Source organism: Bordetella parapertussis, from assembly GCF_020735925.1.
Classification (GTDB): Bacteria; Pseudomonadota; Gammaproteobacteria; order Burkholderiales; family Burkholderiaceae_B; genus Bordetella; species Bordetella pertussis.
In genome coordinates this window covers 1,929,630-2,160,315 of the sequence record NZ_CP085971.1, presented here as the reverse complement: position 1 = coordinate 2,160,315, position 230,686 = coordinate 1,929,630, and the positions used below count along the sequence as shown (strand labels likewise).

Here is a 230,686-nt window from a genome sequence, read left to right as displayed (position 1 = left end):
GCGAACCCAACGCATTCGCCACCGGCGCGTTCCGCAACGACTCGCTGGTGGCGGTCTCGACCGGCCTGCTCGACAGCATGACCGAAGAAGAAGTGGCCGCCGTGCTGGGCCACGAGGTGGCGCACGTGGCCAACGGCGACATGGTCACCCTCACCCTGATCCAGGGCGTGGTCAACACCTTCGTCGTGTTCCTGGCGCGGGTGGTCGGCTATTTCGTCGACCGCGCCATTCTCAAGAACGAACGCGGCGTGGGCCTGGGCTACTACGCCACCGTGATCGTCTGTGAGATCGTCTTCGGGATCCTGGCCTCCATCATCGTGGCCTGGTTCTCGCGCCAGCGCGAATACCGCGCCGACGCGGGCTCGGCCCACCTGATGGGCTCGCGCGAGCCCATGATCCGCGCCCTGGCGCGGCTGGGCGGCCTGGAGCCGGGCGAACTGCCCAAGTCGTTCGAAGCCTCGGGCATCTCGGGCAAGAACGGCATCTCGGCCATGTTCGCCTCGCACCCCCCGATCCAGGCCCGCATCGCGGCCCTGCAGCACGCCCGCCTGGGCTGACCGGCTGTTCCGGTCCGCCAGCGAAAACGCGCCCCGCAAGGGGCGCGTTTTGCATGGGCCAACCCGCGCGGCGGATCAGTCCAGGGTCAGGACGGTCGCGCCGGTGGTCTTGCGGCCGGCCAGCGCCGTCTGCGCGTCGCCGGCCTGGGCCAGGCTGTAGCGCTGGTCGATGCGTACCTTGATCTTCTTCTTCAGCACCAGGCCGAACAGTTCGTCGGCGGCGGCAGCCAGCTTCTCGTGGGTATTGACGTGCACGCCCAGCGACGGCCGCGTCACGTACAGGCTGCCCTTCTGGTTCAGGATGCCCAGGTTGACGCCGGCCACCGGCCCCGAGGCGTTGCCGAAGCTGACCATCAGGCCGCGCGGCTCGATGCAGTCCAGCGAGGTTTCCCAGGTGTCCTTGCCCACGCCGTCATAGACCACCGGCACCTTCTTGCCGCCGGTCAGCTCCAGCAGGCGCTCGACCACGTTCTCGCGCGAGTAGTCGATGGTGGCCCAGGCGCCATGGGCGCGGGCCAGCTCGGCCTTCTCGGGGCTGGAGACCGTGCCGATCAGCTTGACGCCCAGCGCCTTGGCCCATTGGCAGGCGATCAGCCCCACGCCGCCGGCGGCGGCATGGAACAGGATGGTCTCGTTGCCCTGCAGGCGATAGGTCTGGCGGAACAGGTATTGCACCGTCAGCCCCTTGAGCATCAGCGCGGCGGCCTCGTCGAAGCCGATGCCCTTGGGCAGCTTGACGACCTGCGCGGCCGGCACGTTGCGCGCCTGGGCGTACGCGCCCAGCGGGCTCTGGCCATAGGCGACGCGGTCGCCCTTCTTGAGGTGGCGCACGTCGGCACCCACGGCCTCGACCACCCCGGCGCCTTCGAAACCCAGGCCATGCGGCAGCGGATGCGGATACAGGCCGGTGCGGAAGTAGATGTCGATGAAGTTCAGGCCGGCGGCATGCTGGCGGATGGTGACTTCATTGGCCGCCGGCGGCGGCACCTCGACGTCGACGACTTGCAGGACTTCCGGGCCGCCGTGCTGTTCGATGCGGACTGCCTTGACGATGTTGCTGGCCATGCGGGCCTCCTTGAGAGCGAATCAGGTAATGAGGGATCATGCGAATCGGATCGCGGCCGGCGCTATGGCCTGGCCGGGCGGCGGCGCCCGGCCAGAACGAACACGCCCGCCAGCACCAGCGCGGTACCGGCCAGCTGCCACACCGTAATGGGCTCGTCGAGGAACCACGCCGCCAGGAACAGGACCGACACCGGCCCCACCATGCCCAGCAGCGACGCGGTGGGCGCGCCGACCAGGGCAACCGCCCACATCAGCATGAACACCGGCAGCACCGTGTTGACGGTGGCGTGGATCACCGAATAGCCATAGACGGCGGCGGGCTGGACCAGCACCGATGCCGGGTGGATCAGGAAGAACTGGATCAGGCTGGCCACGCACGAGACCAGCATGGCATAGGCCACCAGCCGGGTTGCCCCGACCCGCTCGACCAGCTCTCCCGAACAGATCAGGTACACAGAATAGCTGAGCGCGGAGCAAAAAACGAAGAAAGACCCTGTCAGCACGTCGGCGCCCGCGCCGCTCTGGCTCAGGTCGTGCGACAGGACCAGCGCCACGCCCACGTAGGACAGCAGCATGGCGCCCCACTGGCGGCGCGTCACCGGCCGCTTCAGCCACCACGCCGACAGCAGCACCACCAGCGACGGCGACAGGAACAGGATCAGGCGCTCCAGCCCGGCCGTGATGTGGCGCAGCCCGAGGAAATCCAGGAAGCTGGACAGGTAATATCCCAGCAGGCCCAGCGCGCACAGCTGGCCGCGCTCGCGCCAGCTCAGCACCGGCAATTCGCCGCGCGCCGCGCGGCGCGCCTGCCACCAGGCCACCGCGGCAAAGAACGGCATGGCGAACAGCATGCGAAACGCGATCAGCGTCACCGCGTCGATGCCGTAGCGGTAGGTGAACTTGACCACGATGGCCTTGCCGGAAAACAACACCGCCCCCAGCGTGGCCATAAAAAAGCCCGCTGCCATGCCGGAAAAGCGGGAGGGGTCGGAAAGCTGCCTGTTGCGATTCATGCGATCATTTTAGTTTCGTCGCGCGGCCACCGCGCACCCGCCCCTTTCCGCAGTCCGCATTCATGACACGCCAACGCGCCCTCGTCTATATCCATATCGCCGCCGTCCTGTTCGGCCTGACCGGGGTCTTCGGCGAACTGATCCAGGCCGGGGCGGCCGTGATCACCCTGGGACGGGCGCTGTTCGCCGTCGGCGCGCTGGCCGTGTTCGCGCGCATGCAGCGCCGCTCGCTGCTGGGGGTGCTGACGCCGGCCCAGCTGTTCGTGCTGGTCATCGCCGGCTGCCTGCTGGCCGCGCACTGGGTGACCTTCTTCATCTCGGTCAAGGTGGGCGGCATCGCCATCGCCACCCTGGGCTTTGCCAGCTTTCCCGCCTTCATCACCTTGTTCGAGGGCCTGGTGTTCCGCGAGCGGGTGCGCCTGGCCGAGTGGCTGCTGCTGGGCCTGGTTACCGCGGGGCTGGTGCTGGTGACGCCGTCGTTCGACCTGGCCGACCAGGGCACCGTGGGGCTGGTCTGGGGGCTGGTATCCGGCTTTTCCTTCGCCATGCTGGCGCTGACCAACCGGCGCGCCGCGGCGGGCATGGACCCCATGCAGGTCGCCTGCTGGCAAAACGCCGTGGTGGCGCTGGTCATGCTGCCCTTCGCGGTGGTCCACCTGCCTGCCCTGCACGCGCTGGACTGGCTCTGGGTGGCGCTGCTGGGCATCTTCTGCACCGGGCTGTCGCACTACCTGTTCGTCTCCAGCCTGACCCGCCTGAACGCGCGCAGCGCCGGCCTGGTCATCGCGCTGGAACCCGTCTACGCCATCGGTTTTGCCTGGATCCTGTTCACCCAGGTGCCGACCCTGCGCATGCTGGCCGGCGCGGCGCTGATCGTCGCCGCCATCGTCTGGTCGGGGCTGCGCAAGAGCACGCACTGACCACCCTGCCCGGCCATGAACTGCCTTGACAATAGTTGCCTAGGCAGTAAATTCCGGCATGAATCCGCCCCGCTCCGCCTCGTCCGAACCGTTTGCGCACTACCGCGCCGACAGCATCTGTACCCGCGACGACAACGCCGGCTTTCTCATCAAGCTGGTGTCCAATTCGCTCAACCGGATGCTGGATCTGGAAATGGCGCCGCTGGGCTTGACCGCCATGCAATGGCGCCCGCTGGCCATGATCGCCAGCGGACGGGCCGACACCCCGGCCGAGCTGGCCCGCCTGATCAACGTCGACACCGGCGCCATGACGCGCACGCTGGACCGCCTGGAGGCCAAGGGCCTGCTGCGCCGCGTGCGCAGCCAGGAAGACCGGCGCGTCATCAAGATCGAACTGACGCCCGAGGGCCAGACCAAGGCGCGCGAAATACCGGCCTATATCGCCAAGGTGCTCAACCACCACCTGCGTGGATTCTCCACCGAGGAAGTGGCGCAGCTGCAGCACATGCTGCGCCGGATGATCGCCAACGGCTCGGTCGGCGGCTAGCCGCCAGGCCCCCGAAAACCCGCTCCCAGTCAGTCATCTTGCCATGGCATATGTACGAAATTGCGTCATAATAGCTGCCTAGTCAGATACAGATTAATCAATGACTTTAAGCGAACAGTCAGGATGAAACGGTTCCGCCTCCTTTCCGCAGCCCTGGCGCTGGCCCTGGGCGGTTGCGCCCTGATGGATCCGGCGCCGCCGCCGGTGGCCGAACTGGACGCCGCCCGCCTGGGCCTGAGCGCCGCGGGCGTGCAATGGCCGGCCCGGCAATGGTGGCAACGCTATGCCGATCCGCAGCTCGACGCCCTGGTGTCCGAGGCGCTGGCCAGCCATCCGTCGCTGGCCGCCGCGCGGGCCCGGCTGGCGCAAGCCAACGCCGCCGTCGCCGGCGCGCGCGCGCCGCTGCTGCCGCGCGTAGACGCCAACTACACGCTCACCCGCGAATACCTGCCGAAGAACTACATCTATCCCCCGCCCACCGGCGGCTCGGTGGTCAGCGACAACCGGCTGGCGCTGGACTTCAGCTACGAGCTGGACTTCTGGGGCAAGAACCGCGCCCGCCTGCAGGCCGCCGTTTCGCAGCGCGACGCGGCCGACGCCGACGCGCAGGCCGCCCGCAACCTGCTGGCGCGCGCCATCGTGCGCAGCTACCTCAACCTGCAGAACGCCTTCGCGCAGCGCGAGGTGCTGCAGCGCGTGCTGAGCCAGCGCGCCGAAGTGGTGGACCTGACGCGCGGCCGCAAGGCCGCCGGGCTGGACACCGAGGTGGAGGTCAAGCAGGCCGAATCGTCGCTGGCGGCCGGCCGGGTCGAGCTGACCCAGAACGAAACCACCATCGCCCAGCTGCGCAACCAAGTGGCGGCCCTGGCCGGCGCCGGCCCCGTGCGCGGCCAGGCGCTGGCCCCGGTCGCGCTGACCGCCCCCGGCGGGGTGATTCCGGCCAACGTACCGCTCGAGTTGCTGGGCCATCGGCCCGACGTCACGGCGGCGCGCTGGCGGGCCATCGCCGCGCGCCACGGCATCGAGGCCGCCAAGGCCGAGTTCTATCCCAACATCAACCTGGTGGCCTTCGCCGGCTTCGAGGCGCTGGGCACCGGCCGGCTGCTCGACGCCGGCAGCCGCGCCGCCGGCATCGGCCCGGCCATCACGCTGCCCATCTTCCATGGCGGCGAACTCAACGCCAACCTGGCGGGCCGCCGCGCCGACGCCGACCTGGCGGTCTCGGACTACAACCAGACGGTGCTCGACGCCGTGCAGCAGACCGCCGACGCCATCGATGCGCTGCGCCTGCTCGGCCGCGAGCAGGCCGAACAGCGCCAGGCCCGCGAAGCCATCGACGCGGCCTATGACCTGGCGGTCAAGCGCTATCGGGCAGGGCTGGGCAACTATCTGTCGGTGCTGATCGCACAGACGGGCGTGCTGACCCAGGCGCGGCTGGATACCGATCTGCGCATCCGCGCCTACCAGCTCGACGCCGACCTGGCCTACGCCCTGGGCGGCGGCTATGCGCCCCCGGCCACCACGGCGGCCTCCCCCTCTCATTGAATGAACCGGATTCACACCTCATGAGCCCCTCCCCGACCACCCACCCCGCCCGCAAACGCCTGCTGTGGCTGGCAACCGGTGTGTTCGCCGTGCTGGCCATCGCCTATGCCATCTGGTGGGCGCTGTTCGGCTCGCACTTCGAGAGCACCGACGACGCCTATGTCCACGGCAACCTGGTGCAGATCACGCCGCAGGTGCCCGGCACCGTCGTCGCCATCGAGGCCGACGACACGGAGGCCGTGACGGCGGGCCAGGCGCTGGTGCGGCTGGATCCGGCCGACACCGACGTGGCGCTGCAGCAGGCCGAGGCGCGCCTGGCCCAGACGGTGCGCCAGGTCCGCACGCTCTACGTCCAGAACGACGCCCTGGCCGCCGACATCGACGTACGGCAGGCAGAGATCGCGCGCGCCCAGGCCGACCTGAAGCGCGCCCAGAGCGACCTGCAGCGGCGCCAGACGCTGGCCAAGTCGGGCGGCGTCAGCGGCGAGGAAATCCTGCACGCCGAGACCGCGCTCAAGTCCGCCCAGTCGGCCCTGGCGCAGGCGCGCGCCAACCTGGCCGCCGCCCAGGCCAAGCTGGCGACCAACCAGGCGCTGACCGAGGGCACGACGGTGGCCGAGCATCCGGACGTGCGCAATGCCGCCGCCCAGGTGCGCAATGCCTGGCTGAACCGTTCGCGCACCGTGCTGCCGGCGCCGGTCGACGGCATCGTGGCGTGACGCGCCGCGCCGCGCAGGTCGGCCAGCGCGTCGCCCCCGGCGCCATGCTGATGAACGTGGTGCCGCTGGACCAGATCTGGGTCGAGGCCAATTTCAAGGAAGGGCAGCTGCGCCACATGCGCATCGGCCAGCCCGCCAGGATCACGGCCGACCTGTACGGCGGCTCGGTGGTCTACGACGGCAAGGTCATCGGCCTGGACGCCGGCACCGGCAGCGCCTTCGCGCTGCTGCCGGCGCAGAACGCCTCGGGCAACTGGATCAAGGTGGTGCAGCGGGTGCCGGTGCGCATCGCGCTGGACCCGGAGCAGCTCAAGACCCATCCGCTGCGCGTGGGCCTGTCCATGGACGTCGAGGTCGATGTCGGCGCCGAGCAAGGCCAGCCCGTGACCGCCGCGCCGCGCGCCGAACCGGCCCTCTCGACCCAGGTGTTCGAGCCGGCGCACGATGAGGCCGACGCGCTGATCGCGCGCATCATCCAGGCCAATCTCGCATCATGAGCGACAAGCCCAAGTCGTCCGCCGGCGGCGCGCCCTATCCGCCGCTGGAGGGCGCGACCCGCATCATCGGCTCGATCGCGCTGTCGACCGCGGTGTTCATGAACGTGCTGGACACCTCGATCGCCAACGTGTCGATCCCGACCATCTCGGGCGACCTGGGCGTGAGCACCAGCCAGGGCACCTGGGTCATCACCTCGTTCGCGGTGGCCAATGCCATCACGGTGCCGCTGACCGGCTGGCTGACGCAGCGCTTCGGCCAGGTCCGGCTGTTCCTCACCTCCACCCTGCTGTTCGTGCTGGCCTCGTGGCTATGCGGCTTCTCGCCCACGCTGGAAGCCCTGATCGGCTTTCGCGTGCTGCAGGGCGCCGTGGCGGGCCCGATGATTCCGCTGTCGCAGGCGCTGATGCTGGCCAGCTTTCCCAAGCACAAGGCCGGCATGGCGCTGGCGGTCTGGTCGATGACCACGCTGGTCGCGCCGGTGGCCGGGCCGCTGCTGGGCGGCTGGATCTCGGACAACTACACCTGGCCGTGGATCTTCTACATCAACGTGCCGGTGGGCCTGCTGGCGGCCTGGATCAGCTGGCGCGTCTACCGCGACCGCGAATCGCAGACCCGCAAGCTGCCCATCGACAAGGTAGGCCTGCTGTTGCTGGTGGTGTGGGTGGGCGCGCTGCAGATCATGCTGGACAAGGGCAAGGAGCTGGACTGGTTCGCCAGCCCCGTGATCATCGCGCTGGCCGCCACCGCCTTCGTGGCCTTCGTGTTCTTCCTGATCTGGGAGCTCACCGACGCCCATCCCGTGGTCGACCTGCGCCTGTTCAAGGAGCGCAATTTCACGGTGGGCGCGCTGACGCTGGCCGTGGCCTACGGCGTCTTCTTCGGCAACGTGGTGCTGCTGCCACTGTGGCTGCAGAGCAATATGGGCTACACCGCGACCTACGCCGGCATGGTGACCGCGCCGGTCGGGCTGCTGGCCATCCTGCTCACCCCCATCGTGGGCAAGATGCTCGCCACCCGCGACCCGCGCCAGATCGTCACCGTGGCCTTCATGGTGTTCGCGCTGGTGTGCTTCATGCGCGCGGGCTTCAACACGCAGACCGACGTGCGCACGCTGATGGTCCCGACCATCATCCAGGGCGCCGCCATGGCGATGTTCTTCGTGCCGTTGACGTCGATCACGCTGTCCAGTCTCGACGCCTCGCGCATTCCGGCGGCCTCGGGCCTGTCGAACTTCGCGCGCCTGACCGCGGGCGCGTTCGGCACCTCCATCGCCACCACCATGTGAGACAACCGCGCCAACCTGCACCACGCCCAGCTGACCGAGATCGCCACGCCGGGCCAGCAGGCCTTCGACCACACGCTGGGCACGTTGCAGAACGGCGCCGGCATGTCGCACCAGCAGGCGCTGACCGTGATCAACGGCATGATCGACACGCAGGCCTACACGCTGTCGGCGCTGGACGTCTTTTATGCGTCGGCGGCGATCTTCCTGCTGCTGACCGGCCTGGTATGGCTGGCCCGGCCCAAGTCCGCCAAGAGCGCGGGCGGCGGCGCGGCCGAGGCGGCGGCCGGCGCGCACTGAGCGCCAGGCCGCGCGGCCTCAGCCGGCGGCCACCAGCGCGGCGATGGCCGAACCCACTTCGGCCGTGGTGGCCTTGCCCTGCATGTCCGGCGTGCGCGGCCCGTCGACCAGCACCTGCTCGATGGCCGCGACCACCGCCGCCGCGGCTTGCGGATAGCCGAGGAAATCCAGCATCAGCGCGCCGCTCCAGATCTGCCCGATCGGGTTGGCGATGCCCTTGCCGTAGATGTCGGGCGCCGAGCCGTGCACCGGCTCGAACAGCGAGGGAAACTTGCGTTCCGGGTTGAGGTTGGCCGACGGCGCAATGCCGATGGTGCCGGTGCAGGCCGGCCCCAGGTCGGAAAGAATGTCGCCGAACAGGTTGGACGCCACCACCACATCGAACCAGTCCGGGTGCTGCACGAAGTGCGCGCACAGGATGTCGATGTGGTATTTGTCCCAGCGCACGTCCGGATAGGACGCGGCCATCTCGGCCACCCGTTCGTCCCACCACGGCATGGAGATCGAAATACCGTTGGACTTGGTGGCGGCGGTCAGGTGCTTGCCGCGCTTGCGCGCCAGTTCGAACGCGAACTTCAGCACGCGGTCGGCGCCCACGCGCGTGAACACGCTTTCCTGGATCACGACTTCGCGCTCGGTGCCGGCGAACAGCCGCCCCCCGCTGTTGGAATACTCGCCCTCGGTATTCTCGCGCACGATGAAGAAATCGATGTCGCCCGGCTTGCGGTTGGCCAGCGGCGTGGGCACGCCCGGCATCAGCCTGACCGGACGCAGGTTGATGTACTGGTCGAAATCGCGGCGAAAGCGAAACAGCGACCCCCACAGCGCCTCGTGGTCGGGCACGGCGTCGGGCCAGCCGATAGCGCCGAAGAAGATCGCCTCGTGGCCGCCGATCTGCGCGGCCCAGTCATCGGGCATCATCTTGCCATGGCGCGCGTAGTAATCGCAGCTCCAGTCGAAATGGTCCCACTGGAAATCGATGCCGAAACGCGTGGCGGCCGCCTCCAGCACGCGCAGCCCCTCGGGCATGACTTCCTTGCCGATGCCGTCGCCGGCGATGACGGCGATCCTGTGTTTTGCTGCCACCTCAGTCTCCTTGTATGCGATCGTGCGCGCGCCGCGCCGGCGCGAAGCCGGCCCGCATTATCGATCCAAACGGCGCGCGCGGCCAAGCGCGGGCCTAGCCGGCGTCAGGCGCCGCTCCAGGCCTCGGCGTTCAGTTTGTCGCTGTAGACCGGCCGGCGCTGCTGGCGCTCGACGTGCTCCAGCGCCGGCGTAATGACCTGCACCAGGCGCTCGAAGGCCGGTTCGATCTCTTTCTCGGGCACGCAGGCATAGCCGAGCAGCAGCCCGGGACGGGCGTCCTGCTCGCTGGCGTAGTAGCGCGACAGCGGCCGCGCGTGCAGCCCCAGCGTGCGCGCGGCGATGGAAATGCCCAGGTCGTCGGTGCCGTCGGGCAGGTGCATCACCAGGTGCAGGCCCGCCTCGTGGGTGGAAATCGGCCAGTCGGCGCCGAAGGCCCGCGTGACCGCCTCGCGCAACAGCGCCTGGCGTGCCGCATAGCGTTGCTTGACGCGGCGGATATGGGTGGCGTAATGGCCGCCTTCGATGAAGTTGGCCAGCACGGCCTGGTCCATCAGGCGCCCTTCGCGATACAGCTCCGACAGCCCGGTCGCGACGTGGCCGGCCAGCGGCTTGGGCAGCACCATGTAGGCCAGGCGGATGCCGGGAAACAGCGTCTTGGAGAAGGTGCCCAGGTACAGCACCCGGTCGTGCTGGTCCAGCCCCTGCAGCGAAGCGATGGGGCGTCCGTCGAAGCGGAACTCGCTGTCGTAGTCGTCCTCGACGATCCAGGCGCCGCGCTTGTGCGCGTAATCCAGCAGCATGCGGCGCCGCGCCAGGCTCATCACCATGCCCAGCGGATACTGGTGCGACGGCGTCACGAAGATGAAGCGCGGCGGATCCTGCAATTGCTGCGCGCTGGGCGCCATGCCCTCGTCGTCCACCGCGACCGCCACCGGCGTGATGCCGCAGGCCATCAGCGTCGAACGCGCGCCCCAATAGCCGGGGTTCTCCATCCAGGCGGTGTTGCCGTTGTCGCCCAGCAGGCGCGCCAGCACGCTGACGGCCTGGTGGATGCCGCTGGCCACGACGATCTGGTCGGCATCGCACTTGACCGAGCGCGACAGGCGCAGATGCTCGGCCAGCGCGCGGCGCAGGGGCATATAGCCGGCCCCGTACGCATAGGTCAGCAGTTCGGGCGGGGCCTGGCGCCAGCGCCGGCTCTGCAGGCGCTGCCACACCGCGCGCGGAAACAGCGAAACGTCGGGCACGCCGGCCACGAAGGCGCCCCATTGCCGATCGGACGCCGAGGCTTCGCGCACCAGCTTGGTGCCGCGGCGCGACAGCGCGAAGTGCTGCGCCGCGGCCTCGACCTCGGGCGGCGCCGGCGGCTCCGGCGTGGCCGGCACGGTATCGGAGACGAAGGTACCACTTCCGAAGGCCGACACGAGGTACCCCTCGGCCAGCAACTGGTCGTAGGCGTGCAGCACGGTATTGCGGGATAACCCTGTGTCGACCGCCAGCGCCCGGGTCGCGGGCAGCTTGGTGCCGGCGGGCAGGTCGCCGGCCAGGATCAGATCGCGCAGCAAATCGTAGATCTGCCTGGACAGCGGCGTGGCGCCGCGGCGTTCCAGCCGCTGCAGCAGGCACTCCGACAGAATGAGCTCTTTCAAAGTGGCACCACAAACAAAAAACGATTTGGACCTATTGAGAGTACCAAATATTCGATACGCTGCCTTTCACGTACTCAAGCTGGTCCAACAGAATGCAAAGGGGAAAATCTTGCAATCGGACACTGACTGCGTTGTTCCCGCCATCACGGCACCCGCCACGGCCCGCGCCGTGACCGGCCGCGCGGCCCCCGGCCGCCGCTTCCCCCCATCCCCCCGATTCGACGCTGTCGTCGTCAAGGCTCCCGGCTGAGGCCGGCGCAGTACGCCGCGCCCCGGCGCGGCAAGCGGTGTTCGCACCGCGCAGCAGCACGTTTGTTTCATCACCTTGCGGTAACCCGAACGTACCAGGCGGCAGGCGATCGACTTTGGCACAGGAGCCGATCCCCGCCGCCGTTCTTGAACTAGCCCGGAGGCCAGCAGTGAAACTCACACAACTCTTCAAACTGTCCGCAGCCGCCTTTACCCTGGCGGCGGCCCTTCCGCTGACGAACGCGCATGCCCAGACCCGGGGCGGCACGCTCAACCTGATCGTGCAGCCCGAGCCGCCGATCCTGATCCCCGCGCTCAACCAGCAAGGGCCGACCCAGTTCATCACCGGCAAGATCTATGAAAGCCTGCTGACCTATTCGTTCGATCTCAAGCCGCAACCCGGCCTGGCCAAGTCCTGGGAAGCCGCGCCCGACGGCCTGAGCTACACCTTCCATCTGCAGGAAGGCGTCAAGTGGCACGATGGCAAGCCGTTCACGGCCGACGACGTCGTCTTCTCGCTGTCCGACCTGCTGCCCAAGACCCACGCCCGGGCGCGCGTGATCCTGGGCAAATTCCTCGACAAGGTCGAAAAGGTCGACGACCACACGGTCGTGGTGCGCCTGAAGTCGGCCTTTCCCGCCTTCATGCTGATGTTCGAACCGGGCTTCGCGCCCATGATGCCCAAGCACATCTACGCGGGCACCGACTACGCCACCAACCCGGCCAACCAGAAGCCCATCGGCACCGGCCCCTTCAAGTTCAAGGAATGGAAGCGCGGCGAATACGTCAAGCTGGAGCGCAATCCCGACTACTGGAAAGAAGGCAAGCCCTACCTGGACGAGCTGGTCTTCAACGTGATCCCGGATTCGGCCTCGCGCGCGGTGGCGTTCGAACGCGGCAGCATCGACGCCCTGCGCGGCGGCGACGTGGACAACGTCGACGTCAAGCGCCTGCGCGGGCTGCCCGACGTGCAATACACCACCCAGGGCTGGGAGATGTTCTCGCCGCAGGCCTACCTCATCTTCAACATGCGCAAGCCGCCCTTCGACAACATCAAGGTGCGGCAGGCGGTGATGCACGCGTTCAACCGCAAGCTGGTGGTCGACAACATCTTCTTCGGCCTGGGCAAGATCTCGACCAGCCCGTTCGTGCCCACCGAGATGTTCTTCGACAAGGACATCCCGGCCATCCCGTTCGACATGAAGAAGGCGCGCGCGCTGATCAAGGAGTCCGGAATCAACCCGGGCGACTACACCATCCGCCAACTCAGCTTCCCCTACGGCGCGACCTGGGACCGCCTGGGCGAATACACCAAGCAGGCGCTCGAACAGCTGGGCTTCAAGGTCAATGTCGAATCGACCGACGCCGGCGGCTGGGCCAGCCGCACCGGCAACTGGGACTTCGACCTGACCACCACCTACAGCTACCAGTACGGCGATCCGGCGCTGGGCGTGCAGCGTCTGTACGTGACGTCCAACATCGTCAAGGGCTCGCCCTTCGCCAACATGCAGGGCTACAGCAACCCCGAGTCCGACAAGCTGTGGGAACAGGCCGCGGCCGAGGTCGATCCGGCCAAGCGGCAGGAACTCTACAACAAGATCCAGGCCCTCCTGGTTGCCGAGGTGGCCAACGGCTTCCTGGTCGACATGGAGTTCCCGACGCTGTATCGCGGCAAGGTCAAGAATATGGTCAAGACCGCCATCGGCATGAACGAGACCTTCGACGACGTGTACATCGAGAAGTGACGCGGCATGCGGCGGGCCGAGGAACGGCCCGCCGCCCGGCCCGCGCGGCCGCCCGCCGCCACGGGCGGTGAACTAGCAGGAGCGGCGCGCACCGCGCCCTCCGGGGGATGCATCGCATGAAATTCCTGTCTTTCTTCGCCTCGCGCCTGGGCAAGGCCCTGGTGGTCGTGCTGGGCGTGGTGATCATCAACTTCTTCCTCATCCGCATAGCGCCGGGCGACCCCGCCGCCGTGCTGGCCGGCCAGGCCGGCGCCGGCGACGCGGCCTATGTCGAGCAACTGCGCACCCAGTTCGGCCTGGACAAGCCCGTGCTGACGCAGCTGGGCATATACCTGAAAGGCGTGCTGCAGTTCGACCTGGGGTTTTCCTACCGCAATCACGTGCCGGTGCTGGACCTGATCGTCGAGCGCCTGCCCGCCACCTTCCTGCTGATGTCCGCGGCGTTCCTGTTCTCGGTCATCCTGGGCGTGCTGCTGGGCGTGGTCGCCGCGCGCGCGCTACGCCAACAAGCGCCGCTGGATCGACAGCAGCGTCATGACCGGCGCGCTGCTGCTGTACGCCACGCCGCTGTTCTGACTGTCGCTGATGGGCATCCTGCTGTTTTCCGTGATGCTGGGCTGGCTGCCGGCCTTCGGCATGGAGACCGTGGGCAGCAACCTGACCGGCTGGGCCCGCGTGCAGGACATCGCCTTGCACCTGATCCTGCCCACCGTGACGCTGGGCTGCTTCTTCATGGCGGTCTACGTGCGCCTGACGCGCGCCTCGATGCTGGAAGTGATCGGCATGGACTTCGTCAAGACCGCGCGCGCCAAGGGCGTCAGCGCCAACCGCGTCATCCGCGCCCACGTGCTGCGCAACGCCCTGCTGCCGGTCATCACCTTCGCCGGCATCCAGCTCGGCCAGATGGCCGGCGGCGCAGTCCTGACCGAGACCGTGTTCGCCTGGCCCGGAATCGGCCGGCTCATGTTCGACGCGCTCCTGCAGCGCGACTACCAGCTGCTGCTGGGCATCTTCCTGGTGACCTCCATCATGGTCGTGGTTTTCAACCTGATCACCGACGTGATCTACCGCCTGATCGATCCGCGCATCGCCGCCGGCGGCACGCAAGGAGCCGCCGCATGAATGGATTCATGAAACGCTATATGCGCAACTACGGCGCGGTCGCCGGGCTGGTGATCGTGGCGCTGGTGGTGCTGGTGGCCCTGTGCGCGCCCCTGCTGTATGAAGAGTCGCCGTGGATGATGGTGGCCAGCCCGCTGATCCCGCCCTTCACCGACTCGGCCTACCCGTTCGGCACCGACATGCTCGGCCGCGACATCACCGCAGGCCTGGTATGGGGCGCGCGCGTCTCGCTCATGGTGGGACTGCTGTCGGCGGGCGTGGCGCTGCTGTTCGGCATCGCCATCGGCGCCATCGCCGGCTATTGCGGCGGGCGCATCGACGATGCCCTGATGCGCTTTACCGAGTTCTTCCAGACCATTCCGCAACTGGCCATGGCGGTCGTGCTGGTGGCCGTGGTGGGCCCGTCGGTGTATTCGATCATGGGCGCCATCGCCCTGGTGTCGTGGCCGCCGGCCGCGCGCCTGGTCCGCTCCGAGTTCATGACGCTCAAGCAGCGCGAGTTCGTGCAGGCCGCCATCGTGATCGGGCAGACGCCCGGGCGCATCGTCTGCACCCAGATCCTGCCCAACGCCATGTCGCCCATCATCGTGTCGGCCTCGTTCATGGTCGCCACCGCGATCCTGACCGAATCGTCGCTGTCGTTCCTGGGCCTGGGCGACCGCAACCTGATGAGCTGGGGCTTCATGATCGGCGCGGCGCGCACCATGATCCGCGAGGCCTGGTGGATGAGCGTGTGGCCCGGTGTGGCCATCCTGCTGACCGTGCTGGCCATCAACCTGATCGGCGAAGGCCTGAACGACGCCCTCAATCCTCAACTGCGCAAGCGCGGCGAATAGGGGAATGACCATGAACGACCATGAAACCCTGCTTTCGGTACGCGACCTGACCATTGCGCTGCCGCGCGGCGGCGACCGCGAATACGCCGTGCGCGATGTGTCCTACGACATCCGCGCCGGGGAGATCCTGTGCATCGTCGGCGAGTCCGGCTCGGGCAAGTCGATGAGCGCCAACGCCATCATGGGCCTGCTGCCCGACTACCTCCAGCCGCAGGGCGGCCAGATCCTGTTCCGCGGCAAGGACCTGCTGCGGCAGGACGAGGCCACCCTGCTGTCGATGCGCGGCAAGGACATGGCCATGATCTTCCAGGAGCCGCTGTCGGCCCTCAATCCGCTGATGACCGTGGGCGAGCAGATCGGCGAAGTCATGCGCGTACACGACGCCTACCCCGGTCCGCAACGCCAGCGCCGCGTGCTCGAGCTGCTGGCGTTCGTCGGCCTGCCCGACCCGGCCGTCCTGTGCGACGTGTACCCATTCCGCCTGTCCGGCGGCCAGCGCCAGCGCGTGATGATCGCCATGGCCCTGGCGCTCGAGCCGGCCCTGCTCATCGCCGATGAGCCCACCACCGCCCTGGATGTCACCACCCAGGCGCAGATCCTCGCCCTGATCGCCCGGATCCAGAAGGAAAAGGGCATGGGCGTGATGTTCGTCACGCATGACTTCGGCGTGGTGGCCGAGATCGCCCATCGGGTAGCGGTGATGGAACAAGGCATCCTGGTCGAGCAAGGTCCGGCCGAGGAAGTCCTCAACCGCCCGCAACACCCGTATACGCGCCGCCTGATCGCCGCCGTCCCGCACCGGCGCGCCGACGCTCGCCCCCCGGTGGCGCAGGACGCGCCGGTGCTGGCGGTCGACAAGCTGTGCAAGACCTATGTCACCGGCCATGGCTGGTTCGGCAAGAAGCGGGTGGTGCGCGCGGTCGACGAGGTCAGCTTCGAGGTGCGCCGCGGCGAAACGCTGGGCATCGTCGGCGAATCCGGTTCGGGCAAGTCCACCATCGGCAAATGCCTGCTCAAGCTGATCGGCATCGACGGCGGCAAGCTGGTGTTCAACGGGCGCGATATCGCCGGATTGTCCGAAAGCCAGTTCCGGCCGTTGCGCAAGGACATCCAGATGATTTTCCAGGATCCGTTCGCCTCGCTCAACCCGCGCCAGACCGTGGGCCGCATCATCAGCGACGGCCCGGTCGCCAACGGCAAGACGCGCGCCCAGGCCGAAGCCCGCGCGCGCGAACTGCTGACCCTGGTGGGACTCGACCCCTCGGCCTTCGACCGCTATCCCAACCAGTTCTCCGGCGGCCAGCGCCAGCGCATCGGCATCGCGCGCGCCCTGGCGCTGGAGCCGCAGGTGCTGGTGGCCGACGAGTCGGTTTCGGCGCTGGACGTGTCGGTGCAGGCGCAGGTGCTTCAGCTGCTGCACGAATTGCAGCAGCGCCTGCGCATCGCGCTGATCTTCATCACCCACGATCTGCGCGTGGCGGCGCAGATCTGCAATGCCGTGCTGGTCATGCACCGCGGCAAGGTGGTGGAGTACGGCACCCCCGCGCAGATTTTCGACCAGCCGCAGAACCCTTATACGCAGCAGTTGATCGCCGCCGTTCCCGGCCAGCACTGGGACCCGACCAAGGCGCAGACCGCCTAGGGCCGCAACGCCCTCGATCGCGCCGCACAGGAGAGCCGACATGGACAACGCAGAACTGACCCGCCGCAAGGAGGCCGCCACGCCGCGCGGCGTGGGCGTGATGTGCAACTTCTACGCGGACCGCGCCGAGAACGCCGAACTGTGGGATACCGAAGGCCGCCGCTACATCGACTTCGCCGGCGGCATCGCCGTGCTCAACACCGGCCATCGCCATCCGCAGCTGATGCAGGCGCTGCAGGCGCAGATGAGCCGCTTCACCCACACGGCCTACCAGATCGTCCCGTACGCCAGCTATATCCAGCTGGCCGAACGGATCAACCAGCTGGCGCCGGGCGATTTCGCCAAGAAGACCGCCCTCTTCACCACGGGAGCCGAGGCGGTCGAGAACGCCGTCAAGATCGCTCGCGCGGCCACCGGCCGGCCCGCCGTCGTCGCCTTCGGCGCGGCGTTCCACGGCCGCACGCTGCTGGGCATGGCCCTGACCGGCAAGGTCGTGCCGTACAAAGTGGGCTTCGGTCCGTTTCCGGCCGACATCTACCATGTGCCGTATCCGAACGCGCTGCACGGGGTATCCACCGATGACGCGCTGGCGGCCCTGGGGACCCTATTCAAGACCGACGTGGACCCGCGCCGCGTGGCGGCCATCATCATCGAACCGGTACAGGGCGAGGGCGGTTTCAATATCTGCCCGCCGGCCTTCATGCAGGCGCTGCGCGCCCTGTGCGACGACCACGGCATCCTGCTGATCGCCGACGAAGTCCAGACCGGCTTCGGCCGCACCGGCAAGCTGTTCGCGATGGAACACTACGGCGTGGCGGCCGACCTGACCGCCATGGCCAAGAGCCTGGCCGGCGGCATGCCGCTGTCGGCGGTGTGCGGCCGCGCCGAGGTCATGGACGCGCCGCCGCCGGGCGGCCTGGGCGGCACCTATGCCGGCAATCCGCTGGCGGTCGCCGCCGCGCTGGAGGTGATCCGCATCATCGAGGCCGAGGACCTGCTGGCGCGCGGCACGCGCCTGGGCCACCAGTTGCGCGACCACCTGGAGGCGCAGCGCCACGACGTCCCCGAGATCGCCGAGGTGCGGGCGCTGGGCGCCATGGTGGCGGTGGAATTCCGCCAGCCCGGCAGCGATGCGCCCAGCCCCGAATTCGCGCGCCAGGTCCAGGCCCGCGCGCTCGAACAGGGGTTGCTGCTCCTGACCTGCGGCAGCGACGGCAACGTCATCCGCTTTCTTTTCCCGCTGACGATCCCGGAGGCGGTCATGCGCGAAGCGCTGGACATCCTGGCCCGGACGTTGCGCGGCCAGAACGCTTGAATGCCCACACACGACCAAGGAGATTGACCATGAAACGCCCAGGCGCCATCCCCACGGTGCAGATCGACAACGAGCGGGTCAAGGTGACCGAGTGGCGCTTTCCGCCCGGCGGCGAAACCGGCTGGCATCGCCATGGCATGGACTATGTCGTCGTGCCCATGACCACCGGCCCGCTGCTGCTGGAAACCCCCGAAGGGTCGGTCACCAGCCAGCTCACCCGCGGCGTTTCCTATACCCGCCCGGAGGGCGTGGAGCACAACGTGATCAACCCCAGCGACACGGAATTCGTCTTCGTGGAAATCGAGATCAAAGCAGCGTAGCCCCCAATCAGCGAGGACAGCCATGAAGGCGTTTTTTTCCGAAGAACAGCTGTTGCATGTGCCCGAGCAATTCATGCGGCTGGGCCGCATCAGCGCGCCCACCGACGTGCCGACCCGCGCCGAGACGCTGCGCGCCATGCTGGCCTCGCGCGGCGTGACGGTGGACAGCCCGCCCGACTACGGCCGCGAGCCGCTCGAGGGCATACACAGCCACGAGTACCTCGACTATCTCGAACACGCGTACACCCGCTGGCAGGCGATGCGCGCCAACGGCGCCGACCCGGGCCCCGAAGTGCTGCCCAACCTGTCGCCCTACTACAACGGCCGGGTCGAGCATGCCGCCCGCGGCCCGTGCCCCTCCACTTCCATCGTGGCCGAAACCGGCTACTACCTGAGCGACCTGTCGTGCCCGGTCGGACCGCATACCTGGCGCTCGGCCCTGCGCTCGACCCATTGCGGCGTGGCCGCCGCCGACTGGGCGCTGCAGAACCAGGCCCTCGCCTACGCGCTGTGCCGGCCTTCCGGACACCATGCGCACCGCGACCGCGCCGGCGGCTTCTGCTACCTCAACAGCAGCGCGGCGGCCGCGCAGCGCCTGGCGCAACGCTGCGAGCGCGTCGTGGTGCTGGACGTCGACGCGCATCATGGCGATGGCACGCAGAACATCTTCTACCAGCGTTCGGACGTGATGACTATCTCGCTGCACGCCGACCCGTCCGGGTACTACCCGTTCTACACTGGCTATGCACACGAGCGCGGCTACGGCAGCGGCCACGGCTACAACCTGAACTTCCCCCTGCCGCACGGCGCGCGCAACGCCATTTTCCTGGAAACCCTGGACAGCGCCCTGACCGCGCTGCGCGACTACCGGCCGCGCGCGCTGGTGCTGGCGCTGGGCTTCGACACCTACAAGGACGACCCCATCAGCGTGCTCAAGCTGGACATGGACGCCTACCGCCAGATCGGCGAACGCATCAACGGCCTGGGCCTGCCCACCGTGGTCGTCCAGGAAGGCGGCTATATGGTGCCGGCCATCGGCCCGGCGCTGGAAGCCTTCCTGCAGGGCATGGCGCCCGCCACAGTCTGACCCGCAACGGAGCCTCATCATGACTACTGCCACCGCACTTTCGATCAACGGCCAACGCCTGTGGGACTCGCTCATGGAGCTGGCGAAAATCGGCGCCACGCCCAAGGGCGGCAATTGCCGCCTGGCGCTGACCGAACTGGACGGCCAGGGCCGCGACCTGCTGGTGCGCTGGATGCGCGAAGCGGGCCTGGAAATCACCGTCGACCAGGTCGGCAACATCTTCGGCCGCCGGCCCGGCGCGCGCCCGGAACTGCCCAGCGTGGCCACCGGCAGCCACATCGACACCCAGCCCACCGGCGGCAAGTTCGACGGATGCTTCGGCGTCCTGGCCGGACTGGAGGTCATGCGCACGCTGCAGGACCACGACGTGCGCACCGAGGCGCCGCTGGAACTGGCGATCTGGACCAACGAGGAAGGCACGCGCTTCGTGCCCGTCATGATGGGCTCCGGCGTCTTCTGCAACATCTTTCCGCTCGAGACGGCCCTGTCGGCCACCGACGTGGACGGCAAATCGGTGCGCGACGAGCTGGCGCGCATCGGCTACGCCGGCGACGCGCCGGTGGGCCAGCGCAAGCTGGGCAAGTACTTCGAGGCGCATATCGAGCAAGGCCCCATCCTGGAAGCCGAGGACAAGGTCATCGGCGTGGTCACCGGCTCGCTCGGCCTGCGCTGGTACGACGTCACCGTGACCGGCATGGAGGCGCACGCCGGCCCCACGCCCATGCCCATGCGCCGCGACGCCCTGTACGCCGCCACGCACCTGATGCAGGAAGTCGTGCGCATCGCGCTGGACTACGCCCCCCAGGGCCGCGGCACCGTGGGCGTGGCCAACGTCTATCCGTCCTCGCGTAACGTCATTCCCGGCAAGGTGTCGTTCACGGTCGACCTGCGCCACCCGGACGCCGTGCGCCTGGCCGAGATGGACGCCCGCCTGCGCCAGGCCTGCCAGGCGCTGGGCGCGGGCGACACCACCGGCTATCCGGTCGACGTCGATCTGCGCGACGTCCAGCACTTTCCCCTCACGCCCTTCGAGCCCGCCCTGATCGGCGCGGTGCGCCAGCAGGCCGAGGCGCGTGGCTACAGCCATATGGACATCGTCACCGGCGCCGGCCACGACGCCGTCTACGTGGCTACCGTCAGCCCGACGGCGATGATCTTCGTGCCCTGCAAGGACGGCATCAGCCACAACGAAGTGGAAGACGCCGACCCGGCCCACCTGGAGGCCGGCGCCAACGTCCTGCTGGGCGCCATGCTGCAGCACGCGGGCATGGTGGAGCGCTGAACATGGCCCCCGCCCCGGCGCCGGCCGCCGCCCGCCAGCGGCGCCTCGGCATCGCGCTGTTCTTCGGCGCGCTGGTGGCCTTTGCCACCTTCGACGCGGCCTGCAAGTACATGCTGCAGTTCTATCCGGCGCCGTTCCTGAATGTGATGCGCTACACGGCGGTGGCCACCATCGCCGCGTTCATGCTGCTGCGCCACGGCCTGCCGCGCCTGTCGGCCACGCCGCGCCGCGGCCTGCTGGTGGTGCGCGGCCTGATGCTGGGCACGGTGGGCACCTGCTTCATGACGGCGCTGATCTGGATGCCGCTGTCCGAGGCCACCGCCATCTACTTCACCTCGCCGATGATCATGGTGGCCTTGTCGCCCTGGCTGCTGGGCGAATCGGTCGGACGCGCCCAGTGGCTGGCGGTGGCGGTCGGGTTCGGCGGCATGCTGCTGATCGTGCGGCCGGGCGCCGACCTGCCCGCGCTGGGCACCGTGCTGATGGCGGTGGCCGCCGTGAGCTACGCCATTTTCCAGCTGCTCACGCGCAAGCTGGCCGGCCAGGTGCCGGGCCACGTGCAGTACGCCTACACCGCCTTCATCTGCCTGCTGATGACGGCGCTGCCGGCGCCGTTTTTCCTGCCGCAGCCCTGGCCGGGCCTGGCCGACAGCCTGGTGATCATCGCCCTGGGCCTGTGCAACGGCCTGGCGCAGATCCTGTTGATCGGCGCCTTCCAGCGCGTCGAAGCCTCGACGCTGGCGCCGCTGAACTACTGCCATCTGCTGATGGCCGTCGCCTTCAGCACCTTCTGGTTCGGCATGCCACCCGACGCGCCGGCCACAGCCGGCATGGCGCTGATCGTGGCCGCCGGCATTTTCCTCGTCACGCGGCGCGCCCCCGGCACGCCGCGCCTGCCCGTTCGCGACAAGGAGTCCGCCGCATGAGCACCCTGCCCCCGCTGTCCCATTGGGAATCCCTCGCCGCCGGCCTGACGCTGCGCAACCAGGCCTTCATCGACGGCCGCTGGCACGATGGCCGGGCCGGACCGCTGGCCGCCATCAACCCGGCCACCGGCCAGTTGCTCGCCGAAGTGACGGCCTGCTCGCAAGCCGATATCGACCAGGCCGTCGCGGCTGCGCGGCGCGCCTTCGAGTCCGGCGTGTGGTCGCGCATGCCGCGCCGCGAGCGCAAGCAGTGCATGCTGCGCCTGGCCGCGCTGATCCGCGAGCACGCCGAAGAACTGGCCCTGATCGAAACGCTGGACATGGGCAAGCCGATCGGCGACACCATGGCCTTCGACATCCCAGAAACCGCGCATACCTACGCGTGGTATGCCGAGACCATCGACAAGCAGTACGACGAAATCGCCCCCACCGACGCCGACGCGCTGGCCACCATCACGCGCGAACCGCTGGGCGTGGTGGCCGCCGTGGTGCCATGGAACTACCCGCTGCTGATGGCCTCGTGGAAGGTGGCGCCGGCGCTGGCCGCCGGCAACAGCGTGATCCTCAAGCCGGCCGAGCAGTCCTCGCTGTCGGCCCTGCGGCTGGCCGAACTGGCGCTCCAGGCCGGCATCCCCGCCGGCGTGCTCAACGTGGTGCCGGGCGCCGGCCCGGTGGCCGGGCGCGCGCTGGGACTGCACATGGACGTGGATTGCCTGGCGTTCACCGGCTCGACCGCCACCGGCAAGCGCTTCATGGAGTATTCCGGGCAATCCAACCTCAAGCAGATCTGGCTGGAATGCGGCGGCAAGTCGCCGCACATCATTTTCGACGACTGCCCCGACCTGGACCGCGCCGCCCTGGCGGCGGCCATCGGCATCTTCAACAACCAGGGCGAGGTCTGCATCGCCGGCTCGCGCCTGTACGTGCAAGCCGGCATCTACGACACCTTCGTCAGCAAGGTGGAGGCGTGCGCGCGCGCGATGCAGCCGGGCAATCCGCTCGACCCGGCCTCGCCGATGGGCGCCATGGTCGATGAAAGGCAGATGGCGCGCGTGCTGGAATATGTCGAAAGCGGCCGGCGCGAAGGCGCGCGGCTGCGCATGGGCGGCGAGCGCGTGCGCGCCGACAGCGGCGGCTACTACATAGAACCCACCATCTTCGAATGCGCGCGGCCCGACCTGACCATCGTGCGCGAGGAGATCTTCGGCCCCGTGCTGGCGGTCACCCGGTTCGACGGCGAAGACGAGGTGGTGGCGCAGGCCAATGCCTCCGCCTATGGCCTGGGGTCGGGCCTGTGGACGGCCGACCTGTCGCGCGCCCACCGCGTCTCGCGCAGGCTGCGCGCCGGCCTGGTATGGGTGAACTGCTACTTCGACGGCGACGTGACGGTGCCGTTCGGCGGCGTCAAGCAATCCGGCTTCGGGCGCGACAAGTCGCTGCACGCGCTGGACAAGTACACCTCGCTGAAGACGACCTGGATCCGCCTGTAGCCGGGGCCGCTCAGTAGCCGCGGCGGCGCGTGACCATGCCGGTGACCGGCTCGCCGCGCAGGAAGGCGCGGATCTTGGCCGCCAGCTGCGCCACCGTTTCACGGCGCAGGCTGATGGCCGCGATGTGCGGGGTGATCGCCACGCGCGGATGCGACCAGAACGGGTGGCCGGCCGGCAGGGGCTCTTCGCGAAACACGTCGAGCGCCGCGCCTGCCATATGCCCGCTGTCGAGCAGCGCCAGCAGGTCCTCTTCCACCAGGTGCTCGCCGCGCCCCATGTTGATCAGGTGGGCGCCCGGCAGCAATTGCGACAGGGTATCGCGGCGCAACAGGTCGCGCGTCTCGTCGGTCAGCGGCAGCGTGTTGACCAGCACCCGGGTGCGCGCCAGGAAGGCCGGCAGCGCATCGGCGCCGCCAAAGGCCTGCACGCCCTGCGGCGCATTGCCGCTGCGCGACCAGCCCGCCACCGGATAATCCATGCCGGCCAGGGTCTGCGCCACGCGCGTACCCATCACGCCCATGCCCAGCACGCCCACCGGCCATTGCGTGCGATCGAGCTCGGGCAGCGGATGCCATTGCCCGGCGCGCTGCTGCGCGTCATACGCGTCGAACTGGCGGCTGGCGCGCACCAGCGCATGCGCCGCGTACTCGGCCATCTGCACCGCCATGCCCGCGTCCTCCAGTCGCACCACGGGAAAATCCGGCGGCAGCGTCTCCAGCCTGAACAGCGCGTCCACGCCGGCGCCCAGGTTGAACGCCGCGCGCAGGCCAAGCTCGCGCTCGAACAATTCGGCCGGCGGGTTCCAGACCACCGCCAGTTCGGCATGCTGGACCGGCTGGCCCGCCTGCCATGCGACCACCTCGGCCTCGGGCAAGGCCGCCTGCAAGGGCTCCGTCCATTCGCGCGGATCGATGGCATTGCAGGAGGCGTAGATGATTTTCACGGCGGTTCCATGGCGGCAGGCAGGCGGTAGGGACCATAGCCGGCGCCACGCCTGCGCGGCGCCGTCTTGGCGGATAATGGCGATGATATAACAGCCTCGTCCAGGAATCCGGCATCACCGCAACGGAAACGCAACCATGACCACTCTCAGCTCCGCCCAGCAGCAGGACATCCAGTACCAGCTGCACTCCTACACCAACGCGGTCAAGCACCGCGACGTGGGCCCGCGCATCATCACCCACGGTGAAGGCGTATACGTGTTCGACGACCAGGGCAACCGCTACCTCGAAGGAATGGCCGGCCTGTGGAGCGTCGCGGTGGGTTTCGGCGAGCAGCGCCTGGTCGAGGCCGCGGCGCGCCAGTTCCAGGAACTGCCCTACTACCATACGTTCACGCACAAGTCGCACCCCAGCGTCATCGCGCTGGCCGAGCGCCTGATCGGCTACACCGACGGGCGCATGGCCCAGGCGTTCTTCACCAACTCCGGCTCCGAGGCCAACGACACGGTCGTCAAGCTGGTGTGGTACTACAACAATGCGCTGGGCCGCCGAGACAAGAAGAAGATCATCGCGCGCCAGCGCGGCTACCACGGCGTCACGGTCGCCTCGACCAGCCTCACCGGCCTGCCCGGCAACCACAAGGACTTCGACCTGCCGCTGCCGCAGATCCGCCACACCGCCTGCCCGCACTACTACCGCTACGGCCTGCCGGGCGAAACCGAGGAAGATTTCGCCACCCGCATGGCCGGCGAACTCGAGGCCATGATCCTGCGAGAAGGCCCAGACACGGTGGCCGCCTTCATCGGCGAACCTGTCATGGGCGCCGGCGGCGTCATCGTGCCCCCGCGCACCTACTGGCAGAAAATCCAGGCGGTGTGCCGCAAGTACGACATCCTGGTCATCGCCGACGAAGTCATCACCGGCTTCGGGCGCCTGGGCCAGCGCTTCGGCTCGCAGGTCTTCGACATCGAGCCGGACATCATGGTGCTGTCCAAGCAGATCACCTCCTCGTACCAGCCGCTGGGCGCGGTGCTGCTCAATGCCCGCGTGGCCGACGTGGTGGCCGAACACAGCGGCCGCCTGGGCACTTTCGGGCATGGCTATACGGCCAGCGGCCACCCGGTCGCCACCGCGGTGGCGCTGGAGAACCTGCGCCTGATCGACGAACGCGGCCTGATCGAGCACGCCGCCGAAATGGGCGCGCTGCTGCACCTGGAGCTGCAGGCCCTGTCCAGCCATCCGCTGGTGGGCGAGGTGCGCGGCGTCGGCCTGATCGCCGGCGTGGAGCTGGTGGCCGACAAGGCCACGCGCCAGCCCTTCGACCCGCTCGGCAAGGCCGGCGGCTACGCCTACGAGCGCGCGCACGACCATGGCCTGATCGTGCGCGGCATCCAGGACACCGTGGCCTTCTGCCCGCCCCTGATCATCACCGCCGAACAGGTGCGCGACATGGTCGCGCGCTTTGCCCGCACCCTGGACGACGTCGCCGCCCACGTCGCGCAGGGCTGATCGGCGGGCGCGCGCGCATGCCGGCGCCGCGGCCTCGGCCGCGGCAACAGCGCGCGCGCCAGCTGACCCTCAGCGCCGCCGCGATCCCAGCAGGGATCCCAGCACGCCCCGCACCAGTTCGCGCGCCATCTGGCGCGCCGTGCTCTTGGCCACGCTCTGGACCACGCCGTCGCGCTTGCCGCCGCGCGGGCCGGTCGAACCGAACAGCACCTCGTTGATGCCTTGCATCAGCCCGCCCTCCTCGGCGGGCGCGGCCGGCGCGCCATTCTTGCCCGCGGGCGCGCGGGCGCCGTCCGTGGCCGGCGCATCGGCCGCGGCGCGCGCGGTCAGCACCTCGTAGGCCGACTCGCGGTCGACGGTCTGCTCGTACTTGGGCGCCAGCGGCATGGCCTGCCTCAAGGCCTGGCGCTCGGCATCGGTGGCCGGGCCGATGCGGCTACCCGGCGGCAGGATCCAGGCGCGTTCGGTCGGGGTCGGCCGTCCCTTGGCATCCAGCAGCGAGACCAGGGCCTCGCCCACGCCGAGCTCCGTGATGGCGGCCTCGATATCCAGCCCCGGATTCGGGCGCATCGTCTGCGCCGCCGTCTTGACCGCCTTCTGGTCGCGCGGCGTGAAGGCGCGCAAGGCGTGCTGGATGCGGTTGCCCAGCTGGCCCAGCACGGTGTCCGGGATGTCCAGCGGATTCTGCGTCACGAAATACACCCCCACGCCCTTGGAGCGCACCAGCCGCACCACCTGCTCGATCTTGTCCAGCAGCGCCGATGGCGCATCATTGAACAGCAGGTGCGCCTCGTCGAAGAAGAACACCAGCCCGGGTTGCTCTGGGTCGCCGATCTCGGGCAGCTTCTCGTACAGGTCGGCCAGCAGCCAGAGCAGGAACACCCCGTACAGGCGCGGCGCCTGCATCAGCTTGTCGGCCGCCAGGATATTGACCATGCCGCGCCCCTGCGCATCGGTGCGCAGCAGATCGTGCACATCCAGCATGGGCTCGCCGAAGAATTGCTCGGCGCCCTGCGACTCCAGCCGCAGCAGGCCGCGCTGGATGGCGCTCACCGTGGCGGCCGACACATTGCCATAGCGCGTCTTCAGCTCGGCCGAGCGGTCCGCCACGTTCTGCAGCATGGCGCGCAAGTCCTTCAGGTCCAGCAGCAACTGCCCCTCGTCGTCGGCCACGCGGAACACCAGCGTCAGCACCCCTTCCTGGGTATCGTTGAGCTCCAGCATGCGCGACAGCAGCAAGGGCCCCATGTCCGACACCGTGGCGCGGATCGGCACGCCCTGTTCGCCGAACACATCCCACAGCGATACCGGGCTGGCGCCCCAGGCTGGCTCGGGCAGGCCCAGGTTCTTCAGACGCTCCTGCAACTTCGGCGATGGCGTACCCGCCTGCGATACCCCGGTCAGATCCCCCTTTACATCAGCCATGAAAACCGGCGTGCCAATACGGGAAAACGCCTCGGCGAGCACCTGAAGCGTCACCGTTTTGCCCGTGCCGGTGGCGCCGGTAATGCAGCCGTGCCGATTGGCCAGCGCGGGCAGCAGCGCCAGCTCGGTCTGGACATTCTTGGCGATAACAATGGGATCAGGCATAACCGCTGTCCGGAAGGGGGCAAAATCGGACGCCCAAGTGTAGAGCCTGGGCCGCCGCTTGTGGGCCGTGGCATGCACGACACACGCCTGCGGGGCGGCAGGGCCCCAGGCAGGCTAAAATAGGCATCTTTGCCGACAAATTCTTCGAGAAGCCATGGCCGGACACAGTAAATGGGCCAACATCCAGCACCGCAAGGGCCGCCAGGACGCCAAGCGGGGCAAGCTCTGGACCAAGATCATTCGTGAAATCACCGTCGCCGCGCGTGCCGGCGGCGCCGACCCGGACAGCAACCCGCGCCTGCGCATGGCCTGGGACAAGGCGACCGACGCCAACATGCCCAAGGACAACATCCAGCGGGCCATCCAGCGCGGCGCCGGCGGCGCCGACGGCGAAAGCTACGAGGAAGTCCGCTACGAAGGCTACGGCATCGGCGGCGCGGCGGTCATCGTCGACTGCATGACCGACAATCGCACCCGCACCGTCGCCGAAGTGCGCCACGCCTTCGCCAAGCATGGCGGCAACCTGGGCCAGGAAGGCTCGGTGGCCTTCATGTTCAAGCACTGCGGCCAGTTCGTGTTCGCGCCCGGCACCTCCGAGGAAGCCGTCATGGAAGCCGCCCTGGAGGCCGGCGCCGAGGACATCGCCACCGACGAGGAAGGCGTCATCGAAGTCGTCTGTGCGCCGGCCGATTTCACCGCCGTACGCCAGGCCTTCGAGGCCGCCGGCCTGAAGGCGGAAGTCGACGGCGTGGTCATGAAGGCGCTCAATGAAACCGAGCTCACCGGCGAAGACGCCGTCAAGATGCAGAAGCTGCTCGACGTCCTGGAAAGCCTGGACGACGTGCAGGAGGTCTACACCAACGTCGTGTTCGACGAAGCGCAATAACCGTCCGGGCGGCCGTGCCGCCCGTTTCCCGGCCTTGCCGTGCAAGCGCCGCGCCTTCTCCACGGGCATGAGTGGCAACCTTCAGAAACCCCGCAACATGAAACTCCTGGTAATCGGCTCGGGCGGCCGCGAACACGCCCTCGCATGGCGTCTGGCCCGCTCCCCGCGCGTCCACAAGGTCTACGTGGCGCCCGGCAACGGCGGCACCGCGCAGGGCGAGCAGCTCGAGAACGTACCGCTGAGCAGCGCCGAGGAACTGGCCGACTTCGTCCAGCGCGAGGGCGTATCGCTGACCGTGGTCGGCCCCGAGGCGCCCCTGGCCGCCGGCGTGGTCGACGTGTTCCGCGCCCGCGGCCTGAAGATCTTCGGTCCGACCAAGGCGGCCGCGCAGCTGGAAAGCTCGAAGGATTACGCCAAGGCCTTCATGGTCCGCCATGCCATCCCCACGGCGCGCTACGAAACCTTCACCGATCCGGCCCAGGCGCACGCCTATGTCGACCAGCACGGCGCGCCCATCGTGATCAAGGCCGACGGCCTGGCCGCCGGCAAGGGCGTGGTGGTCGCCATGACGCTGGACGAGGCGCATGGCGCGATCGACGCCATGCTGGGCGACGGCTCGCTGGGCGAGGCCGGCGCGCGCGTGGTGATCGAAGAATTCCTCACCGGCGAAGAAGCCAGCTTCATCGTCATGTGCGACGGCCGCCATGTGCTCGCCCTGGCCACCAGCCAGGACCACAAGCGCCTGAAGGACGGCGACGCCGGCCCCAACACCGGCGGCATGGGCGCCTATTCGCCCGCCCCGGTCGTCACACCCGAGCTGCACCACCGCATCATGCGCGAAATCATCCTGCCGACCGTGCAGGGCATGGCGCGCGACGGCATCCCCTACACCGGCTTCCTGTATGCCGGCCTGATGATCGCGGCCGGCGATGATCCCGACCGGCCCATCAAGACGCTGGAGTACAACTGCCGCATGGGCGACCCGGAAACCCAGCCCATCATGATGCGCGTCAAGAGCGACCTGCTCGATGCGTTCGAGCATGCCGTCGACGGCACGCTCGACCAGGCCGACATCGTCTGGGACCGCCGCACCGCCCTGGGCGTGGTGCTGGCCGCCCACAACTACCCTGCCACGCCGCGCACCGGGGACGTGATCGCCGGCCTGCCCGCCGCAACGGAAGACTGCGTGGTATTCCACGCGGCAACCGCCCTGGACGGCGATGCCACCAAGACCACCGGAGGGCGCGTGCTGTGCGTCACCGCCCTGGGCGACTCCGTGCGCATCGCGCGCGACCGCGCCTACGAGGCCGTGGACGCCATCCACTTCGACGGCCGCCAGTACCGCACCGACATCGGCTGGCGCGCGCTCAAGCCCTCGCAGCAGAAAGCCCCCAAACCCACCGCCTGATCGCCGTTTAGCGCCATGACCGCCGTAGCCATTCCCGCCGTACGCGACTACCTCACCGACCTGCAAGGCCGCATCGTCGCCGCGCTCGAGCAGGCCGGCGGCGAGGCGTTTCGCACCGATGCCTGGCAACGCGCCGAGGGCGGCGGCGGCGTGTCGCGCCTGCTCGAGGGCGGCCAACTGTTCGAACGCGCCGGCGTGCTGTTCAGCCATGTCAAGGGCACGCGCCTGCCGCCATCGGCCAGCGCCCACCGCCCCGAGCTGGCCGGCCGCGGCTGGGAAGCCATGGGCGTCTCCATGGTCCTGCACCCGCGCAACCCCTATGTGCCCACCACGCACATGAACGTGCGCATGTTCGTGGCCGCCGCGCGCCCCGGGCATGCCGAATCCGACGTCTTCTGGTTCGGCGGCGGGCTCGACCTCACCCCGTACTACCCGTTCGAGGACGACGCGCGCCATTTCCACCGCGCCTGCCGCGACGCGCTGGACCCGCACGGCGCCGATTACTACCCGCGCTACAAGCAGTGGTGCGACGAATACTTCTTCCTCAAGCACCGCAACGAAACCCGCGGCATCGGCGGCATCTTCTTCGACGACCTGAACGACCCCGGTTTCGACGCCTCGTTCGCGCTCACGCGCTCGGTCGGCGACAGCTTCCTGCCCGCCTACCTGCCCATCGTCCAGGCCCGCCGCGACATGCCCTACGGCGAACGCGAGCGCGACTTCCAGGCCTACCGGCGCGGCCGCTACGTCGAATTCAATCTGGTGTTCGACCGCGGCACCCTGTTCGGCCTGCAATCGGGCGGCCGCACCGAATCCATCCTGCTGTCCATGCCGCCGCTGGCGCAATGGCGCTACGACTGGCAGCCGCAGGCCGGCACGCCCGAAGCCGCCCTGGCCGAGTTCCTGCGGCCCCGGGAATGGGTGTGACACGCATCGGCCTGCTCGGCGGCAGCTTCGACCCGGTGCACGTCGCGCATATCGCGCTGGCCGACACCGCCAGGCAGTTCCTCGGGCTGGACCAGGTACAACTGATACCGGCCGCCAACCCCTGGCAACGCCAACCCCTGAAGGCCTCGGCGCCACACCGCCTGCGCATGCTGGAACTGGCCATCGCCGGCCACCCCGCCCTGGCCATCAACCCGGTCGAAATCGAGCGCGGCGGCGCCACCTACACCGCCGACACCGTGCGCGCCCTGCCCGGGGGCCCGCAGTACTTCTGGCTGCTGGGCACCGACCAGCTGCAGAATTTCTGCACCTGGCGCGACTGGCAGGACATCGCCGCCCGCATCGAGCTGGCCGTGGCCACCCGGCCCGGCGCCTCGATCGCCCCGCCGGCCGAGCTGGCCACGTGGCTGGCCGCGCACCGGCGCCAGCTGCACGAACTGCCCTTCGCACCCATGGCCGTATCGGCCTCCGACATCCGCCAGCGCCTGGCCGCCGACGCCGCCACCGACGGCCTGCTGCCCGAGCCGGTCGCGGCTTATATCGCCACGCATCACCTGTACCGCTGAACCCGTCCAAACGGGCCCAGTCCGCCACATCTACACCCGCGCCGCGGGTTATATTTATCGTTATGGATATACAAAAACTGCAACGCGCCATCATCGACGCCCTCGAGGATGTCAAGGCGCAAGACATCAAGGTGTTCAACACCAGCGAGCTGACCAGTCTGTTCGACCGCGTCATCATCGCCAGCGCCACCTCCAACCGCCAGACACGGGCGCTGACCTCCAGCGTGGCCGATCGCGGCCGTGCGCTCAAACTGACCGGCATCACCGTCGAAGGCGAGGACACCGGCGAATGGGTCGTGGTCGACCTGGGCTACATCGTCGTGCACGTCATGCAGCCCGCCATCCGCCAGTACTACAACCTCGAAGAGATCTGGGGCGGCAAGCCGGTACGCGTCAAACTGCTGCCCGAATCGACGCGCCCCGCCATGCCCGGCGCCGGCGCGCTGTAACCGGCGGGGCGATGAAACTCATCGTCGCCGCGGTCGGCACCCGCATGCCCGGCTGGGTCGAAACCGCCTGGGATGACTACGCCAAACGCCTGCCCGCCGACTGCGCGCTCGAACTGCGCGAGATCAAGCCCGAACCGCGCACCAGCGGCAAGACGCCGGCGCAAATGATGGCCGCCGAAGCGCGCCGCATCGAAACGGCGCAGCCGCCCGGCGTGCTGCGCATCGCGCTCGATGAGCGCGGCCGCGACCTCACCACCGTGGCGCTGTCGCAGCAGCTCGAAAAATGGCGCGCCGGCGGGCGCGACGTCGCCTTCCTGGTGGGTGGCCCCGACGGCCTGGACGCCGCCCTCAAGGCCTCCTGCGAAGGCCTGTTGCGCCTGTCCTCGCTGACGCTGCCGCACCCCATGGTGCGTGTGCTGCTGGCCGAACAGCTCTACCGTGCCTGGGCCATCATGACCAACCACCCCTATCACCGCGCCTGAACGGCCCGCCGATGTCCGACGCCACCCTTGCCGCCGATCCGCCCCGCCTCTACCTGGCCTCGGCCAGCCCGCGACGCCGCGAACTGCTGCTGCAGATCGGCCTGACACACACCGTACTGCGCGTCCCGGCGCCGCCCGGCGAAGACGAACCGCAACATCCCGGCGAAGCCGCGTGCGACTACGTCCGGCGCACTGCCCGCGACAAGGCCGAGCGCGGCCAGGCGTGGCTGCACAGCCAGCAACTACCCGACCTGCCGCTGCTGGCCGCCGACACCACCGTCATTGTCGACGGCATCGTGCTGGGCAAACCAGCCGACCGCGCCGACGCGCTGCGCATGCTCGCGGCCCTGTCCGGCCGCGAACACGAAGTCCACACCGCCGTCGCCCTCTGCCACCAAGGCAGGCTGCGCGAAGACGTCTCCATCACGCGCGTGCGCATGCGCGCGCTCGAACAAGCCGAACTGCAACGCTACTGCGACAGCGGCGAACCCTACGGCAAGGCCGGCGCCTACGGCATACAGGGGCTGGCCGGCGCCTTCGTCTCGCATATCGCGGGCAGCTACACCGGCGTCATGGGCCTGCCCCTCTACGAAACCGCCGCCCTGCTGCGCAGCGCCGGCATCGCCGTGCCCTGAGCGACGCCGGCGGCGCGGTCACCAGCTGTAGCGATACCCCAGCTGCAAGGTCCAGGGCGCCTCGAACCGCGCGCCCTTGGCGTACTCGTAGTCGGCGTACAAGGCATGCCGCTTGCCCAGCAAGGCGCCCACCCCCACGCGGGCCTCGGCGAATCCGCCGCGCGAACGCGTGACATGCCTGATGCCATTGGTGTAGACCGCGTTATCGGCCCCCAGCTCCTGGGCCCAGCCCAAGCGCGCATAGGGTTCAACGATATTGCCATTGGCCAGCCTCATCTGCCGGCCCGCCTCCGCCCCGGCGCGCAACACCCATGAATGCGCGCTGTCGGCGCGCACGCGCAGGCCATTGCTGGCCTCGTAGCGGCTGCCGTCGGCATGGAACCACGCCACCGAAGCCTGCGGCTCGACATACCAGCCGCCATCGATATCGATACGGCGCCCGCCGCGCAGCAACGCGCCCAGGCCGTGGCTGCGGTGCTTGGCATCGACCCGCTTCAGGTCGGTCGTGCGGACATCGAAACCATGCCGAAAACGGTTGTACTTGACCACGCCATCCACATAGGAGCCCGAATCATTCAGGTAGGAGACATACGCGCCGACGTGCGCGCTGTGCACATGCCCGGCGCGGTATGCGCCGCCATCGCGCCGGGTCTCGCTGTAGCCGGCCAGCATGCCGACGGACCACGCCGTCGTTGCGCCGCCGGCCACCCGCCTGTCGATGCCCAGCTCTATTCCGCTGACGGTCTGCTTCTGCCAGGGTCCGTAACCGGTATCGAGCCTCTGGCGCTGGCTCAGGCCGCGCGCCCAGAATCCGCCCGGCGACCCGCTCGAATGCAGGCCGCTCATATGGCGCAGCAACACGTCCATTTCGGCCTGCCAGATGCGCTGCGACGCCGCGATCGCCATCGCATTCACGGCGGCGGTCGCCGTGGTGGACAACTCGTTGGTCGGCGTCAGCTGCCAGGTGCGGGCCTTGTCGGCCTGCGCCTCGCTCGCCGTCAATTCGTACTGGCGCGCACCCGCGTCCACCCGTCCCCCCATGTTGCCCAGCGTAAACGCCGTATGGCCTTGTTCGTCTTCGATCAGCGGCACCTTGCTCGCGCCGCTCTCGGTGCCATCATCCGTGTTGTTGACCACCAGCACCTGCCGGTCGCCGAATCCCTGGGGCGCCAGCAGCACATCGGCCGTGCCGCTGGGCAAATGCGCATTCATGACTATCGTGCCCGTACCGGAAATGCCCTGCGTCGCGACCAGTGTCTTGAAAGCGCCCTTGGGCTGCGCCGGTGCCGCAAACGCCAGCGTGCCGCCCTCCAGCTTGACCTCGGCCACCCGGGAATCGCCCGTCACGGTCCAGACGCCACGATCGAGCAAGCGAACCGTATGGACCGCGCCGTCCGTGCGGCCCGCCCACGTCCCCCCGTCGGCGAGCGCCACACGAACCCTGGCCTGCTCGGGCGAACCGTCCGGCTGCTGCGGCTCTGCCGCAATGTCGCCCAATAGCTGCGCCCGGTCCTTGATGTCGAGGTTCAGGACCGACCGAGGGTCGATCAGCCTGATCGCCGCCGGCTGGTCCGACGACAGGCGTGCGCCGTTGAGCAGGGACACATTGCTCTCGCCGTCGACCTCCAACCCGGCCGCGCCGTGGCCATGGACTACGCTGCCGTCCACCGTAAGATGCCCGCTTTCCAGCAGCGCTGCGGCGCCGTCTCCGGTGCTCTCCACCAGTGAACCCGCCCGCACCATCGCGCTGCTTCGCGTCACCACCAGGCCATGAGCCCCTTGGCCGCCGGCCCGCACCTGCGCATGCGCCAGTTCGACCTCGCTGTGCGCCGCGACGTCCACGCCATGCGAGGCCTCGCCGACGGTACTCAATACCGTATCGCGGAACTGCGCGGAACCGCCGGCCAGCAGCCATGCAGCGGGCGAATTCGCGCCGGAGGTCGACAACGCGCCGCCGTTCATGCTGACGTGCGTACCCGCGTCCTCCACCTGCAAGGCGGGCGCGGTATCGCCCTGCGTCGTGACCCGCGTACCCGTCAACGTCCCCTGCATGCCTTCCTGCACATAGATCCCGGCGACTTCCTGGCCCCGGGCGGTAATATCCGAACCCGACAACGTGAAGCTGCCGGCATCCTGCGCATGTATCGCGGAAACGCCTGCCCCGTCGACCTGAACCACCAGCCCCTGTGCGTTCAACTGTGCGCCTTGCCACAGCACCACCGCGGGCGCCTGCTGGCCGGCCGTCTCCAGCGCCACGCCATGCAACGTGGCGCTGGCAGGCCCTGAAAGCTGCAGGGCGAAACTGTCATCGCCGCGCGTGCGCACCGTCGTCCCGGACATGGACAAGCGTGTACCGCCGCCTCCCTGCGGCTCATGGACAGAGACGCCCAGGGCCCCGGTCCCGGCAGTCTCGATGATCAGGTTCTGCAAAGAGACCGACGCGCCCAGCGCGGTGTTGTCCTGCGCATTTTCGGTGCCGACCCGCACGCCCTGGGCCTGGTTGCCGCTCGTCCGTATGGCGCCGCCCGTCACCCGAACCTCTGCCTGCCGGCCGGTCACGTTGATGCCGTGCTCGGACGCCTTGGTCGTCGCTATGGCGACATCGCCCAGAAACGCGGCGCCGCCATCGATTCGCTGCGCTGCCGTGACTGCGGCGGCGCCGGCGGCGTCCAGCAGGCCCAGCATCAACGCAGCGCCCGCTGAAATTTGGAAATGGATTGGATGGCGTCCGCCTGCGCCGTACCATCTCCTCGCTTGTCCTGCCATCTCAACACCTCTTGGCTAAAAAGGAATTGAGTAACCAGGCACAAGGAGATGATTGACAGAAAGCGCCTTGGCCGCCTCGATATCAATCGATGCAACACGGCGGCAATGGAGCACTCAAATCTGAAAAATCCCCAAGCGCGATTCCACAGTGTGTGTCTGGCCCCACACGGGGACTGACACGCGCTGCAGGCAGCACGGTCAGAAGCAGGGGATGTCTGCAGGTGCCAGTCCCCCTGCGGGGACAGGCACCCGGCGAGGTGCGGCGGATGCGGGCGCCTGGGCGCCTGCTTGTCACTACGATAGGCGGATGTGCTGCCGAGGCAGGATTCCACGGCGGGTGTCTGTCCCCGCACGGGGACTGACACACGCTGCAGGCAGCACGGTCAGAAGCTGGGATGTCTGCAGGTGCCCGTCCCCCTGCGGGGACAGGCACCCGGCGAGGTGCGGGCGCCTGGGCGTCCCCCCAAAAACAAAACCCCGCGAGCCATGAGGCTGCGGGGTTTTGAGCAATAAAAGCCTGACGATGACCTACTTTCACAGATGTACATCCACTATCATCGGCGCGAAGGCGTTTCACTGTCCTGTTCGGGATGGGAAGGAGTGGGACCACCTTGCTATGGTCGTCAGGCGTAACCGGCTAAGCGGTTGACGCATGGTCAACGGCTTGAATCTGGAAGAAGCACAGCGTGCGCCTGGCAGTCGGTTGGGACTGGCAGCGACGCGGGTTGCGTGTGTATGTTGTGTTGGTATGAACGGCGCTGGCGCTTACTGTCCAGCGGTAATAATTAAGACTTGAGAGTTATAGGATCAAGCCTCACGGGCAATTAGTATCGGTTAGCTTAACGCATTACTGCGCTTCCACACCCGACCTATCAACGTCCTGGTCTCGAACGACCCTTCAGGGGGATCTAGTCCCCGGGATACCTAATCTTCAGACGAGTTTCCCGCTTAGATGCCTTCAGCGGTTATCTCTTCCGTACTTAGCTACCCGGCAATGCCATTGGCATGACAACCGGTACACCAGAGGTACGTCCACTCCGGTCCTCTCGTACTAGGAGCAGGCTCCGTCAAGTATCCAACGCCCACGGCAGATAGGGACCAAACTGTCTCACGACGTTTTAAACCCAGCTCACGTACCTCTTTAAATGGCGAACAGCCATACCCTTGGGACCGGCTACAGCCCCAGGATGAGATGAGCCGACATCGAGGTGCCAAACACCGCCGTCGATATGAACTCTTGGGCGGTATCAGCCTGTTATCCCCAGAGTACCTTTTATCCGTTGAGCGATGGCCCTTCCATTCAGAACCACCGGATCACTATGTCCTGCTTTCGCACCTGTTCGACTTGTCAGTCTCACAGTCAAGCACGCTTATGCCATTGCACTATCAGCACGATTTCCGACCGTACCTAGCGTACCTTCGAACTCCTCCGTTACGCTTTGGGAGGAGACCGCCCCAGTCAAACTGCCTACCATGCACTGTCCCCGATCCGGATAACGGACCAAGGTTAGAACCGCAAACAAACCAGGGTGGTATTTCAAGGATGGCTCCCTCGAATCTGGCGACTCGAGTTCTGCGCCTCCCACCTATCCTACACAGGCCGGTTCACAGTCCAATGCAAAGCTACAGTAAAGGTTCATGGGGTCTTTCCGTCTAGCCGCGGGTAGATTGCATCATCACAAACACTTCAACTTCGCTGAGTCTCAGGAGGAGACAGTGTGGCCATCGTTACGCCATTCGTGCAGGTCGGAACTTACCCGACAAGGAATTTCGCTACCTTAGGACCGTTATAGTTACGGCCGCCGTTTACCGGGGCTTCGATCAAGAGCTTGCACCCCATCACTTAACCTTCCGGCACCGGGCAGGCGTCACACCCTATACGTCGACTTTCGTCTTTGCAGAGTGCTGTGTTTTTAATAAACAGTCGCAGCCACCGATTCTCTGCGACCCCTTCATGCTCAGCGCGCAGGCGCTTCACACTACCAGGGTATACCTTCTCCCGAAGTTACGGTATCAATTTGCCGAGTTCCTTCTCCTGAGTTCTCTCAAGCGCCTTGGAATATTCATCCCGTCCACCTGTGTCGGTTTGCGGTACGGTCTCGTACAGCTGAAGCTTAGAGGCTTTTCTTGGAACCACTTCCAATCACTTCGCGAGACTTGCTCGCTCGTGCCACACCCTTGATTCTCGCGCCCGGATTTGCCTAAGCGCCATCTTCAATGCAGCAACAGGGACGTCCAACACCCTGATGACCTTCCGCGATCCGTCCCCCCATCGCACTGTACGACGGTGCTGGAATATTAACCAGCTTCCCATCAGCTACGCATCTCTGCCTCGCCTTAGGGGCCGACTCACCCTGCGCCGATGAACGTTGCGCAGGAAACCTTGGACTTACGGCGAGGGGGCTTTTCACCCCCTTTATCGCTACTCATGTCAGCATTCGCACTTCTGATACCTCCAGCAGCCTTTACAAGCCACCTTCGCAGGCTTACAGAACGCTCTCCTACCGCGTGCACTAAAAGTGCACACCCGCAGCTTCGGTTTATCGCTTAGCCCCGTTACATCTTCCGCGCAGGACGACTCGATCAGTGAGCTATTACGCTTTCTTTAAAGGGTGGCTGCTTCTAAGCCAACCTCCTGACTGTCTATGCCTTCCCACTTCGTTTCCCACTTAGCGATAATTCGGGACCTTAGCTGGCGGTCTGGGTTGTTTCCCTCTTGAGTCCGGACGTTAGCACCCGGTGCTCTGTCTCCCAAGCTGTACTTGCAGGTATTCGGAGTTTGCCATGGTTTGGTAAGTCGCCATGACCCCCTAGCCATAACAGTGCTCTACCCCCTGCAGTAATACTTGAGGCACTACCTAAATAGTTTTCGGAGAGAACCAGCTATTTCCAGATTTGTTTAGCCTTTCACCCCTATCCACAGCTCATCCCCTAGTTTTTCAACACTAGTGGGTTCGGTCCTCCAGCACGTGTTACCGTGCCTTCAACCTGGCCATGGGTAGATCATCTGGTTTCGGGTCTACACCCAGCGACTGGACGCCCTATTCGGACTCGCTTTCGCTACGCCTTCCCTATTCGGTTAAGCTCGCCACTGAATGTAAGTCGCTGACCCATTATACAAAAGGTACGCCGTCACCCCATAAAGAGGCTCCGACTGTTTGTATGCATACGGTTTCAGGATCTATTTCACTCCCCTTCCGGGGTTCTTTTCGCCTTTCCCTCACGGTACTGGTTCACTATCGGTCGATCACGAGTATTTAGCCTTGGAGGATGGTCCCCCCATCTTCAGACAGGATTTCACGTGTCCCGCCCTACTTCTCTTACGCCTAGTTCCACACTCTGCATTTCGTCTACAGGGCTATCACCTGCTACGGCCGGACTTTCCATTCCGTTCGACTATGCAAAATGCTAAATCGTAAAGGCTCTTCCGATTTCGCTCGCCACTACTTTCGGAATCTCGGTTGATTTCTTTTCCTCGAGCTACTGAGATGTTTCAGTTCACCCGGTTCGCCTCCACTGGCCTATGTATTCAGCCAGGGATACCGCTTGCGCGGTGGGTTTCCCCATTCGGATATCTGCGGATCAATGCTTGTTTGCCAGCTCCCCGCAGCTTTTCGCAGGCTACTACGTCCTTCATCGCCTGTGATCGCCAAGGCATCCACCATATGCACTTAGTCGCTTGATCCTATAACACTAAAGTCTTATAGGTGCTGTTCATTCGCGCTTGTGCCGTTCATAAGTTCAAAGCACCTGACCAAACGCTTGCGCGCCCAGCCAGTTCTTGAGACTTGGAACAAAATCATGCAATCACAACCCGTATCCGTCTTCATCGACTCGCGTCGACTACTAAACGAACACTTTACGTTGTGCTTCTTCCAAATTGTTAAAGAACATATATAGCTGTCGGGCCAAAACCCAACGCTTAACACTGACTCGCAGCACTAAGCGTTGCTCTCTCGCCTTCCTGGTCTCGCCTGCCAACCCGCTCCCATCTTCAAGACGGGTTCTGGTGGAGGTGAACGGGATCGAACCGATGACATCCTGCTTGCAAAGCAGGCGCTCTCCCAGCTGAGCTACACCCCCATTTCCCTCTCAGGAAACCTTGGTGGGTCTGGTTGGATTCGAACCAACGACCCCCGCCTTATCAAGACGGTGCTCTAACCGACTGAGCTACAGACCCGCGAAACCTTTCTCTCTCGGATCAGCAGCCACCGATCCAGCAGCTATATAACAACAACCGATAAGCGTGGACACTTGACACGAGCACTCAAGCTCTTAAAGGAGGTGATCCAGCCGCACCTTCCGATACGGCTACCTTGTTACGACTTCACCCCAGTCATGAATCCTACCGTGGTAATCGCCCCCCTTGCGGTTAGGCTAACTACTTCTGGTAAAACCCACTCCCATGGTGTGACGGGCGGTGTGTACAAGACCCGGGAACGTATTCACCGCGACATGCTGATCCGCGATTACTAGCGATTCCGACTTCACGCAGTCGAGTTGCAGACTGCGATCCGGACTACGATCGGGTTTCTGGGATTGGCTCCCCCTCGCGGGTTGGCGACCCTCTGTCCCGACCATTGTATGACGTGTGAAGCCCTACCCATAAGGGCCATGAGGACTTGACGTCATCCCCACCTTCCTCCGGTTTGTCACCGGCAGTCTCATTAGAGTGCCCTTTCGTAGCAACTAATGACAAGGGTTGCGCTCGTTGCGGGACTTAACCCAACATCTCACGACACGAGCTGACGACAGCCATGCAGCACCTGTGTTCCGGTTCTCTTGCGAGCACTCCCAAATCTCTTCGGGATTCCAGACATGTCAAGGGTAGGTAAGGTTTTTCGCGTTGCATCGAATTAATCCACATCATCCACCGCTTGTGCGGGTCCCCGTCAATTCCTTTGAGTTTTAATCTTGCGACCGTACTCCCCAGGCGGTCAACTTCACGCGTTAGCTGCGCTACCAAGGCCCGAAGGCCCCAACAGCTAGTTGACATCGTTTAGGGCGTGGACTACCAGGGTATCTAATCCTGTTTGCTCCCCACGCTTTCGTGCATGAGCGTCAGTGTTATCCCAGGAGGCTGCCTTCGCCATCGGTGTTCCTCCGCATATCTACGCATTTCACTGCTACACGCGGAATTCCACCTCCCTCTGACACACTCTAGCCCGGTAGTTAAAAATGCAGTTCCAAGGTTAAGCCCTGGGATTTCACATCTTTCTTTCCGAACCGCCTGCGCACGCTTTACGCCCAGTAATTCCGATTAACGCTTGCACCCTACGTATTACCGCGGCTGCTGGCACGTAGTTAGCCGGTGCTTATTCTGCAGGTACCGTCAGTTGCACAGGATATTAGCCCGTGCCGTTTCTTTCCTGCCAAAAGTGCTTTACAACCCGAAGGCCTTCATCGCACACGCGGGATGGCTGGATCAGGGTTGCCCCCATTGTCCAAAATTCCCCACTGCTGCCTCCCGTAGGAGTCTGGGCCGTGTCTCAGTCCCAGTGTGGCTGGTCGTCCTCTCAAACCAGCTACGGATCGTCGCCTTGGTAGGCCGTTACCCCACCAACTAGCTAATCCGATATCGGCCGCTCCAATAGTGCGAGGCCCGAAGGTCCCCCGCTTTCCCCCGTAGGGCGTATGCGGTATTAGCCACGCTTTCGCGTAGTTATCCCCCGCTACTGGGCACGTTCCGATACATTACTCACCCGTTCGCCACTCGCCACCAGGCCGAAGCCCGTGCTGCCGTCCGACTTGCATGTGTAAAGCATCCCGCCAGCGTTCAATCTGAGCCAGGATCAAACTCTTCAGTTCAATCTCTGTGTGTGGACCCTGATCGAAACCAGGATCCGTATCGCTTGCTCAAAGGAAGTGAGGTTTAAAAAACCTTACTTCATTCAGTGAGCACTTGATAATGCTTTGCTTTCGATGACGACCGTAGCCGCCACCGTGCGCTCGCACCAAGTGCCCACACTTATCGGTTGTTAAATTGTTAAAGAGCGGCCCTGCCATCCGGCCTTCCGACCGGCGCTGCGTTTTCAGCAGCAGAGAGACGAGATTATGAAGAAGTTTTTTCAGCTTGTCAAGTCGGCCTCGCCTGCTCCGCACCTGACTCACCCCCTTCCTCAAGGCCTGCGCCTCTCACCTGGCACTTCTCGAAACCCCAGCACCCGCGCCGATCGGCATCAGGGTTAACCCTTGGATTTCGGCAACTGTCAAGCCCGAAACTATAACACGACTTTTGCAGAATTTGCAACCCGAAGGCAGCGATTCGTTAACCGTCGTGCAACAACACCTGCCAGAACCCCGGGAACCGCCACATCGGCATAATCCCGCTCGCCCTGCCCCGGTGCTGCCCGCGCCCCCTGCCCTGGCTTGCCGGCTCCCGCACCTGGGCGGAGAACCTGCAAACCGCATGATTCGCGGTTCCGGCTTCGCATCCGGGACAACCCGAACTGCGAAGGGGGCGAACTATAGCACGTTTGCACGGGCTGTCAAAACGCCGCAACAAAACCCTGGTTGGCGGCGGCTGCCCCGCCTTGCGCGGGGGGCCGCCGCGCGTGGACAGGGCCGCGCGCGCCTTGCGCACGGCCCCGGAGGACGCCCTTCTTTCTTATATATAGGCATGCGAACCACGGCTTGCATGGAGCCGGCCCGGCCCATGGCGGCGGGCTTGCGTCCCGGCGGCGGCCGGACCGTGGCCGCCATGTCCGCGCCTTACCAGGAACGCGACGGGCCGCATCGTTGGCGCGCCTGCCGCGCGGCGGCCTCGACCTTGACCCATGGCGGCGCGCCGATATCGCTGAGCATGTGTTCGTCCATTTTCATGACCTCGGCCAGAATGCGCGCCTGGCGGCGGCGTGCGATCCAGGCCCGCAGGCGAGCTCGCCACCCGGACGCGGGCTCGGCGCCGGCGCACAGCGTGCAGGGTGACAGGATGACGGGGGAGCAGGTGGTCTCAGCCATAGGAATCTCCGTGTACAGGTCTAGATGTTCAGGATATGCGTCCAAAGACCCATTGAAAATCGAATTGTTCCGCCCATGATGGTCAGTTATGCTTACCAGCATGAGCCGCCTGCCCCTGAATGTCCTGCCCGTGTTCCGCGTCGTCGCCGACCTGCAGAACCTGCGCGCGGCGGCGCTGCAGCTGCATTTGACGCACAGCGCCGTCAGCCAGCAGATCCGCACGCTGGAAACCCAGCTGGGCTTCGCCCTGTTCGATCGCCGTGCGCGCCGCCTGGTGCTCAATCCCGCCGGGCAGGCGCTGCTGCGCGCCACCGAGCCCGCCCTGGCGCTGCTGGACGAAGGCGTCCAGGCCGCCGCCGCAGCAGCGGCCGGCTCCGGACTGCGCCTGCGCATTTCGGTCCTGCCTTCGCTGGCACAGCTGTGGCTGCTGCCACGCATGGCGCGCTGGCATGCGCACCACCCGGACATCGCCCTGGAGATCGAAACCTCGCAGCAGGTCGTGGACCTGCACCGCGAGGGCTTTCACGCCGCCCTGCGCTTCGGGCGCGGGCCCTGGGCCGGCCAGCAGTCCGAGCCGCTGTTCGATACGCCCACGCGCATGATCCTGGTGGCGGCTCCGGCCACAGCGCGGCGCCTGGCGGGCGCGGACCCGCAGCGGCTGGCCCACGAGCCGCTGCTGGGAGAACAGGGGTTGTGGCAGGCGTGGTTCCAGGCGGCCGGCGTGCGCGCCACGATCAAGCCGGTCGCGCTGTTCAACGACGCCGGCATGCTGGCCCAGGCGGCCGAACAGAACCTGGGGCTGGCGCTGGTGCGCGAACTGCTGGCCGCCGATGCGCTGGCCGCGGGCCGCCTGGTGCGCCTGTCGCCGCTGGCCATCGCCGCCGAGCAGCGCCAAACCTTCCACCTGGTCTACCGGCCCGAACTGAGCGGCTGGCCGCCGCTGCAGGCCTTGCGCCAATGGCTGCACGACGAGCTGGCGCTGGCGCGCGCCACGCTGGCGCACGAGGCCGGCACGCCGCCACGGCGCCGGCGCGCCAGGCCAGCGGCGTAGAATCCTGCCCCTGACGGCCAGGCTGCCCGCGTACACGGCGGGCAGCCGCGCATGCGCCCACCCTCGCGCACGCGTACGCCCCCGGCCACCCGCCGACGCGCGTACGCCCGCCGCATTCGCCATGTTTTTCACCGGCCCGCCGCCCGCGCGGCAATGCCGCCGCGCACCCGCGCCGGCGGGCCATGCTTCAAGGAATCACCACGCCATGCAGGCCATCGCCCGCCTGAGCCGCTTCGTCGGCAATACCTTCGCCATCTGGGTGCTGCTGTTCGCAGCGCTTGCCTATTACTCGCCCGAGCACTTCAAGTGGCTGGGGCAATACATCGTTCCCCTGCTGGGCCTGATCATGTTCGGCATGGGCCTGACCCTGTCGAAAGACGACTTCCGCGAGGTGCTGCATCGCCCGCGCGACGTGCTGATCGGCGTGCTCGGCCAGTTCATCATCATGCCCTCGCTGGCCTGGCTGCTGACCGCCGTGCTGGATCTCCCGCCCGAAGTGGCGGTCGGCGTCATCCTGGTGGGCTGCTGCCCGGGCGGCACGGCTTCCAATGTCATGACGTTCCTGGCCCGCGGCGACGTCGCGTTGTCGGTGGCCATCACTTCGGTGACGACGCTGCTCGCGCCCATCGTCACGCCGGCCCTGATCTACCTGCTGGCCAGCCAATGGATCGAGGTCAGCGCCGCGGCCATGTTCTGGTCCATCGTGCAGGTGGTCATCCTGCCCATCGTGCTGGGAGTGCTGGCGCAGTACCTGCTGCGCGAGAAGGTCAAGGTGTGCGTGGACGCGCTGCCGCTGGTGTCGGTGGCCGCCATCGTGGCCATCGTGGCGGCGGTCGTGGCCGGCAACCAGGCCCGTATCGCCACCAGCGGATTGATGATTTTCGCCGTGGTCGTGCTGCACAACGGCCTGGGCCTGCTGATCGGCTATCTGCTGGGCAGGGCCTGCGGGCTGGGCGTGGCCAAGCGCAAGACGCTGTCGATCGAGGTGGGCATGCAGAACTCGGGACTGGGGGTGGCGCTGGCCACCGCGCACTTCTCGCCGCTGGCCGCCGTGCCCAGCGCGATCTTCAGCGTCTGGCACAACATTTCCGGCCCGCTGGCCGCGACGCTGCTGCGCCGCTTCAAGGACGACGAGGCGGACGCGCCGGCGCCGGCCACGTCGGCCGCGGCCGCGCGCTGACCCAGCCGGCTTGCCTGCGCGGGCCCCCTCATGGGGGCCCGCCGCACATTCAGGCCACGCGCCGGGCCGCCGGCGCCGCCAGCCGCATCGTGTCGGTTTCGTTGTAGCGCTGGTGCCAGGAGAAGGCCTCCTCCAGCAGATGGGGCGTTTGCCCGCCGCGCCTGCAGGCGCGCTCGAAGTAATCGCGCAGCGCATCGCGGTACGAGGGATGCACGCAATGGGCGATGATGGCGCGAGCGCGCTCGCGCGGCGCCAGGCCGCGCAGGTCCGCCAGCCCGCACTCGGTCACCAGGATATCGACGTCGTGCTCGTTGTGGTCCACATGCGAGACCATGGGCACCACGCTGGAAATATCGCCGTTCCTGGCCATGGACTTGGTCACGAATATGGACAGGTGCGCGTTGCGCGCAAAGTCCCCCGAACCGCCGATGCCGTTCATCATATGGGTGCCGCCCACATGGGTGGAGTTGACGTTGCCGTAGATGTCGAACTCCAGCGCCGTGTTGATGGCGATCACGCCCAGGCGGCGCACCAGCTCGGGCGCGTTGCTGATTTCCTGCGGGCGCAGCACGATGCGCTGGCGGTAGTGCTCGAGGTTGCCCAGGATGCGTTCGTACACCGGCAGCGAGACCGTGATGGACGAGGCCGAGGCGAAACTCAGCTTGCCCTGGTCCAGGAGTTCGATCGCGCTGTCCTGCAGCACTTCCGAGTACATGGTGAGCCCCTCGAATTCCGACTCGCCGAACCCGTGCAGCACGGCATTGGCGATCGTGCCGATGCCGGCCTGCAGGGGCAGCAGCGAGCGGCTCAGGCGCCCCTGGTTCACTTCCTGGCGCAGGAAGCCGACGATGTGGCCGGCGATGGCGCCGGTCTCCTCGTCGGGCGGCAAGGCGTTTGAGGGACTGTCCGGTTCGTTGGTGACGACGATGGTGGCGATCTTGTCGGGGTCCACCGCGATGCAGGGCGCGCCGATGCGCTGGTCGACCGACACCAGCGGCAGGGGCTGGCGGCCGGGCCGCGCGCCCGGGATCACGATGTCGTGCAGGCCTTCGATGGCCGCGGGCACGCCGAGATTGAGCTCGACGATGACCAGGCGGGCCTGCTCGACGAACGAGGCCGAGTTGCCGACCGACATGGTCGGCACGATGCCGCCGTCTTCGGTGATGGCAGCCGCCTCGACGATGGCGATGTCGATGGGGCCGATATGGCCGGCGCGCAACTGCTCGACGGTTTCGGACAAGTGCTGGTCGACAAAGGCGATCTCGCCCTGGTTGATCTTGCGCCGCAGCGTGGTGTCGACCTGGAACGGCATGCGGCGCGCCAGAACGCCGGCCTGCGCCAGCAGCTTGTCGGTGTCATGCCCCAGCGAGGCGCCGGTCAGCAGCGTGATGCGCAGCGGCTCGGCGGCGGCTCTTTCGGCCAGCGCCGCCGGCACCGATTTGCAGTCGCCCGCGCGCGTGAACCCGCTCATGCCGACGGTCATGCCGTCGTGGACCAGCCGGGCCGCTTCCTGGGGGGAAGCCAACCGGGCGCGCAGGCCGGGATGGCGAATACGTTCGAGATGCATGCTGTCTCCAGACATCAATGGTGGCCACGGCGCGCAGTCCGGGTGGGATTGCGTCGCGCCTCCTGTGCCCGGGCGCCGTCTGCCGCGGCGTTTTCCGTCAAAACGTCCACCGGATGGCCGGTGCGACCAAATTTTTCCGCAGTATAGGCAGCCCGCGGCAAATCTCGTAATGACTTAAAATCATCCAATCGATTCGTTTTTTTCATCGTTTGCGAGTTTCCGCCCATGGACGTGCGCGCCTTGCGCTACTTCGTCGAGACGGTGCGCACGGCCAGCTTCACGCAGGCAGCGCGCGCGCTGTTCGTGACCCAGTCGACAGTCAGCAAGATGATCTGCCAGCTGGAGGATGAAGTCGGCACGCCGCTGCTGATCCGCGACGGGCACACGGCCCGCCCCACCGATACCGGCCGCATCGTCTACGAACGCGGCCTGCACATCCTGGGCGCCATGCGCCAGCTGGACGCGGAGGTGCGCGAAGCGGTCGACCTGCAGCGCGGCGAGCTGGAGGTCGGCATCCCGCCGATGATCAACCTGCTGTTCACGCCGGTCGTCAAGCGCTTTCGCGAACGCCATCCGCATATTCGCCTGAGCCTGCGCGAGGACACCGGCCAGGCGGTCGAGCGGCTGGTGGCCGCCGGCGAACTGGAGGTAGGCGCCACCGTCCTGCCGATACAGGACCCCGGCCCGCTGCAGGCCACCCGGTTCGGCAGCTATGCGCTATGGGTGATCGGCCCGCCGGCGGCCGCCTGGGCAGGCAAGACCGCCCTGCCGCTGACGGCGCTGCGCGACCTGCCGCTGCTGCTGCCCACCGACGATTTCGCGCTGACCCGCCGCCTGCGCCAGGCCTGCGCACAGGCCGGCTTTGCGCCGCGCATCGCGGCGCAGAGCGCGCACTGGGACTTCCTGGCCGCGATGGCCTCGGCCGACCTGGGCGTGGCGCTGCTGCCCGAACCGCTGGTACAGCGCCTGAAGACGCGCGGGCTGAGCACGGCTCGCCTGGCCAAGGCCGGCCTGCAATGGGAAATCGGCCATATCCGCGTGCGCGACCGCTATCTGTCCCACACAGCGCGCGCCTGGCTGGAAGTGGCCACCGAGGTACTGGGAAACGGCCAGCCCGCCCGCAAGCCGTCCCGCTGATACGCCGCGCAACCAGCGCTTGCGAGCGGTCGCAGCCGCCGGCCGCCAAGCGCGTAAACTGCCCTTCTCCGGTGATCCTGGAAAACCCTCGTTTCACCTGCCGCCGGCGGGGACGATGCGTCCCCAACGACGGCAGTAACGGCCATGACCATGAATCCGTCATTTCCCTCGCGCCGCCTGGCGCCGCGCACCTTGCTGGCCATGCTGCTGCTGGCCCTGGCGACGCTGTTTGCCGCGATGCCGGCCGGCGCCCAACCCCCTAGCCCGGCCGACGCCGACGCCATCCTCACCCAGGCGCGCAAGCAGGTCGATGACATCCGCAAGCAGCTCGACGACAAGGCCGACGATCCCCAACTGGTCAAGAACCGCTCGGACGTGCTGGACATCCAGGCCAAGGCGGACGCGCTGGCCGAAACGCTGAGCCCGCAACTGGCCAGCGTTTCGGCCCGGCTGAGCGAGCTGGGGGCCGTGGCCGAAGGCGCCAAGGAAGCCCTCGACGTGGCCCAGCAACGGACCCAATTGGAAAAGTCGCACCGCAACCTGGACGCGCAGATCAAGCTGGCGCGCCTGCTGTCGGTCGAAGCCGGCCAGACGGCCGAGCAGATTTCGGCGCTGCGGCGCAATCAATTCCAGGTGCGGCTGGGCGAACGGCGCGACTCGGTCGTCTCGAGCGATTTCTGGACCGAATGGCGCGCCGAGATCCCGCGCGACCTGACGCGCCTGGCGGCGCTGCGCGACGAACTGGCCGAAGCGGCCGTGCAGACGCCGGCCTGGATCTGGGACGTACTGCTGGTCGGCATGGCCGCGGTGGTGGCGCTGCGCGCCTGGATCGGCCGGGTCATCCTGCAGCTGACCGCCACCAAGTTGCCGCCGGGCCGTCTGCGCCGCTCTTTCCTGGCCCTGACCATCGTCCTGATGTGGGTGGCCACGCCCGGGCTCATCGCGCAATTGCTGCGCATGGGCGTTTCATGGAACGCCAGCCTGTCGGACAGTACCGAGACCTTGCTGTCTAACCTGGTCGCCACCGTATGCTTCGGCGGCTACGTGGGCGGGCTGGGCCAGGCGCTGCTGTCGACGGTGCGCCCGACCTGGCGGCTGCCGCCGATTCCCGACCAGGTTGCGCGCGCCCTGGGCTGGGTGCCGCCGACGCTGGGCCTGCTGGTGGTGGCGATCTGGCTGGCCGAGCGCCTGCCGGTGCTGCTGAACTCCAGCCTGACCAGCACGATCACGCTGGGCGTGGTGATGGCCGCCGTGCTGGGACTGGTGCTGCTGGCGGCGCTAGCCCGCGCCGAGCGCGTGCGCCGCCAGCTTGCGCTGGAGAGCGAGGACAATCGCGCCCCGCCGCGGCCATTCTGGCTGGCGGTGCTCAACACCACGCTGTGGTCGGTGCTCTGTACCGGCCTGCTCACGCTGGTCATCGGCTATGCCGCATTCGGCACATTCCTCATCAAGCAGGCCATGTGGACGCTGGTCGTGCTGTGCTCGACCTATCTGCTGGTCGTGCTGATCGACGACGGTTTCAGCACCCTGCTGGGCTCGAACCGCGACAGCGATGCCGGCGCCCAGTTGCGCCTGCGCACGCAGGCGGCGGTGCTGCTGTCGGGGGCTTGCCGCGTGGCGGTCATGCTGGCCGCGGTGGTGCTGCTGCTGTCGCCCTTCGGCGAGGGCCCGATGGACCTGGTGCACCGTCTGGACCAGGTGCACAAGGGGCTGCAGATCGGCGAGGTGCAGATCCGGCCCGCCGCGCTGCTGCAGGCCCTGCTGGTCCTGGCGCTCAGCCTGCTGATCGTGCGGCTGCTCAAGCGCTGGCTGACCACCCGCTACCTGCCGACCACCGAACTCGATCCGGGCATGCAGATTTCCGCGGCCACGCTGTTCGGCTATGCCGGCGTGGTGACCGCCGCCGCGCTGGGCCTGTCCGCGCTCGGCCTGGGGCTGGAACGCGTGGCGTGGATCGCCAGCGCGCTGTCGGTGGGCATCGGTTTCGGCCTGCAGGCGGTGGTGCAGAATTTCGTTTCGGGCCTGATCCTGCTGGCGGAGCGGCCGGTGAAAGTGGGCGACTGGGTCTCGCTGGACGGCGTCGAGGGCGACATCCTGCGCATCAACGTACGCGCCACCGAAATCCAGATGGGAGACCGCTCCACGGTCATCGTGCCCAATTCGGAGTTCATCACCAAGACGGTGCGCAACGTCACGCATGCCAATCCGCTGGGGCTGGTTCAGATCAGGCTGCCGATGCCGCTGTCGGTCGACGCCGAACAGGTGCGCACCCTGATGCTGGAGATTTTCGAGGCGCACGGCGATATCCTCGACAATCCCGCCGCCGCGGTCTACCTGGACGGCATCGAGGCCGGCCACCTGATCTTCAACGCCAAGGGCTATGTGAGCTCGCCGCGCTCGGCCTATACCGTGCGCAGCGATCTGTGGTTCCGCGTCCTGAAGCAACTGGCCGAGGCCGGCCTGGACATGGCGCCGCCCAGCACGATGCTGTTGCGCGAGCCCCAGGCGCCGCTGGCGCCGGACGCGCCGGCCGCCATGGCCAGCGCGCCGCCGCAGCCGCGCTGAAACGGGCGGGCGATCAGCCCGGCGTATACAGATCGTCGATGCGGGCGCGCGCCGCGGCCGCGTTGACCGGCACCTGGCGGCGCACCGACGGCACGACGGCCACCGGCGTGAGATCCGAACACAGCCCCTGCGCCGACAGCGCGGCGCGGGTGGCATCGTCGGTCTGGCACAGCATGTCTATCGCGGCGGTCTCCAGCTTGCGCGCCTTCGAGTCATCCTTGGTCGAGGCGGCCGCTTGCATGGTGCGTTCGAAGTTGCGCCGCAGACTGCAATTCTGGTCTTCCACCGGCACCGCGAAATTCATGCCGAACCCCAGCACCGCGCCTCCGGCCCCGCCCGACACCATGCAACTGTCGGTCGAGAACGAACCGTAGAAGGCTGCCGCACCCACCGCGGGCACCGTCTTCAGGGAACTGGAGCCGCTGTTGTCCGAGTTGAATGTCACACCCTGGCTATTGCCCGCGGCGTTCACGCCCGCCGAAGCGCTGGTCGACGACGTGGCGTTGCTGGTGCTGGTCTGCGCGGCGGCGCCGAACGAGGCCAGCGACAGCGAAAGTACGACTAGCATGGTCTTCATGATGCCCCCTTGTACCGGACGGCCGGAACCGTCCGGCGTTCTGGGTTGACGTGTTTCAGCGATGCCCGTAGCCGCCGATCCGGCCGATCTGGAACATCTGGAACTTGCCCTTGGCGATCGCTTCGGTATTGCTCTCGGCGAAGGCGCCGGCGCCGTTGACGATGACGTCGCCGATCTGCGCGGGCGCATTGCCGCCGGTCATGCCAAAACCGTTGGTCTTCGAGTATTGCGACGTATCGGTCCATACCTCGACCCCGTCGCGATGGATGGCGCCGCCCATGCTGGCGTAGCCGCTGGTTTCGCCGCTGGCGAATTGCTTGGAAAAGCCGGTGCCCATGACCTGGCTGGCGGCCGCCGCGCTGCCGTTGGAGATCGATTCCACCGATCCCTTGACCGAGCCGCCATAGGCGCCGACGCCGCTGCTGCTGTGACTGCCGCCGGCCAGGGCCGGACCAACCAGCGCGGCGGATGCCGCCAACGCCGCCAAAGTTGCGATCTTCTTCATTTCAGGGTTCCTCCGATTCCGTAAAGCGACGGAACACGCTCGCCGATTTCCGACCGGCAGGCGGACCGCCGCCTGGCTCCCCTTTGTTTTGTGCAACAGAACTCAAGCGCCGGTGAGGCAATGATTGCCGCGCGCCCAGCCTGCCGGAATCCGGCAAAAGACCGATCGGGGCGTTTGCATGAGTTTTGGCGGAGCGGCCCTGCCCCGTGCGAACTAAGCCGCAAGCGGACACGACGGTGCCCCCGCGCCGTTTGCACGATCGCAGGCGCATGAGCACCGCCGTGCGGCTTCATGCTTATGGCGTGGAACGCTGCGCGGCTCCAGCCGTTTTGCGCTCATGCCTAAGCGCGATCATCCCAACGGCCCGACTTTCGCAGTGCTGCGATCAATGCCACATGGTCCACAGCGCGCCGCTGGCCGGCACCAGCAGGCCCAGCCCGGCGGCCACCAGCAACACGAAGACCAGGCGCTTGACCGTGTGGATGGAGCGCGCCGATGCGTAGCGGCGCACCAGCCAGGTGAGCGCGACCACGACCGGGAATGCCTCCAGGCTGAGCCAGAAGGTGATGGTGTGCAGACTGCCCTGCGCGCCGACCAGGGCCAGCCGCGTCATGGCATTGCACGAGAACAGGATCAGCAGGCTGTTGCGTATGGTGGCCAGCGGCAACGGCTGGCGGTACAGGTGATACACCATCGGAGGGCCGGCGCTGGAGAACAGCCCGCCCAGCACGCCCGACACCACGCCGAAGCCCACGAAGCTGCGCCGCGACGAGACGCGCGCCAGCGGCCGCGCGCGCGCCACCAGCTGGATCGCGCACGCCAGGATGGTCAGCCCCAGCAGCCACTGCAGCAGCACGGCGGCGCTGCCGGAGATCCAGTCGAGCATGAAGACGCCGAGCGCGACGCCGGCCAGGCTGCTGACCAGGGCCGGCCGCACCAGCGTCCAGTCGACCTGCGGCCGCGCGCGGCCGATGACCACCAGCGCGTTGACCAGGGTAAGAATGCTCACCGTATTGGCCATGTCCGGCAAGGGCGCGACGGCCAGCAGGCCGGTCAGCCCCAGCAGCACCAGCCCGAAGGCAAAGCCCGTCATGGTTTGCGCGTAAGTGGCCAGCGCGACGCAGGCCAGGAACAACACGTGCTGCAGGATGCTCATGATTCAGCGGCCGGCCCGCGCCATGCGCGCGGCGGCGTCCAGCCGCCCCGCATAAAGGTTGAGGGCCAGCCCGCCCAGCACCAGCGCGGCCGCGGACAGCTTCCAGCCGGGCAGGCTTTCATCCAGCAGCAGCGTCGAGGCCAGCATGCCGAACACCGGCACCAGCAGCGCCATGGGCGCGACGGTCGTGGCGGGATGGCGGGCAAGCAGCCAGTTCCAGGCGCCGAAGCCGAATACGGTATTGCCCACGGCCTGCCACAGCACCGCCGTCCAGGCCGCCGGCGAGGCATGGGTCACGGCCTGGGCGATGGCAGCAGGCCCCTCGGCCAAAAGGCTGATGAGCAGGATGGGGGGCACGGCGAACAGGCTGCTCCAGGCGATGAACCCCACCATGTTGACCCGCCCCGCCGTGCGCGCCACCATGTTGGCGCAGGCCCAGCTCAATCCGGCGAGCAGCACCAGGCCCACGCCCAGCAAGGTGATGGCCGCGCCGGGATCGGCAACGCTGTACCATGCCACCACCGCATAGCCGGCCACCGCCAGCGCCAGGGCCAGCGCCTGCCACAGGCGCATGCGCTCGCCCGTGAATGCCATGGACATCAGGATGGTGAAGAAGACCTGGGACTGGACCAGCAGGGAGGCCATCCCCGGCGTGATGTCGCGCTGCATCGCCCAGTACAGGACGCCGAACTGCCCCACGCCCAGCAGGACGCCGAAGGCAGCCAGCCGGCTCCAGGGCACCGCGGGGCGGCGAAACAGCAGGACCCAGGGCAGCACCGACAGCAGAAAGCGCAGGGCCGCGAACAGGAACGGCGGAAAATCCGCCAGCGCCCACTTGATGACGACGAAGTTCGTGCCCCAGATGAAAACCACCGATAACGCCAACAACAAATGGGACAGAGGCATGATGCGCGGTCAGGGGCGCGGCGCGCCCGCACTGGACTGGATGCAGGGAATAGGGAGGATGGGAAGAATCAGTCGGGCACCGGCTGGCTGGCCTGTTCGCCCACCACCGTGGTCCATGGACGCACGCGCCAATGGGTTACCAGTCCTTCGCGCACGTACGGGTCGGCGGCCGCGAACGCTTCGGCGGCGGCCGGCGTATCGCCGGTGAACAACAGCACGGCGCCGTCGATGGGGTCGGCCAGCGCGCCGGCCAGCACCAGTTCGCCACGTTGCGCCGCGGCGCGGGCCAGCGCCAGGTGCTCGGCCCGGTACTGCGCGCGGCGCGCCGGGTAGTCCGGGATCACATCGTAGAAAAGCAGGTAATGCATGACGCGCCTCCTTGGGCTCGCGGTCGAACCTGCATCATACGCCCAGCCTCCCGCGCGGGCGCCGGCGCAGGCACTTTTGCGTCATACTGCCGCGATGCCGCCAGGCCGGCGGCCCAACCAAGGGGAGACGCTTCAATGATTCAGGAAATTGCCAGCATCCTGGTGCAACCCGGCCGCGAGGCCGATTTCGAAGCAGGCGTGGCGCAGGCCAGGCCGCTGTTCATGCGCGCGCGTGGCTGCCACGGCGTGGCGCTGCACCGCTCGATCGAGGCGCCGCAGCGCTACACCCTGGTGGTGGACTGGGAGACGGTGGACAACCATATGGTGGATTTCCGCCAATCGGCCGATTCCCAGGAATGGCGCAAGCTGGTGGGCGAGTGCTTTGCCGAGCCGCCCCAGGTCCACCACGAGCAGAAGGTGCTGTAGGCCCGCTCAGCGCCCGCTTTCGTCGTTGTACTTGCGGGCGCTGCCGCGAAAGCGCTCGGCCGGATACTTGAGCGCGTTCTTGCGCATCTTGGCGGCCACGGCGGCGGGGATGTCCAGCCCAAGCTGATCGGCCAGCGCAACCAGGTACAGCTGCACGTCGGCGATTTCGTCGGCGGCCGCCTGGCGCTGCGACGGCGTCAGCTCGCGCGAGCCGGCCTCGGTCAGCCACTGGAAGACGGCGACCAGCTCGCCGGCCTCGCCGGCCAGCGCCATGGCCAGGTTCTTGGGCGAATGGAACGGCTCCCACTGGCGCTCGGCGGCAAAGCCGCGCACGGCGTCGCGAATGGCGTCGAACTCGCCCGCCGAAGCGCCCGGGGTATCGCTTGCCGCCATGGCGCCCGCCCCTCAGCCCTGCGCCGCCAGCCGCGCACGCGCAGCCAACGCCACGGCCACGGTGGTGCGCACGTCGGCCAGGGCCCGGTGGGTCGGCTCGGACGCGCCGAGATGGCGGGCCAGCACGTTCAGCTTGTGCGACGGCAGCTCGGGCCAGGCCTGGCGCGCCAGCATCAGCGTGCAATGGGTCTGCGCCTCGAACGGCAGGCCGGTGCGATCGGCCGCGGCCTGCAGGAAGCGGCGATCGAACGAAGCGTTATGGAAAAACAGCGGCCCGCCCTCGATGAAGTCGAGGAAGTCGCCGAACGCCTGCCGCACCGGCACGCCATCGCGCTCGACTTCGGCCTGGGTGATGCCGGTCAGGCGCGAAATGAACGGCGGCACCCTGCCGTCGGTGCGCACCACCTGGGTGAACTCGCGCTCGATCTGCCCGCATGCGCTGACGCGCACGGCGGCGAATTCGAGGATTTCGCACGTGGCAACGGACAGCCCGGTGGTTTCCAGGTCGGCCACCACGAACGGCCCATCCAGCGCCCGCAAGCCGTCGCGCGCGGCGCTGGCGCGGCCGGCCGCGGCGCCAGCGCGCAGGGTCTGCCCATAGGGATGGGGCGTGGTGTAGCGACGGAAATAGGCCATATTGATACCAAAACAACAATAAAAACAACGCCCTGCGGGTCCAACGGGCATTCTACGCCGGGATAGGCCCCGATGTGCTGCCAGGCAAGTCTTATATAAGATATAAGACATTTGCGGCATTGCCCCTATCCCTCTACAATCCCGGCTACAACCCTTGTTCCAACCCGACTATTACGCAGGCCATCCATGCTGGAAACGTACCGTCAACACGTCGCCGACCGTGCAGCCCTGGGCATTCCGCCGCTGCCGCTGTCCGCGCAACAAACCGCTGACCTGATCGAGCTGCTGAAAAACCCGCCGGATGGCGAGGCGCAGAATCTGCTGGAGCTGCTGACCTACCGCGTGCCCGCCGGCGTGGACGACGCCGCCAAGGTCAAGGCCTCGTACCTGGCCGCCGTGGCCTTCGGCACCGAATCGTGTGCCCTGATCGACCGCGCCAAGGCGACCGAACTGCTGGGCACGATGCTCGGCGGCTACAACATCGGCCCGCTGGTGCAACTGCTGGACGACGCCGAGGTCGGCACCATCGCCGCAGACGCGCTGAAGAAGACCCTGCTGATGTTCGACGCCTTCCACGACGTCAAGGAGAAGGCGGACAAGGGCAACGCCAACGCCAAGTCGGTGCTGCAGAGCTGGGCCGATGCCGAATGGTTCACCAGCCGTCCGGAAGTGCCGCAAAGCCTGACCGTCACGGTCTTCAAGGTACCCGGCGAAACCAACACGGACGACCTGTCGCCCGCCCCCGACGCCACCACGCGCCCCGATATCCCGATGCACGCCCTGGCGATGCTGAAGAACAAGCGCGACGGCGCGGCGTTCGAGCCCGAGGAAGACGGCAAGCGCGGTCCCGTGCAGTTCATCGAATCGCTGAAGGAAAAAGGCCACCTGGTCGCCTACGTCGGCGACGTGGTCGGCACCGGCTCATCGCGCAAATCGGCCACCAACTCGGTGCTCTGGTTCACCGGCGAAGATATCCCGTTCGTGCCCAACAAGCGCTTCGGCGGCGTCTGCCTGGGTAGCAAGATCGCGCCCATCTTCTACAACACGATGGAAGACGCCGGCGCCCTGCCGATCGAGCTGGACGTCTCGAAAATGGAAATGGGCGACGTGGTGGAACTGCGCCCGTACGACGGCAAGGCCATCAAGAATGGCGAGACCATCGCCGAGTTCACGGTCAAGTCGGACGTGCTGTTCGACGAAGTGCGCGCCGGTGGCCGCATTCCGCTGATCATCGGCCGCGGCCTGACCGCCAAGGCGCGGGAGGCCCTGGGCCTGCCGCCCTCCACCCTGTTCCGCCTGCCCAACAACCCGGCCGACACCGGCAAGGGCTACACGCTGGCCCAGAAGATGGTCGGCCGCGCCTGCGGCCTGCCGGAAGGCCAGGGCATCCGCCCGGGCACCTATTGCGAGCCGAAGATGACCTCGGTGGGCAGCCAGGACACCACCGGCCCGATGACCCGCGACGAGCTGAAGGACCTGGCCTGCCTGGGCTTCTCGGCCGACCTGGTGATGCAGTCGTTCTGCCATACCGCCGCCTATCCCAAGCCGGTGGACGTCAAGACGCACCACACCCTGCCGCAGTTCATCAGCACGCGCGGCGGCATTTCGCTGCGCCCCGGCGACGGCGTCATCCACTCGTGGCTGAACCGCATGCTGCTGCCCGACACGGTCGGCACCGGCGGCGACTCGCACACGCGCTTCCCGATCGGCATTTCGTTCCCCGCCGGCTCGGGCCTGGTGGCCTTCGCCGCGGCGACCGGCGTGATGCCGCTGGACATGCCGGAATCGGTGCTGGTGCGCTTCAAGGGCAAGATGCAACCCGGCGTCACGCTGCGCGACCTGGTCAATGCGATCCCGCTGTATGCCATCAAGCAAGGCCTGCTGACCGTGGCCAAGCAAGGCAAGAAGAACATCTTCTCGGGCCGCATCCTGGAAATCGAAGGCCTGCCCGACCTGAAGGTCGAGCAAGCCTTCGAGCTGTCCGACGCCTCGGCCGAACGCTCGGCCGCCGGCTGCTCGGTGCGCCTGCACAAAGAGCCGATCATCGAGTACATCAACAGCAACATCGTGATGCTGAAGTGGATGATCGCCAACGGCTATGAAGACGAACGCTCGCTGGGCCGCCGCATCAAGGCCATGGAAGCCTGGCTGGCCGATCCCAAGCTGCTGGAGCCGGACGCCGACGCCGACTACGCCGCCGTGATCGAGATCGACCTGGCCGACATCCACGAGCCCATCGTGGCCTGCCCGAACGACCCCGACGACGTCAAGACGCTGTCGGATGTCGCCGGCGCCAAGATCGACGAAGTGTTCATCGGCAGCTGCATGACCAACATCGGCCATTTCCGCGCGGCGTCCAAGCTGCTGGAAGGCAAGCGCGACATTCCGGTCAAGCTGTGGGTGGCGCCGCCGACCAAGATGGACGCGCAGCAGCTCACCGAGGAAGGCCACTACGGCGTCTTCGGCACGGCCGGCGCGCGCACCGAAATGCCGGGCTGCTCGCTGTGCATGGGCAACCAGGCGCAAGTGCGCGAGGGCGCGACGGTCATGTCCACCAGCACGCGCAACTTCCCCAACCGCCTGGGCAAGAACACCAACGTGTACCTGGGCTCGGCGGAACTGGCGGCGATCTGCTCGCGCCTGGGCCGTATCCCGACCCGCGAGGAGTACATGGCCGATATGGGCGTCATCAACAAGAGCGGCGACCAGATCTACCAGTACCTGAACTTCGACCGCATCCCCGACTACAAGGATGTGGCCGACGTGATCGAGGTCTGAGCCGGTCTTCGGCCATGACAAAGGGCCCGCCGCAAGGCGGGCCTTTCTTTTTGCTGTACGCGCTTGCAGCCCTGAAGACCCAGGCCCCCTTGGGGGCTGCATGCCCGCGTTTTCGTGCAGACCGCGCATGAAACATTTCAAAAAGATTGCAACCGACGCCCAATAAACAGAATCATATTCTTGCAGGCAAGACGGGTTTGGAGGGTTACACCATTGCCTTGGCAAATCCTCTTCCGGTTTCTCGACAGCAAAGGAATTTATTGTGGCTTCGACCAGCAAGACCACCATGGCCTGCGTTCTTGGATTCTGCATGGCATTGGCGAGCGCCGCTCAAGCCGAGCCCTCCACCCCTCTGGCCACTGGCCTGACCAACTCCGGCAGCGCCGAAGGACAAGTGATCAACGCCGTGCGCAGTGGCGAGATCCTGTCCATCAAGATCCGGTTCAAGCCCGTTGTCATGGGCAAGACGGAGACGATCTACTCGCAGATCAGCAAAAGCGACTACGAGAACAGCTTTTACGTGATCGCAGGCAATAAGAAACACCTGCTATTGAAAGATAGCAACGATGTACCGCTGACGAATCCCAAGGTACTGATACGGACGTCAAGCGATGCGCCCATCGCGGGCAGCTGGCAGGGCAAGTTTCCCGCCCCGCCCAAGGAAATCAAAGAGGTTTCGCTGACGATCCCGGGTGTCGAGACTTTCGACGCCATCCAGATCACCGACCGCTGAGATGGCGACCCATCCTGCCGGGCCAACGTTGCTGGCGGCGCTGGCGCTGCTTGCCGCCTCCAGCGGTTCCATGGCGCAAGAGCCGCCCTATAAGAGCACGATACTGGGCTTGCAGGCGACCATCCTGGACCTGAAGGGCTTGCCGTCCGACACCGACGGCGACATATCGGACCTGAGCGCCCAAGTGGGTGCGCTGGCCGCGCGCCATGAAGGCGTGTCGGTACGGCAGGGCAAGGATGCCGTCACCATCGCCATGATGGGCGACGTACTCTTCGATTTCGACAAGGCCGACATACTCGCCGCGGCCGAACCCACTCTGCAGGACATCGCGAAGCTGATCAAATCCCCCGCCACCGGCATCGTCGCCATTGAAGGTCACACGGACTCCAAGGGCTCGGACTCCTATAACAAGGGCCTGTCATTGCGACGGGCCCAGGCCGTTGCGCAGTGGCTGGGCGCTCACGGGGTAGACGCGGCGAAACTGTCGGTCAGGGGCCTGGGGGCTGCCAGGCCCGTACAGCCAAACCAGCTCGCCAACGGGGCGGACAATCCGCAAGGACGCGCCCAGAACCGCCGGGTGGAGTTTGTGCTGCCCCACCGCTGACACGATCAGGCGGCCTTGGCCAGCAACTGCGCCAACTCGGTCAGGCTGCCAGCCTGGTAGTCCCAATTTTCAGGCGCCCCCCGATAACCTGCCTTCGACGGATCCGCTGCGCGCTGGCGCTAGACATAGGCTGTTTTCAGCCCGCATGAGCGAGCCGCATCCAGATCGTAGCCATGCGCGGCGACCAGCATGGCGCGTTGCGGGGGCACGTCCAACAATGCACAGGCATGCAGATAGGCTTGGGGGGCAGGCTTATAGGATCGGGAAGCGTCCGCACCGAAAACCATGTCCCACGACAGGCCAGCGTGCCTGGCCATGTCGACCAGCAACCTGGTATGCCCATCGGACAAAGGCGCAACGATAAAGCGCTGCTTCAGCTGAGCGATACCTGCTACCGAATCGGGCCAAGGCCGCAGCTTGTGCCATGCATGGTTCAGGGTTTCCAGTTCGCTGCGAGCGAACCGCGATGGCGTCAGATCGAACTGCGCCAGGCAAGCCTGCAGATTCTCCATGTTGATGATATCGAGAGGGGCAAAGGCTCGCTGTCCGGCGCGGATCGGCTCGATGGCGGCATCATATTGCCCGACCCAGGCATCCGCGAATTGATGGGCATCGACATGAGGCAGCGCATGGCGCTTGAGGAATGCGGCGACCTCGTCCGCGATGCTGCCGCGCCAATCGACGACGGTTCCCAGCACGTCAAAGAACAAGACCTCGATATCCGTCGCACGAGCGGGTTCCATCGCATCCCTCCGCATTGAGTTTCAACCTATGCAGGACGTCAGCCTCGGTCCTGCGGCCAGGCAGGCAGCCGCATCGATGCTCCTGCCGGGTTCTCTGCGGAGGCTCCTGCATGGCGCCTAGCTTACGCCAGGCGTCATTCCGTTGCACGCCGCCCGCGGCGTCAGAACTCCATCGAAGCCGACAGCGTGAAGGTGCGCGGACCGCCCAGCACCAGGTAGCCATTGCCGGGGTAGCCGCCCACGGAGGACCAGTAGTCGCGGTTGGCGATGTTCTCGACGCGGGCGCGCCAGGTCACCAGATGGCCGCCGATATCGGTCATGTAGCGCAGGCCGGCGTCCAGGCGCGTCCAGCCCGGCACCTCCAGGGTGTTGGCCGCATCCGCATAGGACGAGCCCGTATAGACCACGCGTCCGTCCACGGTCAGGCCCTGCACGCCGGGGATGTCCCACTCCACGCCGAGGTTGGCCTGGAAGCGCGGCACGCCGATGACGCGCTTGCCGTCGGTGGCGGCGTTGCCGGTACTGAGCTGCTTGGCGTCCAGCCAGGTCAGCCCGCCCAGCACGCGCACGCTGCGCGTGAGCTCGCCGTAAGTCGTCAGTTCGACCCCGCGGTGGCGGTCCTTGCCCGAAGCGCGGAAGACCTGGTCATCGCCCACGAACCCGCGCGGCTTGTCGGTGGAAAAGAGCGCCAGGCCGCCGCCCAGGCCGTCGTGCTCGAACTTGACGCCCACTTCCTTCTGCTTGGACACATAGGGCGCCAGCGATTCGCCGTGGTTGACCACCGGCAGGCCGTTGGCGGTCTGCGGCGCGGTGTCGCCCGCCGACAGGGCCTCGATGTAGTTGGCGTACAGCGACACCTGGGGCGTCACGCGCACCACCAGGCCGGCGGCGGGCGAGTTGTGGCTTTGCTCGTAGGGCGTGCCGCCGATGCCCGTGTCGTAGCTGTAGTCGCGCTGGTAGAGGCGCTGGTGGCGGATGCCGGCGGTCAGCAGCACCTTGTCGTCGAAGAACGACATGGTGTCGCCCAGCGCATAGCTGGCCAGCCGGATGACGCCCTGCTTGGCGGGATCGTCCATGTCGTTGCCGCGAAACGCGGTGCTGCTGATGGCCGGCTTGGCGTAGCTGACGGGGTCGTAGATGCTGGTGTCGAACTGGTTGAAGAAGTCCATGACATAGGCGTTCTTCTTCTCGAGGTCGAAATAGGACGCCGAGGCGACCAGTTCGTGTCCCACCGGGCCGGTGCGCGCCTTGGCGCGCAGGCCGATCTCGCCCGTGTTGACGGTATCCTCGCGGGCGTTGTCGAAGCGGTAGAACTTGCCCTGCCCCGCGCCGTTGACGCCGTTCAGGTTGGCCAGCGAGTTCTCCTCCTTGCTCTGGCGCATGCCATAGGCGGCCCAGCCCGTTATGCGGTCGTTGAAGTCATATTCGCCGCGCAACGTGCCGAACACGTCGCGCTCGTTGGAGTACGACCAGGGCTGGGCATAGTTGGAGCCGGCGTCGGGCGCGCCCGGCACCTTGGCGGCATCGCCAGCCAGCGTGACATTGGGGCGCGCCCGCTTCAGGCGGTTGTCCTGGTAGCCGATATCGGCCGACAGGCGCGCGCGCTCGCCGCGCCAGTCCAGGCCCAGCGCGAACACCGTGGTGCGGGTGCGCTCGCCGTCGATGGCGGTCTCGCCGCCGCGCTGGGCGGCGTTGATGCGGATCCCGACGCTGTCGTCCGGGCCGAAGCGCCGGCCGATGTCGGCCGAGGCCTCGAGCATGCTGTCGCTGCCGTAGCCGGCCGAAAAGCGCGTCAGCGGCTCGTTGGGCGCGCGCTTGGGAACCAGGTTGATCACCCCGCCGATCCCGCCGCCGGACGGCGGCGCGCCGGTAAGAAACGCCGAGGCGCCGCGCAGCACCTCGACGCGCTCGAACAGCTGGGTCGAGATGTACTGGCGCGGCAACAGGCCGTAGAGGCCGTTGTACGCGATGTCGTCCGAGCTGAGGATGAAGCCGCGGATGAAATACGACTCCTGGAAGTTGCCGAACCCGCGCGCCACCCGCACGCCGGGGTCGTTCTGCAGGACGTCGCCCACCCCCTTGGCCTGGCGGTCCTGGATCAGTTCGTTGGTGTAGGCGGTGATGGAGAACGGGGTTTCCAGGTTGTCGCGCGTGCCGAGGATGCCGACCTTCGCGCCCGTGGCGACCTGGCCTCCCGCGAACGCCGGCGCCAGGCCGCCGGCGGAGGCGTCGGCGCTGGCCTCGACCCTGACGGCGTCCAGGGTGATCGAGGCATCGCCGCCGGCGGCGGGCGCGGCTTGCGCCTGGATGACGCCTGCGTACCAGGGCAGCAGCACGGCGAGATAAGCGAGCGGTAATGGCTTCATGGTGGTTGTCCGTAGGGGGATGTGCGGCCACGCAAGCGGCCTGCCGTGCGCGGGCCGGCCATGGCCACCGCCCACCGGCTTGCGTGCATGAGAGCCTGCCATCTTAACTAATAAATCAAATCGTTCTCATTCAAAATAAAAAATCCGTCGCGCGGCGGCAACGCCGGGACATGCAAAGACCTTTCGCACAAAAGACGGGAAATCGGCCCTGTTCTTGGACGGGACATGGCCCGGAGAACACTTAGAATGCCGCAGTGACTGGAGAGACGAGACGCAATGTTCGGACGCTGGATCCTGCTGCCCACCCTTCTTGCCCTGGCGGGCTGCGCCAGCACGCGCCCTCCGGCCGACCCCGAGAACATCTGCGCCATCTTCCGCGAGAAGCCCTCCTGGCACGATGCCGCCCTCGATGTGCAGAAGAAATGGGGCGCGCCGGTCAATGTGCCGATCGCGATGATGTACCAGGAATCCAGCTTTCGGCACGACGCCCTGCCGCCGCGCTACTACTTCCTCGGGTTCATTCCCTGGGGCCGGGTCAGCTCGGCCTATGGCTATGCGCAGGCCAAGGACGAAACCTGGGCCGACTACAAGCGCGAGGCCGGCGGCTGGCTGGCCAGCCGCGACAACTTTTCCGACGCGCTGGACTTCATGGGCTGGTACATGAGCAAGACCCAGCGCATCAACGGCGTCTCGAAATGGGACGCCTACGGCCAATACCTGAACTACCATGAGGGCTGGACCGGCTATCGCAACCGCAGCTACGACCGCAAGGCCTGGCTCAAGCGGGTGGCGCAGCAGGTGCAGGCGCGCGCCGAACGCTTCGGCGCCCAGTACAAGGGCTGCGAGCGCGAGCTGAACCGCGGCGGCTGGCTGTTCTGAGTCGGCGACCGGCCCGCTGCTTGCGCGCTGTCATGCCGCCGATAGCCGGATCTTGGTAAAACCATGGGAGCACGTCGGCCCGGCTCCCGCCTCGCGCGGGAACTTTTGACGCATCGATCAAGTCTTATATAAGACACAAGACATCAACCCAACCCCCGCTTTGTCCCGCATTGCATGACAAGCGCGTCAAAACGCCTGAAAATGGCGGCTTTACGCGGTCACATCACGGAGTCCATCATGCCGCACAATACGTTCGACACTCTCAAGACTTTCAAGATCGGCAAGAAAACCTGTCAGCTCTATTCGCTGCCGGCCCTGGGCAAGGCCCTGGGCGTGGATGTACAGCGCTTGCCGGTGTCCATCCGCATCGTGCTCGAATCGGTGCTGCGCAACTGTGACGGCGCCAAGGTCACGCAAGAGCACGTGCGCCAATTGGCCAACTGGCAGGCCAACGCCAAGCGCGAGGACGAGATCCCCTTCGTGGTGGCGCGGGTGGTGCTGCAGGACTTCACCGGCGTGCCGCTGCTGGCCGATATCGCCGCCATGCGTTCGGTGGCTGCCAAGATGGGCAAGGACCCCAAGCGCATCGAGCCGCTGGTGCCGGTGGACCTGGTGGTGGACCACTCGGTCATGATCGATTACTTCGGCACCAAGAACGCGCTCGACCTGAACATGAAGCTGGAGTTCCAGCGCAACCGCGAGCGCTACCAGTTCATGAAGTGGGGCATGCAGGCCTTCGACACCTTCGGCGTGGTGCCCCCGGGCTTCGGCATCGTGCACCAGGTCAACCTCGAGTACCTGGCGCGCGGCGTGCACCGTGACAAGAACAACGACGTCTACTACCCCGACTCGCTGGTGGGCACCGACAGCCACACCACCATGATCAACGGCATCGGCGTGGTCGGCTGGGGCGTGGGCGGCATCGAGGCCGAGGCCGGCATGCTGGGCCAGCCGGTCTATTTCCTGACGCCGGACGTGGTCGGCGTGGAGCTCAAGGGCAAGCTGCGCGGCGGCGTGACCGCCACCGACCTGGTGCTGACCATCACCGAGATGCTGCGCCGCGAGAAGGTGGTGGGCAAGTTCGTCGAATTCTGCGGCGAAGGCACCGCCAGCCTGTCGGTCACCGACCGGGCCACCATCGGCAACATGGCGCCCGAGTACGGCGCGACCATGGGCTTTTTCCCGGTCGACGAACGCACCATCGATTACTTCGAAGGCACCGGCCGCACGGCCGAGGAAATCGCCGCCCTCGAGGCCTATTTCAAGGCGCAGAAGATGTTCGGCGTGCCCAAGGCCAAGGACATCAACTACACCAAGCTGCTGACGCTGGACCTGGGCACCGTGGCGCCGTCGCTGGCCGGCCCCAAGCGCCCGCAGGACCGCATCGAGATCGGCAACGTCAAGAACACCTTCACCGAGCTGTTCTCCAAGCCCATCGCCGAAAACGGCTTCAACCAGCCGGCCGACAAGCTGCACCAGACCTACACGACCAGCGCCGGCACCAAGGTCAAGAACGGCGACATCCTGATCGCCGCCATCACGTCGTGCACCAACACGTCGAACCCCAGCGTGCTGCTGGCCGCCGGCCTGCTGGCCAAGAAGGCGGTCGAGGCCGGCCTGAAGGTGCCCAAGCACATCAAGACCTCGCTGGCGCCCGGATCGCGCGTGGTCACGGAATATCTGACCAAGACCGGCCTGCTGCCCTATCTCGAGAAGCTGGGCTTCGACGTGGCGGCCTACGGCTGCACCACCTGCATCGGCAACGCGGGCGACCTGACCGCCGACCTGAACGAAGCCATCCTGGGCAACGACCTGGTGTGCTCGGCCGTGCTGTCGGGCAACCGCAACTTCGAGGCCCGCATCCACCCGAACATCAAGGCCAACTTCCTGGCCTCGCCGCCGCTGGTGGTGGCGTACGCGCTGGCCGGCACGGTCACGCGCGACCTGATGACCGAACCGGTGGGCCGCGGCAAGAACGGCGACGTGTGGCTGGGCGACATCTGGCCGAGCAGCGAGGAGATCCAGGCGCTGCTCAAGTTCGCCATGAATCCGACCGCCTTCAAGGAAAACTATAGCCAGGTCAAGAGCAACCCCGGCAAGCTGTGGGAGAACATCAAGGGCGTGACGGGCGAGACCTATAACTGGCCCGAATCGACCTACATCGCCGAGCCGCCGTTCTTCGAAGGCTTTGGAATGACGCCCGCCGCAATGCCGGCGGTCAAGGGCGCGCGCGCGCTGGGCATCTTCGGCGACTCGGTGACCACCGACCACATCTCGCCGGCCGGCTCCATCAAGGAGACCTCGCCGGCCGGCAAGTGGCTCAAGGAGAACGGCGTGATGAAGGCCGACTTCAACAGCTACGGTTCGCGGCGCGGCAACCACGAGATCATGATGCGCGGCACGTTCGCCAACGTGCGCATCAAGAACCTCATGATCCCGGCCCGTCCGGACGGCAGCCGCTTCGAAGGCGGCGAGACGCTGTTCCAGCCCACCGGCGAGCAGATGTCGATCTACGACGCCGCCATGAAGTACGTGGCGCAAGGCACGTCCTCGGTCGTGTTCGGCGGCGAGGAGTACGGCACCGGGTCGTCGCGCGACTGGGCCGCCAAGGGAACGCAGCTGCTGGGCGTGAAGGCCGTGATCGCGCGCAGCTTCGAGCGCATCCACCGCAGCAACCTGGTGGGCATGGGCGTGCTGCCGCTGCAGTTCAAGGGCGGCGACAGCGCGCAGTCGCTGGGCATCGTGGGCAACGAGACGTTCGACGTCACGGGCCTGGAAGGCGGCATCAAGCCGATGCAGGACGTCACCCTGACGATCCACCGCGCCGATGGCTCGCGCCAGGACGTGACGGTGCTGCTGCGCATCGACACGCCCATCGAGGTCGATTACTACCAGCACGGCGGCATCCTGCCGTTCGTACTGCGTCAGTTGCTGGCCGCCTAACGGCGGCCCGCCTCAAGACCTGCGCGACCCGAACCCTCCGGCCTGCTGGCCGGAGGGTTTTTTCGTTGGACGGGATCACACGGCGCGGATCATGCGGCCGGTCGCGGCTCAGGCGCCGAACTGGTAGGCGTCCATGGCCAGCGCGCCGTATGCGACCTCGTCGTTGAGGCGGCGCGCGGGCATGCCGCCCGCCCCCAGCGCCACGTACAGCGGCATCAGGTGGTCGTCGTGCGGATGAGCGCGGGCAGCGCCCGGCGCGCGCGCCTGCCAGTCCAGCAGCGCCTCGACGTCGCCCGCGGCCAGATGCTCGGCATACCATTGCTGAAACGGCGCCACGTAATCCTCGGGCGGCGCTGCGTGCGGCATGCGCACGTCGCGCAGATTGTGCGTCAGCGAACCCGATCCGATCACCAGCACGCCGTCATCGCGCAGCGGCGCCAGCGCCTGGCCCAGCGCATACTGGCCGCGCGCGTCGCGCTCCATGTCCAGCGACAGCTGCACGACCGGCAGGTCGGCGTGCGGACACAGGTAGCGCAACGGCACCCAGGCGCCATGGTCGAGCGGACGCCGCGCATCGTTGCCGGCCTGGATGCCGGCGTGCGCGAGCACGTCCACCACCTGTTGCGCCAACCGGGGCGAGCCCTCGGCCGGGTACTGCAGCTGGTACAGGTCGGCGGGAAAGCCGCCGAAATCGTGCCAGGCGACCTGGCGGTCGCGGGTCGAGACCGCCAGGCCCTGCCCCATCCAGTGCGGCGAAACCACCAGCACCGCGCGCGGGCGCTCGGGCAGCCCGTCGCTCCAGGCAGCCAGCGCGGGGCCGGTGCGGCCTGGCTCGACCGCGAGCATGGGGGAACCATGGGAAACGAACAAGGTGGGCAGGCGCATGGCGACCTCCGGCAAATAGGGATGGCTTATTGTCGGAATTTTCAGCCCAGCAATAAATCCCATGACTATCCATAGACTATTGCCAATATAGCAACAACACAGCACGGCCCCGGCGGCCCGGACAGGTACACTATGAGGTTCGCCACTTTATTTCGTCTGATCTCACCTCATGGCCCGTACCCGCAGTCAATCCTCTCCCCGGCTGAACCGCGACGCTTCGCGCCTGGTGGCGCTGGCCCACGCGCTCGACCGCTCAGGCAGCAAGGTCGAAGACCTGTACTGGGAGGCACAGTTGGCGGAGGCCATCACCAAGCTGCTGCGCAGCGGCCATGACGCGCCGCTGGAAAGCGCGCTGGACAATCTCGCGCAAACCGATCCCGGCGCCTACGAAGTGCTGATCGAGCAGTCCGAGACACTGTCCGAATCGATGCAGATCGAAAAGAACGGCACCCGCCATGACGTAGTGCTGCTGGTGGCGCCCGTCGTGGCGTGGACGCGCTACACGATTCCCACCGGGCCGATTCCGGCGCCGGCCCAGCAGGCGCTGCTGGCGCAGCTGCATGGCCACATCCTGGCCGACGGCGTGCGCGTGGCCCTGATGCCGCACCTGGTCAGCATCGACCAGATGCCGCGCACCTTCGCCGAGACCTGGCAATGGCTGCACCGCCTGGGCACGCAGGCGCTGGGCGCGGAAACCGCCAAGCCCGCCTTGAACGACGACGTGGAAACCGCCAACATGCTGGCCGACACGCGCTACGTGGTGGCGGCCGTGGCCGTGCCCGAGCGCGCGCCGGTGTTCCGCTGGCAGGAGCGCTGGGACGACCCGCAGGCCAGCCGCGACGCCTGCCTGGCGCAATGGGTGGAACAGGCCCAGCCCACGCTGGCCGCGCTGCTGCCGGGCTGCGGCATCGAATGCCTGCTGCCCGACGCCTATTACGTGAGCAACCGCGAAGCCGACCGCCGGGTGCGGCCGCTGTCCCTGCGCGCCGCCATCGCCTGGCTGGAAAGCGCGGTCAGCCTCGAGCCCTCGCAGATGCGCGCGGTGGTGGCGGGCTGCGGCGAAGCCCGCATCGACGAATACCGTATCGGCTTTACCGCGCGCAACAGCAACGACGTCTATTACGGCTGTGTGTGGCCGCTGTACGGGCGCGAGGACGACATCCCGGCCGACGAGGGCCAGCCCGACGCGGTCGACGAGATCGCGGCCCTGCTCAAGGAATACGGCGTGAGCGACGTGCGCCGCATCCCGGGCGTACTGCCGCCCGAGTATTGCGAGGACTGCGGCGCGCCGCACTTTCCCAATCCGCTGGGCGAACTGGTGCACGCGGAACTGCCGGAAGACGCCGAAGCGGTGCCGGCCAAGTTCCACTGACCGGATCGCGCCGCCATGCGCGCCGATATTTTCTGCCGCCTCATCGACAACCTGGGCGATATCGGCGTGTGCTGGCGCCTGGCGCGCCGCCTGGCGCACGGGCGACGCTGGCAGGTGCGCCTGTGGGTGGATGACCTGGCGGCGTTCGCGCGCATCCAGCCCGGCATCGTGCCGGACCGCGACCAGCAGGTATGCGACACGATAGAAATCCTGCGCTGGGACGACCGTGCCGAATGGCCGCAAACGCCCGGCGACGTGGTGATCGAGGCCTTCGCCTGCGATCCGCCGCCCGCGTACGTCGCGGCCATGCGGCAGGTCCAGCCGGTGTGGATCAACCTGGAATATCTCAGCGCCGAAGCCTGGGTGGAAACCTGCCACGGCCTGCCCTCGCAGCGCGCCGACGGCCTGGTCAAGCATTTCTTCTTTCCCGGCTTCAGCGCCGCCACCGGCGGCCTGATCCGCGAGCCGGGGCTGAGCCGCGACCGCGACGCCCTGCAGACCTCGCGCGCGCAACAACGGACGCTGCTGCGCGCGCTGGGCCTGGACGAGGCGGCCCTGGCCCGCCGGGACGACGGCGCGCGGCTGGTGAACCTGTTCTGCTACCCGGACGCTCCCTACCAGGCGCTGGCGCACGCGCTGATGCAGGACGCGCGCCCCACGCTGCTGTTGGTGCCGCAAGGCGTGGCGCCCGGACTGCCCGAACCCGGGCAGCACGGCCAGCTGACGCTCGCGCGGGTGCCCTATGTCAGCCAGCCGGACTTCGACCGCCTGCTGTGGTGCGCCGACCTGAATTGCGTGCGCGGCGAGGACTCGTTCGTGCGCGCCGCCTGGGCCGCCCGCCCGCTGCTGTGGCAGATCTACGCGCAAGCCGAGAACGCCCACCTCGAGAAGCTGCAGGCGTGGCTGGCGCGCTACCCGGCGCCGGCGGCCGCCCATGCGCTGATGCGCGCCTGGAACCAGGCGCCCGGCGCGCCGGCGCCGCAACAGGCCCTGGCCGGCGCGCTGGCCGAACCCGCCTGGGGAGAGTGGAACCAGGCGGCGCGCGCCTGGGACGCCGCCCAGGCGGCGCGCCCCGATTTGGGGGACGCTCTCGCGGATTTCTGCGCGGAACTGGCCAAGACAAGCTAGAATAGAGAGTTATCTGAGTTGCTTTGCCCGGATCGGCCGGTGCTCAAGGCCTCACTTTGACAGCCTCCCGGGGCGCAGCGGTTGCCTGAAAGCACAGCGCGCAAGCACGGCGAGTGCGCAAATCACCCCGGAGTTTTAATCGATGAAAACCGCTCAGGAATTGCGAGTCGGCAACGTGATCATGGTCGGCAAGGACCCGCTCGTCGTCCAGAAGACCGAATACAACAAGTCCGGCCGCAATGCCGCCGTCGTCAAGCTGAAGTTCAAGAACCTGCTGACCGGCTCGGGCAGCGAGTCGGTCTACAAGGCCGACGAGAAGTTCGACGTCGTGGTGCTGGAACGCAAGGAATGCACGTACTCGTACTTCGGCGATCCGATGTACGTCTTCATGGACGAAGAGTACAACCAGTACGAAATCGAAGCCGACAGCATGGGCGACGCGCTGAACTACCTGGAAGAAGCCATGCCCGTCGAGGTGGTCTTCTACGACGGCCGCGCCATCTCGGTCGAGCTGCCCACCATCCTGGTGCGCGAGATCACCTACACCGAACCCGCCGTGCGCGGCGACACCTCGGGCAAGGTGCTCAAGCCCGCCAAGATCAACACCGGCTTCGAACTGAGCGTGCCGCTGTTCTGCGCGATCGGCGACAAGATCGAAATCGATACCCGCACCAACGAGTACCGCAGCCGCGTCAACTGATGCGCGCGCCGCTCGCAGGCGCAACCGAAACGGGCCGCATGCGCGGCCCGTTTTTTTTGCGCCGGGCGGGGTACCTGTCCCGCATGGGGATTGGCGCCTGCCCGTGCAGTGTGCCTGTCCCCGCCGGGACAGGCACACCACGCTCCCGGCGGGACAGGCACCGAATCTAATGCGGCGTGGCCACGCCCGCGCACGCCGGCGAGGCGGCGGCCGCGCGCAAGTAGGCGATGAGGTCGGCGCGCTCGCCCGCATCCGGCACGCCCGCGTAAGTCATGGCGGTGCCTGGCACCGTCTTCAAGGGATCGGCCAGGAAGCGGTCGAGCGTGGTGGCGTCCCAGGTCAGGCCGGAGTCTTCCATGGCTTGCGTATAGGCGAAGCCGGGCACGCTGCCGGCCTTGCGCCCGAGCAGGCCGCAGTGGCGCGGCCCCACCCGGTCGTAGGCCAGCGCGTGGCAGGCCAGGCAGCGCGCGTAGACCTGCTCGCCGCGCACCGGGTCGGGCGCTGCGGCCCGCGCGGCCGCCGACGCAGCCAGGGCCAGGCACAGCGCGCCGGCCCGCCAGGCCAGGCCCGCGTTCATGATACGAAGGCCGAAGGGACCGGGGGCTCGCCCAGCGCCTGGCGCAACACGGCCCAGTGTATCGCTTCGTCGCCCAGTATGCTGGCCGCGGCCTTGGACAGGTCGCGATTGGCGAACAGCGGCACGGCGCCCAGGTAGGCGCTGACGGCGCCCTGCTCCAGCTTCGCGGCGAAACGCAATACGTCGGCCTGCGACTTCAACTGGCTGGTCGGGAACGCATAGTTGCGCTTGGCCGCCACCGGCTGGCCGCCCAGTTTTTCCACGGTCTTGCCCAGCACGTCGGCATGCTCCTTGTGATGGCCCTGGAAGGTCAGCGCCAGCGCGAGCACGGGCTTGTCCAGCAGCTTGCTCTCGGCGCCCAGCTGGTAGGCGGCGATGGCCTCGAGCTCGGCCGCCAGCGCGGTATTGAGGATCTGTACATCCTGGCTGGAGCCCGACCCGGCTTGCGCGGCCCGCGCATCCTTGCCGGCCAGCAGCGCGACCGCGGCGGCCGAAAGAACCAGGCCACCATGGCCGAGGAAGCGGCGGCGCGCCGCACAGGGGCTGGATATCTGCAGGAACGACATGGCTGTCTCCGTGGCGATGGACGGCCGGGCTGGACGGAAATGCCGGCCCGCGGCCGCGGCGCCGGCGAACCGGCGCCGGACCATCCGCTTTGGCGAACAGTCCTGCCTGTTGGATGAGGCGGCCGCCCCTGCCGTTCCTGCGCCGGTCAGGCGCCGGCGCGCTCGCCCCGCCGCGCCAGCACGGCGGCCACGATACGGTCGCAGCGCTGCCCGTCGAACGAGAACGCGTCGCCGATCGCCATGTCGACGTCGCGCGACAGGCCTTCGCGCAGCAGGCCGCGGGCGCGGAAAAAGCGTGTGCGCACGGTCGCCTCGGGAATATCGAGCGCCTGCGCGACCTCTTCCACGCTCAGCTCCTCGACGGCGCGCAGCACGAACACGCTGCGGAACGCGTCGGGCAGGAGATCGATGCGCGCTTCCATCAGGCGGCGGATCTCGGCGCGCATGGCCTGGCGATCCGGCTGCTGATCGATGGCGTCGTGCAGCCACTCCTGGTTCTGCGGATCGGTCGATTCCATGGCGGCATCCAGGGGAATGACCTGCGCCTGCCCGCGCCGCAGCCGGCCCAGCGATTCGTTGATGACGATGCGCACCAGCCAGGTGGACAGCCGGGCGTCGGCGCGAAAGCTGCCCAGCGCGCGCCAGGCGCGCAGATAGGCCTCCTGCAGCGCGTCCTCGGCTTCGGCGTCGCTGTGCAGGATGCTGCGGGCGGTGCGAAACAGCAGGCGGTTGTGGCGCCGCATGATGGTTTCGAACGCGCTGTCCTCGCCAGCGGCCGCGCGCGCGGCCAGTTGGGCGTCCGCGGCCAGCTCGGGAGCCGGCGCCTGGGATTGCAGTGGTGACGGGTGCATGGTGGTGGCCTCCACGCATTGGATGGCGCGGGCCGCGCCCGCGTTCCCGGCCGGCGCTTATTGCATGCGCTCGTCGTCGAGAAAAGCCGGCAGGCTGACGACGTCGATGCCGTCGTCGGCCAGCTCGGCGCGCTCCTGGGGCGTGGCGGTGCCGCAGATCGGCCGCTCGTCGGCCTCGCCTTCGTGAATGCGGCGCGCCTCTTGGGCAAAGCGCGCGCCGACGTTCTCGGTGTTGCGCACCAGCTCGCGCACCTGGCGCAGCACCGCCGCCTGCAGGCGCGCCATGCGCGCGGCCTCGGACTGCGGGGCGGGCGCCGGCGCCGCAGCGGGCTGATGCAGGTGCGCCACGTTCAGGCGCGGCGCGGACAAGCGCTTGGTGATGCGGGACGACTCGCAGACCGGGCACGCGATCTGGCCGCGCGCCTGCTGGGCGTCGTAGTCTTCGTGCGAGCCGAACCAGCCTTCGAACACGTGGCCTTGCTCACACTGCAGATCGAATACTTTGAGTGCCATGGCGTCTATATGAGGGCGAACCGGCAATAATACAAGCGTAGCCGCCTATGCCCCGCCCCGCCATACGGCGCGGCGGGCTGCCGCGCCGTCCGGCCTGTCTTACTTGCCGCGCCTGGCCGGCGCCGCGACGCGTGCCTGCTCGGCCTGCAAGGCGTCGATCTGGCGCTGCATGGCGCGCAGCTGGCTGCGCACTTCTTGGCGCTGTTCGGACAGCGAATCCGCTTCCTGGCGCGACTGGGCCTGCCGCACCGCGACCTGCTGCTCCTGCTGCTGGCGCAGCGCCTGGTCGGCCTGCAGCGCCGTCAGTTCGGCGTTGCGCGCGCCGAGCTGCTTCTCCGCATGCGCGTACTCGGCCTGCAGGCGGATACGCTGGATATCGACCTCGGCCAGTTCCGCCGTCTTGCTGGCGAACGCGCGGTAGGTGGACTCGGCCTGGTTCACCGACTTGGTCTTGAGTACGCGCCAGAAATCCTTTTGTTGGAAAAGCGCGACATAATAGGTGAGCTCGTCCGGCTTGTAGAGCAGGCTGGCGCCATAACTGCCGTTGTAGGTCGTACGCAATTCCGACACCTGGCGCGCCTGGATCAGGCCTTGCAGCTCGCTGACCGTGGAGGCGGGACGCGCGGCGGGCGCGGGGGCCGGCGGCTCGACCGGCGCGGCGGCAGCCTGTTTTTCCTCGACCTGCTGCACCACCGGCCGGCTTTCCGATTGCGCGCTGGCGCAGGCGGCCAGGCTGGACAGGGCCAGGCCGGCGACGGTCAGTCGCGCGCCGGCGCCCAGATAGCGGATTTTCATTCCTTCCCCTCAGCAATAATCTTTCAACTATAGCAACTTATCGTGCGGTTTCGTAAGACCCGTGGCCCAACCCGGTCGGTTACGGATCGGCCACGCCATCGGCCGTTTCGGCCTGCGCTTCGCCCAGCCGCAGCTTGCGCATTTTCTCCCACAGCACTTTGCGGCTGATCCCCAGGTGGTGCGCGGTGTCCTGGCGGCGCCAGCCATTGGCCTCCAGGGCGGCCAGCACGCGCTCGCGCTCGGCGCGCTCGGCCGCGTTGAAGGCCGGCGCGTCGGCATCGCCGGGGGTGGCGGGCGCCAGCGGGGTGGCCTGGGCGTGGCGCTCGAACACCTGCTCGATGCGCGGCTGGTCCCAGGCGCGCAATTGGCGCCGCAGTATGGCGACGCGTTCGGCCAGGTTCGACAGCTCGCGCACGTTGCCCGGATAGCGCGCGGCGGCCACGCGCTGCAACAGCCAGGCCGGCGGCTCGTCCTCGATGCCCTGCTGCCTGAGCAAGGCGGCGAAGATCGCCGTTTTTTCGGCGCCGCCGCGCGCTTCGAGATTGGGAATGTGCAGCTCGATGACGGCCAGGCGATAGTACAGGTCGGCGCGGAACTCGCCCTGCGCCACCAGGGCGCGCAAGTCCTTGTTGGTCGCCGCGACCAGCCGGAACTCGACCGGGATCGCCACGGTGGAGCCGAGCCGCGTCACCGAGCTTTGCTCGAGCACGCGCAGCAGCTTGACCTGCTGGTACGAAGGCAGGTCGCCGATTTCGTCCAGGAACAGCGTGCCGCCGCTGGCCTGCTCGAAGTAGCCTTTGTGCGCGCCGACGGCGCCGGTGAACGCGCCCTTGGCGTGGCCGAAGAAATGGGCCTCGAACAGGCCTTCCGGAATGGCGCCGCAGTTCACCGCCACGAACGGTCCGCCGGCCCAGGACGACTGGTCGTGCAGCAGGCGCGCGATGCGCTCCTTGCCGACGCCGGTCTCGCCGTGGACCAGCACGTTGGCGCGCGCGTCGGCGAACATCTCGGCCTCGGCCAGCAGGCCGCGCATGGCGGGCGAAACCGCGATCATCGCAGGCGCCGGGCGCGGTTCGTCGACGGCCGCCGCGCGCGCCACGCCGGCCAGCCGGAACAGCAGGCGGCGCAGCTCGGCGCCGGTGAAGGCCAAGGGCAAGGTGTACGAGTACGCCGGCGCGTAGTAGCGCGGATCGTGGTTGCGTTCCTCGCCGGCCACCCAGATCACCGGGATGCCCTGGGTGGCCAGCCAGTCGAATCCAGCAAAGCGCGCATCGCCCATGACGCTGACCGACACCAGCCCCACGGCCGGACGCGCCGCGTCGCGCGACGGCGGCAGGGCGACCGAATTGTCGACGTGGATGACCGTCGCCTCATAACCGGCCAGGGCGCGCTCGGCGCGAAAGGCGATGTCCGAAGTGCCTTCCCAGACATACACATCGACAGCGTCGCAAGCCGGTGCCTGGTCGCTCATGTGTGCCTCCGGAAAGTCGAATCAATAAACAAGCTGTACTCCTTTGCCATCGCAATCGATCGACATCATGTGCACATCGGTCACGCCCAGGCGCAGGCCCAGCACGTTTTCGATGAGGGGCCGCAGCAGGTCGGCGCCGATCATGTTGAGGATGTCGGCCAGCGGCTTGAGCAGATAGCCCAGCAGCACGACGATCGCGTTGGGGGGATTGCCGCCGGAAGGCGGCGTGCTGTTGGCCAGGGCCTTGCCCAACTCGTTGACGCAGCCCGCCTCGCTGCCCTGGTAGCCGCCCAGCAGCGACCAGGTCGCGCACTGGTTGGTGGGAAACAGCACGCCCAGGATGCCGCCCAGGATGTCGCCCAGCAGATCGACCAGGTTGCCGACCAGGCCGACCACGTTGCCCAGCAATCCCACCACGTCCAGCGTCACCAGGTTGCCCAGCAGGCCCAGCGTGTTGGCGCTCAGCCCGCCCAGGAAACCGGTCAGGCCGTTCGAATAGTTCTCGATGTTCTCGATGCCGCGCGACCAGCGGGCGCGCCGGCAGTCGTAGCCGGCCTTGCCAGACGCCCCGGGCGTACAGGCGGCCACCTCGGCGGCGGTGTCGGCCCAGATCTTGCCGGCCAGGTCCTTGCGCAATTCGCCCTGGTCGCCGCCGCCCAGGCCCGCGCCGCCCTGCAGGGAGTTGCCGATCAGCGCGGCCAGCAAGGCATCGACCAAGTCCTTCACCGTATCGCCCAGCGCCAGTTCGTTGCCCAGCGAACGGCGCTGGCCCGCGTAGTAGTCGTCTTCGCTGGTGGTCTGCAGCGCCGGGACGACCAGCGGCGGGTCGGGGTTGAGCGAGGCGAGGTTGACGCGCTTGCCCAGCAGGTTCAGCTCCAGCCCCAGCAGGCGCTTGCGCGTCAGGTTCTCGTCGCAGCTGGCCGTGGTGGAGAATGGCCAGTTGGCCAGTTCAGGGCCCGTCAGCCCGGCCGGCGGGCCGCCCAGGCAGATCTTGAGCAGCGACGAGCGGGTGCTGACGACGGCCAGGTCGCGGCCGGCGGCGTCGCGCGCGTGGCACAGCGCCTCGATGGTGCCATGGCCATTGACCACGTCGACGGTAAGCGGAATGTCGAGGTCCAGCCGCACCAGCCCGCCCAGCAGCGAGCCGGTGTCCAGCCTGAGCGGCGCATGCACGCGGATCTGCGAGGTATAGGCGGTGGCGCCCACGCCGCCGATGGCGATGGACGGCGGCTCGACCACGCTGCAGCGCGCCGGCCCGCTCATCAGCAGGGGCACGGCCACGCCGCAGGCGATGGCATGGCCCGAGGTGCCCACGCCGATGGCGGTGGCCAGCACCTCCAGCGCGTCGAGTTCGACATTGAGCGCCGAGGCGGCGTCGGGAGCCTGGATGTTGGCGAACAGGCCGCTGGCGCGCTCGGCCGTCTCCGAGCCCAGCCGTACCGCCAGGTCCTTGACGCCCACCGCCGTCTCGATGGCCTGCACCAGACCTACGTTGGCGTCGAGCAGGCTGTCGCGGCTGGCGGCGCGCACCACGGCGTCGAGCACGCCGTCGAGCGCGCTGACATTGGCCGAGAGCAGTTGATTGAAGTCGGCCACCGAAATGTCGGCCGGCACCGTGATGCCCAATTCCTTGAGCAGGCCGGCCGGGGTGATCTTCACGCCCGCCAGGCCGCTGTCATAGCCCAGCACGGCGGTGCCGCCGATGTCCAGCCCGACCTGCTTGAGCAGCCGGGTCAGTTCGCCCGACCCCGTGGCCAGCAGGCCCGTGCCGACCGAGAAGGCCGCGATGGGATCGGCCGGGCGCGCGGCAATGGCCTCGACTTCCAGGGTGCGGCCGCCCAGGAACGGAAACAATGCCCGCACCGGCATGCCGAGCACCACCGCCACGGCGTTGTAGCGTTCGCTGGCGTCGGCCGGCTCGCGCACATAGCGCGGCGCCAGTTCGGCTTCGTCGCGGGCCCAGCGCCAGCAGGTGGGCTCGATGCTGAGCCCCTCGTCGGCGCGGCTGCCCAGATTGGCGCGCACGCTGGCCCGCACGGCCTGGCCGGCGGCGGCGCAGGCGGCCTCGTCGCCGGGGCTGAGCACCTGCACCCCGGTCAGCGCGGCCAGATCGGCGGTCTTCTGCAGCTCGCGCTTCATATAGAAGAAGTAGCCCAGCTGCGCCGCGCCCAGCAGCGCCACGCCGATCAGGATGGCCAGCGCCGCCGGGATCAGGATGGAGCCGCGCTGGCGGCGCCGCGCGCGCAGCGGGCGGGGGACGTTCATGGACACAGGCGCCTCAGCCCCCGCCGCCGCCCGAGCCACCGACGTTGTCCTCGATGCGCTCGCCGAACCACTGGGGAACGGGCTGGCTGAAACTCTCCAGGTAGCGCTGCCACGCGGCGCTGGCCACCGGCCCCTGCAGGGGCAGGCCCGGCCCGGCGCGCCGGCCGTCGGCCTGCGCGGCCAGCAGGCCGCGCGTGACCGCGCCGACCGCGCCGTCATCGGGCGCCGGGGCCGCGGCGGCGGGCGCGGCCGGCGCGGCGACCTGCCGCACCACCGGCCGCTCGGCGGCCGGCGCCGGGCTGGCCGAAGCCGGGGCCGGGGCCGCGGGCGCCGCGGTCAAGGGAGGATGGGTCTGCGCCGCGGCGCCGGCGGCCAGGCCGGCCAGCGCCGCGCACAGCAGGAAACGGGGAAGATCATGGGTGGTCATGCGAATCTCCTGTCGGGGTCATTGCAGCAGCGGCGGATTGCCGAAGCGGTCCATGACCGGGCGCTGCAGCACCGGCATCACCATGGCCTCGCGGCCGGCGGCCTGCGCCACCGGCACCGCGGCGGCCGCGGACACGCCGGCGTGGCGCGTCTGGCTGGCCAGTTCCTGCACGCGCTGGCGCGCCTGTGGACTCAACGCCGCGCGGTCCATGACCTGGCGCGCGCCGGCATAGTCGCCCTCGACCAGCAGCAGCAAGACCAGGTTGCCCAGCACCTTGGCGTTGGCGGGCGCCAGCTCGGCCGCCTGCCCCAGCGGCAGGCGCGCGCCGCGCGGATCGCCGGCCCGCAGCAGCGCATAGCCCAGATCGTTGAGCATGTTGGCGTCGGTGGGCCGCAGCCGCGTCGCGCGTGCCAGGTAGTCGGCCGCCTGGTCGAAGTCGCCGCGACCGCCCGCCAGCAGGCCCAGGCCATGCCAGGCGACGGCGGCGGCCTGGTCGGTGCCGGTCAGTGCGCGGTAGGCGCTTTCGCTTTGCGCGATCTGGCCCGTCATGCGCAAGGCGTCGGCGCGCATGACCGCCACCTGGGGCGAGTCGCCGAAATTCTGGCGGTAGGCATCGAGGTAGGCCAGCGAGGCGAAGTAGCGCCCTTCCCGCTGCGCCTCGCGGATCAGCGACAGCGCCAGCTCCGGTTTGGCGGCCAGGCGCTTGCGCTCGTCGGCGTCCTCGCGCTGCTGCGCCAGCGCCTGTTCCTGCTGCTGTTGCTGCATCAGCTGCATGGCCGTATCGACGTTGCTGGTCTGGCAGCCGCCCAGCAGCAGCGGCGCGGCCGCCGCCAGCGCGAGGCCGAGACGGTGTGATCGTTTCATTACCCTTCCCCCATGACTTGCGACATGCCGCGCAGCAAGGCGACAAAGCCCGAGCCGCCGGTGATGATCAGCAGCGCGGGCAGCAGCGTCACGACCATGACGCCGGTCATCTTGACCGTCAGCCGCGCCACCCGCGCCTTCAATTCGAGCCGGCGCCGCTCGCGCACGCGCTCGGCGAAGCGCGCCAGCGGATCCTGCACGGCGCCGCCGTGGCGATCCACCTGCACGATGAGCCGGCAGATGGCGCTCAGGTCGTCGTTGTCGAACCCCTGCGCCAGGCGGCTGAGCGACTGTTCGCGCGTACGCCCGCGGGCATACTGTTCTGCGGCGATCTTCAACTCGCCGCCGAGCACCGGCATGACGGAGCGGAAATCCTGGATCAGCACATGCATGCTCTGGTCCACCGACAGGCCCACGCCCTGCAGCAGGCGCAGCAGGTCGATGAACAGCGGCAGCTCCGCCTCGGCGCATTCGCGGCGCCTGGCGATGCGCCGCAGCAGCATCCATTTGGGCACCATCCAGCCCAGCCCGAAGCCCAGGAAGACGGCGCACGCGACATAGGCCAGCGGCATCTCGGCATGGCGCGCGCGCAAGACCAGCCACGCCGCCAGGGGCGCCAGGCCGGCCAGCAGCAGGCGCGCCAGCATGAACCAGGCGCGGGCGCGCGCCGGATTGCGGAACCCGCAGGCGTCGATCAGCTTGCGGTCGTCGATGGCCAGCAGCGAGTCGCCCAGCTTGCCGTGCTCCAGTTTCGCGCCGGCGTGCTCGGCCGCGCTGGCCACCGCGGCCATGCGGCCGGCCGGCGGCGGCTCGGCGACGTGGCCGTCGCGCGCAGCCAGGGCGCGATCGACGACCGCGCGGCTGCGTTGCTGGCGGCCGGCGCGCGCCACCAGGGCCACGCCCACCACCGCGCAGACCACCATCAGCACCGGCAGCGCGGCCACCAGCAGCATGCGGGTCTGGGAATCGGCGAGCAGTCTGTCCATGGCGGGTCCTACACCGAGCGGGCCATGCGATACAGCCAGTACGAACCCCCGGCCTGCAGCAGCATGGCGAACACCAGCAGTCGAAAGCCCATGGGGTCGTGCCACATGCCCATGAACAGCTGGTTGTTGAAGATGATGATGAACAGCGCCAGCCCGATGGGCAGCAAGGCCAGGATCCAGGCCGACAGGCGCACCTCGGCCGACAGGGCGGTCAATTCGTCGCGCGCTTGCTCCAGGTCGCGCATGAACGCGGCCATGCGCTCGAGCACCTGGTCGCTGCGGCCGCCGAAGCGCAAGGCCAGCGCGATGACGGCCGACACCAGGAACAACTCGCGCAGCTGGTACTGGCGCGACACCTGGTGCAAGGCGGCGTCCAGGTCCTTGCCCGAGCGCACCTGGCTGTCGGCGCGCTGCAGGACCTCCAGCAGCGGCTGCTCGACGCTGCCCAGCGCATTCTGGAACGCCGCATTGACGCTGTTGCCGATGGTGATCAGGCGCACCAGCGCGTCCAGGAATGTCGGCAACTGATGCACCATGCGCCGGCGGTCGGCCTTGAGCCAGAGGTGGAAGTACCACAGCAGCGCGACCAGCAACAAGGCGGCCGCCGCCGATATCCAGCCGCCGAACAGCCAGGCCAGCGCGGGCACGCCCACGTGCGCGCCGACCGAGGCGGCGAGAAAGCGCGGCGTGGGTTCGACGCCGGCGCGCAGCAGCAGCTGCCGCCAGGCCCCGTTCGAGATCGGCAGGCGGCGCCGCGCGGCGGGCGCCTGCGAGGCCTCGGGCTGGCCCGGCCGCAGTTCGAGCTGGCGCTCCAGGAAGGCCTCGCTGGCCTGGCGGCGCGCGCCGTCGCGCGCCTGCCGCAGCAGCAATGCCGCCGCCGCCAGCAGCGCCAGCGCCAGCGCGCCCAGGAGCCAGGCCATGAGGCTCATCGCCTGCGCCCCCAGAATCCGCCGCCGCCCTCGGGCTCGCTGTCGGGCGCCGCGCCGCGCAATTCGTTGCGCATGCGCGCCAGCTTGGGCGTGTGGGGCAGGATGCCCAGGCTCACCCAGTTGTCCTTCTCCTCGCCGTCGGGCGTCGCATAGGCTTCGTAGCGGTACAGCTCCTGCGTGGCGATCACCGCGTCGCCCATGCCGGTCACTTCGGTAATGGAAATGACGCGCCGCTTGCCGTTGGGCAGGCGCCCGATCTGCACGATGAAGTCCAGCGCGCTGGCGATCTGCCGGCGCAGGCTGTCCTCGCTGCCCTGGAAGCCGGCGAATCCCGCCAGCATTTCGATCCGGTAAAGGCATTCGCGCGGCGAGTTGGCGTGGATCGTGGCCATGGACCCTTCGTGCCCGGTGTTCATGGCCTGCAGCATGTCCATCACTTCGGCGCCACGCACCTCGCCCACCACCACGCGGTCGGGCCGCATGCGCAGGCTGTTGCGGATCAGGTCGCGGATGCTGACCGCGCCGGCGCCGTCGAAGCCGCCCTGGCGCGCCTCCAGGCGCACCACATGCGGGTGGTTCAACGACAGCTCGGCCGTGTCCTCCACCGTGACGACGCGTTCGGTTTCGGGAATGAAGAATGCCAGCGCGTTCAGCAGCGAGGTCTTGCCCGAGCTGGTGCCGCCCGACACCAGGATGTTGCAGCGGCCTTTCACCGCCGCATTGAGCAGGCGGAAGATGTCCTCGTTGAACGAGCCCAGGGTAAGCAGGTCATTGGGCTTGAGCGGGTCCTGGCGGAACTTGCGGATCGACACCATGGGCCCGTCGACGGACAGCGGCTCGATCACCACGTTCAGGCGTCCGCCGTCGGGCAGGCGCGCGTCGACCATGGGGCTGGATTCGTCCAGCCGGCGACCCAGCGGGGCCAGGATGCGGCGCACGATGCGCAACACATGCTGGTTGTCGGAGAAGCGCACGGTCTCGCGGGCCAGCACGCCGCGGCGCGACACGAACACGTTGTCGCTGCCGTTGATGAGGATGTCCTCGACGTCGTGGTCGCTCAGCAGGTCCTCCAGCGGCCCCAGGCCGGCCAGCTCCTTGGTCAGCGCCGCGGCCACCTGGCCCAGCTCGCCCTCATTGATGGCCACCCGGCGCAGTCGCACGAAGCTGGCCACCTCGATATCCACGAATTCCTGGATGGCGGCGCGGGTCCAGCGGCCGAACTCGGCGCCGAGTTCCTCGATGCGCGACAACAAGTGTTCGTAGGCCTGGTTCTTGACGTCCTGGAAGCGTTCGGACGCGATGAATTCGCCGCCGCCCGCGGCGCCGAATTCCATGGATGGCGGCATGATCATGATGTATGTCAGCTCTCAACGACATTGGTTAAGCGATGCACGCCAGGCAGCCAGTTGGCCAGCCAGCTGTTGTGCCGCGCGCGCGGCGCCTCGCTGCCGGCCAGCAGCCGGTCGACCAGCGTCTGCACGGCCCGCACGTAGATATCCCGTTCGGCCTGCTCGTGCAGCAAGCGCCCCTGGTTGGTGCAGACCATCAGCGGCAGCGTGCGGTCGGGCAGCGTGCCGGCCAGTTCCAGCCCGAAGCGTTCGGCGATCTGCGCCGCGCTCATGCCATAGCGTTCGTCGTAGCGGTTGACCACCAGCCGCAGGGCCGACTTCTCGACGTGGAACTGCTCGAGCTCCTGCACGGCGCCGGCCAGCGATACCAGGGCGCTGACGCTCTGGTCGGTAACCAGCCAGGTTTCGTGCGAGGCGCGCGCCAGCTTGGCGACGAATTCCGGATTGGCCAGGCCGCCGGCGTCGGTGACCAGCGTGCCGTAGTGCTGGCGCAGGCGCTCGAACAACAGCAGCGAGTCGTTGGGCGACAGCGCGCGCACCTGCTCGACCTCGCGCGGCAGCGCCAGCGCGCTGACGCCCGACGCGGTGTGCGCCATGGCCGAATTGAGCAGGGTGCCGTCCAGACGGCTCAGGTTGCGGGCGGCTTCGGCGAAATCGAAGTCGCTGCTGATGTTCAGGTAAAGCAGGCAATCGCCGATCGGCCAGCCCAGGTCCAGCACGCCGACGCGGTCGGACAGCGGCAATTGCGCGGCCATGACCTCGGCCGAGCGGGCCGGCTTGCCGGCCACCGCGCCCTGGCGCGCCAGGGCCGCCTGCGCCATGCGCTCCTGCGTCAGGCCCGCCATGTGCACGGCCAGCGTGCTCGCGCCCACGCCGGGGCGCGCGCCGAGGATCAGCACGCTGCGGTGTTCGCCGCCCGAACCGCCGCTAACGCGGCGGTTGGAGACCAGGCGCTGCACCACGCCGTGCACCTCGTCGGGCGAGACCGACGGATCGACGAAGTCGCTCACCCCGGCGCGCAGGGCGGCAATGGCGCCGTCCGGCTGGGCCAGATAACCGACCGCCACGCGCGGCACGGCCGGCGCCACCCGCGCCAGCACGCGCGCCAGGTCGGCGGCCAGCAGCAACTTGCCCGGATCGGCCTGTCCGCCGGTGAAGTCGAGGAACACCACCTGCGGGTCGATGTCCGCGAGACGGCGCGCCAGCTGTTCGGGCTCGGGCAGTTCCTGCATCAGCAGGCCCAGGTCGCCGATGGCATGGCCCAGCTGCTGCGCCACGTCGTTATCGCCGGAACAGAAGAGAAAGCAGGCGCTCTTGTCCAGAGCCGCCCATTCGCGAGCGTGTGTCTTCATGTTCGTCACTGTGAAAAGCCCGGCATCTGCTGGCCGCTCATCGGACCCAGCAGGTAATAGCCCCAGGCGTTGAAGCCAGCGTCGCTGACCTCCTGGCGCGCGCCCGGCAAGGGCAGCGTGACACCGCGCGCGATGGGGCGAACCAGGCGCGGCGTGACCACGATCACCAATTCGCGATCCTCCTGGGAATACTGCACGTTGCGGAAGAACGCCCCGATGATGGGCAGGTCGCCCAACAGCGGCACCTTGTTGACGCTGGCCTTGGTCTGGCGCGAAACCAGGCCGCTGATGACGAATGTCTCGCCATCGCCCAGCTCCACCATGGTGTCGGCCTTGCGGGTTCGCAACGCCGGGATCACCGTGATGCGATTGTTGCTGTCGATGCTGGAAATGCCGTTGGCGTAGTCCAGTTCGCTGGCTTCGGGCGCCACCTTCAGCGCGATGCGCTCGCGCGAGATGACCGTGGGCGTGACCGTCAGGCCGATGCCGAAGGGCTTGAACTGCACCGAGGTCGTGCCCAGGCCGGCCGATACCGGAATCGGAATCTCGCCGCCGGCCAGGAAGCTGGCGCTCTGGCCCGACATGGCCAGCAGCGTCGGCTCGGCCAGGACGCGTGCCATGCCGTTGTTTTGCAGCAGCGCCAGCGACGCGCTGAAATCGCGGCTGGTATAGGACAGCATGCCGAACATGCCGCCGCTGGCCAGGTCCGGCAGCAGCGACACGCCGCCCGACCACGGGCCGCTGTCGGCCCTGAAATTGATCCCGACATCCTTCATGACCGAGCGCGCCAGCTCGACCACTTTCACTTCCACCTGCACCACGCCGCTGGTGTTGATCTGCGACATGTCGACCACTTTGTCGTTGCCGCCCGCGGCGGCCGCGGCAGCCTCGGCCGCGCCGCGATGCGCCTCGGCCGAGGGCGCCATGCCGGTGACCACGCCGCTGTCGCCAGCCATGTCGACCTGCGCGCCGCCGCCGACGCCGCGCCGCGCCAGCGCGGCCTGCACTTGCGGCAGCACGCGCACGGTCCAGACCTGCGGGTCGCGCGAGCCGCGGCTCCAGACCCGCAGCTCGGTGGTGCCGGCCTGCCGGCCGATCAGCAGCACCTCGCCCGGGCGGCCCACGCCGGGCGCCAGCACCTTGACGTCGGCGACCTGCGGATCGGCGATCGCCACGCGCGACGGCGCGGCGTCCAGGCGCAACGGCTGCTGGCCCTTGACCTCCAGCAGCAGTTCGCGCGCCTGCGCGGCCCCGGCCGCCGCCGGCTGCGCCGCTAGCGGCGCGGCCGCGCCCAGGCACGCCAGCGCCATCGCCCATCCTGCCCAGTGCCTGCCGACCTTATGCTGTTTCATTCGCCCTGCTTCCTGTCTGCGTCATGCCGCGCCGGCCGGCGCGGCAAGCTGTTCGTCAATAGCGCACTGCCTGCACGTCGCCGCCGCGCACCACCTCGATACTGCGTCCGCCCCCGCCGCCCGCCGCGCGCGGCTTGGGCACGGGCGCGGCGGTAGGCCCGGCCAGTTGCGGCAGTATTTCTCCCGCATAGGCCTGGTTCATGCCATCCTTGCCATCGCGCTGCTGCTCCGCCGTCAGGCCCGCGCGCAGCGCCAGTACCGGCGCGCGCTCGGGAAACAGCGCCAGGTCCGGCACGTCGACATCCTCGGGCGAGCGCAGCACCAGCTGCAGGCGCCCTGCCTTGGCCGCCAGCAGCAATTCGTTCACGCGTTCGACCGGCACCGCCAGCATGGCGTTGCGCGGCGCCGCGGGCGGCTGGCCGCGTTGCGCGACAGACGGCTTTTCCTCGCCCTGCGGCGGCCCGTCGACCGAACGCTGGCCATAGGCCAGCACCTTGATGCGCGATTGCAGCAGGCGGGTCTGCGTGCCAGGCACCTCGATGCCGCGGTCCATGACCACGAACACATCGACCAGGTCGCCGGGCAGGATGCGGTTCTGGGCGCCGCTCAGTTCGTCCACCGCGATGGTGACGGCGCGCTCGCCGGGCGCGAGGTGGCGGGCCAGGCCGCGCGCCAGCATCGGCGCGGTCACGGGCTCGCCCGCGGGGATGTCCTGGCGCACCATTTGCCCCAGCAACGCCTCGGATTCGGCGTATCCATTGGCCGGCTGCACCGGCCAGCGCTCGATCTTCAACAGTTCGGCGGCCAGGCGGTCGCCCGCGGCGATGGGCTTGCCGGCCACCACCACCGGGTAGGTCGGCAGCGCCGCGCTGGCGCGCTGCGCCACCGGCTTGGGCGGCGGCGGCGCCGGACGGGTAGCCAGCATGAAGGCGGCATAACCCAGCCCCAGCGCCACCAGCGCCAGGACGGCGGCGGCAATTTTCGCGACGGTACTCATGTCGTAGGCTCCTGCGCGATCTGCACGATGGCTTGCGCACCCAATACATCGGGAAACCAGGCGCGCGCGCCGGGGACGGCGCCGGCCGCGCCCCGCAGCGTGGCCAACAGCGGCCAGCCTGCCAGTTCATAGCGGACCCGCACCTGCGCGCACGCCGCCGGCCCGCCGTCGCTGGCCGTCCAGGCGCAGTCCAGCGTCTCGCTGACGCACTCGATGGCCAGCCAGCCCGCCTCCTGGCGCGCCGCCTCGCAGCCGGCCACGCCGCTGGCGGCCGCGCCGCGCAGGTTGGCCTGCAGCAGCGCCTGCGCGCCCTCGCCGGCCGCCTTGCTCAGTTTCTGCTGGGCCCAGAACAGGGCGCCATAGCCCAGCACTCCCAGCATCAGCGCCAGCATCAGCAGGATCACCAGCGCAAACTCCACGGCTGCCGCACCGCGCTGGGCGCGCCGCCGGGACGGAAAGGAAATGGCGCGCATCTCAGGCCCCCTCGCCCGCCGCGGTCACCGGCCCGCCCACGCGCACCGAAGCGCGTGCGCTGAGCGTGCCGGGCACCGCCACGCCCATGCCGGGCAACAGCGGCACCAGCGGCGCCTGCGCGTAGGGATAGCGCACCAGCACTTCGATCTGGTCGGCCGCCAGCGCGATGCCGCTGCACGGGCCGCCCGCCAGCCCGCCGATCGGCCCGCCGCTGCCGCACACCGTAACGGTGGCCGGCGCGCCGCCCATGCGGCGCCCCCAGTCGGCGTACTGTCCGGCCAATTGGCCTGCGCGCGCCGCGCGCGGCTCGAGCGCGGTGCTGCCGGGCCACTGCAGCGCGGCGCGCGCGCCTTCCTCGGCCGCGTGGTTGAGCGACTGTTGCGCCGCGAAAATGAAGGCCCAGGTCAAACCGCCGTAAAGAACCACGAAGAACACCACGAACACCAGGGCGAACTCGACGGCATAAGCCCCAGACTGATGGCGGCCAGCGCCAGATAGGCGGCGTACGGGATGCCGCGCCGCGGCTTGCGCGGGTCGCGCACCACCTGGAAACCCTGCGCCAGCGCATGCGCAAGGCTGGGCAGCCCGGCCAGCACCAGCACCAGCACCAGCAGCCAGGGGCAGGCGCCAATCGCCAGCCCCAGCACCGCCAGATATTTGACGTCGCCCGCGCCCATCAGGCGCATGCGCCACACCAGTACGAAGGCCATACCCAGCACGAAACCCAGCCCGGCATCGGACCAGCCGCGCGCGCCGGCCGCCGGCGTGGCCTGCACGCCCCATGCGTGCCAGGCCAGCCAGGCGCACTGCGCCAGCGCCGCCGCGATCAGCAGCCGATTCGGCACCCGGCGCACGCGCAGATCGTAAAAGACGACCAGCAAGTTGAAGGCGACATAAACAGCCCACCACACGTGCTCCCTCAACAAATTTTCCACTCCTGCTTCCGTGCCGACGCCGTCGGCGCCCTCGGGCGGGCACCCGACCAGCGTCTGCCAGGCCCCCTACTACGGCGCTTCCGCGCTCAGTTCCGTCTGAATGGTGTCGAAGAAGCCCTTGAGCGTCTCGCCCAGCAGCGACACCGAGCCAATGATGACAACCGCGATCAGGCCCACGATGAGGCCATACTCGATGGCGGTGGCGCCTTCCTCGTCGTGCCAGAAGTTCTTCAATTGGGTAAGCATGCTGTGCCTCCAGATAAGGTTGTTACGACTTCACTCATCAACGGCGTCCAACCGCGACGCCACGCTTGCATCCCGCCGCCGCGGCGGCGGGATTCCTTCATCTGCCCGGATGGCCACTCGCGGGCCGCCCGGTTGTCGTCTCGCGCAGCAAGGCATCGATGCGGCGGGCCGTGCGGTCCTGGTGGCCGCGGTAGCTGCGATGCAGTTGCCAGCGCATGGCCAGCAAAACCGCCAGCGCGCCGGCGAACGCCACATAGGGCAAGGCCACGCCGCCCACCTGCACATCGGCGAATGTCTGCGCCGTCGTACAGACCACCACGCCGGCCGCGGCCCCCGTGTAATGCATGCCGCACACCGCCAGCCCCATCACCGCCGCGGCGGCCACGCGCTGCCATTCGCGCTGGACGTTGAACGCCAGCCACAGCGCCACGATCGCGCTGGCCATCGCCACCGCCACGGACAGCGCCACCAGCTCCACGTTCCACAGGAACACCGCCGGCATGCGCATGGCGCCAATGCCGATGTAGTGCATCGCCGCCACGCCCAGTCCGGCCAGCCTCCCGGCCACCACGCAACGCCCCAGGCCGAACGCCTGGCGCCCGACATACCAGAAGGCCATGCCCGAGAACGCCACCGCCACCGCGGCGCTGAGCAAGGTGAGCCACAGGGCATAACCGACTTCGAACGGCATCCGCTGCGCCTGCATGCCGATGAAGTGCATTCCCCATATGCCGATCCCGCCCATGGACACGGCGGCGATCAGCACGAAGCCGCGCACGTTCACGCCATCCTGGGCGCTGGTGCGGATCCGCGCCGCGGCCACCAATGCGACATACGAACCGAAAAACGCGATCAGGAACGACAACGCAACCACGCCGGGCTGCAGCGCAAGCGGCACGATGTCGCCCGGACTCATGACCGCCCCCTCGCCAGATTCAACGTTCGCGTCCCGCCAGTCGATTTCATGTGCCGCCTCGAATACCCGCGCTGATTTATGGACAACAACCTCAAAATCCGCAATCTTTTGTTTTGAAATGTTTATCTAGTCTTATCTATTAACTTTTCATTGCCATCAGGGTTTACCCCGACATTCGTATTATTGAGACATATTTTGTGCAACGGATATTCTTCGAATTGGCAGTAACTCGCTTTTTTAGGCGCTTAGATGGCAGAATTTCTCATTAATGGATCAAAAACAGGAAAAGTTTGATTCGCCATGAAATGATTGTCATGAGTTTTGCAGCATTCATGGCGCATTCCCTGGTATCACGAATAGAAAATAATGCAAATAATTGCAATATTCGGAGACGATATACATTGCTCCGCGTACTGACAGATTTCCGATTAATTCCAAGCTGCAGACACAAAATCAATGAAACGCACAATCGCCACGGATCTGTTTTGCTGTTCCCTTGTCGCCGGCCTGGCGGCGTTGCCGGCCGCCAGCCGCGCCGACGGCCCGTTGCGCGGCAATCCGGTCGACGCGCTGCCGCAGCTCGAACGACCGACCGCGCCCGCCGCGCCAGCGCCTGCCCTGCAGGCGCCCACGCCTGAACAGCGCGCCGTGCAGGCGCGCCTGGCGCAGCGCATCGTGCCGCGCAATTTCGACGTGGCCGGCGTGCATGCCTTGCCATTCGACCAGGTGGCGGCGTTCCTGACGCCGCTGGCCGGCAAGGAAATCACCGTGGCGCAACTGGTGCAGCAGGTGGACAGGATCACCGAGCTGTACCGTTCGAGCGGCTATCCGCTGTCGTTCGCGCTGGTGCAGAACCAGGACTTCGCCAACGGCCTGGTGGTGGTCACCGTGGTGGAAGGCCATATCGGCAATGTGCGCATCGATGGGGACATCGGCAACGCCAAGGGCAGGCTGGAAACCCTGGCCGGCCCGCTGCTGGCGGAAAAGCCGCTGACCCAGGCCACGCTGGAGCGCCAGCTCAACCTGATGCGCATCGTGCCGGGCGTGAAAATCACGCCGTCGCTGGATCTGCCGCGCCGGGCCGACGGCGCCACCGAACTGGTGATCGCGGCCACCCACGGCAAGTTCACCGCCAACGGCGGCGTGGCCGACCTGGGCACCGGCATGCAGCCGCTGGTCGACCTGGGCGCGCACAGCCTCACGCCGCTGGGCGAACAACTCAAACTGACCACCAGCATCCCGCTCAACAGCGACGACGTGAAATATGTTGCCGGCGAAGCGCGCCTGCCCATCGGCGCCGACGGCTTCTCGATCAAGGTCGACGGCTACCACTACCAGGCCAAACCGCAGGACGACGCCATCGAATACCTGGGCTTTGACCGCAAGGTCACCAATGACCGCATCGGCGTGGGCGTGAGCTATCCGTTCCTCTTGAACAATCAGCGCTCGCTGACCGGTACGCTGGGCATGTATGCCGTCAACGCCAAGGACCGCTACACCCACCGCGACAGCGACCGGTGGCTGCAACAGGACACCCGCGTGCGCGCAGCCACGGCCGAATTGCGCTACATCGACATCCTGCCGCAACGCTCCACCGACCTGACCGTGTCGGTGTCCAAGGGCTTCGACGCCATGGGCGCGAAAAAGTCGATCGATACCAACTACGGCTATTCGGCGATTCCCGACGTCGATCTCGACTTCACCCGCTTCAACCTGAACGTGCGCCAGGCCTTTACCCTGCCGGCGCAATTCGGCCTGGTCCTGTCCGGCGCCGGCCAATACAGCAGCGACATCCTGCCCAGTTCGGAACAGGTGTCGTTCGGCAGTTGGCGCTTCGCCATGGGCTACCCGCAGGGCGAGCAAAGCGGCGACAAGGGCGTGGGCGTGTCGGCCGAAATCAACCGCCGCTTCGGGCTGGGCTGGCGCTACCTGAGCGCGGTGCAGCCCTACGCCATGGCCGACTATGCGCGCACCTGGTACAACAACAAGGGCCTGCAGGAACTCAACGAACGCCACCTCTCGTCGCTCTCGCTGGGCGTGCGCTTTACCGACGACAAGTTCTACCTGTTCGACTTCAATGTCGCCAAGCCGGTCGGCTCCAGCACGGTCAACGGCGATCGCGACGTGCGCTTCAACGCCAACTACTCGCTGTTCTACGACGCGCTCTGAAACACGGGCAACACGGCGGAACGTTACGTAACGTCGCCGTAACGCAAGCCGTAACATCGGGCCGATATTCGCGAAAAAACAACATTCGCAGACGGCCTGATGTCCTGAGCATGCGGTTTCCAAGCGCTTGCGAATATGCAAGAAACGCTCGCAACTTACTGAAAACAATGAATTTATTTTTCCAGACCGCAAAGCCGCGGAGGGATTTTCCGGCGTTTTGAAAAAAGCTGGCACGGTTTGTGCTTGGTATGGGGCATCGGGCCAATGAGGGGGCCTGAACTTCCAACCCTGAGGAGCACGGATCATGTACGCCAAGACCAAGACCCACCACCGCCCGACCCGTTTCGCGGTTCCCCTGTTGACGGCCATCATGGTGGCCGCGCTGGCCGGTTGCGGCGGCGGCGGCAACAGCAGCAGCAAGCGCGCGTCCGCCCCCGTCATTCCCACCAACCCGGGCGGCCCGGGCAACCCCGGCGGCCCTGGCGGCCCCGGCACCCCCGGCAATCCGGATCCGACCACGCCGGTGGACCCGGTCCGCGCGGGCCTGCTGGAAACCACGCTGGGCAACACCGGCGGCGCGACCGACAGCCTGCTGCCGCTGGGCGCCGACAACGCGCTGGGCGCGGTGGGCAAGGCCCTGGATCCGACGCTCAAGCCGGTGGTCGACACGACCGTCGGCCTGACGCAGCAGATCGGCGCCACCACCGGACTGGGCGCGCCGGTCGACGGCGTGCTGACGCAAGTCGGCGGGACGGTCAGCGGCCTGGGCGACACGGTAGCCGGCACGGGCCTGCCCGGCGGGCTGAGCACCGGCCTGGGCGGCCTGGTCGATGGCCTGGGCAAGACCGTGGCCAGCACCGGCGGCCTGCTCCATGCCGACGCCAACAATCCCGAGCCGCTGACCGCCGTGCTGGGCAACGCCACCGGCGCCGTGGGCGCGCTGACCAGCGCGCTGGGCGGCCAGGGCGGCCTGCTCAATCCCGTCAACCAACTGGTGGGCGGCATTGCCGGCGGCGTCCTCGACGGCCCGACCCAACCCATCCTGCAGCCCGCGCTGACCAACACCGGCACCGCCGTGGACAACGTGGCGTCGCTGGGCCTGGGCGAGGCGCTGGGCGGCATCGGCGCCGGCCTCGATCCGGCCATCAGCCCGGTCGCGGGCGCCGTCACCAATCTCACGCAAACGGTGGGCGCCACCACCAACCTGGGCGCGCCGGTGGCCGGCCTGCTGACCAGCGTGGGCGGCACGCTCGCCGGCGCGGGCGGCCAGCTGCCCGGCGGCCTGCCGGTGGGTGGCCTGGACGGCGTGCTCGGCGGCCTGGGCGGCGCGGTAGCCAGCGCCGGCGGCCTGCTGCACGCCACGCCGGGCAACACCAACCCCCTGGGCAACACCCTGGCCCATGCCACCAGCGCGGTCTCCTCGCTGACCGGCGGCCTGGGACTGGGCGGCCAGGGCGGCCTGCTCAGCCCGATCACCGGCAGCCTGGGCGGCATCACCGGCGGCGGCGCCAACGGTGGCCTGCTGGCTCCCGTCACCGGCCTGCTGGCCGGCGTGACCGGTAACCTGGGCGGCGGCGCCGCCCCCAACGGCGGTCTGCTGGGTGGTCTGCTGGGTGGCGTTACCGGCGGCGGCTCGGGCGGCTCGGGCGGCTCGGGCGGCTCGGGCGGCTCGGGCGGCGCACCGGGCGCGGCCAACGGAGGCCTGCTGGGCGGCCTGCTGGGCGGCGTCACCGGCGCGGTCGGTAGCGGCGCCGCGGGCGGCGGCCTGCTGGGCGGCGTGACCGGCGCGGTCGGCGGCGGCTCGGCCGCTGGCGGCAATACCGGCGGCGCGGCCAATGGCGGCTTGCTAGGCGGCATCCTGAGCGGCGTGACCGGCACCGTGGCTGGCGTGACGGGCGGTGTGACCGGTGGCGCCACGGGTGGTGCCGGCGGCGCCGGCGGCGGCCTGCTGGGCGGCATCCTCGGCGGCGTGACCAGCGCCCTGAAGTAACCGACCTTGAGCCCGAACAAGCGGAGCGCCGCCATGCTGGATATAGACCGTATCTCACAGCAAGACCAACGAGTCTCCTCGGGCGACCCCCTAGGCCATGACCGCCGGCCGGACAGCGTGGAGGAAATCGCGCAAGTCCTGGCCCGGCAACTGACCGGTCTACATGGCGGCCAGCCAGGCCGCCATGGCCGAAAGGCTGGGGGTGTCGTTGACCGAACTGAAGGCCCTGGACCTGGTGCTGGAGTTCGATGCCCTGCCGACCGGACAACTGGGCCAGTTGCTCGGCATCAGTTGGGGGGGCGCCACCGCGCTGATCAATCGCCTGGAAGCCGCAGGCTATGTTCAGCGCGGCCGGCACCCGCTGGACCGGCGGGTCATCGTGATCCGGCCCGTCGCCGAGCGCTGCCGCGCGCTGGCCGAGGAGCGCCGCGCCGCGGCCGAGGAAGTCACTTTCCTCAGCCGCCAGTACGACGCCCACCAGCTGGCCACCGTGCATGCCTTCCTGACGCAGTACGCCCGCTCGCTGCGCCACGAAACGCTCATGTGGCTGCAGTCGCGCCACGGCCGGGACTTCGTCAACGATTGACGGTTGGCACGGTGCCTGTCCCCACGGGGACAGGCACCGCATCCCTCTCTACGCGTTCTCCGCCCCGAACCGCAGGCGCGGCACGGCGGCCAGCAGGCGCTGCGTCATCTCGTGGCGCGGCGCGTGCAGCACGGTGTCGGCGGGCCCCATCTCGACGATGCGTCCGCCGTGCATGACCGCGATGCGGTCGGCCAGGTATTCGACCACGCCGAAGTTGTGCATGATGAACAGGTAGGCGATGCCCAGCTCGGCCTGGAGGTCGCGCAGCAGATCGAGGATCTGCGCCTGCACCGACACGTCCAGCGCCGAAGTGGGTTCGTCGCAGATCAGCACCTTCGGTTCGACCGCCAGCGCCCGCGCGATGGCGATGCGCTGGCGCTGGCCGCCCGAGAATTCGTGCGGATAGCGCGTGGGCGTGTCGGCCGGCAGCCCCACCCGCTCCAGCAGGCCCACGGCCCGCGCCCTGCGCGCCGAAGCGGCCAGTTCGGGGCGCAGCGAGGCAATGCCCTCTTCGAGGATATCGCCGACCCGCATGCGCGGGTCGAGCGACGCGAAGGGATCCTGGAACACGATCTGGATGTCCTGCCGCAACCGCCGCAGCTCGCGCCGCGACGCGCCCAGCAGATCGTGCCCATCGAGCATGGCGCGCCCCTGCACGCGCGCACCTTCGACCAGACGCAGCAAGGCCTTGCCGGTGGTGGTCTTGCCGCAACCCGATTCGCCCAGCAGCGCCAGGGTCTCGCCGGCGCGCAGGGTGAAGGTGACGCCGTTGACGGCCTCGACCCACGAGGCCACGCGGCGCAGCACGCCCTTGCGCACCGGATAGTGCACCAGCAGGTCCTGCACATCCAGGACCACCGCGCCGGCCTCGGGCGCGGCCTTGCCCTGCCCCGCCGCGCGGCCCTGGGCCGAGAGCGGCCGGCCGCGCTTGGCGAAGGTGGGAATGGCCTCGAACAGTTCGCGCGCATAGGGATGGCGCGGCCGCTCGAAGAACGTGCGCGCGTCGGCGCTTTCGACGATCTCGCCGCCGCGCATCAGGGCCACGTGATGCGCCACGTTGCGCACCACCGCCAGGTCGTGCGTGATCAGCAGCACCGCCATGCCCATCTCGCGCTGGATGCCGGCCAGCAGCTCCAGCACCTGGGCCTGCACGGTGACGTCGAGCGCCGTGGTGGGCTCGTCGGCGATCAGCAGCTTGGGCTCGGCCGCCAGCGCGATGGCGATCATCAGGCGCTGCTTCTGGCCGCCCGAGAACTGGAACGGATAGTCATCGATGCGCCGCTCGGGCTCGGGGATGCCGACGCGCCGCAGCCAGTCGATGGCCCGCTCGCGCGCCGCCGCGCCGCGCAAGGGCGTATGGGCGGCCAGGGTCTCTACGATCTGGTCGCCCACCCGCATCACGGGATTCAGGCTGGTGGCGGGCTCCTGGAAGATGATGCCGATGCGTCCGCCGCGCACGCCGCGCATGGCGCGCTCGGACAGGTCGTTGAGGTCGGTGCCGCCCAGTTCGATCTGGCCGCCGACGATGCGCCCGGCATCGGGCAGCAGCCGCAGCAGGGCCAGCGCGGTCATGCTCTTGCCGCTGCCCGACTCGCCGACCAGGGCGAAGGTCTCGCCCTGCGCCACGGCCAGCTGCAGCCGCTTGACGGCATGCGTGACGCCGGACTCGCCGGCCACGTCGACATCCAGCCCTTCGATGCGCAGCAAAGGCGCGGACGCGGTCATGGCAGGGCTCCCGCCGCGGCCGCGCGCGCCGGCCTGAACCGCCGCGTGCGCGGATCGAAGGCGTCGCGCACGGCGTCGGCAAACAGGTTGGCAGCCAGCACCAGCGCCAGCATGAAGCCGAACGCGGCCAGCAGGTTCCACCAGATCATGGGGTCGCGCGACATTTCCAGGCGCGCGCTGTCGATCATCGAGCCGAAGGAGTTCATGCTGGGATCCACGCCTATGCCCAGGTACGACAGCACCGCCTCGTAGAGCACCAACCCGGAGAACTCCAGCACCACGGTGATCAGCACGATGTGCATGACGTTGGGCAGCAGGTGGCGCGTCATGATGCGCCAGTGCGACACGCCGAAGGCGCGCGCCGCCTGCACGTACTCGAGCTCGCGCAGCTTGAGGGTCTCGGCGCGCAGCAGCCGGCACAGGCCGGCCCAGCCCGTCAGGCCGAGAATCATGCACAGCAGGAACAGCCGCAGGTCGGCGCGCGCCGCCGAGGTGTCGAACAGCTGGGCATGGTTGTCGATGTAGACCTGCATCATCAGCGCGCAGGCGGCCACCAGCAGCACGCTGGGAATGGAGGTGAGCGTGGTGTACAGGTACTGGATGGCGTCGTCGGCCTTGCCCTTGAAATAGCCCGCCGCGATGCCGAACGCCAGCGCCGGCGGCAGCATGGCCAGCGTGGTCAGGCTGCCGATGATGAGCGCGGTGCGCACGCTCTTGAGCGCCTGCCACAGCACGTCGTTACCGGTGCGGTCGGTGCCCAGCACGTGGTAGCCGCCGGCCAGCATCGAGACGGTGAGCGCCAGCAGGCAGATGATGGCGTAGGTGATCCACATGGCGCGCCACGGCAGCTCGGTGCGGTTGGCCGCCAGGTCGGCCAGGGCCGCGCGCAGCGACGCCCGGCGCCGCGCCAGCGCCAGCGCCAGCGCCAGCAACAGGCCGCCGGCCAGCGCGGCGGCCGCCCCCAGCCCCAGGCCGGTCCAGAAGCGTTGCCGCAGGTCGGGCCAGCGCTGGGCGTCGGGGTCCTGCAGGTGCGCCCCGCCGCTGCGCAGCAGCGGGAAGTCGCGTTGCGGCTTGCCGTCGATCAGCAGGGTTTCCTTGGTGAACTGGCGCACCGCCAGCGGCTCGGAATAGGTCTTCTCGGGGCGGGCCAGCACCGTGGCGGCGAGCAGGCCGTCGAGCGCCGAGCGCACCACCGGGGCATAGGCCGGCGGCGCATCGGCCGCCACGCCGGGCGCGGGCGCCAGCCGCGCGCGGTAGTGGACGGAGTCGAGCAGGCCGACCACCACGAAGCACATCAGCACCACCGCCGAGCACATGGCCGGGGCGTCGCGCGCCACCCTGCCCCAGGTGGCCCGCAGCGTCGGGGAACGCCTCACGCGCCACGCGTACGCCAGCACGGCGGCCACCAGCAGGTAGAGGGCGATGTCGGTCCAGAGAAAGACGAAGAGCGGCATGGCGATTACTCGAAACGCACGCGGGGGTCGGCCAGCGTGTACGAAATATCGGCGAGGATCAGGCCCACGATATAGAGCGCGGATCCCAGGAACACCATGGCGCGGACGATGGAGAAGTCCTGCGCGTTGATGGCGTCGATGGTGTAGCTGCCCAGGCCGGGAATGCCGAAGAAGGACTCGGCGATCAGGCTGCCCATGAACAGCAGCGGAATGGCCGATACCGTGCCCGTGAGGATGGGCAGCATGGCGTTGCGCAGCACATGGCGAAACAGCACGACCGACTCGCTCAGGCCCTTGGCGCGGGCGGTGCGTACATAGTCCTTGCCGATTTCCTCGAGAAACAGCGTGCGGTAGAAGCGCGCCTCGGGCCCCAGCCGGGCGATGATCGCCACCACCACGGGCACCGCCAGGAACTTGACCATGTCCAGCCCGTCGGCGAAGCCGGAATACGGCGCCAGGCGCAGCAGCTTGGAGAACAGCCACTGGCCGGCGATGATGTAGAACAGGCTGGATATGGACAGCAGCACCACGCACAGCACCACGCCCCAGAAGTCCAGCCGCGTGGCGCGGAAATACACCAGGGTCAGCGAGAACACCACGCTGGCGAACAGGCCCAGCACGAAGGTGGGCAGGGCCAGCGCCAGGCTGGGGCCCATGCGCGTGCGGATTTCGCGGCCGATGTCGCGCCCGCCGTCCGAAGCGCCGAAGTCCATCGCCAGCAAGGGCACCGAGCGCTGGTAGAACACCGTGTCGGTATAGCGCGCCGCGCCCTCGGCCCGGGTGTTGAGAAACAGCGGCTTGTCGTAGCCGCGTTCGGTCTTCCATTTCTCGATGGCGTCCTGGCTGACCCGCTGCCCGCCGATGGCCAGGCGCGCCATGTCGTCGGGCGTGTTGACCGCGAAGAACAGCACGAAGGTGAACAGGTTGACGCCGATCAGGATCAGCACGCCGTACAGCAGGCGGCGAATGACATAGCCGGTCATGGTCGTTGCTCCGGGGTGGGGGCGGCTGCGCGCGCGCCGTAGACGGTCTGGCGCTCGCGGCGCTTGAGCGCCCGGTAGGACGGCCAGATCACCAGCGCCAGCAGCAGCACCAGCACTCCCAATGGCCACCACAGCGGCCGGTTCCATTCGTCGATGCGCGCCACCCGGGTGGCCGGGTCTATCTTCATGAATTGCAGCGTATTGCGCACCATCTGGGTGGGCTTGGCGTTGCCCACCCATTGCTGGTAGGCGCCGCCCGACATGGGAAAATAGCCGAACATCCAGGGCGCGTCGCGCTGCACGATGGCCGTCATGCGGGCGATCAAGGCCTCTTTCTCGGGGCCGTCGTCAAGCAGCTTCATCTGCTCGAACAGGTGGTCGAACTCGGCGTTCGCGTAATTGGCCGCGTTCTCGCCACCCGAGGAGGCCTTGGCATTGGGCCCGTAGAGCAGGAACAGGAAGTTCTCGGCGTCGGGATAGTCGGCGTTCCAGCCCCACAGGAACAGCTGCGCCGTGCCGCGCCGCATCTTGTCCTGGAAGCGGTTGTAGTCGGTGGAGCGCACGTCCATCTGGATGCCCAGCTTGGCCAACTGGCGGCGCATCCAGTCGAACATGGGACTGGCGCCCGCGCCCGTCATGGCGTCGTAATACAGCACCAGCGGCGCGCCGGTCTGCGCGTTGCGCCCGTCGGGGTAGCCGGCCTCGGCCAGCAGGCGGCGCGCGGTATCGAGCGGCTTGCGCACCGGCTTGCCGTCGGCCAGGTCGTAGACGACGGGGTTGTAGCCCTCGGGCGGGGGCTTGTAGCCCAGCACGCCCGGCGGCACCGGTCCGTAGGCGACCTGGGCCTGGCTGTTCTCGAACACCGCCACGTATTCTTCCCAGTCGAAGGCGATGCTGATGGCCTGGCGCAGCTTGCGGTTGCGCTCCTGCTGCGCCGGCGTGTCGCCCTGTCCGACCACCGGGTCGAGCCAGTTGAAACCCATGTACCAGTTGGAGGTTTCCACCGTGGTGGGCAGGCGTATGCCATGGTCGCGGTACAGGGCCGCCTTGTCGGGCGAGTCGCCGGCGGCCACCAGCATGGACACGCCGTACTCGCCGCGCTCGACCTGCGGCACGTCGTAGTAGCCCTGCATGAACTTGCCGGTCAGCGGCACCGCCTCTTTCTCGACGCTGAATACCACCCGGTCGATGAACGGCGTGGGCTTGCCGCAATCGGCCAGCAGGCCGTCGGCGCGGTCCTGCGGCTCGCCTTCGCACGGATAGGGTTCGCCGCGGAAGTTGGGGTTGCGCGCCAGCACATGGCGCCAGTTCTGGCGCGACTCGACCAGCATGTAGGGGCCGGTGCCCACCGGCCAGGTATTGAGCGACAGGTCGTGCTCGGCCATGCCGGGCTGGCTGTAGAAGCGGTCGGCCTCCCAGGGCACGGGCGCGGTGAAGGTCATGGCCAGCCAGTACTTGAACTGCGGGTACTTGCCGATCACGCGGATGCGCAGGGTATGGGCGTCGAGCGCCTGCACGCCGGCAAAGCCGTCGGCCTCGCGCAGGTCCAGCCAGGGCAGCGTGCGCGCGCCGCCGGGCAGGTCGCGGCGCAGCGCCTGGTCGCGCGCCCGCAGGCGGTCGCCGTAGTCCTTCATGCCGACGATATGGTCGGCCATCAGGGAGTAGATGGGCGACACCACGCGCGGGCTGGCCAGCCGGCGCAGCGCGTAGACGTAGTCGTCGGCGACCAGCTCGCGGCTGCCGGTGGCGGGAAAGTCGGGAATGTAGAACTTGTCGGCCAGCTCGCCCTCGGCCAGCGGGAAATACTGGTAGCCGCCATCGGCGCGACGGGCAAAGGCCGGATGGGGCTGGAACCGGATGCCGGGCCGCAGCCGGATGTCGTAGACGCTTTCGGCGATTTGCGCGCCCGGCGCGTCGGCCGGCAGCTCGCGGCCCTGCGCATCGAGGTAGCGCGGCGCATCGATGGCGGCCGCGGCGCGCGGCACCAGCTCGTACGGGCGCTTCAGGTAATGGTAGCCGTACAGCGGTTCGTAGATGTTGTAGGTGTACGGCGTCTCGTCGGTCGAGTAGGAGCTGGCCGGATCCAGGTATTTGGGCGAACGCTTGACGAACGCGGTGTAGAGCGCATTGTCGGCCATCGCGCCGGCGGGGTACGGGCTGTTGATGAGGCTTTCGCGGGAGCAGCCCGCCATCGCGCCCAGCAACAGGAGCGCCGCGATACGCAGCAGCCTGGACATGCCTGTCATGTAACCATCCTATCTCGAATGCTCGCGCAAGGATAGCAAAGGCCGGCGAGCCGCCATACCCCGGGATGCCCGTATCGGAAGACGGATCGCGCCGGCTCAGCAGCGCCGCTGGCGCCAGCAGTCATAGCGCCACTTCCAGGGCTCGATGGCGCCGGACTGCGCCCACAGGCCGCGGCCGGCCTCGCGGGCCTGGCGCTGCAGGCCGGGCATGGCCGGATCGCGCAGGTAGTCGCCGCGCCGCGCCGTATAGGCCCAGGCGTAGCCGGCCTCGACCTGGGCCCGGTTGGCCGACCGGCCGTCGGGCAGGATCAGGGCGCACACGTCGCGGTCGAACTGGTCGCGCTCGTAGCATTGCGCGGTCAGGGTCTTGCCGGCGACCAGGCCGGCCAGGTGCTGGCGCGAGGCCTGCGCGAACGGCTGGCCCGGCTGCTCGTTGCCGTGCCCTTCCTCGGGCGCGTCGATGCTGTCCATGCGGATGCGGCGCTGGCCGCCCGGCGCGCGCAGGGTCACGGTATCGCCATCGGCCACGTTGACGATGGGACCGGTCAGGGTATAGCTGCCGGCGGGCACGCCGCCCGCGCTGGCCGCGGGCGCCTGGCGTGCCGGCGGCGCCTGGGGATGATCCTGCGGCCAGAGCCAGTTGATCAGCGCGGCCAGGGCCGCCAGCAGCAGGGCCGAAAGCAGTCCGGCCAGGCCGCGGCGCCCGCCTCGCGGTTGGAGTTTGTTGCGCAGCATCGGTTCGTCGTCGTCGGAAGGTGACCGCAGTGTGCCACAGCGCGCGCGCGTGCGGGCCGGCGCTACAGCCAGCCCGACTTGCGAAAGCGCCAGTAGAGAATGGAACACACGGTGCCGATGGCCAGCAGCGTGACCGGGTAGCCCCAGGGCGCCTTCAGTTCGGGCATGTATTCGAAGTTCATGCCGTAAATGCCGGCCACGGCGGTGGGCACGGCCAGGATGGCGGCCCAGGACGCCAGCCGGCGCGTGGTGTCGTTCTGCTGGGCCTGCGCGATCATCTGGCTGGCCTCGAAGGCGAACGCCAGGGCCTCGCGCAGCGCATTGAGCAGCTCGTCGACCCGCAGCACGCGGTCGGCCACCTCGCCGAAATACGGCCGCGCATGCTCATCGATCTGCGACATCTCCACGCGCGCCAGGCGGCGGCAGATCTCGGCCAGGGGAGCGATGGCGGTATGGATGCGCAGCAGGTCGCGGCGCTGGCGGTACAGCTTGCGGATGTCGGCGTCCTTGGCGCCGCGGATCAGCAGCTTCTGCTCGGCGCTCTCGACCACGCTTTCGAGACGCGCCGCCGCCGCCACGTAGCGGTCGACCAGCAGGTCCAGCAATTCCGAGGTCACGTAGTCGCTGCCGCGCTTGAGCAGGTCGGGCGTGGCCTCCAGCCGTTCGCGCAGGGTGCTGTGGGTGGCCGTGGCGCCGCGCCGCACCGTCACCAGCACGCCGTCGCCGACCAGGAACTGGGTTTCGCCGAACACCGGCCGGTCGCCCTCGATCTCGACGGTGATGGCGACGATGAGCACCATATTGCCGTAGTCGATGATCTTGGCGCGCCGGTGCGGCTCGACCATTTCCTCCTGGTTCTTGTCGCAGGCGCCCAGGTCCTCGGTCACGCGCCGCAACAACCCGGGGTCGGGGTCGTGCAGGCCGATCCACAGCAGGCCGTGTTCGGGACGCTCGTAGCCGGCGATATCGTCGATGGGCACGTCGCGCGCGCGGCGGCCATTCAGGTAGGCGACCGAAGCCACCACGCCGCCATGCGGCGCGCCCGCGGCCTGAACGTTCTGGGTCATTGCACTGTCTCCCTGTGCGCATCCCGGGCCGGGATGCGCCTGGGCACCTATGATACCGTCGCGCGCCCGGCGCGGCCGCTACGAGAACAGCCCGCGCACCCGGCTGGCCACGTCGATGCGCGGCGCGGCCGGCTCGATGGCGCGGGCGCGGTCGAACGGCAGCTCGGGCGGCTTGGGCAGGTGCTCGAACAGCGGCAGCATGGCCTCGGAAATGAAGCGGGTGCGCGAGCCGTAGACGTGGCGGTCGCCCAGCCCGGTCTGCTGGTGCACGTAGAAGCGCTGCGGCACCACCACCTGCAGCCGCTCGCGCGCGCGTCATCGCCACGTACAGCAGGCGCCGCTCTTCCTCGATCTCCTCGGCCGTGCCGGTGGCCATGTCCGAGGGCATGCAGCCGTCGACCGCGTTCAGGATGTAGACCGACTTCCACTCCTGGCCCTTGGCCGAGTGAATGGTGGACAGGATCATATAGTCTTCGTCGCGCAGCGGCGGACCGGACTCGTCGCAGGTCGCGTCGGGCGGGTCCAGCGTCAGCTCGGTGAGGAAGCGTTCGCGCGTCGGATAGCCGCCGGCCAGCCGGGCCAGCTGCTCCAGGTCGGCGCGGCGCACGCGCGCGTCGTCGAAGATGCGCTCCAGTTGCGGCCCGTACCATTGCAGCGCGGCATCCACGTCGGCGGGCCAGGGCCGGCGCGCCTCGCGCAGCGTCGCGTAGGTGGCGACGAATTCGCTCCACTGCTGGCGCGCCGCCGCGCCCGGCTGGAACTCGCGCATGGCCGCCAGCGGATCGGCCGCCTGCGCCATGGCGTCCATCAGCTTGCCGGCGGTGGCCGGGCCGATGCCGGGCACCAGCTGCGCCACCCGGAAACCGGCCAGCCGCGAGCGCGGGTTCTCGGCCCAGCGCAGCACGGACAGCATGTCCTTGAGATGGGCGGCCTCGAGAAAGCGCAGGCCGCCGAATTTCACGAACGGGATGTTGCGCCGGGTCAGTTCGAGCTCCAGCGCGGCGCTGTGGCTGGAGGCGCGAAACAGCGCCGCCTGCGACTTGAGCGTGGCCCCGCCCTCGCGCTGCGCCAGCACCTGGTCGGCCACCCAGCGCGCCTGGCCGGCTTCGTCGCTGACGCTCACCAGCTCGGGGCGCTGCGACGAGGCGCGATCGGTCCACAGCGCTTTGGCGTAGCGTTCGGCGGCCAGCCCGATGACCGCGTTGGACGCATCCAGGATGGGCTGGGTGGAGCGGTAATTGCGCTCCAGCGTGACCACCTTGGCGCCGCCGGGAAACTGCTGCGGGAAATCGAGGATGTTGCGCACGCTCGCGGCGCGGAACGAATAGATCGACTGCGCGTCGTCGCCCACCACGGTCAGGCCGCCGCCGTCGGGCTTCATGGCCAGCAGGATGGCGGCCTGCAGGCGGTTGGTGTCCTGGTACTCGTCGACCAGGATATGGTCGAAGCGCGCGCCGACATCGGCGGCCAGCCCCGCGTCGCGCATCATCTCGGCCCAGTACAGCAGCAGGTCGTCGTAATCGAGCACGTTCTGCTCCTGCTTGGCCAGCACATAGGCCTGGAACAGGCGCTTGAGCTCGGCCTCCCAGGCTTCGCACCACGGGAACGCCTGGCGCAGCACCTCGGCCAGCGGCGCCTGGCTGTTGACCACGCGCGAATAAATGGCCAGGCAGGTGCCCTTGAGCGGGAAGCGGTTGTGGGTGGCCGACAGCCCCAGCTCGTGGCGCACGATGCCCATCAACTCCTCGGCGTCGCCGCGATCGTGCACGGTAAAGGCCTCCGACAGGCCGATGCGCGGCGCGCAATCGCGCAGCAACCGCGCGCCCACGCTGTGGAACGTGCCGGCCCACGGCAACGCAGGCGCCGCGTGCCCGGCGCGCAGGCCCATCACGCGCTGCAGCACGCCGCCCACGCGCCGTTCCATTTCCTGCGCGGCGCGAGAACGTCAACAGCAGCATGCGCTGCGGATCGGCGCCATGCAGGATCAGGTGCGCCACGCGGTGCGCCAGCGTATTGGTCTTGCCCGACCCGGCCCCGGCGATCACCAGCAGCGCCTGGCTGGCCGGCGCATCGACCCCGTACGCGGCGGCCTCGCGCTGCGCGGGGTTCAGTTCGGCCAGGGGATCATCGGCGGGCGCCGGGGCGCGGGAAGCAGGTTCGGACATGGAAACGGGCGAATTGGACGACACTGTATATTTATACAGAATTTCCGGCATTTCGTTCGAACGGCCGCTGCGCCCAGGCATGAACATCCTCATCGGCACCGCCTCCTGGACCGACCCCACCCTGCTGGCGTGCGGCCGGTTCTACCCCGCGGCCGCGCGCACGCCGCAAGCGCGCCTGCAGTACTACGCCACCCGATTCGGCATGGCCGAGATCGACGCCAGCTTCTACGCCCTTCCCGACCCGCACACGGCTTACCTGTGGGCGCAGCGCACGCCGCCGGGCTTTGTCTTCAATATCAAGGCGTTTCGCCTCTTCACGGGCCACCAGACGCCGCGCGCGGCGCTGCCGGCCGACCTGCGGCGCGAAGTGCCCGGCGCGGGCGATGCGGTGTTCGACGACCAGGTGCCGGGCGCGGTACGCGACGAACTGTGGCGCCGCTACGTGCTGGCGCTGGAGCCGCTGCGCCAGGCCGGCAAGCTGGGCGCGGTGCATTGCCAGTTTGCGCCCTGGGTGCGGCGCGAGGCGCGCGGCGTGGCCCGCGTGCGCGACTGCGCGGCCCGCCTGCGCGATGCCGGCGGACTCGTCATGGCCGCGGAAATGCGCCACGCCAGCTGGTTCGACAGCGCGGCCGCCAGCAACTGGACCCTGGCGCTGGAACGCGAGCTGGAGCTGGTGCACACGGTGGTCGACAGCCCGCAAGGCTTTGCCAACAGCGTGCCGCCGGTCTGGGCGCGCACCCACCCCGAGCTGGCGCTGGTGCGCCTGCACGGCCGCAACGCCGGCGCCTGGAACAGCCGCGCGGCGGCCTCGTCGAGCCGCTTCCAGTATGAATACTCGCCGCAGGAGCTCGCCGAGCTGGCCGAGCGCGTCAGGCGCCTGGCCGAGCGCGCGCGGCAGACGCACGCGGTGTTCAACACCAACTACGAGGACCAGGGCATGCGCAACGCGGCCGGGCTGGCGGCAGCGCTGGCGCCCTAGCTAGGCGCGGCTGCGCTGCGCCACTTCGGCCAGGCTGTCGAGCACCAGCTCGAACTTGCGCGCGATGTCGTTCTCCGGCACGCAGGCGTAGCCCAGCAGCAGGCCCTGGCGCGGCGTGGTGCCTTCGGCGTAGTAGCGCGACAGCGCGCGCGTGAGCACGCCGCGCGCATGGGCGGCCTGCATCACCTGCTTGTCGTCCAGCCCCGACGGGAAGTCCAGCACCAGGTGCAGGCCCGCGTCGCTCGAATCCGGATGCAGCCACTGGGCGCCCAGGCGCCGCTCGATCAGGTTGACCAGGATGGCGCGGCGCCGGCCGTACAGCATGCGCATGCGGCGGATATGAGCGGCGTAATGGCCCTCGGCGATGAAGCTGGCCAGCACCGCGTGCGTGACCAGGTGGCCTTCGCGGTACAGCTCGGCGTGCGCGGCCTGGAATGCGCCGGCCAGCGCCTTGGGCAGCACCAGGTAGCCCACCCGCAGGCCCGGGTACAGCGTCTTGCTGAACGTACCCAGGTAGATCACCGGCGCGTCCGGCTCCAGTCCTTGCAGCGAGGAAATCGGCCGGCCCGAGAAGCGGAACTCGCTGTCGTAGTCGTCCTCGATGATCCAGCTGCCCCAGCTGCGCGCCAGCGCCAGCAGTTGCCGGCGCCGCGCCAGCGACATCACCGAGCCCAGCGGGTACTGGTGCGACGGCGTCACGAAAATGAAACGCGGCGGCTGCGCCACCGGCTCGGCCGGCAGTTGCATGCCCTCTTCGTCGACCGGCAGCGGCTCGATGCGGATGCCATTGGCGATCAGCACGCTGCGCGCGCCCCAGTAGCCCGGGTTCTCGATCCAGGCCAGGTCGCCATGGCCGCCCAGGATGCGGGTGGCCAGGTCGATGGCCTGGTGCGAGCCCTCGGTGATGATGATCTGCTCGGGATCGCAGTCGATCGAGCGGGTCAGGGCCAGGTGCTGGGCCAGCGCCTCGCGCAGCGCCGGCAGGCCGCCGCCGTAGGCATAGGTCAGCATCTCCGGGTGGGGATTGCGCCACAGCGTGCTGAACAGGCGGCCGAACTTCTGGTGCGGGAACTCGGTAAGATCGGGCACGCCCGGCATGAAGGCGCCCCACTGGTACGGCGAGGCCGACACCTGGTCGACGATGCGCGCGCCGCGCTCGGACAGCGTGGGGCGAACCGCCGCGATGGCCGGGCGGCGCGCGTGGCGGCCGCTGGCCAGGTAGGCGTCAGGCAGCGATGCGGTGACGAAAGTGCCGTTGCCCTGGCGGCTGTGCGTGTAGCCCTCGGCCTGCAGCTGGCTGTAGACGTGCACCACGGTGTTGCGCGCGATGCCCAGCTCGGCCGCCAGGTCGCGCGTGGCGGGCAGGCGCGTGTCGGCCGCGATGGCGCCATCGAGGATGGCCTCGCGGATGGCGCGGTAGAGACGCTGGTTCATCGGGCCCTCGGCCACGTCCCCCAGGCGCAGGAGCAACAAATCGCCGACAATGGACCTCAATTGGTTCTACCTGTTTTGTAAAAGTGGTTCCCCTGAATGGGGCCATCTTAGCATTAAATAGAAGCTGGACGGCGTCCCATGGCGGCCGCCACATTGCGCCGTGCATACGGCATTCCATTTGCCTAACGAGCCTGAGATGAAAAACCGAGATCTGAATACGCGTCGTACGCTGGCCACCCCGCGCGGCGTCGGCGTGATGTGTGACTTTTACGCCGTGCGGGCGGAAAACTCGACCCTGTGGGATGCCGAGGGCAAGGAGTACATCGACTTCGCCGGCGGCATCGCGGTGCTGAACACCGGCCATCGCCATCCCAAGGTCAAGGCCGCCATCGCCGCCCAGCTGGACAACTTCACCCACACCGCCTACCAGATCGTGCCGTACGAAGGCTACGTATCGCTGGCCGAGCGCATCAACGCCGTGGCCCCGATCGAAGGCCTGAAGAAGACCGCCTTCTTCACCACCGGCGTCGAGGCGGTGGAAAACGCCGTCAAGATCGCCCGCGCCTACACCGGCCGCTCGGGCGTGGTGGCGTTCTCGGGCGCGTTCCATGGCCGCACCATGATGGGCATGGCCCTGACCGGCAAGGTCGCGCCCTACAAGCTGGCGTTCGGCCCGATGCCGGGCGACGTGTTCCACGTACCGTTCCCCAACGCCACGCAGGCCATCAGCGTGGCCGACTCGCTCAAGGCCCTGGACCTGCTGTTCAAGGTCGACATCGATCCCAAGCGCGTGGCCGCCATCATCATCGAGCCGGTGCAAGGCGAAGGCGGCTTCAACGTCACGCCGCCCGAACTGATGCAGGCGCTGCGCAAGGTGTGCGACGAGCACGGCATCCTGCTGATCGCCGACGAAGTGCAGACCGGCTTCGCGCGCACCGGCAAGCTGTTCGCCATGCAGCACCATTCGGTACAGGCCGACCTGATCACCATGGCCAAGAGCCTGGGCGGCGGCATGCCGATCTCGGGCGTGGTGGGCCGCGCCGAAGTCATGGACGGCCCGGCCGCCGGCGGCCTGGGCGGCACCTACGCCGGCAACCCGCTGGCCGTGGCCGCCGCGCACGCGGTGCTGGACGTGATCGCCGAGGAAAAACTGTGCGAGCGCGCCGCCGAACTGGGCAAGCGCCTGATGGACCGCCTGGAAGGCCTGCGCGCCAAGTGCCCGGCCATCGCCGACGTGCGCGGCCTGGGTTCGATGGTCGCGCTGGAGCTGAACGACCCGGCCACCGGCAAGCCCGACGCCGAGGCGGTCAAGCGCATCCAGCAGCAAGCCATCGAGCGCGGCCTGATTTTGCTAAGCTGCGGTGTGTACGGAAACGTTCTGCGTTTCCTGTATCCCCTGACCATCCCCGATGACCAGTTCGCTCGCGCGCTGGACATCCTGGCCGAAACCATCGCCGCCTGATTGTTTGGATCGTTCGACGCGGGATGGGGGCGCCCCCATGGGCGCCACCATCCCGCGTCTGTATTGAGGAGGATTTTTCATGACGCAGTTGACCCAACCCCTGAGCCGCGCCGAACTGCTGCGCGACGCCTGCTACATCGACGGCAAGTGGGTAGGCGCCGGCAACGGCCCGTCCATCCCGGTCGATAACCCGTCCACCGGCAAGACCATCATCTCGGTGCCCAAGCTGGGCCGCAAGGAAGCCGAGCAGGCCATCGACGCCGCCGAGGCCGCCCTGCCCGCCTGGAGCGCCAGGACCGGCAAGGAGCGCGCCGCGATCCTGCTGAAGTGGGCCCAGCTGACGATGGAAAACCAGCAGGACCTGGCCGTCATCATGACGTCCGAGCAAGGCAAGCCCGTAGCCGAGGCCGCCGGCGAGATCGCCTACGCCGCGTCCTTCCTGGAGTGGTTCGCCGAAGAAGCCAAGCGCATCGACGGCGACATCCTGCAAAGCCCCAAGGGCGGCCAGCGCCTGATGGTGCTCAAGCAGCCCATCGGCGTGACCGCCGCCATCACGCCGTGGAACTTCCCGGCCGCCATGATCACCCGCAAGGTCGGCCCGGCCCTGGCCGCCGGCTGCACCATGGTGGTCAAGCCGGCCCAGCAGACGCCGCTGACCGCGCTGGCGCTGGCCGTGCTGGCTGAGCAGGCCGGCGTGCCGGCCGGCGTGTTCCAGGTCGTGACCGGCAGCTCGCGTGAAATCGGCGCGGCCCTGTGCGAAAGCGAAGTGGTACGCAAGCTGAGCTTCACCGGCTCGACCGAAGTCGGCCGCACGCTCATGGAGCAATGCGCGCCCACCATCAAGAAACTGTCGCTGGAACTGGGCGGCAACGCGCCGTTCATCGTGTTCGACGACGCCGACCTGGATCGCGCCATCGACGGCATCCTGGCCTCCAAGTACCGCAACGCCGGCCAGACCTGCGTATGCGCCAACCGCATCTACGTGCAGGCCGGCGTCTACGAGGAAGTGGCCAAGCGCCTGGTCGAGAAGGTCAACGCCATGAAGGTGGGCGACGGCTTCGAACAGGGCGTCACCCAGGGCCCGCTGATCGACACCGCCGCCGTGGCCAAGGTGCAGGAACACATCGCCGACGCCACCGCGCACGGCGCCAAGGTCATCGCCGGCGGCCAGCCGCATGCGCTGGGCGGCAGCTTCTTCCAGCCCACGGTGGTGCGCGACGTCACGCAGTCGATGCGCTTTGCCGTCGAGGAAACCTTCGGCCCGGTCGCCCCGCTGTTCAAGTTCGAAAGCGAAGACGAAGTCATCGGCATGGCCAACAACACCATCTTCGGCCTGGCCGCCTACTTCTACACGCGCGACTACGCCCGGATCTGGCGCGTCTCCGAAGCGCTGGAATACGGCATCGTCGGCATCAACACCGGCATCATCTCCAATGAAGTCGGCCCGTTCGGCGGCGTCAAGCAATCCGGCCTGGGCCGCGAAGGCTCGAAGTACGGGATCGAGGACTACCTCGAGCTGAAATACCTCTGCGTGGACCTGGGCGCCTGAGTCCAGCCCGCGGGCAAGCAAGGCCGGCGCCTTCGGGCGCCGGCCTTTTTTCGCCTTGCCGCGCCCGCCCTCATCCAAACGCCGCACACCCAGGCGCCAAGCCCCGGCCATTTTTGTCATAGGCCGGCGCGCCGGCCCATGCTAGATTTGCGGGTCGTACATTGTTCCCCCATTCCATGAACCGGACATTCTCGCGCGACGAAACGCGCCGCATCGCCGCCCTGCTTGCCGAAGCCGCCCGTTCCGAGGTCCTGCCGCGCTTTCGCCACCTGACCGAGGACGCGGTGCGCGGCAAGAGTTCGCCGCGCGATCTGGTCACCATCGCCGACGAAGAGGCCGAGCGCCACATCGCCGCGCGCCTGGGCAAGCTGTATCCGGGCGCGGTGCTGATCGGCGAGGAAGCCTCGGCGCGCAACCCGGCGCTGCTCAACATGCTGGTCGATGCCGACCTGGCCTTTCTCATCGACCCCATCGACGGCACCCGCAACTACGTGGCCGGCCTGCCCTTGTTCGGCATGATGGTCGCCGTGTGCCATCGCGGCGACGTGCTGGCCGGCGTGATCTACGACCCCATCGGCCACGACGCGGCGCTGGCCGTGCGCGGCGAAGGCGCCTGGATCGACTACGAGGACGGCACGCAGCAGGCGCTGCACATGGCCGGCGCGGCCCCGGCCAATGAGATGGACGGCATGATCTCCACCTCCAACCTGCCCGACGGCCTGCGCGAGCAGGTCACCGCCAACCAGGCGCGCCTGGGCTCGACCGCGTCGCTGCGCTGCGCCGCGCACGAGTACCGCCTGGCCGCCTCGGGCCATTGCCATGTGCTGCTCTACAACAAGCTGACGCCCTGGGACCACGCCGCGGGCTGGCTGCTGCACCGCGAAGCCGGCGGCTACAGCGCGCACTTCGACGGCTCGCCGTACAAGCCCACCCACCGCTCCGGCGGCCTGCTGTACGCGCCCGACGGCGGCACCTGGCACACCGCCCACCAGGCGCTGCTGGGCGACGCGGTGCCGCTGGCGGTGTAACCCGCCGCCAAGGCGCCCGGGGGGAGCGACACCTGTGGCAAGGGTGCCTGTCCCCCTGCGGGGACAGGCACCCACTGACGGTGCACGCAGACTCCAGGTACCTGTCCCCGCAGGGACAGGCACCCTAGGACACGACCTCGGCCAGCACCTCGTCGCAGGGCCGGCTGACTTTCAGGGCGAGCATGTCATCGGCGCGGGTGCGGCCCAGGTTGATCGCGGCAATGGGCAGGCCGGCGCGGGCGGCGGCCTGCACGAAGCGATAGCCGGAATACAGCATCAGGGACGAGCCGACCACCAGCACGGCGTCGGCATGCTCCAGCGCGGCGTAGGCGCGCTGCACCCGCTCGCGCGGCACGGTCTCGCCGAAGAACACCACATCGGGCTTGACGATGCCGCCGCACCGCGGACAGGACGGCACGACGAACCGGGAAAAGTCCTACCCCTCCAGGTCGGCGTCGCCATCGGGCGCCGCGCCGGCCTGCAGCGCCGCCCATTGCGGGTTGGCCAGTTCCAGCGTGTGCTGCCATGGCCCGCGCGGCCCGCGCCAGTCGCACTGCATGCAACGCACTTCGTCCAGCCTGCCATGCAGGTCCAGCACTTCGCGGCCGCCGGCGGCCTGGTGCAGCCGGCCCACGTTCTGCGTGACCAGCAGGTCGACCTGGCCGCGCTGCGCCAGGCGCGCCAGCGCATGGTGCGCGGCATTGGGGCGGGCCTGGCCGAAATGGCGCCAGCCCACCATGCTGCGCGCCCAATAGCGCGCCCGCGCGGGCTGCCCGCCCATGAACGCCTGGAAGTCGATCGGCGGTTTGCGCTTCCACTGCCCCTGCCCGTCGCGGTAGTCGGGAATGCCGGAGGCAGTGCTGCAGCCGGCGCCGGTCAGGACGAACAGGCGTTCGCTGCCACCCAGGAACCCCCGCAGCGCCTGCAGGTCGGACATGCGGCTATCCACGCGCGCGCCCCGTCACGGCGCCGCGGCCGCGAGCCGGCGCGCCGGCTCGCGCACCGGCAGGTGCATGGCGGCCGAGAACAGGCCGATGGCGATGGACAGCAGCCACACCGCATCGTACGAGCCCGACAGGTCGAAGATCACGCCGCCCAGCCACACGCCCAGGAAACTGCCGACCTGGTGCCCGAGGAACACCACGCCGAACAGCGTGGAAAGCGCGCCCAGGCCGAACAGCTGCGCCACCAGGCCGGTCGTCACCGGCGCGGTGCCCAGAGCCACAGGAAACCCATCGCGCTGGCGAACAGCAAGGTGGAGAACTGGCTGACCGGCGCCAGGAAATACACCGTGATCACCGCGGTGCGCACCAGGTAGAGAAACGCCAGCACGTATTTCTTGGGATAGCGCTCGCCCATCAGGCCGAAGAAGAACGTACCGGCGATATTGAACAGGCCGACCAGCCCCAGCGCCAGCGCCGCCGTGCCGCCGCCTATGCCCTTGTCGGCCAGATAGGCGGGCAGATGGGTGGCGATGAATGCCAGGTGGAACCCGCAGGCCATGAAACCCAGCCACAGCAGCCAGAGGTCGCGGTTGCCCAGGGCGGCGCGCACGCCGCCGCCGGACTGGGTGGCCGGCGCGGCCGGCGCGGCCGAGGGCTGGCGCGGCGCCTCGCGCAACAGCCAGGCCAGCGGCGCCATGCAGGCCAGCACCGCCGCGCACAGCCCCAGCGCCCCTTGCCAGCCGAAGGCGCCGATCAGGTACATGCCCAGGGGCAGCATCACGAACTGCCCTAGCTGTGATGTCTCAATAGGTTGTTCATCCAGGCCGGACCTGGGATGCTGTGGTTACCACGCCATCGCAACTCAGGGCAGGACACTGGATGAACAACCATAAGCATGCGCGATTGACCCGCCTAGGTCGAGCCCTTCTTGTTAACAGGGTGATGCAACAGAACTGGACGATGAGGCAGGCCAGCCAGGCGGCAGGGGTGAGCCTGCGCACCGGTTACAAGTGGCTTGCCCGCTTCCGAAGCGAAGGTCTGGACGGCCTGCTTGACCGCAGTTCTCGCCCGCACCGCAGCCCGAAGGCCTGTGCGCCCGAGCAGGTTGAGCACTTCGCCCAGCAGCGCCGCCAGCGTCTGCCGCTGTGGCGCATCGCGCGTGAAGCCGGCCGCAGCCTGGCCACCGTGGCGCGGTATATGGAACGCATCGGCCTGAGTCGACTCGCCTCGCTGGAGCCGCCGGCGCCGGTGCGCCGCTATGAACGCGCCAGCCCAGGCGAGCTGCTGCACATCGACACCAAGCGGCTGGGCCGCATCCGGGGCGTGGGCCATCGCATCACCGGCGATCGGGCCCAGAACCGCAACCGCGGCATTGGCTGGGACGCTGTGCACCTGGCCATCGATGACTTCTCGCGCGTGTCCTTTGCTCGCATCCTCGACGATGAGGGCGGCGATCAGTGCGCTGAGTTCCTGCGCCAAGCCACCGCCTACTACGCCAGTCTGGGCGTGCGCATCGACCGCGTGATGACCGACAACGGCAGCGGCTACGTCTCCAGGACCTTTCGGGCGGTGTGCGTGGAGCTGGGAATCCGTCACATCCGCACCCGCCCCTACACCCCCAAGACCAACGGCAAGGCCGAGCGCCTCGTGCAGACCTGCTTACGGGAGTGGGCATACGCCAGGCCCTACACGAGCTCAGCCGAACGACAGGCTGCCTTGCAGCCCTTCATTGACCGCTACAACTGGTGTCGGCCACACTCCGCTCTCGGACATCAGCCACCCATCACGCGTATCCCAGATGTGAATAACCTATTGAGAATCGACACCTAGCGCGCCCATGGCCGAGACCGCGCCCAGCGCCGCCGAGCGGCGCGCGGCCGGCGCCCTGCGGCCCACCACGCCGTTGACCGTCCAGGCCGTGCCCGCCAGCCCCAGCCCGACCAGCACGCCGGCCGACAGGGTCAGGCTGAGCCGTCCGTCCGACACCGTGGTCAGCAGCAAGCCCGCCACGTACAGCAAGGCGCCGCCGGCCACCACGCGGGCCGTGCCGTAGCGGTCGGCCAGGTAGCCGGAGAACGGCTGCGCCAGGCCCCAGACGATGTTCTGGATGGCGATGGCGAACGAGAAGGTTTCGCGCGTCAGCCCGAACGACTGCACCAGCGGCAGCTGGTACAGGCCGACACTGTGCCGCTGGCCCAGCGGCAGCCCGAGCACGATGCCGGCGGCCAGGATGATGGGCCACAGCGGCGGCGCCGGATTGACGGCGGGAGAATCCGATTTCATTGCGCCTGCTCCGGAAAGCGCGCCCGGCCGCCGGGGCCGGGCAAGCGGGATGGTTGCGTCCTCAGCCGCCCAGGCCGCAATCGGGCATGTCGTTGATCGCGCCGGCCTGCGTCACGGTGCTGTTCGGCGGCACGCTGTGCGTGAGCCAGACATTGCCGCCGATGGTCGAACCCTGGCCGATGGTGATGCGGCCCAGGATGGTCGCGCCGGCGTAGATGACCACGTCGTCCTCGATGATGGGATGGCGCGGCAGGCCTTTCTTGAGTTCGCCGTTCTCGCCCGGCGGAAAGCGCTTGGCGCCCAGCGTGACCATCTGGTAGAGCCGCACGCGCTCGCCGATGATGGCCGTTTCGCCGATCACCACGCCCGTGCCGTGGTCGATGAAGAAGCTGCGCCCGATGGTCGCGCCCGGATGAATGTCGATGCCGGTGTCGGAATGGGCGATCTCGGCGACGATGCGCGCCAGCATGGGCGCGCCCAGCCGATACAGCACATTGGCCAGGCGGTGGTGGATCATGGCGGTCACGCCCGGATAGCACAGCAGCACCTCGTCGACGCTGCGCGCGGCCGGGTCGCCCTGGTAGGCGGCCGTGACGTCCAGGTCCAGCGCCTTGCGCACCGCCGGCAACTCGGCGCCGAAGCGGCGCACGATGTCGACCGCGCGCTCGAGCACCTGTCCGTAGGGTTGCGGATCGTCGCGTCCGAGGTGCTGCAGCTCCAGGCAGACCTGGTGCAGCAGCGCGTCCAGCGCGGCGCCGATGGTGTGGCCGACGTAGAAATCCTCGACCTCTTCGCGCAGGTCGATGGGGCCCAGGCGCATGGGAAACAGCGCGCCGACCAGTTGCCGCATGATGTCGCGCAGGCTTTCCTGGGAAGGAAACTCGCGCACGCCCGACTCGGACTCCTCGCGCAGGCGGCCGCGCGGGCCGCGCCACTCCTGGCGCGCGCCGCGCAAGCCGGAGACGATGCCGTCGAGGTTCCAGTTGGCGACGGGATAATGGGAAGAACCGCTCATGCGCGCGACTCCGGCGTGGCGGTGAGGACGGCCGCCGGGGCCGTCACACAGAACAGATGAAACATGGCGTAGCCTCGTTGATGATGCCGCGCGGCGCCGCCCGGCGCCGCCGTTGCATCAACTGTAACCGCTCGCCGTCGTTTGCGCGCGGCGGCCGATACGCCAACAGGGTTTAGGGCCGGCTATGCCGTGCGGCCGGCCGCCGCGCCCGCGCCGCCCTGCTCGCGATAGCGGTCGATCCAGAACGCCGTGGACGAATCATGGCCCCAGTCGACCGGCCCGGCCGCCGGCGGCACCGCCAATTGGCGCGCGATGTCCTGCGCCAGCCGCTGACAGGCCTGGGCCTGGTCGGCGCCGCCCAGGGCGGCGCCCCACAGCGCCGCCTGCACGAACGCCTTGTGCTCGTACAGCGCCAGCAAGGCCCCGACGGCGCGCGGGTCGACCTGCCTGAGCACGACCAGCGTCGAAGGCCGGCCGCCGCCGGCAGCCGGCTGGCCCGGCCCGGCGGGCAGGCCGCGCAGCAGCGCCTCGCGCTGCGCCAGGCAATTGGCCAGCAGGGCGCGGTGGGCCGGCGGGCTGGCCGGGTATTCGTCCAGGCCGGCGATGAAATCCACCGGAGCGCCGGCCGGCGCCCGATGCAGCCACTCGAAGAATGCGCCCGGTCCGGGCGCGCCGGCCGGGCTCCAGACCACGGAATAGGCGGGCAGGCTGGCCGGCGCGCGGCCCGCCAAGGTCATTTCCAGCTGCTGCACGCAAGCCGGCAGCGCCGCCAGGCGGGCGCTGTACACCGCCAGCGCGTGGGTCGGCCAGTGCATGGCGCTGGTATTGGCCACCGCGGCCAGCGCCATCTGCATCGGCGCGTTGACCGCCGGCGCGGCCTGCAGGAAATGCTGGTCCATGGCGGCGGCGCCGCTGCGCAGCGCCTTGAGCATGTCGACGCTGAGCGCCAGCGCCACCGGCAGCGCGCCCACCGACCAGAGCTCGTGGCGCGGCTGCAGCCAGGACGGCAGGCGGAAGACCCGCGCGGCCGCCACGCCCAGCGCGCGCGCCGCCGACTCGTTGCCGGTGACGGTCACCAGGTGCGCCGAGACATCGTCGATACCGGCGCGGCGCAGCCAGTCTATGGCGGCGCGCGCGTTGTCCAGCGTCTCGGACGGTTCGAAACCGCGGCTGGCCGCCACCACCAGGGTACGGCGCGGGCCCAGCCCCGCCAGCGCCTCGTGCAGCGCCGCTGCGTCGCCGCCGCTCACAAAGCGCAGCTGGCGGCGCTGCGCCGGCCCGCCGAAGGCCTGCAGCGCCAGCCGCAAGGCCCATTGCCCCGCCCCCCCGCCGAGATACAGCACCGCTGGGCAGGCGCCGCCGCGATCGAGTTCGCGCACGAACTCCAGCATGCGCGCGTATTCGATCTCGACCTCGATGTCGCACTGCTCTTCCGGATGGGCGCCGTAGCCCGCGCGCAGCACCGGATAGCGGCCATGCGCGGCATCCGGCGCGCCCGGCGCGAACAACGCGGCGCGCGCGCCCAGCACGTCGCGCGCCTGCAGCAGCGCCAGGCCGGCCTGGGCCAGCGCGCTGCTGTGGCGTTGCATGCTCAGGTCCACATAAATGCCCGCCGCCTCGATGACGCGCAGCGGGCGCGCCACCAGCGACGCGCCGGCCGCCGCCGCGGCGAACACGCGCCACTGCGGGCTTTGCGCCGAAAGCTGGAGGTCCGCGGCGGGGATGACCGCATGGGGCTGGGCGTTTTCCGGCATGCGAGCCTCTCAGAAGGTAATGGACAGATGCGGCGCGATGCGCGCCAGTTCGCGCCGGAACTCGGCCTGGATGCGCGCCAGCGCGGCGGCCGTGTCGCCTTCGAAGCGCAGCGCCAGGACCGCGGCGCCGCATGCCTGGCGGACCAGGCCGAAGCCGTCGTCGTAGTCCACGCGCACGCCGTCCAGGTACGTGATGCGCCGCGCGCCAGGGAAGCCGCCGCGCACCTGCATGGCCGCCAGGATGGCCTGCAGGTCCGCCTCGGGCAGCGCCACCCGCGTCTCGGGCGCCGTGAACGACGCCGGCGCCTGCGTCAGCAACGCCGTCGCATCGGCCACGCCCGAGAGCAGCTCCAGCACGCGCGCGGCCGCATAGATCGCATCGTCGAAACCGTACCAGCGGTCCTTGAAATACAGGCGCCCGCTCATTTCGCCGGCCAGCAGCGCGCCGGTCTCCTGCATGCGCGCCTTGATCTGCCCCGGCCCGGATTTCCAGATCAGCGGCTCGCCGCCCGCCTGCTCGATGCCACGCGGGGCCAGGCGGCCGCACTTGACGTCGTAGATCACCGATGCGCCCGGGCGCCGCGCCAGCACGTCGCGCGCCAGCAGCACCAGCAGCCGATCGGCCCAGATGATTTCGCCGCTCTTGGACACCACCGCCAGGCGGTCGCCGTCGCCGTCGAACGCCAGCCCCACTTCGCAGTCCGAATAGCGCAGGCAATAGATCAGGTCCTGCAGGTTGCGCGGGTCGCCCGGGTTGGCGGGATGGTCGGCCGGCCCCGGGTCGCCGTCGGCGAACAGCGCCGTCACCTCGCAGCCCAGCTCGCGCAGCAGGTCCGGCGCATACAGGCTGGTGACGCCGTGGCCGCAGTCCAGCGCCACCTTGAGCGGGCGGCGCAGCCGGATGTCGGACAACAACCGCGCCTGATAGCAGGGCAGCACGGCCAGCTGCCGGCGCGCGCCCGGCGACTCGGCCGCGTCGGCGGCGCCGTCGGCCTCGATCATGGCCTCGCGCAACTCGCCCAGCCCGGCGCCGTACAGCGCGGCGCCATGCATCATGATCTTGAAACTGCTGTGGGCCTGCCCGTCGCGCCGGCCTGTCACGGCCACGCCCGCGCCGGTCTCGGTCAGGCGGGTGGCGTAGTACATCATGGGCGTGGTGACCCGCCCGATGTCGATGACGTGCGTGCCGGCGGCGCGTATACCCGCCTGCAGCGCCGCCGCCAGCGCGACGCTGCTCAAGGTGGCGTCGCGCCCGACCACCACCGCGCCCGCATGCGTGGCCACGGCGCGCCGTCCGAGCGTCAGGCCGAGCGCGTGGGCGAATCCGGCATCGATCTCCTCGCCTGTGCGGCCGCGGATATCGTAGGGCCCGAAGACCCCGGCGCCGGTTCGCGAGCCGTCCCAGTCGAAAGATCCGTGCATGGTGGGCGTATCCATAAAGATTTCGCGCGAATAATGGCCGTCGCCGGTTCAGGCACGCCAGCGGCGGTAGCCGCATTGCACCGTGTTTTGCCGTCCTCGCCTCTCCGGCAGACGGACTACGCCGGCGGGTCCGCCGGGCCGGTATCCTTGTCCTCGCGCAGGCCTGGCACCAGCCCCAGGCTGACGGCGGCATAGGCGGCCGCGGCCTGGTTGCGCGCGTTCAGCTTCCAGTACAGCGTGCGCGCATGGCTCTTGACGGTGGCCACGGACGTGCCGACCTCGCGGCTGATCTCGCGCATGGTCTTGCCTTGCACCATCAGGCGCAGTATCTGTTCCTGCCGCTGGGTCAGCTGCATGGCGCCGCGCACCGGCGTCGCGCTGGCCTGCACCGGCAGCGGGTAGCATTGGCCGCCGGCCATCACCAGGCTGATCGCCGCGCCCAGCGCGTCGGGGCTGAGCGACTTGGCCACATAGCCCGCCACGCCGGCGCGCGCGGCCGCCGTGAGCACCGCCAGATCGAGCTCGGGATACAGCAGCAGCATGTTGCGCGGCGCCAGCGTCGCGATAACGCGCGTGAGCATCAGCTGGTCGTGCTCGCTCACGCCCGAACAGCCCAGGATCGCCAGTTCCGGCGGCCGGTCCACGCTGCTCGCCACGGCCTCCAGTTCGGCGGAAGCGAGCGCCCGTACCTGTCCGGCGCCGCGCCCATGCTCCAGCACGTGCTGGATGGCGATTCGCAACAACGCATAGTCTTCGATGAGAACGGTCGTCATGCGCACGGGCCTTTAGCGGCGAGTCCGGGTCGGACCCGCGCATGCCCATGCGCACCTGCGATACGACGTATGCATGGTCGAGGCCGACGGCCTGCGGGCGCTTGCGCGGGAATCTCCATCTGTCACCCGCGCCACGCGTGGCGCCCCGCTGCCGGGGCCACGCAGGCGTGTGTATGCAGATGAGATTCATGCTATCAGCGGCAACCATGCATGCCTCTCCTTCAGGAGAATGAATGAGCCCTATCTTTTGGCCGGGAGGATGGCTACCGGTCGACAGCCACTCGCGTGACGGCGGCCGGCAAGCCTGCCCTAGCGGCAGACATAGGTCGGTCGCTCGGCTTCGCGCGCGCCGGCCTCGGCCCACTCCAGCGTCGCCCCGCGCTGCAACGCCGTATAGACCGCCTCGCCCTTGTTCTTCACATGCAGGCGCTGATACAGCGTGCATGCATGGGTCTTGGCGGTCGCCACGGAAATATTGAGCATGCGGCTGACTGTCTTGATCGGGTAGCCTCGCGCCAGCAGCACCAGCACCTCGTACTGGCGCGGCGTGATCTGCAGCAACTGGGCGCCGGTCGAGATCGGCATGGTGGGTTTGACGCCGTCATTGGTGACGCGCATGGCCGAGGGATAGCCCGCCGCGATGGCAGGCTGCAGGGCCTGCTCGCCGGGGAAGCACTGGCCGCCCGCCATCACCAGGCGGATGGCCGCTTCAAGCACCTCCACCGGCGCGGTCTTGGGCAGGCAGCCGCAGACCGCATTGACCGGCAGCGCCTGCATTGGAATCGGCAAAGGCATGATGTCGCTCAGCAACAGGATCCGCTTGGGCGACAACACACTCTGGATTTCACTCAGCGCACCCACTGCCAGGTCCGGGTCGGTTGGCAGGCCGTATATCAGCAAGTCGGCCTCCGACTGCGTGGCGTCCGCCTTGGACAGATCCGCCACCCCCATTCCCTGTATTTCCCAAATGTCGTCGAGCTCGCTCAGGATTTGCCAGAGACCGAGTCGCAACAGTGGGTGCGCTTCAATGAGTACCATTTTGGCCATGGTTTCCTCACTCTTGTTCTTCCACATGAACGGAACCTTCGCTGCACTGAAGGCTGCCCTGCCATCTGCCGCCGACCCCGAATATTGCATCGCACCAATGATGCACACTCTCTACTTCAACCGGCTTACTTCCGCCAGCCATTCGGCAAATGGCATGAAATCATAATATTTGTCGGATTTGGTAAAAGCAAGCAGGCTTACGCCGAATTAATCCCAGAAAAACCATGTCGTCCGGAAGAACTAAACACTAGGGTCGACCCTGATCGCAGCCCTCATCCCACCTTTTCCACATCTCGAAGAAACCCTCCACACCGCCTGGAAAGCCGCATGGAGCAACGATTCTATTCTCTTTATGGGTCATGGACCCGCGCACGGCCCGTCTTGGCGGGAGAGAAACAGCGCAATCCGCAGAAATAATAAGAAATATATTTCCGTACTCGCCAAAAGATATCATGCGCTTATTCAAGCCAGATCAGGCAAATAACTTTGTTATAAAAAAACCGTAGCCCTCCAGGCAGTATTCCAGGCATTACGCCGGCCGGCCGGCACGGCCCGCCCCCTGCTGGCGAGGAAATCCCCTTGGTGAACTCGGCGCCCGCGGCCGCCGGCCGGCGTGGTCCGGACACACCTCGTGTGCCGAATTTACCGGCCGTTTCTCCTGTCGCCACGGCCTTCCGATTTACCGGAAATGCGCGCCATGATTATTGCTTCGGATATAAAAATGACTTCCCGGTTGCAGAAAATAAATCCGTTCTTTTTCGTCGCGCGGAGTACCGCCTTGGTACACAACCGGTGTCCTTCCTGGCCAGGCCGGCGCATCGGTCCCAGGCGCAGCCTGGCTTTCCGGGGTGGCGCGGCGCGCTGGACGAGATAATAAAAGGGTGTACGCCGGCCAGGTCGACGATTTGGGTTTCCGATCTTTGTATACAAAATAATTACAAAACAATTCCGCGCCACGAGAGACAGGGGTCTCATAAATAGAGGGTTGAAACAGTATTTGCCTCATACCGATGCTGCGTTGCAAAAATATTATTCCCGGCTACTGCCGCCGGCATCAGCCGCGCCCGCCCCTTCCCTCATCCATGGCCATTCCTAGGGTCTACCCTATCCGGGATAGCCTCTAGGCCTTTTGCCGCGTTCCGCTCCCTATAATTAATTCAAACGAACGTATGAATCAGGGCGCCATGAACGAACTGAAATCCACTTCGACGCGCGAGATCATTCTCGAAACCGCCGAGCAGCTGTTCGCGCAACAAGGCCACGACGGCACCTCGATGCGGCAGATCACCAGCGCGGCGGGCGTCAACCTGGCGGCGGTCAATTACCACTTCGGCTCCAAGGAGGCGCTGGTCCAGGCCTGCTCAAGCGCAGGCTGGAGGAGGTCAACCGCGAGCGCCTGCGCCTGCTCGATGAACTCGAGGCCGCCGCCGGCGGCACCCCGCTCAAGCCGTCGCAGATCGTCGATGCCTTCTTCGGCACCCTGCTGCGCCTGGCCGCCAGCCCCGACCACGCGGGCAAGTCCTTCCTGCCCCTGCTCGAACGCACCATGACCGACCCCAGCGGCTTCATCCGGACGCTGTTCGCCGAGGAGTACGCCGACGTCATGGAGCGCTACAAGAACGCGCTGTTCGCGGCGCTGCCGGGCGTGCCGCGCGCCGAAATCATGTGGCGCTTCCAGTTCATGCTGGGCACCACGTCGTACGCCATCATGGGCACCGACACCCTGCGTTTCGTGACCAGCTGGACATTCGACCAGGCCGAACCGCCCGACAACCCGCATTGGCTGCTGCCCCGCCTGCTCAGCTTCCTGCTGGGCGGGCTGCGGGCGCCCCTGCCCGAACTGCCTTAGGCCCATTTCTTGCGGAGGCTGGAGCATGAACGCTGTACTGGTCGTGTTGTCGGGCGCGGCGCTGCTGGGCATCGGGCCGCTGCGGCGCGCCCTGCTGAGCCGCCCCATCCTGGCGGCCTACCGCAAGGTGCTGCCTGCCATGTCCGACACGGAACGCGAGGCCCTGGAGGCCGGCACCGTGTGGTGGGAAGGCGAGTTGTTCGGCGGCCGCCCGGATTGGCGCAAGCTGCTGGACTATCCGCGTCCGGTCCTGAGCGCGGCCGAACAGCGCTTTCTCGACCACGAGACCGAACAGGCGTGCCGCCTGGTCGATGACTGGCACATTACCCACGAGCGTTTCGATCTGCCGCCGCAGGTATGGGCCTACATCAGGGAACAGGGTTTCCTGGGCATGATCATTCCGAAGGAATACGACGGCCTGGGCTTCTGCGCCCATGCGCATTCGGCGATCGTCACCAAGCTGTCGACGCGCTCGTCGGCGCTGGCGGTGTCGGTCATGGTGCCCAACTCGCTGGGGCCGGCCGAACTGTTGCTGCACTACGGCACCGAGGCGCAGAAGCGCCACTACCTGCCGCGCCTGGCCCGCGGCGAGGAAATACCGGCCTTCGCACTCACCAGCCCGTGGGCCGGCTCGGACGCGGCCGCCATTCCCGACCACGGCACGGTCTGCAAGGGCCAGTGGCAAGGCCAGGAAGTCCTGGGCATGCGCGTCACCTGGGACAAGCGCTACATCACGCTGGCGCCCGTCTGCACGCTGCTGGGGCTGGCGTTTCGCCTGTACGACCCGGACGGCCTGCTGGGCGGGCGCAAGGATCTCGGCATCACCTGCGCACTGGTGCCGCACGATCATCCCGGCGTCGACACCGGCCGGCGCCATTTTCCGCTCAACGCGATGTTCATGAACGGCCCCACCCGCGGCACGGACGTATTCATGCCGCTGGAGTTCATCATCGACGGGCCCGCCATGGCCGGCCAGGGCTGGCGCATGCTGATGGAATGCCTGGCGGCGGGCCGCTCGATCTCGCTGCCGTCGTCCAACGCAGACATGGCCCAGCTGACCGCGCGCGCCGTGGGCGCCTATGCGCGGGTGCGCAGCCAGTTCCGCATGCCGGTGGGCAAATTCGAAGGCGTGGAGGAGGCGCTGGCGCGCATCGGCGGCCACACCTACCTGATGGACGCGGCGCGCGTCATGACGGCCGGCGCCGTGGACCTGGGCGAAAAGCCCGCCGTGGCATCGGCCATCGTCAAATACCACGTCACCGAACGCGCCCGCCAGGTGGTCAACGACGGCATGGACATCAGCGGCGGCAAGGGCATCTGCCTGGGTCCGTCGAACTTCCTGGGCCGCGCCTACCAGCAACTGCCGATCGGCATCACGGTGGAAGGCGCCAACATTCTCACGCGCAGCCTGATCATCTTCGGCCAGGGCGCGATCCGCTGCCATCCCTACGTGCTGGCCGAAATGCGCGCGGCGCAGGACCCCGACGCCGCGCGCGGCCTGCGCGAGTTCGACCGCGCGCTGTGGGGCCATGCCCGCCACGTGGCCGGCAACGCGCTGCGGGCGCTGGGCGGCGCGCTGAGCGGCGCGCGGCTGGGCCGCGCCCCGCGCGCGGCGGCGCCTTCGATGCACGCCTACTATCGCGCGCTGTCGCGCTACAGCAGCGCCTTCGCGCTGCTGGCCGACGCCTGCATGCTGGCGCTGGGCGGCAGCCTGAAGCGGCGCGAGCGACTGTCGGCGCGGCTGGGCGACATCCTGGCGCAGATGTACCTGGCCAGCGCGGTGCTCAAGCGTTTCGAGGACGACGGCCGCCAGGCCGAGGACGAGCCCCTGGCGCATTGGGCCGTGCGCGACGCGCTGTACCGGCTGCAGCAGGCCTTCGAAGGCGTGCTGGACAATCTGCCCAACCGGTTGGTGGCCTGGACGATGCGATGTATCATCTTCCCATGGGGACATCCCCAGGCCGAGCCGGACGACAGGCTGGGCCAGGCGGTGGCGCAGTTGCTGATCGCCCCCGGCGCGGCGCGCGACCGCCTGACCGCCAGCTGCTTCATCCCCGCCAATGAGGACGAGCCGGTGGGCGCGCTGGAACAGGCCCTGGCGGCGGCGATCGCGGCCGAACCCCTCGAGGCGCGCATCCGCGCCGCCGAGAAATCCGGCGACCTCGAAGGCGATCCGCGCGCCAATGTGCGCGACATCGCCCAGGCCGCCCACGCCGCCGGCGTGCTCGACGAGGACGATTACCGCCTCGTCGAACGACGCAACCGCTTGCGCGACCGCGTCATCGGCGTGGACGATTTTCCCTTCGATTACGGCATTACCGGCGCACTCAGGCCGGCGGCGCGACGCCAGGCGGCATAAGGAGCGACAGGCATGCGTTTTCAACCGGTATACATCGTCGACGGCACGCGCAGCCCCTTCCTGAAGGCGCGCAACGGCCCCGGACCGTTCTCGGCCGCCGACCTGGCCGTGCAGGCCGGCCGCGCGCTGCTGCTGCGCCAGCCTTTCGCCCCCACCGACCTGGACGAAGTCATCGTCGGCTGCGCGGCGCCCTCGCCCGACGAAGTCAATATCGGCCGCGTCATCGCCCTGCGGCTGGGCTGCGGCAACCGCGTGCCCGGGTGGACGGTGATGCGCAATTGCGCCTCCGGCATGCAGGCCCTCGATTCGGCCATCGCCAATCTGCAGCTGGGCCGCAGCAGCCTGGTGCTGGCCGGCGGCACCGACGCGCTGTCGCGCGCGCCGCTGCTGTTCTCCGACGACATGGTCAAGTGGCTGGCGCGCTGGTATGGCACGCGCGGCCTGGGCGCCCGGCTGCGCGCGCTGGGCGCGCTGCGCCTGCGCTACCTGGCGCCGGTCATCGGCCTGCTCAAGGGCCTGACCGATCCGGTGGTGGGCCTGTCGATGGGACAGACGGCCGAGAACCTGGCCACCCGCTTCGGCATCGACCGCGCCGCCATGGACGCCTACGCGGCGCGCAGCCACCTGCGCGTGCTGGCCGCGCGCGAAGCCGGCCGGCTGGGCGAGATCGTGCCGATGGCCGATACGCGCGGCACCGTCTACCCCGACGACGATGGCGTGCGCGACGACTCCACCCCGCAACGCCTGGCGCGCCTGCGCCCGGCGTTCGACAAGCCGTGGGGCAACATCACGGCCGGCAACAGCTCGCAGGTCACCGACGGCGCGGCCATGCTGCTGCTGGCTTCGGAGGCCGCGGTCCGCAAATGGGGGCTGCGCCCGCTGGGGCGCATCCTCGACAGCCAGTGGGCCGGCCTGGATCCGGCCCAGATGGGCCTGGGGCCGGTGCACGCGGCCACGCCCATCATGCAGCGGCATGGACTGGGCCTGCACGACCTGGACCTGTGGGAAATCAACGAAGCCTTCGCCGCGCAGGTGCTGGCCTGCCTGGCGGCCTGGAACGACGAGGCCTATTGCCGCGAACACTTCGGCACCGGGGCCTGGGGCCGCCTGGACCAGGACCGCCTGAACGTGGACGGCGGCGCCATCGCGCTGGGCCATCCGGTGGGCGCCTCGGGCGCGCGCATCGTGCTGCACCTGCTGCAGGCCCTGAAGGCGCGCGGCATGCGCCACGGCATGGCCGCCATCTGCATCGGCGGCGGCCAGGGCGGGGCCATGCTGGTCGAAAACCTCGAGGAGCGCGCATGAACACGCCCGACCTGGCCTACACCCACTGGCGCCTGCACCGTGAAGCCGACGGCCTGGCATGGCTGGCGCTGGCGCGCGCCGACGCCGCCGCGAACTCGCTGTCGGCCGAGGTCATGGCCGAACTCGCCGCGGTGCTCGACGCCCTGCAGGCCCAGCCGCCCAAGGAACTGGTCATTCTGTCGGGCAAGGAGAACGGCTTCATCGTCGGCGCCGACATCAACGAATTCGGCGCGCTGCAGACGCCGCAGCAGGCGCGCGAACTGGTCGCGCGCGGCTGGCAGCTGTTCAACCGGCTGGCGGCGACGCCGTACCCCACGCTGGCGCTGATACGCGGCCACTGCCTGGGCGGCGGCCTGGAACTGGCGCTGGCCTGCCGCTACCGCATCGCCGCCGACGACGCCGACACCGCGCTGGGGCTGCCGGAAGCCATGCTGGGCATTTTCCCCGGCTGGGGCGGCATGCGGCGCCTGCCGGCGCTGATCGGCGCGCCGGCCGCGCTGGACATGATGCTGACCGGACGCCGGGTCGACGCGCGCCGCGCCGCGGCGCTGGGCCTGGTCGACGCGCGCGTGCCGCCGCGGCTGCTGCAGGCCGCCGCCCGCGCCACCGTGCTGTCGGGCCGAGCGCCGCGCCGCGCGCGCGGCCTGCCGGCCTGGCTGAACCGCTGGCCGCTCAAGGCGCTGGCGGCGCGCCGCGCGCGCCAGAGCGTGGCCGCCAAGGATCCGCAGGGCCACTACCCCGCCCCGCGCGCCATCATCGACATCTGGGCGCGCCACGGCGGCAACGCCCTGCATGCGCCCGACCTGATAGACGGCATCCTGGCTTCGGACACGGCGCGCCAGCTGCTGCGCGTGTTCCGCCTGCAGGAACGGCTCAAGGGCTACGGCAAGGCCGCCGTCGACGCGCCCGTGCGGCGCGTGCACGTGGTGGGCGCCGGCGTCATGGGCGGCGATATCGCCGCCTGGTGCGCCTACCGCGGGTTGACCGTCACGCTGCAGGACCAGGACATGGCGCGCATCGCGCCGGCGCTGGCGCGCGCCGGCGCCTTCTTCGCCCGCAAGCTGAAGGACCGGCGCGCCGCGCGCGCCGCCTTCGACCGCCTGGTTCCCGACCCCCAGGGCGATGGCGTGGCGCAAGCCGACCTGGTCATCGAGGCCATCAGCGAGAGCGCCCAGGCCAAGCAGGCCCTCTACCGCCAGCTCGAACCGCGCCTGAAACCGGGCGCCCTGCTGGCCACCAATACCTCCAGCCTGTCGCTGGCCGGGCTGGCCCAGGTCCTCGACCAGCCGCAGCGGCTGGTCGGCATCCATTTCTTCAACCCGGTGGCGCGCATGCCGCTGGTCGAAGTCGTGCTCGCCGCCGACAGCGATCCGCGCGCGCTGGCGCGGGCCTGCGCCTTCGTCGGCCGCATCGGCAAGCTGCCGCTGCCCGTGCGCGACGCGCCGGGTTTCCTGGTCAATGCGGTGCTGGCGCCCTACATGCTGGAAGCGATGCGCTGCGTCGACGAGGGCATGGCGCCGGCGGCCATCGACGCCGCCATGGCCGCCTTCGGCATGCCGATGGAGCCGCTCGAGCTGGCCGACACCGTCGGGCTGGACATCGCGGCGGCCGCCGGCGCCCAGCTCACCGGCGAGCACGCGCCGCCGCGCTGCCTGGCCGAACGCCTGGCGCGCAAGGAACTGGGCCGCAAGAGCGGCCGCGGCTTTTATGCCTGGCGCGACGGCAAGGCGGTCAAGCCGGCCGCGCGCGGCGTGCCGCCAGGGCTGGTCGACCGCCTGCTCCAGCCCCTGATCGACAGCGCCCGCGAGCGCGTGGCCGCCGGCGTGGTGGCCGATGCGGACCTGGCCGACGCGGGCGCGATTTTCGGCACGGGCTTTGCCCCCTACACGGGCGGCCCGCTGCAATACGCAAGTCAACGAGAAGCCGTCCAGCGGCCTTAGCACGGCGAACCAAGAGCGGAAAGCCGTCCCCAAGCAAGGCAGTCACGTCACAACGCGAGGAGACAGAACCCATGAATGGACGATCGGTGACCTTGAAAACACTGGTTGCGGCGCTGGCCGGCCTGGCGGCCGGCGCCGCGCACTCGGCCGGCTTCCAGTTGCTCGAACAGAACGCCAGCGGGCTGGGCAACGCCTACGCCGGCTCGGCGGCAAACCCGGAAAACGCCAGCATCATCTACTTCAATCCAGCCGGCATGACCTATCTGCCCGGCGTGAACGTGTCGGGCGGTGTCAACGCCATCTGGCCTTCGTTCAAATTCTCGGACAACGGCGACAGCCGCGACCCCACGCTGCTGGGCGGCGGCAGGCCCGCCGGCGGCAACGGCGGCGATGCCGGCAGCCTGGGCGTCGTGCCCAACGCCTACGTCTCATGGCAGGTGGCCGACCAGTGGTGGCTGGGCCTGGGCATGGGCGCGCCGTTCGGCCTGATGACCAAGTACGACAGCGGCTGGGCGGGCCAGTACCACTCCAACAAGTTCGACATCAAGACCATCAACATCAACCCGTCGATCGCGTACAAGGTCAACGACCGCTTCTCGATGGGCTTTGGCATCAACTGGCAGCGCATCGACGCCACCTACAAGAAGAAGACCGTGGTGCAGCCCGTGCCCGGGCTGCCCATGTTCACCAACGGCGACGCCACGCTGGACATGGACGGCGACGCCTGGGGCTGGAACGTGGGTTTCATGCTGCAGCCCACCGACGCCACCCGCGTCGGCCTGTCCTACCGTTCGCGCATCAAGCACACCGCCAGCGGCAACACGGACGTGGACAACATCGCCCTGCCGGGCGGGCGCAGCGCCTCGGCCTCGTACGACGCCAAGGCGTCGGTGGACCTGCCGGACTCGCTCATCCTGAGCGTGTCGCACCAGCTCAACGACCGCTGGGAGCTGCTGGGCGACATCTCCTGGACCGGCTGGAGCAGCATCCCCGAGCTGAAGATCAAGAACAAGAACGGCCCGACCGACGAGCTGCCGCTCAAGTTCCGCGACAGCTGGCGCGTGGCGCTGGGCGCCAACTACCAGTTCGCGGCACAATGGAAGTGGAAGTTCGGCGTCGCCTTCGACCAGTCGCCGGTGCACGACGAGGCCGACCGACCTCGCTGCCCGACACCGACCGCTGGTGGTTCTCGACCGGCGTGCAGTACGCGCCGACCGACAACGTGACGGTCGATCTGGGCTATACCTATCTGTACCTGCGCGACACCGACATCGACACGACCTCGGGCAACCCGCTGACCAAGGGCCGTGTCGCCGGCACGTACAACAGCAAGGGCAATATCGTGGGCCTGCAGGTTTCGGCCCGCTTCTAGCAAGGGCCCGGCCCGCAAGACCACACCCCGGGGGCTCGGGCGCCCGGGGCCGCAACGACTGGAGGTTTCCTTGAGCAAGTTCGTCGTCAAACAAGCCGCCGTCCTGGGCGCCGGCGTCATGGGCGCGCAGATCGCGGCCCATCTTGCCAATGCCGGCGTGCCGGTCATGCTGTACGACCTGACCGCGCCGCAGGGCGAGCGCAACGCCGTGGTCCACAAGGCGCTGGCCGGCCTGCGCAAACTCGAGCCGGCCCCGCTGGCGCGCCCGGACCGCCTGGCGCTGATCACGCCCGCCCACTACGACGATGACCTGGAGCGGCTGGGCGGCTGCGACCTGGTCATCGAGGCCATCGCCGAGCGGCTGGACTGGAAGACCGATCTCTACCACCGCATCGCCGCGCACGTGGCGCCGCACGCCATCGTCGCCTCCAATACCTCGGGCCTGTCGATCGAAACCCTGGCCGGCGCCCTGCCCGAGGCGCTGCGGCCGCGCTTTTGCGGCATCCACTTCTTCAACCCGCCGCGCTACATGCGGCTGGTGGAAATCATCGCCACCCGCCATACGCGGCCCGAGGTCGTCGACCAGCTGGAGGGCTGGCTGACCTCGCGCCTGGGCAAGGGCGTCATCCGCGCCCTGGATACGCCCAACTTCGTGGCCAACCGCATCGGCGTGTTCTCCATCCTCGCGGCCATGCGCCACACCCAGCGCCTGGGCCTGGGGTTCGACGAGGTCGACGCGCTGACCGGACCGAAGATCGGCCGTCCCAAGAGCGCCACCTACCGCACCGCAGACGTGGTGGGCCTCGACACGCTGGCGCACGTGGTCGCCACCATGCGCGACAACCTGCCCGACGATCCGTGGCATGCGTACTTCGAACTGCCCGCCTGGCTGCAGGCCCTGATCGACCAGGGCGCGCTGGGCCAGAAAAGCGGCGCGGGCGTCTACCGCAAGGCCGGCAAGGAGATCCAGGTGGTGGACCCGGCCAGCGGCCAGTACCGGCCCTCGGCCGGCGCGCTGGCCGACGAGACCGCCGCCATCCTCAAGGAGCGCGATCCGGCCAGGCGCCTGGCGCAACTGCGCGCCAGCACGCACCCGCAGGCGCAGTTCGTGTGGAGCCTGTTGCGCGACATTTTCCATTACAGCGCCTGCCAGCTCGCCGGCGTGGCCGACAACGCGCGCGACCTGGACCTGGCGATGCGCTGGGGGTTCGGCTGGGCCCAGGGCCCCTTCGAGACCTGGCAGGCGGCCGGCTGGCAGGACACCGCGCGCGCCATAGCCGAGGACATCGCCGCGGGCCGCGCCATGAGCGCCGCGCCCCTGCCGGACTGGGCCCTGGACAGCGGCCGCACCGGCGTGCACACGCCGCAGGGTTCGTACTCGGCGCGCGACGGCCAGCTGCGCCCGCGCTCGGCGCTGCCGGTGTACCGACGCCAGCTGTTTCCCGAGAAGCTGGTCGGCGAGTCGCCCGCACCGCGCGGCGAAACCGTCTGGGAAGCGCCCGGCGTGCGCCTGTGGCGCCTGCCCGAGCAGGACGGCGGCATCGCCATCCTGTCGGTCACCTCGAAGATGCACACGATCGGCGAGGAAGTGCTCGACGGCATCCAGCAGGCCATCGCCCGCGCGGAGCGCGAATTCGACGCCCTGGTGATGTGGCACGACGCGCCGTTCGCCGTGGGCGCCAACCTGGAACAGGTCTACCAGGTCTGCGCGGCGGGCGAGTTCGAGCGCCTGGAAGCCACGGTCGAACAGTTCCAGCGCACCTCGCTGGCGCTGGCCCGCGCGCAGATCCCCACGGTGGTCGCGGTACAGGGCATGGCGCTGGGCGGCGGCTGCGAGTTCATCATGCATGCCAGCCACCGCGTGCTCGCGCTGGAAAGCTACATCGGCCTGGTCGAGGCCGGCGTGGGCCTGATCCCCGCCGGCGGCGGCAGCAAGGCCCTGGCGGTGCGCGCCGCGCGCCTGGCCGCGGCCACCGCCACGCCGGCCGAGGTGTTTCCCTATCTGCAGCCCGTGTTCCAGAACATCGCCACCGCCCAGGTCGCCAAGAGCGCCCTGCAGGCCATGGACATGGGCTACGCGCACAACGGCGACACGGTGGTGTTCCATCCGGACGAGCTGCTGTGGGTGGCGCTGCGCCAGGCGCGCGCCGCGGCCGACAGCGGCCACGCGCCGGCGCCCGCGCCGCGCGACATCCCGGTGGCCGGCCGCACCGGCATCGCCAACTTCGAGATGGTGCTGGTCAACATGCGCGAAGGCGGCATGATCAGCGCCCATGATTACCGCGTGGCACGCAGCGCCGCCGTGGCCCTGTGCGGCGGCGAGGCCGAGGCCGGCACCCGCGTCGACGAGCAGTGGCTGCTGGCCGTGGAACGGCGCGAGTTCATGGCGCTGCTGCGCACGCCCGAAACGCAGGCGCGCATCCGCCACACCCTGGACACCGGCAAACCGCTGCGCAACTGAGGATTCATCATGAGCAAACAGATTCAGGACGCCTACATCGTCGCCGCGACCCGCCTGCCGGTGGGCAAGCGCAATGGCGCCTACGCCACCACGCGCCCCGACGACATGCTGGCCGCGGTGCTGCGGGCCGTGCTGGCGCAGGTGCCCGCGCTGCTGCCCGAGCGCATCAACGACGTGATCACCGGCTGCGCCATGCCGGAGGCCGAACAGGGCATGAACGTCTCGCGCATCGGCCTGCTGCTTGCCGGCCTGCCGCAAAGCGTGGCCGGCGTCACCGTCAACCGCTTCTGCGCCTCGGGCCTGCAGGCGGTGGCCGATGCCGCCAACCGCATCCGGCTGGGCATGGCCGACGTGATGATAGGCGCCGGCACCGAATCGATGAGCGCCATGCCGCAGATCATGGGCAACAAGGTGGCGATGAACCCCGCCGTCTTCGCGCACGAGGAAAACCTCGGCATGGCGTTCGGCATGGGGCTGACCGGCGAAAAAGTCGCCGAGCAATGGAAAGTCTCGCGCGAGGACCAGGATGCCTTTTCGCTGTCCTCGCACCAGAAGGCCTGCGCCGCCATCGCCGCCGGCCACTTCAAGGCCGAGATCACGCCCTACCAGGTGCGCACGCACCTGGCCGGCGGACGCGACGGCGCCGTGCGCGTGGCCGAACGCTGGATCGAACAGGACGAAGGCCCGCGCCCCGACAGCACCGCCGAGGCGCTGGCCAGGCTGCGGCCGGTATTCGCCGCGCGCGGCAGCGTCACCGCCGGCAACAGCTCGCAGATGTCCGATGGCGCGGCCGCCGTCGTGCTGGTCTCCGAGCGCGTCCTGCGCGAGTACGGCCTGCAGCCGCTGGCGCGCTTCGTCGATTTCGCGGTGGCCGGCGTGCCGCCGGAGATCATGGGCATCGGCCCCAGGATGGCCATTCCCAAGGTGCTGGCGCGCAGCGGCATCGCCCAGCAGGACCTGGACTGGATCGAACTGAACGAAGCCTTCGCCGCGCAGTCGCTGGCGGTCATGCGCGACCTCGAACTCGATCCGGCCAAGGTCAACCCGCTGGGCGGGGCGATCGCGCTGGGCCACCCGCTGGGCGCGACCGGCGCCATCCGCACCGCCACCATCGTGCACGGCCTGCGCCGCACCGGCGGCAAGTACGGCATGGTCACCATGTGCATCGGCACCGGCATGGGCGCGGCCGGCATCTTCGAGGCGCTGTGAAGCTGCAGTGGATCGAACGCGTGCCGCCGCGCTGGCGGGCGCGCCTGTTGCGCGTGGGGTTCAACCTGCACCCCGCCTTCCGCGCCACCGGCGGGCGGGTGGTGGAGATCGCGGCCGACTTCCTGCACATCCGCATCAGGCTGCCGCTGGGCCGGCGCACCCGCAACATCGTCGGCTCGATGTATGGCGGATCGCTGTTCTCGGTGACCGACGGCGCGCACCCCACCATGCTGATGATGGCGCTGGGGCCCGGCGTCATCGTCTGGGACAAGGCCGCCACCATCCGCTACCGCAAGCCGGCCTACGCCACGCTGTATGCGGATTTCCGCATCGGCCGCGATGAAATCGCCGCGATTCGCGCCGAGCTGGCGCGCGATCACGAAACCACGCGCACCTACAGCGTGGCGCTGAGCGACCGCCATGGCGAGGTCTACGCGGTGGTGGAGCGCACGGTCTATATCGCCGACAAGACCTTCTACAAGCGCAAGACGCAGGCCGGCGCGCCGGCGCGCACGCCGCTCGAGCCGGCCCCGCCCGGCAACTAGGACCGCCCATGGAAAAAATCTGGCTGGCCAGCTATCCGGCGGGCGTGGCGCCCGAGATCGACAGCGGCGCGCATGCCTCGCTGGCCGAGGTGATCGAAGACAGCTGCCGGACCTTTGCCGGCAAGACCGCCTATATCAGCCTGGGCCGCACGCTGAGCTACGCCGGACTGGACCGCCGCTCGCGCGCCTTCGCCGCCTGGCTGCAGGCGCGCGGCCTGGGCAGGGGCGAGCGGGTCGCGCTGATGATGCCCAACCTGCTGCAATACCCCATCTGCCTGTTCGGCGCCTGGCGCGCCGGCTGCACGGTGGTCAGCTGCAATCCGCTCTACACGCCGCGCGAACTGGCGCACCAGCTGGCCGACTCCGGCGCGCGCGCCATCGTGGTGGCCGACAACTTCGCCGCCACGCTGCAACAGGCGCTGCCGCAGACCGCCCTCGAACACGTGGTCGTGACCTCCATCGGCGAACAGCTGGGCTGGCCGCGCGGCCCCGTGGTCGACTTCGTGGTGCGCCGGGTCAAGCGCATGGTGCCGGCCTGGTCGCTGCCGGGCGCGCGGCGCCTGCGCGACGTGCTGGCCGAAGGCGAGCGCCTGCCCCACGCGGCGCCGGCGCTGGGCCACGCCGACCTCGCCTGCCTGCAATACACCGGCGGCACCACCGGCGTGGCCAAGGGCGCCATGCTCACCCACGGCAACCTGATCGCCAATCTGTGCCAGGCGTACGCCTGGGTCAGGCCGCTGGTCAAGGAAGGCCGGGAATGCGTGGTGACGGCCCTGCCGCTCTACCATATCTTCGCCCTGACGGCGAACTGCCTGACCTTCCTGAAGATCGGCGCGAGCAACCTGCTGATCGTCAATCCGCGCGATATCCCGGCCTTCGTGCGCGAGCTGCGCAAGACGCCATTTAGCTGCATCACCGGCGTCAACACCCTGTTCAACGCCCTGCTCGACCACCCCGGTTTCGCCCGGCTCGACTTCTCGCGCCTGCGGCTGACCCTGGGCGGCGGCATGGCGGTGCAGCGCTCGGTCGCCGAACGCTGGCGCGCCGTCACCGGCAAGCCGCTGGCGCAGGCCTATGGCCTGACCGAGACCTCGCCGGCGGTCACCATCAATCCGCTCGATGCCCCGGATTTCACCGGCTCCATCGGGCTGCCCGTGCCCTCGACCGAGCTGTCGATCCGCGACGAACACGGCGAGGAGCTGCCCCTGGGCGCGACGGGCGAAATCTGCGTGCGCGGTCCGCAGGTCACGCCGGGCTATTGGCGGCGGCCCGACGAAACCGCGCTCAGCTTCCATGCCGACGGTTTCCTGCGCACCGGCGACATGGGCTACGTCGACCCGCGGGGTTATGTCTTCCTGGTCGACCGCAAGAAGGACATGATCCTGGTCTCGGGGTTCAACGTCTATCCGAACGAAATCGAGGACGTGGTGGCGCTGCACCCCGGGGTGCGCGAGGTGGCCGCCGTGGGCGTGCCCGACGCGCGCTCGGGCGAGGCGGTCAAGCTGTTCGTGATCCGCAAGGACCCGGACCTGGACGCCGCCGCGCTGATCGCCTACTGCCGCGCCAACCTGACCGGCTACAAGGTGCCGCGTTCGGTGGAATTCCGCACCGAGCTGCCGCGCACCAACGTGGGCAAGATCCTGCGCCGCCAGTTGCGCGACGAGGCCGGACGGCCCGCCTAGCGGCGCCGTCCGGCGCCGGCCCTACCACTGGCCGAAGTGGATGCCCGCGCGCTTGTGCGCGTTGGTGCTGCGCTCGACGGCGGAATCGGCGATCGTGACGCGGGTCTTGCGCCCCAGCGACCATTCCAGCAGGCGCGCGCGCATCTCGGCGCGCACCGCCTCGTGAGCCGGGCAGCGGCCCAGGTCCTGCAGCTCGCCCGGATCGTTGGCCAGGTCGTACAGCTGCTCGGACTCGTCCTGCCAGTACACATAGCGCCAGCGGTCGGTGCGCGCCGACCAGGCGCGCGCCTGCTGCGGCGTCTTGCCGCGCAGCAGGCGCGCCTGGCGAAAGCTGTAGTCCAGCTCGGAGAACACGCAATCGCGCCATGGCGCCTGCGTCGCGCCGTGCAGCAGCGGCTGCAGCGCCCGCCCTTCGATGCGATGCGTGGGCAACGGCACCTCCAGCGCCTGCAGGATGGTCGGGACGATGTCCACCCCCTCGACCAGCTTTCCGCTGACCGTGCCGCGCACGGCGTCGCCGGTCGGGCTCGGGTCCATGACGATGAGCGGCACGCGCTGCACCGTGTCGTAGAACAGCTCTTTCTCGCCCAGCCAGTGATCGCCCAGGAAGTCGCCGTGGTCGGAGGTGAAAATGACCAGCGTGTTGCGCATCAGCCCCGCGCCTTCCATGTAGTCGAACAGCCGGCCGAGATGGTCGTCGAGCTGCTGGATCAGCCCCTGGTAGGCGGGCCGGACGATGCGCACGCAATCCTCGCGCGCGAAGCTGAGGCTTTCCTCGTGCTGGCGATAGGCCTGCACCACCGGATGGGCGTCCTCGCGCTCGGCCGCCGTGCGCAGCACCGGCAGGCATTGTTCGGGCCGGTACATGCTGTGGTAGGGCGCCGGCGCCATGTAGGGCCAGTGCGGCTTGACGTAGCTCAGGTGCAGCACCCAGGGCTGGCCGCCGCGCTGCCGCATGAAATCCAGCGCCTGGCCGGTCATGTAGGCCGTCTCGGAATGCGCCTCGCGCACCCGCGACGGCAGATAGGTATTGCGCATGTGCCAGCCGCTGACCACCTGCCCGCCGGCGTCGATGGCCGAGATGACGTAGTCGCTCCAGGGGTCGGGCGAGTCATAGCCGTGGCGGCGCAGGAAAGCGGGATAGCCGCTTTCGGCGCCGGGCTCATGGTGGCCGTCGTAGCGGCCCAGCTCGCGAAAGCCGCCCCGGCTCAGCAGCAGGCCCAGCTCCGAACCGCCATCCAGGGCCAGCCGCTGCATGCCCGCCGCGTCGGGCAGCACATGGGTCTTGCCGGCCAGCGCCAGGTCCAGGCCATGGCCGGCCAGGTATTCGCCCAGCGTCACCTCCCCCACCGACAAGGGCACGCGGTTCCAGGTGGCGCCGTGGCTGGAGGGATAGCGGCCGGTGTAGTAGCTCATGCGCGACGGTCCGCACACGCCCGAGTTGACGAAGGCCCGCTCGAACCGCACCCCGCGGCGCGCCAGCGCGTCCAGGCTGGCGGTGCGCAGGTAGGGGTGGCCGTAGCAGCCCAGGTGGTCGGCCCGCAGCTGGTCGGCCATGATGAACAGCACGTTCTGCACTTGTGTCATGACGGATTCCGGCCGCTTACTGGGTGGCGATGAAGCCGGACTGGCGCACCACCGGCTCCCATTGGTCGCGATAGGCCTGCAAGGAGGCGGCGGTCTGCGCCGCGTCCTGCGCGACCGGCTCCAGGTTGACCGCGCGCACGGCCTGCTGCATGGCGGGCTCGCTCATGACGGCGGCGATATCGCGGCCCAGCCGCTCGACCTTGTCCGCCGGCATGGCCGCCGGGGCGAAGAAGGCGTTCCAGCCGTCGGCGGCCAGGTCCACGCCCGCTTCGCGAAAGGTCGGCACGTCGGGCAGTTGCGCGTCGCGCGTCTGGCCCGAGGTGGCCAGGATGCGCAGCTTGCCCGCCTGGTGCTGCGGCAGCAGCGTATCGAGCGTGTCGATCCCCTGGCCGAGGATGCCGCCGATCAGCTCGGTGATCAGCGGGCCCGATCCGCGGTACCCCACCACCTCGACGTCTTCGCCCACTTCGCGGCCCAGCATGAGGGCAAAGAAGTGCGGCAGGCTGCCGGTGGCCGGCACCCCCACCGTCAATTGCTTCGGATGCGCGGCGATCCATTGGCGCAGGTCGGCCAGCGTGCGCAGCGGCGAACCGGCCGGCACCGCCAGCGCGAACTTGTAGCGGCTGGCCAGCGACAGCGGCTGGAAATCGCGCTGCGCGTCGTAGCCGGGCTGGGCGTAGACCAGCGGCGCCACCACCATGACCGCCGGGTTGGCCAGCATCAGCACATTCTGCTGCGCCGAGGCCTGCCGCAAGGCCTGCGCCGCGATGCGCCCGCCCGCGCCGGTCTTGTTCTCGACGATGACCGGCACGCCTACCCGGTCTTTCAGGCGCTCGGCCACCAGCCGGGCGATACGGTCGGAACTGCCGCCGGGCGCATAGCCCACCACAATGGTCAGCGGGCCGTCCAGCGGCGCGGCCGCCTGCGCCGCCGGCCCCGACATTCCCAGCGCCAGGACGGCCGCCAGCATCGACTTGAACATCGCTTGTCTCCTTTCATTGTTGTGCCGACAATCTAACAAGCCGATACTCGATGGATCTAATCCAATAAGCCCCGCAAGGTCTCCAACGCCGCCATGTCCCGCCCTGCCGCCTGTCTCCAGGATATGCTGATGTACCGGCTGTACCAGGCCTGGTCGCAGTCCAACCCGGTGTTCGTCCGCCTGTGCGAAGGCCGCTATGGCATCACCCGGCGCGAATGGCGCATCCTGGCCGCGGCGGTCGAGCACGGCCGCATGACGTCGGCGGCGCTGGCCGCCGCGGCCAGCCTGGACCTGGTGCGCACGTCGCGCACCGTCGGGGCGCTGTGCCGCAAGGGCTGGCTGCAGCGCGAACACGGCCTGTCGGACCGCCGCGTGGTGCACATCGAGGCCACCGAGGCCGGCCTGGCGCACTACCAGGCGGTGCTGCCCGCGGTGGCCCAGCTCAACGACCTGCTGGCCGAATCGCTGGATCCGGCCGAAATCGACCAGTTGCGCGACCTCCTGGCGCGCATCGAGGCGCGCGGCCGCGCCATGGCCGCCGGCAACCTGATCGCCGAGAAGGCCGACCGCCGCGCCGGCGGAACCCGGCGCCCGCGCGAGACCGGCCCCCACCCCCGCTGACGCGCCGCGCTGCAAGGCCGGCTGTGTTTCATCGCCGAAACAGTTTGCGCAAAATACTTAATGTGAATCATTCTGATTGACGATAGAATTTGCAGTCTTAAACATACAAAGGAAAGAGGACTCCCCTTGGACAACCGCACGCCACAGCGGCGCCGCCCGGCCGCGCCGCGCCTGCTGCATCTGTCGCTGGCCGCCTCGCTGGCGGCCGGCGCCGCCCAGGCGCAGACCGCCACCGAAGCCACCACCCTGCCCGCCGTGCAGGTCACCGGCAGGGGCAAGACCGCCACCGGCCCGGTCGACGGCTATGCCGCCACGCGCAGTGCCACCGCCACCAAGACCGATACCCCTCTGTCGGAAACCCCGCAGGCCGTCACGGTGATCCCGCGCGAGCAGATCATCGACCAGGGCGCGCAGAACGTGCAGGACACCATGAACTACGCCGCGGGGGTGCGCCCCAACGCCTATGGCGTGGACAACCGCGGCGACTACGTGCGGGTGCGCGGGGTGGAACCGGTCCAGTATCTCGACGGCCTGAAGCAGTTCTTCAACTACAACAATCCGCGCACCGAGGTCTACGGGCTCGAGCGCGTCGAAGTCCTGCGCGGCCCGGCCTCGATGCTGTACGGCCAGGGCAGCACCGGCGGCGTGGTCAACCTCGTCAGCAAGCAGCCGCAGCCCGAGGCCATGCGCGAGATCGGCGTGACCGTGGGCAACCACAACCGCAAGGAGATCCAGGCCGATCTCACCGGCCCGCTGACCGAGGACGGCACCTGGCTGTACCGGGTGGTGGCCCTCGGACGCGACAGCGACACGCAGGTCCAGTACACCAAGGACGACCGCATGATGGTCGCGCCGTCGCTGACCTGGCAGCCCAGCGCCGCCACCTCGCTGACGCTGCAGGCCTATTGGCAGAAGGACAAGTCGGGCACGACCCAGGCCTTCCTGCCCTGGAGCGGCACGGTCAGCGGCAACCCCAACGGCCGCATCCCCACCCGCCGCTTCACCAGCGAACCCGGCTTCGACCGCTACGACACCGAGCAATTCAGCGTGGGCTGGCAGTTCGAGCACAAGTTCAACGACAACTGGAAAGTGCGCCAGAACCTGCGCCACACTTCCAGCAAGGTCGACTACAGCACGCTGTATCCGGCGGTCTACGGCAACCCCGACAATCCCTTCATCGACGCCGACCAGCGCGTGGTCAATCGCTACCTGTACATCAAGAACCCGCGCATGCGTTCCTTGCTGGCCGACCAGAACCTCGAAGGCAAGGTGAACTGGGGCCGCGCCGAACATACCCTGCTGATGGGCGTGGACTACAGCCGCTATCGCGAGACCGGCGAGACCGGCAGCGGATTCGGCGCGCCGCTGGACCTGTACCAGCCGGTCTACGGCACCCTGCCCGACTATGCCATGTCGGACGTGCCCAAGAACAAGCAGCAGCAGATCGGCGTCTACCTGCAGGACCAGATCAAGTTCGACCGCAACTGGATCGTGGTGGCGGGCCTGCGCCACGACCGCGTCGCCAACAGCGTCGAGGGCGCCGACAAGGAAACCGACAACGCCACCACCAAGCGGCTGGGCCTGATGTACGCCGCCGACAACGGCTGGTCGCCCTACCTCAGCTACAGCGAGTCGTTCACCCCCATCGCCGGCACCGACAACAGCGGCAACCGCTGGGTACCGATGCGCGGCAAGCAATGGGAAGCAGGCCTGAAGTACATGCCGCAGGACACCGGCTATGAGGCCACCCTGGCGGCCTACGACCTGCGCGAGCGCAACCGCCAGACCAACGACCCGTCCGATCCCACCAACCAGGTGCAGACCGGCAAGACCAGGACGCGCGGCATCGAACTGGAATTCCGCGGCCGCGTCACGCCGCAGATGGATGTGATCGCCAACTACAACTACACCGACATCGACCCGCAGCTCGAAGGCCTGCCCAAGCACACGTTCTCGCTGTGGAGCAAATACCGGTTCAGCGTGGGCGATGTGCATGGCTTTGCCGCCGGCGCCGGCGTGCGCTACCTGAACGCGTTTCGCGACGGGTCCGCGCCCGAGACCGGCTCGGTGGCCCTGTTCGACGCCATGCTCAGCTACGACACCGGTTCGTGGCGCTATGCGCTGAACGTCGCCAACATCGCCGACAAGACCCACGAGGTGGTGTGCCTGCGGCGCGGCGATTGCTTCTACGGCCAGCGCCGCACGGTCACCCTGAGCGCCATGTACCGCTTCTAGCGGTACGCCGTCAGCGCATCTCGAACAGCTCCTGGTGAAAGCATGCCGGCGGCATGCCGCGGGCAGCCAGGCCTTCGCGCAGGGCCTGGCCGAACCCGGCCGGCCCGCAGAACCACACTTCCGATTGCACGGCCCGCGGCAGCATGTCGACCAGGCGCTCGGCGCTCAGCTTGCCGTCGCGCTGCGTCACCAGCACGTGCAGGCCGACCCGGGCGCGCTCGGCCAGGGCGCGCAGCTCGCCGATGAAATCCGGGTCCGGCGCGTTGGTGGAATACACCAGGTCCACCTCGTGCGCCGGCGCGCCATCGGAGCGCGCCGCGGCCATGTCCTGGAGCCGCGCCAGGAACGGCGTGATACCGATGCCGCCCGCCACCAGGATCTGCGGCCTGCCGTTCGCGCAGAAATCGAAGCGCCCATAGGGCCCCTCCACCGTCACGCCGTCGCCCACCCGCAAGCGCGCCGGCAGGCTGCGGGTGTAGTCGCCCAGACCCTTGATGCTGAAGCGCAGCAAGCCGTCGTCGCGCCAGGCCGACGAAATGGTGAACGGGTGCGCGCCCTCGGCGCGGTCGAAGGTCACGAACGCGAACTGGCCCGCCCTGTGCCCGGGCCAGCGCGTTTCCAGCTGCACGTCGACCTGCATCACCGCGTTGTCGGCGAATCGCTCCAGCCGCGCAATGCGGCCGGCGGCCTGGCGCGGACGGCCGATCAGGCCCAGCAGCGACAACAGCGCGCCCGCGCCGCCGGCGGCCATGACCACGGCCATCACCGGCCCGATGGGCCCGCGCCAGTAGGCCGGCGCCATCAGCACCACGGCATGGAACACGAACACCAGGTACAGCGCGGGCATCAGCCGGTGCGTGCGGAAGAAGTGCCGGTACGGAAAGCGCTTGTACAGGGCCAGCGCGGCCAGCAGCAGCAAGGCGTACAGCCCCCACTCGCCCAGGCTCTTGGCCACCCCGTGCCAGGCCTGGAACGGGTCGTACAGGGCCGCCTGCCCGGCCGGCGCGGGCACGCGCGGCGGCCGCACGGTCCAGCCCTGCCCGGCCATCCAGGGCGGCACGATCTTCAGCAGCCAGTGCGTCAGCGCCAGCGCCACGCCGCCCAGGCCCAGCCACTTGTGCAGCCGGTAGAACTTGTCCAGGCCTCCCAGGGCGCCTTCGAAGCGGGCCGGCCGCGCCGCCAGGATCACGCCCAGCGACATCATGCCCAGGGCCAGGATGCCGGTGTAGTAGATCAGGGGCTTGCGCATGACCCAGAAGCCCTCGCCCCATGCGCCGGGTGGGTTCTGGCTCAGCCACAGGACGGACAGGGCCGCAACCAGCGGAATGAATATTGTTCTCAGGCGTCGCATCGCATCTCCGGAACGAGCGCGATAGCGTTTGCGGAAAATCCCAGTCGCGCCAGGCCCATTATGCATCGGGCGCTCGCCGCCGGCCTTGATCTGGCGCAACGCGGCCGCGCCCGCAGTCAGCCCGCCAGCGCCGCGCGCACCCGCTCGGGCGTAAACGGCGGCTCGCGAAAGCGCCGGCCGGTGGCGTCGAACAGGGCGTTGGCCAGCGCGGCGGCGCCCGGCACCGAGGCCGATTCTCCCGCGCCCATGGGCGGCTGGTCCTGGCGCGGCATCAGCACGACCTCGATCGGCGGCACCTCGGTGAAACCGAGGATGGGGTAGGCGCCCCACTCCATGCTGCTGACGCCGGCCTGGTTGAACGACACCTGCTCCTTCAAGGCGCGGCTGAGCGACTGGATCACATTGCCGTGCAACTGGTGGCGCACGCCATCGGGGTTGACGGTCATGCCGGTATCCTGGCCCACCACCACCCGTTCGACCGTGATGGCGCCGCTGCGCGCGTCGACGGCCAGGTCCACCACCCAGGCCGCCCAGGCCGCGCCGAAACCCGGAAACTTGCTGTGCACGTAGCGCGCGTAGGCCAGGCCCCGGCCGCGCAGCCGATGCCGTGCGTCCGCCTGGCCGCGGCTGCCGCGCCGCCCTTCCCGCCAGCCGGCGCGGCTTGCCACTTCGCGCAGCAGGTCGATGGCGCGCGGATCGTCCAGGTGGCGCAGGCGAAACGCCAGCGGATCGGCCTGGGCGCGTTCGGCCAGTTCGTCGATGAAGCAGTCGTGCGCGAACGAATTGGGCAGGGCCGACACGCCGCGCAGCCAGGCCGCGCGCATGATGGCGGCGGTATCGTGGCACACCACGCGCAGCCTGTCGTAGCGATACGGCGGCACGGCCGTACGGTCGCCCATCTGCAGCGTACGCGGCCCGGCGGCGAGCGTCCCGGTCAGCAGCAGGGCCAGCAAGGGCGCGTCATTGGACGGATAGCGGGTGGCGAAGTCGTAGGCGGCCAGGCCGCCTTGCGCGTCGACCGCGCCACGGACTTCCATCAGCTGCGCCGCGCCCTTGGGCTCCCAGGCGTGCTCCTGCTCACGGCTGAGCTGCACCCGCACCGGCCGTCCCACCGCGCGCGACAGCAGCGCGGCGTCGGCGCAGACATCGTCGGCGCAATTGCGGCCATAGCAGCCGGCCGCCTCCATGCGGACGATCTCGATGCGCGACTCGCCCAGGCCGAGCAGGCGGTCCAGGTCGATGCGCAGCATATGGGGATTCTGCGTGCCCGACCAGACCGTCAGGCCATCGGGGCGGTAGTCGGCCAGCCCGCAGGACGGGCCGATCGATCCGTGCATCTGGTACGGCCATACGTAGGTGCAGCGCAGCGCGTCCGGGTGCGCCAGCGCCGCGTCCACATCGCCTTGCGGCACCAGTTCGCGCGGCGTGGCCGGCTGGTCGCGCAACGCGCGCGCCAGGTCGCTCAGGTCGGGCGCGGGCGGCGGCGCGGCCCAATGCACTTTCAACTGGCGCGCCGCCTTGATGGCCTGCTCCTCGCGCTCGGCCACCACGCCGACGAAATCGCCCAGCACCACCACATCGACGATGCCGGGCAGGTGCGCGATCGAGGCGCGGTCCACGTCGCGCAGGCTGTGGCCCACAAAGCCGCCGACATCCCGTCCCGGATAGGGCGGACGCACGACCCGGCCGTGCAGCATGCCCGGCAGCCGCATATCGTGCACATAGGTGAGCTGGCCGGTGGCCTTGGCCGGAATGTCCACGCGCGGCACCGCCCGGCCCACGACGCGATATTGCGCGCTGGGCTTGAGCGCCACCGCGTCGGCCAAGGCCAGCGTGGCGCCGCCGCCGGCCAGCAATGTCCAGTAATCGGTGGCGCGGCCGTTCCCGGCGCGCACGACGCCATCGTCCACGCGCAACATGTCGGCGGGCATCCCCAAGGCGTCGGCGGCGCGCGCCAGCAGCCAGGCGCGCGCCTGCGCGGCCGCCTTGCGCAGCGGCACGGCGGTGATCTGGATCGTGGCGCTGGCGATCGTCGGCCCCTGGTTCGGCGCGGCCTCGGTATGCCCCAGCACCATCTCCACCCGCTCGAACGCCACGTCGAGCTCCTCGGCCACGATCTGCGCCAGCGCCGTGCGCACGCCCGTGCCCAGGTCCACGTGCCCGTTGAACGCCTGCACCCGGCCGTCGGCGCGCACCGCGATGAACACGTCCGGCGTGGCCGGCACATAATCGGACGCCGCGCCCGGCTGCCCCGGCGCGGGCCGCGCCCCCGCCGTCGGCGCGCGCGTGACCAGCAAGGCGTCCGCGGCGCGCAGCAAGGCCTCTCGTTGCGATCTGGGTGTTTGCATGACCGTCCTCATACTCGGCGCGTCTGTGCCCGCAGGGAGCAAGATTCGGCAGGTGCCTGTCCCCACGGGAAGGACAGGCTCCCAGGATTCGGCAGGTGTCTGTCCCCACGGGAAGGGCAGGCACCCAGGATTCGGCAGGTGCCTGTCCCCCGTGCGGGGACAGGCACCTGGGTGTGTCACTTTGTCTTTGCCAGCGCCTCGTCATGCGTCATCACGGCGGCGTATTTCTGGCGCATGTCGAACAGGTTGGCCTCGTGCGGGCCCAGCGCGCGATCGCCCACGCAATCGGACAGCACCAGCGGCCGAAAACCCGCCGACATCGCGTCGACCACGCTGGCGCGCACGCACCCGCTGGTGGTCGCCCCGGCCACCAGCAGCGTCTGCACCCCGCGCTGCGCCAGCCACGCCGCCAGCATCGTCCCGTAGAACGCCGACGGCGTGCTCTTGCGCACCACGTACTCGCCGGCCTGCGGCGCGAGCTGCGGCACGATCGCGCTGGCCGGCGCGTGCTCCTTGAGCGTGAGCATCCCCGGCACCTTGATGCTGAAAATGTTGCCGTCGGCGTCGTCATCGGCATACACGATGCGGCTGTGCGCCACCGCCCAGCCCCGCTCGCGCGCGGCCGCCAGCACCGTGCGCGTGGTCTCGATCGCCGCCGCGATGTTGCCCCCGCCAAACTGCGCCGGGTCCGCGAACCCGTTGACGAAGTCCACGATCAGCAGCCCGTACGGCGCCTTCAACAGCAGCGCCGCCCCGAACCCCTGGCGCTCGTAGCTGCCCAGATCATTGCCCATGTCCCTGCCCCTTCCTCAGTCCAGTACCTTGCCCTCGCGCACCACTTCGCGCCCGTCCAGGCGCACCGTGCAGCGGCGCAGCGGAATGTCGATATGGCAGGCCGTCGTGCGGCTGCCCCCCGCCTCGTTGTTCGGCCCCAGCGAGAACAGGAAATTGCCCTCGTAGGCCCGCGCATCCATGCCGATGGTCGCCTCCCGGTCGTACAGCCCCAGCGTGGTCCAGCTCGCCCGCGGCTGCAGGCCCCAGCCGATGTGCGAGATCGCGTACGCCTGCGGGTCCTTGAACGTGGCCACGTACTCGCGCAGCAGCTCCGCATCCAGCCCCCCTTCGATGCGCGTCGCGTAGCCGTTTTCCACCGTCAGCACGATGGGCTCGCTCACGTACGACTTCTGCGGCAGCAAAATGTCGCCCCGGTCGATCACGATCGTGCCGTTGGCCGAGCCCTCGTCGGGCCAGGTCAGCGCAAACCCGCTGGGCCAGTGGTCCCACCGCCCCGGCTCGTCCACGTAGCCGTACTCGCTGATCGCCGGAAACTCCCCCAGCCCGCAGCGCAGCCGCGTGCCCGCCTCCGACTCCACCGTCATCTCGCGCGCCCCCGCGATCCGCTCCGCCGCCGCCTTGACCCGCTGCCGGTCCCCCTCGGTGGGCACCAGCCGCGCCAGCACCTCCGGCGGCTCGACCGCCAGCAAAATCTTCGTGCCCCCCTGCAGGATCTCGTGCTGCTCGGGCGAGAACAGCAGCGTCATCAGGTCCAGCACCAGGTCGCTGGCCTTGAGCATCGCGATCGCCGCCTTGTTGCCCGTCAGCGGCGTGGTCCCCAGGTACGCCAGCGCGTCGCGGCTGAGCGCCTTCTCCCCATTGACCGGCGGCAGGTCCAGCCGATTGACCACCGCCCCCAGCGACTGCGCCGCCACCAGCGCCGTGCCCAGCGTCTGCGGGTGCGTGGCCGCGCTGGTCAGCACCGTCACCGTCTGCCCCGCCTGCAGCCTGGACAGGCTCAGCACCTGCGTCCAGGCCCGGATCATCTCGTAATCGCTCACCGGCATCGCCACTCTCCTTGTGTCATCGCGGCCTCAGCCCGCCCGCAGGCGCGCGCCCAGAAAATCCCCGAACGCCGCGTAAAAACCTTCCTCGTTGTCCCACGGAATCATGTGCCCCGCGCCCGCCACCCGCACGTGCGCCGTGCCCGGCGCCAGCGCCTCGATCTCGGCCACGTCCGCATCGAGCACCACCTCGCCGCGCTCGGCCGTCATCAGCAGCCGCGCCGCCCGCACCCGCGGCAGGTCCGCGTGCACGTCGTCCTCGTGAAACCCCTCGAAGCTGGCGATCACCGCCCGCTCCTCGCACGTGTGCAGCCACTCGGCGCGCAGCTGCAGCTGCTCGGCCGTCCAGCTCGGGCAGTACGCCTTCATCTGCTCGCCCGTCATCCCCTGGCGCGCCTGCGCCATCGAGTCCACGTACCACGGCAGCTTCGACGGATACGCCCGCCGGCCCGGCCCCGACACCGGCGGATCCACCATCGCCAACCGCGCCAGCCCCGCCTCGCCCGTGCGCGCCGCACGGATCCCGATGCGCGCGCCCATCGAATGGCCCACCACGCTGTAGCGCGACAGCCCCAGCGCGCGCGCAAACGCCAGCAGGTCCTCGGCCTGCGCATCCAGGCCATAGTCCAGCTGCGGCCCCGACTGCGACAGCCCCCGCCCGCGCACATCCAGGATGTAGGTGTCGAACTGCTCGCCAAAACGCTCGCCCACGAACCCCCAGGTCACCGCCGGGCTGGTGATCCCCGGCACGATGATCACCGGATCGCGACCGGCCCGCTCGCCCCCATAGCGCAGGTAGTGCTGCCGGATCCCGTTGGCCTGCACGTTGCCGCCATACCGAAAATTGCTCATCGCTCGCTCCTCCCCCGGCTCAGTACGCGCCCGACAGCAGCGCGCCCGCACCGGGCACCACCGCCTCCAGACCCAGCGCCTTGAGCATCGCGTACGTCGTGGCCACCGCCGCCGTCACCACCGGCTTGCCCGTCTGCGCCTCCACCTTCGCAATCGCCCCCAGCGACGGCATCTGCACGCACGCCGACAGCACGATCACGTCCGCCTCGCGGTAATCCAGCCCCGCCACGATCTCCGGCAGCCGCCCCGCATCATGGCGTCCCACCTCCAGGTTGTCCGCAATCTCCAGCGCCCGGTAATCCACCACCTCGTAGCCCTCGTTCCCGATGTAGTCCACCACCAGCTCGGTCAGCGGCTTCATGTACGGCGCCACCACCGCGATCTTCTTCGCCCCCATCACCTTCAACCCATCGACCAGCGCCCCCGCGCTGGTGATCACCGGCGCCTCGCCCCCATTGGCCGCCGTGTGCGCCGTCAGCCGCGCCTGCGACTGGCGGTGATACCCCCGGCCCATCGCCATGATCGCCACCAGGCACGCATAGCCCAGCACGTCCACCCGCGCATCGCTCAGCTCCACCGCGCACCGATCCGACTCCGCGTCCATCGCCGCCAGCTCCTCCTTGACCACCTTCTTCATCCGCATCCGGCTCGAATGAAAGGTGAAACGCTCACCACGAATCTACTGGCGCGCCAGCAGCATCGCCGGAATCTCCGTCTCCATCGTCGTATTCGAACTCGGCACGATCTGGCCAATGCGGTAGGTCTTCTGCACGCCCTGCTCCCGGTAACCGGACGCCGAAAGACGCCCTTAATAAGATGTGTACGCTTTATTTTCACAGCTATGCCACGGCATGGCAATAGATCGGATCACACCTTTCCGGATCATCCGTCTAAGGGAAAACCCGCATAAAAGCTCCATATAGACAACAGCTTGCTGCAAACCATCGCCATACCGGACAGCCTCGAACGAACCGCCTGGCGATTCCCTGTTTACTTGCCATTTTTAAGTGTGTACACTTTATTTTCATGAGCACCGCAGGTCCGCTCCACGCCTCACTCCAGGAGAAACACCGTGCAAGGCAAACCCAGAATCGCTGTCATCGGCGCCGGTCTCGGCGGTACCGCGGGCGCGGCGCTCATGGCGCGCGCCGGCTTCAATGTACGCCTGTACGAGCAGGCGCCGGCCTTCTCCCGCCTGGGGGCAGGCATCCATCTCGGCCCCAACGTGATGAAGATCATACGGCGCATCGGCATCGAGGACGAGCTCAACCGCCAGGGCTCGCATCCGGACTACTGGTACAGCCGCGACTGGCAGAGCGGCGCGGAGCTGGCCCGCATTCCGCTGGGCGACTACGCGGTCTCGCATTACGGCGCCACGTACCTGACGGTGCACCGCGGCGACTTCCATGCCCTGATGACCGCCGCCCTGCCGGCGGGCCTGCTGCAGTTCAACAAGCGCCTGACGCGCGTGGACGAGGACGACGACGTGGTGCGCCTGCATTTCGCCGACGGCTCGGTCGAGGAAGCCGAGATCGTGATCGGCGCCGACGGCGTCAATTCCCGGCTGCGCGAACACCTGCTGGGCGCCGAGCTGCCCAAGTACACCGGCTACGTGGCGCACCGCGCGGTATTCCCCACGCCGCTGGACAGCGGCTCGCTGCCCTTCGACATGTGCGTCAAGTGGTGGTCGGACGATCGCCATATGATGGTTTACTTCGTCACCGGCAAGCGCGATGAGATCTATTACGTGACCGGCGTGCCCGAGCAGCAATGGGACATGGGCAAGAGCTGGGTGCCCAGCAGCAAGGCGGAAATGCGCGCAGCCTTCGCCGGCTGGCATCCGACCGTGCAGGCGCTCATCGAGGCCACGCCCGAGGTTTCCAAATGGCCCCTGCTCGAACGCGATCCGCTGCCGCTGTGGAGCCGCGGCCGCATCGTGCTGCTGGGCGACGCCTGCCACCCGATGAAGCCGCACATGGCGCAAGGCGCGGCCATGGCGATCGAGGACGCCGCCATGCTGACGCGCATCTTCGAGCAGACCGGGCTGCAGGACCATGCCGCCGCCTTCCGCCTGTACGAGGACAACCGCGCCGAACGCGCCAGCCGCGTGCAGCGGGTATCGCACGACAATACATGGCTGCGCACCAACGAAAACCCGGACTGGTGCTTCGGCTACGACGTGTACGCCGAGCCGCTGGTCGAAGGCCGGCGCGCGGCGGCCTGAGGCCGCCGGCCGCCGGCGCGCCACCAGGGGTTATCCCCCTGGCCGCGCGGCGCCCAGTCCGGATAACCTGCGCAGCTTGCCGCGCCGCATCGAGGTTTGCCGTATCGCCATGCTTGCAGCCACTCGCGACTTCACGCTCGAGGTCAACGCCAGCCGCCACACGGTGACGGCGGACCCCGACACCCCGCTGCTTTACATCCTGCGCAACGACCTGTGCCTGAACGGGCCCAAGTTCGGCTGCGGACTGGGCGAATGCGGCGCGTGCGCCGTCCTGATCGACGGCGTGGCCGCGCGCGCCTGCACGATACCCGTGCGCGGCGCGGCCGGGCACGCCATCACCACCCTCGAAGGGCTGGGCACGCCGCAGGCGCCCGGCCCGGTGCAGCAGGCCTTCATCGACGAGCAGGCCGCGCAATGCGGGTACTGCCTCAACGGCATGATCATCGCCACCCAGGCGCTGCTGCTGCGCAATGCCGCGCCGACCGACGAGGACATCCGCCGCGAGCTGCAGTACCACCTGTGCCGCTGCGGCACCCATATCGAAATCATGGCGGCGGTGCGCCGCGCGGCGCGCCTGTGGGCCGCGCGGCAGGCATGAGCCGCGCCGCCCCCCCCGGACACCGCCCCCATGGCCGCCATGCCGGCCGGCAGCGCCGACCTGGCGCCGCCGGCCGCCGGCGTGCTGGCCGGCCTGGTGCTGCGCCCCCCGCGCGCCAGCTGGAATGGCGAACGCTATACCGGCCCGCGCGCCGCCCACGTCGACGACAACGCCCTGCAAGGCTTGCCCGGCATCGTGCGCGTGCTCGTGGCGCGCGACTTCGTCGGCATCGTCGCCACCCGGCCGGAGCTGGCGCAGCAGGCCGCCGCGCGGCTGCCGGTACAGTGGCGCGCCGCCCCGCCGGGCGCCGACGCCCACCCGCTATGGCAACACGGCCCCGCCGACGCCGACGCGCCGATGGCGCTCGAACAGCGCTACCGCTGGCCGGCGGCGGACAGCCACGGCATGTCGACCTGGGCGCTGGCCTGGTGGCGCGAGGGCGCGCTGACCGTGTGGACGGCGGCCGCCGCGCCGGCGCTGCGGCGCGAACTGGCCGCCTTGCTGGACCTGCCGCCGGATGCGGTGCGCGTGCTGGCCTATGGCGTCCCGCCCGGGCAGGCCGCCGACCTCGCGGCCCTCGACACGGCCGCCGACGCGGCGCTGCTGTCGCGCGGTGGGCCAGCCGGTGCGCGTGGCCGGCAGTCCGATAGCATGGCCCGCGCCGGCCAGCGGCGCGATCCGGCTGGGTGCGGACTTCGACGCGCAAGGCGGCGTTGCCGCGCTGCGCATCCGCCACGACGGCGCCGGCCTGGCCCGCCCCAGCCTGGCCCGCCTGCTGGCCGGCGGCGCGGGCGCCGCGCCCGCCGATGCCCCGCCCTACCGCTTTGGCGCCGTCCGGCTGGCCGCCGACAGCCAGGGCACCTTGCCGCCCGGCGCGGCCCGCCTGCCCGGGCAGCGCGCGGCCCAGGTGTTCGCGCTGGAGTCGTTTCTCGACGAGGCCGCGATCCGCGCCGGCGTCGATCCGGTCGAGTACCGGCTGCGCCACCTGGACGATGCGCGCGGCGCGGCGCTGATCCGGCAAGTCGCGCAGCAGGCCGGCTGGCAGGCATCCGGGCGCGGCGGACGCGGCTTCGCCTATGCCAGCGTCATCGACGACAGCGTCGACCCGCCGCTGCGCAGCTGGTCGGCCTGGGTGGCCGACGTATCGGTCGACCCCGACAGCGGCAGCGTCGCGCTGACCCGCGTGGTGGTCGGCCACGACCTCGAAGCGGCGGCCGCGCCCGGCCAGGACGCGCCGCGCATCGAACAGCATCTGCGCGATACCGCGGGCCGCCTGCTCGGCCCGCCGGCCGCCTACGACGACTGGAGCATCCCCGCCGCGCCGATCGCCGGCCAGCTGCCGACACCGGAAGTCGTGCGTCCGGCCCGCGCGCTGGCCACGCCGGCCGCGCTGGCCTGGTCCGACACCGCATCGCTGCCTGCCGCGGCCGCGGTGGCCAATGCGATTTTCGACGCCACCGGCATCCGCCTGCGCGAGCCGCCCTTCAACGGCGCGCAGGCGCGCCGCGCCCTGTCCGCCGCCGCGCCGGCGCGCCGCGGCAATCGTGGCGCCTACGCCTGGCTGGGCGGCATTGCCGCCGCGGCGGCCGGGCTGGTGGTCGCCGCCTGGCCGTGGCGTCCGGCCATCGCGCCCATCGCCGGGCCCGAACCCGGCCTGTATTCGGCCGCGGCGATCGAACGCGGCCGGCTGGTGGCCGCCGCCGGCGACTGCGTGGTGTGCCACACCGCGCCGGGCGGCGCGCCCAATGCCGGCGGGCTGGCGCTGGACACCCCGTTCGGCGCCATCTACACCACCAACATCACGCCCGACGTCGCGACCGGCATCGGGCAATGGTCGTATGCGGCGTTCGAGCGCGCCATGCGCCAAGGCATCCACCGCGATGGCCGCCAGCTGTACCCCGCCTTCCCCTACACCTCGTTCGCCAAGCTGAGCGAGGCCGACATGCAGGCGCTGTACGCCTATCTGATGGCGCAGCCGCCGGTGGCGGCCACGCCGCCGCCGACGCGCCTGCCCTTCCCCTACAACCTGCGCCCGCTGATGGCCGGCTGGAATGCGCTGTTCCACGATGCGCGCCCCTACCAGCCCGACCCCGAACGCTCGACGCTGTGGAACCGCGGCGCCTATCTGGTGCAGGGCGCCGGGCACTGCGGCGCCTGCCACACCCCGCGCAACAGCCTGGGCGCCGAACGCGGCGGCGAACGGCACTTCCTGGGCGGCGGCGTGGCCGAAGGCTGGGACGCTCCCGCCCTGAACGCCTTGTCGCGCGCGCCGGTGCCGTGGACCGAACAAGATCTCTACGCCTATCTGCGCACCGGCTTCTCGGCGCGCCACGGCGTGGCCGCCGGCCCGATGGCGCCGGTCGTGCAAAGCATGGCCCAGCTGCCCGATGCGGACGTGCGCGCCATGGCGCACTACCTGTCGTCGCTGGGCCCGGCCGCCGACAGCGCCGGCGTCGAAGCCACGGTGCAGGCGCTGGAGCGCGCCAGCGAACCCGGCGCGCGCCTGCTGCCGCCAAACGGCGAGCGCCTGTTCCAGGGCGCGTGCGCCGTCTGCCACGAAACGCGCCATACCGCGCCGCAATTCGGCGTGCGGCCGTCGCTGGCGCTCAACACCAATCTGCACAGCGCGCGCCCCGACAACCTGATCCAGGTCATCCTGCACGGCATCGTCGAGCCCGCCAACGGCCAGCTGGGCTACATGCCCGCCTTCGGCGACAGCCTGGACGCCGGACAGATCGCCGAACTGGTGCAATACATGCGCGCCCGCTTCGCGCCGGGCGAGCCGGCCTGGCAGGACGTCGCGCAACGGGTGCGGAAGCTGTCGCGGCAGGAATGAACAGAGCCGCCCGCAACAGGTGCCTGTCCCAACCGGGACAGACACCGTCTTGGCGGTCAAGCGTCGATGGTGTACGGCAGTGTGCCTGTCCCGGCGGGGACAGGCACACCCTGTATGTCGGGACAGGCACCTGTTGCCGGCGCCAGGCAGCGCTCACACCGTCAGGTAGGCGCGGCGCACTTCCTCGTTGTCGGCCAGTTCGGCCATCGACCCGCTGTAGCGGATCTGGCCCTTCTCCAGCACATAGACGCGATCGGAAACCAGTTCGGCGAAATGCACGTTCTGCTCCGACAGCAGGATGCTGGCGCCCTGCGCCTTCAGCGCCAGGATCATGCCGGCCATCTGCTCGACGATGACGGGCGCCACCCCCTCGGAGGGCTCGTCCAGCAACACCAGGAAAGGGTTGCCCATCAGCGTGCGGGCCACCGTCAGCATCTGCTGCTCGCCGCCGCTCATCTGCCCGCCCGGACGGTCCTGCATGGCGCCCAGGTTGGGAAACAGCTCATACAGCGCGCCCGGCTGCCAGTTCGGCGCGGCGCTGCCGTCCGGCCAGCGCCGCGCCGGCTGGCGGCCCACCTCCAGGTTCTCGGTGACCGTGAGGTCGGTGAACACGCGCCGGTCCTCGGGCACGAAACCCAGGCCCAGCCGCGCGATCTCGAACGGCTGCAGGCCGGCGATATCGCGGCCCATGAACTCCACCGCGCCGCGCCGCTTGGCCAGCAGGCCCATGACGGCCTTGAACGTGGTGGACTTGCCCGCGCCGTTGCGCCCCATCAGCGCCACCACTTCGCCGCGCCGCACCTCCAGGTCCACGTCGAACAGGATATGGACGGCGCCATACCAGGCATTCAGCCCCGCCACGCGCAGCAGCGCGGGCGCCTGCGTGGCGGCGGCGGCGCGGGTAGGCTCGGCGACTGTGCTCATGCTGCGGCTCCGGCGGAATGTTTCTCGAAGGTCTTGCCGGTGCCGAAATACACTTCCTGCACCTTGGGATGGTTGCGGATCTCCTGCGCGCGCCCCTCGGCGATGAGGCGGCCGCGCGCCAGCACGATCATGCGGTCCGCGTACGCGAACACCACGTCCATGCTGTGCTCGGTGAACAGCACCGCCATGCCCCGATCGACCACCAGCCGCTTGGTCAGAGCCATCAGCGCATTGCGCTCCTGCGGCGCCATGCCGGCGGTGGGCTCGTCCATCAGCAGCAGCTTGGGATCATTGGCCAGCCCCATGGCCAGCTCGACCCGCTTGACGTCGCCATAGGCCAGCTCGCTGCAGGGCCGCTCGGCCTGGTCGCGCATGCCCACCTGTTCGAGCAGCGCCAGCGCCGGCTCGCGGTACTGGCGCGCCGCCAGCGAGCCGAACGAAAAGATGCGCCGATGGTGCGACAGCAGCGCCATCTGCACGTTCTCGACCACCGTCAGCGACGCGAAGGTCGCCGCGATCTGGAAGGTGCGGCCCACGCCCAGTCGCCAGATGTCGCGCGGCCGCATGCCCACCAGTTCGTGGCCGTCCAGCCTGACCGAGCCCGTGGTGGCCGGCAGCTGCCCGCCCACCATGTTGAAGGTGGTGGACTTGCCCGCGCCGTTGGGGCCGATCAATGCCAGCAGTTCGCCGGCCGCCAGATCGAAGCTGATGTCATCGACGGCCCGCACGCCGCCGAACGCCTTGCTGAGATTCCTGACCTGCAACAGACTCATGCCTGCTTCTCCCGCGGTCCGCCGATGAAGGCGCCGCCCTTGCGCGGCGGCCGGTCCTTGCCGGCGCGCGCGCTCCACCATTGCCCCGCCTGCCGGCAGAATCCCGCGATCCCTTGCGGGAACACCAGCACCAGCAGGAGGATGACGCCGCCGAACAGCGCGCGCCAGTACTCGGTGGCGCGCATGATGTAATCCTGCAGCACGTTGAACGCCGTCGCGCCCACCACCGGGCCGATCAGGGTCTGGATGCCGCCCAGCAGCACCATCACCAGGCCGTCGACCGACTTGCTCACCGCCATGGTGTCGGGCGAAATGCTGCCCTTGGAAAACGCATACAGCGCTCCGGCCAGCCCGCCGAACGCGCCGGCCACCACGAAAGCCGCCCACTGCACCCGCTTGACGTCGATGCCGATGGCGTCGGCGCGCAGGCTGGAATCGCGCCCGGCGCGCATTGCGTAGCCGAATGGCGAGAACAGCACGCGCCGCAGGCCCAGCACGGCGGCCGCGACCACCGCCAGCGCCAGATAGTAGTAGGCGGTGCCGGACAGCCACTCGGCCGGCCAGACGCCGATCATGCCGTTGGAGCCGCCGGTGAAGTCGTCCCACTGGAACACCACCGACCAGACGATCTGCGAGAACGCCAGGGTCAGCATGGCCAGATAGACGCCCGACAGGCGCACGCAGAACCAGCCGAAGATCAGCGCGCCCAGGGCGGCCACCAGCGGCGCGAAGGCCAGCGCGGCCTCCATGGGCAGCGAGGCGGCCTTCAGCAGCAAGGCCGCGCCGTACGCGCCCAGCCCGAAGTACGCCGCGTGGCCGAACGAATGCATGCCGCCCGGCCCCATCATGAAATGCAGGCTGACGGCGAACAGCGCGGCGATCAGGATGTCCTGCGTCAGCACCACCGCGTACGGCAGCCACTGCGCCAGCAGCGGCAGCGTCGCCAGGGCGGCCAGCAGGACGCCCCACAGGATGCGCAGGCGCGGCGCGGCCGGCCGCAGCGGCGCCTCGATGGGCGCCGAGTTGCGGCTGGCGCCCTGCGGGCGTCCGAACAGGCCCCAGGGGCGGAACACCAGCACCAGCGCCATGAAGGCGAACTCCACCACCAGCGTCAGCTTGGAGAACGACACGCTGAAGCCCAGCAGGGTCACGGTGCCCAGGCCGATGCACAGCGCCTTGATTTCGGCGATGATGAGCGCGGCCACATAGGCGCCCGGGATCGACCCCATGCCGCCCACCACCACGATGACGAACGCGTCGCCGATGGTGCGCAGGTCCAGGCTCAGGCTGGCTGGCTCGCGCGGCAATTGCAGCGCGCCGCCCAGCCCGGCCAGCATGGCGCCCAGCGCGAACACGCCGGTGAACAGCCAGGCCTGGTTCACGCCCAGCGCGCCGAGCATCTCGCGGTCCTGCGTGGCCGCGCGCACCAGGGTGCCCCAGCGCGTGCGCATCAGCAGCAGCCAGAGCAGCCCCAGCACCACCGGCCCGATCACGATCAGCACCAGGTTGTAGACCGGGTACTGGCGGCCCAGCAGGTCGACCGCGCCGGTCAGCCCCGGCGCGCGCCGCCCCAGCAGGTCTTCGGCGCCCCAGATCCACAGCGCGGCATCGTTGATGACCAGCACCAGGGCGAAGGTCGCCAGCAGCTGGAACAGCTCCGGCGCGCGATAGATGCGGCGCAACAGCACGACCTCGATAGCCGCGCCCACCACGCCGACGGCCAGCGACGCGGCCACCAGGCCGAACCAGAAGCCCAGCGCGGTGCCGCCCACGCGCTCGACGATCGAATACGCCACGTACACGCCCAGCATGTAGAGCGAGCCGTGCGCGAAATTGACGATGCGCGTCACTCCGAAAATCAGCGAAAGCCCCGCCGCCACCAGGAACAGCGACGATGCCTCGGCCAGCCCGTTGAGCAGCTGGGCCAGAAAACCTGTCAGATCCATAACCGCGATACCTCTAGGAAATCACGCATCGCCGCGGCGATGCATCCCGCCCGCGACGGCGCGTCCGCGACACGGACGCGCCGCGCGTGGATCAATCGGCCTTGCGCAGCTTGCGCACTTCCTCGTCCGAAGGCTGGGCGGCGGCGCCGTCGACATAACGGAAATCGACCATCACGCCCTTGCCGTCCCTGGACGCCAGCTTGCCCACGTAGGCCCCCATGGTGGACTGGTTGTCCAGCGTGCGGTATTCGATCGGACCGAACGGGATGGTCAGCTTCAGGCCCGCGAACGCCTTGATCATGGACTCGGTGTCGGTCTTGCCGCCGGCGCGCTTGATGCCCTCGGCCAGCGATTTGATGGCGCTGTAGCCCACCACCGAACCCAGGCGCGGATAGTCCTTGAACTTGGCCTGGTAGGCCTTCAGGAAGGCCTGGTGCTCGGGGGTTTCGATGAACTGCCACGGATAGCCGGTGACGATCCAGCCGGCCGGCGTCTCGTCGCGGAAGGTATCGAGATACTCCGGCTCGCCGGTCAGCACGCTGACCACCGGCCGCTCCTTGAACAGGCCGCGCGTGGTGCCCTCGCGCACGAACTTGGTCACGTCGGCGGCGAACAGCACGTTGAAGATCGCGTCGGGCTTGGAGTCGGCCAGCGCCTGCACCACGCTGCCGGCATCGACCTTGCCCAGCGGCGCGGCCTGTTCCGAGACGAATTCGATGTCGGGCTGGCCGGCCTTCATCAGGGTCTTGAAGGTCGCCACGGCCGATTGGCCGTATTCGTAGTTCGGATAGACGATGGCCCAGCGCTTTTTCTTCAGCTTCAGCGCCTCGGGCACCAGCATGGCCACCTGCATGTAGGTCGAGGTGCGCAGGCGGTAGGTATAGCGGTTGCCGTCCTGCCAGACGATCTTGTCGGTCAGCGGCTCGCTGGCCAGGAAGAACACCTTCTTCTGCTTGGCGAAGTCGGTCAACGCCAGGCCGATGTGCGACAGGAACGAGCCGGTCAGCATGTCCACGCGCTCGCGCGAGATCAGCTCCTCGGCGGCGCGCACCGCCTCGCCCGGGTTGGCGTTGTCATCGCGGATCACCAGCTCCAGCTTCTTGCCCGCGATGCCGCCCGCGTCGTTGACCTCGTCCAGCGCCAGTTGCATGCCCTTCTTGTAGGGTTCGAGAAACGCGGGCTGCGACTTGTAGCTGTTGATCTCGCCGATCTTGATGGTGTCCTGTGCCCAGGCCGATGCGCCCAGCAGCGTCAGGCAGGTTGCGCCCAGCAATCGGGCGTAGCGGTTGCGACCGTTCATGATTTTCCCCTTGAGTTGACGACGGTATCACTGCGTGTGGACGCGGCTAGCCTGCAAGCCTGGACGCGCGGGATATGATAAAGCGTACACACTTGAATTCTGCATGTAAACACCGGACCGGCACCCTATAACCACATCACGATAAAGGCTATTCGGATTTCTACGGGAATACCCGAATATTCACACAAAATCATTGAATTACAAATCAATAAATCCAGGGACAACGCCTTTTCCTGCTTGTGGCGACGCCTCGACAGATTGACGGCCAAGCCGAAAATTAGAGCGTTGACACTTTAATTTGCCTAGTATTTTCCCTAGGAATCGGACTGCCGTCCGACAAGATCGTCGGCGTCGCTCATCTTGCGCAACAGGTAGACGATGGCCACCCGCTCGGCGGGATTGAGCCCGCCGAAGGTGCTTTGCGTGATCTGCTCGGCAAACGGCACCATTTCCTCGACCAGCGCACGCCCGTCGGGCGTGAGCGTCACCAGCACCTTGCGGCGGTCGGCCGGGTCGTGCGAGACGGCCAGCAGCTTGCGCGCCTTCAGGCGCTCGATGACCCCGCGCACGGTGGCCTGGTCGATGGCCGTCGCCTTGACCACGTCGACCAGCGAGCACGCGCCCTGGTCGCGCAACGCGCACAGCACCACGAACTGCGCCGCGGTCAGCTTGGAATCGGGAATGGTCTGCTGGAAGATCGCCACGTGGCGCTGGTAGGCGCGCCGCAACAAATAGCCGACCTGTTCGGAAAAATGATAAGGACCGGGCGGCACATCGAGTTTGTCCTGGGATGCGGGCATAGGCTCCTGCGGCGCGCCGCCGCCCCGCGCCCCACTCGCCGGCAAGGCACGCCACGGCAGTCCGCCTTCACCTCGAAAAGTCAAAGTGGCTGCGAAAAGTACGGCAAGTGTAAGGGCATACGGCCGGCCCTCAAACCCGTGGCAGGGCAAGCGCCGCAAGCGCGCGCGCCGCCCAAAGCAAAAAGCCGCCATGCACAAGGCATGGCGGCTTTTCATATTGGCGCGCCCGGCAGGATTCGAACCCACGACCCCTTGGTTCGTAGCCAAGTACTCTATCCAACTGAGCTACGGGCGCTGTAAAGAGGCGAAATTATACCGCGTTTTTTCAAACTGTCCAGCCGGCTTTTCAAACCGCCCGGCGGCGGGTGCGGCGATACAGGACCAGGCTGTCGCCCCAGCCGATCAGGGCCATCAACCCGGCGGCCCAGTTCAGCAGGTAGGCATGCCCGGCCATGGCATGCAGCAACGGCGCGTCGGAGACCCGCGCCGCTTCCGGCACCACGCCGTGGCCCACCAGCAACACCAGCAGGGCCGCCAGCGTCCAGGTGGCCGCAGGGCCCCACCATTTGGCCGCGCTTCTCATAGATTTGCTCATTACACAATACGTCAGTGGATTTTTTTACAGCATACAAAAGATTGCCCTCATCCAAAAGTGCCATCTGAAGGATGGTGCAGGGGCGGTACGCCAAATGGCGCCCTATTCAAACCGTGGCGTCATTTCTAAGATGGCCTCCCCCCCATCAATCGGCCACGTCCCGCGCGGATCTGGCGTTTTCGTAGAACGCTGTCCTATGAACAACGATCAAACCAGGCGTACCCGGCCCGCATCCGTGCGTGGCCTGCGGCGGACTCGGCTGCTGGTGGCGGGGCTGGCGTTCGTGGGCGCGGCAGCGGCCGCCGCCCCGTCGGTGCGGGACCAGGTGCAGGAGGCCAGCCGCAGCGGCGCGGCCAATCTGGCGCTGGACCTGGCCACCGAACACCGGGCGCTGTTCACGCCGCTGGAATATGCGCAGTTGCAGCATGCCGCGATCGCCCAGCGCCTGCGCTGGTCGCGCGCCGAAACCTGGAACCTGACCGGACCCGAGCGTTTCGCGACGCTGGACGCGGCGCTGGCCGATGGCTGGCAACTGCTCGACAGCCTGCCGCTGGCGCCCGAGTATGGGTCGCTGCGCACGGCGGTGATCAGCGACATGATCTACGGCCTGGGCCTGCGCGGCCGCTACGCGGACGCCATCAAGCTGTACGAAGGGCTGCGCGCCACCAACACGCCGGTGCATCCCTACGTGCTGGTTTCGGCCGGCAACGCCTACGCGTACGAGGAACGCTACGACGAGGCGATCGCCTGCTACGAAGAGGCGCTGGCCAAGGCCGGCCCGGGCGACATCGACCGCGTCCCGACCCAGGAGTCGCTGTTCTTCGCCTACATGGACCGCGGCCGCTACGAGGATGCCGAGCAGCTCTTGCAGCGCATCGAGAAAACCTCGCCGCAATACGTGGAGAACGCGCCGGTCGCCGAACGGCCCAATGAAGACTACGCCACGGCGCAGCGCCTGCGCGCGCAGTACCTGATGTATTCCGGCGAGACCGAGGCCGGCACGCTGGCCATCGACGCCCTGCAGCACGATGCGCCGTTCAGCTCGGGCCTGCGCAACGCGGCGGCCAGCGCCCGGCTGGGCGACGCCCGCCCGCGCGAGGCCAAGGCGGCGTTCACCACCGCGCTGGCCGAGCGGCCGGATGATATCCAGGCCATGACCGGCCTGGCGCGCGCCTCGATGGCGCTGCGCGAATATCCCGAAGCCGAGGCCATCGTCACCACGCTGTCCGAGCGCTTTCCCGAAAGCAGCAGCGTGCGCAATCTCCAGCGCGACTACGAGATGTACCAGTCGCCGCTGCTGACCATGGATTTCGGCGGAGACATCGGCCACGGCGGCGACAACAGCAGCAACGACAACTCCACCATCGCCAACCGCGAGTGGTCGCTCAACACCATGCTGTACACCAGCCCGATCTCGCACAACTACCGCCTGTTCTTCCACCAGTTCACCGGCTATGCGGACCTGGGCGACGGCCACAAGTCGCGGGTGCGCAACGGCGCCGGCCTGGAGTACCGCCGCGGCAGCATCGAGGCCTCGACCGAGCTGCACCAGTCCACCGGCCCGTCGGGCCGGTTCGGCGCCTCGGCCAATGTGGCCTGGCTGCCGTCGGACGGCTGGCGCCTGGCCGCCAACTTCGACAGCGACAGCAACGACCTGCCCTGGAAAGCGTACCGCGCCGGCATCCATGGCTGGAGCAGCGGCGTATCGGCGCGCTACCAGCCGACCGAGCGCACCTATTACGACGTGGCCTACCAGCTGCAGCGCTACAGCGACTCGAACACCCGCCAGACCATCGGCGCCACCTGGTTCCAGAACCTGTGGACCGTGCCGCGCCACAGCGTCAGCACCTGGACCAGCGTGGCGTACTCGAACAACAGCAAGACCGACACCGAATACTTCAGCCCCGACCACGACCTGACCGCGCAGGTCACCGCCATGTACGAATGGCGCCCGTGGCGCGACGGCCAGTACGCGTTCCGCCAGCGCGTCTACGCCACCGGCGGGGTCTACAACCAGGCCGAACATGGCAACAGCGCCCTGTGGCAGCTGCGCCTGGAACAGGTCTGGGACCTGCCGCGCCAGACCAGCATCACCTATGGCGTGGGCTACGGCCGCCACAGCTATGACGGCGACCCGGAGAACCGCACCTTGTTCTATCTGACCCTGAACATTCCCTTCTGAGCACCATGACCGCCATGCATCGGACCCTGCTGAAATGGTTTGCCTGCTGCGCGCTGGGCCTGCTGATGCTGCCCGCGCGCGCTTACAAGGTGGACATGCTCCCGCCCCCCGATCCCGACGACGGCCTGACATTCCGGGTGCTGTGCATGCACGACGTGCGCGACAACCTGCGCGCCTCGTTTGCCGACATGCCCGATCAGTTCGCCATCGAGACGCGCACGCTGACCGATCTGTTCGAGTGGATACGCGTGAAGGGATTCAACCCCATCAGCATGCAACAGATCATCGATTCGCGCGCCGGCGTGCGCCCGCTGCCGCCGCGCCCCATCCTGCTGACCTTCGACGACGGCTACGCCAGCACCTACACCAAGGTGTTTCCCTTGCTGAAGAAATTCAACTATCCCGCGGTGGTCGCCGTCGTCACCAGCTGGACCGACGCGCCGGCCGGCACCAAGATCCGCCTCAGCCCCAAGATCGAAGTGCCGCACGACTTCTTCATGACCTGGGCGCAGTTGCGCGAAATGGCGCAGTCCGGCCTGGTCGAGCTGGCCTCCCACTCGCACAACCTGCACCGCGGCGTGCTGGCCAACCCGCAGGGCAACGAACAGCCCGCGGCGTCCTCGCGCCAGTACCTGCCGGCCAGCGGGCGCTACGAGAACGACGCCGAATACCGCGCCCGCGTGCGCCAGGACCTCAAGACCAGCGCCGACCTGATCCGCGAACACACCGGCGTGACCATCCGCTCCATCGTCTGGCCCTACGGCGCGCACAATCGCGACACCGACCAGGTGGCCGCCGAGGTGGGCCTGAACATCGGCCTGACGCTGCAGCCCGGCCCCAACACCCCCGACGTCGCGCTGACGCAGATCCGCCGCAGCCTGGTGGACTACGAGGTCAACGTCGCCACGGTCGCCCGCGCCATGCGCGAGCCGGTCAGCTACCACGGCCAGGTCCGCCCGATCGAGCGCATCGTGCAGGTCGACCTGGACTACATCTACGACCCCGACCCCGAACAGCAGAACCGCAACCTCGGCCAGCTGATCGACCGCATGAAGGACCTGGCGCCCAGCGCCGTCTACCTGCAGGCCTTCGCCGATCCCAAGGGCGACGGCGACATTACCGAGGTGTACTTCCCCAACCGCCACCTGCCGATGCGCGCCGATCTGTTCAACCGCGTGGCCTGGCAGCTGAAGACCCGCGCCGGCGTAATGGTGTACGCCTGGCTGCCCGTGCTGACCTTCTCGGTGCCGCCCGGCAACCCGGCCTATGGCAAGGTGGTGCAGTCGACGACCCGCAAGCCCGGCGAGCGCGGCCTGGGCAGTCCGACCCGGCTCAGCCCTTTCCATCCCGACGCCCACCGCGTCATCAGCGAGATCTACGAAGACCTGGCCAAGGCGGCCCACTTCGACGGCCTGCTGTTCCACGACGACGCCGTGCTCGACAACACCGAGGACAGCAGCCCCGAGGCGCTGGCCACCTACCAGGGCTGGGGCCTGCCGCCTGATATCGCGGCGATACGCGCCGACCCCAAGCTGGCCCAGCAATGGTCCAAGGGCAAGATCCGCTACCTGATCGACTTCACGATGCACCTGCGCCATATCGTGTCCGGCTACCAGAACGACCGCGACATGGTGGTGGCGCGCAATCTCTACGCCCAGCCGGTGCTCGATCCCGTGTCGGAGGCCTGGTACGGCCAGAGCCTGCCGGAATTCCTCAAGAGCTACGATTTCGTGGCGCTGATGGCCATGCCCAACATGGAGGGCGCCGCGCGGCCCGAGCAATGGATGCGCCAGCTGGTGGCCGCCGTGGCGCGCCAAAAGGGCCTGGACCGCACCATCTTCGAGCTGCAGGCGCGCGACTGGCGCGTGGGCAAGCCGATCGACACCGAGATACTGCGCAGGCAGATGGTGCAATTGCGCAGCCTGGGCGCCATCAACTATGGCTACTACCCGGACGATTTCATCGCCAACCACCCTGACGCCGAAGCGCTGCGCGACGTGATGTCGCTGAAGTCGACGCTGGAAAAGCGCCGCCTGACCAAGGCCCAGGAACTATCGCGCCAGACCACGCTGTACGGCAGTGCGTCGCAGGCCGAGCCGACGCAGAGGTAGCCCATGAACGACTCCGTCAAGAGCGTGCTGTCCAGTTTCGTTTTCTATTACCCGTTCTTCATGTCGTATTTCTGGATCGTGGGCGGGCTGCTGCATTTCTTCCTGTTCGAGCAGGGACGCAAGCACCGCGCCACGCTGCTGCCGCGGGTGCCGCGCGTGGCCATCGTGGTGCCCTGCTACAACGAGGGCGAGAATGTGGCTGAGGTGATCGCGCACCTGGACCGCATGCACTATCCGAACTATCGCATCATCGCCGTCAACGACGGCAGCCGCGACAATACCGGCGCGCTGCTCAACGAGCTGGCCGAGCAGTATCCGCGCCTGCTGGTGGTGCACCAGAGCCGAAACGAGGGCAAGGCCATCGGCCTGAACACGGCCGCGCAGCTCAGCGACGCCGAGTTCCTGCTGTGCATCGACGGGGACTCGCTGCCGCACCCCGACTCGATCACCTACATGCTGACGCATTTCCTGCACGCCGGGCACGTCGGCGCGGTCACCGGCAACCCGCGCATCCGCAACCGCTCGACGGTGCTGGGCCGCATGCAGGTGGGCGAATTCTCGTCCATCGTGGGGCTGATCAAGCGCACCCAGCAGCTCTACGGCAAGCTGATGACCGTCTCCGGCGTCATAACCATGTTCCGCAAGCAGGCGCTGCACCAGGTCGGCTACTGGAGCCCCGACATGCAGACCGAGGACATCGATATCAGCTGGAAGCTGCAGCTGGCCGGCTGGACCCTGCGCTACGAACCGCGCGCGCTGACCTGGATCCTGATGCCCGAGACGTTCCGCGGGCTGTTCAAGCAGCGCTACCGCTGGGCGCGCGGCGGCATCGAGACCGCGCTGAAATACGCCCCGCGCATGCTCAACCCGCGCCAGATCCTGATGTGGCCGATCTTCCTGGAGTTCAGCCTGAGCGTGCTATGGGCCTACGCCATGCTGTTCCTGATCTGCATGGCCGTGCTGGGCCAGTTCGTGGCGCTGCAGCCCGCCTGGCAGTTCGAGATATTCCCGCGCTGGCACGGCACGCTGCTGTTCCTGACCTGCCTGGCGCAGCTGTTCGCCGGCTGCATCGTCGACCGCGCCTACGATTACCGCATCTTCCGCTACTTCGCCGATGCCGTCTGGTATCCGATCGCGTTCTGGATCATCGGCATGATCACCACCGTCTTCGCGCTGCCGCGCGTCCTGTTTCGCCGAGCCCAAAGCCGGGCGCGGTGGGTAAGCCCCGACCGAGGAATCAAACATGAAAGCGTTGATCATTGATATAAGCGCGTCGCCGCTGCGCGAGTATGTGCACCAGCACGGGGTGGCCGATGGCTTGCTGTACGGCTGCTGGTACCGCATCGTGCGACCCTTGCTGGTCATCCTGACCTGGGTCGCGTTCAGCCTGTACATCCATCACTCGCTGGTCACGGTGGGCGGCACCGCCGCGCAGATCGCCGAGCTGCTGGTCTATATCACGGTGGTCGCGACCATGGCGGCGGCGCTCACGGCCTGGATGATCGTCTGCCGCTTCCATGGCTGGATCCGCGCGCGCGACAACGAAGAGGTCGGCGTGGGGCTGGACCCGGAATACGCGCTGCCGCCGCGCTGGCCGCTGCCGGAAGGCGCCAACCGGCTGCTGGTCGACCATGACGAAGCCGGCGCCATCGTGCAGGTCAGCGCCTGGTACGTGCCGGCGGCGATCGAGCCGGTCGTGGCCGCCGCCATGGCGCCCGTGGTGGCGCCCGCGGTCATGCCGGATGCGGCGCCGCTATCGGAGCCGGCGCCGCTCGCCGCCGCGCTGCCCGACGAAGCGGACGAACCGGCCGCCTGGAGCGGGCCGCCCATGCAGCGGCAACCCGACGGACGCATCGAGCCCTCGCTGCACGACGGCCGCGCCTTGACCCTGTGAGCGCTCAGGCCAGCGCGGGGTAGTCCGTATAGCCGCGCTCGCCGCCGCCATAGAACGTATCGCGGTCGCCCTCGTTCAGCGCAGCGCCCTGGCGCAAGCGCGCCACCAGGTCGGGGTTGGCGATGAACGGCTTGCCGAACGCCACCAGGTCGGCCTGCCCGCTGGACAGTTTCTGTTCGGCTAGGCTGGCGTCGTAGCCGTTGTTCACCATCCAGGCGCCGGCGCCGCCGGCGGCGCGGTAGGCCGCCTTGAGCGCCGCGTAGTCGAACGGGGCCGGCCCCTGCTGGTAGGCGCGGTCGCCGCCGGTCGCCCCCTCGATCACGTGCACGTACGCCAGGCCGCGCCGCGCCAGCTCGCGCAGCACGTATTCGAACAAGGGCTGCGGCTGGTCGTCGTGCGCATCGTTGGCCGGCGTGACCGGCGAGAGCCGGATGCCGACGCGATCGGCGCCGACCTCGGCGCAGACCGCATCGAGCGCCTGCAGCAGCAGCCGCGCCCGGTTCTCGATCGAGCCGCCGTACGCGTCGTCGCGATGGTTGCTGCCCGAGCGCAGGAACTGGTCCAGCAGGTAGCCATTGGCGGCATGCAGCTCTACCCCGTCGAAACCATGGTCGATCGCGGCCCGCGCGGCGCGCCGGTAATCCTCCACGATGCCCGGCAGCTCGTCCAGCGCCAGCGCGCGGGGCTCCGAGGTATCGGCGAACTGCCCCTTGCCCTGCGCATCGACCAGGTACGTGCGGGCCTGGGCGCGGATCGCCGAGGGCGCGACCGGCGCGCCCTGTCCCGGCTGCAGGGTGGTGTGCGAAATGCGCCCCACATGCCACAGCTGCACCACGATCGTGCCGCCGGCCGCGTGCACCGCGTCCGTCACGCGCCGCCAGCCGGCCAGCTGTTCGGGCGCGTACAGCCCCGGCACGTCCGCGTAGCCCTGGCCCTGGTGGGAAATGGCGGTGGCTTCGGTGATGATCAGGCCGGCGCTGGCGCGCTGCGCGTAGTAGGTGGCCGTCAGGGGCGGCGGCACGGCATTGGGCGAACGGTTGCGCGTCAACGGCGCCATCACGATGCGGTTGGCGAGCCGCAATTTGCCGGCGTTCAGCGGTTGGAACAACGTGGACATGGATTACCTCTCGGATAAGCGGACGAATGGGGCGGACGGCTTTACAGCTCGGCCTGCATGGTCTGGAGGAACTCGGCGATGCAGGCCTCATTGCGCTGGTAGAACACCCATTGGCCGACCCGGCGGCTCTGGATGAGACCGGCGCGCTGCAGGATGGCCAGATGCGTGGACACGGTGGATTGCGACAGGCCGCAGCGCTCGAACTGGCCGGCGCACACGCCCAGCTCCAGCGGGTGCTCCTGCTGCGGAAAATGCCGCTGCGGCTCCTTGAGCCAGGCCAGGATATTGCGCCGCGCCGGATGCGCCAGCGCCTTGAGAATGTCTTCGGTATTGATGGCCATGCGAGTGCCTCTTCATGAACCCGCATTATATATCGAAAAATCTAGATATACAGATATATCGATATAACAGCAGGGTTTTACGCCGGCGCGACGCAGCCGGGGCGGCCCGCGCCGCCCGCGTGCGCTTAGCGCACAGATTGCCGATGTACGGGCAGGATCGGCGCACCGCTCCTACGATGGCCACTCCCGCAACCGAACGAGACTGCCATGACCCGACCCAGCGACATCAAGCCCCGCGAAGGGGACACGCCAGGCACCCCCTATGCCGCCTTCGTCGAAGGCGCCGCGCTGGGCCCCGTGTCCTTCGACATCACCCCGGCCATCGTCCAGGAGTATTTCGAGGCGTCCCAGGCCGATCCCGCCCTGTACCGGGTGGACGGCCGCCAGGCCGCCGCGCCCAACGTCATCCTGCCTTACATGACCGTGCCGGTGTACCAGACCTACCCGCCGATCCAGGGCATCGTGATGGCCGAACTCGAAATGTCCTGGCACCGCCCGATCTGGGCCGACGAAACCACGCGCGTGACCGCCACCGGCACGATCCTGCGCAAGTTCGAGAAGCGCGGCCGCCGTTATGTGCAATGGGAAGGCCGTTTCCGCGGCGCGGACGGCCAGCCCATCGCCACCTTGCTCAACACCTTCCACGTCCCGGAGTAAGCCCGCATGCAACGCACACTCGACATCACCCAGGCCATGATCGACGGCTACGGCCGCATCAACGGCGACAACGACATCATCCACTACGACCACGACTACGCGGTGCAGCGCGGCTTTCGCGGCACCCTGCTGCACGGCCCGCACATGACCGCGCTGGCCGCCGACCTGGGCGCGCGCCGCTATGCGAGCGACTGGCTGTACCGCGGCAAGCTGCACACGAAATGGATCGGCCCGGTCTGCCCCGGCGACACCTTCGTCGCCACGCTGAACGAACAGGGCGAGATCGAGGCCGTGTCCGGCGGCAAGACCGTGATGGTCGGCAGCGCCTCGCTGGCCGACTGAAGGAGAGGCGCCCGTGCAACCGCCCTCTCATGCGCCCCGGCAGCTCGCGGCCGCCGACCTCGCCGTCGGCCAGGTCGTCGCGCAACGGGAAATCCGCCTGGACGCCCAGGCCTTTGCGCAATTCGCCGCGCTCACGGGCGACGCCCATCCGATTCACTACGATGCCGGCTACGTGCAACGCCAGGGGCTGCGCGCGCCGATCGCGCACGGCCTGCTGCTGGTGGCCATCAGCGCGCTCGGCGCCACGCCGCTGTCGGCGCAGTTGCACGACGCCATGGTCGCGATGGTGGGCGTCGAGGCCGTGTTCATGCGTCCGGTGTACGTGGACGAAACGGTGCAGTGCGTCTACCGGGTCGCGCAGATCGAGCACGTCGCCAAGGGCCGCTCGAAGACCACGATAGCAGTCTCCATCCACACGACGGACGCCCCTCCCGACGCGGCGCGCCAGGCGCACTGCGTGGTCCACCTGACGTTCCTGTTGAAAACCCACCTCCAGGGGTAACCCATGCATTCCAGTCTGCAGGCCGTGCTGCCGCCCGGCGCCAATCCGAACTCGACCTTCTCGCCCGCGGTCCGGGCGGGCGGATTCCTCTATATCTCGGGCATGACGGCGCTCAACGAACAGCGCGAGATCGTCGGCGTGGGCGATATCGCCGCGCAGGCACGCTACATCTACCAGAAGATCGCCGCCGTCCTCGCCCAGGCCGGCGGGAACCTGAGCCAGGTCGTCGAAACCGTCGACTACGTCACGACCTTCGACGGCTACGGCCAGACCGCCGACGTGCGCCGCGAAGTCTTCGGCGCGGGTCCGTTTCCGGCCGCCACCGGCGTGCTGGTCAGCGGCCTGGTGCGTCCGGCGGCGCTGATCGAGATCCGCGCCGTCGCCTATCTGGGCTGATGTCGCGCCGCAGGTCCCGCGGCATGTCCGCCTGTCATACCGAAGCAGTTCAACAAAGGAGAAACACCATGAAGTGGATAGCCTCCATGGCGCTGGCGTTGTGCGCCGGCGGCGCGTTTGCCGCCGATTACCCGACTCGCCCCATCACGCTGATCGTTCCGTATGGCCCGGGCGGCACCAACGATATCCTGGCGCGCGCCATCGCCAACAAGATATCGCCCACGCTGGGCCAGACGGTCGTGGTCAACGACCGTCCGGGCGCCGGCGGCAACATCGGCGCCCAGCAGGTCGCCACCGCCGAACCCGACGGCTATACCCTGCTGCTGGCCTCCTCCGGGGTCTTCGCGGTCAACAAGTGGCTCTACCGCAGCCTGCGCTACGACCCCGCCCAGGCCTTCGCGCCGGTCATCCTGGCCGGCAGCGTGCCCAATGTGCTGATCGTCGACACGGAAGTCCCCGCCAAGACCCTGCCGGAACTGGTCAAGTACGCCAAGTCCGCGCAGCCCAGCCTGAACTACGCGTCGATGGGCACGGGCACCAGCGGACACCTGTGCGCCGAGCTGTTCAAGGCGCAAGCCGACATCGAGGCCGAACATATCGCCTATCCGGGCAGCGCCGCCGCGCTGACCGCCCTGCTGGGGCACCAGGTGCAGCTGATGTGCGACAACCTGCCCACGGCCTTGCCGCAGATCAAGGCCGGCCGGGCCCGCGCCCTGGCCGTCAGCAGCGCCGAGCGGGCGCCCCTGCTGCCCGATACGCCGACCGTGGCCGAATCCGGCTTCCCCGGCTTCGACGCCACCGCCTGGTTCGGCATCGCCGCGCCGGCCGGCACGCCCGCGCCCATCGTCGAACGCCTGAACAAGGAAATCAACGCCGCCCTGCAGGCGCCGGATGTCGCGCGCATTCTCGGCGAGCAGGGCGTCAGCTTCCGCCCGAACACGCCGGCGCAGTTCAGCCAGTTCATCAGCGCCGAGTCCGCCAAATGGCGCGACGTGATCGAGCGCACGGGTTCGAGGGCCGACTGAATGAGCACACTCGCGGACAATGCCCCCCGCATGGCCGGCGCCGGCGACTGGATCGACGCCGCGCTGGCGCCGCGCTCGGTCGCCATCGTGGGCGCCTCCGACAACCCCGAGAAAATCGGCGGCCGGCCGATCAAGTACATGCTGCAGCACGGCTACCAGGGCCGCATCCTGCCGATCAACCCCGGCCGCGACCGGGTCCAGGGCATCGCCGCCTGGCACAGCCTGGACGCGGTGGACGTCCCGATCGACATGCTGCTCGTCTGCGTGGCCGGCGAAGCCGCGGTGCAGGCCGTGCGGGACGGCGCGCGGCTGGGCGTGCGCGTATGCGTCGTCATCTCGTCCGGGTTCGCGGAAACCGGCGAACCCGGACGGCAGGCGCAGGAGCACATGAAGGCGGCCGCCGCGGCGGCCGGCATGCGCCTGCTGGGGCCGAACACCCAGGGCCTGGCCAATTTCAGCAACGGCGCCCTGGCGACCTTCGCCACCCTGCTGGGCGAGGTTGCGCCCGCCGACGGGCCGGTGGCCGTCATCAGCCAGAGCGGCGCGATGAGCATGGTCCCGTACGCGCACCTGCGCGCCGAAGGCATCGGCGTGCGCTACTCGGTCGCCACCGGCAACGAATGCGACCTCAACGTCGCGGACTTCACCGAGGCGGTGCTGCGCGACCCCGAAGTCAAGCTGATCCTGCTTTACATGGAAAGCCTGCCCGCGCCCGCCACCCTGGCGCGCGCGGCCGCGCTGGCGCGTTCGCGCCAGGCGCCCGTGCTGGCCCTGAAGGCCGGCGTTTCGCCGCAAGGCCTGCAGGCCGCGCAATCGCACACCGGCGCCATCGCCACCGAGGACAAGGCGCTGGACGCGTGGTTCCGCCAGCATGGCATCCTGCGCGTGGCCGACGCGCGCAGCCTGGTCATGGGCGCGCAATTGCTGCTGCGCTGCGGCCATCTGCCCGGCAACCGCCTGGCCATCCTCAGCAACTCGGGCGCGGCCTGCGTCACCGGCGCCGATGCCGCCGAGCGGCATGGACTGCAGGTCCCGCCCCTGCCGGCCGAGACGCGCGCCCGGATCGACGCCGTGCTACCCGGCTTCGCCAGCAGCCTGAACCCCATCGACCTCACGGCGGCCCTGCTGAGCAACAACCACCTGTTCGGCCAGGTGCTGCCCATCCTGGCCTCGGCGCGCGCCTGCGACGCGCTGTTCATCACCCTGCCCATGTCCGGCAAGGGATACGACACGGATCAATTCGCCCGCGACGCGGCCGCCTTCACCGCCGAGACGGGCCTGCCGGTGGTGGTCAGCTGCCCGCTGGCCGCCAGCCGCCGGATTTTCGCGCAGGCCGGCCAGGCCACCTTCGAGCACGACGAAGACGCGCTGGCCGCCCTGGGCCAGCTGGCGCGCCTGTCCGGCCTGCGCGAAACCGCGCTGCGGCTGGCGCGGCCAGCGCCGCACGCGCCCGCCGCGCCGGTGCCGCGCACGGCGGGCCTGCTGTCCGAGGCCGACAGCCTGGAACAGATCGAAGCCATCGGCATCCGTACCGCGCCGTGGCGCCTGTGCCTGGACGCCGACAGCATGGGCTCGGCGCTCGGCAGCCTGCCCGGCCCCTGGGCGGTCAAGGCCTGCTCGGCGCAGATTCCGCACAAATCGGAATACGGGCTGGTACACCTGGGCATCGCCGACGAACAGCGCGCGCGGGCGCTGTTTCCCATGTTGCGGCAGGAAGTGCTGGGCATGGGCAAATCGTTCGACGGCGTGATCGTCGCGTCCATGGTCAAGCCCCGGCGCGAATTCATGATCGGGGCGCGCTGGGACAGCCAGTTTGGCTGTATCGTCATCGTTGGCGACGGCGGCAAGTATGTCGAGGCCATGCCCGATGTCGCCACGCTGGTGTATCCGTTCGACCAGGCCCATGCCGAGCAATGCCTGCGCAAGCTGCGCGTGGCCGCGCTCTTTGACGGCGTGCGCGGCGAGAATCCGCTGCCCGTGCAGGAGCTCGCCCATGCCGCCACCCGCCTGGGAGCCTGGCTGCATGCGCAACAGGGCGCCGTGGCCTCGGTAGACATCAACCCACTCATCGCCGGCCCGGATGGCAGGCTGTATGCCGCCGACGCGCTGGTCGAGATCTAGGCGACGCCATGGCTGAATCCAGGCAGGAAGACTATTTCATCAATGGCCTGGCCAAGGGGCTGGCCATTATCCAGGCGTTCAACAACGAGGCGCGCGCCCTGACCCTGGCCGAGGCGGCCTATCGCACCGGGCTGAGCCGGGCCGCCGCCCGGCGCGTGCTGCTGACCCTGGTCGAGCTGGGCTTCGCGGCGCGCTGCGGCGATCGCCACTTCGCGCTCACGCCACGCGTACTGTCGCTGGGCTATGCCTACCTGTCGTCCATGCCACTGTGGCGCTTCGCCGAACCCGTGCTGGAAGCGCTGGTGGAAGAACTGCGCCAGACCTGCAGCATCGCCGCGCTGGACGGCACCGAGCTGGTCTACGTCGCCCGCATCCCGCTGCACCGCACCCTCAACCAGGGCCTGTCGATCGGCTCGCGCATTCCCCTGTATTGCCATTCGGCCGGGCGGGTCCTGCTGTCCGGCTTCACCCCGGAACAATTGGAGAGCTATCTGCAGACCGCCGAACTGCGGCCGCTGACCGCCCGCACGGTGACCGAGCGCACCGCCCTGCGCGACATCATCCAGGAGGTCCGGCGGCGCGGCTATGCATGGAGCTGCGGCGAGGTCGAGGACCATACCACCGGACTGTCCGTGCCGATCTTCCAGCACGGCCGCCTGATCGCCGCGCTGAACGTCAGCCGCATGCACTCGGCCGACGACGAAAGCCTGTGGTGCGGCAGCTACCTGCAATCGCTGCGCCGCGCCGCGGGCCGCCTGACCGCGGCGCTGTCGGTGGACCACAACCCGCGCATCGTCCGCATGGAGCGCAGCCCGGACTGCCCCGCCACCCTTCCCGCCACCGGCGGGGAACCCTGTCTGCCCGCCAAGCCATGAACCTGCTCTCGCCCATCGACATCGCCGGCATCGCGCTGCGCAACCGCATCGCCGTCGCCCCCATGTCACGCACGCAAGCCGACGTGCATGGCCATCCCGCCGCCGAAACGGCCGCCTACTATGCCCGTTACGCGCGCCATGGCGCCGGACTGGTCATCACCGAAGCGCTGTACACCGCCGGCCCCGCCGCGCGTGCCTACTTCAACCAGCCCGGGCTGGCCAGCGAGGCGCAGGCCGAGCATTGGCGCGCCACGGTGCGCGCCGTCCACCAGGAAGGCGGCCGCGTCATCGCCCAGTTGCAGCATGCCGGCAAGCTGGCCGAGCCGGGCCTGCACGCCCGCCCGCTGGGCCCGGTCGACGGCGCGGCGCAGGGCCTGTCGTGGCAGACCCAACAGCCCAATGCGCCCGCCCACGCCGCCACCGCCGAAGAGATCGAGCGCATCATCGAGGGCTTCGCGCTGTCGGCGCGCCTGGCGCACTACGCCGGATTCGACGGCGTGGAAATCCACGGCGCCCGCGGCTACCTGGTCAACGATTTCCTCAGCGCCTACAACGTGCGCGACGACGAATGGGGCGCCGACCGCGCCCGCATCGCCGAGGCCGTGCTGCGCGCGGTGCGGCAATCCTGCCCGCTGCCCATCGGATTCAATTACTCCATCTACAAGATGGACGAATACCGCTACCAGCCGCCCGGCAGCGGCGCCGAGATCGCGGCGCTGCTGGCCCGCCTGTGCCAGGCTGGCGCCGACATCCTGCACATCAGCAGCCGCCGCGTCCTCAAGCCCGAACCGTGGGGCGGACTGCTGGCGCAGCTGGCGCGCGCGGCCGCTCCGAAAGCGCTGATGGTCAACGGCGGCCTGGCCACGCTGCAGGATTGCGAAACCGCGCTCGCGGCCACCCAGGCGGACCTGGTCTCGCTGGCCCGCCCGTTCCTGGCCAACCCCGACTGGCTGGCGCGCAGCCTGGCGGGCGAACCCCTGCGCGCCTACGAACCCGGCATGGAACAGCGCCCCTTGCTCGATTGAAGCGGGCGGCTGGCCCACCGCCAGGCGCGAGGTGCCTGTCCCCACACGGGAAGCGACACCTGCGGCAGGGGTGCCTGTCCCCGCCGGGACAGGCACCCGCCGCCAAAGCGGCCTCTGCCCCGCACGGGACAGGCGCAAAAAAGCGGCTTGAGAATGTCTTCTCAAGCCGCTTCGGTACTGCTTGCCGGCTGCAGGAGCGCAAAAAGCGAAACGGCAACCGTAAATGTGGCGCGCCCGGCAGGATTCGAACCCACGACCCCTTGGTTCGTAGCCAAGTACTCTATCCAACTGAGCTACGGGCGCTGTAAAGAGAAAAGATTATAGCAGGCTTTCTGCAAGGTTGTAAAACAGGCGCTGCCCGCCTGCAAGGGACGGATCAGTCGGCGGCCTCCAGCAGGCTGACCGCCGCCGCGTCCAGGCCCACCGATACGAGGTCGTCCTGCCGCAGGGCCGCGCCGGCGCCGGCCACGGCCTCGGCGAACAGCGCCGTGCCGCGCGGCGTGCGCAGCAGATAGTTCATCAGGTTGCCCGCATAGCTGATGGCTTCCACCTTGGCGGCCAGCCCCTGGCGCCCGGCGGCGTCCAGGCGCATCTGGTGCGGCCGCACCACCAGGCTGACGGCCTCGCCCGGCGCATACTGGCGCCGCGGCTTAGGCACCTCCAGCACGCCGCCCTCGTACTCGACCGCCACGCCGTCGGCGCCGGCCTGGCGCACCTTGCCGGCTAGCACATTGCTGCGTCCCAGGAAGCCGGCGACGAACAGATTGGCCGGCCGCTCGTAGAGCTCGGTGGGCGAGCCGATCTGGGCAATGCCGCCTTCGTTGAAGATGGCGATGCGGTCGGACATGGACAGCGCCTCTTCCTGGTCGTGCGTCACGTACAGGAACGAGGCGCCGGACTCCTTGTTCAGCTTGCGCAGTTCCCATTGCAGATCGGCGCGCAGCTTCTTGTCCAGCGCCGACAGCGGCTCGTCCAGCAACAGGATGCGCGGGTCGTAGACCAGCGCGCGGGCCAGCGCCACGCGCTGCTGCTGGCCGCCCGACAACTGGCGCGGATAGCGCGCGCCGTAGCTGCCCAGCTGCACCTGCTCGAGCGCCTGCTGGGCGCGCCGGCGCGCCTGCTCGCGGCCGACGCCGCGTATCGCCAGCGGAAAGCGCACGTTCTGCTCCACCGTCATGTGGGGAAACAGCGCATAGCCCTGGAACACCATGCCAAAGCCGCGCGCCTCGGGCGCCTGTCCGGTGATCGAGGCGCCCTGGTAGAGAATGTCGCCCGAGGTCGGCGCGACGAACCCGGCGATCGACATCAGGGTGGTCGTCTTGCCCGACCCGGACGGACCGAGCAGGGTCAGGAACTCGCCCGCGCCCAGCTCGAAATCGACGCCGCGCAGCGCCTGGAATGCGCCAAAGCGCTTGTTCAGCGCGCGCACGCGCAGCAAAGGCGTCGGCGTAGTGGCCGCAGCGTTCATGACAGCTCCTGTTTTTGTCGATGGTGGACCAGCAGCCGTTCGGCGCACAGGCAGATGAAGGTAATGACGATCATCAGCGTCGCCACCGCCGCGATCGTGGGGTCGACGTTCTCGTTGATGCCGTCCCACATGACGCGCGGCAGCAGATAGACGTTGCGGGTCGTCACGAACAGCAGCACCACCAGCTCGTCCCACGACACGATGAAGGCGAAGATGGCGCCGGAGACAAGTCCGCTGCGCACGCCCGGCAGGGTGATGCGCCACAGCACCTGCCAGGGCCGCGCGCCCATCGAGCGCGCGGCCTGCTCCAGGCGCGGATCGAAGTTGGCCAGCGCCGAACCGACCGAGACGAATACGAAAGGCATGGCGGCCACGACGTGGGCGATGACCACTCCGGTGAAGGTGTCGAGCAGGCCCAGGTCGATGTACAAGCGGTAATACGCCAACGCGCCCACGATGGTCGGCACGATCAGCGGCAGCAGCGCCAGCAGGCGCACCAGCGCCCCCAGGCGCGCGCCCAGCCGCCATGCGCCGATGGCCGCGGCCGCGCCCAGCAGGGTGGCCGCCAGCGTGGACACCGCCGACACCGCCACGCTTTGCAGCAGGCTGCCGCGCCACACCGGACTGTCCACCAGTTGGCGGTAGTGCTGCCACGACCATGACTCGGCCGGGAACGACAGATAGGAGCGGTCGGTGAACGACACCGGGATCACCACCAGCGCCGGCAGGAACAGAAAGGCCAGCACCAGCGCCGCCACCACCGCCGCCGCGGCGAACCACCAAGAGGGGCGCACGCTCATGGCGCACCGAACAGCGACGGCACGCGCACCACGCGCGACACCAGCACCAGGCTCATGATCACCGCCACCAGCAGCGTGGCCGCGAAGGCGGTCGAGATGCCCCAGTTCATGGTCTCGCTGATACCGAATTCTATGTATTGCGCCACCATCACGGTCTTGCCTCCTCCAAGCAGCGCGGGCGTAATGAAGAACCCGAGCGAAAAGATGAACACCAGCACGCCGGCGGCCAGCACGCCCGGCAGCGACAGCGGCAGGTAGACGCGCAGGAAGGTCGCGACCGGCCCCGCGCCCAGCGCCCGCGCAGCCGCCATCAGCGAGCGGTCGATACCCAGCATGTTGGTCAGCATCGGCAGCACGGCATAGGGAATCATGTAATGGACCATGCCAATCAGCACGCCGGTTTCGTTGCGCAGCAGCGCCAGCGGACTGTCGATCACGCCCAGCGCCATCAGCGTGGCGTTGACCGGTCCTTCCCTGGCCAGCAGCAGCACCCAGGCGAAGGCGCGCACCAGCACCGACAGCCAGAACGGCACCAGCAGGCCGATGATCATCCAGCTGCGCATGCGCGGCGACGAATTGGCCATCACATAGGCCAGCACATAGCCCAGGCCCAGGGCGATCAGCGTGGTCCAGGCGCAGATGCGCGCCGTGGTCGCCATGATCTTCAGGTACAGCGGCTCGGTGAACAGCGCCGCGTAATTGCCCAGGCCGGCATGCGGCTCGGTGAAGCTGATGGCCAGGATGCGCAGCACCGGCAGCAGGAACATCCCGCCTATCAGTACCGCGGCCGGCAACACCAGCAAGGCTGGCAGCGATCGTCGCATGGTTACTCCCGCATGGGCAGCTCGTCCGCCCAGGATGGCGCGCCCGCGGCGCGATAAGTGGCCTGGCCGCCCACCAGGGTGGCCAGCACCTGCGTGCGGCGGATCTCGTCCGGGTCGACGGCGCACGGATCGCGGTCCAGCACGATCAGGTCGGCCAGCTTGCCGGGACTGAGCGTGCCCTTGCGCGCGGCCTGCCCCTCGGCGCGCGCCGGATTGGCGGTATAGCAGCGCATCGCCTCCAGCGGCGTAATGGCCTGCCCGGCGCCCAGGCTGGCGCCCGACGCGGTCTTGCGCGTCACCATGGACCACATGCCCAGGAACGGATTGCGCTCGCACACCGGCGCGTCGGAGTGCGCGCAGACCAGCACCCCGCGGTCCAGCATGTCGCGGTGCGGCCACATCCAGGCCATTTCCGCGCTCGGGCGATTGCGCAGATAGGCATCGCCCAGGTTGTAGGCAAAGCCCGCCGCCGACGAGTCGATCACGCCCAGCGCCGCCATGCGCTGCTGGATGGCCGGCGGCGCGCAGCAGCAATGCTCGATGCGTGGCGGCACTGCGCCGGGGTGGGCGCGCAGGCCCTGCTCGAAGGCATCCAGCGCGAAGTCGATGCCGCGGTCGCCGTTGCCGGTGGCGGCCGCCTGCAGGCCCGCCGCCATCACGCGCCCGACCTTGGCGGCCAGGTCCTCGGCGGAGAAATTCACGTCGCCACGGTTGGCGGGCCGGCCATCGCCCCCTCCTCGCCCACGTAAGGCTGGTAATAGGCCGCCGTGCGGCCGCTGGTGCTGCCGTCCGAGCCATACTCCACGCCCAGCAGGTACAGCCGGTCATCGCCCGCGCCAAAGCGCAGCCCGGCCGCCAGCGTCTCGTCCACCAGCCGCTGGTCGCGGCCGTTGAGCATCATGCCCACGCGCACCGGCAGGCGGCCCGCGCCGTGCAGCGCGCGGTAGGCCTGCACCGCCAGCGCGCTGGTCAGGGCGTTGTGGACGCTGGTGATGCCCATGCGCCCCATTTCCGCGAACAGCGTCGGGAAGCCCTCCAGGTAATCGTCCAGGCTGTCGGCGGCGGCGATATGGGTCGTGAAGGCGAACACGCCGCGCCCGCGCGCCAGGCCGGTGGCGGCGTCCAGGCAATGCGGCGGCACCTGCGTCGCCAGGCCGCTGGCCAGCAACGCGGCCAGGGCCGGCGCGCTGGCCAGTCCGACCTGCGCATCGCGGCGCAACAGGAACACCGGCCGGCCAGGCGCCGCCTGTTCGAGCGCCTGGCGCGCGGGATAGCCGCCGCTGTGCGTATCGTCGAAGCGAAACCCCAGGTACCAGGCGCCGGCCGGCATGCGCCGGTGAAAATCGGCGATGCGCGCCAAGAGCGCCTGCTGCGTCGCCACCTGCGAGACGTCGTCCCAGCGCCCGGCCTTGACCGCCTGCCCGTCGGGGTGGCAATGGCTGTCGTTGATGCCCGGCATCACGCACGCGCCGCCCAGCCCGATGCGGCGCGTGCCCGGCCCGGCCAGCGCCAGGCAATGCGCATCCGAGCCCACCGCGATGATGCGGCCGGCGGCGATCGCCACCGCCTGGGCCTGCTCCAGCTTGTCGTCCAGCGTGGCGATGCTGCCGCCATGCAATACCAAATCCGCGTACATCGTCATGGTGCGTTGCTCAGCCCGTGATCACCTTGACGTACTCGTTGTAGATGCGGTCCTGGTTATCGCCATGCCAGGTGTAGTTGGCCACCACCTGCTGGCGGAAGTTCTCTTCGTCGGTCGGGTTGTCCTGGCGCAGCTCGGGCGGCACCAGGGCGTTGGCCGCCGGGTTGGCCGGGCCGTTGCCCATCAGGCGCAGCAGTTCGATCTGGCTTTCAGGCGATTGCGTCGACGCGATGAAATCGAACACCTTGCGGCCGGCCGGGTTGCCCTTGGGCACCAGCCACCCCGCCGGGATCAGGATGCCCTGGTTCCAGGTGAAATCGATGGTCGACCCCGGTTCGCAGCGCATCACGGTGGCGCGCGTATGCCAGACCAGGCCCATGGTGGCCTCGCCCTGGCGCAGCAGCTGCTGGCTCTCGGCGCCTGTCTTCCAGAAAATGGTCTTGTCCTTGATGGCGGCGATCTTGTCCAGCGCGCGCCGCTCGTCGATGGGGTACAGCTGGGACGCATCGGCCGGCACGCCGTCGGCCATCAGGGCCGCCTCCAGCGTGGCCAGCACCCGGTCGGGCAGGATGCGCGTGCCGGGGAAGTCCTTGGTGTTCCAGAAGTCGGCCCAGGTGCGCGGCGGCCGGTCGCCAAAGGCCTTCTTGTCGTAGGTCAGCACGAAGCTGTAAATGAAATGCGAGACGCCGAATTCGCTGCTGAAGCCCGGGCGCACCTTGTTGCGATCGACCACGCCGTAGTCGATGGGCTCCAGGTAGCCGCGCTTGCCCAGCGAGTGGCCCGCGGCCAGGTTGGCGTCGCACACGTCCCACGCCACGTTCCTGGACTCGACCATGGTGCGGATCTTGCCGAACGACGGCCCCGTGCCGTCGAATTCGACCTTGGTGCCGGTGGCCTTCTCGTATGGCTTGCCCCACACCAGCGGCTGGTTCTTGATGGCGTCGCCGCCCCAGTTGCACACGACGATGCGGTCGGCGGCGGCCGCGGCGGGCCGCATGGGCGCCAGCGACGCCAGGCCTGCCGCGCCCAGCATGCCCAGCAGCTGGCGTCGGCGCGCCGACGTCAGTCCGGGAGATTGCAGCGCCAGTTCGGCGGCGTCGGCCAGCCAGCCATCCTGCGGTACAGACATCTTCATGGTATGCGTCCTCGCATGGGAACTTGGGGAAAAACCATAGTGATCACCGGGCCGGGTTCATGCAATATATGAGTTTTGCACCTGTCCGTACTATCCCTAGGTCTTCCCCTGATGCCACCCTTACCCGTCGGCCTGGCCAAGCCCAAGGCGCTGCACGAGCCCAGCTTTGCGCAACTGGGCGTATTCCATGCGATCATGATCACCGGCTCGGTGTCGCGCGCGGCCCGGCTGATGGGCATGACGCAATCGGCCGCCAGCAAGATGCTGCGCCAGCTCGAGGACGACACCGGGCTGCGCCTGTTCGAGCGCCAGCACCAGCGGCTGGTGCCCACGCCGCACGCGCAAGGCCTGCAGGACAGCGTCGAGCAGCTCTACGGCGCCTACGGGGTGGTGCAGCGCCAGATCGACAGCCTGGCCGACCCGGACACGGGCCATGTCAACGTGGCCGCCATCCCGACGCAGGCCACGACCTTCCTGCCGCAGGCCATCAAGCGGCTGCGCGAGCGCTACCAGGGCATCACGGTCACGGTCGAGATCCTGGCCAACCAGCCCATCGTCGACCGCGTGCAGAGCGGCCAGGCCGATTTCGGCCTGGTGCACGACATCACCCCGTCGGTGTCCACGCTCAATGAAGACCTGGGCCTGCAGCATGTGGTGTGCGTGGCGCCGGCCGGCCACCGCTATGCCGGCCTGCCACACGTCGCCGCGCACGACCTGAGGAACGAGACCTTTCTTTCGTACGGGCCGCAGACCAACTTCGGCGCCATGCTGGAGACGGCCTTCGCCTCGGCCGGCGTGCGCATGCCGGTGGCGGTGGAAGTCACCTCGTCGGCGGCCCTGCTAGCCCTGATCCGCGCCGGCGTGGGCGTGGGGCTGGTCGAGCCGGCCGCCATCGCGCCCTTTGGCGCCACCGGCTTCGTCATCAAGCCCTTCCTGCCGGCGCTGCCGGTGCGCTCGCGCATCGTGCGCTCGCGCCTGCGCCCGCTCACGCGCCATGCCGAACTGCTGCTCGAAGCCTACCGCGCGGTCGTGCTGCAGGCGCGGCCCGACAGCTTCCAGGCCTAGGCGCTCAAGGCGCCGGCCTGTGCCCCGCCATCCCGTAGGCGTCGTGGATCAGCCGGTCGACGGCCTGGTACATCTGGCGCAAACGGTCGAAACGGCCCGCGTCGCGGGTGATCGGATCGGCGCTGTTGGCCATCTCGATGATGGGCAGGGCCACCATTTCCACCGGGGTATCGGGCCGCAACTCGCCCTTTTCGACCGCGCGGCGCACCCCCGCCACCACGCTGCGCTGCAGCTCGTGCGAATAGCGCGCCAGCGCCTCGCGCGCCGCCGGCGTGATCAGCGCGCTTTCCAGGCGCATGCGGGCGATCAGGCTCCAGGGATGGCTGGTGTCGCCCTGCGGGTTGCGCTTGAGATAGCGCATCTCGTTGAACTGCATGCTGAGCTGGATCTTCTGCGATAGCGTGGAGTCCGACAGCCAGATCTGGTCGAAATGGCCGATCGTACGCTGGCAATACTCGATCGTGACGTCTTCCACCAACTCGTGCTTGTGCCGGTAGTGATAGTGGATATTGCCGCGCGTGCAGTCGAGCGCCTGGGCGATCTGCTGAAACCGAAAGCCCGAGCTGCCGTGCGCGATCAGCATATCGGTGGCGACTTCCTTGATGCGCTCTTTCATGGGAACCTGAGCCGGGGTTGCCTTCACCGTGTCCTTGCCTCCTCCGATGTCATGCCGGGCGGCCCGCCGCGCCACGGCAAACAGTGCATTCTAGGGCCTGTTGCGCGCGCTCGGCTACGCCGCCGTCAGGCCGCCGTCGAGCACCAGCGTGCTGCCGGTGGCGAACGAGGCGTCGTCGCTGGCCAGGAAAACGATGGCGTGCGCCACTTCCTCGGGCTGGCCGAGGCGGTTCATGGGCTGGCGCGCCGCCAGGCTGGCGCGCAAGGCTTCGGGATCGTCACTGCGCGCGTAGATCTCGCGGAAGTACGGCGACTCGATCGTGCCCGGCGCCACGCAGTTGATGCGAATCCCCTCGGTGGCGTGGTCCAGCGCCATGGCGCGCGTCAGCGCCGCCACCGCGCCCTTGGAGGCGCAATACGCGGCGCGCTGGCGCAAGCCCACCAGCGCGCCCGCCGACGCCGTATTGACGATCACGCCGGCCCCCTGGCGCTGCATGATCGGGATGACGTACTTGCAGCCCAGGAACACGCCGTCGACGTTGACGCGCATCAGCGCCGACCAGTCGGCCTCGTCGGTATCGACCACGGTGGCGGCGATACCGTAGCCGGCATTGTTGACCAGCACGTCGATGCGCTCCCAGCGCGCCGCCACGGCGTCGACCAGGGCGCGCACCGATTGCGCCTCGCCCACGTCGGCCTGGCGCGCCTCGGCGCGTCCGCCCTCGGCCACGATGGCCTGCGCGACGCGCTCGGCCGCCTCGATGGCCTTGTCGGCCACCACCACGACCGCGCCCTCGCGCGCCATCAGGCGGGCCGTGGCCTCGCCGATTCCCGAGCCCGCGCCGGTCACGATGGCGATCCTGCCGGATAAGCGTTGCGTCATGTCCTGCTCCCGGCTCAGCCGATGGTAAAGCGCGCCAGATGGCGGCGGATCGTGGCCAGCACGCTTTGCGCCACCAGCCATGAAGTCTTGGGATTGGCCGGCGACGGCGCGTTGACCAGCTCGATCTGCATCTCGCCCAACGGGCTGCGCACCTGGATGCGGTGCTGGTTGCCGCGCGCCCGCGGATCGACCACCACCTCCACGCGCGTGCGCGTCATGCCGATGCCGGCCAGCGCCAGCGTGGCCGCCACGTTCAGATTCTTGGGAAAGCGCAGCGCCGCCTCGCGCGCCGGTCCGCTGAACAGCGTGCGGCTTTCGGCCAGCGTATCCGGGTCTATCCCCATGCCGGGCAGTTCGGCGCGCCAGGCCGCCACGGGTTTACGCGATTCGTACACCACTTCGGCGTCGTCGCGGCCCGCCACGGCCTGCAGGTAGTCCAGACCGGCGATCGCCCCGGCCGGCACGCGGATCCGGGCGCCGCCGGCCTCGGCCGCGGCGATGAGGCGTGCGCGCAAGGCGTCATCGGCCAGCGCGCCGGCCGAGCAGATGATCATGTCCAGGCCGGCCTTCAGGCAGCCCTCGGCGTGCTCGGCAATCGCCTGCTGGCCGGCCGCCTCGACCACCAGGTCGGGACGCCAGGCCAGCAGGCCGGGCAAGCCGTCGAGCAAGGCGACGCGCCCGGCCAGCGCGGGCGGCAGGTCCGCCGCGTTGCGCGTCAGCGCGGCCAGCTGGCACGGCTGCGCGGCGTCGGCCAGCAGGCCGGCGGCCACGTCCGAGGCGATGGCGCCCAGGCCGATGAATGCAATGCGATGCGTCATAAGGAATGATGTCCAAACCAATCGAGCAGCGCGGCGACGTAATCGGCGCCGCGCACAATGGGAAAGAAATGGCCGCCATGCTCCAGCGGGCGCAATTGCGCCCCCGGCAGCACGCGCGCCAGCTGCTGCTGCAGCGCGAACGGCACGATCTGGTCGTCGCGCGCGCCCAGCACCAGCGCGGGCGCGTCCAGCCCCGGCAGATCGTCCAGGCGATCGTACGCCAGCAAGGCGGCGATGCGCTCGCGCACCACGGCGACCCGCTGCGCCGGCCACGGCGCTGCCGCCGCCGGCACGGCTTCGGGATGCGCCAGCAACCAGGCGGCCGGATACGACAGATAGGCGCCCGCCTGCTCGTACAGCGCCGGCGACGCCGCCAGCAGCGCGGCCCGCATGGCGAACAGCGACTGCATATAGGCGTTGCGCCCGCCCCAGGTGCCGCCCAGCACCAGGCTGGCCGCCCGCGCGGGCGCCGACAGGGCCATCTCCTGCACGATGCAGCCGCCGGTCGAATGCCCCACCAGATGGGCGCGTTCGATGCCGCGCGCATCCAGCACGGCCCAGGCGTCGGCGGCCAGCCGGGCGATGTCCACCGCGGCATCGCCGCGCGTGGAGCCGGCCACGCCGCGCTGGTCGAACACCACGCAGCGCCGCCCTTGCAGGCCGGCCGCCACGGGCGTCCAGAAGGCGCCCGTGCCGCCCAGCCCGCTGACCAGCAGCACGGCCTCGCCCGCGCCCGTCTCGCGCGCCGCCAGGCGCGCGCCGTCGGGCAGGATCACGGTCAAATCCGTCATGCGCTGCCGGATCACTTGGCCGCGCGGGCCGCTTCGATCTCTACCAGGAACTGCTCGCCGCCCGGCGCCGCCTTGGCGATCTGATCCCACGCGCCACGGGCCGCCTCGCGCAGCGGCGCCTGGTCGGGATACTGCACCTGCACGCCGCGCTGCTTGAGCACGTCGAACGCCTCGGCCAGCTTCTGGTCCTGGAACTTCACCGCCACCTGCATGGATTCGCGGCCCGCTTCCTCGACAGCCTTACGCACGTCCTCGGGCAGGCGGTCGAACTTGGCCTTGGAGATGATGAACAGGCTGGGCAGCTGGTGGGCGGCGGTCACCGAGTAATACTTGATCACTTCGGCAAAGCCATCGGCCACGGTCTGGTCGGGGCTCAGCTCGGCGGCGTCGACCACGCCGTTCTGCAGGCTGAGGAACAGTTCGGCGTAGGCGGTCGGCGTGGGCTGCGAACCGAGGGCGCGATAGGCCTCGACGAAGCCCGGCGACTGGATGACCCGCACCTTCAGGCCCTTCATCGCCGCCAGGTCGGGAACCGGCTTCATCGACGCCAGGCTGCGCGCATACACCGCGCCCCAGCCCAGCCCGACCATGTTGTACTTGGGCAGCACGTCCAGCAGGCGATCGCCAACCGGGCCCTGCATGATGCGGTTGGCCTCTTCGTAGTCGGTGAACAGGTACGGCAGCGACAGGACGCGGTATTCGCGCACCGTGTTCTCCAGCGAGGCCTGGGCGATGATCATCGCATCGACCACGCCGGTGCGCGCGCCCTGCACCAGCTTGAGCTCGCCGCCCAGTCCGCCGGACGGATACAGGGTGACCTTGACCTTGTCGCCCACCTTCTGCTTCATCAGCTCGGCGAAATGCAGGCCGGCCACCTGGTACGAGCTGGTGTCGCCCAGCGCGTGGCCGATATTGATCTGGATGGGCTCGGCGCTGGCGCCGAACGAGGCGCCGGCCAGTGCGAGCGCGGCAAACAGGGATTTCACGACGTTCATGTTGCGCTTCCTTGGGAAGTGACAGGGTTCAGAAAAAGCGGGCGTACAGCACCGGCCCGTAGGTAATGATGATCAGGTCCAGCAGCAGCACGCCCAGGAATACCGACAGCGGGCGCATCAGGCGCTCCATCGACACGCGGGCGATGCCGCATACCAGGAACAGGTTCACCCCGACCGGCGGCGTGACCATGCCCACCGCCAGGTTGACGATCACGATCAGCCCGAAATGCACCGGGTCGATGCCCAGGCTGACGGCCACCGGCGCCAGCACCGGGGCCAGGATCAGGATCGCCGCGAAGGTCTCCATGAACAGGCCCACCACCAGCAGCGCGATGTTGACCAACAGCAGGAACACCAGCGGGTTGTCGGACACGCCCAGCAACAGCGCAGCCACCTGCTGCGGCGCCTGGTAGAGCGACAGCACATAGGCGAACACCGACGCGAAGCCCACGATCAACAGGACGATGCCGGAGGTCACCGCCGACGACCAGAAGATCTCGGGCAGGTCTTTCCACTTGATTTCGCGGTAAATGAACACGCTGACCACGAAGGTATAGGCCACCGCCACGACCGCGGCCTCGGTGGCGGTGAACAGCCCGCCGTAGATGCCGCCCAGGATGATCACCGGCATCAGCAGCGACAGGCTGGCCCGGCGCAGCGCGCGCCAGACGTTGAGCGCCCATTCGCCCACGCTTACGCGCTGCGAACCGCCGTAATCGCCCAGGCGCGACATGATGAGAATGGTGATGATCAGCGACAGGCCGATCAGCAGGCCGGGCAGGATGCCGGCCACGAACATCTGCGCCACCGACGTGCCGGTCAGCATGGCGTAGATGATTATCGGCACCGACGGCGGCAGGATCACGCCCAGCTCGCCGCTGGAGGCCACCACCGACGCGGCGAACGGACGCGGATAGCCGCGCCGCTCCATCTCGGGAATCATCACCGAGCCGATGGCCGCGGTGGTGGCCGAGGACGAGCCGCAGATGGTCGAGAAGAACATGGTGGTCAGCACCGCGGCGCCGCCCAGGCCGCCCTTGACCCAGCCGATCAGCGCCAGGCCCAGGTCCATCAGCCGCCCGGCGATGCCGCCGGTCTGCATCAGGCGCCCGGCCAGCACGAAGAACGGCACGGCCATCAGCGCGAACGAGTCCATCGACTCGAACATGGTCTGGGGCACGGCCAGCAACGGCACGTCCCGCGCCAGCAGCGCCGGCAGCGGCGCGATGCCCAGGCTCAGGGCCACGGGGATGCTGGCGGCGAACAGCAGCAACAGCAGAACAACGGCTGAAAGCATGATTACTCCTGGGCTTCTTGCTGGCTGGCGTGGCGGATGTCGATGCCTTGCAGCAGGCATTCGGCGATCAGCGTCGCGGTGTTGAGGAACATCAGTCCGAAACCCACCGGCATGGCCAGGTAGATCCAGGTCTTGGGCATGGACAGCACCGGACTGGTCTCGATCGCGCCGAACTCCATGAACTCCAGGCCCAGGTAGATCATCAGCGTGAAGAACACCAGGCAGCCCAACAGCGCGGCAAAGCGCAGCGCGCGCCCCAGCGGCGCGGGCAGCAGCGTCACCACCAGCTCCAGCGCGATCAGCTGCGCCTTGCGGCAGGCCACGCCGGCGCCGAGAAAGATGATCCAGATCATCAGGTAGCGCGATACCTCTTCGCTCCACGGCGCGGCCACGTTCCAGCCCAGCCCGGTAAGCAGGAAGCGCACCGACACCTGCCACAGCGTGCACAATGTCATGCCCAGCATCAGTCCGGCCATCAGCCAGCACGCCAGGCGATTCAGGCCATCGACGGCCCTGATCAATTTCATGGTTTTTCCCCTGTGTAATCGTGTAGCGCCACCCGTACGCCGGCGATGGCGCGATCGCGCCAGCCGCGCTTGGCCTCCAGGCGCTCCAGCGGCAGCGCGGCGCGCATCGCGCCATCCAGCGCGCTGATCAGCTCGGCATCGACCGGCGCGGGCAAGCCCTGGCCGGCCGCCATGTCATTGAAGATGTGGCCGTAGCGCTGCAGATAGTCGGCAATCCCGCCCGGCGCATTCAGGTCCACACCCTCCAGCGGCCCCAGCGTGGCCCAGCGCAGGCCCAGCCCCTGGCTGATCAGGGCATCGGCGTCCGCCGGCGAAATCACGTCGTCGGCGATCACGCGGAACATTTCCATCAGCAAGGCGCCTTGCAGCCGGTTGAGCACGAAGCCCGGAATCTCCTTCCTGATGCGCACTGGATGCTGCCCCAGCGAGCGCATGAACGCCTCGGCGCCGGCCAGGACCTGCGGGTCGGTCCAGGCCGACGCCGCCATCTCCACCACCGGCGACAGATGCGGCGGCGTCATGGGATGCGCGACCAGGCAGCGCGCGCGCCCGGCCAGCGCCTCGGTGAACTGGCTGGCGCCATAGGTCGAGGTGGAGCTGGCCAGCAGCGCATGGGCCGGCGCCAGCGCGTCCAGTTCGGCGAACAGCGTACGCTTGAGCGCCAGGTTCTCCGAAACCGCTTCCTGCACATAATCCGCGCGGCCCACCGCGGCCGCCAGCGCGTCGGTCGCGCCGATGCGCGCCGCCACGTCGCCGGGCTGCTCGCCCGCCCCCAGCAGGGACGCGCTGCGCTCGATCATGCCGGCCAGCCGCGCGGGCAGCCCCGCCAGGCACGCCGCGTCGCGCTCGACGATGGTCACTTCCAACCCGCGGCGCGCGAACACAACGGCCCAGGAGGCGCCGATGATGCCGCCCCCGATTACTGCTACGTGATTCATGATGGCTTGCTACTGGATGGGCGAGAACGAAACCGGCTTGAGAATGCGGGTCTGCTGCAGGTCGATCAGGTCGGTCACCCGCTCCAGGTACGCCTGCCACTGGGGATCGGCCAGCATGCGCGAGCGGGCCGCGTCGCGTTCATCCAGGCTGTCGTAGGCCCACCAGGCCACCACGTGGTTGAGTTCGCCGATCTCGGACATGAAATAGCCCAGGAAGCGGCCCAGGTACTTCTTCTGCAGCGCCAGGCCGTGCGCTTCGTAGGTGGCCACGAAAAGGCCGGCCTTGCCCGGCTTGATGCGGTAATCGCGTTCTTCGATAAACACTGGAACTTCCGTACGGGTAGAGGTGAAACGGGGCGAGCGGCTCAGGACTTGGCGGTCCAGCCGAATACCGTATTGGCTTCGATGCGGTCGATGTCGGCCGGGCGCGCGAACGGCTGCGGCGCCGGTTCGCCCGGCTGGCGCGCGCGGCCGATCTGGCGAAAGAAATCGTCCAGCCCGCCCGGCATGAGGATCCAGAAGAACGACAGGGGCTCGGGCCCGGCATTGAGAAAGCTGTGCTTGCGCGACTTGCCCAGGAACAGACAGGCGCCCGGGGCCAGCGGATGCTCGACGCCATCGATGAGCGCCGTGCCGGTCCCTTCGGTGATGAAGATCACTTCCTCGCGGTCGTCATGGAAGTGCTCGCGCACGTGGCAGCCCGGCGCGACCGTCTGGGTGCCGGCGCTGAAATCGACCGAGGCGCCGGTGTTCGCGCGGTTGAGCAAGGTGCGCACGAAGCCGTTGGCCGGCACCGGCTGCCAGAAGCTGTCGCCCTCGTCCGGCCCGACCACCACGGCGATGCCGGACTCATGCTGCTGTTTCATATTGCGCTCGTTTTACTGACATGACAGTCAGTATATGGACGAGCAAACGCGGACAGTACTAGGGAATTCCCGGAAAACTGACAATTATGTCAGGACAGGCCTGTTATTCGTAGCGTGCGCGCAACTCGAACTCCATGCGTCCGACGTGGCTCGGTTGCAGGTGCCTGTCCCCGCGGGGACAGGCACCGGGAACGGTGTGGCTCGATCGGGGGTGCCTGTCCCCGCAGGGGCGGGCACCGGGCGTGGCCGGCCGATGGGAGGCCGGGTGACGTGGCTCGGTTGCAGGTGCCTGTCCCCGCGGGGACAGGCACCGCCGCGCCGCAAAAGAAAAAGGCCCTTGATTGCTCAAGGGCCTTTTTGATCTTTGGCGGAGATGGTGGGATTCGAACCCACGATGCAGTTTTTAGCCACATACTCCCTTAGCAGGGGAGCCCCTTCAGCCTCTCGGGCACATCTCCAAAAGAGTCGAGGATTCTAGCACGATTTCCACTGCGTCTGCAGGCGCCCTGCCCCGAACAGCGAAAAATCGTGCCGATCTTTTCCTAGACCTGATCGCCCGGGACCTGGTCCAGGCCGAATGCCTTGTGCAGCGAACGCACGGCCAGTTCCATGTACTTGTCGTCGATGATCACCGAGGTCTTGATCTCGCTGGTGCTGATCATCTGGATGTTGATGCCTTCCTGCGACAGCGTCTGGAACATCAGGCTGGCCACGCCCACGTGCGAACGCATGCCGATGCCGACGATCGACACCTTGGCGACCTTCTCGTCGGTGACCAGTTCGCGCGCGCTCACCGCGGGGATGACCTCGCGCTTGAGCAGGTCCAGGGTGCGCTGGTATTCGTTGCGATTGACGGTGAACGAGAAGTCGGTCGTACCGGCCACCGACTGGTTCTGCACGATCATGTCGACATCGATATTGGCCGCAGCCACCGGGCCCAGGATCGAATAGGCGATGCCCGGCTTGTCCGGCACGGCCAGCAGGGTGATTTTGGCTTCGTCGCGGCTGAAGGCGATGCCGGAGACAACGGCGGCTTCCATTTTTTCGTCTTCCTCAAAAGTAATCAGCGTGCCCGAACGCATTTCTTCTTCGAGCGGGATAAGCGGGTCGGTCAGCGAGGACAGCACGCGGGTCGGAACATGGTACTTGCCGGCGAACTCGACCGAGCGGATCTGCAGCACCTTGGAGCCGAGCGAGGCCATTTCGAGCATTTCCTCGAACGACACCACCGCCATGCGGCGCGCTTCCGGCACCACGCGCGGATCGGTGGTGTACACGCCGTCGACGTCGGTGAAGATCAGGCATTCGTCGGCCTTGATGGCGGCCGCCACGGCCACCGCCGAGGTATCCGAACCGCCGCGGCCCAGCGTGGTGATGTGCCCGTCGTCGTCCACGCCCTGGAACCCCGTCACGATGACCACGCGGCCGGCGTCCAGATCGGCCAGCACGCGCTTGTCGTCGATCGACTTGATGCGGGCCTTGGTATAGGACGAGTCGGTGCGCACCGGCACCTGCCAGCCCGCGTAGCTGCGTGCGGGCACGCCCTCGGCCTGCAGGGCGATGGCGAGCATGCCGCTGCTGGCCTGCTCGCCGGTGGCGGCGATCATGTCGAGCTCGCGGCCGTCGGGCTGCGGGCTGATTTCGCGCGCCAGGCTCAGCAGGCGATTGGTCTCGCCCGCCATGGCCGACGGCACCACCACGACCTTGTGGCCGGCAGCATGCCACTTCGCGACGCGGCGCGCCACGTTCTTGATGCGCTCGACCGAGCCCATCGAAGTACCGCCATACTTTTGAACGATCAGGGACATCTCGTACTCTGGCTGACAAGCCCGCATAGGGTCTGGGCGGGCAAAGCTGAGTATTTTAACGCGACGGTAAAAATTTGCGCAGCGCCGGCGCGCCAGGCCCTAATCGTCGATCCAGACGCGGCCGCGCTCGCAGCGCACGACGCGCCCGGCGTGTTGCCAGCGCAAGTGGCGGTCGTGGCCCAGCGCGTGCAATTGGCGCAACTGGCGCTGCAGTTCCGCCAGCCGCGCCTCGGTCGGCATCGGCGCGTCCTGGCTGGCCAGCCAGTGCCGCAACGCCTGCGCCTGGCGCGCCGCCGACAGGCCGCGCCAGGCCGCCAGCGAAAAACTGCGGCCGGCATCGGCCGGCTCCAGCGTATCGAAATCGGCCCGCGCCACCTCGGCCACGATCTCGGCCGCCTCGGCCATTTGGCGCGCATGGCGCGCCACGATGGCCTGCCAGCCGGGCCAGCGCGCGTCCAGCGCCGGGGCGAGCTGCGTGCGCACGGCGGCGCGCGCATAGCGCGGGTCGGTATTGGTGGGATCCTGCACCGCCTGCCAGCCGCACTGCGCGCGCACCGCGCCGGCCAGCGCCAGGATGGCTGCGCGGTCGACGTCCAGCCAGGGCCGCAGGTAGGCCACGCCGTCGCGCTCGCTGAGCGGCGCCATGGCCGCCATGCCCTGCAGGCCGGTGCCGCGCAGCAGGCGCAGCAGGACGGTCTCCGCCTGGTCGTTGCGGTGATGCGCCAGCAGGATATGCCGCACGCCATGCTGGCGGGCCAGCCCGGCCAGGGCCTGGTAGCGCGCCAGGCGGGCGGCGGCCTCCATGCCCAGCCCCTGGCCCGGCGGCACGGTGACGCGCGCCTCGTCCACCGGCACGCCCAGCAGCGCGCCCAGGCCGCGCACCTGCGCAGCCCATTGGTCGGCCGCCGCCTGCAGCCCATGGTGGACATGGAACAGGCGCAGCGTGCAGCCGGGCGGCAAGACCGCGGCCGCCGCCACGGCCAGCATGGCCGAATCGGCGCCGCCGCTGACGGCCACCGCCAGCCGCGCCGGCGCGGGATCCAGGGCGCGCAGGGCGGCCGCCACCGGCCGGCGCAAGGCCGCGGGGCATAGATCGGAAAGAGAGGGAGCCGGCGCTGCGGTGGAGGTGGACATGGTGGCTGTCGGCGCCGGCGTGACGCGCTGGCGGGCTGGCGTGGCCAGCCCGCGCGGCCGCTAGGCGCGGACTTCCTGGAAGCGCCCGTACGACATCAGGCGCTGCAGGCGCTGGTCGACCAATTGCTCGGGCCCCAGGCCCTGCAGCTGGCGCAGGGCGTCGCCCAGGGCCCGGCGCAGCAGGCGCGCCATCACGCGCGGGTCGCGGTGGGCGCCGCCGACCGGCTCGTTGACCACGCGGTCGACCAGGCCCAGGTCCTTCAGGCGCGGCGCGGTGATGGCCAGCGCCTCGGCCGCCTCGGGCGCCTTGTCGGCGCTGCGCCACAGGATGGACGCGCAGCCTTCGGGCGAAATCACCGAATAGGTTGCGTACTGCAGCATCAGCACGGCGTTGCCGACCGCGATGGCCAGCGCGCCGCCCGAACCGCCCTCGCCGATCACGGTGCAGATGACCGGCACCTTCAGCTCGGCCATGGCGTACAGGTTGCGGCCAATCGCCTCGGACTGGCCGCGCTCTTCGGCGCCGATGCCGGGATAGGCGCCCGGCGTGTCGATGAAGGTGAAGATGGGCAGGCGGAACTTCTCGGCCAGGCGCATCAGGCGCAGCGCCTTGCGGTAGCCCTCGGGGCGCGGCATGCCGAAGTTGCGCGCGGCGCGCTCCTTGGTGTCGCGGCCCTTCTGGTGGCCGATGACCATGCAGGCCGAGCCGTTGAAGCGGGCCAGCCCGCCGACGATGGACTGGTCGTCGGCGTACATGCGGTCGCCGTGCAGCTCATGGAAGTCGGTGAAGATTTCGCGCACGTAGTCCAGCGTGTACGGGCGCTGCGGATGGCGCGCCACCAGCGCGGTCTGCCATGGCGTCAGCTTGCCGTAGATTTCCTTGGCCAGGTTCTGGCTCTTTTGCTGCAGGCGGCCGATTTCGTCGGAGATGTCCACCGCGGAGTCGGCCTGCACGTAGCGCAGCTGCTCGATCTTGTTCTCAAGCTCGGCGAGCGGTTGTTCGAATTCCAGGAAAGTATTGCGCATGTATGTGAGGTTCCGTTGATGGGCGGCCTGGCCGGTTCAGTACTGGACCGCTGCCGGTTCCAGACTGCGCCACAAATACCAGGTCGCCACGGTACGCCAGGGCTGCCATGCCAGCGAGACCTCACGGGCCTCGAAGCGCGAAACGGGCTCGCCGCTGAAATAGTGTAACGAGATTGCCTTCAGCAGCCCAAGATCATCCAGCGGCAGGACGTCGGGGCGCTGCAGATTGAAAATCAAAAACATCTCCGCCGTCCAGCGGCCGATGCCGCGGATCGCGACCAGCTCGGCGATGACGGCCTCGTCGTCCATGGCGGCCCATTTCTCCGGATGCACCAGGCGTTGCCCGAAATGGGTGGCCAGGTCCACCAGGTACTCGGCCTTGCGCTGCGACAGGCCGGCCGCGCGCAGCGCCGGCAGCCCGGCGCGCAGCACGGTGGCCGGCGTGGGGCGCTTGCCCACGGTCTCCAGGAAGCGCTGCCACAGCGCGTCGGCGGCCTTGACCGAGATCTGCTGGCCGATGATGGCGCGCGCCAGCGTCACGAACGGCGAGCCGCGCGAGGTCAGCCAGGTTTCACCGTGCTGGGGGATGATGCGTTTGAGAATGCGGTCGCGGCGCATCAGGTGCGCAACCGCGTCGTCCCAGTAATCGGGCTTGACGATGACGATATCGGCGCTGGACATGGAGCTGCGTTTCCCGGGGCTCAGGCGCGACGCCACTGCGTCAGGCCGCCGGGCTTGTCGTCGAGCTCGACGCCGGCCGCGCGCAGCTCGGCGCGGATCGCGTCGGCGCGGGCGAAGTCGCGCGCCGCCTTGGCGGCCGCGCGCTCGGCGATGCGCGCCTCGATGGCGGCGGCGTCCAGCGCCGCGGCGGGCGCGCCCTGCTCGCGGGCGGCGGCCGAATAGCGCGTGGGCGACTGGAAATAGGCCGGCGGGTCCTGCTGCAGCAGGCCCAGCACCGCCCCCAGCGCCTTGAGCTGGCCGGCGGCGCGCGCGCTGCCGGTGCGGTTGGCCTCGGAGGCCAGCTCGAACAGGGCGGCGACCGCCCCGGAGCTGTTGAAATCGTCGTCCATGGCGGCCTTGAAGGCCTGCGCCTGCGGCTCGCTCCAGTCCACGCCCTGGCCGTCGGCCGCGGTGTTCTGCAGCGCCTGATACAGCCGGTCGAGCGCGTTCTGCGCGTCGACCAGGTTGTCCGGCGCATAGTTCTGCGGGCTGCGATAGTGGTTGCGCACGATGAAAAAGCGCAGCATTTCGGCCTCGCGCGGATTGACCGCGTATTCGGCCTGCGTGTCCGACAGCGCGCCCTGCGCGATGGTCTGGCGGATGGTGCGGAAGTTGCCCAGCGACTTCGACATCTTGTCGGCGTCGACCATCAGCGGACCGCAATGCATCCAGACATTGGCCAGCGCGCCGCCGAACGCCCCCTCGGTCTGGGCGATCTCGTTCTCGTGGTGGGGAAACTTCAGGTCCGGACCGCCGCCGTGGATATCCAGCGGCAGGCCGAGCAGGGTCTTGCTCATGGCCGAGCATTCGATATGCCAGCCCGGGCGGCCCAGCCCATAGGGCGACTCCCATTTGGTGTCGTCCGGCTCCTGCGGCTTGGCCGACTTCCACAGCACGAAATCCAGCGGATCCCGCTTGGCCGAGCCCACCGCGACGCGCTCGCCGGCGCGCAGGTCGTCGAGCGACTTGCCCGACAGCTTGCCGTAGTCGGCGAACCCGCGCACCGCGTAATTGACATCGCCGTCCTCGGCCCGGTAGGCCAGGCCCTTGCTCTCCAGGCGGCCGATGATGTCCAGCATCTCGCCCACGTACTGCGTGGCGCGCGGCTCGCGGTCGGGCGGCTGCACGCCCAGGGCGCGTTCGTCCGCGTGCATGGCGGCGATGTAGTATTCGGTGACCTCGCCGATGCGCCGGCCGGTCTCGACCGCGCGGCGGATGATCTTGTCGTCGATGTCGGTGATGTTGCGCACGTAGTCGACCGCCAGCCCGCTGGCGCGCAGCCAGCGCTGCACCACGTCGAAGGCCACCAGCATGCGGGCGTGCCCGAGGTGGCAATAGTCGTAGACGGTCATGCCACACACGTACATGCGCACCTGGCCGGCATGGGCCGGCTTGAACGGTTCTTTGGTACGCGACAACGTGTTGTAGATGTGCAGCATGGCGCTCTGGAATTGTTGGAAAGGTTGCGCGGGCAAGGCAGCACCGCCGCCGCACCCAGGCTGCCCCGGGGCGCCGCGGCGGGCCCGCCGGCAGGCACATGGCGCCGGCCCGGACAGCCTGCACGGCCGCGCTCGAGCCTGAAACGCAACCAGGGCTAAAATGGCGATCGTCAAGTATAGCAAGCGGCCTGACTGCACGCGCAGCGCGCGGTTCCCCGGGCCTTACTACGGATGCCATCGTGACCACCAAGCCGCGCCTTTGCACTGTCCTCCTGACCCTGGCCATCGCCATATCGGCCAGCGCCCCCGTGCTGGCGCAGTCGATGGCCGGCGGCTCGGCCAAGAACCGCTACGCCAACCAGACCAAGCTGGACCCCTACCCGCCCGAAGGCGGCTGGCAGGGGCTGGCCAACCTGCTGGAGGCCGCCAAGCCCGGCGTAGACACGCGCCTGGACCCCACGCCCTCGCAGATCACCGACCGCATCGAGGAGCTGCTCAACCGCGGCGCCAACGAAGAGGCCCTCAGCCTGATCGAGCGGCGCGAGGCCGCCATCAAGGGCCAGCGCGGCGCCGACGTGCAGCTGATGTTCCAGCACGCCCGCGCGCTGGCCGCGCTGGGTCGCGCCGACGAGGCCATTGCGGTATACAGTGACATGACGAACCAATTCCCGGAGCTGCCCGAACCCTGGAACAACCTGGCCGCCATCTATGCGTCGCGCGGTGAACTCGAACGCGCCCAGGACAGTCTACAGATGGCCCTGCGCGCGAATCCCGACTACGCCGCCGCGCGCGCCAACCTCGGCGACATCCAGCTGATGATGGCCCTGCGCACCTACCGCCAGGAGGCGGCTCGCGGCGTGCCGGGCATGAAGGCCCGCGTCGAGGAAATCGAATCCCTGTTGAAGGATAAACAGCCCAAATGATGTTCCGCCATTTTCCGCTTAAGATGCTGCGCCTGACGGCGTGCACGATCGCGCTGGCAGCCCTGCTGCCCGCAGGCGCGGGCGCCCAGCCCGCCAACTCCACCCCTACTTCAAAAGGCACCTCATCCATGAGCACGAATCCCCGCGTCAAGCTGCACACCAACCAGGGCGACATCATCATCACCCTGAATGCCGAAAAGGCGCCCAAGAGCGTGGAAAACTTCGTCGCCTATACCAAGGACGGCTTCTATGACGGCACGGTGTTCCACCGCGTCATCGACGGCTTCATGATCCAGGGCGGCGGCTTCGAGCCCGGCATGAAGCAAAAGCCCACCAAGGCGCCCATCGAGAACGAGGCCAACAACGGCCTGAAGAACGACAAATACACGCTCGCCATGGCCCGCACCAGCGATCCGCACTCGGCCACCGCGCAGTTCTTCATCAACGTGTCCGACAACGACTTCCTCAACTTCACCGCGCCCACGCCCAACGGCTGGGGCTACGCCGTGTTCGGCGTGGTCACCGAGGGCACCGAGGTGGTCGACAAGATCAAGAACGTCAAGACCGGCAACCGTGGCTTCCACCAGAACGTGCCGGCCGAGGACGTGATCATCGAAAAAGCCGAAGTCCTTGAATAAGCTGGCGCTGCAGGGGCCGTTGTGGCTGGCTTCCGACCTGCACCTGGGGCCGGCCACGCCGGCCACCGCCGAAGCATTCCTGGGACTGCTGCAGGCCGCCGCCGACGAGGCGTCGGCCCTGCTTCTTCCGGGCGACATCTTTGACGCCTGGATCGGGGACGACGTCATCCGGGCCGCGCCGCCCTGGCTGGCGGCGGTGCTGCAAGGCATCCGCGCGGCCGCCGGGCGCATTCCGGTCTACCTGGGCCGCGGCAACCGCGACTTCCTGATCGGCCAGGAGCTGGCCGACGCGCTCGGCGCGCATCTGCTGCCCGAGCCGGTGCTGCTCGAAACCGACTACGGCCGCATCCTGCTCACGCACGGCGACGAGTACTGTACCGACGACAGCGCCTACCAGCAGTTCCGCGCCATGGTGCGCAACCCGCAATGGCAGGCGCAGTTCCTGGCCATGAGCATCCCCGAACGGCTGGCCATGGCCGAGCAGGCCCGCGGCGAAAGCCAGGCGGCCAACCAGGCCAAGTCGATGGAAATCATGGACGTCAATCCCGCGTCCGTCGAGGCCGCCCTGCGCGAGGCCGACGTCGATGTGCTGGTGCATGGCCACACCCACCGGCCGGCGCGCCATGTGCTGTCGGTCGACGGCCGCAAGCGCGAACGCTGGGTGCTGCCGGACTGGGACTGCGACCACGCCGACCCGCCGCGCGGCGGCTGGCTGGTCATCGACCGCGATGGCCTGCAGTGCTTCGACCTGGTCGAAGACGAAGATTGAAGACCCCGCCATGAGGCCCCTGTCCTCGCAGGAATCCTGGTGCCTGTCCCCGCGGGGACAGGCACCCCGTCATGCGCCATGAACGCTTGACGGCCGGGACGGTATCTATCCGCGCCGGGAAAAAGAGCCTGTCCCCGTCGGGACAGGCTCTTTTTCATTTGGCGTAGATCCAGGCGGCCACCACCAGGCCCAGGGCGATGCGGTACCACGCGAACACGCGGTAGGTATGGTTGGCCACGAAGCGCAGCACCGCGCGCACTACCACCAGCGCACTGAGAAAGGCCGCCACGAAACCCACGGCGATGGCCGACATGTCGTGCTGGCTGAGCAGGCCGATATTGCGGTACAGGTCGTAGACCGCCGCGCCCAGCATGGTCGGCATGGCCAGGAAGAACGAGAACTCGGTGGCGGTCTTGCGCTGGATGCCGGCGATCATGCCGCCGATGATGGTGGCGCCCGAGCGCGAAACACCCGGGATCATGGCCACGCACTGCGCCACGCCCACGCCCAGCGCCTGCTTGGCGCTGATCTGCTCCAGCGTATGGGCGGTGGCGCGCTCGTCCGAGGCGGTATCGTCGGCCGCGCCGGGCGCATCGCCCGGCGTGTGCGGCGCGCGCCGCTCGACCCACAGCATGATGAACCCGCCCACCACCAGCGTCACCGCCACCACCCCGGGGTGGTAGAAGACCTGCTTGATGGACTTGATGAAGATGGCGCCGATGACCGCCGCCGGCAGGAACGCCAGCAGCAGGTTGCGCGTGAAATTGACCTCCTGGCGCACCCCGGTCAGGGTGCCGCGGATCAATTGCCACAGGCGGGCCCGGAATATCCACATCACGGCCAGGATGGAGCCGAACTGGATGACCACCTCGAACACCTTGCCCGAACTGGACGCGAAGTTGATCCAGTCGCCGATGACGATCAGGTGCCCGGTGCTGGACACCGGGATGAACTCGGTCAGGCCTTCGACGATGCCGAGAAAGAATGCCTTGAGCAGGTGGAGCGTGCTATCAGTCACTAATCAGTATCCGGGTAAGAACGGTTAATCGGCGTCGGCCGCCTCGCTTTCGTCGACGGTGTCGTAGGGCAGGCGCTCGACCCGCACCAGCGCCACGCGCCGCCCATCCATCTGCAGCACTTCGAAGCGCACGCGCCGATGATGGGATCCTTCGAATTCGCAGGTATCGCCGGGCTTGGGCAGATGGCCGAAACGGGCCAGCAGATAGCCTGCCAGGGTGGAGTAGTCCTCGGACTCGTCGATCAGCCCCTCGATCTCCAGCACCTGCTCCAGGTGGTGCAGGTCGGCGGCGCCGTCTACCTTCCAGACATTTTCGCTTTCGGCGACGATGTCGGGCAGTTCATCCTCGTCGGGGAACTCGCCGGCGATGGCCTCGAATACGTCGATGGGCGTCACCAGCCCTTCGATGGCGCCGAACTCGTCGGCCACCAGCACCAGCTGGCCGCGCGAACGCTTGAGGGTGTCCATCAGGCGCAGGATGCCGATCGACTCGTGCACGATGATGGGGTCGCGCAGGCGATTGCGGCGCACCCGCCCTTCCGTGATCAGGTCGGCCACCAGGTCCTTGGCGCGGCCGATGCCCACCACTTCGTCCAGCGAGCCCCGGCACACCGGGAAGAAACTGTGCGGCGCGGCGGTCAGCTGCTGGCGGATGGTGGCGGCGTCATCATCGATATTGACCCACGACACATCGGTGCGCGGCGTCATGATGGAGCGGATGGAACGTTCGGCCAGCGTCAGCACGCCGCTGACCATGTTGCGCTCTTCCACGCCGAACGCCGGCACGGCGGGCATGGCGCTGGGCAGGTCGGACTCGTCGCTGGCGGGCGGGCGCTTGCCCAGCATGCGCAGCACCGCCGTGGCGGTGCGCTCGCGCATCGGACGGCGCGCGTCCAGCTTGAGCAGGTTGCGGCGCGCCACCTGGTTGAGCGCCTCGATGGCCACGGAAAAGCCGATGGCGGCATACAGGTAGCCCTTGGGCACCTTGAAGCCGAAGCTCTCGGCCAGCAGCGAAAAGCCGATCATCAGCAGAAAGCCCAGGCACAGCACCACCACCGTGGGGTGCGCGTTGACGAAGCGCGTCAACGGCTTGGACGCCAGCAGCATGATGCCGATGGCGATGATGACGGCGATCATCATGATCGCCAGGTGGTCCACCATGCCCACCGCGGTGATGACCGAATCCAGCGAGAACACCGCGTCCAGCACCACGATCTGGGTCACGATGACCCAGAAGCTGGCATAGACGCGCGGACCGCCCGTGTCCAGGCTCTGGCCGCCTTCGATGCGTTCGTGCAGCTCCATGGTGCCCTTGAAGAGCAGGAACAGGCCGCCCAGCATGAGAATCAGGTCCCGGCCGGAAAACGACATCGGTCCCACGGAGAACCACGGCGTGGTCAGCGTGACCAGCCAGGACATCACTGACAGCAGGCCCAGGCGCATGAGCAGCGCCAGGCTCAGCCCGACGATGCGCGCGCGGTCGCGCTGCGCGGGGGGCAGCTTGTCCGCCAGGATGGCTATGAAGATAAGGTTGTCGATCCCCAGTACGATTTCGAGGACGACCAAGGTAAGCAGGCCGACCCACGCGGCGGGGTCCTGCAGCCACTCCATCAGGAGCTCCGGAAGTTTTGGAACCGGTAATCGTACATGGAAATGCCATGACACGCCGGTGACGGCGCGCGGCCGCGCCTGCGCCGGCGCGGCCCGGCGACCGCGCATCCAGCGTGGGCGCGGCCTGCCGGCCGATCAGCCGGCGTATGGCGCATCAAGCCGTACGGGGCTGCAGCGCGGTGAGCATGTGGGTGAAGACCTTGGGCGTGCCCGCCAGCACGTTGCCGGTGTCCAGCCAGCCCTGCTCGCCGTCGAAGTCGGCAAGCAGGCCGCCGGCTTCCAGCACCAGCAGGCTGCCGGCGGCCACGTCCCAGGGCTTGAGGCCCACGCCGCAAAAGCCGTCGAGGCGGCCGCAGGCCACGTAGGCCAGGTCCAGCACGGTCGATCCCAGCCGGCGCACGCCGGCGCTGCCCTCGGCCATGGCGCGGAAACGGCCCGAGCCCTGGTCGGGGTCGGTCGAGTGCGGCCAGTGCGCGCCCAGCAGCGCGTCGTGGTAGCGGATGCGGCCCGACACGCGCACCCGGCGATCGTTCAGGAACGTGCCGCTGCCGCGGCTGGCCGTGAACAGCTCGTTGCGCGACGGATCGTAGACCACCGCCTGCGTCACCTGGCGGCGATGCAGCAAGGCGATCGAGACCGCGTAATTGGGCAGGCCATGGATATAGTTGGTGGTGCCGTCCAGCGGATCGATGATCCACTGGAACTCGGCCTGCTCGGGCCCCTGCAGGCCGAACTCCTCGCCCAGCACCGCATGGTCGGGATAGGCCGTGCGCAGGACTTCGACGATCGCCTCCTCGGAGGCGCGGTCGACTTCCGTGACATAATCGCGCGGCCCCTTGCGGGCCACGGTAAGGCGCTCCAGGTCGAGACTGGCGCGGTTGATGATGGTGCCGGCACGCCGGGCCGCCTTGATGGCGGTATTGAGCATCGGATGCATAGAATTCCGTACAAACGCAGTGAGGGCGGCCGCCTTGCAAGCCGGAAAAACACGCGGCCAATACAATCGGAAACCAGGAAGGCGCTAAGCCAAGCATGGCATTTTAAATGACTCAAGCATTTTCACGCGTTCGGTTCATCATGACCCAGTCCAGCCACCCTGGCAACGTGGGTTCGGCGGCCCGCGCGATCAAGACCACGGGCTTTGGCGAATTGGTCCTGGTCGCCCCCCGTTTTCCCGACATGACCGCCCAGCCGGAGGCCGTGACGCTGGCCAGCGGGGCGCTCGACGTGCTGGAGCGCGCCGCCGTCCACGACACGCTGGAAGAAGCGCTGGCCCCGGTCACCCTGGCCTTCGCCCTGACCGCGCGGGTGCGCGACCTGGGCCCGCCCCCCTGCGACATCCGCGAAGCGGCCGGCCTGGCCCGGCGCCACCTGGACGACACCGAGGCGGGCGTGGTGGCGATCGTTCTGGGCACCGAGCGCGCCGGGCTGACCAATGCCCAGATCGAGCTCTGTCACCGTATTTGCCATATCCCGGCCAACCCGCAATACAGCTCGCTGAACGTCGCCCAGGCCCTGCAACTGGCCGCCTGGGAGCTGCGCTATGCCCTGCTGGCCGGCACCGGCCAGTCGCTGCTGCCGGCCTCGTCGGCCCAGCAGGCCAACCCGGGCGCCGCCCCGGCCGACGGCGCGGCCGTCCAGGCCCTGCTGGCGCACTGGGAGCAGGCGCTGGTCGCCGTGGGCTTTCTCGACCCCGCGCATCCCAAGAAACTGATGCCGCGCATGAAGCACCTGCTCACGCGCAGCGCGCTCAGCCGCGACGAAGTGGACATGCTGCGCGGCGTGTGCACTGCCATGATCGCCCCGAACCGCCCGAAATAACCCCCTTCCCGGCGCGCCGGTGGGGTGCCTGTCCCCACACGGGGAGCGACTCCAGCGGCAAGGGTGCCTGTCCCCGCCGGGACAGGCATCCGCACGGCTCCAAAAGCAAAGACGCCCTCGCGGGCGTCTTCTTCACGCTCGAGACGGACCGGCCGTCAGTCCACCGTGGCGCCCGAGGCCTTGACCACCGGGGCCCAGCCTTCCACTTCGGACTTGATGAAGGCGCCGAACTCGGCCGGCGTGGTCTTCTGCGCCACCGCGCCCAGCTTCTCGTACGACTGCAGGACCTCCGGCTTGTCCAGCGCCTTGACCATGGCCGCGTTCAGCGTGTTCACGACTTCGGGCGGGGTGCCGGCCGGGGCGATCAGGCTGAACCACGACGACACGTCGAAGTTCTCGAAACCCGATTCCTTCATGGTCGGCAGGTCGGGCGCGCTGGCCGAGCGCTCGGTGGTGGTCACCGCCAGCGCGCGCAGCTTGCCGGCCTGCACGTGCGGCCACGACGACGGCATGTTGTCGAACATGAACTGCACCTGGCCGCCGATCAGATCGGTGACCGCCGGGGCGCTGCCCTTGTACGGCACGTGCAGCACGTCGATGCCGGCGCGCTGCTTGAACAGCTCGCCGGCCATGTGGATCGAGGTGCCGCTGCCCGACGAGGCGAAAGCCAGCTTGCCCGGGCTGGCCTTGGCATAGGCCACCAGCTCCTGCACCGACTTGACCGGCACCGAGGGGTTGAGCACCAGGATGTTGGGCACCTTGGCGCCCAGCGCGACCGGCGCGAAATCCTTGGTCAGGTCGAAGTTGACGTTCTTGTAGAGCGTCTGGTTGATGGCGCTGGTCACCGCCACGAACAGCAAGGTGTAGCCATCCGGCGTGGCGCGCGCCACATAGTCGGTGGCGATGTTGCTGCCGCCGCCCGGCTTGTTCTCCACCACGAACGACTGGCCCAGCGCCTCGGTCAGTTCCTTGGCCATGATGCGTGCGATCACGTCGGTGGTGCCGCCGGCGGAAAAGCCGACCACGATGCGCACCGGCTTGTCGGGATAGGCGGCATGGGCCGTCGCGCTGATGGCGGCGGCGCCCAGGATGCCGGCAAACAGGCGCACGGCAAAACGCCCGAGACGAGGCAGCTGACTTTTGGTCATCGGAAGGTCTCCTGAAAAATGTCCATGTAATGGACGTATAAGAATTGTTTAGCCGGTGATTTTGCTCTATACACAGGCGCCAGGGCAAGGTAGAGTCCACTGTGCGGACGATGGTTTTCCCTGGTTCCGCCCCTGCATACCCGATCCGATATCCAAGCACCATGCAAGAGACTGATTCCGGTGCCGGCCCGCGCACCCTGCGGCGCGGCCTGATGGTACTGGCCGCCCTGCGCGACCAGGGCCCGCGCGGCCTGAGCGTCACCGACATCGCGCGCCAGACCGGCATCCAGCGCCCCACCATCTACCGCCTGCTGGCCGCCTTGCTGGACGCCGGGCTGGTGGTCCCGCTGCAGGGCACCAAGAAATACCGCACCCAGCTGGCGGCCGACGCCGACCTGGCGGCGCCCGACCCGCGCGTGCGCCAGATGCTGCCGGTGCTGCGCCGGCTGGCCGACCGCACCGGCGACGCGGTGTTCCTGGTCGTAAGGGACGGCGACGACTCGGTCAGCCTGCACCGGGAAATCGGCAGCTACCCCGTGCAGATCCTGGCCACTTACGCCGGCAAGCGCCAGCCGCTGGGCGTGGGCTCGGGCGGCATGGCGCTGCTGGCCGCCCTGCCCGACGAGATAGCGCACGCCATCGTCCAGCGCAACTCGGGCCGGCTGGACGAATATGGCGGCATGACGCCGCAAGAGATGCACCGTCTGATCGAAAACACGCGCGCGCGCGGCTACTCGGTGGTGGGCAACCACGCGGTGCGCGGCGCGCTGGGCGTGGGGTGCGCGCTGCTCGACGCGCAGGGCGCGCCCGTGCTGGCCGTCAGCGTCACCGCCATCATCGACCGCATGCCGGCGCAACGCCAGCGCGAGATCGCCGGCTGGATCGGCGCCGAACTGGCCCGCCTGGCGCCCAAGGCGTAGCGGGCCTCAGGCGGCCGCGTCCTTGCCGCCGCCCTGGATCTCGCGCACCGGGATGGGCGCGCGGAACCCCGCCTCGCCCAGGGCGCGCCGGATCTGGTGGAACAGGTCCCAGCGCAGGTCCCAGTATTGCGCGGCCTGGGTCCAGACGCGCACATTGACCACCGTGCCGTTGTCGCGGTATTCGCTGGCCTTGACGATGGGCGCGGGATCCTGCAGCACCATCTCGTGGCCGCGCACCAGCGCCTCCAGCCTGGCGATGGCCTCGCCCAGGTCGTCGCCATAATGCACCGTCACCGGGATATCCAGGCGCCGGTTGGCGTTGCGGCTGTAATTGATGATGGTGGCGTTCCAGACCGTGCTGTTGGGCAGGGTGATGTGGATGCCATCGACCTGGACCAGGCGCGTCAGGAACAGCCCCACCTCCTCCACGGTGCCGTCCGAGCCCGAACTCAGGGCCACGTACTCGCCGGCGCGGATCGGGCGCAGGATCAGCAGCATGATGCCCGCCGCGATGTTCTGCAGCGTGCCCTGCAGGGCCAGGCCCACGGCCAGGCCGGCGGCGCCCAGCACCGCGATCAGGCTGGCGGTCTGCACGCCGAAACGGGCCAGCACCGCGATCAGCGTGAAAATGCGCATCGTCCAGATCACCGTGCTCTGGAACATCGGCACGATGGTGGGATCGATGCGCGGCGAGCGCTGCGCGGCGCGCCGCACCCAGCCGCCCAAGAGCGACGAGGCCCACCAGCCCAGGATGAGGATCAGCAATGCCACGCCCAGGTTGACTCCCAGGTCGACGAGCTGCGGCATCAGGGTGGAGATTTCGTTCAGGGTTTCTTTCATGCGGGCTCCTGTCAAGATTCGCGCGCGCGGCGGCGCGGCGCCAATAGCGCAGACTCTATCAGACGCGGCCCGGCGCGCCCATGACGCACGCGCCGGGCCGCAGGACTAGGCCGCGTAGCGGCGCAGATGATTGTCCCAGGAAACCTGGCCGCCGGCCTCCAGCATGGCCTGCGCGCCGCCATCCGGCCCGCCGTGCACCATTGCGCCCAGCCCGCTGGAAATCAGGAAGCCGCCCGTCTCCAGCGGCGCCACCCCGCAGCCGTCGGCCAGCGCCGTCACGCCCAGGCAGCGCCCCGTGGCGCTGTCCCAGTACGCCACCTGCCCGCCCACCGGGCTGGAAGTCGCGATGACCCGGCCGCCATCGCCCGCCGCCACCGAGCCGATGTAATTGCGAAAGCCGCGCAGCGTCTCGGCCGGTCCGGCGTACAGCTCGATGGCGCGGCCGCGCCGGTGGCGCCCCACCAGGGCCGGCCGCTCCGACTGCGGCCCCATGTGCTGGCAGCCGAACCAGACCGCGCCATCGGCGGCCACCGCCAGATGGCGGATCGACAGCCGATGCAGCGCCGGATCGAGTTCCACTTTCTCGAGCAATCGGCCGTCGCTCGCGTCCAGGTAGGCCAGCGACGCGCGCATGCTGTCCAGGTTCAGTTCCAGCTTGCCGTAGTCGGGGTGCGTCAGGATCCCCCCGTTGGCCACGCACACGGTCTTGCCGTCGGGCAGCAACAGCGCCTCGTGCGGGCCGATGCCGGCGGTGTCGAACTCGCCCAGGCGCCGGTAGCCTCCGCCCGCCGAGGCGTCGTAGACGCCCAGCACGCCGCGGCCGGCCTCGTAGTCGTTCTCGGTCGCCAGCATGCGCTGCCCATCGGGCAGGAACAGCCCATGGCCGAAGAAGTGGCGTTGCGGCGCGGCGGCCAGGGCCAGCGGCGGTCGGGCGCCATCCACGCTGAACGCCACCGCGAAGAACCCCGGCTGGCGGCCGAACACCACGGCGCGGCGGCGCGGCGCGTCCAGCGCGAAGCTATGCCCGCGCGCCGGCATCGGTACGGCGAGGCGGTCGCGGCCATCGGGGCCGAGCACGACCGCCTCGTACCGTTCGCCGCGCCGGCGCGCGGCAAGGTACAGCGGATCGGCCTGGGTGGTTGCCCACAGGGCGCGCGGTGCGGCGCCGCCGGCCAGCGCCAGCGCCAGGAAGGCGCGACGGTCAATCTCCATCGAGGGCATTGAATCCTATGGTCACGCCGACGGCGGGCGCCAGGTTCTGGTCCACCACGTCCTTGGCGTTCTTGATCACCAGGGCGGCCAGCGCCAGCGCATCGCGCGGCTCGCCGTCCTCGGCCAGCGCCTCGGCCGGCCCTTGGGCCCGCTCGGCGGCGCCGGCCGCCTGGTCCAGCTCGCTCTTCACCGTGGCGTCGATCCAGCCAGCGTCGCCCAGCGGATACCCGCCGGCCTCGTAGAACGCGCGCATGCCGCGCAATCCGGCCGCCAGCGTGGCGGCCGTCTGGCCGCTGCGCCAGAACGCCGCGCGCTTGGGCCGCGCCGCCGCCGCGCTCTGGCCCAGCACCGGCAGCAACTTGACGTCGCGCGCGAACTGCAGGCCGGTCGACAAGGCCTTGACGGCCTCGGCCGCCACTTCCTGCGGGCTGCGATACAGATCATTGGCCGGCGCCGGATGGGTGAACTGGCGGCCGAACTCGCCCTGCGCGCTCCACGCCTGCGCCAGCTCGCCGGCCAGCCCGGCCGCGTTGCGCGCCATCGCATGCGCCAATTGGCAGCCATAGGCAAAGCCGGGCGCATCGGGCTGCTGCAGCAGGCCGGCTTCGCCATACAGCACGAACTCCAACGCCGGCAGGCCCTGCAAGGCCACGCTGCGGCCGGCCAGCGCGCCGGGCTCCAGCAGCGCCGGATCCGCTGCGGCCAGCGCGGCCTGCACCTGGCGCGCCATCACGTTGCGGGTATCGGGCCAGAACGCCAGCCGCTCGTAGCGATTGCCCTGCACCAGCGGTCCGAAACGCAGGAATTCCACGCCGGCCCAGGCGCGCGCCACCTGCGCGAAACCCGTGCGGACCTGCGCGGCCCCGGCCGCGTCGGGCCGCGCGCACCATTTGCCCAGGTCCTCGTTCAGGGAGTGCGTAGCCTGGGCGAACCGGCCGAAAGCCGGCCGCGCATAGCCATCGGCCAGGCGCGTGCCCAGGTCGGCCGGCAAGCCGGCCTGCGCGCCGCCGGCGGCAGCGGCCAGCGCCAGCGCGGCGCCCGCTCGGCGCCAGCGATGCGGTATCAATCCATGCAGCATGGCCAAACACTCCAAACGTTGCGCCGCGCTCACAGCGACTCCAGAAAGCGGATCAGGTCGGCGCGCTCGCCGGGCGACATCGCCACCACGCGATCGCGCGCCGCCTGCGCCTCGCCGCCGTGCCACAGCACGGCCTCCAGCAGCGTGCGGGCGCGGCCATCGTGCAGCCAGGTCGCCGACGGGTTGACCAGCCGGGTCAGGCCGATCCCCCACAGCGGCGGCGTGCGCCATTCGCGCCCGTTGGCCTGCTCCTCGGACACGCCGTCGGCCAGCCCGTCGCCCATGTCGTGCAGCAGCATGTCGGTGTACGGCCAGATCAGCTGGAAGCGGTGCTCGGGCTGCGCCGCGTCGCGCCGCGTCACGTACTTGGGCACGTGGCAGGCCACGCAGTTGGCCTGGTAGAACAGCTTCTTGCCCGCCAGCACGCGCTCGTCGTCGGCGTCGCGCCGCTGCGGCACGGCAAGGTTGGTCGAATAGGTGGTCACGAAATCCATCAAATGCCCCGGCACCTCGTGCTCGCCCAGATGGGGCTGCGCGCCATGCGGCATCTTGAAGCACTCGGCCTGCGCCGGCGTGCAATCGCCGAAATGACTGGGAAACAGCGGCGTGGACAGGCCCATGTCATTGGAGAACGCGGCCGCGCTCTGCTGCTCGACGGTAGGCTGGCCGGCCTTCCAGTTGAAACGGCCCAGCACCTTCTGGCCGGTGCGCACGTCGCGCACCCAGTTCGGCTTGCCGCTGACGCCATCGCCATGATCGGCAGCCGCGTTGGCCAGGATATCGGCTTCGTAGATGGCCTCCAGCAGGCCCAGCCCTATCATGGGCGGCGCCAGGCGCGGCGACAAGTGCAGATCCGGGCGCAGCGGCCCGTAACCCGGATCCTCGATCCGGTAGGCGGGTTTCATCAGGGTGGCGGTCTCGCCGCCATTGAGCGCCACGCTCACCGGCTCGTATTCGATCTCCAGGCGGCCTTCGGCCGGCAGGCCCGCCACCGCGAAGTTCTGCAACTGCGACCCGTAGGTCGGATCGGGCAGGAACGGCACCTTGCCCTCGGCCAGCAGGCGCCGCTCGGCCTCGCTGGATGGCTCCACCGCAAGCCGCAGCAACAGCGCCACGGCGTCGCTGCGCTCGAGCGGATCGGGGTCGAAGCCCGGCACCGTGCCGCGCCCATCCTTCACATGGCAAGCCTGACAGGAGCGCGCGTTGAACAGCGGCCCCAGGCCGTCCGAGGCCTGCGTGGACGCCGGCGCCGACACCCACAGCTTGCGAAACAGCCCGTTACCGACCTGAAAGCGCTGGCGGCCCTCGAACGTCATGTTGGCCGAGGGGTGCGAAAAGATATCGGCGTTGAGCAGCTTCTTGACCGTCGCGGCGCCGGCCTGCATGGTCTCGAACGACTCCGCCGCCGAAAAATCGGCGGTGGGCGCCGTGATGGCCTGCACTCGCGCCAGGTCCTCGGCCGACAGATCGGTGCGGCCTGGCGCAGCGACGCCGGCGCCATGCGCCAGCGCCGCCAGTACAACGACTAGCGCGGATTTCACTTGAATACGGCGTCCGGTTTGTCCAGGCTGTCCGAGCCCTCGAGCTCGATGTCGCCCAGCTCCAGCGCCGCGATCACCCGCTCCAGGCTGCGGGTCTGGTCGACCAGGCGGTCGATGGCGGCCTGCACCACCGCGTTGCCCTCCTTATTGCCCTGGGCGATCATCTGGTCGTAGGTTTCCACCGTCTCGGCGCGCTGCTTCATCGCTTCCATGGCCTGGACCGTGGCATCCAGCTTGGCCCTTACCTCGGCATCCAGCTTGGCATCCTTGGCCTTGACCAGATCCGACAGGCTTGCCCCCGACACCGTCTTGCCATCGATGCGGGCATAGTTGCCCAGGTATACGTTGCGGATGCCGATCTGGTTGTAGTAGTGCGAATTGTGCGTGTTGTCGGAGAAGCAATCGTGCTCTTCCTCGGGATCGTGCAGCATCAGCCCCAGCTTCATGCGCTCGCCCGCCAGTTCGCCATACGACAGGCTGCCCAGCCCCGTCATCATGGCGATCAGGCCCGCCTTGGGATCCTCCTCGACCACCTTGCGCGCGGCGCCGCCGGCCTTCCAGTTATCGACCATTTCCTGCAGATCGTCGACCAGCAGATCGGTCACGGCCTTCAGGTATTGCACCCGGCGCTCGCAATTGCCGCCGGTGCACTGCCGGGGATCGAAATCGGTATGGGGCCGATCGCCGGCGTGGCGTTCCTGCGGCGTGCCGGTGCGGTCCTTGGGCGCCGGGCCCGTGCCGTTGAGGTCCTGGCCCCACAGCAGGAACTCGATGGCGTGATAGCCAGTGGCCACGTTGGCCTCGTTGCCGTCGGCCTCGTGCAGCACCTCGGACAGCAGCTGCGGCGTGATCTTGCTGGCGTCGATGGTCTTGCCGCCCACCGAGATCCTGGCGTTGGCGATCACGTTGACCGTATAGAACGCATTGGCGTCGCTCTCGGTGCCGTAGGCGGCATCGACATAGTCGATCAGGCCCTCGTCCAGCGGCCAGGCGTTGACGCGCCCTTCCCAGTCGTCGACCACCGGGTTGCCGAAGCGGAACGCTTCGGTCTGCTGGTACGGCACGCGGGCGGCCAGCCACGCCTGGCGCGCCGCCTGCAGCGTCTGGGCGCTGGGCGCGGCGATCAGCGCGTCGATGGCGGTGCGCAATGCCTGCGCCGAGGCCAGCGCATCCTGGTAGCCCGCCAGCGCAATATCCGAATAGGTCTGCACGACCGCCTTGGGCTGGGCGGCCGCCACGGCCAAGGGCGTCGTCATGCCAAGCGCCAACGCCAGCACGGTCTTCCGCAACAATTTACGCATCCACACTCTCCCTTATCAGCCGGCCGCCCCGCTGGCCGGCCGCACGGTTCCATTTGCGGATGCAAGTGTAAACAATTTTCGTTTGGGATTCAGAAAAACGTCAGTTTGCGCTCAATCGGCCGCGCCGACGGCGCGCGGATGCAGCCAGCCGCGCAGCACGCGGGTGACCAGCGGAATACAAAGGAACGACAGCACCGGCGTCATGCACAGGGTCGTGGCCAGCACGCGCCAGAACAGCGGCAGCGCGCTCAGTTGCGCGTCGAGCGCCGTACTGAACAGCAGCAGCATGGGGAAATACACCAGCCAGATGCTGACCGCCTGCTTCCAGCGCGGCGGCGCGCCGGCTGGCGCGCCGAACCAGCTGTCCATGCCGGTGACGCGGCGCGCATGGCTGGCGCGCACCAGCGCCGCGCCGCGCTCCAGCCACATGCGGCGCGGCAGCGATTGCTCCCAGCGGGCCAGGCTGGCCTCGCTGTCAAAGCGCAGCACGATCTGGTATTGGTCGCCGCCTTCGGGCGGCTGCAGCACGCCCGAGCCCAGGAACCCCGGAAACCCGGCCGCCAGGATTTCTCCCTGGCGCATCCACGCCAGGAAATCCCCGTAGCGGTCAGGCGAGATATGGCGGGTCACCAGCATCTTGACGGGAAGGGAAACGGGCACGGCGGACATCATGGCACTCCTGGCTGCGGCGGCCCGGCCCAACGCCTCGGCCGCCCTCCTCCCCCTCCTTGCAAACGGCGTGCCAGCTCTTCCTCCCACGGAGCGCGCCAACATCCCGGCAGGCGCCGGCCCCCATGCACCGCCTGGCCCCCCATCCTGGTGAAAACCCTCACCCCGGCCCCATCGTGGTGCAGCGCGCGAGCCCGCCCGGCCTGCCGTTGAGCGGTCACATCGACAGGTCTACACTGGCGATTCCCCACCCCTGGAGTCCGTGTGCCATGAGTACCTACAAAATTGCTGTCTTCGTCGGCAGCCTGCGTGCCGCATCGTTCAACCTGCGCCTGGCGCGCGCGCTGGAGAAACTGGCCCCCGCCAACTTCGAGTTCGAGCATGTCAGCCTGGGCGACGTCCCGCTCTACAACCAGGACCATGAAAACGACATGGCGGCCCCGGCGGCCAAGCTGAAGCAGCAGATCGCCGATGCCCACGGCATCCTGTTCGTCACGCCCGAGCACAACCGCTCCATTCCCGCCGCCCTCAAGAACGCCATCGACTGGGGCTCGCGCCCGTGGGGCCACAACAGCTGGATCGGCAAGACGGCCGGCATCGTCGGCACCTCGCCCAGCGCCGCCGGCACCGCCATGGCGCAGCAGCACCTGCGCAATATCCTGGCGGCCGAAGGCGTGAACGTGCTCACCACTCCGGAAGTGTTCCTGCAATTCAAGGAAGGGCTGATCGACGAGCAGTTCAACATCACCAACGAGGACACGCGCAAGTTCCTGCAGGGATGGCTCGATCGCTATGTGGCCTGGGTCACCCGGCTGGCGGGCTGAGGCCCCCGCGCGCGGCGAGTTACCCACACACCCGCCGCTTATCCCCGTCCAATGTGGAAAACACTGAGGACAGCCTTGGGGCAGCCTGGAAATCACCAATCGAATCATCGACATGCAAACGGTGATCAAAAATGGCCCAGCCTGCCCCGCGCCGCATCATAGTTGTCCCCGCCAACTGTGGATAAGCGTGAGGACAGCTTGCGGGCAGATCCGAAAACGCCTTGCCGATCAAGGCCTTGCCCATGCAGGGCAAGAATCGCGCAGGCATGCTGCGCCGCGCGGCCATCCGGCGGGGCTGCAAGGCGCCGCCGGGCACCGCCCGATGTTATCCCCGGCAAATGTGGACAAACCTCTTGACAGTGTTCTGACAAGAAGAAAAAAGCCTTACCCGCCATAGGGTTAGGCTGCGTGTGCAACAACTGCGCAACGCGCGCCGCGCGCCGCGCAGGCCGGCATCAGTCGTCGGCCTCGAGCCGCATGCCGATCTTCAGGCTCACCTGCCAGTGCGCGACCTTGCCGTCCTTGATGTGGCCGCGCGTCTCGGTCACCTCGAACCAATCCAGGTGCCGCAGCGTATCGGAAGCACGCGCGATGGCCTGGGCGATCGCATCATCGGACGACACGGTGGACGACCCCACCAACTCAATCTGCTTGTAGACGTGGCTCGACATGGCGTTGCTCCTTGTACGGTTGCTGGCCGCCGACCGGACGCGCCTCGTGCGCGCACTGCGCCGCCGGCTGATTCATTTGAGCACAGGGAAGAAACGGCGCACAGCACCGGATGTTGCGCAATGCGTCATCGCGCGACACCATGGTGGCCCGGCGCCTGCCGCATGGCGGACAGCGCGGGCGGCCCGATACAATCCTGCCTATGTCTTCCACACCAAAGCAAACGACCGGCGACGCCCTGGCCGGCCATACTCCTATGATGCAGCAATACCTGCGCCTCAAAGCCGAGGCCGGACCGCTGCTGTTGTTCTACCGCATGGGCGACTTCTACGAGATGTTCTATGAAGACGCCGAACGCGCCGCGCGCCTGCTCAACCTCACGCTGACCAAGCGCGGCAACTCGAACGGCACGCCGATCCCGATGGCGGGCATTCCCGTGCACGCCATGGAGCAATACCTGGCGCGCCTGGTCGCGCTGGGCGAATCGGTCGCCATCTGCGAACAGATCGGCGATCCCGCCGCCGCCAAGGGGCCGGTCGAGCGCCGCATCGTGCGCATCGTCACGCCCGGCACCCTGACCGACGAAGCCTTGCTGCCGGCCAAGGCCGACCGCGCGCTGGCGGCGGTCTGCGTCACGGGCAAGCGCGAACCGCGCGCCGGCCTGGCCTGGCTCAACCTGGCCAGCGGCGCCTTCCATGTCACCGAGTGCGCGCCCGGCCAGCTCGAGTCCGAACTGCATCGCATCGCACCGGCCGAACTGATCCAGGCCGAAAGCGCCGAGCTGCACATGGCCTTCGAAGGCGCGCGCACGCGCGTGCCCGATTGGCATTTCGAAGCCGACGGCGCGCGCGCCCAGTTGCTGGCGCACTTCAAGACCGACAGCCTGGGCGGCTTCGACGTCGAGGACATGCCGGCCGCCGTGTGCGCGGCAGGCGCCCTGCTGCGCTACGCCGCGCGCACCCAGTCGCAGGCGCTGGCGCACGTGCAGACCATCGCGGCCGAACGCCCGGGACAATATGTGCTGCTCGATCCGGTCACGCGCCGCAACCTCGAACTGACCCAGACCCTGAGCGGCGAGGAATCGCCCACGCTGTTCTCCCTGCTCGATGGCTGCCGCACGCCCATGGGCAGCCGGCTGCTGCGCCGCTGGCTGCACCACCCCCTGCGCGAGAACGAACCGGTGCTGGCCCGCCAACACGCCATCGCCACCATGCTGACCGTGCGCCAGGAAGGCGAACAGGCCTTTGCTGCGGCGGGCTTGCTCGAGACGCTGCGCGATGCGCTCAACGCCTTTCCCGACATCGAGCGCATCGCCGCCCGCGTGGCGCTGCGCTCGGTGCGCCCGCGCGAGCTGGCCAGCCTGCGCGACGCCCTGGTCGCCCTGCCTGCCCTGCACGCCAGCCTGGCGCCCCTGTCCGGCTCGCCGCGCGCCCGCGAGCTGGCCGCGCAGCTGGCCATGCCGCCGGACATCGGCGAGCTGCTGGCACGCGCGGTCGCCAGCGAGCCGGCGGTGGCCATCCGTGACGGCGGCGTCATCGCCGCCGGCTTCGACAGCGAACTGGACGAACTGCGCGCGCTGGCCACCGACGGCGGCGATTTCCTCGTGCAACTGGAAGCGCGGGAACGCGAACGCACCGGCATCGGCAACCTGCGCGTCGAATTCAACCGCGTGCACGGCTTCTACATCGAAGTCTCCAAGGGCCAGACCGACAAGGTGCCCGAGGACTACCGGCGCCGCCAGACCCTCAAGAACGCCGAGCGCTACATCACGCCTGAACTCAAGACCTGGGAAGACCGCGTCCTGTCGGCACAGGACCGTTCGCTGGCCCGCGAAAAATGGCTGTACGAGCAATTGCTCGACGCGCTGGCGCAGTATGTGCGCCCCCTGTCCCAGTGCGCGAGCGCCCTGGCCGAACTGGACACGCTGGCCGCGCTGGCCGAACATGCCCGGCGTCACGACTGGGTCGCCCCCGAGCTGATCGACGGCGCCGAGATCGACATCGAGGCAGGCCGCCATCCCGTGGTCGAGCGCGCCATCGAACGCTTCACGCCCAACGGCTGTCGCCTGGACCAGACCCGCCGCATGCTGTTGATCACCGGCCCCAACATGGGCGGTAAATCGACCTATATGCGCCAGGTGGCCCTGATCGCCCTGCTGGCGCGCACCGGCAGCTTCGTGCCGGCCACCCGCGCGCGCGTCGGCCGGCTCGACCGCATCTTCACCCGCATCGGCGCGGCCGACGACCTGGCCGGCGGGCGCTCCACCTTCATGATGGAGATGACCGAGGCGGCCGCCATCCTGGCGGCCAGCACGCCGGCCAGCCTGGTGCTGATGGACGAAATCGGCCGCGGCACGTCCACCTACGACGGCCTGGCGCTGGCCTGGGCCATCGCGTACCGCCTCCTGACGCACAACCGCGCGCTCACGCTGTTCGCCACCCACTACTTCGAGTTGACCCGCCTGCCCGCCGAACAGCCCACCGCGGCCAACGTGCACCTGGCCGCGGCCGAGTCGGCCGGCGGCATCGTGTTCCTGCACGAAGTGCGCGAAGGCCCGGCCAGCCGCAGCTACGGGATCCAGGTCGCCCAGCGCGCCGGCGTACCCGCCGCGGTCATCCGCCAGGCCTCGCGCGAACTCGAACGCCTTGAAGCCCAGGGCGCGCCCACCCCGCAGCTGGGCTTGTTCGCCGCGGCGCTCGACGCGGACGTGCAAAGCCAGGCCATGACCGAGCAGGCCGAGGATGCCGCCGCGCTGGCGCAACTGCGCGACCAGCTTGCGGCCATCGACCCCGACAGCCTGACCCCGCGCGAAGCCCTCGACGCGCTATACCGCCTCAAACAGCATCTGACATGAACCCTGCCACCGCGCTCGCCCTGCTGGGCGGGCTTGCCCCCGCCGACTTCATGCGCCGCTACTGGCAGCGCAAGCCCTTGCTGATCCGCCAGGCCATCCCCGGCTTCAAGCCGCCGGTCAGCATCGCCGCCCTGCGCCAGATGGCGCGCCGCGACGACGTCGAAGCGCGACTGATCTGGCGCGAACAAGGCCAATGGAACATGGAGAACGGCCCGTTCGCCCGCCTGCCCAAGGCGGGCGAACCGGACTGGACCTTGCTGGTGCAGAGCGTGGACCTGCATCACGACGCCGTCAGCGCCCTGCTGCAGCAGTTCCGCTTCATTCCGGACGCGCGCCTGGACGACATCATGATCAGCGTGGCCGGCGATGGCGGCGGCGTGGGGCCGCACTTCGACAGCTATGACGTCTTCCTGCTGCAGGCCAGCGGGCGCCGCCGCTGGCGCTACGGCCGGCAGAAAGACCTGTCGCTGCAGCCGGACCTGCCGCTGAAGATCCTCAGCCGGTTCGAGCCCGAGGAAGAACATGTGCTCGAACCGGGCGACATGCTTTACCTGCCGCCACAGGCCGCGCACGACGGCGTGGCCGAAGGCGGCGACTGCATGACGATCTCGATCGGGTTTCGCGCACCGTCGCAGGCCATGCTGGCACGCGGCCTGCTCGAAGCGGCGGCCGACCAGGTCATGGCGCGCGTCGGCCTGCTGGGCGGCCCGTATGGCGAGCCGCCCCTGCCGGGCGCGCGCCTGGACGGGCTGTACCGCGACCCGGGCCAGCCCGCCGTCGCGCATCCCGCGGCCGTACCGGACGGTCTGGTCGAGGCCACGCTGGCGACGCTGGACCGCCTGCGCTTCGACGAGGCGCTGGCGGCGCGCTTCCTGGGCTGCTGGCTGACCGAGCCCAGCCAGCTCAGTGTGTTCGACACAGGCGGCGATCAAGTCGACCTGGAAGACAGTTGGCCCGCGAGCGGCGCGCTCGTGCTGGATAGGCGCAGCCGCATGCTTTACCGCGGCCGCCAGTTGTTCATCAATGGCGAGGCCGCCAGCGTCGCGGCCGAACCCGCGCTGCGCCACCTGGCGGATGCCCGCGCGCTGGCCTGCGACGACCCGCGTTGCGCCAGGCTGAGCGACGAAGCGCGCAGCTGCCTGGCCGACTGGCTGGACGCCGGCTGGCTGCGCTATCAGCCCTGAACGCGGGCGCGAGTGTTGCGCAGGCGCGCCAGTCAGGGCGCCTCTCGGTACGATCCGGACACCTAAATGCGTCTATTCGATACATAACGCTCCCAACCCTGTAGCCGCGGAAACAACTTGATAGATCACACACACGCTCGCAAGGGTTGTTTCATTTGGGATGCGACCGCTTTAATTTCCAAACGCCAGCCGTTGAATGATTCCTGTAGCCTGACTACTGGTTTCCCCTAATGGGGCCACGAAATCGTCATCAACAGGAGTGTCGACCATGATGAGCAAAACCTTGATTCTGGCTTCGGTGATGGCAGTCGCCCTCACGGCCTGCAACAAGAACGAAGACGCGGCCGCCCCCGCTGGCGACGGCGCCCCGGCCACGACGGCCCCGGCTCCTTCGGCCCCCGCGCCCGCGCCTGCGCCGGCTCCCTCGCCCGCCGAACCGGCGCCGGGCAGCTCCGGCGGCGCCACGACGCCGTCGTCCTGATTCGCGGCCCCGCCGGCCAGCCCCCGTGCCGGCCGGCACGCCGTCGGGATGCTCGCCCGCGGGCAGGCATGCTCATGGCCTCCGGTAACGGAGGCCATTTTCATTGCGCGAAGCCGCCCGCCGATCTGGCGCGATTACCGGCAAATTCCCACACAACCATCAGCCCCCCCCTCCCGGACCTAATATTCTGATGCCGACGCCAAGCACATGACGGCACCCCTCAGTCTCAGAATCACCATGTCCAAGTTTTCATGCCCCGCCTTGCGCACCGCGCTTATCCTTGCCGCCTCGCCCGTGCTGCCGGCGCTGGCCAACGACGGCACCATCGTCATCACCGGCAGCATCTCCGACCAGACCTGCGTCATCGAAGAGCCCAGCGCCCCCAACCATATCAAGGTCGTGCAACTGCCCAAGATTTCCAAGAACGCGCTCAGGAACGACGGCGACACCGCCGGCGCCACGCCCTTCGACATCAGGCTGAAGGAATGCCCCCAGGCGCTGAGCGCGCTCAAGCTGTATTTCGAGCCCGGCATCACCACCAACTACGACACCGGCGATCTGATCGCCTACAAGCAGGCCTACAACGCATCCGGCAACGGCAACCTGAGCACCGTGTCGTCCGCCACCAAGGCCAAGGGCGTGGAATTCCGCCTGGCCAACCTCAACGGCCAGCACATCCGCATGGGCACCGACGAAACCACGCAAGCCGCGCAAACCTTCACGGGCACTGATGTCACCAACGGCGGCAACACCACCAAAAGCTATACCCTGCGCTATCTCGCCTCGTACGTGAAGAAACCCAACGAAAATGTCGACGCGGCGCAGATCACCAGCTACGTCGGCTTTTCCGTCGTCTATCCCTGAGTTCTCGCGCCAGCCAAAAAAAACCGGCAAGCCTTGCGGCTTGCCGGTTTTTTTGTGCCGCTACGCGGCGTCAGGAGACGAAGGGACTCAGACCATCTTGTCCTTCAGCACGCTCAGCATGCGCTGGGCGGTTGCGCTGCTGTCGCGCTGCCCGTTGGCGTCGAGCACCGTGACCTGCGTCTGCGTGCCGGAGCCCGTCAGGCGGATGCGGTACTGCGGCGCCTGGGCCTTCTTGTCGCTGGAGAACAGGCGGCTGAAGAAGCCCGGCTGCTCGTTCTGCGCGCCCGTGTCGGTATCCACGTAGCGCACGAAGTACTCGCCGGCGCTGCGGTCGCGATCGTCGACCGCGAAGCCGCCCGAATCCAGGGCCACGCCCACGCGCCGCCAGGCGCGATCGAACGACTCGTCGACTACCAGCATCGCGCCTTCGGCGCGCACGCTCTGCACCTTGGGCGCCTGCGGGGCCGCTTCGGCCTGCGCCACCAGCTTGCGCGCCGCATCCACGTCGGTGCCCAGGTACACCATCAGGCGCGCCAGCATGGCCGCGTTCAGGCCCGGGTCTTCCTTGCCGTGGGTCCATTGCACCTGGCCGCCATCCGAGCCGACACGCTTTTCCAGCATCTGGTTGTGCGTGATGTAGATCTCGGTGTGCCCATTGACGCGCTCGACCCGCGTGCGGAACTTCTCGCGCTCGCCGCTATCCCACGCGGTCTCCAGCACCGACCCCAGCACCTGGCGCAGCCAGCTTTCCGGAATCTTGGCGCGGTTCTCGGCCCAGTCGGTCTCGATGATGCCAGCCTGCGGATTGTTGACCGAGACCGTGAAGCCCGTGTCGGTCCAGAAATCGACCACCTTGGGAAACAGCTGCTCGGGCGGCCGCTCGATCACCAGCCAGCGCAGGTCGCCGTCGCGCTCGACACGCATGTCCGCGCGCTCCGGCAGCACGTTGGTATTCTGGCCGGCGCTGGCCTGCTGCTGCAGGCCCTGCTGCTGGAATTGCGAGTAGGTCGCGGTTCCGGAGGCAGGCGCCTTGTAGCGCGGATCGTTGTTGGCCTGGGTCAGGTCGGGTGGAATGCTGAGCGGGTCGCCGCGCCGCGTGCTTTTGTAATCCACCGACTCTTCATTGCCCAGCAACTGGTTGACATCGCTGCAGCCCGCCAGCAATGCCAGGGCCATCAATGCCGACGCTCCGGCATGACGTTTGTTCATACGCATCCTCACGATATTTAGAGCAGACCCACTTCCTGCAGGGCGGTACGTACCAGCGAGTGGTACTGCTCGCTCAGCTCGACCATCGGCAGACGATAACCAAGCGCTGTGTGGCCCATCTGGGCCAGCGCCCATTTGACAGGGATAGGGTTGGCCTCGATGAACAAGGCCTTGTTGAGACGGGCTAACCGTGCATTGAGTTCACGCGTGCGCGGCACGTCACCGCCGCGCGCCGCCGTACAGAGTTCATGCATCAGGCGCGGCGCCACGTTGGCCGTCACCGAAATATTACCGCGCGCGCCCAGCAGGATCAGGGCCGCGGCGGTCGGATCGTCGCCGCTGAACACCTGGAAGCCGGCGGGCGCCTCGCGCAGCAGCAAGGCGCCCCGGGCGATGTCGCCAGTGGCTTCCTTGATGCCGATGATGCCCGGCACTTCGGCCAGGCGCAGCACCGTGTCGTTGGACATGTCGGCCACCGTGCGGCCCGGCACGTTGTACAGCACCGTCGGCAGATCGACCGCCTCGGCCACCGCGCGGAAATGGCGGTAGATGCCTTCCTGGTTGGGTTTGTTGTAGTACGGCACGACCGACAGGCCGGCCTGCGCGCCGACCGCCTTGGCGTGGCGGGCCAGATGGATGGCTTCGTCGGTGGAGTTGGCGCCCACGCCGGCGATGACCGGAATGCGGCCGGCGGCGTGCTCGACCGCCACGCGGATGAGCTCGGCGTGCTCTTCCATCGAAACGGAAGGAGATTCTCCGGTGGTGCCGACCACCACCAGGCCATCGGTGCCTTCGGCCACGTGCCAGTCGATCAAGGACCGGTATGCGTCGTAGTCGAGGCTGCCATCGGGCTGCATCGGGGTGACCAGGGCCACCAAACTGCCTTGGAACTGCACGGTTGCGGCAGGTGCTGAGGATGCCATGTTTATCGGGCTCCGCGGCCCGGCGCCTGTCTGGCCGGACCTCAATCAATCAAACCAACGAGTTTACCGGATATTGGCCGGAATCTTATAAAAACCAGCTGACGATTTCGGCCCCCAGACCTAATACGGGACGCATCAGCACCCATAGCGCATCCGTCACCAGCAACAGCAGCACGATCACCAGTCCGTAAGGCTCGATCCGTGCGTACTGGAACGCCAGGCGCTGCGGCAGCAGGCTGAACACCACCCGTCCGCCGTCCAGCGGCAAAATGGGCAGCAGGTTCAGCGCCATCAGCACCAGATTGACGTTGACGCCCGCGCGGGCCATCTCGAACCAATAGCCCTCCTGGACGCCCGCCTCGAAATACAGGCGGATCGCCAGCGCCCACAGGATGGCCATCAGCAGGTTGGCCGCGGGGCCCGCCAGCGCCACCCACAGCATGTCCTTCTTGGGACGGCGCAGGCGCCCGAAATCCACCGGCACCGGCTTGGCCCAGCCGAACAGCAGGCCGGCGCCGCCCATCAGCTTGGAGGCAAGCAGGATGGCGGCGGGAACCAGCAGCGTGCCGACCGGATCGATGTGGCGCATGGGATTGAGGCTGATGCGGCCGGCCTGGTAGGCCGTCGGGTCGCCGAACATGCGCGCCACGTAGCCGTGCGCGGCCTCGTGCAGCGTGATCGCGAAGATCACGGGAATCGCGTAGATCGCGATGAGCTGGATGATTTCATTCATAGCGACGCATTGTAGTGCGCGCAACGCCAGGCCGGACGGCGGCCTGCCGTCCCGGGCTAGTCCAGCCCGAGCGCCGCCGGATCGCCGCCGCCGCGCCGCAGCACCGCCGGCTCGGCGCCGGTCAGGTCGACCACCGTGGTGGGCGTCTGCGGGCAGGCCCCGGCATCGATCACCGCCGCCAGTTCGTGCTGGTAGCGCTCCTGGATGGCCTCGGGATCATTGAGCGCGTCTTCCTCGTCCCTGGGAATCAGGGTGGTCGACAGCAGCGGCGCGCCCACCTGCTCCAGCAGCGCCAGCGCCACCGCGTGCGCCGGCACCCGGATGCCGATGGTCTTGCGCGACGGATGCGAGACGCGGCGCGGCACTTCGCGGGTGGCTTCCAGGATGAACGTCCACGGCCCCGGCGTGGCGGCCTTGAGCAGGCGGTACTGCTTGTTGTCGACCCGCGCGACCTGGCCGATCTCGGCCAGGTCGCGGCACAGCAGGGTCAGATGGTGGCGCTCGTCCAGGCCGCGCAGGCGCCGCAGCGCATCGGCGGCCGCCTTGTCGTCCAGCGGCGCCACCACGGCGTAGCTGGAGTCGGTCGGCACGGCCACCAGCCCGCCGTCGGACAGCCATTGCGCAGCCTGTTTGATCAAGCGTGGCTGCGGATTCGCGGGATGTAGTGTCAGAAGCAGGGCCATGGGTTTATCCTAACACTCTTGATCGAGTATGCGCGCACGTGCGCGCGGCAGGAGACACCCCATGCGCATGGACGACTCGCGCGAAAGCCAGAACATCGAAGATCGGCGCGCCGCGGGGCCCCGGCTGGGCGGCAAGGGCCGCATCGGCATCGGCACCATCGTGCTTGCGCTGGTGGCCATGTATTTCGGCATCGACCCTTCCGTGGTGCTGCAGATGGCCGAAGGCCCCGCCACCTACGAGCAGGCGCCCGCCGGCGCGCCGCCGGCCAACGACCCGCAGGCGCGCTTCGTGGCCAAGGTCCTGGGCGAAACCGAAGACACCTGGGGCGCCATCTTCACGCAAAGCCTCAACCGCAATTACGTGCCGCCCAAGCTGGTGCTGTTTCGCGGCGCCACGCCCACGGCCTGCGGCACCGGCCAGGCCGCCATGGGCCCGTTCTACTGTCCCGGCGACAGCAAGGTGTACATCGACCTCGGCTTCTTCGACGAAATGGAGCGCCGCCTGAACGCCCCGGGCGACTTCGCCCAGGCCTATGTCATCGCCCATGAGGTGGGGCACCACGTGCAGCACCTGTTGGGCGTGTCCGAACAGGTCGACCGCCTGCGCCAGCGCAATCCGGCCCAGGCCAACGCCCTGTCGGTGCGCATGGAACTGCAGGCCGACTGCTTCGCCGGCCTGTGGGCGCGACGCGCCGACCAGGCGCGCAACATCCTCGAATCGGGCGACATCGAGGAAGGCCTGAATGCCGCCAGCGCCATCGGCGACGACACCCTGCAAAAGAAGAGCCAGGGCTATGTCGTGCCCGACGCCTTCACGCACGGCTCGTCGGCCCAGCGCGTGCGCTGGTTCAAGCGCGGCCTGGAAAGCGGCGACCTGCGCCAGTGCGACACCTTCGGCGCGGCGCAACTCTAGCGCGCACGGCTTCGCCCCCAGGCGCGCGAATGGCTGTATGCCCATACAGCCATTCGATCTTACCCGCCTCTGTCTTGTAAGATTACGCCCCCTCGCAACCGCATATGCCGTTGCTTGCGCGCGCCATACATGGGCGCCGCCGCATTTTCGAATTCAATAGAGTGCCCATGGCCAACAACGTCGAACCCTTGATCACGCCGGACGAGGTGCAGGAAATCCTCGCGGAACCCAAGGAGACCACCAAGCCCATCAGCTGGGCCCACAAGCCGGCCGCCAGCAACTCGCAATGGCAGGAATTCAGCTGCGCGTGCCGGCTCAAGGGCGATGTGCGCGAAGACATCCTCTTTCGCATCACCTACCGCGGCGCGCGTACCGCCGTGTTCGGCCAGGCCACCATCTTCCTGCCCGAAGCCTTCGGAGCCAGCCTGTTCGTCGGCCCGCACCGCGTGTTCGGCGTCGATACCGATGACTCGTTCCACACCAGCATGGTGGGCGAGAACCTGCCGCAGTTCCGCAAGGCGCTGGCCGATCGCAGCCACCAGCACATCTGGGTCGAGGCCGGCGAAGGCTACGCGGAACCGGTCGTGCCCGCGCTGGAGAGCATCGGCGCGCTGGTCGACTATTTCCTGCCGCGCGCAAACCTGACGCTGACCGGCGGCTTCGCCCATCCGCTGAAGGGCCGCCAAATCGAACTGATCCTATGAGCAACTTCCTGGAAGCGTCGGGCTGGAGCGTCCAGCCCGCGGGCGAACACGCGATTCGCGCCATCTCTCCCATGACGCTGGGCCTGGATGGCCAGCATGCCGCATTTTTCATCGTCCATCCCGACGCCCACACGTTCTATCTCACCGATGCCTGTGAAACCGCCTTGCACGCGGCCACCTTCGGCATCGAACTGGTGGCCAAGCGGCTGGAAGTCCTGAACCAGACTCCCGGCGTCAGCCTGGCCCGCTTCGACAAGGCCGGCGCCATCGTGGCGCAAGGCCCCAACGAGCAGCTGCAGGACGCCTTGTGGGACGCCGTCAAGCTGGCCATGGCGCTGTCGTTCCAGTGCGCGAAATGGATGCCCAAATTCAGCCGGCTGCGCTTTCGCGCCCAGGTCGGACGCACCCTGGCCGAAGCCGTCGGCGCGAACCGCATGGTCAAGGGCGCCAAGGCGCAGGGAAGCAGCGGGCACACCGCCGACTTCGCCTTCGCGGTGCGCTCGGCAACCTCGACTTCCATGACCTACATCGAACCCATCGCGCTGAAGGCCGGCCGCAAAGTCGATTGGACGCAGGTCTACCAGACCCACGGCAAGATGTCGGATGTGAAGATGGCCGATGCGCGCAACGCCCGCCTGGTCATACTGGAGGACGGCGCCACGGCCGAGGAATTCAAGAAAGCGGTCGCCATCCTGGAGCAATCGGCGGCCGTGCGCACGCTGGCCAAGACCCGCGATTGGCAGGAAGTCTTCGCGACCTGAACGGCCGGCCGACGCGCGGACCGCACGGATGCGGCCATGACGACGCGGCAGGGATGGCCTCGGGGAGCGCTAGGCTGGCAGCCCGATCAGCGCGTCGACGATTTCGCGGCCATGGCTGATTGCCTGGTGCACCGCTTCGCGCGGGCTGTATACGAAACCGCCGTCGGCAAAATACGGTACGGGGTACTCGTCACCCGTATCCTGGATGGAATCGGCCTGAACCACCGAAACGGTTGCCTGGAATAAGGGGCCGCTCGGCGCGGCTTCGTTAACCTCGACAGTGTGTCTGGCTACTTTGGCGGTCAAGCGGTATCCCTTGTAGATCAAATTGTTCTGATACACGCGGATGCCCTCTCTTCATTGAGCATACCCCGCATCCGGGCGCAGTGGTCTTTATATTTTGTAACTATGGCAGAGAAAAGATACACATCTCCGCCGAACCCCCCGTAATTTCCCTGACAGCGGACAGCCTTCGCCTCAGGCGTGCCGGCTTGCGCCCGCATACCGGTCCCGGGCCAAAGCGCGCAGATCCCGGCCGTTACCCGGCAAAAGCATGCGCGCAGGCCGCGCCCCCCATACCGGCGCAAGCGGCTTGCCGAATCTAGAACATCATCCTGAACCCCGCGGTCGCGGTGAGGATGTAGCTGCCGGCGAAATCTGCATCGGCGTCCACCTGGCCGTAAATGGCATAGCGTTCTCCCCAACCGTAATCGGCCCCCACTCCCACGCTGCCCCAGGTGCGCGCCATGCGGCTGCTTACCGGCACCCCGGCAACGCGCACGCGCGTGCCATCCAGGAACTCATGCTTCACATTGACGATGCCGAAGACGCTCGACTCCCGGTTCGCGCCGCTCGCTTGCCAGCTGCTCTTGTAGTCCAGCGCGATGCCGAGACGGCCCTGCAAGCTGTCGCCCTTATCGTCTTCAACGCGGGCGCCGAATCTGTCGTTGAAGCTGTCGAAGCGGGTCGATGCGTACGACAATTGCGCCTGCGGGATCAGGGCCAGCCCTTCGCTCAGCGCAAAGGCCTTGCCTCCTTCAATGCCCAGCCCATAGCTGCGCGCTTTCCGGCCATCCTTGAGCTTGCCGGCCAATCGTGAATGCAGGTCGCTGTCGAACCAGGTCGCCTGGGCCTGTGCATCGACATAGACGCCGTTCCTGCCGTACCACGTCAGCGTCGGGGTCAGGCCATAGGCGGTGGTATCGATCGTGCCGTTGCCATACATCGACGCGACACGCGTGTCGGCCTTGCCGTAGTGCAGGGCCAGGCCTCCAACCAGGCGCGCGCCCTCCTGCTCGCCGGCCAGTACGCGATCGACGCCGAACTGCGCCTTCCAACTATCGATATCCTGGTGCTGGCCGGTGGTGGACACGGAAGGATCGAGGCGGCCCGTGGCGCCCTCCACCCGGCTCCATACGCCGTTGCGGCCGGTATCGGCCGGATCATAGAGCCGATTGCCGACCCGCTGGCGCAAGGTGGAAAGCCGGCTCAGTTGAAGCAGCGTGTTGGCGTAGGCTTCATATACCGGCACGCCGGGTTGATAAAGTATGGGCTGTCCCGCGGCCGGCGAACTGCCGCCCTGGGGCGTGCCGGGGTCGGCCAGCGACGATCGCAAATACCAGCTGCCGTCGCCGGAGTCCTGCTGCAGGACGTAGCCATAGGCGCCGGCCACCAGCGCCGGACGGCCATTGATGACGTAATCGCCATTGGCCAGGTTGAACCGGCCCGCCGACACGCCGTCCACCTGCACGACCCGTATGCCCTGTTGGGTCGCCGCGCCGGCGCCGCCCATATTCGTCACCGTGACCGGCGTCACGCCCGAACTGGTGCCCGTGATCACCAGCTTGTCGGTGGGAGAGTCATCGGCGCCCAGCTGCGTGCGGATCTCCAGGTTGCCGCCCTGGCCCGCATAGTCGCCGGCGACGGTCAGCGTGCCGAAGCCGCTGCGCGGGCCCGGCGCGATGGTGCCGTGGTTGGCCGTCGCACCGACGCGTCCCGTGCCGGTTAGCCGCGCTCCCGCAAGCACATTCACCGGCCCGCCCAGCGTACCGTCAACCTGCAGCGTACCTGCCCGGACTTCGGTGTCTCCTGTGAACGCGGCGCTGTCGCCCGACAGGGTCAGCGTGCCCGCGCCCAGCTTGTTGAAGCTGGACGTACCGGAGAATGCGGTAGGCAGGCCCACGTCATAAGTGTTCGTGTCGAACCACGCGCCGCCGGCCCCCACGGCCTGCGTGGAGAAGCCATTGAGAAAATCGTTCTTGTCGCGGATGGCGCGCAGAATGCCGCCATCCAGATTGAGGGTAACGTTGCCAGCACCCTTGATGACGGAGCCGGTTTCCAGCACGCCGCGGCCGCTGGCATCGCCGGTCAGGTTCAGCGTACCGGTGGAAGTGCCGGAAACGGCAATCCACGTATCGCTGGCGGCCGACGCCTTCCCCCCTTTTTCGGGTTCATCGCGCATTGCCGGGGAAGGCGGCACGGATTTTGAGGAAGAAGTATTCCTGGTCGCGGTAGCCGTAAGCGCGCCGCTTGATGACCTTGATAGTGTTGTTGATGCCCTCGACAATGCTGGTGTTCAGGGGATGTCGGCATCTGGCCAGGATGCCGTGCAGATAGCCTTTCAAGCGCTGAGCGAAGGTGTTCAAGGCGGCTATTCCGCTTTGCTCGGCCTGCTCGTACCAGTGGTTCCAGGCTTGTCTTGCCCAGGCAGGTCTTTGGTAGAACCAGAGCCGTTTGAGTTCGTCACGCAGGACATAGACCGTCAGCAGCGGCTGGTTGGCTTGCAGCAATTCGTCGAGCCGGACGGCCTGCTGCCGATCCAGGTTGTCACGGTTGCGCAGCAGCAGCCAGCGACTCGATTTGATGATCCTGCGTGCGGGACGATCCTGGCGTAGTTGATTGGCCTGATCCACGCGCACCCGATCAATGACCTCTCGTCCATACTTGGCCACGACATGGAACAAGTCATAGACGATCTCCGCCTGTGGGCTGTGGGCCTGGATCTCCAACTCGTAGGCGGTGGTCATGTCGATGGCAACGGCCTTGATGCGTTGGGCGGCCCCAGGCGGCAATTGTTCGAAGAACGCCCGGGCCGTCTCGCGTGAGCGTCCTGGGCCAATCCACAGCACCTGCCTGCTGATCGGATCGACCACCACTGTCGCGTAGCGATGCCCTTTGTGCAGGGCAAACTCGTCCATCGCCAAATACTCGATCTTGGACCAATCCGGTTCGCGCACCGACGCACGCAGCCGAGCCTTCTCCAGCGTCTTGACGGTATGCCAACCCAGCTCGAAGAACCTCGCCACCGCCTGCACGTTGCTCGATTGCAGCAATTGGCTGCAGGCCTGCGCCAGCCGATCCGTCACCCGTTGATATCGCCCCAGCCAGGCAAGCCGCTCCAGGCGCGGGCCGCCGCATTGCTCACACCACAAGCGTCGGCGCGGCACGTGCAGAACGACCCGATACTCGAATAACGGCAGATCTCGCACCCGTCGAACCGTGGTCTCATGCACCTGGCGACACCGCGCGCCGCACTGCTCGCACAGCATCACCTTGGCCGTTGGCTTCAAATAGATCGACAGCGTGCGCCCTGGGTCTTCGGGCCATTCCACGCGTTCGACGCCATAGCCCTGCCAGCCTCCCAGCGACTCCAGCAACTTGCGATCCAGCATCTCCCTGCACTCCTGATGGCAAATACCTGCCGTCAAGAATACGAAAACTTGCCAAACCCCTCCACGCTATTGCGCGATGAACCCTTTTTCGATGGTCAGGGTACCCGTGCCTGCCGAGCCGACTTCGATGCGGTCGGTCGTCGAGAGCGTCGAGATGTCGGCCGTTGCGCTCGATACGGTCACCGTGCCGACGCCGCCCGTGCCCATGCCGATGTAAACCGTCGCCGCGGCACCTGGCGCGGTCGATCCGACGGTGCTGACAATGGCGCCGTCCAGGACGCGCAAGTCGCCAAGCCCATCGAAACCGACGAAGATGTTGTTCAACGGATCCCAGACCGCCGACGGACCGGAGACCGTAACGCCCCCATCGCCGCCGGCGCCGCGGCCGATCATCCCCTGGCCGCTATGCACCGCGCCATTGTCGATGAGCAGCCTTCCCCTGCCGCCGCCGCCCACTTCAAACGCGTAGACCGTGGACAGGCTCCAGGTCGACTCGGCCCCGGAAACGGTAACGGTGCCGCTGCTGCCATTCTCCAAGCCGATGCTGGCCGATTCGCTTCGCGCCGCGCCGCCGTTCAGGATCTCCAGTATGCCGACACTGCCGGACTCCGCCCCGACGACCACCCGGCCAAGGCTGGTCCAAGAGGATGCGCTGCCGCCGCCGTCACGGCCCGACACCGACAGGGTACCCAAACCACCGTTGAAGCTCCCGATCTCGGCCCAATCGTTGACGACCGATCCGCCATCGGTGATGGTCAGTGTCCCGGCAAGGGTCTCACCGACAATCAGGCCATCACCCACAACCCAATGCGGCGTCGAAGCCGGCCCCGGCAACACCTCGCCGACAGCGGAGACCGATTGGGCACTCGCTGATGGAGTAAGGCTCGTCGCGCACAGGATGACCAGACTTGTCCATGCCGCTCCCCGTTTGCGCTCGCAATTCTTGCCGCCCATAGCCGCCCCATCTGCAAAATGCGTAACCATATGGGCGAAACGGCTCACCGTGAGATTTTTTTTATAGGTATTTACCCTTGAAAGGCTGGGCATTCGCCCGCGGGCGTTGCATCGAACTCGGGGGGACGAAAACCGCAGCCCAACGAGAAGCGCCGGCCGCGCTGCAAATCCGGCCATCGCCGGGCGCGCTCATGGCCGCCGCGTGGTGAAAATAAAAGGCGGCGCCCGATCCATGCCGCCAATTGGTGTGATCTTGCCACCGTTCGCCCAAGAAAAAAGGCACCTCGGCTTGCGCCTAAGTGCCTGTTTTCCAACGAATTCGAGTGGGGTGGCTGATGGGACTCGAACCCACGACAACCGGAATCACAATCCGGGACTCTACCAACTGAGCTACAGCCACCGCAGCAAAGAAACGAGATTCTAGCACAAAATAAATGACGCATCAGCCCCGGCGCTTCCGGCGGGCAAATCTTGTTGCTATCCTTGCGCATCCGTACCCACATACCGGACCCGCCGCTGGCGGCCCCGGCTGCCACGCAAGCCTTTCTCCCGGACGCCATGGACCCATTGGAACAATTGCTGCGCGACTATTGGCCGCATATCGTCTTTGCGATCAGCGTGGTCGCCGGCACCGGCGCCGCCGTGCATGCCGCCATGACCAAACAGGATGTGCGCGCCGCCATCGCCTGGGTCGGGGTCGCCCTGTTCTCGCCGCTCTTTGGCGCCCTGCTCTATTTCGTCGCCGGCATCAACCGCATCCGCCGCTCGCTGGTGTCGCAGCAGCACGACGACGCCATGCTGGCCTACACGGGCCATCCCGACGCCCAGGTCGAGGACGTGGTCCCCTGCAGCGGTCCGCAATTCGCCTCGCTGCGCGTGCTGGGCGACCAGGTCAGCCGCTTCCGCCTGCTGGGCGGCAACCAGGTGCGGCCGCTGGCCGGCGGCGACGAGGCCTATCCCGCCATGATGCAGGCGATACGCGAGGCGCGCGTCTCGATCGCCATGCAAAGCTATATCTTCGACTGCGATCCGATCGGCCGCGAAATGGCGCAGGCCCTGGTCGAGGCGCAGCAGCGCGGCGTGCAGGTGCGCGTGCTCATCGATGCCATCGGCAGCAAGTACTCCCGTCCGCCGATCATTCGTACGCTGGTGCGCGGCGGCGTGCGCACCGCGCGCTTCATGACCAACCCGCTGGGCGTCATGCGCATGCCCTACGCGAACCTGCGCAGCCACCGCAAGATCCTGGTGGTCGACGGACATGTCGGCTTCACCGGGGGCATGAACATCCGCGCCGCCTTCGTGACGGCCCTGGCCGGCAAGGCCGCCAACGGAGATACCCACTTCCGCCTGGAAGGCCCGGTGGTGGCGCAACTGATGGCGGTTTTCGCGCACGACTGGAATTTCACGACCCGCGAATCCCTGGAAGGCCCGACCTGGTTCCCGCCGGCTCCCGAACGCGCGCCGGGCTCGGTGCCGATGCGCTGCGTGGCCTCGGGGCCGGACAGCGCCCTGGGCAGCACGCACAAGATGCTGCTGGGCGCGCTGGCGGTGGCGCAGCGCCATGTGCGGATCCAATCCCCCTATTTCCTGCCTGACCAGACGCTGATCGGCGCACTGGGGACCGCCGCACGCCGCGGCATCAGGGTCGATATCGTGATTCCGGGCTCGAACAACCTGCGCCTGGTCAACTACGCCATGAGCGCACAACTGGACCAGGTCATCCGCACGGGGTGCCGCGTATGGCGCTCGGCCGGCGCCTTCGACCACTCGAAGCTGCTGACGGTGGACGATGCCTGGTCCTATGTGGGCTCGTCCAACATGGACCCGCGCAGCCTGCGCCTGAACTTCGAGTTGGACACCGAAATCTACGATCGTGAACTGGCCGGCTGGATCGGGCAGCGCATCGACGCGCAGATCCGCCACGCGCGGCAGGAAACACTGCAGGCCCTGAACGCGCAGCCGTTCATCAAGCGCCTGCGCAACAAGGTGATCTGGCTGGCCACGCCATATCTCTAGCGGGGCAAGGCCGTCTTGAAGGCGGCGGCAGCGGCCTCTCGCGAATTCGCCACCGGGAATATGGTAAGAAAACCGCTGATCTCGAATACTTCTCGCACGTGCGGCTTCAGTTCGCACAGCACCAGTTCGCCCTGGACCTGCCGCAGTTGCTTGGCCACCAGCAACACCACGCGCAGCCCTGCGCTGGAAATGTAGTCAAGCCGCCCCAGATCCAGCACCACACGGCACTCGCCCTTGTCGACCTGCGCCGCCAGCTCGGCTTCGATCTGTTCCGCGTTCGCGCTGTTCACCACGCCTTGCAGGCACGCAATCAACATGCCGTCCATCTTGTCCATCGTCAACTTCATGCGCTGACCTCGCTCGCTGACGCACCTTCGTCTGCGCGAATAATACGGGACAGCGTTAGTGCGCGAAATATCCGACGCTGTACGAATCCTCTGCGTTCTCATGACTCGGGCATACTTGCCGGCATTGCGTTGCGCGATACGTCATGTCAAGCAAAACCGATACGCTGGAGCTGTCCGTCACCGCCACTACGGCAACCGACGCGCTGTACTGGCTGGAACACATCGCCCTGCGCGACCGCTGGTCCGCCCGCCTGCGCTTCACACTGACGCTGTGCGCCGACGAGGCGCTGAACAACATCGTGTCCCATGCGTTCACGCCCGGCCACCCGGCCGCGATACACCTGACGCTACGTCAGACACGACGGGAAGTCAGCCTGCACATTGCCGACAACGGCGCCGCCTACGACCCCACGCAGGCCCTTCCCCCCCCCCCTGGCCCGCAGCCTGGACGACGCGCAGCCGGGCGGGCACGGCCTGCGGCTGATGCGCCACTTCATGCACGCGCTCAGCTACCAGCGCCGCGACGGATGGAACCATCTCACCCTGACATCACACTCAGCGCCTGAATCCTGATCGCCGCGCCATGCGCCGCCCGCTGCGCATGCCATGTCCGGCGTGACAGTCCTGCACCCATCGACATCGACGAGGCCACAGCCATGCCCCTCGCGTCCGATCCCTTCGACGCTCCGATTCCCGGCCTCCATGCCTGCATCGACCCGATTGCGGTGGCCCACAACCTGGAAGTCCTGCGCCAACGGCTGGGCGTGGGCGTCGATGGTCCGCGCATATGGGCCACCGTCAAGGCCGATGCCTATGGGCACGGACTGCACAATGTTCTGCCGGGCCTGCGCGCCGCCGACGGCATCGCCGTCCGGCATCTGCACGAAGCCCACCAGTGCCGCCGTGTCGGCTGGCGTGGTCCCATCATGGTCTATGCCGGGCTGACCCACGAACGCGAGGCCGCGCTCCTGACGCTGCAACAGCTGCACCTGGTCATCACCGACATGACGCAACTCGAATGGCTGCCAGGCAAGCCCTTGTATGCGTGCGCGCCCTGGGTATGGCTGCGCTACATCGGCGCCACGCGGCTGGGCGGGCTGGACGCCGGCGAGTATCGGCGCGCCTATGCGCGCTGCCGTGAGCTGCAGCAGCATGGCGCGCTGCGTGGCGTGGGCCATCTGAACCACTACGCGAACGCCGCCAGCGTCGGCGATCTCGAACGCGAGCACGCCGATTTCGAGGCCTGCATCCGGGGCCTGCCGGGGCCGGTTTCCACCTGCAATTCGGCCGCCTCCTGTGTCATGCCGACGATGGCGGCGCGAACCGACTGGGTCCGCCCCGGTCTGGCACTGTATGGCGTAAGCCCCATTCCGGGCCGCGTCGGGCGCGATCTGGGCCTGCGCCCCGCCATGACCTTGCGCAGCACATTGTGCGCGACGCAGAACCTGCCTGCCGGCGCCTCGGTCGGCTACGGTTGCGCGTTCGTGGCCGACCAGCCGATGGCGCTGGGGTTGGTGCGTTGCGGGTACGGCGACGGCTACCCGCACAATCCACGAGCCAGCTTCCCTGTCCAGGTAGACGGCGTGCTGACACGGACGGTGGGCAGGATTTCGATGGACCTGATGGCTGTCGATCTGCGGCCGATCCCCGCCGCGGCCCGGGGCGCGCCCGTCGTACTGTGGGGCTCGCCGCAGCTGCCGGTCGAACACATCGCGCACGCGGCGGGCACCATCGCCGCCGAGTTGCTCACCGGGCTGACGGCGCGCGTCCCCCTGATGCGAGCCGACCACGCGGCGCTGCTGCGCGGCCCCCTTGCCTAGCCGCCGCCCTGCCGCCAAGGGCGCGCCAGCACGAACCACAGCGTGGCGCCCAGGTACATCATCCCCAGCGCCGCCATGGCGGCGCCCATTCCGAGCGGACCCGACAGCGCCCCGATCAGCAAGGGCCCCAGCATCTGCCCCAGCTTGTCGGCCGCGCGCATCACGCTGGCCGCGCCCGCGGCGCCATGCTCGCGAACAGCGCGCAACTCCAGCATATAGGGCATTTGCGAGGCGCCCGCGAAACAGCCGGCCAAGGCAAGCAGCGAGAGCGCCACGCCAGCGGCGAGCAATCCGTCAGGCAGCAGCCGGAACACCAGCAAGCCGGCGGTCCCGAGCGCTCCCGCCAACACGATCCACGGCCAGCGCACGCCGGACCAGTCGACCCACCTGGCCACAAGCGGCCCCAGGTAGACCACGCAAACCCCATAGATCATGAATATGCGCCCGATGCTCGCCGGCGCCGCCCCTGCGGCTTCCAGGTACAGGGGCAAGGCGAACGACATCACGCCCACCTGGGCTATCGAAAATGGAATCACGCTCGTCAGCAGCAACATGCCGAAGCCGCGCCCGCGCAGCAGGGGCCCCAAGGGCGCGCGCCTGCCCTGCGGGGCGGAGGTCGAGGCGGCCATTGCGGGAGGGAGCGCGCAGGCCCGCAACAGCGAGGCAACGCCGGCCAAGGGCAGCAAGAGCAAGACCGCCCCGATCGCGAAGACGGCGCGGAAACCGAGCTGCTCCATCAGCATTGCGCCCACGGCGACGCCCGAGAGCTGCCCGGCGAACAGGCCCGCGACCACACCGGCCATGCTGCGGCCGCGATGCGTCGGCGGACTGCGGCTGACAACCAATGCCTGCAGGCCCATCCACGTCAAGCCGTATCCCAGGCCGACGACGCCACGCGCCGACACGAACCATGCCAGATTGGGCGCCAACGCACTGGCCACGAATCCGATACATGAAAGCAGCAAGCCCTGCAGCACGGCATGGCGCCAACCCTTGCGCTCGCTCAATCTGCCCGCCATCAAGGCCGCGAGCAACCCGCACCCCATCTCCAGGGAGATCGGCAAGGCTATC

Annotated in this window: 190 protein-coding genes, 6 tRNA genes, 3 rRNA genes and 12 pseudogenes (2 of these 211 only partly in view); 89 read left to right on the top strand and 122 right to left on the bottom strand. The window is 68.5% G+C overall.

Annotated elements, in window-relative coordinates; all coding sequences use genetic code 11:
- A protein-coding gene (gene htpX, locus LK409_RS10310; RefSeq protein ID WP_003813142.1) for a protease HtpX crosses the window boundary here: on the top strand, positions 1-557 show its 3' portion. Its footprint begins 325 nt before the window's first position; only the last 557 of its 882 coding nucleotides appear in the window; its start codon lies beyond the left edge, outside the window; the stop codon is at positions 555-557.
- Positions 558-632: 75 nt separating this feature from the next.
- Here the strand turns inward: htpX and LK409_RS10305 are convergent, their stop codons facing one another.
- Positions 633-1,622, bottom strand: coding sequence for a quinone oxidoreductase family protein (locus LK409_RS10305; RefSeq protein WP_003813144.1), 990 nt, complete (start codon positions 1,620-1,622; stop codon positions 633-635).
- A gap of 62 nt (positions 1,623-1,684) precedes the next feature.
- Positions 1,685-2,635, bottom strand: a complete 951-nt coding sequence (locus LK409_RS10300) for a DMT family transporter (protein WP_003813145.1) — start codon at positions 2,633-2,635, stop codon at positions 1,685-1,687.
- 62 nt (positions 2,636-2,697) lie between these two features.
- Here LK409_RS10300 and LK409_RS10295 point away from each other — a divergent pair, with 62 nt between their 5' ends.
- From LK409_RS10295 to LK409_RS10275, 6 genes and pseudogenes are all read left to right on the top strand, one after another.
- The gene (locus tag LK409_RS10295; RefSeq protein ID WP_003813147.1) at positions 2,698-3,555 is read left to right on the top strand and encodes a DMT family transporter; all 858 of its coding nucleotides are present in this window, start codon (positions 2,698-2,700) and stop codon (positions 3,553-3,555) included.
- A gap of 58 nt (positions 3,556-3,613) precedes the next feature.
- A complete protein-coding gene (locus tag LK409_RS10290) occupies positions 3,614-4,102 on the top strand; it encodes a MarR family winged helix-turn-helix transcriptional regulator (protein WP_003813149.1) in 489 nt (162 codons plus the stop codon).
- A gap of 123 nt (positions 4,103-4,225) precedes the next feature.
- Positions 4,226-5,647 carry an efflux transporter outer membrane subunit gene (locus LK409_RS10285; RefSeq protein ID WP_010928543.1) on the top strand — a complete coding sequence of 474 codons (1,422 nt, stop codon included), beginning with the start codon at positions 4,226-4,228 and terminating at the stop codon, positions 5,645-5,647.
- A gap of 20 nt (positions 5,648-5,667) precedes the next feature.
- A complete protein-coding gene (locus LK409_RS22885; RefSeq protein ID WP_440588488.1) occupies positions 5,668-6,366 on the top strand; it encodes a hypothetical protein in 699 nt (232 codons plus the stop codon).
- Positions 6,363-6,863, top strand: a complete 501-nt coding sequence (locus LK409_RS22880) for an HlyD family secretion protein (protein ID WP_440588489.1) — start codon at positions 6,363-6,365, stop codon at positions 6,861-6,863. The genes LK409_RS22885 and LK409_RS22880 overlap by 4 nt, the downstream gene beginning before the upstream one ends.
- A pseudogene (locus LK409_RS10275) lies at positions 6,860-8,446 on the top strand (DHA2 family efflux MFS transporter permease subunit). The gene LK409_RS22880 and the pseudogene LK409_RS10275 overlap by 4 nt, the downstream one beginning before the upstream one ends.
- A gap of 18 nt (positions 8,447-8,464) precedes the next feature.
- Here the strand turns inward: LK409_RS10275 and LK409_RS10270 are convergent.
- Both LK409_RS10270 and pdxR (LK409_RS10265) read right to left on the bottom strand, forming a co-directional pair.
- Positions 8,465-9,532, bottom strand: a complete 1,068-nt coding sequence (locus tag LK409_RS10270) for a tartrate dehydrogenase (protein WP_003813157.1) — start codon at positions 9,530-9,532, stop codon at positions 8,465-8,467.
- A 104-nt stretch (positions 9,533-9,636) separates the two neighbouring features.
- Positions 9,637-11,181, bottom strand: coding sequence for a MocR-like pyridoxine biosynthesis transcription factor PdxR (gene pdxR / locus LK409_RS10265; protein WP_010928542.1), 1,545 nt, complete (start codon positions 11,179-11,181; stop codon positions 9,637-9,639).
- A gap of 419 nt (positions 11,182-11,600) precedes the next feature.
- On the opposite strand from pdxR (LK409_RS10265), the gene LK409_RS10260 reads away from it, so the two are divergent.
- From LK409_RS10260 to LK409_RS10215, 10 genes and pseudogenes are all read left to right on the top strand, one after another.
- Positions 11,601-13,175, top strand: a complete 1,575-nt coding sequence (locus tag LK409_RS10260; protein WP_010928541.1) for an ABC transporter substrate-binding protein — start codon at positions 11,601-11,603, stop codon at positions 13,173-13,175.
- A 107-nt stretch (positions 13,176-13,282) separates the two neighbouring features.
- A pseudogene (locus tag LK409_RS10255) lies at positions 13,283-14,297 on the top strand (ABC transporter permease).
- Positions 14,294-15,133: an ABC transporter permease gene (locus LK409_RS10250; protein ID WP_003813165.1), complete on the top strand. Its 840-nt coding sequence runs from the start codon at positions 14,294-14,296 to the stop codon at positions 15,131-15,133. The pseudogene LK409_RS10255 and the gene LK409_RS10250 overlap by 4 nt, the downstream one beginning before the upstream one ends.
- A 4-nt stretch (positions 15,134-15,137) precedes the next feature.
- Positions 15,138-16,775: an ABC transporter ATP-binding protein gene (locus tag LK409_RS10245; protein ID WP_003813166.1), complete on the top strand. Its 1,638-nt coding sequence runs from the start codon at positions 15,138-15,140 to the stop codon at positions 16,773-16,775.
- Between the two features lie 40 nt (positions 16,776-16,815).
- Positions 16,816-18,090 carry a 4-aminobutyrate--2-oxoglutarate transaminase gene (gene gabT, locus LK409_RS10240; protein ID WP_003813168.1) on the top strand — a complete coding sequence of 425 codons (1,275 nt, stop codon included), beginning with the start codon at positions 16,816-16,818 and terminating at the stop codon, positions 18,088-18,090.
- A 29-nt stretch (positions 18,091-18,119) separates the two neighbouring features.
- Complete coding sequence (locus LK409_RS10235; RefSeq protein WP_033447274.1) at positions 18,120-18,410, top strand: cupin domain-containing protein; 291 nt, start codon at positions 18,120-18,122, stop codon at positions 18,408-18,410.
- A 22-nt stretch (positions 18,411-18,432) separates the two neighbouring features.
- Positions 18,433-19,497, top strand: coding sequence for a histone deacetylase family protein (locus LK409_RS10230; RefSeq protein WP_010928540.1), 1,065 nt, complete (start codon positions 18,433-18,435; stop codon positions 19,495-19,497).
- Positions 19,498-19,516: 19 nt separating this feature from the next.
- Positions 19,517-20,779 carry a Zn-dependent hydrolase gene (locus LK409_RS10225; RefSeq protein WP_010928539.1) on the top strand — a complete coding sequence of 421 codons (1,263 nt, stop codon included), beginning with the start codon at positions 19,517-19,519 and terminating at the stop codon, positions 20,777-20,779.
- A gap of 2 nt (positions 20,780-20,781) precedes the next feature.
- Positions 20,782-21,705, top strand: coding sequence for a DMT family transporter (locus tag LK409_RS10220; RefSeq protein WP_003820271.1), 924 nt, complete (start codon positions 20,782-20,784; stop codon positions 21,703-21,705).
- Positions 21,702-23,195: an aldehyde dehydrogenase gene (locus tag LK409_RS10215; RefSeq protein ID WP_003813176.1), complete on the top strand. Its 1,494-nt coding sequence runs from the start codon at positions 21,702-21,704 to the stop codon at positions 23,193-23,195. The genes LK409_RS10220 and LK409_RS10215 overlap by 4 nt, the downstream gene beginning before the upstream one ends.
- Before the next feature lie 10 nt (positions 23,196-23,205).
- On the opposite strand, the gene LK409_RS10210 is transcribed toward LK409_RS10215, so the two are convergent.
- Positions 23,206-24,138, bottom strand: a complete 933-nt coding sequence (locus LK409_RS10210) for a 2-hydroxyacid dehydrogenase (protein ID WP_003813179.1) — start codon at positions 24,136-24,138, stop codon at positions 23,206-23,208.
- A 136-nt stretch (positions 24,139-24,274) separates the two neighbouring features.
- Here LK409_RS10210 and LK409_RS10205 point away from each other — a divergent pair, with 136 nt between their 5' ends.
- On the top strand, positions 24,275-25,645 hold the full coding sequence (locus tag LK409_RS10205) for an aspartate aminotransferase family protein (RefSeq protein WP_010928538.1): 1,371 nt from the start codon (positions 24,275-24,277) through the stop codon (positions 25,643-25,645).
- A 69-nt stretch (positions 25,646-25,714) separates the two neighbouring features.
- On the opposite strand, the gene LK409_RS10200 is transcribed toward LK409_RS10205, so the two are convergent.
- On the bottom strand, positions 25,715-27,235 hold the full coding sequence (locus LK409_RS10200; protein ID WP_041937212.1) for a helicase HerA-like C-terminal domain-containing protein: 1,521 nt from the start codon (positions 27,233-27,235) through the stop codon (positions 25,715-25,717).
- 154 nt (positions 27,236-27,389) lie between these two features.
- On the opposite strand from LK409_RS10200, the gene LK409_RS10195 reads away from it, so the two are divergent.
- The 7 genes from LK409_RS10195 to LK409_RS10165 all read left to right on the top strand — a co-directional run bounded on the left by LK409_RS10195 (position 27,390) and on the right by LK409_RS10165 (position 32,606).
- Complete coding sequence (locus LK409_RS10195) at positions 27,390-28,121, top strand: YebC/PmpR family DNA-binding transcriptional regulator (protein ID WP_003813187.1); 732 nt, start codon at positions 27,390-27,392, stop codon at positions 28,119-28,121.
- A gap of 67 nt (positions 28,122-28,188) precedes the next feature.
- Positions 28,189-29,529 (top strand): phosphoribosylamine--glycine ligase, encoded by a 1,341-nt coding sequence (gene purD, locus LK409_RS10190; RefSeq protein WP_076879816.1) that lies wholly within the window; start codon positions 28,189-28,191, stop codon positions 29,527-29,529.
- Between the two features lie 15 nt (positions 29,530-29,544).
- The gene (gene hemF, locus LK409_RS10185) at positions 29,545-30,456 is read left to right on the top strand and encodes an oxygen-dependent coproporphyrinogen oxidase (protein WP_010926320.1); all 912 of its coding nucleotides are present in this window, start codon (positions 29,545-29,547) and stop codon (positions 30,454-30,456) included.
- Complete coding sequence (nadD, locus tag LK409_RS10180; protein WP_010928535.1) at positions 30,447-31,040, top strand: nicotinate (nicotinamide) nucleotide adenylyltransferase; 594 nt, start codon at positions 30,447-30,449, stop codon at positions 31,038-31,040. Before hemF ends, nadD begins: the two co-directional genes overlap by 10 nt.
- Positions 31,041-31,102: 62 nt before the next feature.
- Complete coding sequence (gene rsfS, locus LK409_RS10175; protein WP_010928534.1) at positions 31,103-31,489, top strand: ribosome silencing factor; 387 nt, start codon at positions 31,103-31,105, stop codon at positions 31,487-31,489.
- Positions 31,490-31,500: 11 nt separating this feature from the next.
- Positions 31,501-31,971, top strand: coding sequence for a 23S rRNA (pseudouridine(1915)-N(3))-methyltransferase RlmH (gene rlmH, locus LK409_RS10170; protein ID WP_010928533.1), 471 nt, complete (start codon positions 31,501-31,503; stop codon positions 31,969-31,971).
- A gap of 11 nt (positions 31,972-31,982) precedes the next feature.
- A complete protein-coding gene (locus tag LK409_RS10165; protein WP_003813200.1) occupies positions 31,983-32,606 on the top strand; it encodes a Maf family protein in 624 nt (207 codons plus the stop codon).
- Between the two features lie 18 nt (positions 32,607-32,624).
- Here LK409_RS10165 and vag8 read toward each other — a convergent pair whose 3' ends face one another.
- From vag8 to LK409_RS10130, 7 genes are all read right to left on the bottom strand, one after another.
- Entirely contained in the window at positions 32,625-35,372 is a 2,748-nt protein-coding gene (vag8, locus tag LK409_RS10160; protein WP_010926319.1) for an autotransporter Vag8, read from the bottom strand.
- 515 nt (positions 35,373-35,887) lie between these two features.
- Positions 35,888-36,000 (bottom strand): 5S ribosomal RNA (gene rrf / locus LK409_RS10155).
- Between the two features lie 175 nt (positions 36,001-36,175).
- Positions 36,176-39,057: ribosomal RNA gene (locus LK409_RS10150) — 23S ribosomal RNA — on the bottom strand.
- Positions 39,058-39,379: 322 nt separating this feature from the next.
- Positions 39,380-39,455: transfer RNA gene (locus LK409_RS10145), tRNA-Ala, on the bottom strand.
- Positions 39,456-39,475: 20 nt separating this feature from the next.
- A tRNA-Ile gene (locus LK409_RS10140) sits at positions 39,476-39,552 on the bottom strand.
- Positions 39,553-39,649: 97 nt separating this feature from the next.
- Positions 39,650-41,180 (bottom strand): 16S ribosomal RNA (locus LK409_RS10135).
- The 16S, 23S and 5S rRNA genes sit together here with 2 tRNA genes alongside, the layout of an rRNA operon.
- Positions 41,181-42,083: 903 nt before the next feature.
- Complete coding sequence (locus tag LK409_RS10130) at positions 42,084-42,332, bottom strand: DUF1127 domain-containing protein (protein ID WP_041937210.1); 249 nt, start codon at positions 42,330-42,332, stop codon at positions 42,084-42,086.
- An 88-nt stretch (positions 42,333-42,420) separates the two neighbouring features.
- Here LK409_RS10130 and LK409_RS10125 point away from each other — a divergent pair, with 88 nt between their 5' ends.
- Both LK409_RS10125 and LK409_RS10120 read left to right on the top strand, forming a co-directional pair.
- Positions 42,421-43,383, top strand: a complete 963-nt coding sequence (locus LK409_RS10125) for a LysR substrate-binding domain-containing protein (protein WP_010928532.1) — start codon at positions 42,421-42,423, stop codon at positions 43,381-43,383.
- A gap of 205 nt (positions 43,384-43,588) precedes the next feature.
- Entirely contained in the window at positions 43,589-44,563 is a 975-nt protein-coding gene (locus LK409_RS10120) for a bile acid:sodium symporter family protein (RefSeq protein WP_042144000.1), read from the top strand.
- A gap of 49 nt (positions 44,564-44,612) precedes the next feature.
- Here LK409_RS10120 and LK409_RS10115 read toward each other — a convergent pair whose 3' ends face one another.
- Positions 44,613-46,130, bottom strand: a complete 1,518-nt coding sequence (locus tag LK409_RS10115; RefSeq protein WP_010928531.1) for an acetyl-CoA hydrolase/transferase family protein — start codon at positions 46,128-46,130, stop codon at positions 44,613-44,615.
- 225 nt (positions 46,131-46,355) lie between these two features.
- Here LK409_RS10115 and LK409_RS10110 point away from each other — a divergent pair, with 225 nt between their 5' ends.
- Together LK409_RS10110 and LK409_RS10105 are read left to right on the top strand one after the other, a co-directional pair.
- Positions 46,356-47,267, top strand: a complete 912-nt coding sequence (locus LK409_RS10110; RefSeq protein WP_010928530.1) for a LysR family transcriptional regulator — start codon at positions 46,356-46,358, stop codon at positions 47,265-47,267.
- A gap of 144 nt (positions 47,268-47,411) precedes the next feature.
- Positions 47,412-49,832 (top strand): DUF3772 domain-containing protein, encoded by a 2,421-nt coding sequence (locus tag LK409_RS10105; RefSeq protein ID WP_010928529.1) that lies wholly within the window; start codon positions 47,412-47,414, stop codon positions 49,830-49,832.
- A 13-nt stretch (positions 49,833-49,845) separates the two neighbouring features.
- Here LK409_RS10105 and LK409_RS10100 read toward each other — a convergent pair whose 3' ends face one another.
- The 5 genes from LK409_RS10100 to LK409_RS10080 form a co-directional block, all read right to left on the bottom strand.
- Entirely contained in the window at positions 49,846-50,409 is a 564-nt protein-coding gene (locus LK409_RS10100; protein ID WP_003810214.1) for a hypothetical protein, read from the bottom strand.
- Between the two features lie 55 nt (positions 50,410-50,464).
- On the bottom strand, positions 50,465-50,914 hold the full coding sequence (locus LK409_RS10095) for a hypothetical protein (protein WP_003810211.1): 450 nt from the start codon (positions 50,912-50,914) through the stop codon (positions 50,465-50,467).
- A 385-nt stretch (positions 50,915-51,299) separates the two neighbouring features.
- Positions 51,300-52,070, bottom strand: coding sequence for a TSUP family transporter (locus LK409_RS10090; RefSeq protein WP_003810210.1), 771 nt, complete (start codon positions 52,068-52,070; stop codon positions 51,300-51,302).
- Positions 52,071-52,073: 3 nt separating this feature from the next.
- Positions 52,074-52,976 carry an EamA family transporter gene (locus LK409_RS10085; protein ID WP_003810209.1) on the bottom strand — a complete coding sequence of 301 codons (903 nt, stop codon included), beginning with the start codon at positions 52,974-52,976 and terminating at the stop codon, positions 52,074-52,076.
- Positions 52,977-53,044: 68 nt separating this feature from the next.
- Positions 53,045-53,344 carry a YciI-like protein gene (locus LK409_RS10080; RefSeq protein ID WP_003810208.1) on the bottom strand — a complete coding sequence of 100 codons (300 nt, stop codon included), beginning with the start codon at positions 53,342-53,344 and terminating at the stop codon, positions 53,045-53,047.
- 135 nt (positions 53,345-53,479) lie between these two features.
- On the opposite strand from LK409_RS10080, the gene LK409_RS10075 reads away from it, so the two are divergent.
- Positions 53,480-53,770 carry an antibiotic biosynthesis monooxygenase family protein gene (locus tag LK409_RS10075; protein WP_010928528.1) on the top strand — a complete coding sequence of 97 codons (291 nt, stop codon included), beginning with the start codon at positions 53,480-53,482 and terminating at the stop codon, positions 53,768-53,770.
- A 6-nt stretch (positions 53,771-53,776) separates the two neighbouring features.
- Here the strand turns inward: LK409_RS10075 and LK409_RS10070 are convergent, their stop codons facing one another.
- Both LK409_RS10070 and LK409_RS10065 read right to left on the bottom strand, forming a co-directional pair.
- Entirely contained in the window at positions 53,777-54,163 is a 387-nt protein-coding gene (locus tag LK409_RS10070) for a nucleotide pyrophosphohydrolase (RefSeq protein ID WP_003810206.1), read from the bottom strand.
- A gap of 12 nt (positions 54,164-54,175) precedes the next feature.
- Entirely contained in the window at positions 54,176-54,919 is a 744-nt protein-coding gene (locus LK409_RS10065; RefSeq protein ID WP_003810205.1) for a 3'-5' exonuclease, read from the bottom strand.
- 66 nt (positions 54,920-54,985) lie between these two features.
- Here LK409_RS10065 and acnB point away from each other — a divergent pair, with 66 nt between their 5' ends.
- The 3 genes from acnB to LK409_RS10050 all read left to right on the top strand — a co-directional run bounded on the left by acnB (position 54,986) and on the right by LK409_RS10050 (position 58,914).
- Positions 54,986-57,577 (top strand): bifunctional aconitate hydratase 2/2-methylisocitrate dehydratase, encoded by a 2,592-nt coding sequence (gene acnB, locus LK409_RS10060; protein ID WP_003810204.1) that lies wholly within the window; start codon positions 54,986-54,988, stop codon positions 57,575-57,577.
- Between the two features lie 394 nt (positions 57,578-57,971).
- Complete coding sequence (locus LK409_RS10055) at positions 57,972-58,310, top strand: hypothetical protein (RefSeq protein WP_010928527.1); 339 nt, start codon at positions 57,972-57,974, stop codon at positions 58,308-58,310.
- 1 nt (position 58,311) lies between these two features.
- A complete protein-coding gene (locus LK409_RS10050; protein ID WP_010928526.1) occupies positions 58,312-58,914 on the top strand; it encodes an OmpA family protein in 603 nt (200 codons plus the stop codon).
- Between the two features lie 5 nt (positions 58,915-58,919).
- On the opposite strand, the pseudogene LK409_RS10045 reads toward LK409_RS10050, so the two are convergent.
- Together LK409_RS10045 and LK409_RS10040 are read right to left on the bottom strand one after the other, a co-directional pair.
- Positions 58,920-59,657: pseudogene (locus LK409_RS10045) on the bottom strand (haloacid dehalogenase type II).
- Between the two features lie 161 nt (positions 59,658-59,818).
- On the bottom strand, positions 59,819-62,023 hold the full coding sequence (locus tag LK409_RS10040) for a TonB-dependent receptor (RefSeq protein WP_003810200.1): 2,205 nt from the start codon (positions 62,021-62,023) through the stop codon (positions 59,819-59,821).
- Positions 62,024-62,299: 276 nt separating this feature from the next.
- Here LK409_RS10040 and LK409_RS10035 point away from each other — a divergent pair, with 276 nt between their 5' ends.
- Positions 62,300-62,902, top strand: coding sequence for a lipoprotein (locus LK409_RS10035; RefSeq protein WP_003810199.1), 603 nt, complete (start codon positions 62,300-62,302; stop codon positions 62,900-62,902).
- Between the two features lie 237 nt (positions 62,903-63,139).
- Positions 63,140-65,845 carry an aconitate hydratase AcnA gene (acnA, locus tag LK409_RS10030; RefSeq protein WP_010928524.1) on the top strand — a complete coding sequence of 902 codons (2,706 nt, stop codon included), beginning with the start codon at positions 63,140-63,142 and terminating at the stop codon, positions 65,843-65,845.
- A 108-nt stretch (positions 65,846-65,953) separates the two neighbouring features.
- Here the strand turns inward: acnA and LK409_RS10025 are convergent, their stop codons facing one another.
- The gene (locus tag LK409_RS10025; RefSeq protein WP_165326866.1) at positions 65,954-66,730 is read right to left on the bottom strand and encodes a DODA-type extradiol aromatic ring-opening family dioxygenase; all 777 of its coding nucleotides are present in this window, start codon (positions 66,728-66,730) and stop codon (positions 65,954-65,956) included.
- Between the two features lie 169 nt (positions 66,731-66,899).
- Between LK409_RS10025 and LK409_RS10020 the strand changes: the two genes are divergently transcribed.
- The 3 genes from LK409_RS10020 (at position 66,900) to efp (ending at position 69,930) form a co-directional block, all read left to right on the top strand.
- Positions 66,900-68,102 (top strand): DUF2863 family protein, encoded by a 1,203-nt coding sequence (locus tag LK409_RS10020; RefSeq protein WP_003810196.1) that lies wholly within the window; start codon positions 66,900-66,902, stop codon positions 68,100-68,102.
- Positions 68,103-68,117: 15 nt separating this feature from the next.
- Complete coding sequence (gene earP / locus LK409_RS10015; RefSeq protein WP_010928522.1) at positions 68,118-69,230, top strand: elongation factor P maturation arginine rhamnosyltransferase EarP; 1,113 nt, start codon at positions 68,118-68,120, stop codon at positions 69,228-69,230.
- Positions 69,231-69,372: 142 nt separating this feature from the next.
- Positions 69,373-69,930, top strand: coding sequence for an elongation factor P (efp, locus tag LK409_RS10010; RefSeq protein WP_003810194.1), 558 nt, complete (start codon positions 69,373-69,375; stop codon positions 69,928-69,930).
- A gap of 166 nt (positions 69,931-70,096) precedes the next feature.
- On the opposite strand, the gene LK409_RS10005 is transcribed toward efp, so the two are convergent.
- From LK409_RS10005 to LK409_RS09910, 20 genes are all read right to left on the bottom strand, one after another.
- Complete coding sequence (locus tag LK409_RS10005) at positions 70,097-70,507, bottom strand: c-type cytochrome (RefSeq protein ID WP_010928521.1); 411 nt, start codon at positions 70,505-70,507, stop codon at positions 70,097-70,099.
- Positions 70,504-71,073: a ferritin-like domain-containing protein gene (locus LK409_RS10000; protein ID WP_010928520.1), complete on the bottom strand. Its 570-nt coding sequence runs from the start codon at positions 71,071-71,073 to the stop codon at positions 70,504-70,506. The genes LK409_RS10005 and LK409_RS10000 overlap by 4 nt, the downstream gene beginning before the upstream one ends.
- Before the next feature lie 146 nt (positions 71,074-71,219).
- On the bottom strand, positions 71,220-71,924 hold the full coding sequence (locus LK409_RS09995) for an RNA polymerase sigma factor (protein WP_003810191.1): 705 nt from the start codon (positions 71,922-71,924) through the stop codon (positions 71,220-71,222).
- A gap of 57 nt (positions 71,925-71,981) precedes the next feature.
- Positions 71,982-72,437 carry a DUF1178 family protein gene (locus LK409_RS09990; RefSeq protein WP_041937208.1) on the bottom strand — a complete coding sequence of 152 codons (456 nt, stop codon included), beginning with the start codon at positions 72,435-72,437 and terminating at the stop codon, positions 71,982-71,984.
- 99 nt (positions 72,438-72,536) lie between these two features.
- A complete protein-coding gene (locus LK409_RS09985; RefSeq protein WP_003810189.1) occupies positions 72,537-73,232 on the bottom strand; it encodes a DUF2968 domain-containing protein in 696 nt (231 codons plus the stop codon).
- A gap of 79 nt (positions 73,233-73,311) precedes the next feature.
- A complete protein-coding gene (locus LK409_RS09980) occupies positions 73,312-74,703 on the bottom strand; it encodes a sigma 54-interacting transcriptional regulator (RefSeq protein ID WP_003810188.1) in 1,392 nt (463 codons plus the stop codon).
- A gap of 21 nt (positions 74,704-74,724) precedes the next feature.
- Positions 74,725-76,968, bottom strand: a complete 2,244-nt coding sequence (locus LK409_RS09975; protein ID WP_041937207.1) for a TadG family pilus assembly protein — start codon at positions 76,966-76,968, stop codon at positions 74,725-74,727.
- 13 nt (positions 76,969-76,981) lie between these two features.
- Complete coding sequence (locus tag LK409_RS09970; RefSeq protein WP_010928517.1) at positions 76,982-77,395, bottom strand: DUF3613 domain-containing protein; 414 nt, start codon at positions 77,393-77,395, stop codon at positions 76,982-76,984.
- Positions 77,396-77,413: 18 nt separating this feature from the next.
- Entirely contained in the window at positions 77,414-78,259 is an 846-nt protein-coding gene (locus tag LK409_RS09965; RefSeq protein ID WP_010928516.1) for a tetratricopeptide repeat protein, read from the bottom strand.
- On the bottom strand, positions 78,259-79,245 hold the full coding sequence (locus tag LK409_RS09960) for a type II secretion system F family protein (RefSeq protein WP_010928515.1): 987 nt from the start codon (positions 79,243-79,245) through the stop codon (positions 78,259-78,261). The genes LK409_RS09965 and LK409_RS09960 overlap by 1 nt, the downstream gene beginning before the upstream one ends.
- 8 nt (positions 79,246-79,253) lie before the next feature.
- Positions 79,254-80,174, bottom strand: coding sequence for a type II secretion system F family protein (locus LK409_RS09955; protein ID WP_010928514.1), 921 nt, complete (start codon positions 80,172-80,174; stop codon positions 79,254-79,256).
- Complete coding sequence (locus LK409_RS09950) at positions 80,171-81,526, bottom strand: CpaF family protein (protein WP_003810179.1); 1,356 nt, start codon at positions 81,524-81,526, stop codon at positions 80,171-80,173. Before LK409_RS09950 ends, LK409_RS09955 begins: the two co-directional genes overlap by 4 nt.
- An 8-nt stretch (positions 81,527-81,534) precedes the next feature.
- Positions 81,535-82,884 carry a pilus assembly protein CpaE gene (locus LK409_RS09945; RefSeq protein WP_010928513.1) on the bottom strand — a complete coding sequence of 450 codons (1,350 nt, stop codon included), beginning with the start codon at positions 82,882-82,884 and terminating at the stop codon, positions 81,535-81,537.
- A complete protein-coding gene (locus tag LK409_RS09940) occupies positions 82,881-84,227 on the bottom strand; it encodes a type II and III secretion system protein family protein (RefSeq protein ID WP_003810175.1) in 1,347 nt (448 codons plus the stop codon). The genes LK409_RS09945 and LK409_RS09940 overlap by 4 nt, the downstream gene beginning before the upstream one ends.
- Positions 84,228-84,282: 55 nt before the next feature.
- Positions 84,283-85,224, bottom strand: coding sequence for a Flp pilus assembly protein CpaB (cpaB, locus tag LK409_RS09935; RefSeq protein ID WP_010928512.1), 942 nt, complete (start codon positions 85,222-85,224; stop codon positions 84,283-84,285).
- Positions 85,221-85,697: a TadE/TadG family type IV pilus assembly protein gene (locus tag LK409_RS09930; protein ID WP_010928511.1), complete on the bottom strand. Its 477-nt coding sequence runs from the start codon at positions 85,695-85,697 to the stop codon at positions 85,221-85,223. The genes cpaB and LK409_RS09930 overlap by 4 nt, the downstream gene beginning before the upstream one ends.
- A 1-nt stretch (position 85,698) precedes the next feature.
- Positions 85,699-86,142, bottom strand: a complete 444-nt coding sequence (locus LK409_RS09925; RefSeq protein WP_010928510.1) for a TadE/TadG family type IV pilus assembly protein — start codon at positions 86,140-86,142, stop codon at positions 85,699-85,701.
- Positions 86,103-86,633 (bottom strand): prepilin peptidase, encoded by a 531-nt coding sequence (locus tag LK409_RS09920; protein ID WP_010928509.1) that lies wholly within the window; start codon positions 86,631-86,633, stop codon positions 86,103-86,105. The genes LK409_RS09925 and LK409_RS09920 overlap by 40 nt, the downstream gene beginning before the upstream one ends.
- A gap of 69 nt (positions 86,634-86,702) precedes the next feature.
- A complete protein-coding gene (locus LK409_RS09915) occupies positions 86,703-86,879 on the bottom strand; it encodes a Flp family type IVb pilin (RefSeq protein ID WP_003810167.1) in 177 nt (58 codons plus the stop codon).
- Positions 86,880-86,976: 97 nt separating this feature from the next.
- Positions 86,977-87,795 carry an MHYT domain-containing protein gene (locus tag LK409_RS09910; RefSeq protein WP_010928508.1) on the bottom strand — a complete coding sequence of 273 codons (819 nt, stop codon included), beginning with the start codon at positions 87,793-87,795 and terminating at the stop codon, positions 86,977-86,979.
- A gap of 456 nt (positions 87,796-88,251) precedes the next feature.
- Between LK409_RS09910 and LK409_RS09905 the strand changes: the two genes are divergently transcribed.
- The 3 genes and pseudogenes from LK409_RS09905 (at position 88,252) to LK409_RS09895 (ending at position 92,540) form a co-directional block, all read left to right on the top strand.
- Entirely contained in the window at positions 88,252-89,964 is a 1,713-nt protein-coding gene (locus LK409_RS09905) for a ShlB/FhaC/HecB family hemolysin secretion/activation protein (RefSeq protein ID WP_010926307.1), read from the top strand.
- A 304-nt stretch (positions 89,965-90,268) separates the two neighbouring features.
- Positions 90,269-91,954 (top strand): collagen-like triple helix repeat-containing protein, encoded by a 1,686-nt coding sequence (locus LK409_RS09900; protein WP_010928507.1) that lies wholly within the window; start codon positions 90,269-90,271, stop codon positions 91,952-91,954.
- Positions 91,955-91,987: 33 nt separating this feature from the next.
- A pseudogene (locus tag LK409_RS09895) lies at positions 91,988-92,540 on the top strand (MarR family winged helix-turn-helix transcriptional regulator).
- A gap of 48 nt (positions 92,541-92,588) precedes the next feature.
- Here the strand turns inward: LK409_RS09895 and LK409_RS09890 are convergent.
- The 7 genes and pseudogenes from LK409_RS09890 to LK409_RS09860 all read right to left on the bottom strand — a co-directional run bounded on the left by LK409_RS09890 (position 92,589) and on the right by LK409_RS09860 (position 102,915).
- Positions 92,589-94,265 (bottom strand): ABC transporter ATP-binding protein, encoded by a 1,677-nt coding sequence (locus tag LK409_RS09890; protein WP_010928506.1) that lies wholly within the window; start codon positions 94,263-94,265, stop codon positions 92,589-92,591.
- Positions 94,262-95,719, bottom strand: coding sequence for an ABC transporter permease (locus LK409_RS09885; RefSeq protein ID WP_010928505.1), 1,458 nt, complete (start codon positions 95,717-95,719; stop codon positions 94,262-94,264). The genes LK409_RS09890 and LK409_RS09885 overlap by 4 nt, the downstream gene beginning before the upstream one ends.
- Positions 95,720-95,724: 5 nt before the next feature.
- Positions 95,725-96,702 (bottom strand): ABC transporter permease, encoded by a 978-nt coding sequence (locus tag LK409_RS09880; protein ID WP_003810153.1) that lies wholly within the window; start codon positions 96,700-96,702, stop codon positions 95,725-95,727.
- Positions 96,699-98,948: an ABC transporter substrate-binding protein gene (locus tag LK409_RS09875; RefSeq protein ID WP_010928504.1), complete on the bottom strand. Its 2,250-nt coding sequence runs from the start codon at positions 98,946-98,948 to the stop codon at positions 96,699-96,701. Before LK409_RS09875 ends, LK409_RS09880 begins: the two co-directional genes overlap by 4 nt.
- 96 nt (positions 98,949-99,044) lie before the next feature.
- Entirely contained in the window at positions 99,045-99,683 is a 639-nt protein-coding gene (locus LK409_RS09870) for a thermonuclease family protein (RefSeq protein ID WP_010926304.1), read from the bottom strand.
- 62 nt (positions 99,684-99,745) lie between these two features.
- The gene (locus LK409_RS09865) at positions 99,746-100,750 is read right to left on the bottom strand and encodes a magnesium and cobalt transport protein CorA (protein ID WP_003810145.1); all 1,005 of its coding nucleotides are present in this window, start codon (positions 100,748-100,750) and stop codon (positions 99,746-99,748) included.
- Positions 100,751-100,828: 78 nt separating this feature from the next.
- Positions 100,829-102,915 (bottom strand): annotated as a pseudogene (locus tag LK409_RS09860) (ATP-dependent helicase).
- Between LK409_RS09860 and LK409_RS09855 the strand changes: the two are divergent.
- Complete coding sequence (locus LK409_RS09855) at positions 102,914-103,894, top strand: DUF72 domain-containing protein (protein ID WP_010928503.1); 981 nt, start codon at positions 102,914-102,916, stop codon at positions 103,892-103,894. The pseudogene LK409_RS09860 and the gene LK409_RS09855 overlap by 2 nt on opposite strands.
- Here LK409_RS09855 and pdxR (LK409_RS09850) read toward each other — a convergent pair whose 3' ends face one another.
- Positions 103,895-105,388 (bottom strand): MocR-like pyridoxine biosynthesis transcription factor PdxR, encoded by a 1,494-nt coding sequence (pdxR, locus tag LK409_RS09850; RefSeq protein ID WP_010928502.1) that lies wholly within the window; start codon positions 105,386-105,388, stop codon positions 103,895-103,897. It abuts the gene before it with no gap.
- A gap of 136 nt (positions 105,389-105,524) precedes the next feature.
- Here pdxR (LK409_RS09850) and LK409_RS09845 point away from each other — a divergent pair, with 136 nt between their 5' ends.
- The 3 genes from LK409_RS09845 (at position 105,525) to LK409_RS09835 (ending at position 109,367) form a co-directional block, all read left to right on the top strand.
- Positions 105,525-106,790 (top strand): 4-aminobutyrate--2-oxoglutarate transaminase, encoded by a 1,266-nt coding sequence (locus tag LK409_RS09845; RefSeq protein WP_003810137.1) that lies wholly within the window; start codon positions 105,525-105,527, stop codon positions 106,788-106,790.
- Positions 106,791-106,869: 79 nt separating this feature from the next.
- Positions 106,870-108,339, top strand: a complete 1,470-nt coding sequence (locus tag LK409_RS09840) for an NAD-dependent succinate-semialdehyde dehydrogenase (protein WP_010928500.1) — start codon at positions 106,870-106,872, stop codon at positions 108,337-108,339.
- Positions 108,340-108,515: 176 nt separating this feature from the next.
- Entirely contained in the window at positions 108,516-109,367 is an 852-nt protein-coding gene (locus LK409_RS09835) for an inositol monophosphatase family protein (protein WP_041937206.1), read from the top strand.
- A gap of 124 nt (positions 109,368-109,491) precedes the next feature.
- Here LK409_RS09835 and LK409_RS09830 read toward each other — a convergent pair.
- The 3 genes and pseudogenes from LK409_RS09830 to LK409_RS09820 all read right to left on the bottom strand — a co-directional run bounded on the left by LK409_RS09830 (position 109,492) and on the right by LK409_RS09820 (position 111,089).
- A pseudogene (locus tag LK409_RS09830) lies at positions 109,492-110,316 on the bottom strand (NAD-dependent protein deacetylase).
- A 12-nt stretch (positions 110,317-110,328) separates the two neighbouring features.
- Positions 110,329-110,592: a hypothetical protein gene (locus LK409_RS09825; RefSeq protein WP_226376540.1), complete on the bottom strand. Its 264-nt coding sequence runs from the start codon at positions 110,590-110,592 to the stop codon at positions 110,329-110,331.
- Positions 110,568-111,089: an MFS transporter gene (locus LK409_RS09820; protein WP_229131174.1), complete on the bottom strand. Its 522-nt coding sequence runs from the start codon at positions 111,087-111,089 to the stop codon at positions 110,568-110,570. Before LK409_RS09820 ends, LK409_RS09825 begins: the two co-directional genes overlap by 25 nt.
- 101 nt (positions 111,090-111,190) lie before the next feature.
- Here LK409_RS09820 and LK409_RS09815 point away from each other — a divergent pair, with 101 nt between their 5' ends.
- The gene (locus LK409_RS09815; RefSeq protein ID WP_010927744.1) at positions 111,191-112,141 is read left to right on the top strand and encodes an IS481 family transposase; all 951 of its coding nucleotides are present in this window, start codon (positions 111,191-111,193) and stop codon (positions 112,139-112,141) included.
- Here LK409_RS09815 and LK409_RS09810 read toward each other — a convergent pair.
- From LK409_RS09810 to LK409_RS09785, 6 genes are all read right to left on the bottom strand, one after another.
- Positions 112,121-112,594: an MFS transporter gene (locus tag LK409_RS09810; protein WP_226376539.1), complete on the bottom strand. Its 474-nt coding sequence runs from the start codon at positions 112,592-112,594 to the stop codon at positions 112,121-112,123. The two genes, LK409_RS09815 and LK409_RS09810, sit on opposite strands and share 21 nt — an antisense overlap.
- 61 nt (positions 112,595-112,655) lie before the next feature.
- Positions 112,656-113,609 (bottom strand): serine O-acetyltransferase EpsC, encoded by a 954-nt coding sequence (gene epsC, locus LK409_RS09805; RefSeq protein ID WP_010928498.1) that lies wholly within the window; start codon positions 113,607-113,609, stop codon positions 112,656-112,658.
- A 182-nt stretch (positions 113,610-113,791) separates the two neighbouring features.
- Positions 113,792-115,363, bottom strand: a complete 1,572-nt coding sequence (locus LK409_RS09800) for a glucose-6-phosphate isomerase (RefSeq protein WP_010928497.1) — start codon at positions 115,361-115,363, stop codon at positions 113,792-113,794.
- Between the two features lie 9 nt (positions 115,364-115,372).
- Positions 115,373-116,800, bottom strand: coding sequence for a phosphomannomutase/phosphoglucomutase (locus tag LK409_RS09795; protein ID WP_003810121.1), 1,428 nt, complete (start codon positions 116,798-116,800; stop codon positions 115,373-115,375).
- Between the two features lie 101 nt (positions 116,801-116,901).
- Positions 116,902-117,558 (bottom strand): response regulator transcription factor, encoded by a 657-nt coding sequence (locus tag LK409_RS09790; protein WP_003810119.1) that lies wholly within the window; start codon positions 117,556-117,558, stop codon positions 116,902-116,904.
- A gap of 309 nt (positions 117,559-117,867) precedes the next feature.
- On the bottom strand, positions 117,868-118,632 hold the full coding sequence (locus LK409_RS09785; protein WP_003810118.1) for a response regulator transcription factor: 765 nt from the start codon (positions 118,630-118,632) through the stop codon (positions 117,868-117,870).
- A gap of 1,157 nt (positions 118,633-119,789) precedes the next feature.
- Here LK409_RS09785 and LK409_RS09780 point away from each other — a divergent pair.
- The 9 genes and pseudogenes from LK409_RS09780 to LK409_RS09740 all read left to right on the top strand — a co-directional run bounded on the left by LK409_RS09780 (position 119,790) and on the right by LK409_RS09740 (position 133,327).
- A pseudogene (locus tag LK409_RS09780) lies at positions 119,790-120,454 on the top strand (TetR/AcrR family transcriptional regulator).
- A gap of 25 nt (positions 120,455-120,479) precedes the next feature.
- Entirely contained in the window at positions 120,480-122,813 is a 2,334-nt protein-coding gene (locus LK409_RS09775; RefSeq protein ID WP_010928495.1) for an acyl-CoA dehydrogenase, read from the top strand.
- A gap of 12 nt (positions 122,814-122,825) precedes the next feature.
- On the top strand, positions 122,826-124,118 hold the full coding sequence (locus tag LK409_RS09770; protein ID WP_010928494.1) for an acetyl-CoA C-acetyltransferase: 1,293 nt from the start codon (positions 122,826-122,828) through the stop codon (positions 124,116-124,118).
- Entirely contained in the window at positions 124,115-126,058 is a 1,944-nt protein-coding gene (locus tag LK409_RS09765) for a 3-hydroxyacyl-CoA dehydrogenase NAD-binding domain-containing protein (protein WP_010928493.1), read from the top strand. Before LK409_RS09770 ends, LK409_RS09765 begins: the two co-directional genes overlap by 4 nt.
- A 71-nt stretch (positions 126,059-126,129) precedes the next feature.
- Positions 126,130-127,430 (top strand): annotated as a pseudogene (locus LK409_RS09760) (OmpP1/FadL family transporter).
- A gap of 70 nt (positions 127,431-127,500) precedes the next feature.
- A complete protein-coding gene (locus LK409_RS09755; protein ID WP_010928492.1) occupies positions 127,501-129,891 on the top strand; it encodes a 3-hydroxyacyl-CoA dehydrogenase/enoyl-CoA hydratase family protein in 2,391 nt (796 codons plus the stop codon).
- 9 nt (positions 129,892-129,900) lie between these two features.
- The gene (locus tag LK409_RS09750) at positions 129,901-131,100 is read left to right on the top strand and encodes an acetyl-CoA C-acyltransferase (protein WP_010928491.1); all 1,200 of its coding nucleotides are present in this window, start codon (positions 129,901-129,903) and stop codon (positions 131,098-131,100) included.
- Complete coding sequence (locus LK409_RS09745) at positions 131,097-131,645, top strand: PaaI family thioesterase (RefSeq protein WP_003810105.1); 549 nt, start codon at positions 131,097-131,099, stop codon at positions 131,643-131,645. The genes LK409_RS09750 and LK409_RS09745 overlap by 4 nt, the downstream gene beginning before the upstream one ends.
- Before the next feature lie 8 nt (positions 131,646-131,653).
- Positions 131,654-133,327: an AMP-binding protein gene (locus LK409_RS09740; RefSeq protein WP_010928490.1), complete on the top strand. Its 1,674-nt coding sequence runs from the start codon at positions 131,654-131,656 to the stop codon at positions 133,325-133,327.
- Positions 133,328-133,348: 21 nt separating this feature from the next.
- On the opposite strand, the gene LK409_RS09735 is transcribed toward LK409_RS09740, so the two are convergent.
- Both LK409_RS09735 and LK409_RS09730 read right to left on the bottom strand, forming a co-directional pair.
- Positions 133,349-134,914, bottom strand: coding sequence for a sulfatase-like hydrolase/transferase (locus LK409_RS09735; RefSeq protein WP_010928489.1), 1,566 nt, complete (start codon positions 134,912-134,914; stop codon positions 133,349-133,351).
- 16 nt (positions 134,915-134,930) lie between these two features.
- Positions 134,931-135,896 carry a Bug family tripartite tricarboxylate transporter substrate binding protein gene (locus LK409_RS09730; RefSeq protein WP_003810100.1) on the bottom strand — a complete coding sequence of 322 codons (966 nt, stop codon included), beginning with the start codon at positions 135,894-135,896 and terminating at the stop codon, positions 134,931-134,933.
- A gap of 93 nt (positions 135,897-135,989) precedes the next feature.
- Between LK409_RS09730 and LK409_RS09725 the strand changes: the two genes are divergently transcribed.
- Both LK409_RS09725 and LK409_RS09720 read left to right on the top strand, forming a co-directional pair.
- Complete coding sequence (locus tag LK409_RS09725) at positions 135,990-136,517, top strand: MarR family winged helix-turn-helix transcriptional regulator (protein ID WP_003810097.1); 528 nt, start codon at positions 135,990-135,992, stop codon at positions 136,515-136,517.
- 126 nt (positions 136,518-136,643) lie between these two features.
- The gene (locus LK409_RS09720; protein ID WP_010928488.1) at positions 136,644-138,752 is read left to right on the top strand and encodes a TonB-dependent siderophore receptor; all 2,109 of its coding nucleotides are present in this window, start codon (positions 136,644-136,646) and stop codon (positions 138,750-138,752) included.
- A gap of 10 nt (positions 138,753-138,762) precedes the next feature.
- Here the strand turns inward: LK409_RS09720 and LK409_RS09715 are convergent, their stop codons facing one another.
- From LK409_RS09715 to LK409_RS09690, 6 genes and pseudogenes are all read right to left on the bottom strand, one after another.
- On the bottom strand, positions 138,763-140,169 hold the full coding sequence (locus LK409_RS09715; protein ID WP_086935317.1) for a ferredoxin reductase family protein: 1,407 nt from the start codon (positions 140,167-140,169) through the stop codon (positions 138,763-138,765).
- Positions 140,170-140,219: 50 nt separating this feature from the next.
- Positions 140,220-142,451: a xanthine dehydrogenase family protein molybdopterin-binding subunit gene (locus LK409_RS09710; protein ID WP_226376538.1), complete on the bottom strand. Its 2,232-nt coding sequence runs from the start codon at positions 142,449-142,451 to the stop codon at positions 140,220-140,222.
- 176 nt (positions 142,452-142,627) lie between these two features.
- Positions 142,628-143,245 (bottom strand): isochorismatase family protein, encoded by a 618-nt coding sequence (locus LK409_RS09705; protein ID WP_010927379.1) that lies wholly within the window; start codon positions 143,243-143,245, stop codon positions 142,628-142,630.
- Positions 143,246-143,260: 15 nt separating this feature from the next.
- A complete protein-coding gene (locus LK409_RS09700) occupies positions 143,261-144,292 on the bottom strand; it encodes a M29 family metallopeptidase (protein ID WP_003810089.1) in 1,032 nt (343 codons plus the stop codon).
- A gap of 27 nt (positions 144,293-144,319) precedes the next feature.
- The gene (locus LK409_RS09695) at positions 144,320-145,141 is read right to left on the bottom strand and encodes an alpha/beta fold hydrolase (protein ID WP_003807374.1); all 822 of its coding nucleotides are present in this window, start codon (positions 145,139-145,141) and stop codon (positions 144,320-144,322) included.
- 19 nt (positions 145,142-145,160) lie between these two features.
- Positions 145,161-145,913, bottom strand: a pseudogene (locus LK409_RS09690) (maleate cis-trans isomerase family protein).
- Between the two features lie 300 nt (positions 145,914-146,213).
- Here LK409_RS09690 and LK409_RS09685 point away from each other — a divergent pair.
- From LK409_RS09685 to LK409_RS09675, 3 genes and pseudogenes are all read left to right on the top strand, one after another.
- Positions 146,214-147,365, top strand: a complete 1,152-nt coding sequence (locus tag LK409_RS09685) for an FAD-dependent monooxygenase (RefSeq protein WP_010928485.1) — start codon at positions 146,214-146,216, stop codon at positions 147,363-147,365.
- A 109-nt stretch (positions 147,366-147,474) separates the two neighbouring features.
- Positions 147,475-147,963 (top strand): (2Fe-2S)-binding protein, encoded by a 489-nt coding sequence (locus LK409_RS09680; protein ID WP_003810087.1) that lies wholly within the window; start codon positions 147,475-147,477, stop codon positions 147,961-147,963.
- A 30-nt stretch (positions 147,964-147,993) separates the two neighbouring features.
- Positions 147,994-150,799 (top strand): annotated as a pseudogene (locus LK409_RS09675) (c-type cytochrome).
- A gap of 153 nt (positions 150,800-150,952) precedes the next feature.
- Here the strand turns inward: LK409_RS09675 and LK409_RS09670 are convergent.
- The 7 genes from LK409_RS09670 to LK409_RS09640 form a co-directional block, all read right to left on the bottom strand.
- A complete protein-coding gene (locus LK409_RS09670; RefSeq protein ID WP_010928483.1) occupies positions 150,953-151,723 on the bottom strand; it encodes an ABC transporter ATP-binding protein in 771 nt (256 codons plus the stop codon).
- On the bottom strand, positions 151,720-152,496 hold the full coding sequence (locus LK409_RS09665) for an ABC transporter ATP-binding protein (protein ID WP_003810082.1): 777 nt from the start codon (positions 152,494-152,496) through the stop codon (positions 151,720-151,722). The genes LK409_RS09670 and LK409_RS09665 overlap by 4 nt, the downstream gene beginning before the upstream one ends.
- On the bottom strand, positions 152,493-154,442 hold the full coding sequence (locus LK409_RS09660) for an ABC transporter permease (protein ID WP_041937203.1): 1,950 nt from the start codon (positions 154,440-154,442) through the stop codon (positions 152,493-152,495). The genes LK409_RS09665 and LK409_RS09660 overlap by 4 nt, the downstream gene beginning before the upstream one ends.
- 91 nt (positions 154,443-154,533) lie before the next feature.
- Positions 154,534-155,742, bottom strand: coding sequence for an ABC transporter substrate-binding protein (locus LK409_RS09655; RefSeq protein WP_003810076.1), 1,209 nt, complete (start codon positions 155,740-155,742; stop codon positions 154,534-154,536).
- 314 nt (positions 155,743-156,056) lie between these two features.
- Complete coding sequence (gene bpsR / locus LK409_RS09650) at positions 156,057-156,542, bottom strand: MarR family transcriptional regulator BpsR (RefSeq protein WP_010928481.1); 486 nt, start codon at positions 156,540-156,542, stop codon at positions 156,057-156,059.
- A gap of 218 nt (positions 156,543-156,760) precedes the next feature.
- A tRNA-Arg gene (locus LK409_RS09645) sits at positions 156,761-156,837 on the bottom strand.
- A 51-nt stretch (positions 156,838-156,888) separates the two neighbouring features.
- Positions 156,889-157,125, bottom strand: a complete 237-nt coding sequence (locus LK409_RS09640) for a hypothetical protein (RefSeq protein WP_003810072.1) — start codon at positions 157,123-157,125, stop codon at positions 156,889-156,891.
- 208 nt (positions 157,126-157,333) lie between these two features.
- Here LK409_RS09640 and pgaA point away from each other — a divergent pair, with 208 nt between their 5' ends.
- From pgaA to LK409_RS09620, 4 genes are read left to right on the top strand one after another with little or no spacing between them, the layout of a single operon-like run.
- The gene (pgaA, locus tag LK409_RS09635; RefSeq protein ID WP_010928480.1) at positions 157,334-159,319 is read left to right on the top strand and encodes a poly-beta-1,6 N-acetyl-D-glucosamine export porin PgaA; all 1,986 of its coding nucleotides are present in this window, start codon (positions 157,334-157,336) and stop codon (positions 159,317-159,319) included.
- A gap of 5 nt (positions 159,320-159,324) precedes the next feature.
- A complete protein-coding gene (pgaB, locus tag LK409_RS09630; protein WP_010928479.1) occupies positions 159,325-161,430 on the top strand; it encodes a poly-beta-1,6-N-acetyl-D-glucosamine N-deacetylase PgaB in 2,106 nt (701 codons plus the stop codon).
- A gap of 3 nt (positions 161,431-161,433) precedes the next feature.
- On the top strand, positions 161,434-162,693 hold the full coding sequence (pgaC, locus tag LK409_RS09625; RefSeq protein WP_010928478.1) for a poly-beta-1,6-N-acetyl-D-glucosamine synthase: 1,260 nt from the start codon (positions 161,434-161,436) through the stop codon (positions 162,691-162,693).
- Complete coding sequence (locus tag LK409_RS09620) at positions 162,674-163,324, top strand: hypothetical protein (RefSeq protein WP_010928477.1); 651 nt, start codon at positions 162,674-162,676, stop codon at positions 163,322-163,324. The genes pgaC and LK409_RS09620 overlap by 20 nt, the downstream gene beginning before the upstream one ends.
- Positions 163,325-163,328: 4 nt before the next feature.
- Here the strand turns inward: LK409_RS09620 and LK409_RS09615 are convergent, their stop codons facing one another.
- On the bottom strand, positions 163,329-164,441 hold the full coding sequence (locus tag LK409_RS09615; RefSeq protein WP_003810063.1) for an alkene reductase: 1,113 nt from the start codon (positions 164,439-164,441) through the stop codon (positions 163,329-163,331).
- A gap of 41 nt (positions 164,442-164,482) precedes the next feature.
- On the bottom strand, positions 164,483-164,782 hold the full coding sequence (locus LK409_RS09610; protein WP_003810059.1) for an ArsR/SmtB family transcription factor: 300 nt from the start codon (positions 164,780-164,782) through the stop codon (positions 164,483-164,485).
- Between the two features lie 207 nt (positions 164,783-164,989).
- On the opposite strand from LK409_RS09610, the gene LK409_RS09605 reads away from it, so the two are divergent.
- The 8 genes from LK409_RS09605 (at position 164,990) to LK409_RS09570 (ending at position 171,725) form a co-directional block, all read left to right on the top strand.
- Positions 164,990-165,439: a PaaI family thioesterase gene (locus tag LK409_RS09605; RefSeq protein ID WP_003810057.1), complete on the top strand. Its 450-nt coding sequence runs from the start codon at positions 164,990-164,992 to the stop codon at positions 165,437-165,439.
- Between the two features lie 6 nt (positions 165,440-165,445).
- A complete protein-coding gene (locus tag LK409_RS09600; protein ID WP_003810055.1) occupies positions 165,446-165,781 on the top strand; it encodes a MaoC family dehydratase in 336 nt (111 codons plus the stop codon).
- A 13-nt stretch (positions 165,782-165,794) separates the two neighbouring features.
- Positions 165,795-166,283: a MaoC family dehydratase gene (locus LK409_RS09595; RefSeq protein WP_010928476.1), complete on the top strand. Its 489-nt coding sequence runs from the start codon at positions 165,795-165,797 to the stop codon at positions 166,281-166,283.
- 3 nt (positions 166,284-166,286) lie between these two features.
- The gene (locus tag LK409_RS09590) at positions 166,287-166,679 is read left to right on the top strand and encodes a RidA family protein (RefSeq protein ID WP_003810051.1); all 393 of its coding nucleotides are present in this window, start codon (positions 166,287-166,289) and stop codon (positions 166,677-166,679) included.
- A gap of 68 nt (positions 166,680-166,747) precedes the next feature.
- Positions 166,748-167,704, top strand: a complete 957-nt coding sequence (locus LK409_RS09585; protein ID WP_049788711.1) for a Bug family tripartite tricarboxylate transporter substrate binding protein — start codon at positions 166,748-166,750, stop codon at positions 167,702-167,704.
- Positions 167,705-169,825 (top strand): acetate--CoA ligase family protein, encoded by a 2,121-nt coding sequence (locus LK409_RS09580; protein WP_010928474.1) that lies wholly within the window; start codon positions 167,705-167,707, stop codon positions 169,823-169,825.
- Positions 169,826-169,833: 8 nt separating this feature from the next.
- Positions 169,834-170,700: an IclR family transcriptional regulator domain-containing protein gene (locus LK409_RS09575; protein ID WP_003810047.1), complete on the top strand. Its 867-nt coding sequence runs from the start codon at positions 169,834-169,836 to the stop codon at positions 170,698-170,700.
- Complete coding sequence (locus tag LK409_RS09570; RefSeq protein WP_010928473.1) at positions 170,697-171,725, top strand: NADH:flavin oxidoreductase; 1,029 nt, start codon at positions 170,697-170,699, stop codon at positions 171,723-171,725. The genes LK409_RS09575 and LK409_RS09570 overlap by 4 nt, the downstream gene beginning before the upstream one ends.
- 226 nt (positions 171,726-171,951) lie before the next feature.
- Here the strand turns inward: LK409_RS09570 and LK409_RS09565 are convergent.
- From LK409_RS09565 to LK409_RS09540, 6 genes and pseudogenes are all read right to left on the bottom strand, one after another.
- A tRNA-Arg gene (locus LK409_RS09565) sits at positions 171,952-172,028 on the bottom strand.
- A 73-nt stretch (positions 172,029-172,101) separates the two neighbouring features.
- On the bottom strand, positions 172,102-173,193 hold the full coding sequence (locus LK409_RS09560) for an ABC transporter ATP-binding protein (protein ID WP_003810042.1): 1,092 nt from the start codon (positions 173,191-173,193) through the stop codon (positions 172,102-172,104).
- Complete coding sequence (locus LK409_RS09555; protein WP_010928472.1) at positions 173,190-173,993, bottom strand: ABC transporter permease; 804 nt, start codon at positions 173,991-173,993, stop codon at positions 173,190-173,192. Before LK409_RS09555 ends, LK409_RS09560 begins: the two co-directional genes overlap by 4 nt.
- A complete protein-coding gene (locus tag LK409_RS09550; RefSeq protein WP_003810039.1) occupies positions 173,990-174,817 on the bottom strand; it encodes an ABC transporter permease in 828 nt (275 codons plus the stop codon). The genes LK409_RS09555 and LK409_RS09550 overlap by 4 nt, the downstream gene beginning before the upstream one ends.
- Positions 174,818-174,819: 2 nt before the next feature.
- A pseudogene (locus LK409_RS22865) lies at positions 174,820-176,459 on the bottom strand (amidohydrolase).
- A gap of 10 nt (positions 176,460-176,469) precedes the next feature.
- Positions 176,470-177,594, bottom strand: coding sequence for an ABC transporter substrate-binding protein (locus LK409_RS09540; protein WP_010928471.1), 1,125 nt, complete (start codon positions 177,592-177,594; stop codon positions 176,470-176,472).
- A 111-nt stretch (positions 177,595-177,705) separates the two neighbouring features.
- Here LK409_RS09540 and LK409_RS09535 point away from each other — a divergent pair, with 111 nt between their 5' ends.
- Positions 177,706-178,659 (top strand): LysR family transcriptional regulator, encoded by a 954-nt coding sequence (locus LK409_RS09535; protein ID WP_010928470.1) that lies wholly within the window; start codon positions 177,706-177,708, stop codon positions 178,657-178,659.
- Positions 178,660-178,663: 4 nt separating this feature from the next.
- On the opposite strand, the gene LK409_RS09530 is transcribed toward LK409_RS09535, so the two are convergent.
- From LK409_RS09530 to cysS, 16 genes are all read right to left on the bottom strand, one after another.
- The gene (locus LK409_RS09530; protein WP_003820136.1) at positions 178,664-179,302 is read right to left on the bottom strand and encodes a TetR/AcrR family transcriptional regulator; all 639 of its coding nucleotides are present in this window, start codon (positions 179,300-179,302) and stop codon (positions 178,664-178,666) included.
- A gap of 87 nt (positions 179,303-179,389) precedes the next feature.
- Positions 179,390-180,157, bottom strand: a complete 768-nt coding sequence (locus LK409_RS09525) for an SDR family oxidoreductase (RefSeq protein ID WP_010928469.1) — start codon at positions 180,155-180,157, stop codon at positions 179,390-179,392.
- Between the two features lie 14 nt (positions 180,158-180,171).
- On the bottom strand, positions 180,172-180,975 hold the full coding sequence (locus tag LK409_RS09520) for an aspartate dehydrogenase (protein WP_010928468.1): 804 nt from the start codon (positions 180,973-180,975) through the stop codon (positions 180,172-180,174).
- Entirely contained in the window at positions 180,972-181,781 is an 810-nt protein-coding gene (locus LK409_RS09515; RefSeq protein ID WP_010928467.1) for an alpha/beta fold hydrolase, read from the bottom strand. The genes LK409_RS09520 and LK409_RS09515 overlap by 4 nt, the downstream gene beginning before the upstream one ends.
- Positions 181,778-182,761 (bottom strand): TRAP transporter substrate-binding protein, encoded by a 984-nt coding sequence (locus LK409_RS09510; RefSeq protein WP_004568037.1) that lies wholly within the window; start codon positions 182,759-182,761, stop codon positions 181,778-181,780. Before LK409_RS09510 ends, LK409_RS09515 begins: the two co-directional genes overlap by 4 nt.
- Before the next feature lie 28 nt (positions 182,762-182,789).
- Positions 182,790-184,058 carry a TRAP transporter large permease gene (locus LK409_RS09505; RefSeq protein WP_010928466.1) on the bottom strand — a complete coding sequence of 423 codons (1,269 nt, stop codon included), beginning with the start codon at positions 184,056-184,058 and terminating at the stop codon, positions 182,790-182,792.
- Positions 184,059-184,060: 2 nt separating this feature from the next.
- Positions 184,061-184,585 (bottom strand): TRAP transporter small permease, encoded by a 525-nt coding sequence (locus LK409_RS09500; protein WP_003810020.1) that lies wholly within the window; start codon positions 184,583-184,585, stop codon positions 184,061-184,063.
- A complete protein-coding gene (locus LK409_RS09495) occupies positions 184,582-185,523 on the bottom strand; it encodes a 3-hydroxyacyl-CoA dehydrogenase (protein WP_010928465.1) in 942 nt (313 codons plus the stop codon). Before LK409_RS09495 ends, LK409_RS09500 begins: the two co-directional genes overlap by 4 nt.
- Before the next feature lie 9 nt (positions 185,524-185,532).
- On the bottom strand, positions 185,533-185,847 hold the full coding sequence (locus LK409_RS09490) for an NIPSNAP family protein (RefSeq protein ID WP_003810016.1): 315 nt from the start codon (positions 185,845-185,847) through the stop codon (positions 185,533-185,535).
- 41 nt (positions 185,848-185,888) lie between these two features.
- Positions 185,889-186,389 carry a cupin domain-containing protein gene (locus LK409_RS09485; RefSeq protein WP_010928464.1) on the bottom strand — a complete coding sequence of 167 codons (501 nt, stop codon included), beginning with the start codon at positions 186,387-186,389 and terminating at the stop codon, positions 185,889-185,891.
- Between the two features lie 365 nt (positions 186,390-186,754).
- Positions 186,755-186,847 (bottom strand) — tRNA-Ser (locus tag LK409_RS09480).
- An 84-nt stretch (positions 186,848-186,931) separates the two neighbouring features.
- Positions 186,932-188,197: an aspartate kinase gene (locus tag LK409_RS09475; protein ID WP_010930633.1), complete on the bottom strand. Its 1,266-nt coding sequence runs from the start codon at positions 188,195-188,197 to the stop codon at positions 186,932-186,934.
- 99 nt (positions 188,198-188,296) lie between these two features.
- Entirely contained in the window at positions 188,297-189,262 is a 966-nt protein-coding gene (gene tilS, locus LK409_RS09470; protein WP_169507386.1) for a tRNA lysidine(34) synthetase TilS, read from the bottom strand.
- Positions 189,263-189,391: 129 nt separating this feature from the next.
- Positions 189,392-190,357 carry an acetyl-CoA carboxylase carboxyltransferase subunit alpha gene (locus LK409_RS09465; protein ID WP_003810007.1) on the bottom strand — a complete coding sequence of 322 codons (966 nt, stop codon included), beginning with the start codon at positions 190,355-190,357 and terminating at the stop codon, positions 189,392-189,394.
- 36 nt (positions 190,358-190,393) lie between these two features.
- A complete protein-coding gene (locus LK409_RS09460; RefSeq protein WP_003810006.1) occupies positions 190,394-191,038 on the bottom strand; it encodes a DNA-3-methyladenine glycosylase family protein in 645 nt (214 codons plus the stop codon).
- A 20-nt stretch (positions 191,039-191,058) separates the two neighbouring features.
- Complete coding sequence (cysS, locus tag LK409_RS09455; protein ID WP_003810003.1) at positions 191,059-192,516, bottom strand: cysteine--tRNA ligase; 1,458 nt, start codon at positions 192,514-192,516, stop codon at positions 191,059-191,061.
- Between the two features lie 239 nt (positions 192,517-192,755).
- Between cysS and LK409_RS09450 the strand changes: the two genes are divergently transcribed.
- The 3 genes from LK409_RS09450 to LK409_RS09440 all read left to right on the top strand — a co-directional run bounded on the left by LK409_RS09450 (position 192,756) and on the right by LK409_RS09440 (position 194,846).
- Positions 192,756-193,439: a tetratricopeptide repeat protein gene (locus LK409_RS09450; RefSeq protein ID WP_010928461.1), complete on the top strand. Its 684-nt coding sequence runs from the start codon at positions 192,756-192,758 to the stop codon at positions 193,437-193,439.
- A 128-nt stretch (positions 193,440-193,567) separates the two neighbouring features.
- Positions 193,568-194,077: a peptidylprolyl isomerase gene (locus LK409_RS09445; protein WP_003809999.1), complete on the top strand. Its 510-nt coding sequence runs from the start codon at positions 193,568-193,570 to the stop codon at positions 194,075-194,077.
- Positions 194,070-194,846, top strand: coding sequence for a UDP-2,3-diacylglucosamine diphosphatase (locus LK409_RS09440; protein ID WP_010926282.1), 777 nt, complete (start codon positions 194,070-194,072; stop codon positions 194,844-194,846). Before LK409_RS09445 ends, LK409_RS09440 begins: the two co-directional genes overlap by 8 nt.
- A gap of 154 nt (positions 194,847-195,000) precedes the next feature.
- On the opposite strand, the gene LK409_RS09435 is transcribed toward LK409_RS09440, so the two are convergent.
- From LK409_RS09435 to LK409_RS09425, 3 genes are all read right to left on the bottom strand, one after another.
- Complete coding sequence (locus tag LK409_RS09435; protein ID WP_003809994.1) at positions 195,001-195,864, bottom strand: undecaprenyl-diphosphate phosphatase; 864 nt, start codon at positions 195,862-195,864, stop codon at positions 195,001-195,003.
- A 24-nt stretch (positions 195,865-195,888) separates the two neighbouring features.
- Positions 195,889-197,475 (bottom strand): TerC family protein, encoded by a 1,587-nt coding sequence (locus LK409_RS09430; protein WP_003809992.1) that lies wholly within the window; start codon positions 197,473-197,475, stop codon positions 195,889-195,891.
- 154 nt (positions 197,476-197,629) lie between these two features.
- Complete coding sequence (locus LK409_RS09425; protein WP_003809990.1) at positions 197,630-198,412, bottom strand: inositol monophosphatase family protein; 783 nt, start codon at positions 198,410-198,412, stop codon at positions 197,630-197,632.
- A gap of 107 nt (positions 198,413-198,519) precedes the next feature.
- On the opposite strand from LK409_RS09425, the gene LK409_RS09420 reads away from it, so the two are divergent.
- On the top strand, positions 198,520-199,296 hold the full coding sequence (locus LK409_RS09420) for an RNA methyltransferase (protein ID WP_102967409.1): 777 nt from the start codon (positions 198,520-198,522) through the stop codon (positions 199,294-199,296).
- Positions 199,297-199,451: 155 nt separating this feature from the next.
- Here LK409_RS09420 and LK409_RS09415 read toward each other — a convergent pair whose 3' ends face one another.
- Positions 199,452-200,444, bottom strand: coding sequence for a tripartite tricarboxylate transporter substrate binding protein (locus LK409_RS09415; RefSeq protein WP_010928458.1), 993 nt, complete (start codon positions 200,442-200,444; stop codon positions 199,452-199,454).
- A 161-nt stretch (positions 200,445-200,605) separates the two neighbouring features.
- On the opposite strand from LK409_RS09415, the gene LK409_RS09410 reads away from it, so the two are divergent.
- Complete coding sequence (locus LK409_RS09410) at positions 200,606-201,364, top strand: IclR family transcriptional regulator (RefSeq protein ID WP_033446608.1); 759 nt, start codon at positions 200,606-200,608, stop codon at positions 201,362-201,364.
- Between the two features lie 6 nt (positions 201,365-201,370).
- On the opposite strand, the gene LK409_RS09405 is transcribed toward LK409_RS09410, so the two are convergent.
- From LK409_RS09405 to LK409_RS09380, 6 genes are all read right to left on the bottom strand, one after another.
- Positions 201,371-202,204, bottom strand: a complete 834-nt coding sequence (locus LK409_RS09405) for a mechanosensitive ion channel family protein (protein ID WP_010928457.1) — start codon at positions 202,202-202,204, stop codon at positions 201,371-201,373.
- A 105-nt stretch (positions 202,205-202,309) separates the two neighbouring features.
- The gene (locus tag LK409_RS09400; protein WP_003809978.1) at positions 202,310-203,416 is read right to left on the bottom strand and encodes a DUF1513 domain-containing protein; all 1,107 of its coding nucleotides are present in this window, start codon (positions 203,414-203,416) and stop codon (positions 202,310-202,312) included.
- A complete protein-coding gene (locus LK409_RS09395) occupies positions 203,406-204,494 on the bottom strand; it encodes an imelysin family protein (RefSeq protein WP_041937398.1) in 1,089 nt (362 codons plus the stop codon). Before LK409_RS09395 ends, LK409_RS09400 begins: the two co-directional genes overlap by 11 nt.
- A 29-nt stretch (positions 204,495-204,523) precedes the next feature.
- Complete coding sequence (locus tag LK409_RS09390; RefSeq protein WP_010928455.1) at positions 204,524-206,035, bottom strand: di-heme oxidoreductase family protein; 1,512 nt, start codon at positions 206,033-206,035, stop codon at positions 204,524-204,526.
- Positions 206,032-207,336: an imelysin family protein gene (locus LK409_RS09385; protein WP_010928454.1), complete on the bottom strand. Its 1,305-nt coding sequence runs from the start codon at positions 207,334-207,336 to the stop codon at positions 206,032-206,034. The genes LK409_RS09390 and LK409_RS09385 overlap by 4 nt, the downstream gene beginning before the upstream one ends.
- A 111-nt stretch (positions 207,337-207,447) precedes the next feature.
- Positions 207,448-208,008 carry an antibiotic biosynthesis monooxygenase gene (locus tag LK409_RS09380; protein ID WP_102967410.1) on the bottom strand — a complete coding sequence of 187 codons (561 nt, stop codon included), beginning with the start codon at positions 208,006-208,008 and terminating at the stop codon, positions 207,448-207,450.
- Between the two features lie 266 nt (positions 208,009-208,274).
- Here LK409_RS09380 and LK409_RS09375 point away from each other — a divergent pair, with 266 nt between their 5' ends.
- Positions 208,275-208,829 (top strand): NADPH-dependent FMN reductase, encoded by a 555-nt coding sequence (locus LK409_RS09375; protein ID WP_003809968.1) that lies wholly within the window; start codon positions 208,275-208,277, stop codon positions 208,827-208,829.
- Positions 208,830-209,284: 455 nt separating this feature from the next.
- Here the strand turns inward: LK409_RS09375 and LK409_RS09370 are convergent, their stop codons facing one another.
- Positions 209,285-209,500: a dodecin gene (locus LK409_RS09370; RefSeq protein ID WP_003809966.1), complete on the bottom strand. Its 216-nt coding sequence runs from the start codon at positions 209,498-209,500 to the stop codon at positions 209,285-209,287.
- Between the two features lie 200 nt (positions 209,501-209,700).
- Between LK409_RS09370 and mutS the strand changes: the two genes are divergently transcribed.
- The 4 genes from mutS (at position 209,701) to LK409_RS09350 (ending at position 214,881) form a co-directional block, all read left to right on the top strand.
- Positions 209,701-212,352, top strand: coding sequence for a DNA mismatch repair protein MutS (mutS, locus tag LK409_RS09365; protein ID WP_407652259.1), 2,652 nt, complete (start codon positions 209,701-209,703; stop codon positions 212,350-212,352).
- Complete coding sequence (locus LK409_RS09360) at positions 212,349-213,536, top strand: ribosomal protein uL16 3-hydroxylase (protein ID WP_010926219.1); 1,188 nt, start codon at positions 212,349-212,351, stop codon at positions 213,534-213,536. The genes mutS and LK409_RS09360 overlap by 4 nt, the downstream gene beginning before the upstream one ends.
- A 268-nt stretch (positions 213,537-213,804) precedes the next feature.
- Positions 213,805-214,017: a hypothetical protein gene (locus LK409_RS09355; protein WP_049806325.1), complete on the top strand. Its 213-nt coding sequence runs from the start codon at positions 213,805-213,807 to the stop codon at positions 214,015-214,017.
- Between the two features lie 237 nt (positions 214,018-214,254).
- Positions 214,255-214,881 (top strand): fimbrial protein, encoded by a 627-nt coding sequence (locus tag LK409_RS09350; RefSeq protein ID WP_010928451.1) that lies wholly within the window; start codon positions 214,255-214,257, stop codon positions 214,879-214,881.
- Between the two features lie 87 nt (positions 214,882-214,968).
- On the opposite strand, the gene bamC is transcribed toward LK409_RS09350, so the two are convergent.
- The 4 genes from bamC to LK409_RS09330 form a co-directional block, all read right to left on the bottom strand.
- The gene (gene bamC / locus LK409_RS09345) at positions 214,969-216,096 is read right to left on the bottom strand and encodes an outer membrane protein assembly factor BamC (protein WP_003809956.1); all 1,128 of its coding nucleotides are present in this window, start codon (positions 216,094-216,096) and stop codon (positions 214,969-214,971) included.
- Positions 216,097-216,107: 11 nt separating this feature from the next.
- A complete protein-coding gene (gene dapA / locus LK409_RS09340) occupies positions 216,108-217,013 on the bottom strand; it encodes a 4-hydroxy-tetrahydrodipicolinate synthase (protein WP_003809954.1) in 906 nt (301 codons plus the stop codon).
- A gap of 85 nt (positions 217,014-217,098) precedes the next feature.
- Positions 217,099-217,746: a site-2 protease family protein gene (locus LK409_RS09335; RefSeq protein ID WP_033447056.1), complete on the bottom strand. Its 648-nt coding sequence runs from the start codon at positions 217,744-217,746 to the stop codon at positions 217,099-217,101.
- A 56-nt stretch (positions 217,747-217,802) separates the two neighbouring features.
- Entirely contained in the window at positions 217,803-218,429 is a 627-nt protein-coding gene (locus tag LK409_RS09330) for an L-threonylcarbamoyladenylate synthase (RefSeq protein WP_010928449.1), read from the bottom strand.
- Positions 218,430-218,490: 61 nt separating this feature from the next.
- On the opposite strand from LK409_RS09330, the gene ypfJ reads away from it, so the two are divergent.
- The 3 genes from ypfJ to LK409_RS09315 all read left to right on the top strand — a co-directional run bounded on the left by ypfJ (position 218,491) and on the right by LK409_RS09315 (position 220,807).
- Complete coding sequence (gene ypfJ / locus LK409_RS09325) at positions 218,491-219,342, top strand: KPN_02809 family neutral zinc metallopeptidase (protein ID WP_010928448.1); 852 nt, start codon at positions 218,491-218,493, stop codon at positions 219,340-219,342.
- A 104-nt stretch (positions 219,343-219,446) separates the two neighbouring features.
- Positions 219,447-220,046 (top strand): hypothetical protein, encoded by a 600-nt coding sequence (locus LK409_RS09320; protein WP_010928447.1) that lies wholly within the window; start codon positions 219,447-219,449, stop codon positions 220,044-220,046.
- Positions 220,043-220,807 carry a hypothetical protein gene (locus tag LK409_RS09315; RefSeq protein ID WP_003820091.1) on the top strand — a complete coding sequence of 255 codons (765 nt, stop codon included), beginning with the start codon at positions 220,043-220,045 and terminating at the stop codon, positions 220,805-220,807. The genes LK409_RS09320 and LK409_RS09315 overlap by 4 nt, the downstream gene beginning before the upstream one ends.
- Before the next feature lie 69 nt (positions 220,808-220,876).
- On the opposite strand, the gene LK409_RS09310 is transcribed toward LK409_RS09315, so the two are convergent.
- From LK409_RS09310 to LK409_RS09290, 5 genes are all read right to left on the bottom strand, one after another.
- Positions 220,877-221,149, bottom strand: a complete 273-nt coding sequence (locus tag LK409_RS09310) for a hypothetical protein (RefSeq protein ID WP_003809939.1) — start codon at positions 221,147-221,149, stop codon at positions 220,877-220,879.
- A gap of 259 nt (positions 221,150-221,408) precedes the next feature.
- The gene (locus LK409_RS09305) at positions 221,409-223,268 is read right to left on the bottom strand and encodes an autotransporter outer membrane beta-barrel domain-containing protein (protein WP_269447047.1); all 1,860 of its coding nucleotides are present in this window, start codon (positions 223,266-223,268) and stop codon (positions 221,409-221,411) included.
- Positions 223,258-224,478, bottom strand: a complete 1,221-nt coding sequence (locus LK409_RS09300) for an ISL3-like element IS1001 family transposase (protein ID WP_010928446.1) — start codon at positions 224,476-224,478, stop codon at positions 223,258-223,260. Before LK409_RS09300 ends, LK409_RS09305 begins: the two co-directional genes overlap by 11 nt.
- 66 nt (positions 224,479-224,544) lie before the next feature.
- Positions 224,545-225,525 (bottom strand): hypothetical protein, encoded by a 981-nt coding sequence (locus LK409_RS09295; RefSeq protein ID WP_226376537.1) that lies wholly within the window; start codon positions 225,523-225,525, stop codon positions 224,545-224,547.
- Positions 225,526-225,756: 231 nt separating this feature from the next.
- Positions 225,757-225,832, bottom strand: a tRNA-His gene (locus tag LK409_RS09290).
- Between the two features lie 158 nt (positions 225,833-225,990).
- On the opposite strand from LK409_RS09290, the gene LK409_RS09285 reads away from it, so the two are divergent.
- Positions 225,991-227,448, top strand: a complete 1,458-nt coding sequence (locus LK409_RS09285; RefSeq protein ID WP_033447682.1) for a phospholipase D-like domain-containing protein — start codon at positions 225,991-225,993, stop codon at positions 227,446-227,448.
- Here the strand turns inward: LK409_RS09285 and LK409_RS09280 are convergent.
- A complete protein-coding gene (locus tag LK409_RS09280; protein ID WP_010928445.1) occupies positions 227,445-227,795 on the bottom strand; it encodes an STAS domain-containing protein in 351 nt (116 codons plus the stop codon). The genes LK409_RS09285 and LK409_RS09280 overlap by 4 nt on opposite strands.
- Positions 227,796-227,938: 143 nt before the next feature.
- On the opposite strand from LK409_RS09280, the pseudogene LK409_RS09275 reads away from it, so the two are divergent.
- A pseudogene (locus LK409_RS09275) lies at positions 227,939-228,368 on the top strand (ATP-binding protein).
- 83 nt (positions 228,369-228,451) lie between these two features.
- Positions 228,452-229,615, top strand: coding sequence for an alanine racemase (gene alr, locus LK409_RS09270; protein ID WP_010928444.1), 1,164 nt, complete (start codon positions 228,452-228,454; stop codon positions 229,613-229,615).
- On the opposite strand, the gene LK409_RS09265 is transcribed toward alr, so the two are convergent.
- Positions 229,612-230,686, bottom strand: partial view of an MFS transporter gene (locus tag LK409_RS09265; protein WP_041937195.1) — the final stretch only. It continues 1,373 nt past the right edge of the window; only the last 1,075 of its 2,448 coding nucleotides appear in the window; the start codon falls outside the window, past its right edge — the gene reads right to left on this strand; it ends in the stop codon at positions 229,612-229,614. The genes alr and LK409_RS09265 overlap by 4 nt on opposite strands.

What these genes read in the sequence shown, in the direction of transcription:
- LK409_RS09775 (WP_010928495.1), top strand. Translation starts at nt 120,480, where the DNA reads ATGAACGCTGTACTGGTCGTGTTGTCGGGCGCGGCGCTGCTGGGCATC.
- LK409_RS09285 (WP_033447682.1), top strand. Translation starts at nt 225,991, where the DNA reads ATGGACCCATTGGAACAATTGCTGCGCGACTATTGGCCGCATATCGTC.
- LK409_RS09940 (WP_003810175.1), bottom strand. Translation starts at nt 84,227, where the DNA reads ATGAAACAGCATAAGGTCGGCAGGCACTGGGCAGGATGGGCGATGGCG.
- LK409_RS09855 (WP_010928503.1), top strand. Translation starts at nt 102,914, where the DNA reads ATGGAAACGGGCGAATTGGACGACACTGTATATTTATACAGAATTTCC.
- LK409_RS09615 (WP_003810063.1), bottom strand. Translation starts at nt 164,441, where the DNA reads ATGTCCACGTTGTTCCAACCGCTGAACGCCGGCAAATTGCGGCTCGCC.
- LK409_RS09505 (WP_010928466.1), bottom strand. Translation starts at nt 184,058, where the DNA reads ATGCTTTCAGCCGTTGTTCTGCTGTTGCTGCTGTTCGCCGCCAGCATC.
- LK409_RS09770 (WP_010928494.1), top strand. Translation starts at nt 122,826, where the DNA reads ATGCGTTTTCAACCGGTATACATCGTCGACGGCACGCGCAGCCCCTTC.
- LK409_RS10050 (WP_010928526.1), top strand. Translation starts at nt 58,312, where the DNA reads ATGGCGACCCATCCTGCCGGGCCAACGTTGCTGGCGGCGCTGGCGCTG.
- LK409_RS09605 (WP_003810057.1), top strand. Translation starts at nt 164,990, where the DNA reads ATGACCCGACCCAGCGACATCAAGCCCCGCGAAGGGGACACGCCAGGC.
- LK409_RS09305 (WP_269447047.1), bottom strand. Translation starts at nt 223,268, where the DNA reads ATGCGCGATGAACCCGAAAAAGGGGGGAAGGCGTCGGCCGCCAGCGAT.
- LK409_RS09375 (WP_003809968.1), top strand. Translation starts at nt 208,275, where the DNA reads ATGAGTACCTACAAAATTGCTGTCTTCGTCGGCAGCCTGCGTGCCGCA.
- acnA (WP_010928524.1), top strand. Translation starts at nt 63,140, where the DNA reads ATGCCGCACAATACGTTCGACACTCTCAAGACTTTCAAGATCGGCAAG.
- cpaB (WP_010928512.1), bottom strand. Translation starts at nt 85,224, where the DNA reads ATGAGTACCGTCGCGAAAATTGCCGCCGCCGTCCTGGCGCTGGTGGCG.
- LK409_RS09715 (WP_086935317.1), bottom strand. Translation starts at nt 140,169, where the DNA reads ATGCATAATGGGCCTGGCGCGACTGGGATTTTCCGCAAACGCTATCGC.
- LK409_RS10000 (WP_010928520.1), bottom strand. Translation starts at nt 71,073, where the DNA reads ATGTCGTTCCTGCAGATATCCAGCCCCTGTGCGGCGCGCCGCCGCTTC.
- LK409_RS09870 (WP_010926304.1), bottom strand. Translation starts at nt 99,683, where the DNA reads ATGCTGCGCAACAAACTCCAACCGCGAGGCGGGCGCCGCGGCCTGGCC.
- LK409_RS10205 (WP_010928538.1), top strand. Translation starts at nt 24,275, where the DNA reads ATGACCACTCTCAGCTCCGCCCAGCAGCAGGACATCCAGTACCAGCTG.
- vag8 (WP_010926319.1), bottom strand. Translation starts at nt 35,372, where the DNA reads ATGGCAGGACAAGCGAGGAGATGGTACGGCGCAGGCGGACGCCATCCA.
- LK409_RS09540 (WP_010928471.1), bottom strand. Translation starts at nt 177,594, where the DNA reads ATGAAGATGTCTGTACCGCAGGATGGCTGGCTGGCCGACGCCGCCGAA.
- LK409_RS09900 (WP_010928507.1), top strand. Translation starts at nt 90,269, where the DNA reads ATGTACGCCAAGACCAAGACCCACCACCGCCCGACCCGTTTCGCGGTT.
- LK409_RS09520 (WP_010928468.1), bottom strand. Translation starts at nt 180,975, where the DNA reads ATGACGCATCGCATTGCATTCATCGGCCTGGGCGCCATCGCCTCGGAC.
- LK409_RS09990 (WP_041937208.1), bottom strand. Translation starts at nt 72,437, where the DNA reads ATGGCACTCAAAGTATTCGATCTGCAGTGTGAGCAAGGCCACGTGTTC.
- LK409_RS09865 (WP_003810145.1), bottom strand. Translation starts at nt 100,750, where the DNA reads ATGACCCAGAACGTTCAGGCCGCGGGCGCGCCGCATGGCGGCGTGGTG.
- LK409_RS09395 (WP_041937398.1), bottom strand. Translation starts at nt 204,494, where the DNA reads ATGCTGCATGGATTGATACCGCATCGCTGGCGCCGAGCGGGCGCCGCG.
- LK409_RS09790 (WP_003810119.1), bottom strand. Translation starts at nt 117,558, where the DNA reads ATGACGACCGTTCTCATCGAAGACTATGCGTTGTTGCGAATCGCCATC.
- LK409_RS09800 (WP_010928497.1), bottom strand. Translation starts at nt 115,363, where the DNA reads ATGCCGGAAAACGCCCAGCCCCATGCGGTCATCCCCGCCGCGGACCTC.
- LK409_RS09560 (WP_003810042.1), bottom strand. Translation starts at nt 173,193, where the DNA reads ATGAACGCTGCGGCCACTACGCCGACGCCTTTGCTGCGCGTGCGCGCG.
- bamC (WP_003809956.1), bottom strand. Translation starts at nt 216,096, where the DNA reads ATGCGTATGAACAAACGTCATGCCGGAGCGTCGGCATTGATGGCCCTG.
- LK409_RS09430 (WP_003809992.1), bottom strand. Translation starts at nt 197,475, where the DNA reads ATGGAGTGGCTGCAGGACCCCGCCGCGTGGGTCGGCCTGCTTACCTTG.
- LK409_RS10100 (WP_003810214.1), bottom strand. Translation starts at nt 50,409, where the DNA reads ATGAAGACCATGCTAGTCGTACTTTCGCTGTCGCTGGCCTCGTTCGGC.
- LK409_RS09960 (WP_010928515.1), bottom strand. Translation starts at nt 79,245, where the DNA reads ATGGACAGACTGCTCGCCGATTCCCAGACCCGCATGCTGCTGGTGGCC.
- LK409_RS09700 (WP_003810089.1), bottom strand. Translation starts at nt 144,292, where the DNA reads ATGCCGGTGAGCGATTACGAGATGATCCGGGCCTGGACGCAGGTGCTG.
- LK409_RS10125 (WP_010928532.1), top strand. Translation starts at nt 42,421, where the DNA reads ATGCTTACCAGCATGAGCCGCCTGCCCCTGAATGTCCTGCCCGTGTTC.
- LK409_RS09570 (WP_010928473.1), top strand. Translation starts at nt 170,697, where the DNA reads ATGAACCTGCTCTCGCCCATCGACATCGCCGGCATCGCGCTGCGCAAC.
- LK409_RS10075 (WP_010928528.1), top strand. Translation starts at nt 53,480, where the DNA reads ATGATTCAGGAAATTGCCAGCATCCTGGTGCAACCCGGCCGCGAGGCC.
- LK409_RS09315 (WP_003820091.1), top strand. Translation starts at nt 220,043, where the DNA reads ATGAGCAACTTCCTGGAAGCGTCGGGCTGGAGCGTCCAGCCCGCGGGC.
- LK409_RS09730 (WP_003810100.1), bottom strand. Translation starts at nt 135,896, where the DNA reads ATGTTCAAGTCGATGCTGGCGGCCGTCCTGGCGCTGGGAATGTCGGGG.
- LK409_RS10235 (WP_033447274.1), top strand. Translation starts at nt 18,120, where the DNA reads ATGAAACGCCCAGGCGCCATCCCCACGGTGCAGATCGACAACGAGCGG.
- LK409_RS10195 (WP_003813187.1), top strand. Translation starts at nt 27,390, where the DNA reads ATGGCCGGACACAGTAAATGGGCCAACATCCAGCACCGCAAGGGCCGC.
- LK409_RS10165 (WP_003813200.1), top strand. Translation starts at nt 31,983, where the DNA reads ATGTCCGACGCCACCCTTGCCGCCGATCCGCCCCGCCTCTACCTGGCC.
- pgaC (WP_010928478.1), top strand. Translation starts at nt 161,434, where the DNA reads ATGAACGACTCCGTCAAGAGCGTGCTGTCCAGTTTCGTTTTCTATTAC.
- LK409_RS09410 (WP_033446608.1), top strand. Translation starts at nt 200,606, where the DNA reads ATGCAAGAGACTGATTCCGGTGCCGGCCCGCGCACCCTGCGGCGCGGC.
- LK409_RS09465 (WP_003810007.1), bottom strand. Translation starts at nt 190,357, where the DNA reads ATGCGCAATACTTTCCTGGAATTCGAACAACCGCTCGCCGAGCTTGAG.
- LK409_RS09355 (WP_049806325.1), top strand. Translation starts at nt 213,805, where the DNA reads ATGATGAGCAAAACCTTGATTCTGGCTTCGGTGATGGCAGTCGCCCTC.
- LK409_RS22885 (WP_440588488.1), top strand. Translation starts at nt 5,668, where the DNA reads ATGAGCCCCTCCCCGACCACCCACCCCGCCCGCAAACGCCTGCTGTGG.
- LK409_RS09680 (WP_003810087.1), top strand. Translation starts at nt 147,475, where the DNA reads ATGCTTGCAGCCACTCGCGACTTCACGCTCGAGGTCAACGCCAGCCGC.
- LK409_RS09495 (WP_010928465.1), bottom strand. Translation starts at nt 185,523, where the DNA reads ATGAATCACGTAGCAGTAATCGGGGGCGGCATCATCGGCGCCTCCTGG.
- LK409_RS09575 (WP_003810047.1), top strand. Translation starts at nt 169,834, where the DNA reads ATGGCTGAATCCAGGCAGGAAGACTATTTCATCAATGGCCTGGCCAAG.
- LK409_RS10095 (WP_003810211.1), bottom strand. Translation starts at nt 50,914, where the DNA reads ATGAAGAAGATCGCAACTTTGGCGGCGTTGGCGGCATCCGCCGCGCTG.
- efp (WP_003810194.1), top strand. Translation starts at nt 69,373, where the DNA reads ATGAAAACCGCTCAGGAATTGCGAGTCGGCAACGTGATCATGGTCGGC.
- LK409_RS10225 (WP_010928539.1), top strand. Translation starts at nt 19,517, where the DNA reads ATGACTACTGCCACCGCACTTTCGATCAACGGCCAACGCCTGTGGGAC.
- LK409_RS09300 (WP_010928446.1), bottom strand. Translation starts at nt 224,478, where the DNA reads ATGCTGGATCGCAAGTTGCTGGAGTCGCTGGGAGGCTGGCAGGGCTAT.
- LK409_RS09670 (WP_010928483.1), bottom strand. Translation starts at nt 151,723, where the DNA reads ATGAGCACAGTCGCCGAGCCTACCCGCGCCGCCGCCGCCACGCAGGCG.
- acnB (WP_003810204.1), top strand. Translation starts at nt 54,986, where the DNA reads ATGCTGGAAACGTACCGTCAACACGTCGCCGACCGTGCAGCCCTGGGC.
- LK409_RS09970 (WP_010928517.1), bottom strand. Translation starts at nt 77,395, where the DNA reads ATGACCACCCATGATCTTCCCCGTTTCCTGCTGTGCGCGGCGCTGGCC.
- LK409_RS09525 (WP_010928469.1), bottom strand. Translation starts at nt 180,157, where the DNA reads ATGACGCAACGCTTATCCGGCAGGATCGCCATCGTGACCGGCGCGGGC.
- LK409_RS10020 (WP_003810196.1), top strand. Translation starts at nt 66,900, where the DNA reads ATGGCCCGTACCCGCAGTCAATCCTCTCCCCGGCTGAACCGCGACGCT.
- LK409_RS09600 (WP_003810055.1), top strand. Translation starts at nt 165,446, where the DNA reads ATGCAACGCACACTCGACATCACCCAGGCCATGATCGACGGCTACGGC.
- LK409_RS09905 (WP_010926307.1), top strand. Translation starts at nt 88,252, where the DNA reads ATGAAACGCACAATCGCCACGGATCTGTTTTGCTGTTCCCTTGTCGCC.
- LK409_RS09910 (WP_010928508.1), bottom strand. Translation starts at nt 87,795, where the DNA reads ATGAGTCCGGGCGACATCGTGCCGCTTGCGCTGCAGCCCGGCGTGGTT.
- LK409_RS09640 (WP_003810072.1), bottom strand. Translation starts at nt 157,125, where the DNA reads ATGAGAAGCGCGGCCAAATGGTGGGGCCCTGCGGCCACCTGGACGCTG.
- LK409_RS09975 (WP_041937207.1), bottom strand. Translation starts at nt 76,968, where the DNA reads ATGAACGTCCCCCGCCCGCTGCGCGCGCGGCGCCGCCAGCGCGGCTCC.
- LK409_RS09795 (WP_003810121.1), bottom strand. Translation starts at nt 116,800, where the DNA reads ATGGATACGCCCACCATGCACGGATCTTTCGACTGGGACGGCTCGCGA.
- purD (WP_076879816.1), top strand. Translation starts at nt 28,189, where the DNA reads ATGAGTGGCAACCTTCAGAAACCCCGCAACATGAAACTCCTGGTAATC.
- LK409_RS10070 (WP_003810206.1), bottom strand. Translation starts at nt 54,163, where the DNA reads ATGGCGGCAAGCGATACCCCGGGCGCTTCGGCGGGCGAGTTCGACGCC.
- LK409_RS09585 (WP_049788711.1), top strand. Translation starts at nt 166,748, where the DNA reads ATGAAGTGGATAGCCTCCATGGCGCTGGCGTTGTGCGCCGGCGGCGCG.
- LK409_RS09620 (WP_010928477.1), top strand. Translation starts at nt 162,674, where the DNA reads ATGAAAGCGTTGATCATTGATATAAGCGCGTCGCCGCTGCGCGAGTAT.
- LK409_RS10090 (WP_003810210.1), bottom strand. Translation starts at nt 52,070, where the DNA reads ATGAGCATCCTGCAGCACGTGTTGTTCCTGGCCTGCGTCGCGCTGGCC.
- dapA (WP_003809954.1), bottom strand. Translation starts at nt 217,013, where the DNA reads ATGGCATCCTCAGCACCTGCCGCAACCGTGCAGTTCCAAGGCAGTTTG.
- LK409_RS09735 (WP_010928489.1), bottom strand. Translation starts at nt 134,914, where the DNA reads ATGACACAAGTGCAGAACGTGCTGTTCATCATGGCCGACCAGCTGCGG.
- LK409_RS10105 (WP_010928529.1), top strand. Translation starts at nt 47,412, where the DNA reads ATGACCATGAATCCGTCATTTCCCTCGCGCCGCCTGGCGCCGCGCACC.
- LK409_RS10290 (WP_003813149.1), top strand. Translation starts at nt 3,614, where the DNA reads ATGAATCCGCCCCGCTCCGCCTCGTCCGAACCGTTTGCGCACTACCGC.
- LK409_RS09665 (WP_003810082.1), bottom strand. Translation starts at nt 152,496, where the DNA reads ATGAGTCTGTTGCAGGTCAGGAATCTCAGCAAGGCGTTCGGCGGCGTG.
- LK409_RS10220 (WP_003820271.1), top strand. Translation starts at nt 20,782, where the DNA reads ATGGCCCCCGCCCCGGCGCCGGCCGCCGCCCGCCAGCGGCGCCTCGGC.
- LK409_RS09555 (WP_010928472.1), bottom strand. Translation starts at nt 173,993, where the DNA reads ATGAGCGTGCGCCCCTCTTGGTGGTTCGCCGCGGCGGCGGTGGTGGCG.
- LK409_RS09295 (WP_226376537.1), bottom strand. Translation starts at nt 225,525, where the DNA reads ATGCCCAGCCTTTCAAGGGTAAATACCTATAAAAAAAATCTCACGGTG.
- LK409_RS10065 (WP_003810205.1), bottom strand. Translation starts at nt 54,919, where the DNA reads ATGCCGCAAATGTCTTATATCTTATATAAGACTTGCCTGGCAGCACAT.
- hemF (WP_010926320.1), top strand. Translation starts at nt 29,545, where the DNA reads ATGACCGCCGTAGCCATTCCCGCCGTACGCGACTACCTCACCGACCTG.
- LK409_RS10110 (WP_010928530.1), top strand. Translation starts at nt 46,356, where the DNA reads ATGGACGTGCGCGCCTTGCGCTACTTCGTCGAGACGGTGCGCACGGCC.
- rsfS (WP_010928534.1), top strand. Translation starts at nt 31,103, where the DNA reads ATGGATATACAAAAACTGCAACGCGCCATCATCGACGCCCTCGAGGAT.
- LK409_RS09725 (WP_003810097.1), top strand. Translation starts at nt 135,990, where the DNA reads ATGTCCCGCCCTGCCGCCTGTCTCCAGGATATGCTGATGTACCGGCTG.
- mutS (WP_407652259.1), top strand. Translation starts at nt 209,701, where the DNA reads ATGTCTTCCACACCAAAGCAAACGACCGGCGACGCCCTGGCCGGCCAT.
- LK409_RS09835 (WP_041937206.1), top strand. Translation starts at nt 108,516, where the DNA reads ATGAACCGGACATTCTCGCGCGACGAAACGCGCCGCATCGCCGCCCTG.
- LK409_RS10115 (WP_010928531.1), bottom strand. Translation starts at nt 46,130, where the DNA reads ATGCATCTCGAACGTATTCGCCATCCCGGCCTGCGCGCCCGGTTGGCT.
- LK409_RS09955 (WP_010928514.1), bottom strand. Translation starts at nt 80,174, where the DNA reads ATGAGCCTCATGGCCTGGCTCCTGGGCGCGCTGGCGCTGGCGCTGCTG.
- LK409_RS10305 (WP_003813144.1), bottom strand. Translation starts at nt 1,622, where the DNA reads ATGGCCAGCAACATCGTCAAGGCAGTCCGCATCGAACAGCACGGCGGC.
- LK409_RS09590 (WP_003810051.1), top strand. Translation starts at nt 166,287, where the DNA reads ATGCATTCCAGTCTGCAGGCCGTGCTGCCGCCCGGCGCCAATCCGAAC.
- LK409_RS09550 (WP_003810039.1), bottom strand. Translation starts at nt 174,817, where the DNA reads ATGCGACGATCGCTGCCAGCCTTGCTGGTGTTGCCGGCCGCGGTACTG.
- LK409_RS09610 (WP_003810059.1), bottom strand. Translation starts at nt 164,782, where the DNA reads ATGGCCATCAATACCGAAGACATTCTCAAGGCGCTGGCGCATCCGGCG.
- epsC (WP_010928498.1), bottom strand. Translation starts at nt 113,609, where the DNA reads ATGAGCGGTTCTTCCCATTATCCCGTCGCCAACTGGAACCTCGACGGC.
- LK409_RS09885 (WP_010928505.1), bottom strand. Translation starts at nt 95,719, where the DNA reads ATGCCGCTCTTCGTCTTTCTCTGGACCGACATCGCCCTCTACCTGCTG.
- LK409_RS09820 (WP_229131174.1), bottom strand. Translation starts at nt 111,089, where the DNA reads ATGCTGCCCCTGGGCATGTACCTGATCGGCGCCTTCGGCTGGCAAGGG.
- LK409_RS09840 (WP_010928500.1), top strand. Translation starts at nt 106,870, where the DNA reads ATGACGCAGTTGACCCAACCCCTGAGCCGCGCCGAACTGCTGCGCGAC.
- LK409_RS09965 (WP_010928516.1), bottom strand. Translation starts at nt 78,259, where the DNA reads ATGAAACGATCACACCGTCTCGGCCTCGCGCTGGCGGCGGCCGCGCCG.
- LK409_RS09380 (WP_102967410.1), bottom strand. Translation starts at nt 208,008, where the DNA reads ATGATGTCCGCCGTGCCCGTTTCCCTTCCCGTCAAGATGCTGGTGACC.
- LK409_RS09980 (WP_003810188.1), bottom strand. Translation starts at nt 74,703, where the DNA reads ATGAGCGACCAGGCACCGGCTTGCGACGCTGTCGATGTGTATGTCTGG.
- LK409_RS09875 (WP_010928504.1), bottom strand. Translation starts at nt 98,948, where the DNA reads ATGACAGGCATGTCCAGGCTGCTGCGTATCGCGGCGCTCCTGTTGCTG.
- LK409_RS09815 (WP_010927744.1), top strand. Translation starts at nt 111,191, where the DNA reads ATGAACAACCATAAGCATGCGCGATTGACCCGCCTAGGTCGAGCCCTT.
- LK409_RS09475 (WP_010930633.1), bottom strand. Translation starts at nt 188,197, where the DNA reads ATGTCCCTGATCGTTCAAAAGTATGGCGGTACTTCGATGGGCTCGGTC.
- LK409_RS09705 (WP_010927379.1), bottom strand. Translation starts at nt 143,245, where the DNA reads ATGGGCAATGATCTGGGCAGCTACGAGCGCCAGGGGTTCGGGGCGGCG.
- LK409_RS09750 (WP_010928491.1), top strand. Translation starts at nt 129,901, where the DNA reads ATGAGCAAACAGATTCAGGACGCCTACATCGTCGCCGCGACCCGCCTG.
- LK409_RS09845 (WP_003810137.1), top strand. Translation starts at nt 105,525, where the DNA reads ATGAAAAACCGAGATCTGAATACGCGTCGTACGCTGGCCACCCCGCGC.
- LK409_RS09415 (WP_010928458.1), bottom strand. Translation starts at nt 200,444, where the DNA reads ATGACCAAAAGTCAGCTGCCTCGTCTCGGGCGTTTTGCCGTGCGCCTG.
- LK409_RS09890 (WP_010928506.1), bottom strand. Translation starts at nt 94,265, where the DNA reads ATGACCGCGTCCGCGCCTTTGCTGCGCATCGAAGGGCTGGATGTCGAC.
- LK409_RS10200 (WP_041937212.1), bottom strand. Translation starts at nt 27,235, where the DNA reads ATGCCTGATCCCATTGTTATCGCCAAGAATGTCCAGACCGAGCTGGCG.
- LK409_RS09425 (WP_003809990.1), bottom strand. Translation starts at nt 198,412, where the DNA reads ATGCATCCGATGCTCAATACCGCCATCAAGGCGGCCCGGCGTGCCGGC.
- LK409_RS10035 (WP_003810199.1), top strand. Translation starts at nt 62,300, where the DNA reads ATGTTCGGACGCTGGATCCTGCTGCCCACCCTTCTTGCCCTGGCGGGC.
- LK409_RS10005 (WP_010928521.1), bottom strand. Translation starts at nt 70,507, where the DNA reads ATGAACGCGGGCCTGGCCTGGCGGGCCGGCGCGCTGTGCCTGGCCCTG.
- LK409_RS10025 (WP_165326866.1), bottom strand. Translation starts at nt 66,730, where the DNA reads ATGCGCCTGCCCACCTTGTTCGTTTCCCATGGTTCCCCCATGCTCGCG.
- LK409_RS09460 (WP_003810006.1), bottom strand. Translation starts at nt 191,038, where the DNA reads ATGTCCAGCGCCGATATCGTCATCGTCAAGCCCGATTACTGGGACGAC.
- LK409_RS09985 (WP_003810189.1), bottom strand. Translation starts at nt 73,232, where the DNA reads ATGAAAATCCGCTATCTGGGCGCCGGCGCGCGACTGACCGTCGCCGGC.
- LK409_RS09330 (WP_010928449.1), bottom strand. Translation starts at nt 218,429, where the DNA reads ATGGCCCTGCTTCTGACACTACATCCCGCGAATCCGCAGCCACGCTTG.
- LK409_RS10250 (WP_003813165.1), top strand. Translation starts at nt 14,294, where the DNA reads ATGAATGGATTCATGAAACGCTATATGCGCAACTACGGCGCGGTCGCC.
- LK409_RS10295 (WP_003813147.1), top strand. Translation starts at nt 2,698, where the DNA reads ATGACACGCCAACGCGCCCTCGTCTATATCCATATCGCCGCCGTCCTG.
- LK409_RS10080 (WP_003810208.1), bottom strand. Translation starts at nt 53,344, where the DNA reads ATGCATTACCTGCTTTTCTACGATGTGATCCCGGACTACCCGGCGCGC.
- pgaA (WP_010928480.1), top strand. Translation starts at nt 157,334, where the DNA reads ATGAACAACGATCAAACCAGGCGTACCCGGCCCGCATCCGTGCGTGGC.
- LK409_RS10300 (WP_003813145.1), bottom strand. Translation starts at nt 2,635, where the DNA reads ATGAATCGCAACAGGCAGCTTTCCGACCCCTCCCGCTTTTCCGGCATG.
- LK409_RS09320 (WP_010928447.1), top strand. Translation starts at nt 219,447, where the DNA reads ATGCCGTTGCTTGCGCGCGCCATACATGGGCGCCGCCGCATTTTCGAA.
- alr (WP_010928444.1), top strand. Translation starts at nt 228,452, where the DNA reads ATGCCCCTCGCGTCCGATCCCTTCGACGCTCCGATTCCCGGCCTCCAT.
- LK409_RS09995 (WP_003810191.1), bottom strand. Translation starts at nt 71,924, where the DNA reads ATGCACCCGTCACCACTGCAATCCCAGGCGCCGGCTCCCGAGCTGGCC.
- LK409_RS09385 (WP_010928454.1), bottom strand. Translation starts at nt 207,336, where the DNA reads ATGCGTAAATTGTTGCGGAAGACCGTGCTGGCGTTGGCGCTTGGCATG.
- LK409_RS09655 (WP_003810076.1), bottom strand. Translation starts at nt 155,742, where the DNA reads ATGAACGGTCGCAACCGCTACGCCCGATTGCTGGGCGCAACCTGCCTG.
- LK409_RS09915 (WP_003810167.1), bottom strand. Translation starts at nt 86,879, where the DNA reads ATGCTTACCCAATTGAAGAACTTCTGGCACGACGAGGAAGGCGCCACC.
- pgaB (WP_010928479.1), top strand. Translation starts at nt 159,325, where the DNA reads ATGACCGCCATGCATCGGACCCTGCTGAAATGGTTTGCCTGCTGCGCG.
- LK409_RS09880 (WP_003810153.1), bottom strand. Translation starts at nt 96,702, where the DNA reads ATGACCGGCTATGTCATTCGCCGCCTGCTGTACGGCGTGCTGATCCTG.
- LK409_RS09400 (WP_003809978.1), bottom strand. Translation starts at nt 203,416, where the DNA reads ATGGAGATTGACCGTCGCGCCTTCCTGGCGCTGGCGCTGGCCGGCGGC.
- cysS (WP_003810003.1), bottom strand. Translation starts at nt 192,516, where the DNA reads ATGCTGCACATCTACAACACGTTGTCGCGTACCAAAGAACCGTTCAAG.
- LK409_RS09405 (WP_010928457.1), bottom strand. Translation starts at nt 202,204, where the DNA reads ATGAAAGAAACCCTGAACGAAATCTCCACCCTGATGCCGCAGCTCGTC.
- LK409_RS09280 (WP_010928445.1), bottom strand. Translation starts at nt 227,795, where the DNA reads ATGAAGTTGACGATGGACAAGATGGACGGCATGTTGATTGCGTGCCTG.
- LK409_RS10085 (WP_003810209.1), bottom strand. Translation starts at nt 52,976, where the DNA reads ATGCCTCTGTCCCATTTGTTGTTGGCGTTATCGGTGGTTTTCATCTGG.
- bpsR (WP_010928481.1), bottom strand. Translation starts at nt 156,542, where the DNA reads ATGCCCGCATCCCAGGACAAACTCGATGTGCCGCCCGGTCCTTATCAT.
- LK409_RS09420 (WP_102967409.1), top strand. Translation starts at nt 198,520, where the DNA reads ATGACTCAAGCATTTTCACGCGTTCGGTTCATCATGACCCAGTCCAGC.
- LK409_RS09695 (WP_003807374.1), bottom strand. Translation starts at nt 145,141, where the DNA reads ATGAGCAATTTTCGGTATGGCGGCAACGTGCAGGCCAACGGGATCCGG.
- LK409_RS09580 (WP_010928474.1), top strand. Translation starts at nt 167,705, where the DNA reads ATGAGCACACTCGCGGACAATGCCCCCCGCATGGCCGGCGCCGGCGAC.
- LK409_RS09510 (WP_004568037.1), bottom strand. Translation starts at nt 182,761, where the DNA reads ATGAACGTCGTGAAATCCCTGTTTGCCGCGCTCGCACTGGCCGGCGCC.
- LK409_RS09350 (WP_010928451.1), top strand. Translation starts at nt 214,255, where the DNA reads ATGTCCAAGTTTTCATGCCCCGCCTTGCGCACCGCGCTTATCCTTGCC.
- LK409_RS10230 (WP_010928540.1), top strand. Translation starts at nt 18,433, where the DNA reads ATGAAGGCGTTTTTTTCCGAAGAACAGCTGTTGCATGTGCCCGAGCAA.
- LK409_RS10285 (WP_010928543.1), top strand. Translation starts at nt 4,226, where the DNA reads ATGAAACGGTTCCGCCTCCTTTCCGCAGCCCTGGCGCTGGCCCTGGGC.
- LK409_RS09370 (WP_003809966.1), bottom strand. Translation starts at nt 209,500, where the DNA reads ATGTCGAGCCACGTCTACAAGCAGATTGAGTTGGTGGGGTCGTCCACC.
- rlmH (WP_010928533.1), top strand. Translation starts at nt 31,501, where the DNA reads ATGAAACTCATCGTCGCCGCGGTCGGCACCCGCATGCCCGGCTGGGTC.
- LK409_RS09950 (WP_003810179.1), bottom strand. Translation starts at nt 81,526, where the DNA reads ATGATCATGCCGCCATCCATGGAATTCGGCGCCGCGGGCGGCGGCGAA.
- nadD (WP_010928535.1), top strand. Translation starts at nt 30,447, where the DNA reads ATGGGTGTGACACGCATCGGCCTGCTCGGCGGCAGCTTCGACCCGGTG.
- LK409_RS09485 (WP_010928464.1), bottom strand. Translation starts at nt 186,389, where the DNA reads ATGAAACAGCAGCATGAGTCCGGCATCGCCGTGGTGGTCGGGCCGGAC.
- LK409_RS09765 (WP_010928493.1), top strand. Translation starts at nt 124,115, where the DNA reads ATGAACACGCCCGACCTGGCCTACACCCACTGGCGCCTGCACCGTGAA.
- LK409_RS09335 (WP_033447056.1), bottom strand. Translation starts at nt 217,746, where the DNA reads ATGAATGAAATCATCCAGCTCATCGCGATCTACGCGATTCCCGTGATC.
- LK409_RS09360 (WP_010926219.1), top strand. Translation starts at nt 212,349, where the DNA reads ATGAACCCTGCCACCGCGCTCGCCCTGCTGGGCGGGCTTGCCCCCGCC.
- ypfJ (WP_010928448.1), top strand. Translation starts at nt 218,491, where the DNA reads ATGCGCATGGACGACTCGCGCGAAAGCCAGAACATCGAAGATCGGCGC.
- earP (WP_010928522.1), top strand. Translation starts at nt 68,118, where the DNA reads ATGCGCGCCGATATTTTCTGCCGCCTCATCGACAACCTGGGCGATATC.
- LK409_RS09535 (WP_010928470.1), top strand. Translation starts at nt 177,706, where the DNA reads ATGCCACCCTTACCCGTCGGCCTGGCCAAGCCCAAGGCGCTGCACGAG.
- LK409_RS10245 (WP_003813166.1), top strand. Translation starts at nt 15,138, where the DNA reads ATGACCATGAACGACCATGAAACCCTGCTTTCGGTACGCGACCTGACC.
- LK409_RS10215 (WP_003813176.1), top strand. Translation starts at nt 21,702, where the DNA reads ATGAGCACCCTGCCCCCGCTGTCCCATTGGGAATCCCTCGCCGCCGGC.
- LK409_RS10040 (WP_003810200.1), bottom strand. Translation starts at nt 62,023, where the DNA reads ATGAAGCCATTACCGCTCGCTTATCTCGCCGTGCTGCTGCCCTGGTAC.
- LK409_RS09740 (WP_010928490.1), top strand. Translation starts at nt 131,654, where the DNA reads ATGGAAAAAATCTGGCTGGCCAGCTATCCGGCGGGCGTGGCGCCCGAG.
- LK409_RS09785 (WP_003810118.1), bottom strand. Translation starts at nt 118,632, where the DNA reads ATGTGGAAGAACAAGAGTGAGGAAACCATGGCCAAAATGGTACTCATT.
- gabT (WP_003813168.1), top strand. Translation starts at nt 16,816, where the DNA reads ATGGACAACGCAGAACTGACCCGCCGCAAGGAGGCCGCCACGCCGCGC.
- LK409_RS09710 (WP_226376538.1), bottom strand. Translation starts at nt 142,451, where the DNA reads ATGCAAACACCCAGATCGCAACGAGAGGCCTTGCTGCGCGCCGCGGAC.
- LK409_RS09660 (WP_041937203.1), bottom strand. Translation starts at nt 154,442, where the DNA reads ATGGATCTGACAGGTTTTCTGGCCCAGCTGCTCAACGGGCTGGCCGAG.
- LK409_RS09930 (WP_010928511.1), bottom strand. Translation starts at nt 85,697, where the DNA reads ATGCGCGCCATTTCCTTTCCGTCCCGGCGGCGCGCCCAGCGCGGTGCG.
- LK409_RS09810 (WP_226376539.1), bottom strand. Translation starts at nt 112,594, where the DNA reads ATGAAATCGGATTCTCCCGCCGTCAATCCGGCGCCGCCGCTGTGGCCC.
- LK409_RS10120 (WP_042144000.1), top strand. Translation starts at nt 43,589, where the DNA reads ATGCAGGCCATCGCCCGCCTGAGCCGCTTCGTCGGCAATACCTTCGCC.
- LK409_RS10130 (WP_041937210.1), bottom strand. Translation starts at nt 42,332, where the DNA reads ATGGCTGAGACCACCTGCTCCCCCGTCATCCTGTCACCCTGCACGCTG.
- LK409_RS09500 (WP_003810020.1), bottom strand. Translation starts at nt 184,585, where the DNA reads ATGAAATTGATCAGGGCCGTCGATGGCCTGAATCGCCTGGCGTGCTGG.
- LK409_RS09445 (WP_003809999.1), top strand. Translation starts at nt 193,568, where the DNA reads ATGAGCACGAATCCCCGCGTCAAGCTGCACACCAACCAGGGCGACATC.